This is a genomic window from Sedimentibacter sp., assembly GCF_038562225.1.
Lineage (GTDB): Bacteria > Bacillota > Clostridia > Tissierellales > Sedimentibacteraceae > Sedimentibacter.
Genome location: NZ_JBCFAS010000004.1, coordinates 173,015 through 342,923, shown reverse-complemented (window position 1 = coordinate 342,923; position 169,909 = coordinate 173,015). Strand labels below are relative to the sequence as shown.

Genomic DNA, 169,909 nt, shown 5'->3' with positions numbered 1-169,909 from the left:
TCGTTTAATATTCTTGCTCAAGATAACGCATAGCATTATCTGTCTTTTCATTACTTTTGTTTTGTTCTTTTTTAGAACTCTCAAAGGTTTCTTATGCTGTTTTATTGTCTATGTTCGTTGCCGTCACTTGAGACAGCTTTAATAGTTTAGCACATTCGCTTTTACTTGTCAAGAACTTTTTTAACTTTCTTTTTTCTCGACCGCTGCTCTTTCGAGACAGCTTATATAGTATATCGCATTTATCAGTGCTTGTCAAGAACTTTTTTAACTTACTTTTTCTTGACTCACTGTCGTTTGAGACAGCTTTAACAGTTTATCAAACTTATTTCGTTTTGTCAAGAACTTTTTTAACTTTCTTTTTTCTCGACCGCTGCCCTCAGAGACAGCTTGTGTAGTTTACATCAATTTACCCATGATGTCAACTGGCAATTTCTTCATGTTCCTTGAGCGGAACAACTTTGTTAGTGTACCACTGCAGCAGTCATTTGTCAACCCCTAATCATCATACAATATTTAACAATTATCCTTCCCCTTAAAATACAAAAACAGAGCAGCTGCGCTGCTCTGTCATATTTCTTGAACTATCTAGTCTATTGGCTTCATTGTCGGGAACAATATGATGTCCCTTATTGTAGGCTGCCCTGTAATAAGCATTATAACTCTGTCAACACCTATTCCAAGTCCTCCTGTTGGCGGGAGGCCTACTTCAATGGCATTGATGAAGTCATTGTCCATCATGTGGGCTTCATCGTCGCCTGCTTCTTTTTGTTTTACCTGCTCTTCAAATCTTTCTCTTTGATCTATAGGATCGTTCAACTCTGAAAATGCATTGGCAATTTCCCATGTGTTGGCAAATGCTTCAAATCTGTCAGTAAGTCTAGGATCTTCTACATTTCTCTTAGCAAGAGGAGATATTTCAACAGGGTGATGAGTAACAAATGTAGGCTGCTGCAGGTGTTCTTCGCAGAATTCTTCGAACATTTCGCTTATAACATGTCCTCTTGTCATCAAAGGTTTGATTTCCAGTCCTTTTTGTTTCGCAATTTCAATTGCTTCTTCATCTGTATTTATAAGGTCAAAGTCAATACCAGTATGTTCCTTAACCATATCCTGCATCTTTACTCTTCTCCAAGGAGGAGTGAAGTCAACTTCTTTGCCCTGGAACTCTAATTTAGTAGTTCCTCTGGCCTTCATGGCAACATACGCAACTATATTTTCAGTCAAGGTCATCATGTCGTTGAAATCTGCATACGGCTTGTATATTTCTATAGCAGTATATTCAGGATTATGGTTTGCATCCATACCTTCATTTCTGAACATCTTGCCCATTTCATAAACACCGTCGCCAAGTCCCCCAACAACAAGTCTCTTTAAAAACAGCTCATTGGCAATACGCATGTACATGTCTATATCCAGCGTATTGTGATGGGTTATAAAAGGTCTTGCATTGGCTCCGCCAGCTATAGGGCTAAGGATAGGAGTTTCAACCTCCAGGTAACCTTCACCGTCAAGGTACTCTCTTATACCTCTGACTATCTTGTTTCGCATGAGGAATATATCTTTTATTTCAGGATTAACTATAAGGTCAACATATCTCTGTCTGTATCTTAAATCAGTATCTTTAAGTCCGTGGTACTTTTCAGGCAGAGTCTGCAGAGATTTGGACAACAGCTTCACTTCTTCGGCTCTTACGGAAACTTCTCCTGTCTTTGTTCTGAAAACTTCGCCCCTGACACCTATGATGTCTCCTATGTCATAAGTTTTCAGCCAGTTATATTCTTCTTCTCCTATGGTTTCCATCTTAACGAACATCTGAATCCTTCCCAGATGATCCTGGATATCATAGAAACCTACCTTTCCCTGGCCTCTTTTTGACATGATTCTTCCGGCAATAGAAACATACTTGCCTTCAAGCTCTTCAAAGTTGTCTTTAATGTATTTCGAATTGGATGTTACTTCATATTTTGAAACCTTGTAGGGATCCCTTCCGGCTTCTATAAGATCCTTTAATTTTCCAACCCTTACCTGTCTTAAATCTCCTGAATTTTGTTGTTCACTCAATTTTTACACCACCTTATCATTTGCTAAAGTTTATTATTAAACTGTTAGTATTTCATATTTTATCATATCGCCGGCAGGAGACGCAACTTCTATGATGTCCCCTATTTTCTTCTCCAGTAATGCTTTTCCCAGCGGCGAAACATTCGAAATTTTTCCTTTGAAAGGATCTGCCTCTGCGGAACCCACTATCGTGTATTCCATTGTCTCATCAAATTCCAAATCCTTTATTTTAACTTTTGAACCTATGCTTACTATTCCCTTTTGCTTTGCTTCCTTTATTACCTTGGCACTTTTGATCATTTGTTCAAGCTTGGCAATTCTCGCCTCAACGTTTGCCTGTTCGTTTTTAGCTTCGTCATACTCGGCATTTTCACTGATGTCCCCAAAAGCCAAGGCAACTTTAATTTTTTCCGATATCTCTTTTCTCTTAACAAGCTTCAGTTCCTCAAGCTCGTTTTTCAATTCTTCCAATCCCTCTGCTGTAATCAAAGTTTCATTATTCTTCATAATATTGCTCCTTTTAATAATGTTGCTTGTTACAAATTAATGCATTTTATTATACATATTATACATATGTCTGTTCATTGATGTTTAATTCATTTTATTATGGTTTTACTATAATATGATAATTCGATGACAATATTTCTAATTAATTTAAACATTATAATAAAGTAACTTAATAATGTCAAGAGATTTGTTATTTTACATCATATTATATTTGTTTCTCCATATAATCATTTAAAACATTGAAAAGGTCGTCTGCCTTTGTAATCCTGTTAATGCTGCTTCTTGTCTCTGAAGAGTTTTTCATTCCTTTCAGGTACCATGCGGCAAATTTCCGCATTTCCAAGATCGCAACCTTCTCATCAAGCTCCTGAACCAGCATTGCTGCATGTCTTTTTATCATTTCGATTCTTTCATGTAATGAAGGTTCGTAAAAATCACTTTTACCTTCAAGCGCCTTAACTGTGTTCATTATTAGCCATGGATTGCCCAAAATTCCCCTTCCTACCATGACAGCATCACAATTTGTGAATTCCATCATCTTAAGGGCATCCTGTGGGGTATATATATCACCGTTGCCTACGACGGGTATTTGTATGTTTTGTTTCACTTCCTTTATAATATTGTAATCTGCCCTGCCTGTGTAAAACTGCTCTCTGGTCCGACCGTGCACAGCAATCATATCTGCTCCGTTGAATTCAAGTATTTTAGCAAACTCAACAGCATTGATGCTGTCAGCATCCCAGCCAGCCCTTATTTTCGCCGTCAGAGGTTTAGTTGAAACCTTCTTTATCTTGTTAATTATTTCTCCGGCCAGCACAGGGGATTTCATAAGAGCACTTCCGTCTCCGTTTTTCACTATCTTAGGCGCAGGGCATCCCATGTTCACATCTATTATGTCGATGTCTTCCCTTTGATTTATATAATTTTCAACGACATAAGCCATTATGTCCGGATCGCTTCCAAAAATCTGCAGCGATACCGGCCTGTTCTTCTGATTTATTTTCATCAGCTGCCTGGTTTTTATATCCTTGTAATACAAACCCTTTGCACTGACCATTTCTGTGTACACAAGCCCGGCTCCCATTTCCTTGCATATGGTTCTGTAAGTAAGGTCCGTTACGCCAGCCATGGGTGCAAGCACAACATTTGTATTTAATTGTATGTTACCTATCTTAAGAATTTCCTTCATAAATTATGATCGTTTCTCCTGAACCGAGTATCTCTTCGTTTCCTTTTTCATCCGTTACAACAAGACATCCGTCATGGTCTACGGTTTTAACCAAAAGGCTTCTTAAAGTCTTTTTACCCCGCTTGGCCGCCTTGATTCTTCTGTTCAGCAGCGCAGACTTCATGATGCAGAACAATACGGCATTTGAAACTGTGCTTTTGGTCAGAAACTCCTCATAGTGTTTTTCCATGCTGTTCAATATCCCGGCAATGAGGGCTTCCCTGTCCACCGCTTCACCTGCAGCCAGCTTAATGGATGTTGCGGGTTTTTTTATTTCTTCATATATTTTTTCCGTTTCTTCTTCTTCCATGTTTGCATTGATGCACACAGATACGATTATTCCGGATGGTTCACTGCTTTTTCCTATGAATTCGCAGTTGATTGATGCAAGCTTCCTGTCGTTTACCACGATGTCGTTGGGCCACTTGATTTTACATTCCAGACCGCATGCTTCATAAATCCCTTCACATACAGAAGAGCATCCCACCAAATCAAATTTAGACGTTATGAGATTATTTACAGAAGGCTTTAAAATTATACTCATATATATATTTTTGTCTTCGCTGCATATCCACCGATTGCCAAATCTCAGGGTGCATTTGGACTGGTTTTCAGATAAAACAACCGTCCCATCTGGGCATGTGCCGCATATGTTTTTTGCCTTTGCATAAGTTGAGGTCAGGTTGTCATATTGAATCACAGTCTGACCGATTATCTTTGTATTCAAGCAGCCGCTGATACTGTTTAAATCGTACATTAATTTCTCCCATTCTCCCTGAATATATTACTGCAAAAAACACTTTTCGTCAAGAAATGGATAATATGTCGTCAATGGAGGAAAGAAGGTCTTTAACGTCACCCATAGTCAAATCAGCCATGTGCGCAATTCTGAATGTCTTCTCCTTCAAACTTCCATAACCGTTTGAAATTGCATAGCCTCTTTTACCAAGCTCTGTGTTCAGATCCTTGACGCTTATTCCCCTTGTGTTTTTCACGGTAGTGAGCGTAACTGAAGCATGCTCTTCCTCAGGAAAAAGTTCAAAGTTTTTCTTTGCCCATTCCCTTGTGTATGATGCCATTTCCTGATGCCTTGCAAATCTGTTGTCCAGGCCTTCGTCCAATATGCGGTCAAGCTGGTAGTCCAGCGCAAACATAAGTGAAAGGTTTGGAGTTGACGGATACTGGTAATCTTTTTTCTTCACCGTATCATAAAGCTGAACTAGGTCAAAATATAATCCCCTGTTTTTAACAGTTCTTGCTTTTTCCACAGCCCTGTCGGATATGGTGCAGATTGCTAGTCCCGGAGGTAGTCCCAGAGCCTTCTGTGATGAAGTTATGCATATGTCGATATCCAGTCTGTCAACCTCTATTTTTGTTCCTCCGGCAGAACTCACGGTGTCCACGCAGAATATAATATCAGGATATTTCTTCATTACCTTGCTGATTTCCTCGATTGGATTCATTACTCCTGTTGACGTTTCATTATGCGTTATGGTTACAAGGTCGTATTCTCCTGTTGACAAGGCTTCTTCAACCATTTGGGGAGTCGTTATGTTTCCGGGCTCAGACTTGAACAAATCTGCCTCCACACCGTTTGAAACTGCCATCTCGTGCCACCTGTCCCCGAAGGAGCCTATGGAAAACACAGCAGCCTTTTTCTTAGTACAGCACCTTACGGCACCTTCCATGAGACCGCTGCCTGAGGATGTTGAAAGCAATATTTCATTTTCGGTATAAAATACTTTTCTAAGCTTATCTGATATGTCTTTTTGAAGCTTTGACGCATCCTTACTCCTGTGACCTATCATTGGAGCAGACATTTTTTCAAGTACATCCTCTCTCACTTCGATTGGTCCGGGGATAAATAATTTCTTGTGCATATAACCCTCCAAATATATAAATATGTATAAACATGAAAACCCGGAAAACCTGCATTTTCCGAACAGTTAAATCTTACAGATATTCGCTCCTATCCTATGTTCAGATCAAGATTGACTAAGTAGAAAATTGTTCCTCCTACTATGCAAAAAAGCTCTCATCTGTTGCAAGACGAGAGTTGTAAGCCTTAGCCTTACCGCTGCGAATATTTGTTTGAAGTATATATCATTATAATGGTAGTGTCAAGATTAAATGATTAGTCAAATATTACAATACATATATGATTGTTTCATTTATTTAACATTTTTACATGTTGACATTTTTACATAACGAGTATACTATGTAACTATGATACTAATACATTAAGGCGGTGCGATGATGGAATTTAACAATAATATTCCAATATACCTGCAAGTAATAGAAAAGCTTAAACAGGATATTGTCACAGGAAAGCTTAAGCCAGGGGAAAAAATGCTTTCGTCGAGAGAACTTTCAACACTGCTTGGAATCAACTTCAACACGGTAGCAAGAGTCTACAAGGAAATGGAAGCAGACGAGATCCTTTTCACCAAAAGAGGCCTGGGAACTTTCATAACAGAATCGTTGGAAAGGATAGACCGGTTAAGGCTGGAAATGGCCAAGAAACAGATAGAGGATTTCATAAAAGGAATGAAACTCATTGGTTATACCAAGACAGATATGATCAATTTTATAGAAATGGAAAAGAATGAAGGGGAATCAATATGAATGATTTAAAAGAAATACTCAAGGTGGAGAATCTAACGAAGAAGTACTACAACAAAACAGCCCTCGAAGACGTGACCTTATCCTTCGAGAGAGGAAAAATCTATGGCCTGTTGGGACCTAACGGAAGCGGAAAAACAACATTCATGAAGGTCGTTGCACAGCTTCACAAACAGACTTCAGGAAACGTGTCAATTAATGGCAGTGCACTGAACTTTGAATCAAAGGCCCACATATCTTACATGCCCACGGAAAACTTTTTGTATGATTCATTCAAGGTAAAGCATGCGGTGAAGTTTTACAGCGATATGTACAGTGATTTCAAAGCGGATTACGCCATGAACATCCTTAATGAAATAAATGTAGATCCTGAATTCAGAATATCTAAGCTTTCATCAGGACTGACCGGAAAGCTTAAGGTTGCCCTTGCTCTTTCAAGGGATGCCAGCCTTTACATGCTGGATGAACCGTTGAACGGTGTGGATGTAATATCAAGGGATGCCATAATGGATCTTATAACAAGAGCCTATGATGAAAACAAGACATTCATCATTTCAACCCACCTGGTGAGTGAAATTGAAAAGATACTTGACTCTGTGGTGTTTCTGAAAGACGGAAAGGTGGAACTTTTCGGCGACGCCGAAGAGTTGAGGCTCGAAAGAGGTACATCTGTTGAAGGCATATACAAGGAGGTATACAAGAATGCTTAAGCTCATAAAATATGAATTTCTAAGAAAATACAAACTTATTGCAATAACGGTTGTAAGCGCCGCTGCTCTCAACCTCTTTCTCATGACAAGAGGAGCAGCCGGCAGTGCTTCATTCCTGATGCTGTTTCCAATGGTGCTGGCTGTAATGTACGTTAGCGATGTCATTAGGATGTACAGCGATGACCTCAACAAGAAATCCGGATACATGCTTTTCATGACACCCAACAGCGGTTACAAAATAATCGTATCAAAGCTGGCTGCTGCAGTTCTGGAAGGTCTGGGAATACTGCTTTTATACTTTGTCTTCATACTCATTAACGGAGCAGTCATGGTCTACCAGACTAGGCGGTTCATTGACTTCTCCGAAATAATGGAAGACATAAACATTCTTCTTTCAGGAAACATAGGTATAAACCTGGGCCACATATTCATATTCCTTTTTGCGGCTCTGGTATTTGTCATAGGCTTCATAGTGACCGTATACACTGCCATGACCATCAGAAAAAGCATTTTCTCGGAAATCAGGTTCGGCGGTCTGCTGAGTTTCATTATATTTATAGCCTTAAACTGGGCTCTGACATATTCATCCGAAAAAATATACTCCCTCGTTTCTCCGTATTACGGTTCCAGCATGAACGCTGCAGGAATATCGCCGTCGGAACTGGCAGTAATGGTGTTTCCTGTGATTGCAGTTTCAATTATTCAAAGCATAGCACTCACAATCGGTTCCGGATATCTTCTGGAAAAGAAAATTAATCTATAATCTTAGAGGTAGAAATATGAAAAAATCAGTTATATTGATTTTAACTGCAGCCATAGCACTTACAGCAGGCTGCACAGCCGATCTCAAGGTTGACGAGAACGCAGTTAAGGAAGTTTCAGACAAAATAACGGAGAAAATCATTGACACTGTAGGAAAAGAAGGGTATGAACGGTACGAAACGCACACATTTGATGCGGAAGGAATCAGCAGATTAACGGTTAGCAGTGCCGTAGGAAAAATAAATGTAAAGACTCATGATTCGGCAGAAGCTGTTGTCAACATAACAGTGAGGGTCAAGTCAAGTTCAAAGGAAAAATCTAAGGAAATTGCAGACAGCTACTCGTATACTGCAGAAAAAAACGGATCTTCAATTGATGTTGATACCAGCATAAAAGATTACTATCCTGACGGCACCAGCATCGACACAGACATTGAAGTTCTGCTTCCTTCCGGAATCAGTGATACCGTAGTTTCATTGAATGTTGGAGACATAGACATAGCCGGATTGGACGGTTCAATTGAAGCGTCGTGCAATGTGGGAAGCATCAGCATCAAAGACTGCAGCGGATACTACAATATGAGGACCGATGTGGGAAACATAGACCTGGCAGACTCATCTGCCCAAAGAAATTCTGATTTCACTGTAAACACCGGTGACATCGATTTAAGCTTTTCCGATATTGCCTCGGCTGACACTATATCAGTCAAAACAAATGTGGGAGACATAGATGTAAAAATTCCGGAAAATCCCGGTTACAAATCATCCATCAAGGAATTCATGAAAGACGAACAGACAGAAACCTCCGGAGACGGCAAAACAAAAATAACACTCAGTTCGGGAGTAGGAACTGCAAAACTTAATTAAAGGGTGCACATTGTGCATCTTTTTTGTTTTCATTCACAAACCTGTGGTATATATAAAATAACAATGTCTTTAATTATCATCATTTGTATTGTATAATTTAAAATACATTTACATAATTTTCATGTATATTTCAAAATTCTGCGGTAAAATAAAAATAAAACATACAGGAGCGTAATTATGACTGAAAATGACCTGCCGGTTTATCTGTTCCACCAGGGAACGAACTATTATTCCTATAAACTGCTGGGCTCTCACCCGGAAGAGGATGAGTCCCGATCGGGAGTTGTTTTCAGGGTATGGGCTCCGGAAGCAAAAAGCGTCCACGTGGCAGGAAACTTCAATTCCTGGGAAAAAAGTGATTCCTTCATGATGAAACGTATTTCCAAAGGAGGCATATGGGAGCTTTTCATACCAAATCTCAAGGAAGGCCATATGTATAAATACATCATAACCTCAAAAGACGGCAGCCTTCTCTACAAATCAGACCCCTACGCCTTTTTCTCACAGTCAAGGTCAGAAACAGCATCTATCATCTTTAACGGAGGCAAATTCTGCTGGCATGACAAAAACTGGTTGGAATACAAGAAAAGCACCAACATATACCAGCTTCCCGTAAATATATATGAGGTCAATCTTTCCTCCTGGAAACGCAGGGAGGATGGAAACCTTTACTCATACCAAGAAATTGCACCTATGATTATCGACCACGTTAAGAAGAATTTTTTCACCCACATCGAGCTGATGCCTGTCATGGAACATCCCTTTGACGGTTCCTGGGGATACCAGGTTACTGGCTACTTCGCACCCACCGGGCGCTTCGGGAATCCTGACGGACTGAAATATCTCATAGATCAGTGCCACCTTAACGGCATCGGCGTCATACTTGATTGGGTTCCGGCGCATTTTCCCAAGGATGATCACGGTCTTTACAAATTTGACGGAAGCTTCCTCTATGAGTATGCGGATGTTCAGCAAAGGGAGAATATAAGCTGGGGAACGCACAAGTTCAATTACAAAAGATCAGAGGTACAATCTTTCTTAATTTCAAATGCCGTGTTCTGGCTGGAAGAATACCATGTTGACGGTCTCAGGGTCGATGCTGTAAGCTCCATGCTTTACCTTGACTATGATAAGAAGGAAGGAGAATGGAAACCGAACATTTACGGCGGAAACGAAAATCTGGAAGCCATTGAATTCTTGAAGAAACTTAATGAAACTGTATTCAGCATGTACCCCAGCACCATGATGATTGCCGAAGAGTCAACTGCATGGCCAATGGTCACCAAGCCAGTGTACTTGGGAGGCCTTGGTTTCAACTTCAAATGGAACATGGGATGGATGAACGACATGCTTGAATACATGAAGACAGACCCATTTTACAGGAAGTACAAACACAAAAACATCACGTTTTCGCTGCACTACGCCTTCAGCGAAAACTTCATCCTTCCTCTGTCCCATGACGAGGTTGTACACGGAAAAAAATCTATACTGGACAAGATGCCGGGATCATACGAGGAAAAGTTTGCCGGCGTCAGAACATTGCTGGGCTACATGACAGCCCACCCGGGCAAGAAACTGAACTTCATGGGATATGAAGTGGGACAGTTTTCAGAGTGGGACTTCAATAAAGAAGTTGAGTGGTTTTTGACAGAATATGAATATCACAAAAAACTAAGCATATATATTAAGGATTTAAATGAGTTTTATTTAAGCTGTCCGCAGCTCTGGGAGGTGGATTATTCGTGGGAAGGCTTCAAGTGGATATCCAACGACGACTACGAACAAAATATAATCTCGTTTAAACGAATCAATAAAAAAAAGGAAGAACTGATTGCTATCGTGAATTTTTCGCCGGTTGAAAGGCATGATTACCATATAGGAGCCGACAATGGAACATATATTGAAGTTTTCAACTCAAACCTAGAGAAATACGGAGGAACCGGCACGAACAACCCTGGAAGCATGGTTTCCTATAAAGGAAGCACACACGGGTACGATTCATACATATCGCTGACCGTGCCGCCCCTTTCAGCCATATTTCTGAAAAAAGACGAAAAGTTTAAATCCAGCAATGGGGGAGGTAATGTATATGAAATTAGCTAAAAAGGAATGTGTTGTAATGCTTCTGGCCGGCGGGCAGGGAAGCAGGCTGGGAGCTCTCACTAAAAAAATCGCAAAGCCATCTGTGCCATTCGGGGGCAAGTACAGGATAATTGATTTCGCGCTGTCCAACTGCGTGAACTCCGGCCTTGACACCATAGGCGTGCTTACGCAGTACCAGCCGCTTATTTTGAATTCATACATAGGAGACGGAAAGTCCTGGGATCTTGACAGGCTGTACGGAGGTATTCAAATACTTCCTCCTTACCAGAGGGTGGGGGATTCTGAATGGTATTCGGGAACTGCAAATTCAATTTATCAGAACATAGATTTCATCGACCAGTATGCCCCCGAGTATGTGCTTGTGCTTTCAGGAGACCACATATACAAGATGGACTATTCTCTCATGATAAGGGCTCACAAGGAAAAGGAAGCTGACTGCACCATTTCCGTCATCGACGTTCCCATCAGGGAAGCGTCCCGCTTTGGAATCTTAAGCTCAGACAGCGACGGAAGAATCACAGAATTTGAGGAAAAGCCAAAGAAGCCCAAGAGCACCCACGCATCCATGGGAATTTACGTGTTTACATGGAAAAAGCTCAAGGAATACCTATATCTGGACAACGACAACCCTGATTCATCCAAGGATTTCGGCAAGGACCTGATTCCTGCAATGCTAAGAGCAGGAGAAAAAATGTACTCCTATGAGTTTTGCGGGTACTGGAAGGACGTGGGGACAATCGAGTCGCTGTGGGAAGCCAATATGGACCTTCTGGGAGACGACGGTTTTGACCTGTCGGGAGACTGGGTCATTTATTCAAGGCATGAAGAAAGGCCTCCCCAATACATAAGCGGCGATGCCTCCATAACCAACTCCATAGTTTCAGAAGGGGCTGTTATTCTGGGCTCAGTGGAAAACTCAGTAATATTTTCGGGTGTGAAGGTAAACAAAAATGCGGTGGTTAAGGATTCCGTAGTTATGGCTGACGTGGAAATAAAAGAAGGTTCGGCTGTGAACTACTCCATAATAGACGAAATGGTGAAAATCGGGCCCAGCCTTAAAATAGGAACTCCTAAGGGCACAGGAATCAACATCACTGTAATACCCCGCGACAGCGTAATCAATAACATGTAGGGAGGGATAACATGAACAATACTTTAGGAATTATATTTTCAGACATGCAGGACTGGAGCATGACGGAACTTGCGTCTCACCGCTCGGTTGCTGCAATACCCTTCGGCGGAAGGTACAGACTCATAGATTTTCCCCTGTCCAACATGGTTAACTCGGGAATGAATAAAATATGCGTAATCACAAAAAGCAACTACCGCTCCCTCATGGAACACGTAGGCTCGGGCAAGGACTGGGACCTGTCCAGAAAAAAAGGAGGCATACTGATTTTCCCTCCCTACGCCATGGGAGAAGGACACGGTCTTTTTAACGGAAGGCTTGACGCACTTAAACGTGTTCTTGACTACATAACAGCTTCAAGGGAAAAATATGTGGTGCTCTCTGACAGCGACATGATTTACAACATAAACTACAAGGATGTAATCAGATTTCACGAGGAAAAAAATTCCGACATTACGGCTGTCTATACCAGGTACCCTCTGGACAAAACAAGTTCTGTCCACAAGATTGTCTATGAATTCGATGATGACGGGCGTGCCGCTGACATACTGGTTTATCCAGTAATAAAAGGGACGCAGAATGTCGGTCTCAATACATGGGTAATGAACAAGGAATTCCTGGAATCATTGATATATGATGCTATAGCTCACAACTACAAGGACTTCAGCTATGACGTACTGGCTTCCAGGGTCCATTCCATAAGGATTTACGGCTATGAGTACTGTGGATTTTACGCTCACATAGATTCACTGCAAAGCTACTACAACAACAGCATGGAGCTTTTGAATATGGAAGTTCTGCAAAACCTGTTTTATTCTAAGACAGGACCGATTTACACGAAGACAAAGGACTCAACGCCCACAAAGTACCTTAACCACGCAAAGGTTAAAAACTCGCTGGTTGCCAGCGGCTGCATAATCGAAGGAACCGTTGAAAACAGCATAATTTTCAGGGATGTGAAAATAGGAAAAAATGCTGTGGTTAAAAACTCAATAATCATGCAGCATGGTACAATCGGTGAAAATGCTCAGCTGGATTCAATAATTGCGGACACATACGCCCTTGTGAACAATGACAGAGTACTTTTGGGATATTCAAGCTGTCCTTTCTTCATAAAAAAACATTCTGTAGTATAGGAGTGATGAAATGAGTGTTATTAAAATATTGTATGCAGCTTCTGAAGCTGCCCCCTTCATTGCCACAGGAGGCCTGGGAGAAGTTGCAGGCTCTCTTCCCAAGGCACTGTCCGAAAAATACAGTGACGATATTGACATAAGGGTCATACTCCCGCTTTATCAGGAAATTACGGACAGAAGCGGATTTGAATTTGTTGGAAAGGCCACTGTTCCTCTTGCGTGGAGGCAGCAGTACTGCGGAATATTTAAGAAGAAAACAGACGGCGTTACATATTATTTTGTCGACAACGAATACTATTTCAAGAGAAATGAATGCTACGGGCATTACGATGACGGTGAGAGGTTTGCCTATTTCTCAAAGGCAGTTCTTAACGTGCTTCCCATGCTTGATTTCATTCCTGATGTAATCCACTGCAACGACTGGCAGACATCTTTGCTGCCGGTCTACCTGAAAACCAGGTATGCAAACTATACCAGTTACGGCAAGATCAAGACCGTAATAACCATACACAACATTGAGTACCAGGGCATCTACGACTTGAATATAGCCGAAGATGTATTCGACCTGTACGGCAGGGAGAAATCCATCGTAGAATACAACGGGTCCATCAACCTGTTGAAGGGAGCCCTGGAAACCAGCGACATCATAAGCACCGTCAGCGAAAGCTATGCAAAGGAAATATTTGATGACAGCGTGGCTCACGGCCTTGCAAGCATCATAAGCAGAAATTCATCCAAGATGCGAGGCATACTTAACGGCATAGACACGGATTTCTACAATCCCGAAAATGACAAGGCCTTGTTTGAAAACTACAGCGTCCTAAGCATAAAGAACAAGTACCTTAACAAGCTTAACCTGCAGTCGCTGGCAGGGCTGCCTCAGGATGAAAACATACCTGTCATAGCTATCATATCCAGGCTGGTGAAGCACAAGGGTTTTGATCTGATAGTCCACGCAGTTGAGGAAGTGTTGAAGGAAAAGGTCCAGTTTGTGGTGCTTGGAAAGGGAGACAGGGGGTATGAGCTTTATTTCAAGTCACTACAGGACAGATACCACGACAAGGTTGCAGTAAGAATTGACTTCAACTCTGACCTGGCCAGGAAAATATATGCCGGAGCGGACTTCTTTCTCATGCCTTCTATCAGCGAACCCTGCGGCATAGCCCAGATGATAGCCTCCCGTTACGGTACGGTGCCCATAGTAAGGGAAACAGGAGGCCTCAAGGACTCCATACATGACTGCAGCCTGGGAACAGGAAACGGATTTACCTTTTCACAACCCAAAGCTAAAGCTCTTGCAGAGACCATCAAAAGAGGACTGGGGGTTTACTCCCGCAAGGAGGACTGGACAAAACTGGTTGAGGCTGTAATGAGCGTTGATTTCAGCTGGAAATCTTCCGCCGTAAAATACTACGACATGTACCAGAGCCTATTAGACCAAGGAGAATAACAATGCAGGAACACAATTTTGACGCCAGACTGATGGAAATCCTCATCGATGAGGAGATTTCACGGTATTGGAATACGGAGCCCCAGGTTGCCAGCCCTGTGCAGGTTTACAGAGCCCTTTGCATCGTCATAAGGGATTTGCTCCTTAAAAAAAGAAAAGACTTTTTAAATCAGGTCAACCGGTCAGAGGGAAAAAAGGTATATTACCTGTGCATGGAGTTTCTGCTGGGAAAATCCCTGAAGAACAACCTGTACAACTTGAAAATAGAGAAAGAAGTTTCAGTAGCTTTAATAAAGCACAAGGTAACCCTTGAAGACATGTACAGCATAGAAAAGGACCCGGGCCTTGGCAATGGCGGCCTGGGCAGACTTGCTGCATGCTTCATGGACTCTCTTGCCACTCAGGACTATCCTGCGGTGGGCTTTTCCATAAAGTATGAATTCGGCCTTTTTAAGCAGAAAATTATAGACGGATGGCAGACGGAGCTTCCTGATGACTGGCTGACAACTTCTGATGTGTGGCTTATCCCTCGTACAGAAGAAAGAGTTGTTGTGAAATTTGACGGCAAGATTCGTGAGGAATGGACCAATGAAGGTCTTAAAATACACCATGACCATCCAACTCAGATTGAAGCCGTACCGTATGACATGATGATATCAGGCTACGGCAGCAGCGCAGTAAGCCTGTTAAGGCTGTGGGAATCCAGAAGCCTCAACAGCATCGATATGAACCTCTTTTCCCAGGGCGATTATCTAAGGGCATTGGCTGAGGATTCACTGGGCGAGGCAATATCGAAAGTTCTGTATCCTTCCGACAACCACTACGAAGGAAAGATTCTGAGACTCAAGCAGCAGTACTTCCTTGTGTCAGCTTCAGCTCAAAACATCGTCAAAGCACACTTAATCAGGTATAACACTTTGGACAATTTCAGCCGGAAGGTGGCCATACACATAAATGACACCCATCCTGCATTGGTTGTACCTGAACTTATGCGCATATTCATGGATGATTACGGCTATTCGTGGGATGAAGCATGGCACCAGGTGGTGAACTCCGTATCCTATACTAACCACACCGTCCTTTCGGAAGCCCTTGAAACCTTCGATGAAAACATTGTAAGGGTAAAACTTCCGAGAATTCACATTATACTGGAAGAAATAAACAGACGTTTCATGGATGAAGCCGCCGGCAGGTACAGCGGCGACAGAGCCAAAGCTCTTCAAATGTCCATATTCGGATACGGAAAGGTGAACATGGCAAACCTGTGCATTCGCGGAAGCCACTGCGTCAACGGAGTTGCGGCACTTCATACCGACATACTCAAAAAGACCATTTTTCGTCCATTCCATGAATACAGTCCAGGCAAAATCATAAACGTAACAAACGGCATTACGCACAGAAGATGGCTTACTCAGGCAAATCCAATGCTTAACGATCTGCTTGTGGAACTTGTTGGGGAAGAGTACATCCTCAAACCTGAAAAGCTCAGCCTTCTAAAAAATTACAAAGATGACTCCTCCGTGCTTGAAAAACTCTCGGAAATAAAGCACCATAACAAGGTGCGGCTTGCGGAGCACGTTTTAAAAAATGACCATATAAGTCTGAACACAGAGTCTATTTTTGACATTCAAGCAAAAAGGCTTCATGAGTACAAGAGGCAGCTTTTAAACGCCATGCGCATCATAAGCCTCATCATAGACATAAACGAAGGAAACACAGGTGATCTGGTTCCGGAAACATTCATTTTTGCAGCCAAGGCCGCTCCGGGATACTACAGGGCCAAAGAAATAATACAGCTCATAGTTGCCTTAAGCGATTACATCAACAAGAACACATTCATCAAAAAATACATAAGCGTAGTTTTTATTGAAAATTATTCAGTGAGCCTTGCTGAAACCATCATTCCAGCTGGAGAAATCAGCGAACAGATTTCACTGGCAGGAAAGGAAGCAAGCGGAACCGGCAACATGAAGTTCATGATTAACGGGGCACTGACCATTGGAACCTATGACGGAGCCAATGTGGAAATTATCCGGGAAGCAGGGGAAGAAAACTTCTTCCTGTTCGGTCTTCGTGATTACCAGGCCGAAGAACTGTGGAACCAGAACTATTCATCCATACAGTATTACCAGAAAAACCCGAAGCTTAGAAAGATAATCGACTTCCTGAACAAGGGAATCAACGGAAAGTCATTTGAATCCATTTCAAAATATCTTCTCGGCGGTTCTGCCGTTGGAGACCCGTACATGTGCTTTGCCGATTTTAACGGCTACATGGATGTTCACGGAAAAGCATCCCACCTGTATTATGATGACAGGAAAAAGTGGAATCAGATGTCACTGATGAACATTGCTTCTGCAGGAATCTTTTCCTCCGACAGGACAGTAAGGGAATATTGCGAAAAAATATGGGCATTGAAACCGGTTAAGGATGAAAATTAAAGAATAATAAATACTTTGTTGGGCAAATAGATGAGATTTATCTTGGATTTGCCTTATATTCAGAGGTGGTTATGTATATTTTTGACAGCCGATCGGAATTTTACAGATTTCCTCAGGGCGGAATCGAAGCGGGAAAAATACTTACACTGAAGATTCATGTTAAGCGTTCATTTTCCTCATTGCCGGAGGTGCTGGTAGAAAAAAGGCACAATTACACAAAGGAAACATTCATGAGAAAGCCCATGGAGTGGGTAGCTTCAGAAAAAACCTTCGATTTGTATAAATGTTTATTTTCAATTGATGATCCCGGCAATTACTTTTTTTCGTTTATACTTGAAAATGCCATCTCCACGGAGCTTCACCAACTTATCGTCCATGAAAAAAACTACAGCACTCCGGACTGGATAAGGGGAGGAATCATTTACCATATCTTTGTTGATCGCTTTTACAGGGAAAGAATACTGCACAAGGATGATGAAATAATCATACGCAGCAGCTGGGGCGATACACCTTTTTATATACCCGATGAAAAAGGAGAAATCAAGAACAACGACTTCTTCGGGGGAAATCTTGAGGGAATAATAAGGAAACTTCCTTACATTAAGAGCCTTGGAGCATCTGCCATATACCTTTCGCCTATATTTGAGGCTCATTCCAACCACAAGTACGATACGGGCGACTATATGTCGGTTGATCCCATGTTCGGATCGGAAGAAACACTTAAAGAACTTTGCGTGGAAGCTGAGAAATTCGGCATTTCTGTAATACTTGACGGCGTATTCAGCCACACAGGCTCAGACAGCATATACTTCAATAAGGAAAACAGGTACAGCTCAACAGGCGCCTTCCAGAGCACGGACTCCCCATATTTCGGCTGGTATACTTTCCGCAGATGGAACGATGATTATGACTGCTGGTGGAACATTAAGATCCTGCCTGCACTCAACAAGGAAAACAATGATTATATGGAGTTCATAACAGGGGAAAATGGAATCCTGAACCACTGGCAGAAGTGCGGCATCCGCGGCTGGCGGCTGGATGTGGCTGATGAGCTTCCTGACAGTTTTTTAAACAAACTGAGGAAATCAGTGAAAACAGCTGACCATGAAACCCTGATCGTAGGTGAAGTTTGGGAAGACGCCTCAGACAAGTATGCCTACGGAAAGCTGAAGCAGTACTTCTGCGGCAATCAGCTGGACTCGGCAACAAATTATCCGCTCAGAAACGCCATAATAGACTACCTTAAAAATCGTGACTGCAGATTGCTCTATGAAACAATGGGCTTCATAATGGAAAAATATCCTCCTGAATCTGTGAACTGTCTGATGAACATACTGGGAACCCACGACACGGCCAGAATTCTGACGGTGCTGGGCAGCACAAAGGTTCCTGAAAACAAGGAAGAAATGGCCTTCATGAAGCTTTCGCTCCAGGAAGAAAGGAAAGGAATCAAACTTCTTAAAATAGCAGTTCTTCTGCAGATGACGCTTCCCGGAGTTCCCTGCATCTACTATGGAGATGAAGCAGGAATGCAGGGATGGACAGACCCCTTCAACAGAAGGTGTTTCCCATGGGGAGATGAAAACAAGGATATCTTAAATCATTACAAGCTCATGGGAAAACTCAGGGAGAGCTTCGAAGTGTTTAAAGACGGAAAATACAGATGCCTTGTTCATGAAAAAGGTTTCTTTGCATTTGAAAGGTCCATAAAGGACACTAAGATAATTATAGCTGTAAACATTGCTGATGAAGAGACAACTTTGATACTTAAACATGAAATGAAAGAATATATCAACAGCTCCATCAGCAAAAGCTTCACCTTAAAATCCTGTGAATATCTTGTACTGCACAATGATTACTAGATTTATCGGCATATAACAAATAGCCGCCCTAATTCCATACAGGCGGCTATTTTATTTATTTGTAGAGGGAGAGCTTTGTTATTTACCGGCTGCTGCGTTTATACCTGCTATGCGGCCGAATGTAAATATGTCTGCTATGGCATTTCCGCCAAGTCTGTTACCTCCATGGATACCTCCGGTAACTTCACCGGCTGCCCATAAACCAGGAATAATGTTTCCGTCTTTGTTAATAACGTGAGTTTCAGTGTCTATTACAACACCGCCCATTGTATGATGCAAGGATGCTTTTCTTGGGCTTATGCAAATTCCCACCTCGTCATGAGATTCAATATAATCAAGATCAATTGCTCCGGATAATACTTCTTTGCCAAATTCATCATCTTTTTGAGCTGCTACGTAGCTGTTGTATTTTTCAATAGTTTCACGAAGCTGCTCTTCTGTAAATGCAGGAGCTACGCCTGCTGCCGGTGTCTTTGTGGCTTCTGCCAATTCGGCAAGATTTTTTCCGTACCAAATGTGTCCGCCTTCAACCATGGCTGCAATACGTTCATCATATTCAGTACCCTTTATAAGCTCTTCTGGATTTCCAACATTTCCTCTGCCAGCATATACTATATAGAAAATTTTATCTTTAAGAGCCAGCGAAGCTTTTGCAAGAACATCACGTTCTGCATATTCGTTTACAAATCGCTTGCCATTGCCGTCAATCCAGATTTGTTCTGCTGCATCTGCCCAGATGCCGTCAGTCATGGTTCCTTTAACAGGTGATGAAGAAGGCATCATTTGTGCAACTTCCATTCCTGTTAAATCAGCGCCGATTGATTTTGCCATTATTATTCCATCGCCTTCATTGGTACCCAGGTTAGTTGATAAGGTTCTGTCTGAAAGGTCATCTCCCCAATATTTGTCATATTCTTTAACCATGGCAGCATTTGCGGCGTATCCTCCTGTGGCAAGAACGACACCTTTTGTTGTATTTACTGTAATCTGTGTACCATCTGATTGCTCAGCCTTTGCACCGATTACCTTGCCTGATGCATCTGTTAAAAGTTCAGTACCGCTGGTTTCTGTATATATAGCAACGCCCTTTTCCTTGGCAACCTTTACAAGCTGAGGAATACGTTCAGCTCCAGACATGAAACTGTGTGTTCTGGGCCACATAGCTCCAAGAACAGTTCCAGTACCAGGGGCTTTGCCGTATTGAGCTGTCTTGCCATAAGAAGAATTAAGACCCACACTTCCCATCCATACAAAAGAATCAAGTGCACTTTGGGCTAATTCTCTTGCAAGTTCAACTTTTGGAGCTATCCAGCTTCCATCTGATAATTGTCTGAGTCCTCCGGTATAAATGTGCCACATATGCAATGCGACAGAATCAAAACCCGGCATATCGGTTCCTGCTTCTTTACCTGCATTTGCTGCATAAAATGCATTGATATCAGCTTTCAGCTCTGTCAAAACTTCTTTCCATTCAGGATAGACATCAAACTTAAGCTTTGCATCAGCAGGATCAAGTGCCAGATATCCATCCAATGTGGCTTTTTGTGCTTTAGACAATATCATTATACTTTGAGCTTCAGTGTCAACGGCATTGTAAGCTGCGCCTGCCATCATTGTATTTCCACCAAGTACGGAGCCTTTTTCAATAAGGATAACTTTGGCGCCCTGTTCAGCAGCGCTGATAGCTGCAGTGAGACCAGCTCCTCCTCCGCCCATTACAAGAACGTCGGTATCCCATGTCTGTGGATCTTTTGGTGTTGCCGCAACCTTGTTTGCCTTTAAGGCATCTACATCCAGCCCTGCTGCCTTTGCTGCCTCAGCAACTGCATTGATAATACCAAAGCTGGACAGGGTAGCACCTGTCACAGTGTCTACTGACAAGCTTTGATTTTCGATTATCTGTTTTGGGATGCGCTCAAACGCCACCACTGAAACGTTTGGAGTTTCCTTATTTTCTATAAAAGCGATATCTGTAATTTTACTGTCCTTAACTGTAATGCTTACAGTTATTGGTCCCTGCATACCTCCTGCAGTACCTTCAAAATTGCCGTTTATAAGCACTGGCTTTTCTTCTGCAACTGGTGCTTCAGCCTGCTTTGCACAGCCCGCAGCAGATAAAATCATTCCGCTGCACAGCAGCACGGAAATTATTCTTTTCACCTTTTTGTTGAGTTTAATTAACTTCATAATCTTAACTTCCTCCCTTTATAAATCTTTTGTCAAAATAATAACATAACATTCGCAAAAAGGTGGTTAAATAGAAATTAATAATTATTTTTGTTTTTATCCTAAATTTATCGTTAATCCGAGGCTTTTTGAGTTTTTATTAATTTGCAATCAAAAAATCCTCAAAACTTGTACAAAAAGTCTCAAGGAATTAAAAAATGTTAATATGTCTAACAAAATAAATTAATTGTTTCTTAATCATTGACTTGCTGAAAACTCTTCCAGCAAATCAAAATAATATCCCCTGCCCCATTCCAATTTAAGAAACATCGGGTTTTCCGGATTATCCTCAATCTTTTCACGTATGTTATGTATGTGAACTATTACAGTACGTGTATCCCCATAGCTTTTTTCCCCCCATATTTTTAAGTAAAGTTCTTTTGGAGTGAAGTACTTGCCGCTGTTTTGCATCAGAAACGACAAAATTTTAAATTCAGTGCCTGATAGCTTTATTTCTCCTTTAGGTTTTACAACTACATGCCGTCTGGCATCAAGAACAAAGCCCTTGCACTGGAGCAGATTCTGGGTAGGCTGAATTTTTTTTTGGTAGCGTCTGAGATTGGCTTGAATCCTTGCTTCAAGAACCTTGTTGTCAAAAGGTTTTGCCAAAAAATCATCGCCCCCCTTTTCCAAGGCACGAACAATAGTATCGCTGCTGTCAAGGCATGATATGAATATGATCGGACAGTCGTGCCATTCTCTCATGCGTGAGCACAGCTCAACACCGTCCACGTCCGGCAAGAGAATGTCAAGCAATATTACGTCAAAGTCATCCCGTGCATTTGCAAAAGCCTCCCCTCCCGTTTTCACCCATACAACCTGGTACGTTTCGGCTTGTTCCAAATAGTATAAAATCACCTTTGCCACCAGTGGGTCGTCCTCAATTAATAGTACGCGGGTCATAAATCCACCTCTTTGTTATATGATTTTTAATCATTTGTCAGTTATTAAATGATATACAAAATAATTTTTATTTGCAATACCTCTTTTAGAATTACTTGACACAGATTATGTTAATAGTATAACATTTAATTGTTGGAGGGTAAAATGAAAAAAAATTATTTTAAACCTATAGCAGTATTTATGCTTGTAGTATTTATAACATTTGCAGCATGCGTTAAACTTAACGACAGTTTTGATACGCTTAGAAGCGGACAAGTATTTTCACTGTCAGACAAAGCTAAAATATACTCATTGACCGGTTACAGATGGGATTCAAATACAAAAAAATATTACTTTGATATTGTTGTTGAAGATATAAATCAGCCTCTGTCGCTGATATACGGATTTATACCCGATGACATTTATGTGAACGGAAGTGCTGTCGCACGTTCTTCAGATTTTAACTATTCCCGATTTTCAAGCATCACGATTGATTCAGGCTGGTACGATAAAAAGACAAACACTGTGGAATTGGAGTTTTACGGCAAAACCAATCCTTACAATCAGCCCGTTTACCTGACTACAGCAAGCGGAGCTGCCACTGCGCTTCCTGCCTATTACATGACTTTTGCATTTACTCTTGGTATTACATTTATAATGTCACTGTATGGATTGTCTCTATATTTTAATAAACCCAGCGAAAAATACATAATATGGTTCTCCGTCTACACCGGTGCTCTTACCCTTTGGGGTTTGAGCTCTCTGCTTTTGGATATGGACTGGAGCTTTATTCAACCGTTGGTTTCTCACGCTTATGGCTGGTGCGCACTGCTGGACATAGTAATTTGCTTCAAGATCTTCGACACCAGACTTCCCGGAAAATTAAACTGGATTCTAAGCCGTAAGGGTGTCATCACCATACTTTTATTATGGGCAGCCATTGAAACATATTTACCCAAAACATTCAGAGACTATTATTTCCTGTTCTTTTTTTCCATTGCCGCACTTGTATATGCCTGTGCCAAACACAAAAAAGGAGCATGGATGCTTCTGGTTGGTCATACCACAAGTCTTGGAATGCGATTGTTTTTGGCTGTTTCTCCTGTTAAAATGACACAGGTAAGTTATGTTCTGAGAGTCATGCGCTATTCGAAGTTATTTAACCTTCCTTTTGCCATCTGCTGCATGTTTTTGATAAACAGGCTGTTTGCAGAAAAATTTTCTGAATCCGAAGCCCTTGCAAAGCAACTGGAGCAGACAAATCAAATGCTGGAAACCAAAGTCTCAGAAAGAACACTGGCATTGAGAAATGAACAGAAACAACGCAACACTTTCATGATGAACATATTCCACGACCTGCGAACTCCGCTTTTCGTTCTGAAAGGATGTCTGGAAAGAGTTAATGAAATTCCCGGCCAGCTTACTCATGAGTTTCCTGTGATGAAGGACAGGCTAGATTTCATTCAGCACCTTGTGGACGATTTGTTCCTGATGGCAAAACTTGAAGACAAACAGGTAATACTGGAAACTGAACGGGTGCCGCTGGATGAGCTTCTGAGCAGGGTTGTTCAGGCATGTGCGGTGGTCAGCGAAAAAAAGGAAGTTACCCTTGGTTATAAAATCGTTAATGAATGTGTCACCTGGGGTGATGAGTTTCGTCTGGAGCAGGCACTTCAAAACCTAATTGTCAATGCCATATACTACACAAAGCCCGGGGGTAAAGTAAGTGTTGAGCTGAAATCCGCTGATAATAATGCTCTTATATCAATTGCTGATACAGGTGTCGGAATTGCTCCTGAAGACCTGGACAAAATATTTGACCGATACTACCGGGTAAGCGGAATCGATAAGCATCATTCAACAGGACTGGGGCTGTCAATTGCCCAGGAAATCATACATCAGCATCAGGGAGACATAACAGTGAAGAGCAGCCTTAGTGTCGGAACAGAATTTACATTGCGGCTGCCGGTAATCATATAACTGCAAGGACGTCCGACATGCACTACTCGTTTCTTTATCGTCCACTGGTTACGGCAACTTCCCTTATTTTGCCTGCAAGCAAATCTGTGAGCATTTCTTTTCTCATCCTCCATGTCCAGTTGTCTCCCAGGGTGGAGGGAGTGTTCATCCTTGCTTGTGACCCCAGGCACAGGTAATCCTGCATGGGTATGATGCAGAGATTTGCCTTGCTTTTGGAAACTGCGCCTATGATATCATATAGAATGTCCTCTTCATCCCTGAAGGCAGCTCCTTCAATGCCAAGCTTTTCAAAAACCATGGTTTTTTCCGAATTGTCCATCCTGCTGAGCCATCCTCTGAGAGTGTCGTTGTCGTGGGTTCCGGTGTATGCCACAAAGTTTTCCTCATAGTTTTCCGGAAGGTATGGATTTTTCGGGTTGTTGTCAAATGCAAACTGCAGAACCTTCATTCCCGGAAATCCGAATTTGTTTCTGAGGTCTTCAACGCCTTTGGTTATTATACCCAAATCTTCTGCTATGATGTCCAGGTTCCCGTACTTCTCTCCCACAGACTCAAAAAGTTCGTTTCCGTACGCTTTCATCCAGCTGCCGTTCACGGCATACTCTGACTGAAAAGGTACTGCCCAGAACTGTTCAAAGCCTCTGAAATGGTCAATGCGTACAGCATCGTAAAGCTTGAAGGACCATTCTATTTTTTTCATCCACCATCCAAAGGAATTTTCCCTTAAATAATCCCAGTTATAAACAGGATTTCCCCAGAGCTGACCTTTTGATGAAAATGCATCCGGCGGAACTCCGGCCACGAGACTCGGCTTCAAATCATCCCCAATTAAGAAAACATTTCTTTGGCACCATACATCCGCACTGTCCATGGCTGAATAGATAGGAATATCCCCTATGAGGCGCATACCTTTTTTCCCGGCATAGTTCTTAAGCTTAAAATATTGTTTGTAAAATAAGAACTGTGTGAATATCCAAAAATCAGTTTCATCCTTTAATTCTGACTGGGCCTTTTCAACAGCTTCCTTTTTCCCTGCTGCCGCATCATAGTCCCACCTATGCCAGGGAAGCTGCTTATTTTTGTACTTAAGGGACATGAAGAGTGCATAATCACTGACCCAGTCATTTTCCGAAGCAAAACCTTCAGCATTCGCACGGCAGCAGGAGTTATCATAGGCCTTTCTCAGCACATCGTACCTTTTAAGAAATTGCTTCTGGTAATCCACAGGCCTTCCGTCGCATTCCTCTTCCAGCTCCCGGCAGTCCCCGGCCGAAATCAAACCATCATCAATCAGTTCCTCCAGGTCAACGTACAAGGGGTTTCCGGCAAAGGATGAAAAGGGCGAATAAGGTGAATCTCCGAAGGATAAAGGTCCCAAAGGAAGCATCTGCCAGTATTTCTGGCCGGCCTTACACAAAAAGTCTATGAAACTGTACGCTTCCCTTCCAAGTGTTCCTATGCCGTACCTGGACGGCAGGCTGCTTACGGAAAGGAGAATTCCGGAACTTCTCTCAATCATTTGCTTCTCCGTTTTTATAATATAGTACCACTATATTGCTCCGTTTTAAAAAAATGATAACAACATTAAGCTTCGTCCTCTTTCAGGCTTCTCCACACTGTAAGAAGCATGGTGCCGAAACAAGCTGCTCCCCCTACGGCCTCAGAAATGGGCTCCGCCAGGAATACCCCCTTTATGCCAAGCCCCCAGAACCTGGGCAGCAAAAGAACCATAGGCATCACCAGAACAACCTTCCTGAATATGGAGAAAAATATGGCATACCTGGACTTTCCAAGAGCCACAAACACAGACTGGCCCGCAGACTGAAGAGCCATGAGGAAGAAGCATGCAAAAAACAGTCTGATCATCGGCACTCCCGCTGCAAGCACCTCCGGCTGGCTGTTGAATATTCGTATGAAAAAATCAGGGAATATTTCAATCATGAGCCATATGAATGTGTTGTACAAGACTGCCGAAACTGCGGTAAACTTGATGCAGCTTTTCACTCTGCTGTTCTTCCCGGCACCGTAGTTGTACCCCATAACCGGCTGGGCTCCGCTGGCCAGCCCCATGACCGGCATTGAAAATATTGAACCCACGGAATTTATTACGGTCATAATTCCCACATACAGGTCTCCTCCGTACATCTGAAGCGTTGCGTTGTTGACTATCTGAATGATGGAATTGGTTATCTGCATTACGAATCCCGATGTTCCCAGGCCCACGATTTTCATTACCCTGTCGTAATTAAGCCTGAAGTTTTTTTTCTTGAGTGTCAGTATGGCGTCGTAACCCGTCAGAAACTTCAGCACCCAAACAGCCGAAATGAACTGTGACAGGATGGTGGCCAAGGCGGCACCCTCAACACCCATATCCATGGCAAAAATGAATATGGGGTCCAGTATTATGTTTGAAACAGCACCCATTACAACCGTCATCATGGCTACTCGTCCAAAACCCTGCGAGTTTATGAAGTTGTTCATTCCAAGGCTTATCATGACAAACACGTTGCCCAGAAGGTAAATTGTAACATAGCTGTCCGCATAGGGAAATGTTGCGTCACTGGCTCCGAACATGTACAGCACCGGTCTTTTTATCAAAATACCCACAGCAGTAAGCACAACTCCGCTTGCAACCAGCATCACAAAGGAATTTCCCATTATGTCCTGAGCTTCCTTAAAGTTACCCTTTCCCCTTTCTATGGAACAAAGGGGAGCACCGCCCATTCCGAACAGGTTGGCAAATGCAGCCACTATTGATATTATAGGCAGGCACACTCCCAATCCCGTAAGAGCCGTGAATGCATCTCCCGGCATCCTGCTTATGTAGATGCGGTCCACTATGTTGTACAAAACATTCACCAGCTGAGCCAAAATCATGGGCACAGCCATATCCATTATGTGCTTTGCCACGCTTCCCTTAGAAAAATCATTTACTGTTTCCACACATAACCTCTTTCCTGTTATTATAACCAAAAAAATTTTACTGTCCATTGAATGGTACTACCTACAGGACAAACTGTCAAGAGTACAGGACAGGCCCGCTAATTTGCTGCAAAAAAAATACCCCGAAGGGTATTCATTTTACAGGTATTTCTTCAACTCTTCAACCTTGTCTGTCTTTTCCCAGGGAAGATCAAGGTCGTTTCTTCCGAAGTGGCCGTATGCTGCCACCTGCTGGTAAATCGGTCTTCTCAATTGGAAATTTTCAATTATTGCTGCAGGTCTTAAGTCAAAGTTTTCTGCAACTGCCTGTTCAATTTTTTCATCATCAATCTTGTTTGTTCCAAAAGTTTCAACCATTATTGAAACCGGCTTAGCAACTCCTATGGCATAAGCAAGCTCAACCTCGCACTTATCTGCAAGTCCTGCTGCAACAATGTTCTTTGCAATGTGTCTTGCTGCATATGCTGCTGAACGGTCAACCTTTGTAGGATCCTTTCCGGAGAATGCTCCTCCGCCGTGTCTTGAGTATCCGCCGTATGTGTCAACTATTATCTTTCTTCCGGTAAGTCCTGAGTCTCCCTGCGGTCCGCCTATAACGAATCTTCCGGTTGGGTTTACAAAGTACTTTGTATTTTCATCAAGAAGCTCTGCAGGAACAGTTGTCTTGATAACATGCTCCATAAGGTCCTTTTGTATTGTTTCTCTGTCGGCTTCAGGATTGTGCTGAGTTGAAATAACTATTGTGTCAACTCTTGCAGGCTTGTTGTCGTGATATTCGATTGTTACCTGAGTTTTTCCGTCAGGTCTTAAGTATGGAACAGTCTTGTTCTTTCTTACTTCAGACAGCTTCAGTGAAAGCTTGTGTGCCAGTGATATTGGCATAGGCATAAGTTCGGGAGTTTCGTTGCATGCAAATCCGAACATCATTCCCTGGTCTCCTGCACCGATCATGTCATTTGTGTCAACGTGAGCCTTCTTGTATTCGTCGGCTTCATTAACGCCCATTGCTATGTCCTGTGACTGTTCTTCTATTGATGTAAATACGGCGCATGTCTTATAGTCAAATCCGTACTCTGCGTTGTCATAACCAATGTTTTCTACTGTTTTTCTTACTATTTTTGGAATATCAATGTAGCAGTTTGTGCTTATTTCGCCTGCTACCAGGACGAAACCTGTTTTAGTAACTGTTTCACAGGCAACTCTTCCGTTTGGATCCTGTTCCAAAATTGCATCTAGGATGCCATCTGAAATCTGGTCGCACATTTTGTCCGGATGACCTTCTGTAACTGATTCAGATGTAAATAACCATTTCTTCATCTTTTAAATCCTTTCTGTTTAAACTACAAAATAAAAAACTCTTCCGCAGAAGAGGTCCATACTGTCTGTTAGCCTCATCTTTCGGAAATCCGCGGGAATTGGCACCTTGAATAATCAGGCTGCCGGGTTTCATCGGGCCTCGTCCCTCCACCACTCTTGATAAGGAGTTTGATTTATAATAGCATATACTATTTTTAATGTCAATAATATATAATTATTTTATAAATTATTTTTTATCCGTTGCTATGCTTCAAATCCGTTGCTTTTTTAACATTCTGCCTGTTTAACCGTCATCTATTCAGTTTTTGTGTCCTTTCTGTCAGGTACATTGACGAATAAAGGAATTTCAGCTATCCTGCCATAAGAACGGACACCATCGGAATCGAAATAATAAATCTCTTCATTATTATAAACAATATATCTGTTTTCAGTCTCATTTAAAGCAAATACATTGTCGTATATTTCCTCATATGTTCCTTCTTCCAGGAACTGAAACTGTTTATACCTGTAATAATTATTGTTTTTATCAAGAACAAAGTATTCGGCATCTTCAGATTTTTCATCTCCCATAACATAAGTTCCTACCATATTCCCACTTAGTCTGCTCTGCTTATCCAAATTAAGAAAAAACAGAACAATCACCAGCACAATCAAAAAAACATATGCAATATTTCTATATATGCATTTCGCTATCTTATTGATAAACATTCAATTTCCCTCCCAAATATAGCGTGTTTATGAAGATATTTTTTATCAACTGTACTTATTTTCAGCCTTCAACACTCCTCTAAATATCCCTTACTATATAGACGGTTTTAAATCAAAAAAGTAACAATTTTTCAAAATAATTTTTAAATATTAAAACTCAATCGTTGATGATTTTTGCAGGGAACCATTTAGACAATTCTAATAATATAAACTCTGAACTTTTGTTAAGTTTACCTGTTATATCATTAGAACCGCATTTGATTTGGAACTTTCATAATTAAAATGCGTCATAATATATACTGCAATTCTATAATTTGCTAAGCTGATTGTTCAATTAATTCTTAATAAATTATATTTTTGTGGTATAATTGAATGGACACTAAAATGAAGGGAATGATTTGCTTGAATATTAAAAAGATAGCGGCAGTCTCTGCAGCTGTTGCCTTAATGCTGACATCCAGGGCGTATGCCAGCAGCTTCTACACTGTCTACGACTTAACGGAAGAAACAAGGCTCTCTACGGGCATTACATATGAAAGAATTGAAAGGTACACCTCCCTGGGATGGATGAACATCAATGTAGTAAGGGCTGACCTTACGGATGAATACACGTCCGTGGACCCCATAACCAGTGAAAAAGGAGTTTCAAACAGGGCCGTATTAAGCTCCATGATGAAATCATCAGGTGCTGTGGCTGCAGTTAACGGAGACTTTTTCTACATGGGAAGCCCCACATACACATACGGTCCTCTCATAGCAGACGGTAAGCTCATAACATCGCCGCTGCCGTACAGCTACGGTTATCCTACCGTATCGAGGCTGTTGAACGGAAATGTTGACATTTCTGTGTGGAATCCAAAGATTACGCTTTACGGTTCCGATGGAACTGCCTTCGATGTAACCGTAATCAACAAGACATCGTCCCTTGAGTGGGCACCTACAATCCTTACACCCCAGTGGAACGGCACCACGCCGGGATACACAACAAAAGACATTGTGGAGGTTGTGGTGGTTGACGGCACGGTATCTGAAGTCAGAAAGAATCAGCCTTCAACTGCAATACCCTCAAACGGCTATGTAGTTGCCAGCTCCAATGCTTCAACCATAAACCAGATGCTTTCCTCATTCCAGACGGGAAATCCTGTGTCACTTAACATAGAGCTTGATTTCGGCACAAGCGACGTTGAATGGGCCTTCGGAGCCCTGAATTACCTTGTGAAGGACGGACAGTTCAACGAGGCCAGCAATGAAGTCCTGGGTTCAAACCCCCGAACAGCCATCGGCTTTTCCAGGGACAACTCTGAAATGATAATGGTAACCATAGACGGAAGAAACAAAAATTACACAGGCGTCAAGCAGACGGAGCTTGCCCAGATAATGATTGACCTTGGTGCATACAATGCCGTTAACATGGACGGCGGCGGATCAACCACCATGGGAGTGGACTTTTTGAAAAACTCAACCATATCAGTTGTAAACATTCCTTCCGACGGAAGGGAAAGGAATATTGCTTCAGGGGTTGGAGTATTCAACAACTCTCCTGACAGCGACAATGCAAACAAAATTGAAATAACCGCTGCCTCAGGCGCTGTTTTCAACAACACGGAAACTGCCCTTGAGCTAAAGGTATACAATGAATACTATACGCCTATTGATGTGAAGGATAAAGATGTCGTATATACCGTGAAGCCTTCAACAGCAGGAAAGGTTTCGGGCAATGTGTTCTATCCGGCCAGATCAGGCAAAGCAGTCATAACGGCAGCTGTGGGCAGCGCCGAAGGAACCGTTGAAATAGAGGTTCTCGACAAGCCGGTTGCTCTCAGTTTTGATGTAGATACCCTTGTCCTATCCCAGGGTGACACCTACAACCTGGGCAGCGCTGTGGGTATTGACAAGGATGGAAAAACAGCCTACATTCCTGCAAAATACCTTTCATACACCTATAGAAACAGGGTAGGCAAGGTCACTGACGGAATATTCACCGCAGGTGACACCAGCAACACAGGAGCCATTACTGCAACCTTTGGCGATGCAGTTAAAAACATTATAGTGAAAGTTGGCTACAGGTTCAAGACGCAAAACCGCTTCGAGGAATTGGACGATTTGAAGCTCAGTCTGTATCCTGAGGGCTCTTCCGGAAACATTTCCATTACAAAGGATTTTGTAAAGGAAGGAAACAATGCCCTCAAACTGGAATATGACTTCACTAAAATGACCGACCAGAGCATAGCCTTTGTTGAATTCGGCAAGGACGGAGAAGGAATCAGGCTTGAAGACAAGCCAAAGGCAATTGGAATGTGGGTTTACGGAGACGGCAAAAACCACTGGCTGAGGACTAGAATCGCCGATGCTTACGGAAACCAGATAAAAATCACATTTGAGGATGAAGTCAACTGGACAGGATGGAAATGGGTTGAAGCATTCATTCCTGAAGGAACAGCATATCCGGTTACCCTCAAGAATATATACCTGGCGGAAATCAACGAGACAAGAAAAGATTCGGGAACAATTTACATCGACAACCTGAGGATAATGTATGAGCCCAAGGACAAGGAACTTGGACTGAGGGAAGAAACCAGGTTCACAGATTCCCTCAAAGCATCGTCGGTATCCAGCTACGCTCAAAGGCTGGTTATTTCTGACAATAAAGGCGAAATCAAGACATCCGGCGGAAAAGAAAGCAGCATTGTGTACTTTGACGGTGTAATTTCAAACGGAACCATGAGCGCTGCAAACACGACAATGTGGAACAACATAAAGAGCTTCCTGAACTACGAGGACAAGGTTCTGGTCCTGTCACTGAACAACAGCCTTAGCAGCATCAACGACCAGCGTGAAGTGACTCTGCTCAAGGAAATTCTTGAAAAGGCAGCAGAAAACAATCAGGTTTTCGTTGTGTACAAGGGAGATTCAGAAAGCACAGCCATCGAAAACAACATAAGGTATATAGAATATGACGATTCATTTGAACTGGGCACAGACGGTGTAAGCTCATCATATAAAAATTGACATTTCCTGCATAAAAAGCTATTATTGTATTAGGTTGTACTTATAATAATAACAATCGGGAGGAAAATATGTGGAACGAATTTAAAAAGTTTGCATTCAAGGGAAATGTTTTGGATATGGCAGTGGGCGTCATAATGGGCGGTGCCTTCGGGAAAATAGTGACTTCTGTAGTCAACGACCTCATAATGCCTGTTCTCGGATTTTTGTTGTCAGGCATGGACTTCAAGTCCATGAAGTACGTAATGAGCCCTGCAATCATGGATGGAGACACTGTGGTTAAAGCCGAAGCAGCAATAGCCTACGGAAATTTCATACAGAACGTGGTTGACTTTTTGATAGTAGCAGCATCCATTTTCCTGTTCATTAAACTTATAAACAAATCAAAGGAAAAACTTGCAAAACAGGAAGCACCGGCTCCGGAAGCACCAAAAGGACCTTCACAGGAGCAGCTTCTGACCGAAATAAGGGACCTATTGAAAGAAAAGCAGTAACCAAAAAGAGCCTCTGGCTCTTTTTCCTTGCAAAAAACACTATTTATCTTGAAATATTATTTATTTCTGATAAAATAGACTAGTAAAAACCTAGGGAGGAAAACATATGAGTTTATATACAGTATGGAACGAAACACTGAAAGGAATCACCACTCAGGAAGAATATCAGGCCTTCTTCAATGATTACATGGCCAAGGAAGCTGAGTGCTACAAAAACATCCTGGCAGCAAAAAATCCTGTTCTTGAAGGAACAGTGAAAGAGCTGGCAGAAAAGAACAACATGACCGCTGTTGAGTTCGTGGGCTTTTTAGACGGAGCAAACACAAGCTTCAACGAGTCCCTTGAACTTGAAAACCTTGAGGAAGATTCCCTGGTGAAAGCAGAATTCGACTTTGAAAAGCTGCTTTGGAACATGCATGATTCTAAGGCAGAATGGCTCTACGGAATGGATGAATGGAACAACATCTTCGACGATGAAAAAAGAAAGCAAATAAAGAAAGATTACAACCGTTCTAAAATAGTTGTAAAGGGAGATAAAACAGGCCGCAATGATCCATGTCCGTGCGGATCAGGCAAAAAATACAAGAAGTGCTGCGGCAAGTAACACGGCCCGGGGGGATTTATGAATAAGACAAAGGGGTTGACCTTCGCTGTTCTCGCAGCCTTTATTTATGGTTTCACCCCCATATTGGGAAAGCTTTCCTATCTGGAAGGAAGCAACTTCATGTCTCTGACATTTTACAGGAACTTCCTTTCAATTCCTCTGCTTTATGCAGCATTGAAGCATAAGAACATACCTGCAGGGTGCAGCAGGGACGAGCTTAAAAAGCTTGCAGCCCTGGGGGCCATGGGTTCCACTCTTACGGCGCTTACTCTCTATGCATCCTACAATTACATTTCAGTAGGCATGAGCACCACCCTTCACTATATATACCCGGTCCTGGTGGCTGTGTCCTGCATAGTGATATTCAAGGAAAAGGTGAGCCGTGAAAAAATAGCCGCCCTGGTTTTTTCAACATTGGGCGTGATGATGTTTTTTGAAGGAAGCTTCAGCATTATGGGCATCGTGCTTGCTCTGATATCGGGAGTTGTATACGCTGCCCACATTCTGTTCATCGACAAAAGCGGGCTCAAGCACATGTATCCTTTTAAAATAACATTTTATGCTGCCATATTTTCATCGGTGTATCTTTTCATTTTCGGAATGTTAAGCAAAAGCATAGTTTTTGAAATGACCTTTGAAGGATGGCTGTACACGTTTCTGGTGGCTTTCTTCGTGTCGTTTCTGGCCAACACCTTCATCCCTATCGGCGTCATGCATGTAGGGCCTACGGTCACATCCATCGTGGGCATGTTTGAACCCATAACCAGCATCGTGCTGGGAGTGTGGTTCCTGGGGGAACCGCTGACAGCCAGAAACGTGCTGGCCTGCGTTCTAATTCTTGCCGGAGTGCTCATAGTAACAGTTACAAAAGACAACAAGCCCGCGTAGGGCTTGTTTTTATATTTTTGCTAGAATAATCCTTTGATTCTTCCGTCAACATCAACATCTATGTTTTCTGCTGCAGGTACCTTAGGAAGTCCGGGCATCTTCATGATGTCTCCTGTTAGAGCTACCAGGAACCCAGCTCCGGCAGAAATTGTAATATCTCTAATTGTTATTTTAAATCCTTTGGGTCTTCCCAGCACCTTCGGGTCGTCTGTGAGGGAATACTGGTTCTTTGCCATGCATATGGGCAGATTTCCGAATCCCATGCGCTCGAAGTTTGCTATTTCCCTGCTTGCCTTGGGAGAAAACTCCACGCTGTCGGCTCCATAAAGTCTGGTGGCTATCGATTTTATCTTATCCTTGATAGGCATTTCAAGGTCGTATGCAAACTCTACCTTGCTCTTCGTTTCGCAAAGTCTGAGAACCTCTTGCGCCAGTTCTATTCCTCCCCTGCTTCCCTTTCCCCAAACCTCCGAAAGGGCAACATTTACGCCAAGTTCCCTGCATTTTTCTCTTATGAGGGTAAGTTCATCATCCGTGTCTGTGGGAAATTTGTTTATGGCAACAACTGCAGGCAGCTTGAATACATGTGTTATGTTTTCAACGTGCTTCAACAAATTGGGAAGTCCTTTCTCGAGAGCTTCCAGATTTTCGGCTCCCAGGTCTGCCTTTGCCACTCCTCCGTTGTACTTCAATGCCTTAACAGTTGCCACTATAACAACCGCACTTGGCCTTAAGCCTGTTTTTCGGCATTTGATGTCTATGAACTTTTCAGCTCCCAGGTCTGCGCCGAATCCTGCCTCAGTTACTGTAAATTCTGCAATTTTGCTTGCCATTCTTGTTGCTATTACTGAGTTGCAGCCATGGGCGATGTTTGCAAACGGACCGCCGTGAATGAATGCAGGGGTACCCTCCAGTGTCTGCACAAGGTTAGGTTTCAAGGCATCTTTCAAAAGTGCAGCCATTGCTCCGTGAGCCTTAAGCTGTCCTGCAGTTACCGGCTCTCCGCTTCTGTTGTATGCCACTATTATCCTGGACAGATTTTCCTTTAACTCTGTTATATCGTTTGACAGGCAGAATACAGCCATTACTTCAGATGCAACCGTGATATCGAACCCGTCTTCCCTTGTTACTCCTTCTGTCTTTCCGCCGAGGCCGTCCACAATGTGTCTGAGCTGACGATCGTTCATGTCGACACATCTTCTCCAGACTATCCTTCTTGTGTCGATGTCAAGCTCGTTGCCCTGATGAATGTGGTTGTCAAGCATTGCTGCCAGAAGATTGTTTGCTGCTCCTATGGCGTGGAAGTCTCCTGTAAAGTGAAGATTAATATCTTCCATGGGAACAACCTGGGCATACCCTCCCCCTGCGGCTCCTCCCTTCACTCCGAATACCGGTCCGAGCGACGGTTCACGTAGGGCTATGATTGTCTTTTTTCCAAGACTTGAAAGAGAATCACCAAGTCCAATGGTGGTTGTAGTCTTTCCTTCGCCTGCAGGCGTCGGGTTGATTGCAGTTACCAGTATGAGCTTTGCTTCTTCATTGTCCTTCAATTGGTTTTGAAGATATCTGTAGTCGATTTTGGCCTTGTACTTTCCGTAGTTTTCAACATACTTATCCGGAATTTCAATCTTGTCGGCTATTTTGTTGATCACTTCCATTTCAGCCTTCTGTGCAATTTCAATATCACTTAAAAATTCTGCCATGTAAACCTCCTAGTTTTATAATGTTTCGTCATCAGTACACTAATTCACTGTTGCTTACTGTCACAAAGACATCCCGGATCATCTGATCCTTGGTAGCTAATCAAGGGTAATCCGTAGATGTTTGCATCGTCACACTTATATTATATATATTTTTAAACATATTGAAAAGGAAATTTTGATTATTAAAGTAATTAACAATGTGCTAGTTTTTTGTTTATGCTCTGTGCAGCGGCGTACCCTGTGGAAAAGGCAGCCTGTATGTTGAAGCCGCCCGTATCCCCGTCAAAGTCAACCACTTCTCCTGCAAAGTACAGACCCGGAACCTTTTTTGACTCCATGGTCCTTTGATTAATCTCATCAGTTGATACTCCGCCCTTTGTGGCCATAGCCATGTGGTAATCCCCAAGCTTTTCAATTGTGAAGCTTTGGCTGCACAGCAGCTCCGTCAGCTTTTTCCTTTTATTTTTATCCAGCTGGCTGCAAATTATTGCATCATCGATTCCTGCCATTGCCATCAATTTATCTGCGAAGCGTTTTGGCAGTTCAAGCTGCTTCAGGACAGTCTTAAGCTGCATCTTACCCGATGAAGCAACCATGTTTTCAAAAAAGATTTTAAATTCCTCTCCATTAGGATGGGACGTGAAGTTGATTTTCAAGGTATCATTTCTTTCCATGTACCTTGAATTGTTCAGAATGACAGGGCCTGAAACATTCACGTGAGTAAAAAGCAGATCTCCTTTAAACTCATTGATTTTTTTGTTGTTTCTCCATAAGGAAACAACGATGTTTTCAAAGGATATTCCGGCCAGGTCCCTGAACGGATAATGCTCAACATAGACAGGTGTAAGGACAGGTCCCGCATTCTCAATGCTGTGTCCCAGTTCCCTGGCAAAGTCGTATCCGTCCCCGGTGGATCCGGTGTTTGGATATGACTTTCCTCCGGCTGCAACTACCAGATTTTCACAGGCATATGTGGTTTTCGATGTCCTGACAAGAAACAGGTTCTTTTCCTGATCCCTTGAAATTTTCAGCACAGCTTCCCCATAAATGGATTCAACATGATTATCCTTTATTGCTTTCTCAAGGCAATCCACGATATCAGATGATTTGAAGGAGGCTGGAAAAACCTTGCCGTCTTCCCTTACAGCGCTCTCAATCCCTCTTTGTCTGAAAAACTCCATGGCATCGTTGTTAGAAAAGCTGTAAAGGGCAGACTTTAAAAACCTGCCCTTTTCACCGTATTTTTTCAAGAACACATCCATGCTGCAGCTGTTTGTGTAGTTGCATTGGCCTGCGCCTGAGAGGAGAAGCTTCTTTCCCGGGCGTTGGTTCTTTTCTATAATAAGGGCCCTTTCACATCTGAGATTCGAAGCGCAGAACATACCAGCCGGTCCTGCTCCCACTACTATTACATCATACTTCATTATGCTGCATTTCCTTCCGTTTTACCCTGCTGTGATTCAGGCTCCAGCATTTCTTGTGTTTCTTCGCCTTCATCTGCTTCATCCCTGTTTTTTATGCCGTAAATTTCCTTGAGCCTTTCAATGTTAATTGTTGCCGAAACCCTGTATTCTATTCCTCCGTCATCTGAATATGCACCTGAAAATGTTATGTCCCTGCCGCCTGCATCCACCTCAAAGGTCGAATACCTGCTCCTGTTGTCAAGCTTAATCTCCTGTTCTGTTGAAGATGAAAAATCATAAATGGAATAGGTGCCGGTATCAATCTTCTGTATAAGCAAGGCAGCTGTGCCTGGCAGCAGGTATGCTTCTTTGGCTGCGGCAAATTCGCCAACAATCGCACCATTTTCGGCATCAAGGACCCTGTTCTCATTTCCGCTGCCTTTATGGATGAGAACAAACCTTTCATCCAGCCATTTCCAGCTGCCGTCCTTGTCAAAGACGGCACCTTCAATTTGCTCAGGCTGGCTTTTACCTACTTCCCAGGAAAAAATCTGGCTGTAAGTATCACCGTATCCCTTTGTGCAGAAAACTATCCTGCTGTCTGTTGATTTTATTATCTCTATATCCCTGAAGGAATCCTCCAGCACGCCTCTGCTTTCATTCAGGTACCTTATGATGCCTGCTTTGTCTGAATTTTCAAGGCTGAACTCCGGAAGCTCTTCACTTTCCACAATTTCCAGCCTGGACTCTGCTTCCCGAAGCCTGGAGATCATGGCTTCATTGTTTTTGGCCAGATTCAGATAATCCTTCTCCAGTTTTTCAAGCTCGGTCTTCGTGCTTTCAAGCTCTTCCGTAAGGCTCTTGTTCTGGCTTTTGAGTTCATCAGAGCTTATCTGACCTTCATATTCTGCCGGACCCAATCCCGTTTCCTCTGATGCCGGAAGCCTTGTGCACCCAAATGACAGAAGAGCAGCTATTGCCGCCATACATGCAACTAATGTAGTTTTTTTCATACTGATCCTCCTTTATGTTAGAGAAAAAAGTTGCTCCGCAACTCCGTCAGGGACCTATGTCCCCGAGAACTTTCCTTATGATACAGAAAAGCATCTGTTCCCAGATGCTTTTCGTTATTGTATCATTATACTTGCTGCCACATAAACTCCGCTCTGGGAAATAGCAGTGCTCAATATGTTTTCTCCTTCTTCAATGTCCTTGAAGTACTTTGTAGCTCCGGTTGTGTCAAAAATCTTTGTGGTGCTTGTAACGTTAAGATAAATAAGCTCCGTCTGACCATTGTCCTTCACATTCTGCATCATGATGACCTTGTCATCAGCGTTGACGTATATTACCTTTCCGGAAAAACTCTTTGCCGTCTGAAGCTGCGAAGCTTCAATTGTGACTATTTCATTGCCCGAGGTGTTCACACTCACATTATACCCGATTCTCAGGTCATAAATGGTAGCGGTGCTGCTTCCGATGGTTATGATCACATTGCTGCTCACAGGATACTGAGTAACCGTTCCGCTTGAATCGGCAATCTTTATCTTGTTTTCCGTTCCTATGAGTATTTCCTTGATGGTACCGCTCATTTCAGCCTCTGCAGCAATCGTGTTTATGGCAATCATTTCATCATATTCTGTGGTTATAGTAACCTCGTCTCCTACCCTCACCCGGTCAAAGCTTGATTCGTCGTCGTTTCTTGTGACTTCAACATCGCTGTTGAACGTAAATGACTTAACGATTCCGCTGTCATTCTTTATCTTGATAACTATGGGGTAATTGTAGTCTATTGATGAAATGGTTCCGTCAAACTCCTTTATTCTGCTTACGGAATTAATCTGGTATACTTTGTCATCCTCGTCAAGATAAAGAGTAACCTCGTCGTTTTTTACGAGTTTCTTAAGTTCTACCTTTGCACCGTCCAGGTAGGCAGCAACATCGGTGGGCAAATCGTATGTAACCTTGTCGTCATCCTCGTCTATGATGGTTATCTTGGCGGGGGACGCATATGCAACGTAGTAAATGGTTCCTCTCACCAGTGTCGTTGAGCTGTCGGCTTCAAGTTTGACTGCTACCCTGGTGTCATTGATTTTACAGGAGACCAGCATATCCTTCTTCAGGTCTTTAACTGCTGCAGCCTTGCCGTTTAAGTATATATCAGTGTCGCTGTTTATTTTGACTATGCTTTCGGTTTCTTCATCATCCTTTACGTATATGTAGGACTCCGCGCTTCCAACCGTCACCTCTGTTATGATTCCGCTGAGGGACGTTGTAGGCTGGTAATCGTCAAAATCCGGATAAACGTCATTCTCATCTATGTAGTTGTATGCCTTGTCCAGCAATGTTGCTATTTCAGCTCGTGTGATTTTGTCTGAAGGGTTGATGTTCTTGCTTGAATCGCCCATCATTATGTCCTTGTCGTACATAATGTAAATGTAAGGTCTGGCAGATGTGGATATTTTTGATGCATCGGCAAATGGAAGCGTGTAAACCTTAAGGCTCTGCGCCTCATCCCCCAGCATCATGGCTTTTGTGAGAAGCACCGCAATTTCCTCCCTGGTTGCCTGCTGGAATATTGTCTTCTTTGAAAACATGTCAGATATCCCATTTTCAGATACAACTCCAAGCTCCATTATTATCGAAAGATATTCGAAAGACCATTCGTTGTACAAGGTGTTTGACATCTTCTTCAGGGAAGATTCGTATTTGTCTGCAATTTCTTCACGTATGTCGTCATCTATGTCATATAGCCTGGATAACATCACCAACGCTTCCAGCACTGTAACATTGTTGTCCGGTTTAAAAGTACCGTCATCATATCCTGTAACAATTCCGTTGGCAGCAACCCTTTGTATGTAGCTCTTAGCCCAGTGACTTGATATATCAGTAAATGCTGCGGCATTTGCAGTAGTTGTCAGCAGCATGGCAAAAACCACGGTCAACAACAAAATTTTATTAGACAATTTATTCTTCATAATGCCTCCTACCCATCCATATTTTAATAAATTATACCATATTAAAGGTGCTTCTGCAATTAATTTATTGATTTTGGAAGAATCGTGGCGCATTTTGGAAAAAGTTTAGGCCTTAAAGGACAAGAAAAAAAGGGCTTACGCCCTTTTAATTTTCCATTGATTTTTTCTTAGCAAGTTCAAACTCATCCTGTATTTCCTTGGAAGGTTCCCTGGTCATGAGGGATACGATGTAAATGAAGACGCATGATACTAGGAATGCAGGAAGAAGTTCATATACACCGAACAAACCGCCCATGGGCTTAAGAACAAGCTTCCATACAAATACCGCTATACCGCCTGACATCATTCCGGCAATTGCACCTTCCCTTGTGGTTCTCTTCCAGAACAGGGATAAGATTGTAATAGGCCCGAAGGTGGCGCCGAATCCAGCCCATGCAAATGAAACTATGGTGAAAATTACACTCTTTTCGTCCAGGGCAATAACAATTCCTATCAATGTTATCAAAACAAGAATTATTCTTGACATGTTCATAACCTGGTTGTCCGTTGCATTTTTCTTAATCAGGTGCTGGTATATGTTTTTGGAGAATGCAGATGCTGCAATGAGAAGGTAGGAATCTGATGAACTTATGGTTGCTGCCAGTATGCCGGCCATTACAAACCCGGCAAGCATGGAAGGCAACAGTCTTGAGGACATTACAATGAATATGCTTTCGGAAGCACTGTATGTCTTGAGATCCGTCGGGAACAAAGATCTCCCTATGATTCCCAGTGCAACTGCTGCGCCCAGTGATATGACAACCCAGACAGTAGCAATACGCCTGGACTGTGTCAGTTCTCTTGAATCCCTTATTGCCATGAATCTCAGAAGTACCTGAGGCATTCCGAAGTATCCCAGCCCCCATGCAAGTGTTGAAAGTATTGTGTACCACCCGTAGTTTCCTGCAGGACCGAATTGAGGAACCCCGTTTACAGACTGCTGTATCCCGTCTGCCACAGTTGGAGAAGCTATCCCGAAAAATTCAAAGAAGCCTGGAATTGCCTGGGCATTTTGAACTACAACTACCAATCCGCCTGCAGCTGCAGTTCCCACAAACAATATGATAACCAATGCAATAATCATTACAAATGCCTGCATGGTGTCCGATGCCGTCTCTGCAAGAAAGCCTCCGATATACGTATAAAAAAGCACAAACGCCGCACCGGCAATCATCATGTACTGGTATTTGAACCCGAACAGTGAGTTAAAAAGTTTTCCCACAGTCACAAAGCAGCTCGAAGCGTATACCGTGAAGAATACAAGAATAAAGATTGCTGAAATAGTCATGATGAATTTGTTCTTTTCCTTGAAGCGGTTGCTGAAAAAGTCAGGCAGAGTTATTGAATCTCCTGCTATTACAGAATAATTATGAAGTCTTTTTGCCACAAAAAGCCAGTTAAGATAAGTACCCGCCGCAAGCCCTATGGCAGTCCAGGCAGCATCGCTTAAGCCGTACCAGTATGCAACCCCGGGAAGTCCCATCAAAAGCCACCCGCTCATATCGGATGCCTCTGCACTCATGGCTGTCACCAGCGGACCCAAAGACCTTCCGCCCAGAAAATAATTTTCGCTGCTTTCATTGGCACGCTTAGAAAAATACAACCCTATGCCTATGACTATCGCCATGTAAATGACCATTGAGACGAAAATTTGTATTGTGTCACCTTTCATAACAAACCTCCTTTTGTGATAGTTAATTAATTATATTGCTAAGTTTCAATATTATTATCAAAATTTAACAATGTAATAAATAACAGTATATATGCATTTTTACATGAAGTCAAGCATTGTGACAACGTTTTTCCGAACTCGTGCCCGGTTTCATAAAAAAAAGCGGGAAATACCATGAATCATGGAATATTTCCTGCTTTGCGCTCGCTAATTTATGAGAGAATCTATAACTTCTTTTACGGTTGTGATTTTGTTTATGCTTTCAAGATTTGCGCCTGAAAATACCAGGCCGTCACTGCCGTTAACCGCATCGATCAGTCCCCTTGATATGCAGTAGGGAATATCAAGCGGGTTGCACTCAGGCATGCACTTGAAACATTTTGTCACAATGCATCCGTTCTCCATGGAATCCGTGAGAAATTTCGTGCGTATGGCCCTTGCCGGCATGCCTACGGGACTTTTTATAATCATGACATCGTCCTTTTGAGCATTGATGTATGCCTGTTTGAAGTTTTCGTGGGCATCGCATTCAACGGTGGGAACGAACATGCTTGAAATCTGAAACCCGTCCGCACCTGCTTCTGCGAGCTCCATTATGTCTGATTTTGTCCTTATTCCTCCTGCTGCTATTACAGGTATTTTTACGCTGTACTGTTCTTCATAGGATGAAATGATTTCCTTAACCTCCGTCACTATTTCCTTCAGCGATTTATAGGTTCCCTCAAGCATTTCGTCCATCTTGAAACCAAGGTGGCCTCCTGCCAGCGGTCCTTCCACGACAACCGCATCAGGCAGCCTGTCGTGCTTCAGCCAGCTCTTGATTATGATTTTTGCAGCCTTTGCCGAAGAAACAATGGGCGCAATTTTTGTTGCAGAATCCTTTACAAGCTTTGGAAGGGCTAAGGGCAGTCCTGCACCGGAAACAATCAGATCTATTTTTTCTTCCACAGCCTTTTTTACATACAGCTCGTAGTTGTTCATTGCAGCCATGAAATTCATAGCAATGATTCCTTTTGTCTTTTCTCTAGCCTTTTTTATTTCCTTGGCAATGGCCCTGAGATTTGCTTCCACAGTGTTGGTATCAAAGTCGGGCTCGCGAAAACCTATCTGAACACCTGATATGGTACCGATTCCGCCTTCATTTGCCACTGCTGCAGCAAGATTTGACAATGACACTCCGATGCCCATTCCTCCCTGTACTATGGGTATCCTGGCTGTCAGATTTCCTATTTTAAGTTCTTTTAATTCCATATATTCTCCATTATTTTTGATATCTATTTATTTGATATTCAAAGTATATATGTTTAACCGTTTATTGTCAAGAAAAATAGTGCCGAGACAACCATTTATAATCATGAAATACCTAAAAGAACCTGGCAATTGCCAGGTTCCCGATTTGTTATTCCTTTGAACAGTATTCGTCCATAGCAGCCTTGGTTTTTTCCTGTTTTTCTTCGATGGCTGCCTTGACCATCATGTCCTTGACCTTCATGAGCCTTGTCTGGTTTCCTCTTTCGTTTTCATCAAGCTTCATCTGAATGTACTTGATGGTTTCCTGCAACTGAGGAATCATGACATATTCAAGGGCATTAACCCTTCTTCTTGTCTTTTCAATTTCTGCAGCCAACAGCTGGACTTCCTTTTCTACTGCCGCCAGGCGGAGCATCTCCGGAAAAACATCCGACAAGTTTTCAATTGCATTGTCAAGTTCCGCAGAAGTGTTGGCAAAACCATAAGGATAAATGTTTGATGTGTCGTCCGTGGTTGTTTTGAAATCAAAAACCGGAACGTTCACGCTCATTACATTCTTGTTCCCAACTTCTATGGAAACCCCCTGCTTTGGATACATCAAAGCTTCATTCAGCACTTCTGATGACATTAAAGCACTGGCTATTACGAAATTGGAATATATGCTTCCGATTTGCGCTTCAACCTGCTCCCTGAGCCTTTTGTTTTCTCTGGCAAGCTCCAGGAACTGCTTCATTAGCTCGTCACGTTTATCCTTCAGCATCTTGTGGCCCTTTACAGCCACCTTTAAACGCTTTTTCAGAGAGGTTAACACCATTCTGGTCGGATTTACATTTAACCTTGCCATGCGTTTCCCCCCTCGTTATTCGTTTTTGGGATAGTATTTCTCTAGATATGCATCTCTTATACGTTTCAATTCGCTCTTTGGCAGAATCGTCAACAGATCCCATCCTATCTGCAAAGTTTCCTCGATTGTTCTGTTTGTTTCGTATCCCTGTGAAACATATTTCTTTTCGAATTCATCTGCAAATTTAGCATAATACTTATCTGTGTCGGAAAGGGCAGCTTCACCCAAGATTGCCATAAGCTCCTTGGCTTCCTTTCCTCTTGCGTATGCCGCAAACAGCTGGTTCAAAACGTCTGAGTGGTCTTCTCTTGTCTTTCCTCTTCCGATACCTTTGTCTTTCAAACGCGAAAGCGAAGGCAGAACGTCTATAGGAGGCTTAATGTTCTTTCTGTACAGTTCACGGGACAATATTATCTGTCCTTCGGTGATGTAACCTGTAAGGTCAGGAATCGGGTGAGTCTTGTCGTCTTCAGGCATTGTAAGAATTGGAATCATTGTGATTGATCCTTCCTGATCCCTCTTTCTTCCGGCTCTCTCATAGATTGTTGCAAGGTCTGTATACAGGTAACCCGGATATCCACGTCTTCCCGGAACTTCCTTACGTGCTGCTGAAACTTCACGCAGAGCTTCCGCATAGTTTGTAATATCCGTAAGGATTACAAGAACGTGCATTCCCTTTTCAAATGCAAGGAACTCTGCTGCAGTCAGTGCCATACGCGGAGTTGAAATACGTTCGATGGCAGGGTCGTCTGCCAGGTTCATGAACAGCACCGTTCTGTCAATAGCACCTGTTTTCCTGAAGTCTGAAATGAAGAAGTCTGCTTCTTCGTATGTGATACCGATAGCGGCAAACACAACGGCAAATTTGGAGTCTGTTCCCAAAACCTTTGACTGGCGCGCTATCTGAGCGGCAAGATTTGCATGGGGCAAACCTGAACCGGAAAATATCGGCAGTTTTTGTCCTCTAACAAGTGTGTTCAGACCATCTATGGCTGAAACTCCCGTCTGAATGAATTCATCAGGATAGTCGCGGGCTGACGGGTTCATGGGCAAGCCATTTATATCCATTCTTTTTTCAGGTATTATGTCGGGACCGTTGTCTATAGGTCTTCCCAGTCCGTCGAATACACGACCCAGCATGTCGTATGAAACAGCAAGCTCCATACCTCTTCCCAGAAACTTAACCTTGCTTTCAGCCAGGTTTATTCCTGCAGAACTTTCAAAAAGCTGCACCATTGCATTGCTTCCGTTGATTTCCAAAACCCTGCAGCTTCTCGTTTCGCCGTTTGGTAGTTCAATGATTCCAAGCTCGTCATAAGCTACATTTTCTACATCCTTAACAAGCATCAAAGGTCCTGCTACTTCAGAAATGGTCTTATATTCTCTAATCATTCTACTCAACCTCCTTGCTTGCTACAAGAGCTGCAATCTCAGATTCGATTTGTTTTGTGATACCGTCGAATGCGCCTTGTATGTCTTTTTCTTCCGTATATTTGAATCTTCCTATTTTTTCCCTTACAGGCAGTTCAGATAATACCTTAAAGTCAGCTCCCTGATTCAATGCTTCCATTCCGTCGTGATAGTATTTTAAAATCAGCGTAAGAAGCTTATATTGCTTATCCAGTGACGTGTAAGTGTCAACTTCGTGGAACGCGTTCTGGTGCAGGTAGTCTTCTCTTATTGAACGTGTTGCTTCAAGCTTCAGCCTGTCGCCTACTGACAATGAGTCAACGCCCACCAGCTGAACTATTTCATTGAGCTCTGCTTCTTCCTGCAGAAGTCTCATAGTTTCTGCCCTGAGATCCGACCAGTTTCTTGCAACATTTTCATCAAACCACTTGTTTAATCTGTCAACGTAAAGCGAGTAGCTGTTAAGCCAGTTTATGGCCGGGAAGTGGCGCTTGTATGCAAGCTGAGCGTCAAGAGCCCAGAATACCTTAACTATACGCAGCGTTGCCTGTGAAACCGGCTCGGAAATATCTCCTCCTGGAGGCGATACCGCTCCTATGGCTGACAATGTTCCTTCTCTTCCGCCTAATCCAATAACCCTTCCTGCTCTTTCATAGAACTGAGCAAGACGTGATCCCAGATAAGCAGGATAACCTTCTTCACCAGGCATTTCCTCAAGACGTCCGGACATTTCACGCAGAGCCTCTGCCCAACGTGATGTTGAATCGGCCATCAATGCAACCGAATATCCCATGTCTCTGAAGTATTCCGCGATAGTGATGCCTGTGTAAATGCTTGCTTCACGGGCAGCAACGGGCATATCTGATGTATTTGCTATAAGAACCGTACGCTTCATCAGTGACTCGCCTGTTCTCGGGTCCTTCAGTTCAGGGAATTCCATAAGAACGTCTGTCATTTCGTTTCCGCGTTCGCCGCAGCCTATATATACTACTATTTCCGCATCAGCCCATTTAGCCAGCTGATGCTGAACAACTGTCTTACCGCTTCCGAAAGGTCCCGGTACTGCCGCAACTCCTCCCTTGGAAATAGGGAACATGGTATCTATAACCCTTTGCCCTGTCACCAGCGGTCTTTCCGGAACAAGTTTTTCCTTGTATGGGCGGCCCTTTCTTACAGGCCACTTCTGCATCATTGTCAGGTTTACTGATTCCCCGTTGTCTTTTTTGACAACGCATACGGTTTCTTCAACTGTGAAGCTTCCTGATTTTATTTCTTCGATAGTTCCGCTGATTCCGTAAGGAACCATTATTTTCTGCTGAACAACTATTGTTTCCTGAACAGTTCCTATGATGTCTCCTGTCTGAACCTTGTCGCCTGCTTTTGCGGTCGGAACAAACTCCCATTTCTTTTCCCTGTTCAGGGACGGAACCTGGATTCCTCTGGCAATGTTTGGGCCTGCTATTTTTCTGATTTCCTCCAGCGGACGCTGAATTCCGTCATATATTGTTTCAATAAGACCAGGTCCAAGCTCTACCGACAGCTGTGCTCCGGTTGTAACAACGGGAGCTCCGGGAGCCAAACCTGCTGTTTCCTCATATACCTGTATGGATGCTTTGTCGCCGCGCATCTCTATAATTTCACCAATCAAACCCTGTTCGCTTACGCGCACAACGTCAAACATGTCGGCTTCCTTCATGCCTTCTGCTATAACCAGCGGACCGGATATTTTTACTACTCTTCCTTGGCTCATTAAATAAATCACCTGCTTTCATTTTATATACGTTAGTAATTAGTCGTTGTTGAACAATATGTCGGCACCTACAGCTCTTTCAACTGCTTTCTTAATGTTCATAATTCCAATGCCCTGTGTTCCTTTCATGCCCGGAATAGGGATTATCGCCGGCAGGCGTGATTCGTTGTATTCATGAACGGTATCCTTTATCTCAGCGTAGAAGTCTTCCGTAATATATATTATGGCATAGTCTTCCTTTGCAATTTCACGAAGGGTGCTTTTAGCATCTTCCTTTGTTGCGCAGTCGAAAACATTCAGACCTACGGCCTTGAAACCAAGGACGCTTTGTTTATCTCCTATAACACCTATCTTATACATAAGTCTCTCTCAACCTCTCTCTGATAAGTTCCGGCGAGATGCCTGCAAGCTTGCCTGCCATTATTATTCTTGCAACCTTTATCTCGTTGTCCTTTGCTATTAGATAGCCTGCAAGAGGCTCGATGCCGAAAGGAATGTATTTGGAGCTTTTTACATGCTCCATAATCTTGTTGTCCAGAAGCTTCTCAAGCTTGGTGAACATTCCTGTTTCAGCCAGTGATTCTGCACCTTCAAGAAATATTTCCCTGAAGCCGTACGCCGAGAGCTGTTCAGCAAACTTTTCAAAAGGTTCGTCATAATTCTTTATGAAAACCTGCTCGCTGATCTTACCACCCTTCAGGTATACCTTTGTGAAGAAATCCCAGGACTTGTTCATCCTTTTCAGTCTGACATATGTCTTTATATTGATTGCATCAATCTGCATCTTCACATAATCAATTATAAAACTGCTGTTGGTATTTTCTGCAGAACTGAGCATTTCGTCGTAGCAATACTTATCCAAAATGAAATCTATCACCTGTGGATCATTTGTTTTTGGGAAGTCCTCTATTATTTCCCTCAAGGCCGTTCCCATTTTCTCTGTAAGAGCCGAAAAGTCTCTTTCCTTTACGGAATACTTCAAAACTTTCAAGTCTATGCTTCCCGTATCCACAAGCGTGTCTGATGCGTCGATGCCCAGATACTCGGCCTTCATGATTACCTTAAGGTTGTGGTAATCGTAGGGGTACAAAAACATGTTGAAGTAGTCCAGCTCCGGTGCCACAGAAGTTATGAAGTCGTATGTCTTTTTGTGTTCCTGTGCCAGTAGCTTTTCATAGTCGCCGGGGTCCGTTGTTTCTCCTCCGTTTCCGTAGTTGCAGTCGTCCAACACCCTTAAGGCATCTTCATTTGTTTTTGCATCGATCATCTTTTCTGCTCTTTCACGGGTCAGCATGTTTTTTTCAACGCTTCGGACCCTAGCAGTGGAAAACAAATAATCTGTGTCTTTAATCTTTGCCAAATCCATTCCTCCTTTCAGGCAGGATTTATTCAAAAAGCGCATTTGCAACTTCGTTTGTAAGTTCGTCTTTCATGGAGTCCAGTATAGTCTCAAAGGTGCTGTTGATTTCAATTGCCCCGTTTTTAAGCACAAAGCCTCCGCTTGACTCAATTGTATTATTGCTTAATGCAATCTTTTCCGCTTTTAGTCTTTCATTGACTGCCTTAACTAACTTTTCGCCGATATTATTCTTGTCTCGCTGGTTCAAAACTATTGTTCCCGCGCAGTTTGGAATCCTGACAATTTCATTTGCCAGCAAATTCATATACTCGTCTTCAGGCATGTTCCTGAGCTTTTCCAAAGCCGCATTGAAGCTTTTCTTTATTGCATCCTGTTTTGCCGAAAGCATCATTTTTCTTTTTTGAAGCTCGGCTGCAGACTCTTTTCTGCTTTTCAGGCTCTCAGCCTCTTTTTCAGCCTTCTCGGCAGCAGCTTTCTTTATTGCTTCTGCTTCATTCTTAGCGTTATTTATGATATCCTGCATGGTTTTCTCTGCATTGGCAAGAGAAACATCAGCAGCGTTCTTTGCATCGGCTAAAATATTTGAAGTAATATTTTCAATGCTCATCTTTTCACATCCTTATTTTAATTTGTATACTTTGTTAAATAGCAATTCCATTTATCATAAGGAAAGAGATAAGAAGTGCCAAAACCGCATATGTTTCAACCATTGCGGCGTAAACCATAGCTTTTGCTATTTCTTCCGGTCTTTTGCCAACAAGCATGATACCTGATGCTGCAACTTTACCCTGATGAATTGCAGAAATGATACCAACTATACCTATAGGAAGTGATGCTGCCAGGAAGAATCCGCCCTGAGCTGCAGTAAGTTCAGCCATTGAGCCTCCCAGCAAGCCTATCTTATTCAAAATAATGAATGCTACAAGAAGTCCATATATACCCTGTGTACCTGGCAATGCTTGAAGAATCAATGTTGAACCGAATTTTTTCGGATCTTCTGCCACTACTCCGGATGCAGCCTGACCTGCTATACCTACACCAATTGCACTTCCTATTCCTGCCAAGGCAGCTACTGAAGCACCTAAAATCGCTAAAAAGTTTCCACTAGTTAATATGTTGTTCATTTAATTTTCCTCCTTGATAATCTTGTTATATTTTGTTTTTTTCTTAAGCGGATTGAAAGCTTCCCCTCCGCCTTCGTAGAATTTACCGAAAAATTCAACATACTGAAGTCTTGCTGCATGCACAAATGCACCCAGTGCATTTATTGCAAAGTTAAACACATGACCTATTAAAAGCACCAGTATAAACAGCAATATGCCGAATATGTTTCTTCCGCCCATGGAGCCCAGAATGCTGACAACGGAAGATACAACGCCTGTTGCAAGGCCCAGGGCCAAAAGTCTTGAGTAGGACAACACGTCGCTTAAGTAGCTGGTTATGTTGTAAAGGCTCATTACACCGCCTATTAATTTTCCTGCAATGTTTTTCTTGGCTCTGCCCTGAGTAAGAACCAAACCTGCTGCAAATATAATGGACATCCACTTTCCTACTGCTGCCGACCCCGGTATAATGGAGTTGCCGAACAGCAAAAGCACCAATCCGATGATGAGGCCGTACCAGAAACCTATGTCAAACAAGGCATCCAAAGGCCTTTTGTCTCTTATCATCATGTATGCCTGTATGGCCATACCTGTAAACAGGTGAATGACGCCAAACACGAATGAGAATATCAGAAGCGTCATAGGCTCTTCCATAGGATTTATCCATATGGGTTTTATGGTAAAATCGGAGTTGAATATAAGTCTTGCACCGGCATTTACCGCATCTCCGAACCAGCTTCCAAACATTACGCCCCAGAAGGCAGTGGATATTCCGCAATAGAAGAATACTTTCATTAATTTTTGAATTGACCCTTCAAGCTTGAACTTCTTAAGAACCATGTAAGTTGCTATGGTCATAATGAGGCCGTATCCCACATCTGCAAGCATCAGCCCAAAAAATATGGCATAGAACGGCGCCATTAATGCAGTCGGGTCTATGTTCGTTGAGGAAGGAAGGCTGTAAAGTTCTGTAATCGCTTCAAAAGGCTGTGCAAAGGAATTGTTTTTCAGAGCTATGGGAGTTTGTTCCCCTTCTTCCGGCTCTGATATCTCATACCAGCACTGGTAGTCTTTCAACACCTGTTCCACCTGGCTTCTGCTTTCTTCCGGTATCCACCCTTCGATATAAAAGGTTGTATCGGTCTTGAGCATATTGCTTGTAATCCTGTTTTTGTCTCTTTCAATTACCAGGTAGTCATACAAAAGCTGTATGTCATGCTTGTACGGAATCGCTTCTTTGATGCTTTTTTCAACTTCTGCTTTCTTAAGCTTTATTTCCTTCGTTTTTTCTTCATACCTTACGATATTTTCTGCTGCTGTTCCTTCCAGATCTTTAAAAGCAACGGCATTGAAACCGTATTGCTTTAGAATGTCATATACGTCATCCTTTTCCCTGGTTAGACATACAACAGAAAAATAGTGCTGGTCCTTGTCGCTTCCTACAAGGCTTACTATACACCTGTCGGTTTTTTGAATTAATTCTGATTTTAATTTTTCAACATCCACTATGTTTGGCACAACGCCTGTGAAGATGCTTGTATACTTTGTTTCGTTTAGTTCAAGAGGTATGTCGTAGCCTGCCCAAGGTTTCAAACTGAGTATGGCAGCTTCAATTTTGTTTTCCTCGGTGCTGAGTTCATTGTATGACCTGTTCAATTCCAGAACACCTGCTACGTTTTCCTCAATGTTGCTGCGGGATTGCAGCGCGTTTTCAAATTCTTTAGAAGATATGGACTTTCTTGTACTGAACAACGGCCTCTTGCTTGTGTCATATTTCTCAAGGCTGTTGAGCACTTCGCTTACTTTGGATATTTTCGCATCACAGTCAAGCACTTCATTTTCATTACCGTCTTTCCTAACATAGGAAATCCATTCCGGATCGGTGAGTTTTGAATCTTGCGAGCTAATCTCCACAACTCCCAAATCCATCAGTTCCTTTATGAGAGACGTCTTTGTGCTGTTTAAGCCTATGGTGCTTAATTTGTTCATCTTAACTATTGCCACCGGCCTTCACTATCCTTTCCAGTATAATTGATGCTGCCTTATCCATGTTTTGATCTGCACACTTTAAAATGTCGTCACATTTTTTAGCAGCGTCGCTGATTATGCTGTCATAAAGAAGCTGTCCTTGGGATTCTGCTGCTTTAAGCACATCAGTACGTTTTGATTCGGCAAGTTCCCCGGCCTCCTCAACTATTTGCAGAGCCTGCGCATTAGCATTAGTAATAATTTGTTTTGCTTGCTGAGCGGCTTCCTTTTTTATTGATTCAGCCTTTTCCTCTGCCTCCTTTATTACCTTGATAATTTCAATTGACACTATACCACCACCTCTGACTAGAAATTTTGAAAAACTCCAAACATTTTCCTTATAATAATAATTTATAAAAAAATGTTTGTCAATATAATTGAGACGGCTGGAAATTTCGGTTTTGTAACTATTCGTCATTCATGTTCGGAATCAAAAGAGCAGAAAATGTTTTTCATTTCTTTGCTTGACTGGAATATTCAATATTAAATTAATTTCCGTAACCTTAAGCGCAGAGCTTCATGACGGTTATTTATGCCGAAAACTACATAAAGAAAAAATCGTTTAAATTTTAACGTTCATGTTTGCCAATCCATCAATTAAATCGCAACTATCAACTAGTATATAAAGAGAATACCCTTCTGACAAGTACGCACTTTTTTGTACTATAGTATCCAAAAAGATACTTAATGTAAAAGGCTAATTGACTTCTGAACTGATGTTCTTGTACCCTAATTCCAAATATTCCGCACCGAATCCGTGCATCATTTCCAGAATAGGAATAATCTTTTCCCCCAGCTCTGTCAATCCGTATTCAACCTTGGGCGGAACCACCGGATAGACATGCCTGTATATGAGATGATCTTCCTCCAGGCTCCTAAGCTGCTGTGTAAGCATCTTCTGAGTCACATCCGGAAGTCTTCTCTTAATATCATTAAATCTTAAAACTTTGCCGCTCAGATACCACAAAATCATTATCTTTCTTTTGCCGGCCAAAAGCTGCTGAACCAATACCATCGGACAAACCTTGTACCTGATGCACTTATCACTCATGTAGCAGGTGCTGTGTCTCTCCTTGTCGCTGAACGTAATCTCGTCCTTGCTGCTCAAATTATCACCTCATAATTTATACTAAGTATCTTTTAGGATACTATAGCCCTGTAATGTATGTACCTATTATTATAGCACAATATTCATATAGGGCAATGTAAAATTTTTCTAATATTTTATGTTTCGTGATCTGGTTACCTTGTTAATTTACAATAGTTTATCCATTTGTGCAGTCAATTACTATAGGTTTACACCCTTAATAAAAATAATACCTTTCTTAAGGAATTTTACTAAAAAAACTATGTAACGTTTGCCCGAATGTTAATCGATTAACATTCATTTTTTCATTCAAGCCTCATATTTTAATAATCCATGAATCTTATATAAAAAAAATGTGTCACATCTTACATTATAACACATTTTCTTCAGTTTGTCGAAAATTATTGTGAAATTTATGTCATGTTTTTATTCAACAGCAAATATCAGCTCAGCTTCAGCAGCTATTTCACCGTCTACATAAGCGGTTGCATTTCCCAATCCAAAACTGGACTTCAATTTAATAATTTCCGTAACAAGTTTCAATGTGTCTCCAGGACACACCTTTTTCTTAAACTTTGCGCTTTTGATTCCGCCGAAATATACCGTCTTGCCCTTGAACTTTTCCATGGACAATATGGCAACGGCTCCTGTCTGAGCCAGGGCTTCGATTATAAGAACTCCGGGCATGACAGGATTTCCAGGGAAATGACCCTGGAAAAACTGTTCATTGAAAGTGACATTCTTAATGCCCACAGCCATTTCCCCTTCTTTAAGCTCCACAATCTTGTCGATGAGCAGCATAGGGTATCTGTGAGGTATTATTTTCTGGATTTCACTTGAATCGTAAACCATGTTAAATTCCTCTGTATTTCTTCAAGACCAGCGTAGCATTGTGGCCTCCGAAGCCGAATGCGTTTGACAAAGCATAGTCGAAGTCTTTTTCTATTCCCACGTTTGGAACGAAATTGAGGTCAAGTTCAGGATCTGTAACCTGATGGTTTATTGTTGCCGGAATGTAGCCATCTTCAAGAGCCTTTGCGCACACAATTGCCTCAACCGCTCCTGCTGCTCCCAGAAGGTGTCCTGTCATTGACTTTGTTGAACTTATAGGAACATTTTTTGCATTTTCCTTGAATATGTTTTTGATTGCCTGAGTCTCAAACTTATCATTGTAAAGAGTGCTTGTTCCGTGAGCATTGATGTATCCTATATCATGTGTGATGATGCCTGCATCTTCAATGGCATTTTTCATGGCCTTTGAAGCTCCTTCAGAGCTTGGATCCGGACTTGTCATGTGGTATGCGTCGCATGTAGCACCGTATCCCACAAGTTCAGCATAAATTTTTGCTCCTCTTTGTACTGCATGGTCATAATCTTCAAGAACCATTATGCCTGCTCCTTCTCCCATTACGAAGCCATGCCTTTCTTTATCAAAAGGTATTGATGCCCTGTTTACGTCTGTAGTGGTTGATAGTGTAGTAAGCGCTGAGAAACCTGCGATGGAGCATGGAGTGATGGCAGCTTCAGATCCTCCTGCCAGCATTATGTCACAGATTCCATCCTGTATTCTCTTGTATGATTCGCCGATTGCATTGGCTCCTGTAGCACATGCTGTCACAGTGCTGAAGTTAACAGATTTTGCCTGATACTTGATTGCAATGAGGCCTGAAGCTATGTTTGAAAGCATCATCGGTATGAAGAATGTTGAAACCTTGCTTGGTCCTTTTTCAAGGAGTTTTGCATGTTCCGTTTCAATGGTGTGAATTCCGCCTACGGCGCTTCCAACTATTACTCCGAATCTGTCACTGTCAACCTTCTCTATGTCCAGGCCTGAGCTTTTCACAGCTATGTCGGCTGCCGCAAGGGCAAACTGGCTGTATCTGTCCTGTCTTTTTGCTTCCTTCTTATCCATGTATGCGGTAGGATCAAAATCCTTTACTTCAGCAGCAAGCTTAACGCTGAAGTCTGTTGTATCAAATGATTCTATAGGGCTTATTCCGCATGTTCCCTTCTTAACATTTTCCCAAAATACATCACCGGTTCCAATGGGGCTCACAACCCCAAGTCCTGTTATTACAACTCTTCTTTTCATCTTTTTCCTCCGAGATTTCAATTAAGAATTAATAGTTAATAGTTGATAATTCTGGTTGAAATCAGGCTCAGCCTGATTTCTTCATTAATTCTTAATTCTTAATTGTACTTTACATGTAGTATCCGCCGTTGACACTAAGCACCTGTCCGGTAATGTAGGACGCCTTGTCAGATATTAAAAATTCAACAGCGTCAGCAATGTCTTCCGGTTGTCCCAGCTTCTGCAGCGGTATGTTTTTCATCATTTCAACTTTTATTTCTTCAGGTATCTTGTCAGTCATTTCAGTTTGAATGAAGCCTGGTGCCACTGCATTAACAAGCACGTTTTTCTTTCCCAGCTCCCTGGCCATGGACTTGGTCATTCCTATGACGCCTGCCTTTGAAGCGGCGTAGTTCACCTGTCCAGCGTTTCCTGCAAGACCCACAACAGATGATATGTTTACAATCCTGCCGTTTTTTTGCTTAATCATTCTTTTGGCAATATGCTTGCAGCAGTTGAACGTTCCTTTCAAATTCGTGTCTATTACCTGGTCAAACTCATCCTCCGTCATGAGCGGAAGAATGTTGTCCTTGGTTATTCCTGCATTGTTTATAAGCGCATCCACTGTTCCAAAAGCGTCATAGGCTTCGTCTATGAGCTTCTTGGCATCATCGTAATTTGATATGTCGCATTTCACTATTACATTTCTGGTTTCCTTGTTGGGGAAACTGTCTATTAATTCTTCCATGGAAGCAGTATTGCTTCTGTAGTTGAGAACAAGGTTGTAGCCAAGTTGATTCAACCTTAAAGCAATAGCAGCCCCTATGCCTTTTGAGGCTCCTGTAATAATTGCAGTCTTCATGATTATCCTTTCCGATAGTTGCATATACCCCACAAGAATTACCCATGCTTAACAGCTGTGCTGTTAAGCATAAGACAATTCAAGAAATTCATGGAGGGACGCAATGCTATCTATATTTATTGATTTTACGTTTTTATCTATCTTCTTTATGAAGCTTGACAATGTCTTGCCCGGTCCTATTTCTACAAAAGTGGTTACACCGTCAGCTATCATTTTTCTTACGCATTCTTCCCATCTTACAGGGTTGTAAACCTGTTTCTCAAGCTTGTCGGCAATTACAGCGCCGCTGTCGTAATATTCCGTGTCCACGTTGGAAATTACATTGTACGAAGGTTTCTTGAACTTAATGTTCTTCAGGTCTTCCTTAAGCTTGTATCCTGCCGGTTTCAGCATGGATGTGTGAAAAGGTGCACTTACCTGCAGCTTCACAGCTCTTCTGATATTGAACTCGGGAGCCTTAGATATGGCGTTTTCTATGGCTTCTGCCTTGCCTCCCACAACAATCTGTCCGGGACAGTTGAAATTTGCAGGTTCAAGCAATGCGCAGCTTTCTGTTATAGCTTCACAGAATGCCTTTGCATCTTCGTCTGAACATCCCATAAGGGCAAGCATGCCTCCCTCGCCTACGGGTACGGCGTTTTGCATGTAGTTTCCTCTGTTGTAAACAAGCTTCACTGCAGTTTCGAAATCCATGGCTCCTGCTGCTGTAAGGGCTGAATACTCTCCCAGTGAAAGTCCTCCCATAATAGCGGAGTCAGCTTTGTTGTACTTCTTGAGAACTTCATATATTGCCATGCACACTGTAAGAAGTGCAGGCTGAGTTATCTTAGTAATGCTTAAATCCTGATCGGGACCTTCAAAACAAAGCTTAGCAAGGTCAAAACCCAGTGCTTCGTTTGCCCTTTCAAATATTTCTCTGCTTTCTTCAAAATTATCATAAAAATCCTTTCCCATGCCGGCATACTGTGCGCCCTGTCCTGGGAATACAAAAGCTGTCTTACTCATTACTGCCTCCTGAAATAAATGAATTCAAGTTTTTCATGATCTTTTCCGCTTCATCAAACATTTCTGTAATAATTTCTTTGCTGCTTTGTTCCTTTTCAATCAAACCTGCGATTTGTCCGGACATTACCGAGCCGTAATCAACATCTCCTTCGATTGCTGCCTTGTAAAGCCTTCCTCTTCCAAGCTGCTCCATCTCTTCAACTGTTGCATTTGCTTTTTCCAGTTCCTTAAACTGATTAACCAGCTTGTTTTTCAGAACTCTCACAGGGTGTCCTGTCTTTCTTCCGGTGACAGCTGTGTCTGTGTCGTTTGCCTTAAGCACCTTGTTCTTGTAGTTTTGATGAACGTTGCATTCGTGAGCAAGTAAAAACCTTGTTCCGACCTGCACTCCCTGGGCTCCAAGACAAAGAGCTGCAGCTATGCCTCTGCCGTCTCCGATTCCGCCTGCAGCGATTACAGGAATATTCACCGCATCAACAACCTGAGGCGTCAGACACATTGTAGTTATTTCACCCACGTGTCCGCCTGATTCTGTTCCTTCGCAGATTACCGCATCTGCTCCAAGCTTTTCAAAATGCTTTGCAAATGTCACTGACGGAACAACCGGTATAACCTTTATTCCTGCATCTTTCCAAATCTTTAGATACTTTCCCGGATTTCCTGCTCCTGTTATTACAACAGGTACCTTTTCCTCGATCAGCAGCTCGCACACCTCGTTGGCATGAGGGCTTAACAGCATTACATTCACTCCGAAGGGTTTGTTTGTAAGTGATTTGATCTTATGTATTTCCTTTTGTATTGATTCAGCTGTATTGTTGCCTGAAGCAATGACTCCCAGGCCGCCGGCTTCCGATACTGCGGCAGCCAGTTCTGCATCTGATATTTGCGCCATGCCTCCCTGAAAAATAGGATATTTTATGTTCAGCAAGCTGCATATAACTGTGTTTATCATATCTGCTCCTTATTTGTCGTAATTTTCTGCATAATAGAAAACGCCCGCAGGCGTCTTCTTAAAGTTTATTGTTTGTCTGTAATGTAGTTTACTATGTCTCCAACTGTAACAAGCTTGCTGTAATCTTCTTCATCGATAGTGATATCCAGCTCGTCTTCAATTTTACTGATTAATTCGAATAAGTCCAGTGAATCTGCTCCCAGGTCATCCTTTATTTTGCTGTCAAGATTTATATTTTCTTCCTCTACGTCCAATTCCTCTACAAGTATCGCTTTTACTTTTTCTAAAATCATTATTTCCTCCATAATTTTCAATGTTTTAATGTCTATTCTTTGAATATTGTTTTTCACTTTCAAATATTTTGATATTCGAAGTATAATACAAATCATACCACTTGTCAATATATTTTTTAGATGATACGTCTACGTTTGTAAAAAATTTATCAGAAACAAAAAAACTGTCGACACGCTCGACAGTTTAAACCATCTTGCTCTTTATTGCATCCATGATGTGCATTGCTGCCTTTCCGTCACCGTACGGGTTGACTGCATTGGCCATTTTCCTGTGTTCATCTTCATTATTTATGAGTGTGTCAAGCTCTTTGTAAATTGTTTCTCTTTCTGTACCAGCCAGCTTTGCCGTACCTGCTTCGATTCCTTCCGGTCTCTCGGTTTCCTTTCTCACAACCAGCACGGGCTTGCCCAGAGATGGAGCTTCTTCCTGCACTCCTCCGGAATCCGTAACAACAAGGTAGCACTTAGCCATGAGATTTGTAAACGGAAGATAATCAAGAGGCTCTATGAGATGGACACTTTTCATTCCCTCAAATATTCTTCCGGCTATTTCCCTTACCTTGGGATTTAAGTGCATGGGATAAATCACTTCAACATCTTTGTTTTTGTCCGCAATTTCCTTAACAGCTGAAAAGATGTTTTCCATAGGTTCCCCTATGTTTTCCCTGCGGTGGGCTGTGAGTAGTATAACCTTCTTGTTCTCAAAATCTATGTTGTTCAGCACTTCATCGCTGAACTTGTAATTCTTGTCTATCACCCAGTTTAACGCATCTATGGATGTGTTTCCTGTTATGAAAATTTTGCTTTCATCATACCCTTCCCTCAAAAGGTTATTCTTTGAAGTCTGCGTAGGTGCGAAGTGAAAGTCCGTAAGCACACCTGTGAGCATACGGTTGGCTTCCTCGGGATACGGAGAATACAGATTGCCGCTCCTGAGTCCCGCTTCCACATGGCCTATTTTCACCTGGTGGTAAAATGCTGCTAAAGCTCCGGAAAATACCGTTGTGGTATCCCCCTGAACAAGAACCAGATCCGGCTTGAACTCCTCTATTACTCCTTCCAGCCCCGAAAGCGCCCTGCAGGTTATCTGCGTAAGCGTCTGTCCGCTCTGGAATATGTTCAAATCATAATCAGGCTCTATATCGAATATTCTCAGAACCTGATCCAGCATGTCTCTGTGCTGGGCCGTAACGCAAATCTTGGATTCGAAATGTTCCCGGTCATTTTGCAGTGCCTTCACAATGGGAGCCATCTTCACTGCTTCAGGCCTGGTCCCGAAAATGACAAGCACCTTTATTTTATCCATCATAACCTCCGTAAATTTAATGAAGAATTAAGAGTTAAGAATTAAGAAATGATTGAAGAATTTGGGCAAAGCCCAAATTCAACCATTAATTATTAATTATTCATTCTTAATTCTTAATTGCACTTATTGTTCTTTTTTCTTAAACAGCCCGGCTTTTCCGGCAAAGTAAAATACTGCAATAACCATTATTGTTGCCAGTATTATACCAGTAAACGGGTCTGCGTCCGCTATTATTACAGCAACAATTCCGAGCATCATGCTTATGAAGTACATTATGAGAACTGTCTGCCTCTGATTGAGACCTATCCTCATGAGCTTGTGGTGCAGGTGATCCTTGTCTGCCTGCATGATAGGCTTATTGTTGAGATACCTTCTTATGATTGCAAAGGTGGTGTCGAATATGGGAAGTCCCAGCGCAAAAACCGGAACAGCCAATGCAACTGCAGCAACGCTCTTCACCATACCTGAAACTGATGTCACTGCAAGCATGTATCCCAGAAGCAGCGAACCCGTATCTCCCATGAATATTTTTGCCGGATTGAAGTTGAAAGGCAAAAATCCCAGTGATGCACCTGCAATAATGGCACACTGCATCATGATGAAGTCATGTCCCATGGTTGCAGCCGTAAAAAGAAGAGTTGTGGCAGCAATGCTTGCAACCCCTGATGCAAGACCATCAAGTCCGTCAATAAGGTTTATGGTATTTGTTATTCCGACTATCCAGAAAAGCGTTATGGGATAGGAAAGCCATGAAAGCAGGTAGCTCATTCCAGTTTCAGAAAGAGGGTTTGAGATGAAGTGAATCTGAACTCCGCCTTTAAGGGCAACAAAAGCCGCCACAAGCTGCATGAGCATCTTCACCTTGGCAGGCATTCCGTACATATCGTCCACAATTCCCGTCATCACTATCAATGTCGCTCCTGCCATAATGAACAGGTTGGTTCTGGTGTGAGGCAGGTATACGAACATGCAGGCCATTATTGAAATATATATGGCCAAACCTCCAAAATAAGGCATCGGCTTTTTGTGTATTTTTCTTGGGTCCTTTGGAATGTCAAGAGCTCCAACCTTCAGTGCAAGTTTCCTTGCCGGGGGCGTCATTATAAATGATATTATTACAGCCGATAAAAAAGCTATAAGATAACTTGTCATGTTATTCCTCTTCTTTAATTATTTTCAATTTCCATCAGTTTGTTCACCCTGTCTGCGTGTCTTCCGCCTTCAAACTCGGATGAAAGCCATACATCAACTATGTCAAGAGCTGCCCCCTGCCCGATGACCCTGTTTCCCAGGGCAAGCATATTTGCATCGTTATGCATTATTGACATTCTTGCCATATACTCGTTTGTGCACAAGGCGCATCTGGCTCCCTTGACCTTGTTTGCTGCGATTGATATTCCAATTCCTGTTCCGCAGATTACTATTCCTTTTTCCGCAATGCCTACTGCAACCATTTCGGCTGCCTTTTTTCCGTAATCGGGATAATCGACGGATTTTATGTCGTGAACCCCTATGTCATTGATTTCATAACCCTTTTTTTCAAGATGCGCTTTAACTGCTTCCTTTAATTCAAATCCTCCATGATCACATGCAAGTACTATTTTCATTATACCTCCGCTTTCTTAATTAAGAATTAAGAATTGCGGTTAAAATCAGGCTCTGCCTGATTTTTTCATTTAATTCTTAATTCTTAACACTTCATTCTTCATTGTATTTATTGTTCTTTTAATTTATTGATAATCGATTCTATCTCGATACGTATTTCATTCATAACCGACTCATACACGCTGTAATCCATTCCGTAGGGGTCATGGATATCAGGGCTCCTGTTTGTTGTTCTGCCATTTTTTCCTGCATATTCCCTAAGTGTATATACCTTATTGCCTGACCCGGGAGCATACTTAAGAATGGCAGCCTTGTGTCCTGCTGTCATTGTCAGGATCAAATCGGAATCATCTATGAGTTTTGCAGTCAGCTGCCTTGATTTGTGTCCAGATATGTCTATTCCCTGCCTTTTTAAAACCTCAATGGCTTTTTCATTGGCAATGTCCCCTTCAAAGGCGCTTAAGCCGGCAGATGACACAGTAATATGGTCTATGTTGTTGATCTTGAGCATATGCTTAAAAATACCCTCAGCCATGCTGCTTCTGCAGGTATTTCCGGTGCAAACAAGCAAAATGTTCATAAACACCTCACACAATTATTGTTTCGCTTGAAGCCTTTCCCAATCTGTTCATTATTGCCTTGCCCAATCCCTGCTCATCAACTGCCTCTGAAAGGATTACATCCATTCCCATCCGGTCAAAGTTTCTTAAATCCTTAAACAGGTTAGACGAAATGGTCAGCGGTTTTGTTCTGTCTCCGCAGCAGATTGTGGTCTTTCCTTCATAATATTTTTCAGTCTGGACTGTGGACATTATTCCAACCCTTAGACCTTCAGACTGCAGCTTTTCATAATCCTTTGCGATCCTTTGTGCTATATCTTCAGCTTTTCCCTTGTAAAGTACTACCCTTGCCTTTGGCGAATAGTGCCTGTACTTCTGTCCCGGCGACTTGGGAACTATCTTCTCACTGCTCTTGATTATTGCAGGATCATATTCGCACCTGCCCAGAACCTCTTCCACATCTTCCTTGGTTATTCCGCCCGGCCTCAGGATTGTGGGCATATCCCCGGTCATGTCAATTACTGTTGATTCTATGCCTATGTTGGTGCTCCCGCCGTCGATTATCATATCAACCTTACCCATAAGGTCTTCAATAACATGCGAAGCTTCCGTTGGGCTTGGTTTTCCCGATGTGTTGGCGCTTGGGGCAGCTATTGGTTTTTTGCTTTCTCTGATGAGTGCCAGGGCAATCTGGTTCTTTGGAAGCCTGATGGCAGCAGTGTCCAGACCTGCCGTTATTTTATCCGACAATATGTCCTTTTTATACAATATCATTGTGAGAGGTCCCGGCCAGTACTTATCAGCAAGCTTATCTGCACTCTCAGGCACTTCCTTCACCAGAGCGTCCAGTTCAGAAACATCTGCTATGTGGACTATAAGCGGGTTGTCCTGGGGTCTTCCCTTTGCTTTGAATATTTTGTCCACAGCCTCGTCATTCAATGCATCTGCTCCTATTCCGTACACAGTTTCCGTGGGGAACACAACTATTCCACCTTTGTTGATTATGATGGCTGCTTCCTTTATTATTTCAGGATCTATATTTTCCGAGTCCATCCTGACTATTTTAGTATGTATCTTTTCTTCCATTTTAACACCTTTCTTACAGGTTAAATGATATAAACCTGCGCTTTTGCTTCCTGTCGCTATTGTTCATTATATACTACATTATGTTATGGCACAAGAATTTACTTCTTAATAAATATTTAATTTCTTAAAACACTCTGGACGCATATATTTAACTAAGATAATTGCTGGGAGGAAATCTTGGATATACTATATTACTTTTTTGCAGGTTTTGTTATTGGAGGAATCGGAACATGTCTTGGAGGCATCGTGTCTGTTTTTATTAAGAGCCCCAGCGACAGGGCCGTTTCCGGATTGTTAAGCTTTGCAGCCGGCATAATGCTCGCCGTAATTTCGTTTGACCTGATGCCTGAAGCCTATGAAATAGGAGGCTTTTTCATTGTAACCCTGGGACTTGCAACCGGACTGATCGTGGTATTTTTAGCCGAAGAAATGATACCTGCAAAAAAGCTTTCCAGGTACACAGGCAGAAAGCTGGATTACATTAAAATGAGCCTCATAATTTTTATAAGCCTCAGCCTTCACAATTTCCCTGAAGGCGTGGCCGTAGGTTCAAGCTCCGTTTACTCTGAAAATTTGGGCATAAAAATAGGAATATTGATTGCAGCCCACAATATTCCCGAAGGCATGAGTGTAGGTGTCCCGCTTGTAATGGCAGGAGCCTCACCCGTCTTTGTTGTTCTTCTGACCATGCTCACAGGTCTTCCCACAGCCTTTGGCGCCGTGCTGGGAGCATGTCTCGGAGAAATATCCGATTACTTCATTGGTTTCTGTCTTTCAGCAGCTGCAAGCAGCATGCTTTATGTTTCGGCAAGCCAGCTTATTCCGGAGGCCAACCTTCTTCACAAGGGAAAAAGCAGCTCAATAATGCTGCTGGCAGGTTTTCTTTGCGGGTGCTGGCTGTCATATTCCGTGTGATTAAACTTCATGGTATATGTTCTCATAGACAAGGCTGTTTGTTTTAATAGCCTCACGGAGGCTCTCCATGTCTTCATTTTTAAATCTTAAACACAGACCGCAGCTTGAACTGATGCTCCTTGGAACCGGTATTATCTTGTAATTTATGCCGCAGCTTTTCAGAGCCGCCTCAACCTTCATGGCGTACGACACTGATTTAAAGGTCATGTAATTGTATTGATTCATGGTTTAATCCTTGTTTTTTCTTTCAGTATAACACAGATTATTTGTCAGTCTAATAAAATAAAGTTATAGATAAATTCAAATCCATAACTTTGTCTTATGTTATTCCATTTCGTCCAGAGTGAGTTCATATCCCTGAAGAAATTCATCCATAAATATTTTTACATCTTCCCTGTCCATGCTGTTGATTTCGTGGTATATGGTCTGCTTTGCCTGAAGAAATTCCCTGTTCCCTGATTTTTCTTCTTCTATACACTTGATGTAGGCACTGATTTTATCGGCAGCCTTTATTGTCTTCCAGATTTCCTTTTCCTGCTCTCTTGGTATTAGAACCGGTTCATAGTCTTCATAAAAATCTTCCGGCAGAAGCTTAAGAAGCCTCCTGCTGGCTGCAAGTTCAACATCCTTGTACGCCGTCTTTATAACCGTGTTGAAGTACTTGACTGGTGTAGGCAAATCTCCTGTAAATATTTCCGACGCATCGTGATAAATGGCATAAAGCGCCGTCTTTTCCGGATTTACATCCATGTTCAGGCGCCTTTTCTGTATTATGCTGAGGGCATGGGCTATAACAGCCACATCAAGGCTGTGCTCTGACACATTTTCATCCTTTATGCTGCGCATGAGACCCCATCTGTTTATATATTTCATTCTTGAAATAAAAGCATAAAAATTTGATTTTTTCATTTTAGCCTCGTGTAATGATATTAATTTTATCCTCAGTTATCTGAATATATTGCCATGACACCACAGGCGTTATCACATCCAACCCAAACTCATAATTCTTAATTCTTCACTCTTAATTCTTAATTGCTCTTTGCGGCTGTTGCGCCCTTGCTTTTCATAATTTTGTCCATGCCTTCGGTAGTTTGCACAGTTCCGTCCTTTAATATCCACAGAGCTTCCACACCGTCAAGGGATTCCACAAGAGATCTTCCTTCCTCATATGGCATCAGGAAGACTGTGGTTGAAAGGAAGTCAGCCCTTCCCGAATCTTCGGTAACTATGGAAACCGCCCTAAAGTAATCGCCGGGCATCAACGTTACAGGATCTATAAGATGGTGCACTCTTTTGTCTCCCACCATGTAAAATCTCTGATAGTCGCCGCTTGTTACGACAGATGCATCCGTTAAAAACACAGTTTCAATTATGCTTTCATCGGAAGTTCCAAGAACTCCGTCAGGATTTTGTATTCCTACTCCCCATTTGTCCCTTATGCCGTCCATAGGTTTGCCGAATGATCTGATGTTTCCTCCGGCGCTGATGATTCCTGAAACGAAACCTTCTTCTTTTATTTCATTCACAACCAGTTCCGTTGCAAAACCTTTGGCAACTGCTCCCACATCCAGGCTCATGAGAGGGTCTTCCAGATAAACGGTGCTGTTTTCTTCATCTATTATAACCTTGCTGATGTCTGTATGTCCGTTTGCTTCAAGAAGCTTATCCATTGGAGGTATCTTCGCGTTTGCAGGATCCGCTTCTGCCTCATCCCTGTATTCCGACCATATTCTCAAAACCGCACCCATGGCCACATTTGTTTTAGTACCAACGCTCTGGTACATTTCCTTCGTCATGAGGAGCAAATCTATGATTTCACGATCAACCTTGACAGGCTGTATTCCTGCATTATCGTTGATTGTTTTTATATTGTTTATACCTTCATAGTCATTGTACTTGTCGAACAGCTTGTGAAGGTCAAGCATTCTTCCATGTATCTTGTCAGCATACCTGTTGAAATCTTCTTCTGACTGCGCGTATCCCACAACCTGTGTAACTGTATCGAATGTATCCAAAAAAGTGTAGCTGTATTTTTCGTATACCGGCTCTTTTTCAGGTTCCGTTGTCTGATTGTTTTGGCAGCCTGTCAAAAAAGCAAAAATTAAAATTCCCGCAAGCAAAATAGGAATTGTTTTCTTCATGTTTATCACCCTAGCTTATAATATCAAAAAATTTAAATAATATCAAACATTATTATTAAAACTGAAATGAACATTAAAAATACAAAGCCTGCGTAGTGCAGGCAACTAAAAAGGGCTGATACTTCAGCCCTTATATACATTATCTTGCGTTTGCTGCTGCTTCTTCAACAACTGCCTGATATCCTTCAACAGTGATTGTTACTGATGATGTCAATTCAGGTACATCTGGAACTGCCTTGTGGTTATCATCTCTTTGTTTAACTGTCAATCCTGTGATTTCAGCTATAGATTTGCCAACCATCCACTCTTCGAATGCTTCCATTTGTTCGAACCATTCTTTTCCTATGGATGAAGCCTTAACCATTCCGTATCCTTCTTTGATTTCTTTCTTAGTCTGATATTCAGCTGCTCTGTCAGAAGTTACAACACCTTTTTCGTCAAATTTGATTTTTACCTGTGCATTATCTATTATTGTTCCGGCAACCTTTCCGTCAGCAGTCAATGCTGTTGCTGACATGTATGTGTCAACCTGTGCTAAAGGAAGAACATCAGCAGCCTTGTCTTTTGAGCTTCCGATATGAGTTTCAACTCCAAGACCAACCTTTTCAGCTCCGGCAACTTCTTCTGCATTAGCCCATGCTTCTTCAACAGCTTCCATGTAAGCATCTACAGAAATAGTAACAGATGAAGTAAGTTCTGGAACATCTGGAACTGCCGGGTGAGATTCATCTCTTGCCACAACCTTCATTGATTTGATTTCTTCAATTGTCTTGCCAACCATCCAGTTTTCATAAGCTTCAATCTGTTCAAACCATTCCTTGCCTATGCTTGAAGCCTTAACCATTCCGTAATCAGCTCCCAGGTCTTTCTTTGATTTAACTTCAGCAGCTTTGTCGGAAGTTACCTTCATATCCTTGTCGAAAGCAACCTTTGTCTGTGCAACGTCTATGTACACGCTTGCCACTTTTCCGTCAGCGTCAAATCCAACTGCTGCCATTGTTACGTCTGCCTGTCCTACTGCTGTAGCATCAGCTGTTGCATCTTTTGACTTAGCAATTGAAATGTTCTGGCCTAAACCAAATTTAACGATTGAGCCGGCTTCGCCCTTTGGTGCTTCAGCTGCAGGTTTTTCAGCTGCAGGTTTTTCTTCTTTTGGTGCAGGATATGGATTAGCTGCAGGATCCAGTGCGTTCTTTACAGCATAAATTATACCATTGCTTGTATATGTAGCTCCAGCAACAACGTCTACTTCTGCAGAATTTGCTTCAACGATTTTTGCAGGAAGTTCGTCAACTGCTTTAGTTCCAATTCCCTGAGTTTCGTTTGGAGCGTCAATCTCAACCTTAGTGATCTTATCTCCTTCTTTTGTTACTGTAACTGTAACCTCTCCTCCAAAGCCATCGCCTTTTCCTGTTAAAGTTTCAGCTGCAGGTGCTGCAGTCTTGCTTGCACATCCAAACAATGATGTAACCATCAGCAATACTAACAATATTGATACTACCTTTTTCATGATACCCTCCAAGTATGAAAAAATTTGTTAATTTACCATTTAATTATAGCACATTGTATATTCGTTGACAATATTTTTGTCTAACTTTATAATAACAATTTGTTTGTGTATATAAAAGCCTTGAAAAATACTGATAAAATCATATAAAAGTCATTCTAACAAACATTAACAATGTTGAAAATGTAATGTTTTCTTCGCACAAAAATAAGGCGCTGAATTGTCAGCGCCCGTTAATTTTGTCGAATTTTGTTTAATAAATATTTAACTCATAGACCATTTTGTTTGTGTTTATGCTGTGAATCTGCATCTTGTTCTGTGAAAATGTGTACAGGTAGTCACCTATGTAGATGATTCTCTGTATTTCATTTCCGTAGAACTGCTCGCCATCTGCGTGGGATATTTTTAATTTAAAGCTTATGCCGTCATTTTTCACATTATACACATACGCACCGTTAAAATCCGTCTTGTAGTTGTCAGCGGTCCGGTTCAGAGGAAATGCCATTATACCCTTGCTGAGTGAGAACATCAGAGCCTTGTGGTTGTAAAGAATTTCCGAGTACGTGCCCTGGCGCCCTATAACCTCTGAATATGTTTCCTTCGGACTCTTTATGTTTGTTACATCAAACAGCGACAGCTTCAAACCTGCCGTAACGGTTCCCCACTGGCTTTCTTCGGTATTGTACCCGAAACCCAGGATGTGGTTTTCATCAACCATGTGGAGGTATGTGCTGTAGCCCGGAATCTTAAGCATTCCTGCCGCCTTTGGACTTGCAGGGTCCGATGCGTCAATAACATACAGAGGATCAACCTGTCTGAATGTAACCATGTAAATTCTGTCACCGACAAACCGCGTGCTGTAAATGCTTTCGCCGGGTGCAAGACCCTCAAGCTTTCCTTTAACTTTAAGATTTCCATCTAAAATGTACAGATTGTTTTCTGATGTACCTCCCCATGTTTGCCCGGTAGTTGTTGCAATCCTGAACATGCCGTCATGCTCATCCATGGAAAACTGATTTATTATGGTTCCCGGAACCTGTCCCTGTCCCTTTACATCCATGGAGCCTTCTTCCAGACCAAACTTATATAAGACGGTGCTTGAAGTATACTTGGGGTTGTAGAGTTCATCCTGCCTGATGGTGTAGTCATAGGAATAGTTGCTCACTGCTGCAAACATGTTGTCATCAGACACATAAAGCGTATCGGAACCTCCCAGGTACACATCCACATCGGGCTTGGCAGTCTTGTCTTTCAAGTCGATGGCCGCTGTATACATATATCTTGAATCTATGTAATTTGGAAAATATCGCATGTCTTCCCAATCAAATTCATGTTTTTCGTTTTTCAGTACATCCGTATAGTATGGAACCGGCACGTCAGGATTTTCATAGTACAAATTGATGTACTTTGTGTTCACCAGGTACAGGTATCCGCCGATTTCCCTTGCGGACAGATAGTTGCCGTCAATGAGAAGCTCCCTTTCCAGCACAGGTTTTTCAGGATTTTCTATGCTGTAAACCAGCACGTTTGTCCTGTCCTCGTAGTAGCGTGGCGGCATGATGTAATCAGCTGCGGGAACCTCCTTCATGTCGTATTCCTTCATTATATAATAGTAGTTGTTTTGTCCTATTACAACAAGCTTGCTTTCCCACAGGAAGACTTCACTGATGCTTGTGTTCTCTGGCACATTGACTGTTGCCACAATCTTGGGTGCTGAAGGATTTGCATCGATTATTTTCAAGGCTTCTCCTACCTTGACAAAAATATGCTTCCCGTCATTTTTTATTATGTCGCCTTCCTGAACCCCTTCAACCTGAACGTTGGTTTCGGAATAATCCGCAGATCCCGATGAGCCTGATTGTTGAGGAGACTGTGCCGCTTCTTCCGTTTTTTCCGAATTCACTGCATCTTCAGCAACAGCACTTCTTCCGTACCATATATAGCTGTAAAGCTTTGAATTGTATTCCAGAAGGGCTAAGAGATTTTCTTTGGAGCCTACGGTTAAAGACATGCTCCTTTCCTTTGGCTTTGCCTGGTCTGCAGAAATGCGCACTGTTTTTGTGGCCTGATCCCAGCTTACATCGTGTCCCAGGTTTTCGCTAATGAATCTCAAAGGAACAAAGGCTCTGCTGTTAATGAGTTTCGTAGGAACGTCAATATCCATTATCTCTCCGTTTACCATTACCTTATTCTTCCCGAGTAGCATTTGTATTTCATTGTATTCATCCTTTATAACCGCTTCCTGTATGCTTTTGTTCCAGTCCACCACAGCACCGAATTTTTCAAAAACACCCCTCAGCGGAACCATCGTCCTTCCGTTTTCAATAAACGGTTCAACGTCAAATTCAACCTTTTCATTGCCCACATACACCGTTACGGCGTCCTGTCCGTAAGCAGCCAATGCGGTGCAGAAAATCAGAACAAGCGAAATTATAAATATTTTCGAAGTATATTTCGTTGTTTTCATAAAGCACCTCCTTTGATTTATGTATTATTAGACGAAATGGGAGTTTATTTGTTCCTAATTATTATACCATCATATGAGCCCTCTAAACAAAAAAGGATGCCTTTGCATCCTTTTCAGCTTTTGAAAGTGTTACAGCATGTTTCCTCAGGAACCTCAGCATTGTGCCCGTTTACCAGAATTCCTTCGGCGTTGCATCTTTCAGACCTGTTGTAAATACACTTTACCGCATCACACTTAATGTATGTATCGCTTTTGGGCTCGCTTACGGAGCTTCTTATACCCGGCCTCTGCTCTATGAATGTGCCGCAGCTTGTGAGGCGGCTTCTTTCGGCGCTTCTTCCGTCAACCTCTATGGAAGAAGCCGAACATCCATGATTTTTATTGTAGTAGCAGTTTGTAACAGTACAGTCTATATGAGCCATGACAATCCCCTTTCAATGTTTTTCTTAGTTTATCCGCATGAAGGAATATTATGCCTCATTTCTGTAATAAGCCAAGAGCAAATCAACCATCCTGCCGTAACTTTTGACTCCGTCCGTCTGGTTGTTGGCCTTGAGGTAGACGTCATTGATGTTATTGGAAATCTTTGCTATCCTGGTGTCAAACTTCTTCCAGTAATCTGAGGCATAAATTACATCGTTTTTTACATCCTCCGAATACGTATCCATCAGGCGCGCATATTCGTCCTTGTCTTCTTTGTACAGGGCATTCATGCTGTATGTGAGTGCAAGCATGGTCCCGCTGTATGAAAAGTCATCAAATCCTGAATTGATGCATGCCAGATATGAGATGAAATTTGCCTCATCCTCCCGCATGAAACCCCTCAGGTGCACCAGTTCATGCAGCATTGTTGACGGAATCTGATAAGGAGGTATGTCCACATTTACATTTGCTTCAAATGTAAATGGGAAAAATATTCCTGTTATGTTTGCATGAGACATGAGCCTGGACAGCTTCACCGGCTTTGGTGCGGGGTAATCACCCTTTAATATGTCGTAACGTTTTGAAATGTTGTCAAAAGACCTTCTTGCTCTTTCTGCGGTACCGTAATAGTTTTGATCAAAAAGTTCAGACGTATGATTTTCTCCTGTCTCAAGCTTCGTGCGCATGCTGTTGGCATCATTTATTAGTTTTTGGCAGAGTATTACCAGCTCATCCTTTGAAGATTCCCTGATCTCAAGGCCGCTGTAGAATGTGAACTCATATCTGTAATAGTTCAACCCGCAGAACAGCACAAAGATAAAGTACAAAACCGCTCCAAAAGACAGGATGTTGACTGAATAAACCTTGAAAAAATCTGATGTCCTGTGTTTTACGGTATTTGCAATCATGGATACCGTATAAATCAGAAGGAGCAAAACCAATATGACAATTGTTATCTCAGCTACAGATACAGCAGGTTTTGAAGTAACATAGCCTACTGTAGATGCAAATGCAGGATAAACCTTTACAGCATAAAACTCCGCAAAGCTCATATAAAACCTTGCGTACACCGTCAGAAAAAGAGATACAGGAACCAAAAATAACAGTGAAAGCTTTCTTGTATTCATAATGCTCCTTTCTTCCATGGTAATAAATACACTGATGGCCGCTTGCCATTTTTTAGGCACAGCCTTAAGTCAGTATAATAATTATATCATCTCAAGCCGCAAACCATCTTGCTTCACAACGATACAATAAATGCATCGAGACAAAGGCCAGCCTTTGTTTCAGCTATAGTATCTATTATATCACATTTCCGAATTTTGTGAATTAATATTTGACATCCTGATTAACAATTAAGTTTTCTTTGTTTTAAAATGTCAAAAAAGAAAAAGATAAAAGGGCGAACCCTTTTATCTTTTCTGCCAATGCTTATTTAACATCAACTACATCGTATCCTGCGTCTGTAACTGCCTTTGACAGAACATCTGACGAAACATCCTTGCTGAGTGTTACTTCTGCAGTCTTTGCATTCAGGTCAACAACTGCATTTTCAACTCCTTCTACAGCTTTAAGAGCCTTTTCAACTGCTGCCTTGCAGTGTCCGCAGCTCATTCCTTCCACTTTCAGTACTTTGTTCATTATGTTTCCTCCATTATTATTTGTTTTATTTTCAAAGTCTTTATTTATGACTGAGTCACCTTCTTTGGCCTCTGTAAGTCTTACCGGCTTGAAGAACTTAAGCCTCAACGCATTTGATACAACTGATACGGAACTTAAACTCATGGCTCCGGCAGCAAACATGGGGTTCAGCTTCCATCCCAGCAGACCGTAGAACAATCCTGCCGCAAGAGGTATTCCTATGGTATTATATATGAATGCCCAGAACAGGTTTTGCTTTATATTTTTTATTGTTGCCTTGCTCAGCTGAACGGCTGTCACTGCATCCAGAAGATCGCTTCTTATCAATACTATGTCAGCAGATTCTATGGCTACATCCGTGCCTGCCCCTATGGCTATGCCCACATCGGCTCTTGCAAGAGCCGGAGCATCATTGATGCCGTCGCCTATCATAGCAACCTTTCTTCCCTGTTCCTGAATCTTTCTGATTTCTCTTTCCTTGTCCTGAGGAAGAACCTCTGCTATTGCCCTGGTAATTCCAAGCTGCTTTCTTATGGCTTCGGCCGTTTTTTTGTTGTCTCCCGTCAGCATTACAACTTCTATGCCCATGGCCTCAAATTCCTGAATTGCCTTCTGGCTTGTTTTCTTAACCACATCGGCAACTGCTATTATTCCAAGCACATTCTTTTCATCTGCAAAGTAAAGAGGTGTCTTTCCTTCTTCTGCAAATCTTGTGCTTTTTTCTTCAAAATTCCCAATGTTTATCTTCTGCTCGTTCACAAGCCTCAGATTGCCCAGGTAATACTTCTTGCCATTTACCTCTGCTTCGAGACCCTGTCCCGGCAAAGCTTCAAAATGAGACACGCTGTACAGTTCCAGGTTTCTGTTTTTCGCTTCCTCCACAACTGCGTCAGCCAGCGGATGCTCCGATCCCTTTTCAGCAGATGCGGCTATTTTCAACATTTCCGTCTCACTTATTCCTTCTGAGACCATGTTGGTAACCCTTGGCTTTCCTTCAGTTATGGTACCGGTCTTATCCATTACCACCGTCTGAATCTGATGAGCTATTTCCAGTGCTTCGGCTGATTTAATGAGTATTCCGTTTTCTGCACCCTTGCCTGTTCCGACCATTATTGCTGTAGGAGTTGCAAGTCCAAGGGCGCACGGGCAGGAAATAACAAGTATGGCAATTCCTATGGAAAGGGCAAATTCGAAGGTAGCTCCCAGCAGCAGCCACACAATTGTTGCGATTGCAGCAATTGCTATGACAACCGGAACAAATATCCCGCTTATTTTATCTGCAAGCTTAGATATGGGTGCCTTGGATGAGCTGGCTTCCTCAACAAGCCTTATGATTTGTGACAATGTCGTATCGTCGCCTACATTTTGAGCTTCAAACTTGAAGAATCCGGACTTGTTGATACTTGCTCCTATTACCTTGTCGCCTGCTTTCTTTTCAACAGGGATGCTCTCCCCGGTGAGCATTGATTCATCCAGTGAAGAGTTTCCGAAAATTATTATTCCGTCAACGGGTACTGACTGACCAGGTTTAACAATGACAATATCGCCTCTTTGAACCTCTTCCACAGGAATTTCGATTTCAGTATTGTCTCTTTCCACAAGAGCTGTCTTAGGCGACAGGTCCATGAGTTTTCTGATTGCATCTGACGTCCTGCCCTTGGCTCTGGCTTCAAGGTACTTGCCCAGCGTGATCAGTGCAAGAATTACAGCTGCTGACTCGAAATACAGGTCCATGGAATACTTCATGACCATTTCCATGTCCATGTGCCCCAGACCATATCCAATCATGTATATTGCAAATACGCCGTATCCTATGGCAGCGGTCGTTCCGATTGCTATGAGGGAATCCATGTTGGGTGACCTTTTTAAAAGTGTCTTGAATCCAACAATGTAGTACTTCCTGTTAACTATCATTACCGGAAGAGCTAAGAGAAACTGGGTGAAAGCAAAGGTCAATGCATTTTTGTCCCCGTGGAATACTGATGGTAGCGGCCAGTCAAACATGTGGCCCATGGCCAGGTATAAAAGAGGTATTGCAAACACGAAGGATGTTATGAGCCTTTTCTTCATTTCTTCCAGTTCGGTCTGAGCATCAGTCTTTGCACCTGCTGCCGCATCAGTTTTCTTGGTGCCGGCTGTCTTAGCTCCGTAGCCGGTGTCTGTAACCACCTTTATGATATCTGCTTCCCTAAGCACGCTTTCGTCGTACTTTACAGTCATGCTGTTGCTCAGCAAATTTACGTTAGCTTCTATAATTCCTTCAGTCTTGTTTATATTTTTTTCGATTCTGGCAGAGCATGCAGAGCATGTCATGCCTGTTACGTCAAATTTTTGAGATTTCATCTGTTCCTCCTCACTTTGTTACTTTATTCAATAAGGAAATGATTTCGTCGATCTTTTCCTTTTCATTTCCGGCTGTAAAAGCCTGCTTAACGCACATTTCCATGTGTGCCTTCAGTATTTCGTTGTTTGCCTTTCGAAGTATTGACTGCACTGCCATTATCTGATTGGAAATATCCATGCAGTATCTGTCTTCCTCAACCATTTTGCTTATTCCTTCTATTTGTCCTGCTGCCGTCTTAAGAAGACGGTTTATTTTAACTTTATCGGCTCTCATGATTACCTCCTAATCCCCCATACCCCCGGGGGGTGTCTGTGTTTTTATATTACATCTGTTCCTATCGTATGTCAATAGTTTTTTTAATTTTTTTATTTGTAGAATCATATGAATGTTTTTCTGAGCAATTCATCGGCATTTGTACTTTTCATGAGGCTGAATAGCTGGTATAATTGTTATTATGCTATGATAGATTTAAAATATTAATGAAAGCAGGTTTATTATGGACAGAAATTTTATTGAAAAATTTAATGTGTCCCTTCCAAAACTGGGGTTTGGATGCATGCGTCTTCCTGTGAAAGATAACAAGATTGATTTTGACGCTGCCAGGGAAATGATACATCATTCAATGGCAGTGGGCCTGAATTATTTTGACACGGCTTACAACTACCACGGGGGGAAATCCCAGGAATTTCTGGGTAAGGTTCTGTCAGAATTCAAAAGAGAGGATTATTTTTTAACCAACAAGCTTCCTGTCTGGCTGATAAAAGAAGAAGGGGATGCTGAAAAACTTTTTAACGAGCAGCTTGAAAAATGCCGAACAGAATATTTTGACTTCTACCTGCTGCATTCATTGAACAAGAACACAATTGAAACTGTTGAAAAATTTAACCTCTATGACTTCCTTCTTAAAAAAAAGGCTGAAGGAAAGGTTAAAAACATAGGTTTTTCATACCATGACAGCAACGAAGTTCTGGAGAAATTTGCAGCCTCACACAGGTGGGACTTTGCACAGCTTCAGATAAACTACTGGGACTGGAGTGAAAACAGTGCAGACAAAGCGTATGAAATCCTTGAGAAAAACAATATTTCCTGTTTTGTCATGGAACCTGTAAGGGGAGGTTTCCTTGCGTCTTTTGCGCCTGCAGCCATGAAGCACCTGAAGGACCACAGCCCTGAAAAGTCCGCCGCCTCCTGGGCACTGCGATGGGTGGCCGATCTGCCCAATGTTGCAATCACACTGAGCGGCATGTCAAACATGGAACAGCTTAAGGACAACATCCAAACATTCACCGGACTAGAGGTATTGAAAAGCGATGAAATAAACGTTATTGATAAGGTTGTGGGGGAGCTTCGAAAAATAAAACCCGTTCCCTGCACAGGATGCCGTTACTGCATGGAATGCCCCTTCGGAGTTGACATACCTGGAATCTTCGAAATTTACAACGACTATAAAAAATCAGAAAACAAATCCATCGCATTAAGAAGCTACTTTACATTCACGCCTGAAAAAGAACGGGCGGACCAGTGTCAGAAGTGCGGCGAATGCATATCCAAGTGTCCTCAGCATATAAGCATCCCGGACGAACTGGCAAAAATCCATGCGGAGATGCTGCAGATTCAGAAACAACTTTAGACGGGACTATGCCATGCGGCCAAAATGAGTATTGCATCCAGCCTAAAGCAGAAACAGCCGGCTACATGTAGCTGACTGTTTCTACTCCTTCATTTTCTATTGTTTTTTTTATCTCTTTCAATTCTTCTTCACCGGGCCTCTTATATTCGTCGGAAGGTTTCATCAGACCCAGGCAACGGTACTTTTCATCGCCGAAATTATGGTACGGCAGAACTTCAATTTTTGGATTTCTCACATTCTCCCTTGCGAACCTGGCAGTGGCTGCAATATTTTTAATGTCTGAGTTCACTCCGTTTATTACCGGTATTCTTATGACAAGGGGAACATTCCTCCTGCCCAGTTCCCTGATGTTGTTCAATATCTTCTCATTGCTTTTGCCTGTATAGTATACATGTTTTTTATTATCCATGTGCTTTATGTCGACAAATATCAAGTCAAGCTTTTCAAAAATATCTTCCATCTCATGTAGTTCAAAGTATCCTGACGTTTCCAGAGCCATGTTCACAGCCCTGTCATAAAGTGTGTTTACAAGGTGCCTCAGCATAGGCTGCTGCATGGTTGCCTCACCTCCGGAAAATGTTACTCCCCCATTGGAATGTCTGAAGAAAATTTCCTGCCTTTCCACAACCTCAAGCATTTCACCTGCAGAATACTTTCTTACAAGCCTTCTTCGGCTGTTTGTGGGGCAGACCCCTGCGCAGCTGCCGCAGGAAGTGCACATTTCCCTTGAAGTTCCTTCATTTAAATCAATTCCTACACCAGACGGACAAATTTCTAAACACCTTTTGCATCCTATGCATGTATCACTGAAAAATGAAATCCGGTTAAAGTCCTCCTTGCACTCGGGGTTGGAACACCACCTGCAGTTTAGAGGGCACCCTGCAAAAAATATGATTGTTCTTATTCCGTCTCCGTCATTGACGGAATAATTCTGAGGCTCCATAAAATATCCGTGCATACTTCTTCCCATCAAAACTTGTCGTGGGCTGTGCGGGCTATTATGGCATCCTGCATGCTCCTTGACAAATTCACAAACTGAGTGCTGTAGCCTGCCACCCTGACCAGCAGATCCTTGTACTTTTCAGGATTTTCCTGGGCTTCCCTGAGAATCTGTGTCGAAACGGTGTTAAATTGGACATGAAATGCACCAAGGGCAAAAAATGTCTGTATCATGCTTCCAAGATTGCTTTGGCCCCTGGGGGTGCTTACCAGCTCCTGGCTGAGCCTCAGGTTCAGAAGGGTTCCCCCTGAATGAACGTCCTGATTCAGCTTTGCCGCAGACCTCATTGCTGCCAACGGAGTTGATATATCGGTACCTGCAAAGGGAGACACTCCTTCCGAAAGAGGTTCGCCTGATTTTCTTCCGCATGGAGTGGCCCCCACAACCTTTCCTGCAGGCAGATAGTTTGAAATTCCCATGAAGGCGGTGTTGAAGCAGCTTCCGTTTATGTCCTTGTACCTGTGGCCCTCCCTGTAGTAATGGTTCGCCATTTTTACCGCAATATCATCAGCGTAGTCGTCATCATTTCCATACTTGGGTGATTTCAACGCTTTTTGTCTTAGTTCCTCGTAGCCTTCCCAGTTTGCGTCCAGAGCAGCCTTAAGCGTATTCATGTCGGCAGCCTTTTCTTCAAAAACCAGCTTTCTGATTGCTACAAGCGAATTTGACGTGACTGCCAGACCAATGCCAGTAAGAACAGGACCCAGGTTATATTTTGCACCTGCGTCCACAAGATCTTTTCCTTCTTCCATGCAGTTTTCTATGCATGATGAAAGAAACGGCCTTGGAACCATTTCCTTATGAATTGATTGAGCCGTAATGGATGAAACGACAGAATGTTTTATTAAATTGTCAAATTGCCTGTAGAAAGCTTTTTCAACTTCTTCATAGGACTTGAATTCACCCGGGTCTTTCTCATCGAGGCCCAGCTTCTCACCTGTTATCCTGCTGCAGCCTTTATTGAGGGCAAACTCCAGGGCTGCGGTTATATTTATGTTTACGGCAGATGTCCACTCGCCAGTTTTTCTAAAATGAGGCACAACGCAGCCGCAATTGTTCCAGTCCCTTGCATCCTCCGGTTCATAGCCGGCATTTATGAGCATCTGATAGCCTGCCTGGTCGCTGTGGATGGCAGGAAAACCGGTTCCCCTGCTCACAAGATGAGTTACGGCGCGCAGAAAATCAGCTGGGCAGTCCTGATGAATCCTGACACTTAGACCCGGCTGATGGGTCTTGACTTTTTCCGTTGCTTTCAGCGCCATGTAAGAAAGCTCATTAGTGGCATCCTTGCCGTCTCTTGTCCTGCCCCCGACGGTTAGGTTCTGAAACTGGTTGTATCCGGCAAAAAACTCCGCAGTGTTGGCTGAAATTGTCCAGACCCATTCGGAAAGCTTGAGCCACAGTGCTTCAATCAGTTCTTGCATTTCATCTTTTGTCATGATTCCATTAGCTATGTCCGATTTATAGTAAGGATACATGAACTGGTCGAATCTTCCGATATTTAAAGCCAGGGGATTTTCCGACAGTATTCCTCCGACCTGTGTGAACCACAAAAATTGTATAGCTTCATGGAATGTTGAAGGAGGATTTTCCGGAACCTTGCTGCACACCTCTGCTATCTTTCCCAGTTCCTTTTTCCTTTTTTGGTCCTCTTCCATTTCGGCCATTTCTCTTGCCTTGTCAGAGTATCTTTTGGCAAATGAAATTATGCCCTCGGAAGTTATTATGACGGATTGGTAAAATTCCTTCCTCTTCATGTTTTCATAGGTAACTTCCTTAAGTTCCTCAATGTGCGCCCTGGCTTCCCTTATGATTTCTGAAAAACCCTTCCTGAACAGCACATCCTCATAGTCGGGTGTTATTTCTCCAACAGCCTGCCTCCATTTTGAATCGTTGTCAACAATTCCTGTATCCACTGCAACCCTGGCAGTATCTTCAGGCAGCCTTGCTAGAAATGACTCCTCAAGAGATTTTCCTTTCCAGTATGGGAATATGTTCTCCCTTACAAACTGCCTTTGTTCGTCCGTCATAACATACGGGTCCTGAACCCTCTTATCGAAATTATCCATTTCCCTGTCAACCCATGTCCATGAAAATTCCGGCGTCAGAATGCCGCATTTTCTGAATTCTCCCACTGACCCCACAATAATTTCACCGTCAAATATTTTCACCTCCAGCTGTCGGCACGTATCTCTGAAAGCCTTTGCTCTCCTTATGGGAACAGGTTCACCTTCCGTGTTCATGTGTGACTGTGTCCATATTCTGGCTCTTTCATAAGATATGGCAGGTTTCGAGCTGATGTAGTTTTGTCTTGCATGTTCAATTCTTTCAGTTATCATGGTGCCTCCTTGTATGTTTTAACATAATTGATACGTTTTAACGCACCAACAGATTAAAAATTAACCAGAATATACATTCTGGAATTAATACTTCACTATGTTTTGAAAGATGACTTCTTCCTGATACGGGTTGCTGTAAGTATGGACTTTATCTGCATTGAACGAGAACGATGAAGGAGCTTCCAGCTCATATGTCCTGCCGTCAACAGCAATAATAAGCTTCCCCTGTGTCACCACCACATACTCCACGGTTGATGACTTGTGTGGCATGGATTCATGGCTGGCTCCCGGAAGCAGCTTTATATAAAAGTACTCAAACCCGGTAACGGGATTAAACGGAAATACATTGTAGAGTATCATTTTGTCTTCCGACTCAAGCACAGGTTCCAGGTCGTATATCCTGACAGCGTTTTTTTCCTCCTGTCCGGTGGCGAGGAGTTCGGAAAATGAAATCTTCAGGCCTGTGGCGATTTTCCACAAGGTGGATATGGTCGGAGTTGACTCGGCTCTTTCTATCTGACCGAGCATGGCCTTGCTCACACCCGTAAGATTTGATGTTTCTTCCAGAGTAAGCCCCTTTTCAGCTCTAGTCCTTTTCAATGTGCTGCTTATGTTTATTAACGGATCGTTCAACATATCACTTCCTGATTTATTTTCTTCAATTATATATTAATGTACAGCAATATGCAACACAAAATATAATAAATCGCACATTGTGCGTTATACCGTATTTCCAACTTCTTCATTTAATTCTTAATTGTTCATTCTCAATTCTTAATTGTTTTTTAAAGCATATCATAATATGAATAAATAATTAGGAGAATCTCATGAAAAAGGAAAATCTCATAGTAGGAACACTGGTTCTGACCTTTGCCACCACAATAGTGCGCATCGTGGGAATGATATTTCGCATTTATCTTGCCAACATTCTGGGGGCCCAGGGTATGGGCATTTACCAGCTCATACTTTCAGTATATTTTATGATGGTCACCCTGGCCACATCCGGCATCAGAATTGCAGTATCAAGATTGATATCAGAAGAACTTTCTTTAAGACATTACTCCAATGCCAGAAAGGTTCTGAGTCAGGCTGTGGCATTGTCCCTTGTAACCGGTTTCGCTTCTGCTTTCGCACTCTACTTTTTTGCAGAAGACATCGGTACTCACTTTTTGAATGAGCAAAGAACAGTCATGGCTCTCATGTACCTTGCCCCCAGCCTTCCCCTCATAGCCGTTTCTTCCTGTTACAAGGGATATTTCTTTGCCCTGGGCAAGGTTGTAAGGCCTTCAATCATTCAGGTAACAGAGCAGCTTGTACGAATTGCCGTTATCTTTTCCATAATGAATCAGTACCTTCCAAAGGGCATCGAATACGGCTGTGCTGCTGTATCCATAGGCATGACCGTAGAAGAGCTGTTTTCCCTGCTTCTGACATGGCTTTTCTACATATTCGACAAAAAACCGTTCTCGGGAAAAATACATCAGAAACCCGACAACATGATGTTCAAGATGCTGAAGATAATAGTTCCGCTGTCAGGAACCTCTTATTTGAACTCTATCCTTAGAACAGTTGAAAACGCCATGATTCCTGCAAGACTTCTAATTTACGGCGTGTCCTCGGAAATGGCCATGAGCCTTTATGGAATGGTCAAGGGAATGGTTCTCCCTCTGTTGTTTTTTCCGTCATCATTTTTGACTTCACTTTCATCCATCCTGATACCATCCGTTGCTGGCGATAATGCAGCGTCCAATGAAAAAAAAGTTTCGTCCACACTGTCAAGGGTCCTTCACTTCACTGCCATATCAGGCATTCTGGTTGTTACGGTGTTCATGTGGTTCCCAACGGAAATAGCCATGGCTGTTTACAACGACACTCAGGTTGGTCTGATGCTGAAACTCATATCCTTCGTGTGCCCGTTCATGTACCTGAATATGGTCATCTCCTCCATGCTCAACGCTCTGGGAGAACAGGTGACATCATTTAAAATCAACATTGTCGAATCTGTGCTGAAAATTTCAATAATATACTTCCTTGTACCGGTTTACGGCTTCAACGCGTACCTGTTTGCCTTGTTCCTTACTACCATACTCAACACACTTTTGTACACCGCAAGGCTTCTGAAGGTTTCCTGCATCGTGTTTGACATTTCAAACTGGATTTTCAAACCTGTGGCAGCAGCTTTTGGTGCAGGAGCTGCTGCCAGAAAGCTGTTTGAAATTTTTGTTCTGAACTCAACCAACAACATATTTTCACTTTTTTCTTCCATTATTATATTGTGTCTTTTGTACCTCATGGGACTCATAGCGCTGAAAAGCATTCATCTTGAATCCTTCAGGGAACTTAAACTTCCATGTAACAAATAGTCTTTATTGAACAAATTGCCATATTATCCATAGCATATTTCTCTCTTCTCTCCAAAAAATACACACAGTAACATTCAAGGAGAGATATATGCAGTACGACATAATTAACTTATTGTTTTTTTTCATCATCTACGGATTTCTTGGATTTGTTCTTGAAACTGCATTCAGAAGCATCGTGGAAAAAAAAGCTGTCATAAGCGGAGGCTTTCTGACTGATTATTTCTGTCCCCTTTACGGTGCATGCGCCCTGATTATCATACAGATATTCACGTTGAGCGAGGTAGTTATGAACAGTCGCCTTGCAGCGCTGATTACAGCAACCTTTGGTAGCATTGCAGCAGTAACATTGATGGAATATGCGGTCGGAAGACTGCTTGACAGGGTATTTCACCACAAGATGTGGGATTACGGAAAGCTGCCCTTCAACCTTCATACGTACATCTGCCTGGATTTTTCGCTCATGTGGGGAATCGTAGCCCTGATACTTGCCAACATTCTTCACCCTGCAATTGAAGTGGCTGTCTTATCCGTCGGAAGTCCGTTTAAATCGGCAGCGGTTTTTCTTGTTCTTTCAATTCTGATTGTGGACGGCTCCTACAACATGCGCAGAATGTACCACATGGATACGATCAGGTTATAACGGGTTATCTTAAATAAAAAAATGTCCCTTCCGGAACATTCTTCATTCTTTTTAGCTAGCCATTCAGCAGCAGTTCGTCTATGGGTCTTCCCGGCGGAACTATGGGGTACACGCTGCAGTCATGGTCGATCTTGCATTCAATGAACACCGGCTCATTTAGATTGTACGTTTCATCAAGAGCATTTTTAAGCTCTTCCAAAGTTTCAGCCTTATACGACTTGATGCCGTAGGCCGATGCAAGCATGCGGTAATCAACATCATCGTAGTTGTCGGTCTCTGAATACTTGGCGTTGCTGAACATTCTCTGCCACTGTCTTACCATTCCCAGAGTGTTGTTGTTGAACATGACAATTCTTATGGGAAGTTTGTACTTGGAAACCGTCACCAGCTCCTGGCAGTTCATTCTGAAGCTTCCGTCTCCGGTGATGAGGACAGTCCTTTTGTTGGGATTTCCTATTTGAGCCCCTATAGATGCCCCCAGCCCAAACCCCATGGTCCCTAGTCCCCCGGATGTGATGAACTCATTGGACTTATTGAATCTCCAGTACTGTCCCGTCCACATCTGGTGCTGTCCTACTTCTGTAGCAACAATTGTATTCTTACTGTACACGTTGTTTATTTCATTCAGTATGTTCTGCGGCACAAACTGTCCTTCCAGGTCATACTTCTGCTTGTTGTCCATAATCTCTTCCAGCCACTTGCTTCTGTTTTTTTTCTCTGACCCTTCAAGCAGCTTCCGTAGTATGTGCTTCATTTCTCCTATGAGAGGAATGCTTTCGTAGGTGTTCTTGTCAACTTCCGTGGAGTCTATGTCAATGTGGATGATCTTTGCACCGGGAGCAAATTTGTCAGGACTTCCTATGACTCTGTCGCTGAAGCGTGCGCCTATGGCAATTAAGAGATCGCAGTTGGTGACGGCCATGTTGGTTTCCAGTGAGCCGTGCATTCCAACAAACCCCAGGGACAGCCTGTTGCTTCTGGGTATGGTCCCGAGACCCATGAAACTGTTGCACACGGGTATGTCTGTTTTCTCAGCAAACTCCAGCAGCAACGAGTCATTTTTGGATATCCTCACACCGCCTCCCGCATATATTACCGGTTTTTGTGCGCTGTTTATAAGCTCTACGGCCAATTCCAGCATATGTTCATCCAAAGGTGCAGTAGCGTTCAGATTTTCATTTTCATCAGATTCTCCCTTGTATTCACACATATGCATGAATACATCCTTTGGAACATCCACAAGCACCGGGCCGGGCCTTCCTTCCATGGCCACTTCCACTGCCTCCCTCACAACAGCCTCCAGATTTTCAACCTTTCTCACAAGGTAATTGTGCTTTGTGACTGAAAGTGTCAGACCGGTGATGTCCACCTCCTGGAAAGAATCCTTCCCGATGAGCGGGTTGGCAACCTGCCCGCTTATGACCAGAAGCGGAACGGAATCCATATATGCGTTGGCGATTCCCGTAATTGCATTTGTGGCTCCCGGCCCGGATGTGGCAATGAAAACTCCCAGCTTTCCGGTGCTCCTGGCATAACCGTCTGCCGCATGCACTCCGTTCTGTTCGTGAGCAGGTCTGTATACCTTGAAATAATCAAGCTCATCATAAAGAGCATCGAAAAAAGGTATTACGGCACCGCCAGGATATCCAAACAATGTATCTATGCCCTTTTCTCTTAGGACTTTTAAAATTATCTGCGAGCCTGAATATTTCATACTTCCTCCTTGCAACTGCGTTTTATGTTATTCCTGTCCTTCAGCGCTTTTGCCTATCCAGGACATCATTGATCTCAATTTCTTGCCTGTTGTTATTATTGGATGTTCGAGATTATTTGCTTTCATGGCAAGGAATCTTGGCTTTCCTGCCTTGTTTTCAGATATCCAGTCATATGCGAATGTTCCATCCTGTATGTCTGAAAGAACCTGTTTCATTGCTTTTCTGGTATCATCAGTGATGATTTTTCTTTGTGTTATATAATCTCCGTATTCTGCTGTATCGCTTATGGAATATCTCATGTTTTCAAATCCGCCTTCATAAATAAGGTCAACTATGAGCTTCATTTCATGCAGGCATTCGAAATATGCTATTTCAGGTTGGTATCCTGCAGCTGTAAGGGTATCGAAGCCTGCTTTCATAAGCTCTGTAACTCCTCCGCAAAGAACTGCCTGCTCACCGAACAAATCTGTCTCAGTTTCTTCCTTGAATGTTGTTTCTATTACACCTGCTCTTGTTCCGCCTATTCCTTTTGCATATGCAAGAGTTATGTCCTTGCATCTTCCTGTATAATCCTGATACACGGCATATACGTCCGGAACACCCTTTCCTTCCATGTAAGTTCTTCTTACAAGATGTCCGGGTCCCTTTGGTGCTACCATGAAAACATCTATATTTTTAGGCGGAATTATCTGATGGAAGTGAATGTTGAATCCGTGAGCAAATGCCAAAGCATTTCCTTCTTCAAGATTCGGAGCTATGCTTTCTTCATAAATTTGCTTTTGAGCTGTGTCAGGAGCAAGAACCATGATCACATCTGCTTCCTTTGAAGCTTCGGCAACAGTCAGCACCTTAAGTCCGTGAGATTCTGCCTTTGCTCTTGAACGGCTTCCATCCTGAAGACCTACAACTACATTTACTCCGCTTTCTTTAAGGTTTAGGGCATGTGCGTGTCCCTGGCTTCCGTAACCTATGATAGCCACTGTTTTTCCTTCCAATACTTTTAAATCCGCATCCTTGTCGTAATACATTGTACCCATTTCTTTGTCCTCCTGGAATTTTAATTAATTATTATAGCTATGCCTGAATGGCTGGCTTCTCTAAACTGCCTATTGAACCTAGTTGCTCAAATACTCCTGAACATCGTAAACATCAACAAACTTTTTCATCTGAAGCATGGCTCTGTCAAAGCCCAGCTTCTTTTCATCATCCAGCATAACCCTGAATTCTGAGTTTTTCTCATCCAGTGAAACCATGCTGAATCCTTTTACGTCAAATTGCTTTCTTCTCAGTGTGGTCAGCACTCTAACCGCTGAATCCATTCCGCTTGAAACCTTAAAACTTATTGTTCTGCACATAATGACCTCCTGATTTTTGGTTTTCAACTTGATTTTGAAAGTTAGTCCATTCACAGTCTCATTCACCAATTTATTTGCTCCCTCCGGTCGCATAAATTGGGAATTCGTTGCGTTTGACCTACCAACCATCTGCCCTTCGCTGTCGCTCGTGCATATGGGGTTAGGTCATAAAAAAAACCTCTCGTCTCTATATACATGTAGATAGATGTATATAGGGACGAAAGGTCTTTCGCGGTACCACCCTATTTTACGATAAAAAAATATCGCCTCTTTCAAGTCGAAAAAACTGTAATGTTTTTTGAACTCTATTCTTGTAACGCAGAATTACGTCTTCGTCTACTCTGTTTCGACTCAGAAGCTCAGGAGTGATCATTATATCTTATAACACCGGTTTTCACCAAACACCGGCTCTCTGAAGTTATGTTCAGATACTTTTGTCTCCGTCAACGCTTTTTCTTAACTTGTTTTAGATTATACACAGGGCCGAATATAATGTCAACACCTTTTTTGAAAAAACTTTTAATATTTTTCTCAATAAATTTCTTGACAAATCCAAAACGCTGGTTTACAATCATATTCAATTTTATAGTTTCGTTGATGGAGACAGGTGTATATCAAATATTTACAGAGAACTGCCGGGCGGTGCGAGGCAGCAGTATAAATATGCACAGATCACTCCTGAGAACTTATCTGAAATACAGTAGGATATAGCGTCCGGCACCGTTACAATGCCAATGTTTGATAGAACAGATAAGAGGTGTTTTTTGCACAATTAAGGTGGTACCGCGGGTTTTCTCGTCCTTTAGGAGAGAGCCCGCTTTTTTATTTTATTAAATATTTAAATTATATAAGGAGTGTTGAAATTGAAGGAAAAAGAAATCCAGGAACTGATGAATTTGAATCATGAACAAAACATTAGAAAAGCTGCTGCCAACCTCAAAGGAGTTCTGAAAAGAACAGATTTGATTTACAGCGACTTCTTCAGCAGGGAATACAACAACAACGTGTACATCAAGCCTGAAAACCTTCAGGTTACAGGCTCGTTTAAGGTCAGGGGCGCATTCAATAAAATTGCAAATCTTACCGATGAAGAAAAATTAAAGGGCGTTGTTACTTCCTCTGCAGGAAACCACGCCCAGGGAGTTGCGCTTTCGGCTCAAAAATCAGGGATTCACGCTACCATCGTAATGCCCAAGGTAACACCGCTTATAAAAATCGAAGGTACGAAGTCCTACGGCTCCGAGGTTGTTATCCACGGCAATGTCTATGACGAGTCCTACGAGGAGGCCAGGAGGCTTTCCAAGGAAAAAGGACTTAAGTTTATCCACGCATTCGATGATTATGATGTCATATGCGGCCAGGGAACCATAGGGCTTGAAATACTTGAGGAGCTTGAAAATGTGGATGAAATCCTTGTGCCCGTGGGAGGCGGCGGATTAATCAGCGGAGTTGCACTCATTGCCAAAACCCTCAAGCCTTCAGTAAGAATAACCGGAGTTGAACCATCGGGAGCGCTGACCATGAAAAAATCCCTGGATAAGGGACATGTTTCAACATTGGAACGCTGCAAAACTACGGCTGAAGGAGTTGCGGTTAAAAGACCCGGCGATTTAACCTTCTCCATTGTAAACAGGTATGTGGACGGGATTATTGAAGTGACAGAAGAGGATATGATGGAAGCGCTGCTGCTGATGGTGGAAAAGCACAAGCTCATAGCAGAAACTTCCGGAATACTGCCCCTTGCAGCACTGAAGAAGCTTAACTTCAAAAACAAGAATGTTGCATGCATTGTGAGCGGCGGAAACATAGATGTGCTGACCATTTCCTCACTGATTAACAAAGGCCTTGTGTCAAGGGGAAGAATATTCTGTTTCACGGTGGAACTCCCGGACATACCGGGACAGCTTCTTAAGGTTGCCCAGGTTCTTGCAAATGCAGGCGCCAATGTTGTGAAACTTGAACACAACCAGTTCAAAGCCACTGACAGATTCATGAACGTGCAGCTTGAAGTGACCGTGGAAACCAACGGCAACAAACACATAAGCCAGATAATAGAAATGCTCCATGAAAATGAGCTTCACATCAAGAGAATATATTAAAAGGGACGCAGTCTCTTTTTTTATTCTTTACTCGTTATGCAGCCTCCAGCAGCTGAACAAGTGACATTCCACTTTCCAGCAGGCTGATGTAGTGATCTCTGCACATTTTAAACTCTTCAAATTTTTTAACAGTACCTTGTACGTCTCCGTATACCTTCCAGTATCCGCTGCATTTGTAATTTTTGCCTTTGAAGTTTATGAACCCCATGACGTCTTCAAGGGGATAACTTAAAAAAACACCTATTTCATGAGGAAATCCTCCTTCGCTCATTTTCTCCCTCAGCCTTCCCAGCACTGTATCAATTGAGCTATAGTCATCATAGCCACATGACTTTAGAAAAGATTCATTGCAGGAAATGCAAAGCTCTTCCCAAAGCTGAACCCTCCTGTAGACAAACAAAAGCACCCTTTCCCTTGATTCACGCAATATGTCAAAATAAATTCCCCTGCAGTTAAACTGCACGTTGTACTCTTCGAACCTTTCTCTTATGTCAGGCAGAAGAAACTTTTCCAGCGATAGAAGGTTGGCAGCCTTGATTCCTGCAAATGTGGGTGCGCAGTGATATGCCAGTTTATGTTCAATATCCATAAATTCACCTGTTAAACCTTTTTATGGTTAGCTGTAGCTAACTTTATGGCATTAAGCTATGCAGATTTAAAAATATTATGCACATACAAAAAAACAGCATCGTCTGCTATTTCAGAATGTAGACAAACTACGAATTTGTCATCCTGAACGTAAGCGAACGATCTTCTCGTGTTGAAATGATGAGATTCTTCAGGCTTTACCTTCAGAATGACATGTTCGAAAAACACTTTGTCGTCAGACTGAAACAGCATTGTGTGCTTTTTTTTGTATAAAATTATTGGCGAATGAGCTTCAGTGCATTGATAATTTTTGGAACAATCTGCTTTTTCCTCGAAACACACTTATCCACATACATGCCCTGGAATGTGTCTTCTCCCTCGAAAATACCTTTCACGAGACGTTCCTTTCCCGATGTGTAAAACATGTAGGAGCCTTCATTCACTATATCGGTTACGGCCATTATGATGAGGAAGTATTCCTTGTCTGCCGTTATGTCGTCAATAAGCTTTACGAATTCATCCTTCCTGCTCATGATCTGGTTTATATCCAGCGTGAACACCTGTGATATACCCACGTTCTTGTATTCAAGGTTGAACTTCTTGAAATCCTGGTATATTATTTCTTCCGTGGTTCTTCCCTCCAGTGACGTTCCTGCCTTGAACATTTCCATTGCATACTTATGCAGATCTATGTCCACGATTTTAAGGAGCTCTTCAACTGCATGCCTGTCCTTTTGTGTCGTCGTGGGAGACTTGAAAAGCAGAGTATCGGATATTATGCCGGACAGCATCAATCCTGCCACATCCCTGGTTATTTCAGCTCCGTTCTCCGTGTACATGTTAAAGATTATGGTATTTGAGCTGCCCACAGGATTGTTTCTGAAACTAATGGGTATTGCAGTCTTTATGTCTCCGATTTTGTGGTGGTCTATAACCTCCAGTATTTCAGCCTCCTCGATTCCTTCGGCGCTCTGGTTCATTTCGTTGTGATCCACAAGAATAACCCTCTTCCTCTGAGGATTGATCAGATGGTTTCTGCTCAGTAGTCCCAGATACTTCCTGTCTCTTGACACGACTGGGAACTTCGAATGTCTTGACTGCTCTATGTCTTCCTTGCAGTCGTTCAGGTAGTCCTCATCAAAAAACATCATGATGTCCTTGTCCTTCATTATGTCCTGCACATACTTTGAAAGCATTATGTTTTTTGCCGTATAATACGTCTGATATCCGGTGCTGAGGATGCTCACCTTGTTTTCAGATGCCAGATTCATGATTTCGTCGGTTATTTCCAGGTCTCCTGTAACTATTATGAGCTTGACCCCTATTTCAATGGAGTACCTTATGACGTCAAACCTGTCTCCGACAATGACAATTGAATTTTTATCGAGTATGTCCGACCTTCTTAAGGTTTTTTCCTCAAAGGATGCCACCACAACCTCTCCGTCAATTATGTCATCAAACTTTAGAATCCTTTTTCCAAGAAGCGTCTCAATAATATTGTCGTAAGTTGTGCAAAGATGCTTCTGGTCAGTGTTGATCAAGCTCATGGCAATGTCCTTCATGGTGATTATGCCTGACAGATTCCCATCACTGTCCACAATTGGCAGCGTCCTTAATTTATTTTCGTTCATGTAAAAATAGGCGAAGTGAACAGACTGAAACTTCTCGAAAGGCTTTATCCTCTCATAGTCCAGGTCCTTAATCTGTATCTTCACATTTTGAAGAAGCTTCGGTACCTCAACACCGAAGTGATTCAAAGCAAATTCTGTTTCCGTGTTTATACTTCCCAGCACGTATGGCTCTGAAGGCTCACCAAGGCTGTTCTTGAGCCTTGACAGTGCTATTGCCGCGCACACGCTGTCCGTATCCGGTGTCTTGTGTCCAAAAATTAAATTGTGTTTCATGTGTTCTCCTTGTATTATTTGCTTTCCCATCTTAAATCCATGCCATAAAATTTCAGAGGCACGAAGTTATTGAAGACCCTTGACATTATTCTGTCCGTATAAGTGTCCCTGAGCTGTTCCAGAGAAAGGTTTGTTGAAATAATGGTCTTCCTTTCGGTTATGAGCCTTTCATTGATGATGTTGAAAAGCTCGGCATTTGTAAATGAGTTGTTGAACTCTGTTCCAAGGTCGTCGATTATCAGAAGGTCGCAGTCAAAAATCATGTTGTAGTTCATCCTGTTTTCTTCAGTTTCGGCCTGCTTGTTGAACTTGTGGTTTTCCACAATTTCAAACAGCGAGAAGGCCGTTTCGTAAAGTACGCTTACTTCCTTGTCTATTAAAGCCTTGGCAATGCAGTTGCACATAAATGTCTTCCCCAATCCTGTTCCGCCGTAAAAAAGAAGATTCATGCTTGCTTTGTGAAAATTTATGCAGAAATCCTCGCTGGTCTCCAGTATGTTGTACATGTTTTGCTTTGGTGTCAGCTTTTCATTTTTGTATCCTTCGTTGCTGAAGATGCCTATGTCAAAAGTGTCGAAATTTTCCTTCCTGAGCATATGAACCATGTTGGACATGGTATAAAGGTGATTTATTATCTGTTTATTCAGACAGCTGCATTTTTTCTTGTCAGGAAGATAACCGGTGTCGCTGCACCTTTCGCACTCGTACTTCGGTTCAAGATATTTGTCGTCTATGTTGTTTTCTTTGTAGATTATTCTCCTTCTTATCTTAAGCTCCTCAAGCCTTTCCTTAAGCATGTTCACCTGTTCAATGATGTTATCGGGCCGCATCAGGTACAGCCTGGACAGATTTATGCTTGCGAGCTTCAGCTCCCTGTCAATCTCTTCAAGCTCCGGCAGTGATTTGTATAGATTTTCCCTCCTCAAGTCTGCATCCCGGGCAGCCTTGAGGCGCTTCTTGTTATATTCTGTCATTATGTTATCTAGTATCTGCTTATTCATTGTCCTCTCCTTCCTCAGGCATTTGAAGACCCAGTTTGTTCAGTTTTTTTTCAAACCTTTTTCTCACAATCTGTTCAAGCTCTTCTTCCGAATAGTCCTTGTCCTTCTGCTCAAAGTTGTGGAATTTGTTTTTTTGTTTTGTCGTTTCCTTAGCTGCAGTCTTGGTTTTAGGTTCTGGTTTTTTGTCCTTAGCCAAGTCCTCAACATTCTTGATTCCTTTTTCATACCAGCTGCTCATGATTGAATCGAAGTAGTTTATGTTTGGATTGTTAATTTTTGTTGAATTCTCCAGGCACTTCAAAATCATTTCCATAGAGAATCCCCACGTATCGATCCATTTGTCAATTGTCTTCATTTCAGCCTCAGTCAGTGTCCTGTTGAAGCCAAGTGATTTGCTTATGCGGGAGTACATTGAGAATCTGTCGTTTCTTTTCTCCAAAAACTCAACCATGGACTCAATGTCGTTTACTCCTTCGTCATGCCACGCGGAAACTACTGACTCAATGTAGCTGAATCTTTTTACTTTCTTGTTGTTGATGCAGTAGCTGAAAGCCTGAGCCATGATTTCCGGTTTTGTTTTGTAGGTGTTCAGCCACGATACAATTTTTTGTTTTTCACTTATTTTCAACGGACGTCCAAACATTTCCTCGATTTCTTCCATCATTTTTTTATTTTCTGCATTTCTTGACGAGGAAATAAGCTCATCCTTTTCGGCATTGTTTTTTTCCGGCATATTTTTTGCTATATGCTTGTAAACATTGTCTATATAAAGCTGCTTTAGGTTTACAAATTCAACTGCATAGTTGTACTCTTCTTCAGTTTCATGCCTGATTACAATGCCTTCCTTCTCCCAGTAAGACCATGCGTTCAGCACGTCAGAAAGTGGAAGTTTCAAGTCTTTGGCTATTGTTTCGTTGTTGAAGTTATTCTGTCTGTCCCTGGCATATTTGTATCCCATGAGATAGATTTTAACATATGTCCCATCAGCCAGGGGCATGTAGTCATTGATAAAAATATTCTCAACAGGGGTATCCCCCAAATCTATTTTCATTTCCTGAAGAATAAAATACATAAATTTCTCCTATTTTGGCAATAATATGTTGTAATAAACTGTAATGTGTTTGTAATATATTTGTAATAATTTTATTATGTTTTTGTGAAAACATTTGTCTGGATATCTTGTTGACAATCTATCATATTTAATACTATAATATTAGAAAATGATTAATTAAAGTAGTATGTTTATAGACTATATTTCATTATATCATTTTTTAAAATAAAAGAAAAATAAATTTTTTCTTAGTAATGTAACAACGAAATTTAACCAGGAAGTATACTATGAAAAAACTAAATTTGCAGTTTAAGACAAACCCGACAATTAACAAGACCGTAGAAATCTTTAAACAACTCCCCTCAATCAAAGAAAGACAAGTCTTCCAAAAATTCAATTCCTTAAATAAGCAAGTCAAAGGCGCAATTGTTCTCACATGCGCAACAACATTGGTTTTAAGCGGTACGTACACCTTAAAATACTTGGATACCCATGAAAACAATGTATTCTCAACAGACAGTTTTTCAGTATTGGCAGAAGGAAAGGAACTTTGCAAAATCAGAGATCCTGAACTGGTAGACGCTGCTCTAGAAGAACTTGAAAAAAACCTTGAAACACAGTATCAGCATGACATTTCTATTGAAAACAGCTTCGAAATCCAGCCGTCTAAAGCCAAGGACAAGGAAATTGCCACTGAAGAACAACTTTATGACATACTGGCAGATAATGCAGATTACTCAATCATGGCATATGCCATCAGTGTCAACGGAAACCAGGTGGGACTGGTAAATTCCGAACAAGAGGCAAATACAGTACTCACTGAAGTCACAAACTATTTCACTCAAAGTTACGTAGAAGAATCCATAATTGATGTGGAAACCGAAGAAACTGTGAAAATAGAACAGGTGAATGCATCAAGCACAGAAATTCAGAGTGTGGAAGAATTGGTGAACTACATAATAAAGGGAACCGAGGAAGAACAGAAATATGTGGTTGAACAAGGCGACACATATTGGACTATCGCACAGTACTTCAACATGACTCTGGATGAACTGATTTCAGCAAACCCAAATTCGGATTCAGAACACATTCAAATAGGCGATGAGCTGAATCTGGTAGTTCCGAAGCCATTTATCAACGTTCAGGTAAAAAGAAAGGTAACTCAGGAAGAAAAAACTCCATTCGAAACCGAATACCAGTACGTATCGTACATGTACAACGACGAGCAGGTTGTTGAAAGAAAAGGTGAATACGGGGTTTCAGAAATTGAATCAATCGTAACAGAAGAAAACGGAATTCAGATAGCAAAAGAAGTAGTATCCGAAAAGGTAATTACACAACCCACAACAGAAATTGTTACAACAGGTACACAGGATCCGCCGCCGAGAATCGGAACAGGAACATTCATCAATCCCCTTCCGGGCGCAACAATATCTTCAAGATTCGGATCGAGAAGCGGAGGCTTCCACAGAGGTATAGACATGGCTAAATCCCCAGGGTCATCCATAAAGGCTGCCGATGGCGGCACGGTAATATCCGCAGGATGGGACGGAAGCTACGGTTATTCAATACTTATAAACCACGGAGGCGGTTTTACCTCAAGATATGCACACTGCAGCGCCATCTACGTATCAGCCGGCGACAAGGTGTATCAGGGGCAAATAATCGCAGCGGTAGGTTCAACAGGAGTATCCACAGGGCCTCACCTTCACTTTGAAATCATGAAGTACGGCTCGGTTGTAAATCCTGCTTCATACATTTATTAATAAGAATGCACAGCCGCTTTTTAGCGGCTTTTTTATTTTTAAATGTTACATTTTCTTTAATAGAAATTTCAGCTAATAATGACAGATTTTTAATTATTTTTTTGCTTGCATTTTTACTCCTTCCGTAATATTATGAAAAAGTGTTATGGAAGCATGACGCGGGACAGCCGGCAGTTCATCCGGGAAAATCTAATTTCATAAAGGATGGGACAATGATATATTTCGATAACAGATTTATGGAAGTTGCAGGACCAATCATCGAACATGAGGAATATCAGCAGATGAGATACATCAAACATCATGATGAAAGTGTTTTTGAACATTCCGTAAAGGTTGCCTTCTATGCCTACCAGATGGCATATAAGCGCAATTTAGACTGGGAATCCACCATCAGAGGGGCATTGCTTCACGATTTCTTTCTGTATAAGTTTAAAAAGACTTTCAGCCCCAGAATCATAACCGATTCTATAAAACATGCAATAATACATCCGATAATAGCTTTTGACAATGCAAGCAGATATTTCGACCTGAACAAGAAGGAAGAAAACATAATCAAGGGCCACATGTTTCCATTCGGAGCTCCAAAGTCCAAGGAAGCATGGATAGTGACCTATGTGGATAAGTACATTGCAGTTTTTGAATATGCCTCAAACTTCAAAAAAATGGTATATTCGGCAAAATCAAAACAAGCAGCTTATAACGTTGAATAGAATATGACATAAACAAGATGCGGGAGCATCTTTTTTTTGTTTTCTTTGTCAGGCAATGCTTCTGTTTTCCTGCACTTTCTAAATATTTTGCTTAAAGTGTTTATTTGTTTCATAAATGGGTAATATCTAAGTATATTAATAATAAATAACTTGAAAGGGGCTGACCGCATGAAGATATCTATATATGGCAAAAACATACAGCTAACAGATGCATTAAGGGAGGCAGCAATCAAAAAAATAACCCGCCTGGATAAGTTTTTCCAGCAGGATATTGAAGCAAAAGTAGTATTAAGCATCGAAAAGAAAATCCAAAAAGTTGAGGTGACTATTCCTTTCAATGGCAGAATAATCCGTGTGGAAGAATTCTCGGATGACATGTATAACGCTCTTGATGAAGCAGTTGAATCATTGGAGCAGCAAATCAGAAAATTTAAAACAAAACTTCAGGACAAAAAACATTTAAACGAATCAATAAAATTTGAAAATATAGAACCTCTTGATGATGAGGAGGAAGATGAATTTAAAGTCGTAAAAACTAAGCGCTTTGCCATAAAGCCTATGAACATAGAAGAAGCAATACTGCAGATGGATCTGCTCAAACATAACTTTTTCGTTTTCTTAAACGCAGATACTGAGGAAGTAAATGTTGTTTACAAAAGAAAAGATGAAAATTATGGATTGATTGAACCAGAATTATAGATAAGCATAACTTACCTCCGAATTATAACAGAAAGACGCAGCCTTGGTTGCGTCTTTCTGCACGTCATCACTTTCTTAAACATAAAAGAACCTATTGTCAACAGGCTCTTTCAGTTATCCGTATCGATTTGTAAACGGCTATATTTGTAAAAACTTTGTCTTCAACAAATTAAATTTCAATTACCATATTCCCCCGAATATCCCCAACAATTTATTGTACGGTGCTCTTGTGCATTTATGCTTTTACTAATGCTTACAACAAATCAATACCGGAACATTTATATTATATAGTATTTTTAACATTTTGAATGTCGAATAATGTCAATTTCCAATCAATTTGATCTATTAATAAATATTCTTCCATATAAACTAACAAACTTGTCCACAGTAGTGGATAAGTTGTGAAAAGTTTCAAAATTAAATACATTGAAATTTCAACGAAAAGTTTTTTTGAAAAGCTTCGAAATAGTACTTGACAAAAGTTACGCTTAGATTTTTCATATCGGTGAGTTGTTAACAATTTTGTCCACAGGTGTGGATAACTTGAAATATTGGAGAACAAATCTTCTGTTTTTCAATCTTTATTAAATAATTTTAATCTGTTTTGACAATAATTTAAGCTTTCGGACAGTTTTAAACAAAGTTCTATAGATCAATATTTTTAAATTTATTACACTGTGAATATTTAAAAGTTATGATTCTTGATTTGCAATTACAAACTCACCGCAACAATTCTCCTTATTGTATGTAAAATTTAAAAAACTATAGATATACTAAGAACTTTATGATATACTACTGAATTGATATAAAATAAAATCTATCGGAGCATCTAATGTTATTCATCACAAGCAAGTATCTGAAACCGGGTATGATATTAGCAAAAGACATTTTTTTATATAACAACAGCAACTTCAATACCCTGCTCCTTACAAGAGGACAGGTTTTGAACAATACCTTCATCGATAGAATGATCTACCATGAAATTGACGGTGCATACATAGAAAGCGATGCTTTTGAGGACATAAAACCTGATTCCTGCATCGACGAAGTATTGAAATCCAAGTCCTTAAGAAGAATAAAGGATGTTTACAACGAATTCAAAGTGAGCTCAGGCAAAATAAACACATCTGAAATACGGCAGCTTTCTTCTGTTGTAAGCGACCTGGTTAACGAGCTGTTTTACAAGGAAGATCTCACATACAACATAATGGATTTCAAAAACTTTGACAGCAATACCTATCAGCACTGCCTGAATGTGGCGATCTTAAGCATTTCAACGGGAATATCCATGGGTCTTACTGAACACATGCTGCATGAGCTTGGAATGGCCGGTCTTCTTCACGACATAGGAAAAATGACAGTGCCGCTGGAAATCTTAAATAAACCGGGAAAGCTGACTGAAGAAGAATTTGCTCTCATGAAGTCCCACCCCACGAATGCGGTTAATCAGCTCAGAAACATTGTTTCTTTCAGCGTACTGTCAGGAATTCAAAGCCACCATGAAAAGCTGGACGGAACAGGTTACCCTCACGGCTTAAGCGGAAAAAACATTCATCTGTATGCCAAAATCCTGGCGGTTTGCGATGTGTACGATGCGCTTACTTCAGACAGGTCTTACAGGATATCAGCCTTTCCCAGCGAGGTAGTTGAATATGTAATGGGTTGTGTCGATACACATTTTGATTATGACATATTAACAAATTTTCTGAAGGTAATAGTAGCGTACCCCATAGGAACATTTGTGAGACTGAGCGACAAGAATATTGCCGTTGTAGTCAAAAACAATCCCGAAAATATAATGAGACCTGTAATAAGGATAATAAACGAGGACGGTACCGTAGGCGATGATATTGACCTGTTGTACGACAAAAGCTACATGGACATAACAATTACAGACATGGCTTACGACTATGACGGAAACGGGCTTGCAGGTGTCCTCAAATCTACAATAGGAATGAAAATAAAAACAAGTTAAATATTTTATTGATTTAAGGGCTGCCCTAAGGCAGCCTTTGTTGTTCTTGAATCTCTTATTGCTGGCTGATGGATCAATGGCTGTACCAATAACCAAATATGAGTTTATGAATATAATACTATAAACCATTTTGGGAAGTGATAATATGGACTTTGAAAAACTCATTGAGTTGGCAGTTCCTGTATTGACCGTCATTTTCGGAGCCCTGGCGGCATACTTGAAAACCAATGAAAAGATCCTGAACAGATCCATACAATATATTGCCGAAGCTGAAGAAATGTATAAGGACGTCAGCAAGGCAGGAGGCCAGAAATTCTCTTGGGTTGTGGATACCCTGTACAACATGGTTCCGTCGCCTTTAAAGATAGTTTTTACCAAAAAATGCATTGAAAAGATAGTTCAGGCAACCTTCAATGGTATTGAAGCATATGCCAAAACACAGATTGACAAGGCTGTGGACAGATATATGGAAACCAAGGAAAATACCGCTGGTAAAAAATCAAAAACAACCCAACAGCAAAATAGCGGTGAGCGCAATGATTAAATTAGATCACCTTCCATTGAGCAGCTTAAGCGTAACCAGCCCCTACGGCCTCAGAAACGTAACCGTAGGTGGTACAACGTACTGGTGGCACAACGGAGTGGATTTCAGCGCAGAAGTCAACACTCCCGTATATGCGGCCGCAGAAGGCACTGTTAAGGCTGTCAGATACAACGAAGGCGGATACGGTTATTACGCAGCCCTGGACCATGGAAACTTCGGCACCCTATACGCCCACCTTTCAAACCTGTCAGTAACTGAAGGAGACCTTGTCTCTGCCGGAGACCTCATAGGCTATTCTGGCAGCACAGGTGCAGCCACAGGACCCCATCTGCACTTTGAGCTGAGAATAGGCTCCTACGATAATTTCTGGGACCGGGCTAGGTGCGACAGCAATGTTTTCATGCGAACATCCGATCCAATGGTATTCATTGATGAATACCTGGAAAAGCAAAAAGACATTTCCGTTGAGACTGCAGTAAGCATTGTCAAATCAAGGGCGAATCTTGAAGACAAGACTATAGACTACATGGTCAACGACTATAAATTTGGCACAGATCTGGTTAAAAAACTGGCCAAAGCTATAATGTGAACAATACAAAAACCCGTCACCGGCGGGTTCAGACTATTGACAAACCCCGAATATGTCATCCTGAGCACTGGCAAAGGATCTCCTAATGCAGAAATGATGAGATTCTTCGGACTACGTCCTCAGAATGACCCGTTCAGAAGTTGCTTTGTCGTTGAACTGGACACGTTTCAGCGGGTTTTCTGTTGTGATGATTTATGAATATTTTGGAAAAAACGGTTTAATGTTTTCCTGGAATATGTTACAATGTAAACACTAAATTCAGGAGCAAATTATGTTTATAACTAAAAACAAACTTAGACCAGGCATGATTTTATCCAAGAACATATACGACAACTATGATTTCAACATGGTGCTTCTTGCCAAGGGACAAATACTGAACGACCATTACATAAAAAAAATTTATGATTACGGAATAGAAGGTGCATTCATAAAGAATAATGCCTTCTCAGACCTTGAATTTGAACCTGAGATAGATGCCAGACTGGAGGCAAAGGCCCTGAATGAAGTGCGGGAGCTTTTTTCAGGATTGTACAGAAACAAGGGGCATGTTTCGCAATCATCAATTCTAGGAATCTCTGAAGTTGTAGACGAATTGATAGCAGACATATCCTATAAAAAGGAACTGACAACTGACATAATCGATTTCAAACACCATGACGAATACACGTATCAACACTGCCTCAGTGTTGCCAACTTAAGCATATCTACCGGAATTGCCATGGGACTTGACCGAAATAGCCTGCATGATTTGGGAATGGCAGGTTTCCTCCATGACATAGGAAAGACACTCATTCCACTGGAAATTATCAACAAACCAGGAAAACTTACTCCCGAGGAATTTGACATCATTAAAATGCATCCTTCCAATGGTGTTCGTATGCTGAAAGGTCTTGTTTCCGAAGAAATACTTGAGGCAATAATGTGCCATCATGAAAAGGAAGACGGTTCCGGTTATCCCAACGGCATATATCAGGACGACATCCCTTTTTACAGTAAAATACTGTCTATATGCGACGTTTATCACGCGCTGTCATCAGACAGGTCCTACAGAAAAACATGCTTTCCCAATGAGGTTATGGAGTACCTGATGGGTTGTGCTGATTCACACTTTAATTATGACATTCTTCGTGTTTTTCTAAAAAACATAGTTGCTTTTCCGGTTGGTACTTTTGTGAAGCTAAGTAACGGAATGATAGGTGTAGTAATAAAAAATTATGCGGATAACAACATGCGCCCCATTGTCAGAACCGTGAATCAGGACAACACGGTGGGAGAAGACATTGATCTTTTCGGGGATTACAGGTACACGAACACAACTATAGTAGATATGGCATACGATGCAGCTGCCATAGATTTCGTCAACATCAAATAAACAGATGAGGAGTAAATATGGAAAATAATATCGAATACATCGTAAGCGCGTGTCTGTGCGGCGAAAAATGCCGTTATGACGGCAAATCAAGCCTTTCCCAAAATGTTAAAAAGCTTGTTGATGATGGAAGAGCAATAATGGCTTGCCCTGAAATAGAAGGAAAACTTTCAGTTCCAAGACATCCATGTGAAATCAGCAGAAGCAGGATCATAAACGACCACGGCGAGGACATGACGGAAAACTTTATGGAAGGTGCTCGTAAGGTGCTTGAACTGGCAGAAAAGCACAACATAAAAAAAGCGATCCTAAAGGAAAAAAGTCCTTCCTGCGGCAGCAAATTCGTCTATGACGGCACTTTCAGCCGAAAGCTTGTAAAAGGTCAAGGCATTACAACTAAACTTTTAAGAGAACACGGAATCGAAGTTATCAGTGACGAAGACTTTTAACAAGACTATCAAAGATGCTTAACTGTTCCAAATCTTATGGGCTAACAGTACCGATAAAGACTTAATGCTTCCACTTAAATTTTAAATTTAATAAAAAATTTAGTTATTTATTTAGATTGACAAACATTACAATATTAAATATAATTATAGTTACAATTAATTAGCATGTGATAAAGGCAAACTCAGTGAAAGCTGAGGACGCAAAGCCACGGGCCTAAAGTCAATTCCAGGGCAGCCGGGTTACCAATATTGCGAATACTGAAATGTATAAGCTCTGTTTGGATACACCCCAGGCAGAGCTATTTTTTATATTCTCACCATATAAAATATGCTCAGGCTAATTAAAATTTTGTTAGATCATTCGAAAGGAATAGAGCTGATGATTAAAGTTAAACAAGACGGAAGCATTGACATGAGTGTATTAGAAATAAGCGACATAGTTGACATAAGCTTATTGCAGAAATTTCAGGACAATTTTGCCATAGGCATGAATTGTGCAAGCGTAACAGTTGACAGGGATGGAAATCCCATTACAAAACCAAGTTCCTACACACGATTCTGTGAAGGATACGTGCACGGATCTTCCATCGGAGACAGCAGATGCGCAAACTCCCATAACCGCATGGGACAGAAAGCCGCCAGCTCAGGCAGACCCTTTGTGGGACCATGTCACGCAGGGTTGATTGACTTTGCTGCTCCTGTCATCATTAACAATGAACTTTTGGGCACCGTACTGGGCGGACAAATTTTGTCTGACACTCCAAAAGAAGAATTATACCGCAAAATTGCACAGGAAATCGGCGTTGATGAGGCAGGACTTGTAAATGCTGTAAATCAGATTACAGTCACAGACATGGACAACATCAACGCTGCAGCCGAAGTGCTTTTTATCGTTGTCAACACGCTTGTTGAAAACGGTTACGCAAGAATCAAGCTGGAAGTTGTTGCAAAAAAACTCTCCAGCAAATTTATGGATATTGCGTCTGCATTTCAGGAGTTGGCTGCATCTGCACAGATAATCTCCCAGCAGCAGCAAGCGCTCAACAATGAAATTACACAGGTTGGAAAGGTAACAGAAGAGATAAACGACGTATTGAAGTTCATTTCTCAAATTGCCATGAACACAAAACTTCTCGGTTTCAATGCTTCAATAGAAGCTGCCCATGCAGGTACTGCCGGAAGAGGCTTTGCAGTTGTCGCAGATGAGATCAAGATCCTGTCCGATAAGTCAAAGGAAACAGCAGATAATATTTTAGAATTAACTGCGCAGATTAAAAAATCAGTAAATTCAACAACTGATCACTCACATGAAACGCTGCAGACTACTGAACAGCAAACAGCTGCAATGGAAGAAGTATCATCTGCCGTACAGGAAATTGTAAGCCTGGCTGACGAACTGAACAATATGATGAAATCAGTAAATTAACCACCAGAATCACTACAGCTTTCGCAATTTCTGCATGATCAATTGCTATACCAACCTTATTAATGTACAGCACACACCCCCTTCAGCTTTGCTGTCGGGGGTTTATATGCTGTCATGTGTCAATAAAGTCTTTTAAATACCCATCATGACCGCAATTACTATGAGTATAGCTTGAAGAGTAAACATCATAACAAACAAAGGCGTTATAAACTTATACCACTTGTCCATGCCTACTCCCATTATCCCACATTCCACAGCAACTGCTGTAGGCCAGAACATATTTGAAAATCCGTCTCCAAATTGGTATGCGGTAACTGCAACTTCACGGCTGACACCAATCAGGTCGGAAAGAGGAGCCATGATCGGCATCATGACAACAGCCTGACCTGAACCTGAAGGTATGAAGAAGTTTATCAGGTTCTGAACAACCAGCATTCCGATTGCGGATACGCTGTGTGGCAAATTCTGTATTATATTTGAAAGATACAATACAGCCGTGTCTATTACATTTGCTTGAGACATAATTACTTCAATAGAACGGGAAAGCCCTATCAATAATACACCGTAAATGGCAGTTGATGAAGATTCAACGAAAGCTTCCGCTATTTCTTTTGAACTCATTTTATTTAACAAACCTGTTGCAATCATCCATATTATGAAAAGTGCCGAAAGTTCCTGAAGATAAAAGCCCAGCACTCCAACCGTATAGGCAATTATAACTATTAAAGCCCCAAATCCAAGCAATGTAATCTTTTGCTGCAGTGTGAACGGCAGTTTCATAACCTCTTCACGGCTTAAAACACCCTTGTATTCATGTTGCTTTTCACCATATACGTAGCTTTTTGCAGGGTCCTTACGTATCCTTGCTGCATACCACATGACATAGGATATGGACAGCGCCATAAACAGAACAAATGCCGCTATCCTGAAAAGGGTAAGCTTTTGTGAAATAAGCGGAATACCTGCAATACTGCTTGCTATTCCTATGGTAAACGGATTGATTGTAGCTGCCGCAAAACCTGTGGCTACACTTACAAATACTATTCCTCCGCCCACTAGGCGGTCATACCCCAGAGTCATGGCAATGACAATGAACGCAGGTATTAATCCGTATGTCTCTTCATACATTCCGAATGTGCTGCCAGCAATGCCGAAAACCACCATGAAAATTGGAATCAGCAGATAATCCCTCTTGCCTAAGGTTCTTAATATGGACCCAACCATTGCATTCAATGTTCCTGTCTTCATAAGAAGAAAAACATAGCCTGATGCAAAGATTACAAAGAAAATTATATCTCCGGCATTGACCATGCCTTCATACAGTGCCATAAAGAATCCCCATGCTCCTACCGGAGACGCATCCACTTGCTGATAGCTTCCCGGCACAACCAGTTCTCTGCCTAGTTCTGCGTTTTCAACCCTTTCAAAAGTACCTGCAGGTAAAACCCACGTAAGTAATGTACAAAAGACAATAATAATAAGTAAAATTACATAAGCATGAGGCATTTCAAACTTTCTCTTTTTTTGACTTTTATTTGCTTCCATTTTGCAAACTCCTTTTTATATTTATAATACCAGTGAATCCCTGCTCAACAATGTTTTTGCAACGGTCAATGCATATACTTCTGCAGCCTTTATAAATTTGTCTATGCAAATAAATTCATCCTTCTGATGTGATCTATCCTCATCCCCTGTAAACAAAGGGCCAAAAGCTACAGAATTAGGCATGGCCTTAGCGTAAGTTGTCCCTCCTGCCAATATGAAATCAGCCTTTTTATCAGTTGACATTTCATATGCTTCTTCTAAAATTTTTATAAACTTGTGACTTCTCGGTACATAGAGAGGCTCCAGATAATCCGTAATCTTAAAAGAAAAACCGTATTTCTTGCCTAGAATGCGAAAAGCATCCGTCACTTCATCTCTTGTTGTTCCGTACACAGTGCGGGCACTCAGACAAAGGTGTATTCCTTTGTCAATGTATGCCATTGTAGGAACAACTGTGGTTTTACCCATTTCTTCTCCGTCTATTTCCTCCCTATGATTGGGCAGTCCCAGCAAATCACCATGGAAGTTATTGAGAAAACTGTCATTTACAAATCTGGCAAAACTGCTGACTGCAGCATTGTTCATGGTCAGCTCCAGCAGGAAACCGCACAACGTCACCAATGCATTGTCCCCCTGTTCTGGAAGGCTTGAGTGTGCTGCCTTGCCCGTAGCGGTAACCCGGACAACTCCGTCATCCTTCTCCATCACTGTAAGCTTATGATCTTCATGGGATTCATTGTATTCAGCAACCTTACTTTTCAACATATCCATGCTGCCCTTAAATGTAGCTTGTGCCTTGTCAGGAATTGAATTTACCGCTTCTCCCGAGTTAATGTCCAAGATGTGAAATTCTCCCGCAAAAGGTTCTTCATCAAAGTTTATCAACAGTTCACAATTCCCTTTTTCCCTGTTAATTATGGGAAATTCCCCGTCAGGCGTAAATCCATAATCCGGCAGCTTATGGCCTTCACTTTTATAAAGTGCTATATCATCCCAAACTATTTCCTCTCTTGTGCCTACTATCAGTTCGGCTCTTTTGTAAATGGGCATGTTCAGCGACTTAACGGCTGCCAATGCGTAAAGGGAAGCAATTACCATGCCCTTATCGTCAACTATTCCTCGGCCGTATATTTTGTCATCCAGCCGCTCCCCGTAGGGTGAATATGTCCATGAGTCCAGGTCTCCAAAAGGCACAACATCCACATGCGCAAGTATGCCAAGGGTTTCTTCTCCTTCCCCGAAGAACACTACACCAACTTCACCGTTTGCCCGTACTTCTGTTTCAAATCCCAATCCTTGGGCTATTTCCATAACCTCCTTCAGCGCCCTTGTCACTTCAACTCTGTCATAAGATTCAGAGTTGATTTTTAGGATTTTCATAGTGTCAGATATCATGGATTCCTCATTTGCTTTAATCCATGACTTGATTTTTGAATGCAAGCCTTCCACTTTCCACCTCCTATAATTCCACTTTCTTTCCATCCTTGTATATGCAGGTTATTGCATCTTTAACACACCTTATGTCCTTAAGCGGATTACCGTCAACAACCACCAGATCAGCAGCCTTTCCTGCTTCAATGGTGCCTACCTTATTATCTATCATAGCTATTTCTGCGCTGTACCTGGTGGCCTGAAGCAATATGTCCAATGGACTCATCCCAAGCAAGTCATGCCTTATGATGAATTCTTTGCCGTTCTCTCCGTGTAAGCAGTCAGGTACGCCCATATCAGTTCCAAACCCCAGTTTCAAACCCGCCTTGTACGCATTTTTGATGCTTCTTTCTATGGCTGAAAGCATAGGCTCTATCTTTTCCCACTCCCTGGGATTATTTCTTGTAGCTTCATCCCAGGTGAACAATCCAATTACTGTAGGAACCAAGAACGACCCTTCGGCTTTCAATTCCTCTATGCCCGCTTCATCGACCATGGATCCGTGCTCTATTGTCCGTACTTTGCAGCGTATGGCTTGTCTTACTGCGCTTGGTCCATGAGCATGGACTGCCACATAGGAATTTTTCATGGAAGCTATCTCAACCAAAGCCTTTAACTCTTCATCCAGGGCTATTGCTGCGCCGGGTTCACCTCCGGGATTCATAAACGCACCGGACCCCATGACTTTTATGTAATCAGCACCCGCTTTAAACTCTTCTCTCGCAAAAGCAATGGCTTCATCTCGGCCGTTGAATTCTGAGTACAAACCATGAAAATAATCATTTCCTGTCTCTGTAGGTGTCAAAATTTTTCCGCAGGCTAAAATGTTGGGCCCCAGTATGCGTCCGGAATTTATTTCATTTCTTAAGGATGTGGCAGCTCCATAGGCTGCCCCCGCATCTCTCAGTGTAGTGAATCCTGCTTTCAATGAGGATTGGGCATACCGCATGGCATCCAAAACCTGTTTTCCGACAGTCCTGATATTGTCTTCCAAGACACTGCCGGCTGAAAGCCCCAGATGAACATGCAAGTCTATAAAACCTGGCAATACGGTCCTGCCTCCCATATCGACTACCTGTTCAAAAAAACCGTCACGAGTTCCTGATTCATACACCCCTTTGATTCTTCCGTCAACGATTTCGATATCGCTGTCAACGAATTTTATATTCCCTGATAATTCCGGTATTAACCTGCAATTTTTTAATAACATGTTTTTCTCCTTTATTCGAATTTATCAGATAACTAATATGCCAATTGTAGCCGGCTCTCATTTGGGATTTAAACTGAAGCACGGATATAAATGTTGATAAATCGTTTTCTTTATGCAAATAGTCTTGCTTACTTAATTCAGCTTTGTTTTGCTATGAAGTTTAATATATTATAACGCTATCGCGATTATTTTTCAATCGCGATAATGTAAATATTTGTAAATTGTTTTGTTGTATTCTACCTCCATATAATTTAAAATATGGTAAAGTACAAATTTAAATTTATTTCAAAAGGAGTGGTATCAGATGCCTAAAAATATGATTAGGGAAAAAAGAACTATGACCTTTTTTATAGATGCAGCTGCAGAAATTATCAAACAAGAAGGCATATCGAACATAACCATCAGAAAGTTAGCAGATAAAGCCGGATACAACAGCGCTACCATATACAACTATTTTGAGAAATTGGACCACTTAGTTTTGTTTGCCTCAATGAAGTATTTAAAAGATTATGTACTGGCTCTGCCTGAATTCTTAAAAGGCACAAACAATGCAATGGACAGGTTCTTAAAGATATGGGAGTGCTTTTGCTTTTATTCCTTTAAAGATCCGGAAATATATCACTCAATTTTCTTTTCCAGTTTAGATAAGGATTTGGAGGATTATATAATAGAATATTACAGACTGTTTCCCGAAGAACTGGGGACAACATCCAACAGTACTTCAGCAATGTTATTAAAGTATAATATTTATGAAAGAGGCATGACCTTGGTACAAGAATGCGTCAATGAAGGACTAATCAAAAAAGATGATGCAGAAGCATTAAATGAAATGTCAACCCTCATATATGAAGGGATACTTCTAAAGGTTTTAAAAGGAAAAATCAGTCCGGATAAAGCTCTGGACAAAACGATGAATTATATAAAGCACGTGGCTGATTCCCTTGTTGTATCCGGAACAGCATAGCTATGAACATGAAGACCTTTTAGCTGCATATTCCGTTTCATTTGACAGATACTGTTAGTAAATCTTGTTAAGAGGAGTGCAAGATGAACAGTATTGTGCCGCCCAGCACCAAAAGAGTTGAACTTCACACAGACAAAAAATCAAATGAAATCATACGAAATAAAACATTGGAGAACATTGAGGGCTTAATGGGCTCTTATCCAGGCAGCGGTAAAATTAGTGAAAGGATCCGGGAACTTAATAAGGAGTGGGACACAGAAAGGGTTCTGGAAGCAAATGCGGCTGCATTTACTCTCTTAAGCATTGTGCTTGGTTTTTCATTCAGCTATTACTGGTTTGTGCTGGCAGGTTTCATAAGTTTTTTCCTGCTTGTTCATGCCGTTCAGGGGTGGTGCCCTCCGCTTCCAATCATAAGAAAGCTCGGAGTAAGAACTCCAACAGAAATTTACAATGAGAAGACAGCATTAAAGTATTTACAACGCGATTTCAGCAGCATAAGGTCAGAGTCTGCAGCTGAAATACTTAGATCCATTGAGAAGGAATGACATATGACTAAGGCAAAACCCCCTGATATCAGGGGGTTTTACACAAGGGGGAGTTTTGAATATTTATCTGAATTTAGTTAGTAGTCACTATTATAGCTTTAAAGAATATTTTGTTGTATGTCTCTTCCTTTTAGCTCGCTCTCAGCTGGTTCCGTCTCAATTGCAGCCTGCAGGCTTTCCACTCTGCGGCAGAACTTACTTTCTTACACATATATTACTTTCGTCATGTGTTGAAACTGTGATAAGCTTATGAAAATAAAGTGATGGTACGTCTAGGTCCCCTTTTGAATATTTAATATTTTGTAACATGTTGTTCATAAGATGATTCTGAAGAACGCTAATATGTTAATTTTTCAATACCCTGGGAATTGTATATCCATATTCAGCGTTATAATCATCAGTGATGTAATAAAAAGGTATCGACAAACAACAGCCTAAATGCTATTATTGAAAAAATGTATTCAGAGTAGACAAGATGCGTTAAGTGTTAAGGGATGGGATGTCGCCCTTGAACGAAAGACAAAAGTCTGCGGTGTCTTGTCGCTTCCGCTGTATTTGAGAAATATATGTATTATATTGTTCTCCTATATTGTGGGGGTATTATTGCTCAATAAAGGAGGATATAATGAGAAGTAATACTGGTTCACAAAAATTCACATCTTTAACCATCGTAAGATCAGGTCTTTTCATAGCTATGAGCTTAGTCCTGAAGGTTGTTTTTGAAATTTACGTTCCGTTGGCAGGAATACCTGCGCTGCGCATTAACTTTGCATCGGTGCCCCTTATTCTGTCTGGAATTGTACTGGGTCCTGCAGCTGGACTCCTGTCAGGTGCAGCCGCGGATATCATAAACTTCATTGTAAAGCCGGGCGGTCCATTCTTTCCCGGATTCACGCTGGCAAGCGCACTCACCGGATTTATACCTGGATTGATATTCAAATACATTAAGAGAGATATAAATTACAACTTATTGAATACGGTTTTTATCTCCCTGCTTTCAGTTGGATTTGTTTCTGTCTTTATATTCAACGGTATTCTTACATTTGACAACGGAATACTTTATGACGGAAAGGCCCTTCATCCTATTTATATTTTAGGATTCTTCATGTTGGTTGCCATATATTTAATAGTACCGCTGAAACTGACATCAGCAAGTCCCAGTCTGAGTATAAACAGGATAGTTTTTGCAGTAAGCACGACACAGCTTGTGACATCAATCATATTGAACACTTACTTCCTGTCAGTACTTTACGGAAAGGGCATTATGATTTTTCTTCCGGCAAGAATTTTGACAAGCTTCTTTGTGATTCCGCTGTATTCAATAATTATTTCAGCAATATTGAACGTCTCGAGACAACAATAAGGCAAAACCCCCTGCAATCAGGGGGTTTTTAAACGGGTAAATATATTCATTTAAATTCAGCATATAACAATATTTTATTCTTCTATATACAGCTTTATGGTTCCGAACCCATAAGTGCCGTCTTCGCCAAATGCCATGTATGTTATTGAAACAGTGCCTTCTTTTCAAGCTGTCAGGGCCTGGCTCATAAAAACAGTCTAAATAATCTTTGATTAATCATTCATTTGCCTCCATTTATTTGCGGCGGAGCCTGCATTGAAAGTGTCTGTAAAGTGACAGAAGCAACGCTGCCGCCATTCCTTTTCCCATTGTCTTCTTAGCAATTTGCACATCCTTTCTACCTATAAGTATGCCATCATGTTGAATCATATTAATTATGGCACTTATGTATTTCTATTACATACATACTGCTGCTTCCATGTGTTGGAACTGTGATGAGCATCTGAAAAGAAAGTGATGGAAAGGTGAAATCAATGCTGAGCATTACTGATCAAAAACTAAAACTGTACAACAATATCAACGGTTACACGAAATAATAATACAAAAAATAAAAAAGACATATGAATCACTTTTACATGAAACATATGTCTTTGATTGTCATATCAGTTATTCACTTAATGACTTACCCTAAAGGGTTTTATTTATTGTTCTTATTTTACAACTTGAACAACTATACCAATTCTTGAAGAATCAGTGATATCTTTTACGTATGCTGATGTTCTAACGTGGTTGCTGTCTGAAGATTCAAGCAAGTCTGAAACATCACCAATTGTTATGGAATCGTCTGACTGATCATAGATGTAAACTGCTACGTCGCTTGAGAAGAATTTCTGAACTGTGTTAACTTTCATTCCATCATTGTCAAGGTCAGTGATTGTTGCATTGATGAATGCACGTACATCTGCATCGTCGCCTGTTCCGCTTGTTGCATTTGCAGTTATGTTTTCAACGCTTAACAATACGTCGCTGCTGTTGAATTCAAATCTGTAAGCTGCAGCAGTAGTTGTAACTGCGAATTCAGAAGTCAATCTTCCTTTTCCTGTTAAGAATGTTACTTTCTCTCCGTTTACAAGAGCTGTAACTTCTACAACTTTGCTTCCGCTAGCATTCTGTACATAGTTCAATGCGCTGATTACACCGTATACTCCGTCGTTTACTGATTCTACGTTTGAAGAAATGATAACAGCTATTTTACCTTTGTTTGATCCAGAAGTAAAGTAAGCTACGTCATGTGACTTACCATCTTCAAGGTTATCTATAGATACTACGTTGAAGTCATCTGTAGCGTCGAATACTACTGTTGAATCAACTGTCATAACGTCAAGGTCATCTGTGTCGATTGTTTCAACGTCAGTAGCTACTACTTCGATTGCATCGATGTATCCGTCTTCATCCAATGAGTACTTAACCAATGTTCCTCTTACCATTGCAGCATTAACTACTAATGTTGATCCTGACAATGTTACCAGATCACCAGTCTTGTTCAATGTAGCAACGTCATCTATGATGTTGTCATCCATAGTTGTGTAGATATCATATACTACTGTTTCGCCTTCTGAAGTTGCAAGTTTGATTTGTGCCAAATCATCAACGTCAGTTGTTCCGAATTTTGTAGTTACGTCTCCGTTTTCTTTTCCAAGAACTACTGCATAATCAACAAGTTCAGCTTCAGTATCAACTGCAAATATCTTGCCAGCGTTATCTAAGTAGAATACGCCTTCATCATTAACCTGAATTGTGTTTGCTGCTACAGCGCCTGTGATTGAGCTCTTCTTGTAAGAAGTTCCATCGATGTAGATAGTCTTTGAAGAAGAGTTAGTCTTTGTAACTGTACCTTCTACAGCGTCTCTAACTACTACCAATTTAACTGGGTAAGAATCATCTGAAGAGTAGTTCAAAGCTTCATAAGCGATAACTACGTCATCTGCTTTGATATCTTCCAATGAGTCAACAGCGCCTGCTACAGTGATGTTTGCAACATCAACATCGCCATCATCCTGTGGTAACAATAAGTTAGCGCTTACGCCTGTTATTTTAGTCTTGCCTTCAACATAGTCAGATTTTACAAGGATACCTTTAGTTGCTTTTGTAACAACCAGGTTCAATGCGAATTCGCCATTGTCAACTTTACCGTTGTCATTTCCATTTTCATCATCAACTATAGCTGTAACTTTAGCTGCTGAGTTGCTGTATAACAAGCTTGCAAAGTTTTCAACTACGATAGTTTCTTCATCGTTGTTATAGAATGCTACTACACCATCAGTAACTGCAACTTTGTATTGTTTTGCGTTAGCATCTTCAATAACAACTTTTACAGTATCTTTAGCTGAATTTGTAGAATCTATATCAAGAGTATCTCCATCATCGATAGAATTTCCAGCTTCATCTAAAATATCAACTACTGTACCAGTTACTACAACTGAGTTAACTTCATCTACGTAAACAACTTCATCATCGTCATTTACATATGCATCAATGCTTTGATACATGTATGGTGCCAAGTCAACAATTGCTCCACGGTAATCTTTGGAATCTTCATCCAAAGCGTCTGTGTCAACTGTTAAAGTTTCCAGAGTAGCCAATCTGCTCAACAGTTTAGTGTAAACTATTTCATTTTTAGAGTTTGTTGTGTATGATTTAACAACATCTCCGTCAGAGTTGATTGTTACCAGTATAGCTTCCAATGCATTGTACATTAACTGAGCAACTCCGCCTCTGTCTGCTCCTGTAGTGTTCATAGCTACGTCTTTAGTTAATTTTAATTCAGCAGCTTTAACTTTGAAGTTTGTAGGCCAAGTCATGTTTTTCAGTTCGTTGCAAGTGTCAGTGTATCCTAATGCTCTAACTACCATAGTGATAGCTTCGTCATATGATACTGTTCTGTCTGGAGTGAATTTTCCGTCTCCAGTTCCAACAACTAAACCTTTACCAGCAGCCAATGCTATGTAAGCATCTGCCCAGTGTCCTTGAGTATCAGTAAAGTTACTCTTTGAACCTGCTACTAAATCTCCATAACCAAGAAGCTCAACCATTAACTTAGCCATTTCAGCTCTTGTAACAGTTTTTTCTGGTCTGTAAGTTCCATCTTCATAACCAGTAACTACGCCTAAAGCAACCAGAGTATTGATTGCGTCTTCGTAATCATTACCAGCTACGTCTTCGAATGAAGTGCTTGCGAATGCAAAGCTCATGCTTGATAATACCATAGCGATTACCAAAACAAGTGATAATACTTTTTTCATTCCTTATTTCCTCCTATGAAATTTGTTTTATGTAGGGTGTAAGGCACCCCGTACCTTCATTGTGTCAGCACAATGACTAGAGTATTATAACACCGGAATATTGACAAGTCAACATTTTAGAGTTGACTGTAATGTTATTGTAATATTCGCGGTATAGTGCCAACGTGCTTATGTATATAATATAGCACAGGTTTTTGAGTTTAATATTACAGAAGTGTTACATGTACATGTTTTCCTCCGGATTGTCCGATAAAACTAAAACAGGCCGGCTCACGGCCGACCCCTTTATTTTTTTAAACTTAACCTGTCTATACGTCACTGTTGTCTTCAAATTTATAGTCTGCATCCTCTTCCAGCACAACATCGTTGACTTCATTGCCTGCATACAATACTTCATACAGCGCAAGGCAGCCTGCTATAGTCAAAACTATACCTATAATTACAACTACTGTGTTTAGTGCTGCTCTGGAGTTTAATATGCAGTAGGCTCCAAACAAAATTCCTGTTCCTGAAGCCACCAGCATCACTATATCTGAATAGTCCCTGTTTCTGATTGCATTGAAATATACCGGTACTGTCAGAAACATGAGGAGTATACCGATTATGAACATAACCAGTTCAGGCTTGAACCATCCCAGCACTGATGCTGAAACGGCAGCAAGGTAGTTTATTTTCTCCCTGGTTTTCATGTATCTGTAAGTCATTTTTACATTGATAAAACAAAAAGAGAGAACCATGAGCATAGCTGCCCGTATGGCAAAATTTCCTATATGCCTTGAGCCCAGGATAAATATGATTCCCGTCAACGTCAGGGTAAGGCTTATGATTTTCAACGTCTTTGTTTTAAATTTTAAGCTGGCTAACAGCATATGCTCAACCCCTTTACAATTTGATTAATTATAGCATTAAAAGATTTGGTTAGCAATAGCGGTATTGAAATCTATGATTTGTTGACAGTATCATATTTATGAAAATATAAATTGAAACCCTTCACTGCGTTCAGGATGACAAAATCCTGCTGAATTCGAAATTCGTTTTAGGATAACAACCAGGCACAAATTTATTGTATAATTGAAAATATTTATATTATAATAAATGTATTACAAATGACGAGGAGATTGAAATGTTTGTTGTTGACACTTCGGATACGTATTATCTGGATAAAATATATGAAGATATCAACAAGCTCTGCGAAAAATACAATAATATTCTGAGCAGCAAAATCATAGGCAAATCTGTTGAGGGAAGGAATATTGTCGCACTTAAGTTAAGCTGTATGGAGTACGGGAGTGCAAATGGAGATTCTGCGCTCCGAATGACAAGGAGCAAAACTAAGCCATCCGTACTTTTTACCGGTGGCATTCATGCCCGTGAGGATTTTTCCGTGATGCTTTGCATGAAGATGATCGACCATTACTGCCATCATTACTGTGAGTCCACTGAACTTGAAGGATTTGATGTGAGAAGCATAATCGAAGGCGTTGACTTGTTCTTTGTTCCTGTTGCCAATCCAGACGGTTTGAACATCGTCCACCACGGCATCGAAACCTCATCCAACTATGAGCAGCTTAAAACCATGCAAATATGGGGTGAGGACCACACCTACTGGAAGGCCAATGCCAACGGTGTGGACCTGAACAAGAACTTCGATGACGGCAACTGGGAAATAAGAACATGCGTGCCGGGTACGGAAATTCCCTGCTCCGACCGATTTAAGGGTTTCTCTCCAAACAGCGAACCTGAAACCATGGCACTGGTAAATTTCTGCAACCATAACAGCTTCACCCTGATGGTTTCTTACCACTGTTCCGGCAACTGCACTTTCTGGGCTGACAGCGGCACCCACAGCCTGTTTGGTGGCATGGATGAAAAAATAATGGATGAACTGAACAAAAGATACATATACAGAAAGACCAAAATAAGCCAGGACCCAAAGATTTACGGCTGCGGCTTCGAGAACTGGTTCAGGGCAAGGATGAAGAGGCCTGCTTTCTGCATAGAGCTTTCGCCCTTTGTTGAAGGAGGAAGACAGCATTCTGACACTTTGTTTGATGAGCTTGTGTGGAAGCATGCCAGGACAACAGGGCTGTTTTTCGCAGAAAAAGCCATTGAAATTGATGCTGCCATCAGAAGTGATGCCGGGAAGTTTGCTGCAATGACAAAGTGATTGCTTTAGTTTTGCTATATACTAGTTAGGAGAGTAAGTGTGGAGATTCTTCAGCTGCGCTTCAGAATGACAATCATCCAACTACAGATATATTTATCAGCTGAATCCTTCGGCAGTGCTCAAGGATGACAAACTATTGAATGGCAATACTATATTATTGTTGTATTACATTATTTTTTGAACAATATTTAATTTATATAAATCACCGGAGGAAAAAATATGAATGCTGAAATACTTTGTGTAGGTACTGAGCTTTTGCATGGAGACATCGTCAACACAAATGCTCAATATATATCGAAAAAACTGGCTGAGATAGCCATTGATGTCCACTATCAATCTGTTGTGGGCGACAACCCCGACAGAATAAGAAAGGCATTTGAAACAGGGTTTTCAAGAGCTGACCTGGTTATATCCACAGGAGGTCTTGGGCCCACACAGGATGATATAACCAAGGATGCACTGGCAGAATACTTCAATGCAGAGATGACATACAACGAGAGCAGCTACCAGCATGTGAAGGAAATGTACTCCCGCTTCAGGAAAGATCTTCCAAACAATAACAAAAGGCAGGCATACTTCCCGAAGGGGTCCATAATACTAAACAATCCCAATGGAACTGCAAATGCGTGCATATACAGGGGTGAAGACAGCCAGGGTAACATAAAGACAGGAATACTGCTGCCGGGGCCTCCCAAGGAAATGGAACCGTTAATTGACAACGAGGTCATACCTTATCTAAAGCAGTTTTCAAATCAGGTTGTGTACGGAGAAAAGCTTGTTGTAGTAAACATCGGCGAATCCGCTGCAGAAGAAATGATTCTAGACATGATCGAAAATCAGACCAACCCCACCATTGCTCCATATGCCAGCGCCGGAAAGGTTATCTTCAGAATAACCGCCAAGGCAGAAACAAAGGAAAAATGCATTGAATTGATTGAACCTGTGAAGGCGGAACTTATAAACAGATTCGGAAAAGAAAATGCTTATGTCACTGAGTCCGGAAAGGTTGAAGACAAAACCGCCGAGCTTCTTCTTGAGAATAATCTGACCATAGCGACTGCAGAATCCTGCACCGGAGGGATGGTTGCATCCAGACTCATCAGCTATCCGGGCATTTCAAAAGTATTCATGGAAGGCTTCATAACGTACAGCAATGATGCCAAGATGAACACCCTGAATGTTAAAAGGGAAACTCTTGAAAAGTATGGAGCAGTGAGCGAAGAGACTGCCAAAGAAATGGCTTACGGAGCAGCCCGGGCTGCAGGAACAGACATAGGTGTTTCCACAACAGGCGTTGCAGGTCCAGACGGAGGCACAGAGGAAAAACCGGTTGGTTTGGTTTACATTTGTGTTTATTACAATGGTAAATTCAATGCACAAAAAATAATGGCTACCGGCTCCCGTGAAATAATAAGAGACAGGGCTTCAACCTCAGCCCTGGACCTTGTAAGAAGCGCCATTCAAACCAATTAAGAGTTAAGAATTAAGAATTGCAAGTTTGGAATGAATTATGAGTTTTTGTTAAAAAATGTAATAATTCAGTTAGATCCTTCGACTCTGGTAAATGGTCTAAATGACAAATCAAGGCGGATACTGTATTGTATCCGCCTCGTTATTTGTTTCATCAATCCTTACCTGCTGCGTTGGCAAGTATTCTGTTGAATTCGCTCAGACGCTGGTCTGCCAGGTAAAAAATGCTGTCCATAGGATATTCCCCGTAAATTTCTTTTTCTCCCGCCTTCACCCCTGTCAGAAGCTCCAGGCCCTCCTCTATGGTTTTTACGGCATATATGTGGAATGTTCCCCTTTGGACGGCTTCCACAACCTCATCCTTCAGCATCAGGTTGTCAACGTTGCTTTGAGGGATCATTACTCCCTGTTCTCCGGTGAGACCTTTTATGGAGCATATGTCAAAGAATCCTTCAATTTTTTCATTGACTCCTCCTATGGGCTGTATTTCCCCCATCTGGTTAACCGATCCTGTAACAGCCAGGTTTTGTTTTATTGGCACGTTGGAAAGGCTTGAGAGGATTGCATACAGTTCTGCACTGGACGCACTGTCTCCTTCAACCCCTCCGTAAAGCTGTTCAAATGTTACCTGAGCCGTGAGGCCAAATTGTTTTTCCTGTGCAAACTTACCGCCCAGGTAGCCGTTCAGCGTCAGCACTCCCTTTGAATGGATGTTGCCGCTCATTTCCGTTTCCCGTTCGATGTTTATGATTCCCTGGCGCCCTGTATATGTTCTGGCTGTAATCCTTGAGGGAATTCCAAAAGCGTAGCCTGACGTTTCCATGACAGACAGCCCGTTTACCTGACCAACAACAGCACCTTCCGTGTCTATGAGCACCTTCTTCCTAAGAATCTGCTCCTGCATTTTTTCTTCCAGCATGTTGGATCGGTACTTCTTGTTTCTTATAGCCTTATCCACATGGTATGAATCCACGAATTCAGAGTTGTCTGCCTGAGCCAGTGCTGACGACTCGTAAACAATTTCGCTGACCACATTGAACCTCGTTGAAAGCTTGTTTTGATTTTCCGCCATCCTTGAACCCAGCTCCACAACCCTGGCCAGGGCCCTGTTGTTGAAGTGCCTGAGGTTTTGCTTTTCGCACACTGAACCAATGAACGACACGTATTGCTGAATGTTTTCAGGAGTCCTTTCCATTTCAACATCAAAATCAACATTGACCTTGAATAGTTTCTTAAAGTCCTCATCCGACGACAGCAGATAGTAGTACAGGTAGCTTCCCACCAGTATGACCTTCACATCCAGGGGTATGGGCTGGGGCTTCAAGGTGACTGTGGGAACGAAGCGTGATTGTTCACCTATGTTCTCCACGACGGCCTGCTTGTATTTAAGAGCCTTTTTCAGTGCATCCCACGCGTATGGATCCATGAGAAGGTCCTTGGCCTGGAGAATAAGATATCCGCCGTTTGCCCTTTGAATAGCTCCCGCCTTTATCATGGTGAAGTCTGTCATGGTGGTCATCATCATGCTCTTGTACTCAATCTTGCCAAACAGATTGTAGTAATAGGGATTGCTTTCTATGATAACCGGCGCGCCCGCTGTTTTTTCGTTGTTTACGAACAAGTTTACCTTGTATCTAACAAACGGGTCTCTGGTGTCCTTAGACTCAAAAACACGTGAATCAAAAATCATATCCTCGTCTTCTCCGGCAGCTTCCGGATCTTCCTGGGCTTCAGTTGCCAGCTCTTCATTGAACATGTGGTGCACACTTCGGAAAATACTGTGATTTTCTGCTGCATCCTTCAGAACCTTGTCCATGTATTCAACAATTGCCGTGATTTCCCTGTATTTTTCCTTAAGCTGGTTTATGAGGGGCTCAGCTGCTGCATAGGCTGTCTGCTTGTCAAGCTCCACTGCCTGTTCTTCCGCAATCCTCTGCTGAACCTGTCCATCTCTTATGCGGTCGTCTATTTCCTTTGCAAGCTTGTTTCTTCTTACTTCTATTTCTTCCTTTTTGTCCACAGGCAGCTGGTTGTATTCGTCAGGTGTTATGAGCCTGTTGTCCTTCAAGGGTATCAACAGTATCTTCGTTCCCGCCTGCTGAATTCCAAATCCTGCATCAACGGCGATTTTTTCTATGTCTCTCAGTATTGAAGCCATCTTATCGTTGGTCTTCTGCACAATGTCGTCCTTTTTCTGCTGGTAGGCACTGCCTTCAAATGCCTTTGGAATATACACTGCCAGGTTGCTGATGAGTTTTTCCATGTCCTTTTGAAAATTTTTGCCTTGACCTGCAGGCAGTGAAATTGCTAGCGGTTTGTCCCAGTCGCTGAAGTTGTTGATGTAGCACCAGTCGTTGGGAACACTTCCGTTTTCAGCTAAATGTCCTACCACTGACTGGGCATAGGTGCTCTTTCCCGTACCCTGTGGGCCTAGAATGAATATGTTGTAACCGGTAGCACTCATGGATAAGCCGAACTCCATGGCCTTTACAGCCCTGTCCTGACCGATTACTCCCTTGGGAAACTTAACCTCCCTGGATGATCCGCAGAAGCTCAGTTCGTCATCCGTGCTGCAGGATCTTTTCAGTTTGTCTGTGGGTACCTTGTATTTTTCTATGTTTACTTTTTCGTCAATGTAATCCATACGTCCTCCTTATATATTTCCTTGAAATACATATACCCTTCAGCCTGAATATTAAACCTTTATAATAAGAAAGTGTCATATATCCATCCACTTTCTTGTTGTAAACAAAAAATGAGGCGGTACTCCACCTCATAAATTATAGATATTTTGATTCTGTACCTATGCGGCGTAGAACCTCCATCAATAATAACAAGGGAGATCCTTCGCTGATGCTCAGGATGGCAGAATTCAGATTTATCAATAGTCACATGCTTCTAATTTTTCATTCAGTCTTAAGAACCTTAATACCTGTACTGAAGAACAACGCTCCCATGGCCAGCAAAACAACTGTTGGCTGCACTGCTGCCTCAAAGCCTGCCCCGTGGGCAGCTATGCTTTCGATTCCCTGCAGTGCCCACTTCTGCGGAGTAAGATTTGCAAGGAACAGAAGTATTTTGTTGTTTACTATGTCAAGAGGCCACATGCATCCTCCCAGCATGGATGTGCTGGTCAGTATCACAGGCACCATTGCACCCAGCTGAGCCTGTGTCTTCACAAAAGCTGAAATCATAAGCCCCAATGAGGTCACGGTAAACACGAAGGCGGCACATATCATGAGAACTCCAAGAATGCTGCTGCCCCAGTCCACCCCCAGAAGGTACCTTCCGCAAAGAATCAATATTCCCATCTGCACCGCTCCTACCAGGTATGAAGCAGCCATGCTCCCTCCCAGTATGGCTCCCTTGGACACCGGCGAAATCATCATCCTCTGCCATGTTCTATACTGCTTGTCGGCAAGTATGGTTCCTATGGAAAACACCATGGTGTACATGGAGAAGAACAGAGTAAAGCCTATCATTGTGTGCTTCATGCTGTCATAGCCTGATTCCTTGTCTGTGCTGTACACAACGGAGGTTATTTTCATGGGGTTCTTGTATTTCCAGTAATCCATCGTACTCTTGTATGCTGAAAGTTCAAGTGCCTGCACATCCGCCAGACCCTTGCTGGAACCGACATAGTCTGCTGTTAGCTCCGATATTCTGATTGCTCCTGCCATTTTAGTTACAATGCCTCTTACTTCTTCCTGAAGCGAAAGCACTATCGTGTCATCCTTTATTTTAATGAAGCCTAGTGATATTTTGTGTCCTTCTTCCAGATCCTCATTAAATCCTTTCCTAACCTGCAGGGCAACCAGCACCTTTCCTTCTTCCACAAGCCTGACTGCTTCATCCATTCCTTTTTCGGCGAATTTGTATGACTTGTTCTGTTTAAGCTCATTCATGAGCATGGCGGAATATGGGCTCTGGTCTTCATCAACTACAACAACCTCCGGCCGGTATGTGTTGAATGAAACGCCAAACACCGACGTAAGTCCGAGAGCCATGGCAGTCATAAGCAAAATGACCAGCACATCGTCTTTGAGTCTCTTTATCCTCAATCTTAATACACTCAGCACTTCACCGCCTCCTTTCCCGAAAGCAGCATCACAGCCGCTGCCAGAAGCACTGCTCCCACAGCAGACAATATGGCAGCATTTGCATATATGTCCTGCACTCCGTAGCCCATCATTATTTTCAGATATGATTTCAGGGCTATGCCGTTCAGCGACAGAAAGCTTAGCTTCTGCATAGCTTCAGGCATAACATCCACCGGGAAAAAGCTGCCGCCCAGCAGGGCCATCACCTGGATGATCACCGAATCAAATGCATTTGCCATCTTGTAGTTTCCTGATTTGAACGTAAAAGCTGCAACAAAGGACCCAAGACCTGCCACTGCCATTGAAGATGCAGCACTGACAAGGGCAGTTGCCTTCAAATCTCCCCAGTATACCTTCAGCACAAAACCGGAAAATAAAATCATCACCGCTATCTGTACAGAAGCAATTATAAATATGACAGCAAATTTTCCTGCCAGGATTCCGAATCTGCCAGTTCCTGCCACAGCCATGCGCTGGTACGTTCTGTTGTCCTTTTCCTCGAGGAGCATCCTCCCGCCGTTTCCTGCAGCAAAAAGAATGAACATGGTCATCATCGCAGATGCATAGTAATCTGCGCTCTTTATGCTTCTTTTTCCTTCAACCTCAACAGCAGTGATACTCACCTCTATTTCATCCATGGCAGATGTTATTTGTTCCACGGCATCATCAATGTCCTTAAGGTCGCTTATGCCGTTGGACATGGCTTCCTCAATGAGAACATTCTTGCCTATTATTACGGAGGAAATGACGTCTGTGTATGCTTTCATCACAGCATTCACAACCTGGCCGTCAATTTCCCTGTCCGGATTGACCAGAATCTTCAGGTCAACGTTATTTCGAAAGGGTGTGAGAAGGTTGTACTTCATGCTGTAAACGAACCTTTCAGGCATTATGACGGCTGCTGATATTTCTCCGCTTTTCAAAAGCTCCATTGTCCTGCTCTCATCAACGACAGTGTAAGACACCAGTTTTGAAACCTCCGGACTTCCCAGAAAATCCTCAAAGAATATTTTCTCCGGGTTTGCATCGTCTGATGAAGAAATCATGTCATCCAATGTTTCCTGCCCCATTGATTTGGAAAACAACCCGTCCCTTAAGGATTCCTCAAACATTTCCGTATCACTTTCAGCGTCATAAAGCTTAACGACTGCAATGTTTACGCTGTCCATGTCATACTCGCCGGTGGCGAAAGACCCTTTCAGCGCAAAGCTTAATATGGTCATCAGTATCATGGGCATTAGAATCATTATGGCAAGAGCATGTTTATCGCTGAGAACGGTCTTTAAATCCTTTATAATAATGCTAATTATTTTCATGGTACCACCTAGTCCCTCAGCGCTTTTCCTGTCAGATGCAGGAACACTGATTCAAGGTTCGGTTTTTTTACGTCTATTGACTGAATCCTCAATCCTCTTTCTGATACGCTGTGCATAATGTCCGCCAGCAGTGTGTCTGCATTTTCCCCGTACACGACTATGGCGTCCTCATCAACGACGGCGTCAGACACTCCGTGCAATGTTCTGATCATGTCAGCTGCCTCATAATCCGTCCTGTCCAACTTCACGTTTATCTGAGTCCTCTCCCTTACCATCTCCACCAGCTCATCCTTGGTCCCTGATGCAATTATCTTTCCCTCATCCATTATGCAGACTTCATTGCATAGATACTCCACCTCTTCCATGTAATGGCTTGTGTAGATTATGGTCATCCCCTGCTTGTTGAGATTCAGAACAGTATCAAGGATATGATTTCTTGACTGAGGATCGATTCCAACGGTGGGTTCATCCATTATTAGTATCTCAGGCTCGTGGAGAAGAGCCGCTCCGATGTTGAGCCTTCTCTTCATTCCTCCGGAATATTTGTCAACCCTGTCCTTAAGCCTTCCATTCAGCTGAATTATGTCAGATACGTCCGAAATCCTGTCTTTAAGCCGGGACCCCTTCAATCCATACATGCTTCCCCAGAATTTAAGGTTGTCGTATCCCGTCAGGGTTGGGTAAAGTGCTATTTCCTGAGGTACAACCCCGAGTTTTTTCCTGATCACATCAGGAGTCTTAATTATGCTTTCACCCCTGTACAGTATTTCACCGCCCGTAGGCTGAAAAAGTGTGGATATCATGGAAATGGTTGTTGATTTTCCTGCTCCGTTAGGCCCCAGAAGTCCGAAAACATCCCCTTCTCCCACCTGGAAGCTGACGCCGTCAACTGCGTTTATGCCGCCAAAATTCTTATAAAGATTTTCTACCTTCAACATTGCTGTACCCCTCTAATTTTCCTTGAACAAGTCTTTCATGATATCCGGCATGTCTTCAGCCATTTCATCGCTTCTCATGGTATTTTCCTCTGTCAGCACTGGAAATTCAAATTCCTGGTCCTTGTTGATATCCCAGTTTTTAAGCTCAAAAGAGTAACTTGCTGCTGCAAGACCCTTATCCTCGGGATTTACAACCTTCAGATTCAAATCAATCTTTTCGTTGACAATGTATCCGTCAATATCCACATATGCCTTGAAAATAAAGTTTTCTATCTCATATTTGTCTATGTCTTCAGCAAAGCTGCCTATTAAGCTATCAAATGACTTGAACTCTTCATTTCCCGAGTTTTTCTCAGCCATTTCGCCGTAAAGTGACTTAAGATTTTCATCCTTTAAAATCACTTGCACGCTGTACTTCATAAGCTCCTTAATCTGGCCGTCGTTCAGCGTAATGACGTATTCGGTCGTTTTAACCTCTCCGTCGGGAGTTGTAAGCACAATGTCCTTTCCCTTGAACACGTCCTCCTCCTTCATGAGGCTCACCCACTTGGCTGTTATGTTGTCAATTGTTTCCTGAGAAATTATTTCCCTGTTTTCTTCGTCTGTTGCTGCAATCATTTCCTGCTCATTAAGCTTGAGATACTTGCCCACAACAGGCAGCTTCATGGCCACCTGGTCTTTGTCTATGAACAGTGAAAAGTCAAACCCCATTCCTCCCATGTTCAGGTAGTTTCTGAATATGCTTTTTTCAGCATCGTCGTCGTACGTTACATCAAAGCTTCCTGACAAGTCCTTGTAGTAGTTGAGTTTTTTTATCTCTTCCGATGTCATGTTTTTTGTATTGAACTGGGTAACCACCGAAAACTCTCCGGAAGTCCTCCCCTTTGTTATGTGCTCCGTTTTTTCCGATGCTTTCTTGTATTCTTCAAGGCCGCTGGTGTTGCAGGCTGCCAGGGACAAAACCAGCAACAGTGCCGCAAATGCTGCAATATATCTTTTCATATTAACCCTCCTGTTTTTATGATACCATTTTATAAATAATTCACAGGGTTATCTAGTATCTTAAATCACAAATTATAATAGTTGCACATGACTTTTGGCACATTTTATTCTCCAAAATAAGACTGCCAACTGAAAGGTCCATCCCCGGAATTCGTTTTGTGAATTGAAAGGTCCGTCCCCGGAATTTTATGCGGAATTCTGTCCCCGGAATTAGAGGTTGTTTTTGATGGAAAACACAGCCAGCTGCGTTCTGTCACGAAGGTCCAGCTTTATGAGCACTCTTGTGATGTGGTTTTTGACTGTACCCTGACTCAGGTACAGCTCCTCTGCGATTTCCTTATTGTTTTTTCCTTCCCCTATGAGCCGGAGTATGTCCTTTTCCCTGTCCGTCAAAAGCTCCACCCTCTTGTCGGAGTCCTTTTTATGCTCTTCCCTTGCCAGCTTTGAGAATTTATCTATTACCTTCACAGCAACCTCAGACTGTATGAGAGCGCCGCCCTCGTAGACGGTCCGCACGGCCCCGGCTATTTCAGAGGGGGAAGTGTCTTTCAGAAGATATCCTGAAGCACCGTTTTTCAGAGCCTCATAAATGTATTCATCGTCGTTGAACGTAGTGAGCACAATGACCTTAACTGAAGGAAAATCACGCTTTATCATCCTTGTGGCTTCCACGCCGTTAATATCCGGCATCTGAATGTCCATGAGCACCACATCCGGCATGTTCCACCTGCAGAGCTCGTAAGCCTTTTTGCCGTTGTTGGCTGTTCCTACAACCTCAATGTCTTCCTCCGTTCCAAGAATGAGTTTCAGTCCTTCCACCAGTATGTCCTGGTCATCTGCCAGCAGCAATCTTATCATCTTCACCCTCCACATAAATGATTCCTTCAATTTTGAATCCGTCCTTGCCGCAGAAATCAACACTGCCTCTGAAGGATTCCACACGTTCCCGTATACCCTTCATGCCGTAGCCTTCTCTTATGTTTTCAGCACCACAGCCGTTGTCCCTGATGTAAAACTTCACCCTGTTATCAGAGCACTCAAGCCCTGCCTGGATTTTAGACGCCTTCCCGTGCCTTATGGAGTTGGTCAGTCCTTCCTGAAGGATGTGAAACAGGGCAGTGCCTGCACCATTGTCTCTGGGAAGTTCTCCCGAAATGTCAAGGCTTATTTCAGCACCCGTCTTCCTGGAAAACTCCTGCACCAAATCTTTTATGGCTGTTTCGGCGGATACTTCTTTTTCCTTTCCCCTGAGTGTTTCAACAACTTCCCTTATGGCAAACAGACTGTCCTTTGCTGTTCTTAGGGAATCCTCCATAAGCTTTCCACACTTTTGCGAATCTGTATCCAGATAGTGCTGAGCCATCTGAAGCTGCATTATGAGTGCAGTCATGTTGTGTCCCAGATTGTCATGTATATCTCTTGCTATCTTGTTTTTTTCCTCGATGACGGACAATCTCCTGAGCTCGTCAGTGTATTCCCTGAGCTTCCTGTGAGCATCCAGCAGCTCCCTGTACAGGATGTCCTTTTTTTGCCTCTCTTCCCTGTTATGTTGGGCAAACGCGGCAATCACAAGGATAAGAACATTGATCATGAGAAAAAACAACAATTGGGATGCGTTAGCAAGATTTAACTTGTAGTATATGAGGTAGGCATACTTGACCATTGAAACAAGAACTATGACTGCTCCCAGTACTGTTCCCCTTTTAAGCTCCAGTGTCAGGGACGATTCCAGAAGCACGGCTATGTAAAACGAATGAAAGAAATAGTTTATAAGAAGCCTTGAATTGAATTCCAGCACATAAATGAGGGCCGTATCCAGTAAAAATGAAAAGAAGTAAAGGTTATTCCTGTTTTTGATGAAGTATTTTCCCAGATTTGAAACGAGAAAGGCAAGAAAAACGCCAATCAGCACCATGAGCCTCTGCTGCTGCGCATTTTCAAAGTATACGGCGGCTGCAAACAGCAGTGTCAATATAGACGTCTTCAGAATGTACAACAACCTTTTATATTTTTCCATACAAATCTCCGTTTGTTTGATGAAAACATTATACAACATTATTATTCTTAATTCCACTGAATGAGAAATAAATTATCAGAGTTATCAACAAAGTTTGTTTTTTTTGTGAAGGTTATCCACATTTTCGGACCGGGCTGTTAATTGAAAAAATAAAAAAAGAATGCGACTATCCTATCAGTTTGATGACAAGTTCGTAGTTTGTCAATAGTCTGATAGGATGTAGCATCCTGTAATATTATTTATATTAGATTTCTTTCAACTATCTGTTTAACAACAAATGTCGCAACGTGGTTTGCAAAGCTTCCGGAACCGAAGCCTGCGTCATAGCCCAGCTCCTGGGCAAGCTCGTGGGATATTCGGGGGCCGCCGCAAACAAGAACCATCTTATCTCTCAAGCCTTCAGCCTCCATCATTTCCACCAGCTGAGTGAGGTTGGCGATGTGCACATCCTTTTGAGTAACAACCTGCGATACCAGAATTGCATCTGCCTTTACCTCTATGGCCTTGGCAATTAGCTCTTCGTTTGGAACCTGGCTGCCCATGTTGATGGCTTCTATGCCGTGGTATCTTTCAAGACCGTAGTTTCCGTCAAAGCCCTTCATATTCATGATGGCATCTATTCCAACTGTGTGGGCGTCGGTACCTGTGCATGCACCTACAATCACAACGTCTCTTTTGATGTTTTCCTTGATGTAATCTTCAACCTGGTGTCTGTCCATGAACTCCATGTCAACCTTGGGAACCTCTATGGTGGTGTAATCCACTGTGTGGGTACACTTTCCATACATTACGAAGTACGTGTATCCTACACCCAGGTCCTTTGAATAAACAACTGCAGGATCGTCAAAACCCATTTTTGATGCCAGCTGCCTGGCTGCTTCTGAAGCCTCATCTCCGTAGGGAACAGGCAGCGTGAAGCTCATCTGCACCATTCCGTCGTTCATTGTATCGCCGTATGGTTTAACCTTTGTCAAATCAACATTTTGAATTCCGTCCATTACTTCACACCTCCCAGCATCAGATCTATAAACGGGTTAAAGTATTTTTCATCCTTTTCAACTACTCCGGCAAGACCTTTTCCGCCGGTGAAGCTTCTCTTTACTCCTCCGAACTTGCCTTGTTCAATGGTGTTGAAAATTCCTTCATTTTCGATATCCTTCAAAAGCTCTTCAGCCTTTGCCAGGACTTCCTGAGCTCTCTTCTGGATTATGCCGTCTTTCTTGAATTCAACCTCATCGCCTATGTTTCTGGCGTTGTTGAAAATGTACTGTGCATTTTCAATTGAAAGCATTCTGTCCTGCAGGTGAGGAGTGTGAATAGCTTCAGTGGGCATTCCAAGAAGCTGGATTCCTTGATTTGTCCATATGGATACGAAATTGAACAATGCATCCTGCAGGTGTCCCTTGAAAATGTTTCCTGTCATGAATTTTGTTGGAGGCATGTATTTCAAAGGTGCCTTGGGGAATATTTCCCTTGCCATCTGCGCCTGCGCAAGCTCATATAAGAAGCCGTTTTCAAGAGTCGGGTTCATTTCAAACGCGTGTCCGAGACCCATCTGCTCCTCGGGTATACCAGCCTTAAGTGCAAACTGCTCATTGATTATCTGTGAAGCAAGCACCGTGTGGGCTTCTTCCACTGCATCTGCAGTCGTAAGGTAATTGTCTTCGCCTGTGTTTATGATTATTCCGGCAAAGCCGTTTATAATTCTTGAGAAATACTGGTCAACAAGCGTTCTCTGCATGTTGATGTCTCTGAAAAGAATCCCGTAAAGTGCGTCATTGAGCATTACGTCAAGTCTTTCCATGGCTCCCATGGCTGCTATTTCCGGCATGCAAAGGCCTGAACAGTAGTTGCAGAGCCTGATGTACCTTCCGATTTCCTCTCCCACCTCATCGAGAGCCTTCCTCATTATTCTGAAGTTTTCCTGAGTGGCAAATGTACCTCCGAAACCTTCGGTTGTAGGTCCGTAAGGAACATAATCCAGCAAGCTTTGTGCAGTTGTACGGATAACAGCTATTACATCTGCTCCCTGCCTTGCTGCAGCCTGGGCCTGAAGGACATCCTCGTAGATGTTGCCGGTGGCAACTATTACATACAGGTAGGGTTTCCTTCCTTCCCCAATAGTGTTCAGATATTCGTCTCTTTTTGCCCTGTTGTTCTTGATTCTTTCAACCATCTTAGCTGCAGTTTCATATACAGCGTCCATGATTTTGCTTTCGTCGGCAACAGGAAGCTTTGTAATGTCTATTTCGCCTGCGCTTACTTTTTGTGCAATTTCCTGCGGAGTGAGGCCTGTGTTCACCATGGCGTTTCCAATCCAGAACGCTGCCCCTCTTGAAAGCCCTCCGCCTTCCTTGATGTTGTCTATCAATACGTTTGGAAGCGGCTTATCTATTTCGTCAACGCCGTCAACTCCCATAAGCCTTGCAACCGTTCTTTCCACTGTAACTGTGGTGTTCTTGTCTATGAACTGCTGTACATCTTCTGCAATGTTTTTTGCGGCTGAACGTGCGCTGTCAATCAATCCCTGATTAAGGTTTAATTTGCTTTCCATAAATCCTCCCTTTTTCTAATGAAGAATTAAGAATGAATAATTAAGAATTACGGTCGAATTAAGTCGAAGCCTAATTCTTAATTTAATTCTTAATTCTTAACTCTTAATTCTTAACTCTTAATTCTTAACTCTCTTAATTGATATAATTCTCAGCATCTTCAATTATTTCCAAATTGATGCCTGCTATCCTTGCGATTTTTAATGCGTCTTTGGGAATATCCCTGTTGTACTTCACTTCTATGAGTCTGTAATCCATGTACCTGGATATCTGTTCGATGTTTTTAGTTGTCAGATCAGCCTCATCAGGAAGCTTCAGCCCCGCAACCTGCAAATTCTGAACTTCCTCGTCATTTGCTACGTTGTCGTAATGAGTTGTGAGCACCGTTATGCAATCCTTCTTCTTAAGGTAGTTCACCACTGCCCTGGTGATTGCATACCCTTCCTTTGGATTAGTACCTCCTGCAAGCTCATCGACCAGTATGAGACTTCTGTCTTCTGAACTGTCGATTGCTTCCTTGAGATTTACAATCTCTGCTCCGAAGGTACTCAGTCCCTTTTCAATGGACTGATCATCTCCCACGGAAATGAATATGTGGTCGAAAAGGCATAGACTGGCGTACAGGCACGGCACAAACATACCATATGATGCCATTGCTGCTATCTGCCCCACCATCCTCAGAGAAACAGTCTTTCCCCCCATATTGGCTCCGGTTATGCAGATGACTTTCTTCTTCAGGCTCATATCCACGGGCACATATTCCCTGTGCTTTTCCTTCAGCGTCTTTTCAAGCTTAAGGTTTCTTCCGCCCCTTACTTCAAGTTCAAGCTCCGGAACAATTTCAGGTTCCACCGAATTGGTCTTTTGCGCGTAGTTTGCCTTTGCAATGATGTAATCAGTTTCTCCGATAATTCTGGTGTTTTCGGTGAGCACATGATAGAATTCCTTTATTTCCAAGGAAATATTCTGCCTGATACAAAATTCCTCTTCCTCTTCCTCAAAGGACAACATCTCGTATCTGTGCTCTAAAGCATCCATATCATCATTGTTTTTGATCCTGAAAATCACATTGAGGTAATTTTCTGCCGAAACCCTCAGTCTGTTATCCTTTGAAAGATCTTCAATTTTATCCTTAAGCGACTTGCTTACAGTTGCCTCATCCTTCAGATTCAGCCTGATGCCGTGTTTTTTTTCTATTTCAGCCTTTAATTTTTCTCTTATGGAGCGGATGTCCTTTTCTATCTGCCTTTTTTCTTTTCTTATGGATTTTAATCTATCCGTATATTCGTCGTAAATATAAAACGTGTTCAGATTTTCATGAGCGGGGTCAAGCATTTCATAAAGCTGCGGCAGGGGTGTCAATTTCTTTAACGTATTGTTATAAATGGGCAGCACTCTTAAGGCTCCGTCCATCTTTTTAACCTGAATCAGGAAATTTTTTATCTCATACAGCTCAACTTCATCCAGTACCTGATTCTTATTCGCCCTCTCCAATGTTTCTTGTATGTTCTTTATATGTTTGAGCACATCAATGATATCACGCCTTTTTTCGCTTTCAATAAATGCCCTTATCTTATTGAACTCATTCCTTAGGTCTGCCTCCTGACCTCTGAAAAAAGGTTTAGCTTCCTGCTTTCTCCTGATACCATATTCGGTAATTGGTTTAACCTCACCGAAAATATAGTCAAAGTTTATATTTTTGGCTGCTTTTTCTGTCATAAAACTACTCATTCCTAATCACCGCCTGACACCACATCAATTACTTTCATCCCGGGTATATATTTCTCCATGCTTTCCTTGAACAAAGCGCTGTCGAAAAAATATCCTGCGGGAGCCACGGGATTCAAGGTAACAGCCACCACGTTTATGGAGTTAAGCGTTTCTACCTTGAGACCTTTTTTCCTCATTTCATTCCACACGTTAATATCCGCGAATATTTTCGTACCGTCTTCTATAATTAAATTTATGCCTCTTAAATTTTTGTTTTCCCATAAATCCTTCAACAGGGAGGTTGTCACCGCCCCCTTCACAAAGACATACTCCGTATGCTCATCAACAAGCTCGCTTATCTTCTTCCCTCCGGTGATACTGGACTCGATTTCCGGAATGTTTACAGTGCCGTCGCTTTGAACGACGCATGTCTGGTTTTTCTTCAAAAGAAGTTTTTTCACATGATCATCGGCCTGTTTCAGTGTGTAGCACTCAACAGCATGGGCTGTTTTTTCCAAAACCTTTTTCATATCCCTGCTTAAGACTGCGCCTGTTGCCATAATACAGGCATCGGTTACTGCAGGCGACGATACGGCTTTGCGGTCAATTGCTCCGTCGATTATGACCAGCTCCGCGCCATAATGTCTCAGCCGCCCGGATATGTGCTTCATATCCTTGACGCTTACAGGTCCGGCAATCTGAATATTGCCTGCCTGCCTTACCCTGACTATTATGACCTCACCCATGGGAGTGTTTATTCCGGTGGTTTCCAAAATCTCCAGCTTTGCATCGGACAGGAGGAGAGTTTTTTTTGCTGTGGCTGCGTACATTCCTTCGCATAAATATATGGAAGGCTTCTGAGTTTGTGTAACAAGGTCGGTGCTTTCACCGTCCCGGCCTGTTGAAGTAATTCCTATGACTAATTTTTCTGCCGCAGATTCTTCTATGAGATAGTTGAGAGTCACGGTCTTGCCTGCATTCTTGGCAAGACCGATGATTGACACAGTTTTATATCCCTTTTGCCTTATAGCCTCAATTAATCCCATAAAAAACCCCTTTTTCTAATGAAGAATTAAAAATTAAGAATTATGGTTAGGAATTGTGCATAGCACAATTCCTTACATTTAATTTTTCATTCTTCACTCTTAATTCTTAATTGCGAATTGCTTAGTCGTGGTGTACTCTTTCTCTTCTTGCCAGCTTTGTAGGTTCAAGGGCAAGGTCGTTTCCTTGCAGCAAGCCTGCAACCCCTGTAAGAGGATCCTTCTTCCTTCCCTGGCATACTTCGCACTGGCATTCCATATCAGGAAGGTGAGGTTCAGTATATGTTGTAATAACGCCTTCATAGTTTCTCAAAATCACCTTGTCAGCTGACTGCGACAAAACGTAGTTAGGCATAACAGGAATCTTTCCGCCGCCTCCCGGTGCATCCACAACAAATGTAGGAACAGCGTATCCTGAAGTGTGACCTCTTAAGCTTTCGATTATTTCGATTCCTTTAGCAACAGGAGTTCTGAAATGTTCTATTCCCAGTGAAAGGTCGCACTGATATATGTAGTACGGTCTTACTCTGTTCATTACAAGCTTGTGAACCAGGTCTCTCATGATGTGAGGACAGTCGTTGACACCTCTTAACAGCACTGACTGGTTTCCCAGAGGTATACCTGCATCTGCAAGCTTTCTTAAAGCTTCCATTGATTCAGGAGTAAATTCTTTCGGATGGTTGAAGTGGGTGTTCAGCCATATTGGATGGTACTTCTTCAGCATGTTCACAAGATTGTCTGTGATTCTCTGAGGAAGAACAACAGGAGTTCTGGAACCAAGTCTGATTATTTCAACATGAGGAATTTCTCTTAATTTTTTGATTATATATTCAAGCTTTTCGTCAGAAACAAGGAGGCAATCTCCCCCTGACAAAAGAACGTCTCTTACAACCGGAGTTTTTCTGATGTATTCGATGCATTTATCGATGTTTTCCATTGAAACTTCATCATCGCACTGTCCTGCAAACCTTCTTCTTGTGCAGTGTCTGCAGTACATTGAACATTGGTCTGTAATCAGGAACAGAACTCTGTCAGGATATCTGTGTGTAAGTCCGGGAGCCGGTGAGTCTGTGTCTTCATGAAGCGGGTCAACCATGTCTGCGGAGCTTATGTGTGTTTCTGCAATTGTTGGTACAGCCTGCATCCTTACAGGGTCCCTCGGATCATCCTTATCCATGTGGGCTGCGTAGTAGGGTGTTATGCCCAGTCTGAATTTTTCCAGAACCTTTGATATGTCTTTTTCTTCTTGTTCGGTGATGTTTATTATCTGCTTTATCTTATCGACAGAGTCAATTCTGTTTTCAACCTGCCATTTCCAGTCGTTCCACTCTTCAGGCTTGACATCCTTCCAGAGTTCGATTTCATTGTAATAAGCCATGATACCCTCCATTTAATTATTTTTTAAAGCATGGAAATACTAATCGGGAGCTATTTCCCAATTAGTATATCCTATGGTATTCCATATTTCGAAAAATTCTATATTTCTTACGCGTATAATTTAGTGTACAGGTCTCTTAACTGTTTGTTTTCTCTCATTATTTGAAGAGCAGTATCTGCATGTCCCTTTGTGTATCCGTTTCCTATTATCATGTTGACATCCTTGCCAACACCTTCTGCTCCCAAAGCTGCCTTTGTAAAGCTAGTTGCCATGCTGAAGTAGTAAACTGTTCCTTCATCCTTTGTTGCCAGGATAGCTGACATTTCGCAATTTGGTCTGGAAACACAGCTTATAACAAGATCGCAAAGCTTTCCGTCTGTTGCTTCCATAACTTTTTCATACACTTCAATTGCATCTGTTGCATCTCCTGCTATGCAAACATCGGCCAGTCCCAGTTCCTTAACTGTGTCAAGTGAACTTTGTCTGTGTGCCCAGCAAATAACCTTACCGGTAGGGCCGGCTTTTTTCTTTGCTTCATACAAGCAGAGAAGTCCTGACTTACCTGCTCCTCCAAGAACAAGCACTATGTCGCCTTCTTTAACAAGTTTGATTGTCTGAGCCGGAGCTCCTGCTACGTCCAGTACTGACAGAGCAAGATTTTCAGGAATGTCGGCAGGAAGTTTGGCGTAGATTCCGCTTTCAAACAATATTGCCTTTCCTTTGATATCAACCTGGTCTATTTCTTTTCTGACAGTAATTATATCTTCAATCACCAATGGTGTCAAAGACAAAGATACCAGCGTTGCTATTTTGTCTCCAACCTTTAAGTCGGTCTTTCCTTCCAATGCAGGTCCTACTTGCTCAACAGTACCTATGAGCATTCCGCCTGATCCTGTTACCGGGTTTTGATGCTTTCCTCTTTCGGCAACAATGCCCTTCATTATTTCTTTGATTTTTTCCACGTCACCGCCGGCCTGATCGCTGATTTGAGTGAAGCTTGCTGAATCGACATTCAAAGTCTGCACATTTATTAAAATCTCATTGTCATATATTTCCATTGTATTGTCGACTTTCAAGGCTGGCTGGGGCAGCACTCCTTTTGGTTCAATAACCCTGTGAGTTCCGTATGGATTTCCTTTCTTAATCATAAAGCCTCCTAAAGTTTGTGCATATTATTGGGTTTGTTGAATATGGGCATATTCGTATTCATTAGATGCAAATCTCGTGCCAACTTCAAAAAAATTAATAAACAGGCATATTTCAGTGTTTTAACTTTAACAAAGTTTTGAAATTAATGCCAAGTGCCGAATTTTCAGCTTTTTGTATTGACTTGCATCCTGCTTCTGATATAATTTAAGTATACATCATATTTATTTATTTTTCACACAGTAATATGAAAAAAACCACAGTTTATTAAAAATTCATTTATGTTTTTTCAGATTATAAAAGGAGATTGACAATTGGACAATGTACGACTGAAAATAACCACACTGCAGACGGTTGACGAAGCGGGAAACGAGGATGTAATTGAGCTTGTGACCGATGCCACTCTTGAAAACTCAGATGGGTGCATAACAGTGAACTACGACGAAAGTCATATTACCGAAAGCAAAGGAAGCCGCACGAGACTGAAGATATACAAGGACAAAATGATTATGACAAAGATCGGTGCTAATTCGTCAAAAATGGAGTTTAAGGAAAATCTGAACCTGAGCAATCTGTACACAACTCCCTACGGTACCTTTGACCTGGATTTCACTACAGTCATTTATAAAAATGCACTGGATGAGCAAGGCAGGGGCGAAGTGTACGTTGAATACAGAATAATTTTCGGAGGAGCCGAAGAAAGCTACAACAAGCTGAAAATTGATATTATTTAAACAATCTTTCGATACAAAATTAAACACGAACATTTTTGCCGGTTTTTCGGCGCATAGCGCCATATTTTCGGCACACGAGAGGGAACCATGGAAATAAAATACTTTGATGCCTTAATTCAAGCAATAAATATCATCAATGACGGAATACACATTGTCGATGCCAGCGGAAAAACAGTTTACTACAACACTGCAGCAAAGCAACTTGATGAAATAGATATGGACAAGGCCATAGGAAGGCACCTGCTTGAGGTGTATCCGTCCCTTACCTTTGAAACAAGCACCCTGCTAAGAGTTTTGCGGACAGGCAAACCTATTTACAACGCTGAACAGAACTTCATAAACTACAAGGGTGACAAGATTTCCACGCTGAACTCCACCCTGCCCATCCTGTACAACAACAAGGTTGTGGGAGCCCTTGAAGTTTCCAGAAACATTACGAAAGTAAGGGAGCTGTCTGAAAAAATAGTAAACCTTCAAAGAGAGCTTTATGAAACAGGCGAAAGAGCCGAAAAAAATTCAAAGCCGCTGGCCAGGTTCAACTTTCTGGACATCATCGGTCAGAACAAGGAAATGCTTAAACTTAAATCCCTGGGAATCAAGGCAGCCATGTCGGATTCGCCTGTAATGATTGCCGGAAGCACGGGAACCGGAAAAGAGTTGTTCGTTCAGTCTATACACAACTCCAGCAACAGAAAGCACAAACCCTTCATCGCCCAGAACTGCGCTGCCCTGCCATCAAACCTGTTGGAGAGCATTTTATTCGGTTCCGTGAAGGGAAGCTTTACGGGAGCCGAAAACCGCCCCGGCCTTTTTGAGCTGGCAGACGGCGGAACATTGTTTCTGGATGAAATAAACTCCATGCCCCTGGAGCTACAGGCAAAGCTGCTGAGAGTTCTGCAGGACGGAAGAGTCAGAAGGGTGGGTTCCACCAACACGGTGGATGTTGACGTACGGATAATTTCAGCCGTGAACACAGATCTGAACGAGGTTGTGGAAACAAAACAGCTGAGGCAGGACCTTTTCTTCAGACTAAATGTCATAACACTTGTTATCCCGGATCTGTGTAAACGAAAGGAAGACATACCCATTCTGGTGGACCACTTCATCAAGAAGTACAACGAGAAATTGAACAAATTTTTCAGCGGCATATCCCGTCAGGTTATGGATATTTTTCTTGAATACAGCTGGCCCGGCAATGTGAGGGAACTGGAGCATGCCATCGAAAGCGCTGTTTCCCTTTACGACGGAGACCTCATCAGAGAGGAGCATCTTCCGTTCCAGTTTAAGAACTTCCATCCTTCCAACTCCTACTCCCTGGACACCAGCATCATACAGCCGCTGAACACTGCCGTGGAAAAGGTTGAAAGAGAAATAATCATATCAGCTCTGGAACAGACCGACTACAACATAGCAAAGGCGGCAAAGCTAATAAACGTACCTCGCCAGACGCTACAGTATAAAATAAAGAAACTGGAAATACCGTTTTTTTGATTAAGAATGAATGAAGGCTTTGTGCATCTGCACAAAGCCTTCATTCATTCTTAATTCTTAACTCTTAATTCTTCATTTATGAACAGATTCAACGTATGTCTTGGAGCGGTCGTTGGAGTAGAGACCAGTGTTCTCCACCTTACCTCTTTCTATGAGCTCGAATATTTTTGATTTCATCTTTATTCCTTCCAGTCCCCGCTTGGTCTTTATGGTCTCGATTTCTTCATCGGTCAGCACTTCCCTGAGTCTTTTTTCAGCATCCACCTCAAATACGGGAGGGCTGTCCTCATCCTTGCCGAAGTCAACAAAGCAAAGCGGCGGAAACATTACGCACCACCAGTTGTTGCCCTGGGCTGTTCCTATTTCTATCCTTACGGAATCGTAGTAGCCTTCGGGAAGGACTATGTCCTCGTAAAGCTTCCTGGGAAACTTGTAATTTCCGTAATACACATTAACCTGGTAATCGCTGCCTTCCTTATTTACAACTCTTTCTGCTTCCTGCCTTATGCTGTCAATCTTTTGTATGATAATATCTTCGCTGTCTTCCTTTGAACTCACTCCTTCAAACTCCTTGTTGAAGACGGTTATTACCTGGTTTCTCACCTTGTACTTAAGCTGCTGATCTTCAAATGTGTTTGAGTTTGCAATCACGTGAAGGCGTATGACCTTTTCATTGATTTTTGCCATTCCCATATATGCTTCCACTGTGTATGATACACCAGCTGCCAGCAGCACTAAAAGTGCAGCTGCCAGTATTTTTTTATAATATTGCATTTTTCCTCCTATCTTACTAATCCAATGCTCTTGATTTCCATTCTGTAATGCACATTGATGTCAGCAGCTTCAAATACTTCATCGTATTTGTCCATAACAGACTCATAATCCTTCTTGTGGAATTTGTATAAGTCGTCCTTTATCCTCAGTAGATCTGATCTGTATTCATGCTGAAGCTTGTCGATGGTGCTGTTTGTTGTCTCGGATATTTTTTTGATGGATGCTTCCTTCACCTTGTCCATGAAATCCCGGTTTTCCAGGCTGTCATCTCCGATGATGAATGAATCCACGTAGCAGTACAATGTGATGTAATAATCAACCTTCAGATTTTCGCCCTGAAGGTCCAAGTCTTCGGTCATGCTCACATCCACTGCACCCAGAGCCAGTGTCCTTCCGTCAGCTTCAATATTTATATTTTTTATGTTCGCCTTTGTGGGGTTGAGAAGCAGCATTATTATCTCAACCTCCTCAGGTTCCAGAAATCCTTTCAGCTCGTATTCCTTAATAACTGCCGCCCTTTCTATCATAAGGCTTTTCTCGTTTATTTCCACAACCGGAATCATGGCGTTTCCTGTCTGACCCAGGTGCAAAATAGCTTCGTCAAAGGTGTATACGTCCTGGTAGCTTTCCCTTTTAAGCTTAACAAGCATGTCGCTTAAAAATCTCCCCACAATGGGATTTGTAGGAATTTCCGTGTTTATTGTGTCTTCTGCTGTTCCCTTGGCAATGCATATTTTTACTCTCCTGTTCATCTGGGGAGATCTTTGTATTTCATCAAATATTTTTTTAAACGTATCTGCATCCCTGGCTGTTTCTTCACCAAGCACTATTACCTGCATGAGTCTGTCTGATATGGCCTTGTCGGAATGGAGGTAGCTTGTGTCGTAAAAGTCCGCAAAATTGTTGTTCTCCATGGAATAAACTATTCTTTGTTCTTCGCTGCCTTCGTTTATCCTGGGGATTTCGGCGGTGAACTTAAGCGTATCGGGCATTTTATCGATACCAACTGCAAACAGGTATTCCCTCTTGTTTATCTCCACGCTGTCCCAACAGCCGGTAAGAATCAGCGATGCTGCCAAACTAGCCAGCATGATTTTCACATACTTTAAATTTTTCATATTACTCCTCCATAATAATGAAGAATTAAGAGTTAAGAATTAATTGAAGAATTTGTGCTGAAGCACAAATTCTACCATCATTCTTAATTATTCATTCTTCATTCTTAATTGAATTTTGTTTGTAAGCGCTGCCAGCAGCGGTATCAAAAAGTTCAGCGCACTCAGTGCATAAACTGGAATTCGTATGTATGGAAACATCATGTACATTCCGGGAAGAGCTGCTGCCATCAGGTACAAAATAGGTATCTGTATGAATATGAAGTACCCGTTTTCTTTCGTATGGAAAGTTTCCTGCATTGCCAGGTTTGTGAAATATGCCAGGACGCAGATGCAGGTGAATGTGACTATAATCTGAAAGCACAGCCCGACTATTTCAGTGCTTTCAAAAAAGAACCCCGGAATGTTCACAAACTTCATTACGGATATGAATGGCCAGACCATGTTCACTGCCTCCTTCATTCCGAACTTCACAATGATCAGCAGATAACACGCTATGTATATCACTGCGCTTATAAGGATGAACCTTCTGTTGAGAAGCACATTCTTTTCCTTTAAGGACACCCTGCTGTTTGAAAACAGCATTATGGAAAATCCGAAGAATCCCAGCATGGCTAAGGGAACGGACTTGGCAATTCCTGCAACGTCTGCGGGATATATGGGAAATATGTTGGTGTAGTCCGCATAGTATGTTGAAAATACTATTATGAGCAGGTACGGCGCCAGAGCTGTTATCACTGCAATGTTTGTTATGTTGGCGATGGTCTGCATTCCTTTTTTGGCTGCGTATATGGCCGTAAGAAGTATTGCAACAATTATTGTGCTGATGGGAGTTCGAAAAAGCATCATCAGCTTTATCTGTTCGGCGAAATCCTTCATGAGTATGCTGTTTGAAATCAGGAACATAAAGATGTAGTATACTCCGATTACCCTTGAAATGAATTTCGGAAAGAGCCTGTTTGAAATTCCTATTATTGTTTCTTCGCTGTAGCTTTTCATCATCCTGTTTATCGGCTTCACAGCAAGATACAGTATAAGGGCAGCCAGGGCTATGGAAATCCAGCCTACGGGACCGTCTATTTCAGACAGTATCACCGGCATAAGCAGCGATTGAAATGCAAATGAAACCAGTACAAGGACTGACAGATTTTGATAAGGTGTAATATCCTGATTGAACATTTAATTCCCCTTTTCTTTTTCCGGATGCAGATACTTGGGCTTGCGCACCATATTCTTGATTTTAGGCCTTATGACTGTGTCCCTTAAATCCCTTCTGTTTTCAACAAACGTTGAAAGAGGAGTCATGTATGGAATACCGCAGCTTTTCAGCGTGCAAAGGTGAATGATGAGGATGCTTAAGCCTATGGATATCCCGAACAAACCGAATACGGACGCAAGTATAATAAAGGCAAATCTTATCACTCTCAGCGTTGTGCTGAAGTTATAGCTTGGAATTGTGAAGGATGCAATGGCTGTAAGTGCCACGATTATTACGGCAAGCGGAGTTATGAGACCTGCCTCCACCGAGGACTGACCTATTACAAGACCTCCAACCAGACCGATTGTGGAGCCTACCGGAGTTGTTATCCTCATAGATGCTTCCCTTACCAGCTCTATTACAAGTTCCATCAACAAAGCCTCGAAATATGGAGGAAACGGTACATTTGCCCTGGAAGCCGCCACATAAAGGGCCAGCTGCGTAGGCAGCATGTTGGGGTGAAACTGGGTTACAGCCACGTACAGCGCCGGCAGAAGCATCACTATTGGAAGAGCAAGGTATCTTATCAATCGTGTGATGCAGGAAGGCAGCCATCTTTCATAGTAGTCCTCCGAGGACTGCATGAATGAAACAAAAATAGCAGGTGCTATGAGTACGGTTGGTGTATTGTCCACAGCAATGACCACTCTTCCTTCAAGAAGGGCAGAAGCCGCCGCATCCGGACGTTCAGTATTTTCAATCTGCGGAAACAGTGAGTAACTGTCGTCCTCAATCATTTCTTCAATGTATGAACTTTCAAGAATTGCTTCGATATCTATATTTTTTATCCTTTTTTCCACGGTTTCCAAAACCGTCCTGTTGACTATGTCGTCTATGTACAGTATTGCTATGTCAGTTTTCGAACGGGTTCCCACCTGAGTGTACTTCACCTTCATCTTTGGATCCCTTATTCTCCTTCTGATGAGAGTAATGTTGACCTTCATGGTCTCCACGAAGCCGTCCCTGGCTCCCCTGATGAGTGTTTCGGCAGCAGGCTCCTGTATTCCCCTCATGGGCCATCCTCTTGAGGAAAGCATCACTGCTTTGCTGCAGGTGTCTATGAACAGCACCGTTTCTCCGGAAAGCATCTTGTCCACACATTCCCCTAGAGTTATCAGCACCTGAACTTCAAGTATTGATATGTTGGTTTTTGCAACGGCATTTTGAAGCTCCGTTTCCGGACTGTTCTCCAGGCTGTTCAAATCCATGTTCATCATCAGATTCTGAACGGCATATTCGCTGATGGCTTCCTTGCTTGTCATTCCATCAACATATGTGAGCAACATTTTAACTTTCCTGTTTTGTCCCCCTTCAATTTTTCGGAAGACTATGTCGTCGGCATTCTTGAACAATTCCTTCAATACAGCTTCATTTTTTTTGATGTCAGCATCAACCTTAACCTGACTCAGATCCTGTTCATCCTGTTTATTCTTGTTTTGTTTTTTTTCATCCATATCATCACCTATATGTATATTGCCGCAGCTGCTGCAATAGCCAGGATTCCATATACAATTCCCGTAAAGTGCACTATTTTGTAATCCCTGTGGTAGTTTTTGCGCTTAAGGTCCTTGCTGGTCTTGAAAATCAAAATGCAGCTGATGGCCAGAAAAATAATTATTATTTCCGTGTTTATTATGTGTTTCAGCTCGTTTATAAAGAACATGTCTCTCCTCCTTCATGTAATATCTGCATTTTGAAGGTATTTTATTCATAGAAAAGGAATATTTCACAAATAAAAAAACCGCCTGCGCGGTTTTATTATTCTTTTAAATCATATTTTTGTTTCTTCCTTACCAGTGTGGATAAGTCGATGCCCAGCCTTGCGGCAGCCTCCTTCATGTTTTTTGAGGTCGCCAGTGTTGTCTCTATTATTTCCTTTTCATAGTCATCTATCTTTTCCTTCAGTGTCTTGCTGTCGGAGATAAACAGGCTGTTGGCTGAGGCTATCCCCGAATCATTCAGCACCATGTTTTCAGTGAACAGATTTGTGTCAATGGCAGCATCATCGGTCATCAACACAAGGCGCTCTATAATGTTTTTCAGCTCCCTGATGTTTCCCGGCCACTCGTAAACCAGAAAATGCTCCAGACATCCAGTTGTGAAATAACAGTTCTTTCCGTACTTGTTGTTATAATATTCTATGAACTGCTGAGCAAGAGGAATGATGTCCTCCTTCCTGTGCCTCAGGGGAGGTATGACGAATGTTACTACGTTGAGCCTGTAATAGAGGTCTGCCCTGAATTTTTTCTCCTCCACCAGTTTTTTTAAATCCACGTTGGTGGCTGCTATTATGCGGGCGTTGAATTCCACGGCTGTTGTACCCCCGATGCGGTAAAACATCCTGTCGTTAAGAGCGCTTAACAGCTTTACCTGCAGCGTATAAGGCATGTCTCCTATCTCGTCAAGAAACAGGACACCTCCGTTTGCCTCTTCGAAAAGACCTTTCTTGCCTCCCTTTTGTGCTCCCGTGAATGCTCCTTCCTCATATCCGAAAAACTCGGATTCCAATAGATGCTCAGGCACAGCGCTGCAGTTTATCTTGACAAATTTTCCGCTTCTTCTGTTGCTGATGCTGTGGATATATGTTGCTATAAAGTCTTTTCCAACACCTGTTTCCCCCAGAATGAGAACTGTGCTTTCAACATCTGCAATCTTCCTGGCCCTGGCGTAAATGTTCTTCATCTTAGAGTTATTTATGACAACAACAGGATCCTTTGAAGACTTGTTCTCTATCTGGCTGTTTTTAACGTAAAGGTTTTTCTCCTTGGTGATGTTTTTCATCAGCACGTCAAGCTCTGACACATCTCTTATTACAGCTATGGTCTTTGCAAGATCACCCTTCTCATCATATATGGGAGAGCCAGATACCAGGCACCTCTGTCCCTTATAGTAGTTGTTGATTGTGGATACCGGACCGTTTGTTTCTATTACCTTGGCACAGCATGAATTGGGCAGGATATCCTGATTCCTCAGGTCGTATACCGTCTTCCCTATTATCTGGTCCCTTGTAAGTCCCGACAAGTTCAGAAAAGCATCATTCACATATGTTGTTGTTCCTTTATCATCAGTTATGTAAATACCGTCCTTAAGCTTGTTCAGCATTTCATTGTAAAGATACTGCTGGCTGCTGAGCCTCAAAATCTGCTTTTCAAGCTCACTTCCCAGGGAAAAGTCATAGAAGAAAAACACATAGAATTCCTTGCCCTGCAGCTTCAGATCGTTGTGAATGACATAGTACACGGAGCCGTCCAGGTATTTTACAGAATACAGGTCATCATCCTTATCAACCTTCATATCCTTAAAAAATACCGTAATTTTTTTGTTCAGAATATCCTCGTTGTTCCTGCATATGTTTGTTTTAAAATAGTTATTAGAATGCAAAATGTTGAACTTATCGTCTGTAATCACAAAACCCATGTTTAATTCTATGCTTCTGAAGTCCATTTTTCGCCTCCTCAGTAAATTTTTGCACAAAACGATTGATATTTAATAAACAATTTGATATATTGTAAGTACCATTGTTTCAATTATACTACCTCATATGCATTCTTGCAACAAATACATATGCTGAATATGCATTTCTGCATAATACAAGACACAAATCTTGGACATAATATGAACCTTTTCAGTCATATCAACGGTTCCATCTTATCGCAGCATATTGGCACGGATTTTGCTAATATAAATTTGTATTAAAATTTAGGAGGCAAATTATGAGAAAGGCAGTTATCGTTTCTGCAGCAAGAACACCAATAGGTTCCTTCGGAGGATCATTATCACCTCTATCAGCAGTGGATCTTGGTGTTATTGCAGCAAAGGAAGCAATTAAAAGGGCAGGAATTGAACCATCGTCAGTAGAAGAAGTATATTTCGGAAATGTGCTTGGAGCAGGTCTTGGACAAAACGTAGCAAGACAGGTTACACTTGGTGCAGGAATTCCAAATGAAGTACCGGCATTGACCATCAACATGGTGTGCGGCTCAGGCTTAAGGGCAGTAAGCATGGCAGCTCAGTTTGTGGAAAGCGGACAATGCGATGTTATTCTCTGCGGAGGATGCGAGAGCATGACGAATGCCCCGTACCTTCTCCCGAAAGCAAGATGGGGACAGAGAATGGGCGACGGACAAATTATTGACTACATGGTATATGACGGTCTAACCGATGTATACAACCAGTATCACATGGGCATAACTGCAGAAAATGTGGCAGAGCAGTGGGGCATCACTAGAGAAGAACAGGACAGAATTGCCGTTCAAAGTCAGAACAGAGCCGAAGAAGCTCAGAAGAGCGGAAGATTCAGCGAGGAAATAGTACCTGTTGTAATTCCTCAGAAAAAGGGAGATCCGGTTGTAATCGATACGGATGAATTCCCAAGACACGGCTCAACAGTTGATAAGATGGCAAAGCTGAAACCTGCTTTCAAAAAAGACGGCACAGTTACTGCAGGAAACGCATCAGGCATCAACGACGGAGCAGCAGCAATTGTGATCATGAGCAAGGAAAAGGCTGAAGAATTAGGATTAGAATATCTGTGCGAAATCGCAGGATACGGCTCAGCCGGAGTAGACCCGAAAATCATGGGTATCGGACCTGTTCCTGCAACAAAGAAAGCTTTGGCACAAGCAGGATGGACAATTGAAGACATCGAACTTGCAGAAGCAAATGAGGCATTTGCCGCACAGGCAGCCGCAGTTGTGAAAGACCTCGGACTGGACGAGTCAATCACAAACGTAAACGGCGGAGCCATTGCCCTGGGACACCCAATTGGAGCTTCAGGTGCAAGAATACTTGTTTCACTTATCTATGAAATGAAGAAGAGAGATGCTAAAAAAGGTCTTGCAACTTTGTGCATAGGCGGAGGAATGGGAACAGCACTGCTTGTTCAGAGATAAAACAGACACTCACACACACGAATTGTTCGGGAGAACCATCGGTTCTCCCTGACATTATATATAATTATAGAGAGGATGATAGAATTGATTAACAAAATAATATCAATTAAGGATGCCGCTGAAAAGGTTCAGGATGGCATGACGATAATGGTAGGAGGATTTTTAGCCAACGGAACCCCGGAACGTTTAATAGATGCTCTTGTGGAAAGTAATGTTAAAAATTTAACACTAATATGCAATGATACCGGATTCCCGGACAAAGGCGTCGGCAAAATGGTTGTAAACAAACAGTTCAAGAAAATGATAGCATCACACGTTGGAACAAATCCTGAAACAGCAAACCAGATGAACTCAGGAGAAACTGAAGTTGTTCTTACACCTCAGGGAACCCTTGCTGAAAAAGTAAGATGCGGAGGAAACGGACTTGGAGGATTCTACACACCTACAGGAATAGGAACCGAAGCTGAAATCGGAAAAGAAAAAAAGGTCATCAACGGCCAGGAATATATTTTTGAACTTCCATTGAGAGCCAATGTTGCACTGTTGAAAGCTTCAAAGGTTGACAAGAAAGGAAACATGGTTTTTAACAAAACAACAAAGAATTTCAATCCTCTTATGGCTGCTGCAGCCGATGTTGTAATCGTAGAAGCAGATGAAATCGTTGAAGTGGGAGAAATCGATCCGGACCGTGTAATGTGCTCCGGAATATTCGTTGACTACATTGTAGGAGGGGACAAATAATGGATGCAAAAGAAATTATAGCAAGAAGAGTTGCGCAGCTTTTAAAAGACGGTGATGTTGTTAACCTGGGAATAGGTCTGCCCACAATGGTGGCAAATTACATCCCTGATGACATAGATATAACGTTCCAGTCAGAAAACGGATTTTTAGGATTGGGACCTGCTCCAAAGGCAGGAGAAGAAGACTGGGAGCTTGTAAATGCAGGAGGAATGCCTTCTTCAATAGTTCCTGGAGGAATGTTCTTTGACAGTGCAACTTCCTTTGGAATAATCCGCGGAGGACACGTTGACGCAACAGTTCTTGGAGCAATGGAAGTAGATGAAAAAGGAAACCTTGCAAACTGGAAAATACCGGGCAAGATGGTTCCCGGCATGGGAGGAGCAATGGACCTGGTTGTGGGAGCAAACACAGTTATAATCGCAATGGTCCACACCCAGAAGGGTCAACCGAAAATACTGAAACATTGCACTCTTCCTTTGACAGCAAAGGAACAGGTAAACTACATCGTTACTGAAATGGCTCTTCTGAAAGTTACAAAAGACGGACTTGTTCTTGAAGAATTAGGACCGGATACAACTGTTGAAGATGTAATTGCAGCTACAGAAGCAAAAGTAACAGTATCTCCAAACGTGAAAAAGTACAATTTTGCATAACTAACATAAAAAAACTGCCCTCGGGCAGTTTTTTAGTTGTCGCATTCAAACTTATATCCTATTTTTCTTACAGTCACGATTTTTTTACCGTATTCGCCTATCTTTGACCGCAGACACTTTATGTGGGTGTCAACGGTCCGGTCATCCCCGAAATAATCCCAGTCCCATACGGTGGACAGTATCTGGCTTCTGGTAAGAACTATGTTCTTGTTCTGAAGAAGGTAGTAAAGAAGGTCAAACTCCTTGGGTGTGAGAACCGCCTTTTCTCCGTCAATAAGCACAATTCTTTCCCTGTACCTTACGGCGATTCCCCCAGCTTCAATGTCCTGCATGCTGTTTTGGGATGTCCTCCTCAAAAGGTTCTTAACCCTGGCCATGAGAATTTTAGCGCTGAAGGGTTTTGAAATATACTCGTCGGCTCCTGCATTGAACCCTGTTATTTCATCGGTTTCAGTGTCTCTGGCCGTCAGCATGAGAATTGGCACGTCAGAAGTTTTTCTGATGTAGGCAGCAACCTCGTATCCGTCCTTCCTGGGCATCATCACATCGAGTATGATAAGAGAAAAATCAATGTCGCCGTCAAATTTTTCTATGGCATCCTGACCATCGGCGGCTTCCACAACATTGAAGCCTTCCTTAACCAGGTAGTTTGCAACAAGTTTCCTTATGTTGTCTTCATCTTCAACAAGCAGTATTTTTGTATCCATCTTATTCCTCCACTTCAAAATTCATTTCCACGTTCTCCAGCTCAAACCAGAACTCAACACCGTCATCCACATTGGCGACACCGTACCTTTCCCTGTGCATGTCCATGACAGCCTTCACTATTGCAAGTCCCAGCCCGTAGCTCCCCATGTTCTTTCTGGACTTGTCAGCCCTGTAGAAGCTTATAAATATATTTTCAATATCCTCTTCTGCAATGTGGTTGCCTGTATTAAACACCTTGATCCTGCACTTACTGCCTGTTGTTTGGGTGGAAACCCTCACCTTTCCTCCGCCGTTGCAGTACTTGATTGCATTTTCATAAAGATTCTGAAACACCTGTTCTATACGGAAGTAATCTGCAAACACTATGCTGTCCTGGGATATGTCCTTTTCGACGGTCACATTTTTTTCTCTGGCTATTATGGAATTCTTGTTAACCGTATCATTAATAATTTCATTTATGCTGAAATTGGATTTCTCCAGCTTTATTATTCCTCCTTCAAGCTGCGACAGCTTCAGCAGCTCCTGAACGAATTCGGACATCTTTCTGCCTTCGTTTATTATTATATTAAGGTAGTCCCTTTTCGTTTCTTCGTCTATGTCATCCATGTCAAGTATGGCTTCAGAGTAGCTCATAATCAACGTAAGCGGTGTTTTAAAGTCGTGTGATACATTTGCTATGAGCTGCTTGGTCATCTTATCGGCCTTTTCCTGCCTTATGAGATCATCCTTCAGCTTGGTGACATATTCCTGCAGCCTGTCTGCCATATTGTTGATGCTTAAGGATAAAAGGCCTATCTCATCGGTGGTCAGTATGTCGCACCTCTGTGAAAAATTAAGATTCGCTATCTTGTCTGCAGTCTGCTGTATCTGCCTTATGGGTTTTGTAGTCTTGTCTGCGATGATGTAAATGAATGCGGCTCCTGACAACAACGTGAACACTGAAATGTACAATGAGTACTTTATGGCAGAATCTGCAATTTCCCTTATGAACTTCTTGGGCGTCTGCATGAGGACGTACCTGCTGCCCTCAATGTTTGATAGTATTGATATGTTTGAATCCGGCCTGCCGCTATCTTCTTCATTCAGGATGTAGTACTGGTTATCCGCAAGCTTTGTAAAAGCATCTTCTGCATACATCTTCTCAATCAAGCGGACTATTTCGTTGTCAAATGGACTAGTGGAAAAGTATCTCTGCCTGGAGAAGTATTCTATTTCTCCTTCTCCTGTATCCTTGTCAAGCGTAAACAGACATATGGTCATGTTCTGAGATTCATAGTTGATTATCTCGTTTATCATCTCATCCTTGTTTCCGGATAGAGATGTTGATTTGATGCTTTCCACACCGCTTTTAAGTTTTTTTATCTTATCATTGGTATACAGCTTGTCGAACATGGTGTTGCCCAGCGCAAAGGACAATACCACGTTGAAAACCAACACGCACAGTATTACCAGAAACAGTTTGTTCTTTAAACTGAATTTAACCTTCATATTGTTCTCCAAATCATTAGTATACAACAATAATATATCACAATTGTGATAAATAAGTGAAGTTTTTACTGAAATTCGTGTTTTTATGATAATTTTAGTCTCTGCAAACTCAATTTCAATCACAAATTGTATTTGGTCATACAAAAAACAGGCAGAGCCTGTTTCTTGAGGGAGAATTTTATGAAAATTTGATTTTTGTTATAAGTTTGCCGGCTTTGTCTTAAGCGTCATGCTTATAGTCTGTTCCTCGCCGTTTCTGATTATGGTTAGCTTAACATTATCGCCGTCCTTGTATTCGTAAAGGTTTCTCTTCAGGTCGGACATGCTTTCAATCTTGTCGCCTTCTATTGCCGTGATTACATCGCCTGTCTTAAGTCCAGCTGCTGTTGCAGGAGAACCGTTCATGGTCTCAACCACTACGACGCCGTATTCCGCCTTAACGTCTACGCCTAATGCCTTTTCGTATGTCTCAACGTCAACCCCGGTTATGCCCACATATACTGTTGAAAAAGTACCTTTATCTATTATCTCTTGTATTATTGGTTTAGCAGTGTTTATAGGAATTGAAAATCCCAGACCTTCGGCTGTGCTCATTTTTGCAGTGTTGATTCCTACTACCTTTCCTTCTGCATTGAAAAGCGGTCCGCCGCTGTTGCCTGAATTTATGGAGGCATCTGTCTGAATGAGCGGTTCTATGACTGTACCATCATCAAATGCTATTGACCTGTCCAGACCGCTTATGATACCTTGTGTAACTGTTCTTTCCAGGTCCAGCGTCATTGGATTTCCTATGGCTACTGCAGGCTCTCCAACCATAAGAGCATCGGAATCTCCGATTTCAACTGCCGGAAGACCTGTTCTGTTGATTTTTACCACGGCAAGGTCAAGAGTTGTGTCATACCATAAAACCTCACCTACTTCTGTGGAGCCGTCTATGAGTGAAACAGTTATGCTGTCGTATTTTCCGTCTCCAATAACATGGGCGTTCGTTACAATGTATCCGTTTGAATCAACTATGAATCCTGAACCCATGCTCTGAGCCTTCTGACTCTGAGGTCCGAAGAATGTGTTATACTGCTGCGTTACTTCGGTTGTGATGCCAACAACAGTCTTCTGTGCCTTTTCTGCAACTGCTGCAGCAAAATATATGTCGTCTGTCAGGTTGATGTTCACGTCCTGTGCAGTTATACCCGTCTTATTGTTCTGGCTGTTTCCTGCCATGTTCAGCTGGCTTGTGGCGATGTAACCTCCTGAAAGACCTCCTATGAGAGCTGATACAAGTGCAACAGCCACATAGCCCATGAATGATTTCTTCCTGCTCTTCTTTACCTTTTTAGGCTGTTCATAGCTTGGCATTATAAAATTTATATCCGTGTCTTTTGTTTCTCTATGTTGGCTTTCAAAACTTTCGTAGCTCTGGTTACTTTCATTATTTTCATTATTTTCATTACTTTCATTACTTTCATTACTTTCATTTTCCTCATTAATCAAATTTCTTTCATTATCGTCCATGATTTTTCCTCCTACAATGATCAATCTATTTATGTTTGTATACTACCCTTTTATTGTGATGGAAATGTGAATATTTTGTAAAGTTTTTATGAACTTTCTTATTCTTCCGTCTTGTTCATATATTATCACCGATTTCTTTATTGAAACTTAAAATTGGAAAAAAAAAGAGCACCCTGTGCTCTTATAAATTCAATTTTATTTGTGCCTTTTGGTAAGTTCTGTTTTCAGGTCGTCCATGGAAACACCCTCGCTTACCATGAGTACCATTGCATGGTAAACAAGGTCACACATCTCATAAACCAGCTCATCCTTGTTCTTGTTCTTGGCTCCGATTATCACTTCGCTTGTTTCTTCGCCCACCTTCTTCAAAATCTTGTCAAGACCCTTGTCAAACAGATAGTTTGTGTATGATCCTTCCTTTGGATTGTCTCTTCTTTCTATGATCTGGCTGTACAGACGCTGAAGTATTGCCTGGTCAGTGACACTGTCCTCGTAAACCTTGTTGAAAAAACATGAATATGCTCCCGTGTGGCACGCGTTTCCAATCTGTTCAACCTTCATGAGGATGGCATCCCCATCGCAGTCATAGTAAAGCCCCTTCAGGTTCTGAACATGGCCTGAAGTGTCACCCTTTCTCCACAAACACTGCCTGCTTCTGGAATAATAGCAGGCCCTTTTTTCCTTCAAGGTTGTTTCAAGGGCTTCCCTGTTCATATATGCAACCATAAGGACCTCATTGGTGCTGCAGTCCTGGGCAACTGCAACCACCAGCCCGTTTTGGTCAAATTTCACTTCGTCAAGTATTTTTTGAATATCCATTTGCAATCCTTCTTCCATAGTTTTATATTAATAAATAGTTTTATAATAATAAATAGTTTTATAATTAGGTTACATTAATAAGTAGGTTTATAATAGTTCGAAATTTTATTTTTTCTTCCTGCTAACATTTTGGGAATTGTAACTTCAATCCGAAAAACAAAGGCACACAACCGCTACGCTAAGTGTGCCAAAACTGTTTTTCTCCTTTCGAACAATTCCACAAAATAGCGCTAAGTCTTAAAAAATAAAATTTCAACTATTATACTATTCGTAACCTTATATTCATGTATTATAGCCTTACTTCAACTCCGTTTTCCTTCAGATACTTCTTCACATCCATTATGTTTATTTCTCCGAAATGAAACACTGATGCAGCAAGTATTCCGTCTGCATCTGCATATTTCACGGCCTCCAGGAAATGTTCCATCTTTCCGGCTCCTCCGGATGCGATGACCGGAACATTGACAGCATCCGTGATTTTTTTAAGAAGCTCCAGGTCATAGCCGTTCTTCATGCCGTCTTCGTCAATGCTGTTGACCACAATTTCGCCTGCTCCCAGCTCAACACCTCTTACAGCCCACTCCACGGCATCAAGTTCCGTCTTTTCCCTTCCGCCTTTTACATAGACACTCCACGAACCCTGTTCATTTTTCTTGGCATCTATTGACAGCACCACACACTGGTTTCCGAAACGCTCAGCTGCCTCCTTTATGAGATTGGGATTTCTCACAGCTGACGAATTGACTGAAACCTTGTCTGCACCGCTCCTCAGGATGAATTTGAAATCATCCAGAGTTGATACTCCTCCTCCCACTGAAAAAGGTATGTTTATTTCATGTGCAACCTGTCGCACAAATTCCAGCGATGTTTTTCTTTCCTCATTTGAAGCCGTTATGTCGTAAAACACAAGTTCATCTGCTCCCGAGTCACTGTAGTATTTGCCAAGTCTCGCAGGATCGTCCACATCCTGAATGTCTTTGAAATTCTTGCCCTTGACAACCCTTCCGTTTCTGACATCCAGGCATGGTATTATTCTTCTTGCCAGCATTTTTACTCCCTCCTTTGAATAAGAATCAATTCTTATATATCTAGACAAATTTCTTGATTATCATCATTAATGATTTTCTGACTTATAATTCTTAACTCTTAATTCTTAATTGCTTGCAACGCTTGTGTAAATTCAAGCTTATTGTCATAAAGAGCCTTTCCTATTATGGCTCCGTACATTTTCATTTCGTTTAACTTCTTAAGGTCCTCAATTGTAGTTACCCCTCCGGAAGCAATTATGTCAAGCTTCGTTTTCTGTGAAAGCTCCTGGTACACTTCGAAATTAGGGCCTGAAAGCATTCCGTCCCTTGAAATGTCGGTATAAACCAATGTCCTGATTCCGATGCTCTCTAAAAACTTGCATATTTCAACAGAATCAACATCGCCCACGTTTTGCCAGCCTCTGGTTGCAACCTTGCCCTTGTATGCGTCTATTGACACCGCCAGATGTTCCTTGTACATAGATGCAAGCTCTGTAAGAAGCTGCTGGTTTTCAACAGCCATTGTCCCTACTATGGCTCTTTTTACTCCCATGTCCAGAAGGTTTTGTACTCTTTCACCGCTTCTTATGCCTCCGCCTGTCTGCATGGGTATCTTAATGGCCTTTGCTATTTTTTCTATGGATTTTCTGTTCTGGAACCCTTCGTCCTTTGCCCCGTCAAGATCCACCACGTGAAGGTACTCTGCCCCGAGGCTTTCCCATTTCTTGGCCATTTCAACCGGATCACCGGAGTATACGTTCATCTGGTCGAACCTTCCCTGCGTCAGTCTCACGCACTTGTTGTCCTTAATGTCTATTGCCGGAAATAATATCATAACTTGCGATGGTACATGGTACCATCTTCTCCCTTCTCAATTTTCAATGATTTCCTTATAAGCCTTCAATATGTTCAATCCTGTGTCTCCGCTTTTCTCCGGATGGAACTGTATGCCGTACACATTGTCCTTCCTGACTATGGCCGGAACATTTTTTTCATATTCTGAATATGCCACCAACTCGGAGTTGTCGGATACAGCATAGTAGGAATGCACAAAGTAAACATACTCGTCTTCCCTGATGTATTTTAATATGGGGTCCTGCTTGTAAAACTTTAGGTTGTTCCATCCCATGTGAGGCACCTTGAGTTTTACGTCCAGGTACTGAACGGTGCCGCTTATGAGTCCCAATCCGTCATACTGGCCGTATTCGTAACCCTTGTCATACAAAAGCTGCATTCCCAGACATATTCCTATGAGGTACTTTCCTTTTGCTGCTTCTTCCTTAATCACTTTGGAAAGGCCGGTTTCATCAAGAAGCCTAATGGCATCCCTGAAGGCTCCAACCCCCGGCAGTATAAGCGACTTTGCAGTCCTTAAATCTTCTTCCCTGCTGCTTATCTTCACATCCAACCCGAGCTTTTCAAAGGCTCTTTGGACTGATGCCAGATTTCCCATTCCATAATCTATTATAACATGCATCACAATACCCCCTTCGTGGACTGCAGGCAGTCTGATGTGATTTTGCAGGCTGCTTTAAGAGCCCTTCCGAAACCCTTGAACACAGCCTCTATCTTGTGGTGGTCGTTTTCACCGTAAAGAACTCCTATATGGAGCGTTGTAAGTGAGCTGTTGACGAATCCCCTGAAAAATTCCTTGAAATCTTCCGTTGCCATTTGTCCCAGCATGGTCCTGTTAAATTCCACCTGGTATACCAGGTACGGCCTGCCGCTGAAATCCGATGCCACCCTTGCCATAGTTTCATCCATGGGAAGAAGCATGAATCCGTAACGTTCAATTCCATTTTTGTCTCCCAACGCTTCCCTGAAAGCTTCCCCCAGTGCGATTCCTATGTCTTCACATGTGTGATGGGAATCGACGTTCAGGTCTCCCCTGCACTTTATTTTAAGATCAAAACCTCCGTGAAACCCAAAGAGAGTAAGCATGTGATCCAAAAATCCCAGTCCCGTGTCAATGTCAAGATTTCCGGTGCCGTCTACATTCAGCTCCACAAGTATGTCGGTTTCCTTTGTTTTGCGGCTTACTTTACCTGTTCTCATTTTCCGCCTCCATTATGTTTTTGATTTCCTCGATCAATATGCTGTTTTCTTCCTTTGTTCCCACGGTAATGCGGTTGTATGTTTCACCTTTATAGCTGAACTTTCTGATGAGTACTCCACAGCCCATGAGTTTTTCAAACAAGTTTTCCACAGGAGGCTTTACAAAAATGAAGTTTGAGCCTGAGTCATATACCATGAAGTCTAGTTCCTTTAATGAATTGCTCAGTTCCTGCCTCAACGCTTTTACCTGTCTGATGTAATCCTTAACCCTGTGGATGTTTTCCAGCGCCGTTTCAGCCGCATACTGGGACAAAATGTTTAAGTTGTACGGCACCTTGACCTTCCACACATAATTTATCATTTCACTGCAGGCTATCATGGCTCCAACCCTAAGTCCTGCCAGGCCGAATGCCTTGGAAAGTGTGCGCATTACTACCAGGTTCTCGTACCTGTCAATGAGATCTGCTGCTGAGTTTTCAGAAAAATCAATGTAGGCTTCATCCAAAATTATCAGCGAATTTTTCACGCTGTCTAAAAGTTTCATAACCTCATTCCTGGAGGTCACATATCCGGTGGGATTGTTGGGACTGCAGAGGATGACAATTTTAGGATTTATGTTTTCTGCTTCAGCAATAAGCTTATCTATGTTTTGCGAGAAGTCCTTTTCACACTCTATGCCCACGTATTCGGCACCGCAAAGGTCGCAGTATGTCTGGTACATGCTGAAGGAAGGAACAAAGCTCAAAACTTTATCACCCTTGTCGCAGAATGCATTTATCACCATATTTATTAATTCGCTGGAGCCGTTTCCCACCATGATGTTTTCGTCCTTGCAGCCGTAGTAGACAGCCATCTTTTCTCTCAGGATACTTGAGTCGCTGTCAGGGTACAGGTTTGGCTTAAAATCGTCTATTTTGAATCCATCCTTCAGAAGGTAGTTGCTTCCTTCGTTGGCATCAAGCTTCACCCTGTAGGGAATGTCATTTACAAAGTAAGCCTGCAGCTTTTCTACGCTTGGTTTTAGTTTTATCATAATATCTCCTTTGATTTCTGTCTGTTAAAGCTTCCTGATTTTAACGGCATTGGCGTGTCCCGTGAGGCCTTCGTTTTCTGCAAACCGCACTATGTCATCCCTGTTTTCCTTCAGAGCCTCCCTGCTGTAGTAGATAAGGGAAGTTTTCTTGATGAAGTCATCCACCGATAATGCTGATGAAAATCTGGCCGTTGAGCTTGTGGGCAGTGTGTGGTTCGGTCCTGCAAAATAGTCTCCCACAGGTTCCGGAGTATATTCTCCCAGGAAAATCGCTCCTGCATTTGTAATTCGTTTATAAAGGTCAAAACAGTTGACCGTTAAGAGTTCCAGGTGTTCCGGAGCAAATTCATTTGCCAGGTCGATACACTGCATCATGCTGTCTGCTATTATAATGGCTCCCTGTCCACTGATGGACTTCCTTATTATTTCGCTTCTTTCCAGCTGGTTTATCTGTCTTTCAAGCTCCCCGGCGACCTTTTGAGCCAAGGACAGCGAATAGGTTATAAGAATTGAGGCTGCCATCTCGTCATGTTCAGCCTGAGAAATCATGTCCGCTGCAATATATGCAGGGTTGGCCTTGTCGTCAGCCACAATCAGAATTTCACTGGGACCTGCAATCATGTCTATTCCTACAAATCCTGAGACTCTTCTCTTGGCTGCCGCAACAAAAATGTTTCCCGGTCCTGTTATTTTATACACTCTCGGTATTGTCTGCGTTCCGTATGCCAAGGCTGCTATTCCCTGGGCTCCGCCTGCCTTGAATATTCTGTCCACGCCTGACAGGGAAGCAGCCACAAGAATCGAATCCTTTATTTTTCCGTCTTTCTGGGGAGGAGTTATCATGACTACTTCCTTCACTCCGGCAATCTTAGCGGGGATCGCGTTCATGAGAACCGTGGAAGGGTATGCAGCCTTTCCGCCCGGCACGTATATTCCTGCTTTTTCAACTGGGTTTACAAGCTGTCCTATGAGGATGTCCTTTCCTTCCGGTTTGTACTGATAGCCTGTTCTTTTTTGCTTCATGTGGTAGTCTTCTATGTTTTGTTTAGCTTTTTTTATTGTTTCAAGAAGATCTTTGTCTATGGTTTTAAAGGCTTCCTCAATTTCTTCCCTCGATACCTCCATTTGGTCAAGGTCGGCTCCGTCAAATTCAAGGGTGTATCTTTTCAGCGCTTCATCCCTGTTTTTTCTGACATCATCCAGAATCCTGTCAACAGTTTCATACACGTCATCGTAGTCCTGGGCATTCCTTTGCTGAAGGTCTTCTATAAATCTAAGAATTTCATCATTTTTAATTATCCTGACCATACATTTCATCCTCTTTTCTTATGAGCTCTATTGTATCCTTTATTTCCCTGCGTTTGAACTTATAGCTTATCTTGTTGGCAATTATTACGGCAGTGATGCCGTACATGTCCTCGAAAACCTCCAGGCCGTTGGCCTTCAGCGTGTTTCCTGTCTCAACAATGTCAACGATCACATCAGAAAGGCCAAGTATGGGAGCAAGCTCAATGGACCCGTTAAGTTTTATTATTTTTATTTTTTGACCCTTGCTGTTGAAGTATTTCTTTGCAGTCTCGGGAAACTTCGTAGCAACCTTCAGTATTGTGTCGTCCTTGAAGATTTTCCTTCCCTTTATGCCGGCAACAGACATCTTGCATTTTCCTATGTTCATTTTGTACAGCTCGTAAATGTCGGCGCTGTTTTCCATTATCATGTCTTTTCCTGAAATTCCTATGTCAGCCACTCCGTTTTCCACATAGGTTATGACATCAGAATTTTTAAGAAGCATAAAACGAAGGTTTCTTTCCTCATCGTCAAACACAAGCTTTCTTGACTTTTCATCTATGCATTCCCCGATGCCTGCGGATTTCAGCATTTCTATGGCCTGGCTTCCCAGTCTCCCTTTTGGTATTGCTATTGTCAGACTCATTTCTGCTCCTCCTTGTAAAGGACTTTTATGAGTTCATCCAGCTCAACGGTAAATCCCATGGCAGGGATCTTGTATCCGTACTGCTCCGTGAATGAATCATATCTTCCTCCCTTGATTATTTCCTTGTTGGAACCCTCTATATACCCTCTGAATATGGTCCCGTCATAGTAGGAAAGCTCAGACACCATTGACAGGTCATAGGTGATTTTATCCGTCTTGTCCTTGAAGTATGCATTTATTTTTCCCAGTTCTTCTATGCCCTGCCTCATAAGGTCGTTTGTGTAAAGACCTTCAAGCTGCCCCATGACTTCATCGAAGCTTCCCTCCAGGTCGAATATGTTCACCAGCGTGCTCATGGGTTCCCTGTAAGGGAGCTCTGAAAGATAATCCTTCAGCTCCTGCCTGTTTTTAAGGTACAGAATGTCAAGAATATTTTCGTAGTCATCCTTCTTGAAGGAACATGACTGCATGATGCCCTTAAGAAACTTGCTGTTTCCTATTTCAAAAAGGTAGTTGCTGCTGTACTTGCTTATGATTCTTGAAGCAGTGTACAGGATGTTCTCATCCGTGTCGGAATTCTTCTCTCCGATTATCTCAACTCCCATTTCCCTGTTTTCCTTTATGCCTATACCGTTGTGCTTGTATGTCTTTCCGTAGTAGAACACCTTCAGTCTTGAGCCAGGCTCCCACCTGGGCATGAATTTATTCACTATGCCTGTTGTTATATCCGGAGACAAAATCAGTATCTCACTGTTGTTGTCCAGAAGCTTCACAGTTGATCTTTTGTCAATACGTGAATTTACGCCTATGAAGTCATCGTAATCCTCAAATATGGATGGCTCTATGTTCATGTAGCCTTTTTCATAAAGAAAGTTTTCTATGTCCCTTCTCAGAACAAACATTTTTTGAAAGTATTTCATTTCATCTTCAATATTTAAAAAATTCATAATTCCTCCTAAAATAAAAAACCACCTGACTTGTATCAGGTGGTCTGCATTCTATTTATTCACCACAGGTACAAGTCTCTTTTCAAAACGACGAATAGAGCTTGTAACTGTGAACTTGATCAATTCACTTACAAACTCTGTACCTATGATGATGCAATTGTGCGCAAAGCGCGTATAATGTTCTGTTATCCATATTACACCTCTAAAATTTAATTTATTATATTCCCATAATTATAAATTGTCAATAATACTTTTTCATTTTTTTAAATAAAATATGAAATACGACTGTACACAGTTGACTAATCATCATCATGTTGATATAGTTAAATTTAGGAAAGAGGTGTTTTATGGTTGAATATATATTGACATTAAGCCCCCTGACTCTGGCACTTATAGGAACCACGTTCACATTTCTGGCCACTGCTGCCGGATCGGCAATGGTTTTTCTGATGAAAAAGGATGTAAATCCGAAAGTTCAGCACGGGTTTTTAGGTTTTGCGGCAGGAGTAATGATCGCAGCCTCAGTGTGGTCTTTGCTCATACCTGCCATTGAAATGGCGGAGGAGCAGGGAATGACCGGATGGATCCCTGCTGCCGGAGGATTCGTGGCAGGAGGAATATTTTTGTACTTTCTGGACAAAATCCTTCCCCACCTTCACATTGACCAGGATAAGCCGGAAGGCATGAAAAGTTCGTTCAAACGCACAACCATGCTTGTTCTGGCAGTGACACTTCACAACATTCCAGAAGGAATGGCCGTTGGTTTGTCCTTTGGACTTGCAGCACAAATAAACTCACAGGCTGCTCTCATGAGCGCCTTTGCCCTTGCCCTAGGAATGGGCATTCAAAACTTTCCGGAAGGAGCAGCAATTTCCCTGCCCCTAAGGAACGAGGGTTTCTCTAAAACCAGGTCTTTTATTTATGGTGCATTGTCAGGGATAGTTGAGCCGGCTGCAGGAGTGGTGGGCGCCCTGCTTGTTTCAACCGTGGCGGGAATAATGCCATGGATGCTTGCCTTTGCAGCAGGAGCCATGATTTACGTTGTTGTGGAGGAACTCATACCTGAGTCTCAGTCCTTTGAGCACTCTCATGCAGGAACAATAGGAACAATGCTCGGTTTTCTCCTGATGATGGTTCTGGACGTATCCCTGGGATAATAAAAAGTTCCTTTGAAACCCTCGTTTTAGCAAGATTCCTTTAAGTAATATTTAAAATATATATAATTGAAATTTTATTTTTTAAGACTTAGCGCTATTTTGTGGAATTGTACGAAAGGAGAAAAACAGTCTTGGCACACTTAGCGTAGCGGTTGTGTGCCTTTGTTTTTCGGATTGAAGTTACAATTCCCAAAATGTTAGCAGGAAGAAAAAATAAAATTTCAATTATTATAGCCCTAATTTCAACATCAGGATATTTTCGCTGCTGCTCCCAATGACAAACTCATTTTGTTAGCATGCTTTTATTTAGAAACCTTAACCAGATACTTCTTTACCATCTTAATCGGGTGGTAGGACTGCTTAGCTTTTCTCAAACCTTCATTTCCCGTGTCTTCCTGCCTGTTGACCAGCTCCGTGTCCGCAAAGCTTTCGGTCAGAAACTTTCTGTTCAAAAATGCATAAACTCCCTTAAAGGAGATTTCTCCCCTTTCCACGTGGATTACAGCCATCTCATCGTTTACTCTTTCACCTACGGCAAATCCTGCAAGATTACCCTCCACGTAAATGGCAATGGACTGAAGGTCGCACAGGTGAAGCTCTCTAAACAAATCCTTTATTGCGTCTATTTCCATGAGCATTTCCCTGTCTACGGTTACCGCAACCTCCTCGTGCCACTTGTGAAGGAGGTCCAGGCAGTCGTTGATAACTTTATCGCTGCTGATGGTCTTTATTTCGTATGAATATGATTTTTCAAATGAATTGACATGGTTCTTCTTGCCGTGGTACTTCTTGCCCTTCAGCTCTATGAGCTCACTTGTGCTGTAAACATACTCAAAGTCGTTGACATCCTCAAATGCTTCGATTTTAAAATCTGTGTTTTTTTTCAGGTCCTCTAAAAAGTTTTCATCCACATCTCCGAAAAGATATTCCCTGTCCGTATAATCCTGATTTCTTTCCATCAAGGTCTCAACAAGGCTTATGAGGTTCTCTTTCTTGTATCCGTATGGCTGGGCATAAAATGTTCCCTTTCCTTCCTCGTTTTTCTCTATGATGAGCGTATCATCCACAAGGGCATATTTCACGTTGTTGAGCTTTCGCCACATATATAATGATGAAAACAAATATTCATAGGATTCCAATTTGTTTTTATCGACGTATTTTTCAATCAATTCTTTGTCTTCTATTCCAAGGCATTTAAAATTTAAAATAAAATCATCTCCTATTCAATATACCTTATTATTTGCGGTATCTGTAATTTAATAAATATTTATTACTTAAACTATAGTACCACATTCAAAAAAAATTTCAATAATTAATTAATTTATTTTTTAAAGTGACTTGACAAAATGAAGTTACTGTGTTATCTTGATGTTAAATATTGAATGCGGAGGAATTGATGGCTAATGTGAGTCATGCTTTAGTGTTTGTGGAAGGTTTCCTTTCATTTTTCTCCCCCTGCGTGCTTCCTCTTATACCGGTTTATGTAAGCTACCTGGCAGGCAACGGAATCAAGGCGACACCGGATGGTACCATCCGTTACAAAAGACAGACTGTTTTTTTGAACACGATGTTCTTCATAATGGGAATATCCAGCGTATTTTTCCTGTTGGGACTTTCATTTTCGGCACTTGGCACATTCTTCAGCCGCAACAGAGATACGTTCGGACGCATAGGAGGAATCATAATTACAACAATGGGTCTTGTGCAGCTTGACATCATAAAACTGGACTTTCTAAAAATGGAGAAAAGATTCCACCTCGAGCTTGGCGGAAAAATGAATCCGCTCATTGCATTCGTTATGGGTTTCACGTTCAGCTTTGCATGGACTCCATGCGTTGGCCCGGCACTGTCTTCAGTCTTGATTCTTGCAGCTAACTCCGGCAATGCATTTACAGGAAACATACTGGTTTTAACATATGCCCTCGGTTTTGTCCTTCCGTTCATGCTGCTTGGTCTTTTCACATCTGAAGCACTGAATTTCTTCAAAGAAAAAAGAAATCTCGTAAAATACACCATTAAGGCCGGAGGAATAATTTTGATAATAATAGGCATTATGACTTTTACAGGAACATTTTCTACATTGAGCAGATACCTTGCCTATTGAAATAACAACAGACATTGAATGAACATATTAAGGAGATAACATGAAAATCCAGTACAATATGCGCTGCAACCTGGCGCAGACTCTGAACATAATCGGCGACAAGTGGTCACTGTTAATCCTGCACCAGCTTTTCACAGGAAACGAAACCTACAAGGATCTTCAGGACGGACTAGAAGGAATTCCTACAAACCTTCTTTCTGAGAGGCTTAAATCCCTTGAATCGGATGAACTTGTCCTGAGAGAGCTTTATCAGTCACATCCTCCGAGATACAAGTACACGCTGACGGAAAAGGGGGTTGATCTGGTTGACGTGTTTACAAGCCTCATGATGTGGGGGGAAAAGCATCTGAACAAATGCTACAAGCAGGTGGTTCACAAGAATTGCGGCGGCCAGGTGCAGCACAGGTACTACTGTCCTGATTGCGGCAGCTTTGTAACTGCACAGGAGCTAGAACTTATTAATCCGAATAATGAAAAAGGGGTGGAGCAATAGTGGTAGATATAGTTGTAATAGGAGCAGGTCCGGCTGGTTTATCCGCAGCCGTGAATGCTGTAACAAGAGGAAAATCCGTGAGGGTTTTTTCGAACAGGGATAATTATCTTTCAAAAGCAGAAAGGGTTGACAACCATCTTGGTTTCTACAACATGAGCGGCAAAGAGCTCATGGATAAATTCAGGGATCATGCAGAAGCTATGAACATCAGGGTAGAAGAAGGAAAGGTTGTAAACATTCTTCCTATGGGCGAAAGTTTCATGGTCAATATAAACGGTGAAATTGAAGAGGCGAAAAAGGTGATACTGTCCATGGGGGTTTCCAAAGTGAAGGAGATTCCGGGAGAAGCAAATCTTCTGGGCAGCGGTGTAAGCTACTGCGCTACATGCGATGGAATGCTGTACAGGGGAAAAAATGCAGTGGTGTGGGACCAGTCAAAGGATGCCGTGGAAGAAGCCAACTACCTTCAGAGCATCGGAGTCAATGTAACATTTGTATCCAGAAATCCCCATTCAGAAGAGCTCAGCAAAGATATCCAGTACGTTTTCGGTACGCTGACACAGGTAATCGGAGACGATGTGGTAAAAGCTGTCAAGGCAGGAGAGGAAACAATTCCAACTGACGCTGTCTTCATGCTGAGAGATGCCGTAGCCCCCGCTTCCCTCATTGACGGACTAAAAATGGACGGCAACTTCATATCGGTGGACCGATATATGGAAACAAACATAGACGGTGTTTACGCCGCAGGCGACATAACAGGAAAGCCGCTGCAGCTTTCAAAGGCAGTCAGTGAAGGGCTGATTGCAGCACAGCATGCAGCTGTAGAAATAGATAAAATTAAGGAGAATTAACAAATGTCAGAAAAAATAAAATATGTAAAAAGCACAGGTGAATTCGATCAGCTTCTAGCAGACGAAAAATATGTATTGGTGGACTTCTGGGCTACATGGTGCGCTCCCTGCAGAATGATTGCACCTGTAATAGAACAGCTTGCTGAAAAATATGAAGGAAAAGTGACCGTGGCAAAGGTTGACGTGGATGAAAACCAGGAATTATCCATCCGCTACGGTATCCAAAGCATTCCAACCGTTGTACTTTACAAGGATGGCAAGGTTGAAGCAAAGGAAATAGGCGTAAAACCGCTATCATCCTTCACTAAGATGCTCGACAAGCACACAGCATAAATAAGCATTTCCCATATAAAAATGGCTTAGCCTTCATGCTTTAAGACAAATTGCATTTTGTCAGAAGCTGAAATGCAAAGCCATTTTTTGTTTACATATTTTGTTTATACCATTCTCTCTTAAGCATTCCGTAAAGATGAAGGTCGTACCTTTTACCGTCTCTGAGAACAAATTCCCTGTACGTTCCTTCTCTTTTAAAACCTGCTTTTTCATAAAGAGCTATGGCACCTTTGTTAAAATCCAGTACGTTAAGCTGAATCCTGTGAAAACCGCAGCCTTCAAACCCGTACCCAAGCAGCAGATTCAATGCTTCCTTTCCGAAACCCTTGCCTCGCCGCTCATTGTTTCCTATTCCTATGAAAAGCGTAGCCACCTTGTTTTCCTTCACTATATCGTCATATCCTGCTACACCTATGATTTTTCCATCCTCTTGCAGCCTAACAGCAAACACCATGGATTCCTCATTTTTTTCATAATCCTCAAACGTCTTGTCTACCTGGTCCCTGGACAGAGGAACAGGAGGATAGTAATCATAGAATTTCAAAAATTCCATGTCTTCAAACCACAGGTATATTTCATCCATATCCTGTTTTTCAATTTTTGACAACATCAGATTTTTTCCGCTTATCATGATGCGCTCCTAAGCAAAAATTATTATGAATATGATTGTCATGAGCCCTGTCACGCCTATGGCAAGGCCACTGGCAGCTCCAACTTCCTCATCCATCTCAACAGCCTTTGAAGTTCCAAGTGCATGGGAGGATGCTCCTATTCCGATACCCTTCGCCACATTGTTCTTGATTTTTCCTGCTTTCATAACCATAGGAGCCACTGCGGACCCAATGAGGCCTGTAATTACAACCGAAGCTATGGTTACTGCCTCATTTCCACCCAGAAGCTTTGTGGATTCCACCGCCATGGGAGTTGTTATGGATTTTGAAAGAAGAGACAAAAATATTGTTCTGTCTATGTTGAAAAGTCTGCAAAGTGCAATCACCGATGCAAAAGACGCCAATATGCTTGCGGTAACTCCTCCTACAATGGGGATGAAGTTCTTCTTCAGCTCCTCCCTGTTTTTGTAAAGGGGAATGGCCAGCACAACAACTATGGGGCCTAGGGCTCCTGCTATTACCTTTCCTCCCATGTTGTATTTTTCGTACGGAATTTTAAAAACGCTCAGCAATATTATTATCAAAAACGCAGAAATCATTATGGGATTCAGCGCTGCTATTTTGAATTTTTTATTCAGCTTCAAACCAAGTGCAAAAAAAGCAACCGTCATGATTATGAAAAACAAAGATGTGAGTATGTCTCTAGCCATTTGATTTATTCCTTTCCCTGTATGATATCAATACGTCTGTAACCTTGCTGGAAACAAACATTACCAGAACACACGACACAAAAAGAATCACGACAACCTGCAGGATGCTTTCCCTGATGAGGCTGTATGAATTCATGAGACCCACTGTCAGTGGGACAAAGAAAAAACCCATGTATTTGAGCATGAAGTTTCCTGTTTCTTCTATGACGGATAGTTTAAGTACATTTGTGGATAATAGAATCAGCAGTATAACCATACCGATGATGTTTCCGGGAATCACTATGTAGTTTTTAACCGCACTGCTTATGAAATTTCCTGCCGTGTAAATTAAATAAATTATTGCTATTTGAACTAAAATTTTAAGAATTTTTTTAATCATGATGCCTCCTGGTCTTCTTATCATTATAACGTATGTTTGCTGCAATGCAAATCTTTTTTTATTGTCTTAATGTTTATCGGCACTACTGTTTTACCATTAGTATTTCAATGTTGTAATTTTATAGGAGGCACAATGAATCAGCAAAAATATTCACTTGCAACAACTATTGCCATGATAGTGGGAATTGTCATAGGATCCGGAATATTCTTCAAGAGCGACAATGTCCTTGTGTATACAGGAGGCAACATATTTCTCGGAGTCATGGTTTTTATAATTGCAGCCTTTGGCATAATTTTCGGAAGTCTTTCTATTTCGGAACTTGCTTCCCGCACTGACCGTGCCGGGGGAATCATTGCATATTCTGAAAAATACTACAGCAGGTCAGCGGCCTGCGCCTTTGGATGGTTTCAGACGTTCATATACATGCCGACCATAACCTGCGTGGTGGCATGGGTCTGCGGAATCTACGGAACAATGCTTTTTGGAATAAATTCGACTCTTGAACTTCAGGTAATAATCGGAACAGCTGTTATAACGATACTTTATACGCTGAACATTTTATCCTACAGGCTGGGAGGATACCTTCAGAATGCCTCGACGGTAATCAAGCTTATACCCCTTGCATTGATTGCCCTGTCAGGCATCATACTTGGTGACCCTCTTCCTGTCCTTGAAGACAGCATAAGAACTTCTTCATCAGCAGGTCTGGGATGGATTGCTGCGGTGGGACCCATTGCATTTTCATTTGACGGATGGATAATTGCAACATCCATAGGCCATGAGATAAAAGACAGCAAAAGAAATCTTCCCATCGCACTAGTCATTTCACCCGTGGTCATACTTGCTGTCTACATTCTGTACTTTGTTGGAATATCATCCTACCTGGGTCCTGGTGATGTCATGAATATGGGTGATTACCACGTAAATGCAGCTGCAGGAAAGCTGTTTGGTCCTATGGGAGCTAAAATAATTCTTGCCTTTGTGGTGATTTCCGTCACAGGAACCGTAAATGGCATTATTATCGGACTAATAAGGCTGCCCTATTCACTGTCCATACGCAGCATGTTTCCTGCAAGCGAAAAGTACGGACGTGTTTCAGAAGGATATGACATTCCTGTTTCATCAGGAATACTGACGTACTTCATATGCCTGTTATGGATGGCGGTCCATTACATTACCCAGAAATACAACATGCTTCCAAATTCCGACATTTCAGAAATCTCAATTGTAATCAACTACCTGGGATTCATTCTCATGTACATGGCTGTTATAAAACTTAAGCGTCAGGGAGAGATAAAAAGCACCTTAAGAGGATATGTTGTACCGCTTCTTGCAACTTCAGGGTCACTGTTCATTCTGTACGGCGGAATGCAAAACCCGCTTTTTTTCTACTACCTTATTTTCTGCGCATCAGTGATTGCAGTTTCTCTTGTGTACTACAGCCATAAGCAGTCAAAAGGCAGATAAGATGCTCTTATCTGCCCTATTAATATACTAGGAAAGTCCTTTTATCTCTTTGGAACAATTTCTATCCAGTATCCGTCAGGATCGGTTATGAAGTAAATTCCCATGGATTCATTGACATATTCAATGCATCCCATCTTTTCATGCTTCATGAATGATTCCTGATAATCATCAACAGTCACAGCCAGGTGAAACTCTTCATCTCCAAGGTCGTATGATTCCACACGGTCACGAAGCCATGTTAGCTCCAGCGTAAAATCTGTAACTCCGTCTCCCATGTACACAAGAATGAAACTTCCGTCACCGGCTTCCTTTCTTTTAACTTCCTTTAGTCCCAATGCTTCTTCGTAAAATTTCATGCTTTTGTTCAAGTCAAGAACATTGAAATTGAAATGGTTAAATTTAAACTCCATATTTACCTCTCTTACTGTTGATTTTGATTTTCCTGTGTCTGGCTGTCATCTGCGGGCTGGTTTATATCAACCGTACCCTCAGTTGTGTTGTTTTCCTGGGTTCCGGCGCTGTTGTTAACCATCATGTTCAGCTGCTTCAACAGCTTTTCAAGCTTTTCAAGATTTTGCCCGTAAGCGGACCAGTCGCCGCTTTGAGATGCCTGGTTGGCATCGTTGAACGCCTTGTTGGCCTGCTCTATTATATCATTGATGTTTGTATCATCATATTCCCGGTCTTCTTCAGGCTTTTGATTTTCAATGATACCGAAAAGCCTTTCTATTGCTTCATCCAGAGTAGGTTCCATCACTATTTTTTCTCCGAACGACACAACAACCATCTTCATTTCAGGGAAGTTGCTTTCCGTATCAGACTTAAGGTAGATTGGCTCAACGTAAAGAAGCGAATCTTCTATGGGAACAACCAGCGTGTTTCCTCTCAATACCGTTGACCCCACCTGTCCCCACAAGGTCAGCTGTGATGAAATTACTGTGTCCTGATCAATTTTTGTTTCAATCATGTTCGGACCGGCGATAGTCTTCGTTTTAGGAAACTCATACTGAACAAGCTCTCCATAGTGCTCACCGTCGTTCCGGGCGGCAAGAAGCGATATCATGTTGTCCTTGTTCTGAGGGGTGTACTGTGTAGTAAGAAGAAACTCCACATTTTCCTCATCAGGAAGTTTGAACATCAGATATCCTGACCCTACTGATTCCTCACCATTATTCATGTATTTCTCGTTTGCAATGTCCCAGTAGTCTTCTCTTCCAAAGAACACCGTCGGATTCTCAATGTGGTAAAGTCTGTACATGTCTGACTGTACGTCAAAGTATACCTGTGAATACCTTATGTGGCTTTTTATACCTTCAGGCATTTGGCTCATTGGCTTAAACAAGTCTGTGAATATTTGTGAATATGTATTTACAATGGGGTCGCTTTCATCTGCTATGTAAAAACTGGTTGAACCGTCGTATGCATCCACAACAACCTTCACCGAATTTCTTATGTAGTTCACGTTCCAGCCTGAAGCAAACTTATCAGTGGGCTGGGAATACGGAAAGCGGTCGCTGGCTGTAAAACCTTCGATAACCCAGTAAATCTTTCCGTCATCCTGGTTGACAACAATGTATGCATCCGGGTCATAGTACAGGAAAGGTGCGATTTCTCTGACTCTCTGTATGATATTTCTGTTTATTATGATCCTGCTGTCGCTGTTTATGTTGTTGGAGATAAAGAGCCTTGAGCTTCCTTCCCTTATGCTGAACAGTATTCTGTTCATGAGGTTAAGCTCTATTCCAGCTTTTCCTTCATACAGAGTCTCCATGTTGTCTGAACCCGAAGGATAGTCAAACTCCTTTTCATCGGTGTTCACTATTATGTATTCATTGGTTTTTTCACCAAAATATATTTCAGGTCTTGAAATTGCAAAATTTGTGTTGGTTGTAGGCGGAATGTTTTTTACAACCATTTCAGGCTGCCCCTGAGCAGTAACCTTGTTTACGGGCGACAGTGTCATGCCGTATCCGTGAGTGTATTTCAGATACTGATTAACCCATGTCTTTGCCTGTTCATTAAGCCTGCTTTGATCAAGCTCCCTTGCGGAAAGGAAAACCTGCATATACTTTCCGTCTATGTTGTATCTGTCCACGTCAACATCGTTGAAAACATAGTAGGGTCTGATGCCCTGAAGCTGATTGTAAACCTGTATCAGGGGCTCCTGGTCATTTATCCTTATGTTTTCAATTACTTCACGGTTGTTCTTTATGTCATCTATGGTCAGATCATTGTTTGCAGGAAATACTACGGTCTTTACGTTATCAAGGCCGTAAGCCTTCTGGGTGCTTTCTATACTGTACTTCATAAATCTTGTTTCTTTTGACAGCTGGTCAGGTTCAACTACGAATTTTTCCACAACACCTGCTGCCAGCGAACCTGCTATTGAAAGCACAATAAGTAAAGCCGGCATAGCAAGAGCAAATTTCAGATTTCTTTTTCTGGCTCCAATAAAGAACGTCACTGCTGCAACCACACATCCTGCTGCCAGTATTCTGAACAGGTTCAGAGTAACATGTATGTCGGTATATCCTGCACCGAACACCCTGCCCAATTGTGAATATAAAAGATCATAGCTTTTCAGCACAAACCTCAGTCCTAAAAAAACGAAAATAAACACGCCTATGAAGGACAACTGGTTTATGATCTTAGTTGCAAATTTTTTGTTGAGCACAGAACTGAAATCTATCTGTCTGGGAAACTGGGTCATGTTTTCAAACTGCTCGGAAACATTCTTTATGCTGTCCCTTATGGCAAGGTAGCCGTAAAACAGCACTGTGACCACAATGAGCATGAAAAGTATGTTTATGGCGAAATCCACCAGCGTGTTTATGAGGGGCAGCTTGAAAATATAAAAGCTTATGTCATTGTTGAATATGGGGTCTGAAAATCCGAAGCTTCCGCTTTTCATGAACTGAAGTATCTCAAACCACATGACGGATACTATGTTCAAGGTTATTATGAAGCTTATGGCTGCGGAAATGACTTTTATCCACAAAGATGTTCTTTTATTGGTCTTGGTATCCACAACCTCTGACTCTTCATCATACTTTTTTTTCAGTTTCTTTATGTATATGTTTATGAGCAGCGTCAGCAGGACAAAAATAGGAACACCCAACGTGAGCTGCGCCTTTATCTTGGTGAAAAATGTTTCCGTGAAGCCAACTTCCCTGAACCACAGATAATCCGTGGAAAATTTTATGGCTCCCGCAAAAGAGTTTATTGCAAAAAACAAGACAATGCCAAGGCCAATGATAAAAAATCTGCTTCTTTGTTTCATGGTTCCTCCTTTGAAAAATTATTCCAAAATTTTATTTATTGAACTCAATTCTTAATTTTTCCAAAGATTTTTTTTCTATTCTTGAAACAGTCATTTGCGAAATATTAAGTTCCCTGGCTATTTCGCTTTGGGTTTTATTGGAATAAAATCTTTTTATGATTATTTTTTTTTCAAGGTCGTTGAGTTTATCCATTGATTTCCTGATGAAATCTTCATTTTCTATTTTCTGAAAGTACTTGTCGTCTGTTCCCACCACATCCATCAGCGAAATATCATTGTCGTCGTTGCTTGCGTCAAACTTTTCATCCAGCGACTGTGAATTGAACATCTTTCCTGCTTCAAAAGCCTCAAGCACTTCTTCCTCCGTGCTGTGAACATATTCGGCAATTTCCTTGATTGTGGGTGCCCTGTTCAGCTGGCTGGCCAGCAGGTTGTTGTAATCATTGACCTTCTTGGAAATCTCCTGAATTTTTCTTGGTACCTTTATGGACCATCCCTTGTCCCTGAAATATTTCTTGATTTCACCAAGTATTGTTGGAGTAGCAAAGCTGGTAAATTCAAACCCCTTTGTGATGTCAAACCTTTCAATGGCATAAATCAAACCCATGCATGCTATCTGGTATATATCATCATGTTCTATTCCTTTGTTGCTGTATTTTCTGGATATTATTTCTGCCATGTACCTGTACTTGTCAAATATCTGGTTTCTTACTTCCACATCATTGGTTTCGGCGTACAGCAAAAACAATTCCTGATTCTTTATGCTTTTGGAATTTTGACTAGTTTCACTCATATTATCAGCGCCTATTCGAAATTTAATTTCTTTTCAAAGATTATTTTCTTGTTTTCCAGATCAAAATTGTAGTCGTCAGAAAGGCTTTCAATGATCATGATGCACATTTCGCTGTTAGCCTTGTCCTTTTCATCAATGGTCCCTTCGTTCAGATCGGCAACCTCAACGGTGAGCCTGTCCTTTTCCACACGGTATTCTATACAAAGAGGCCTGTCACTGTTCTTTATGCTGCTGATGAAAAACGTGCATACCTCAGATACGATTACCTTAAGGTCCTCGATGTCATCTACGTTGAAGCTCTTAATGTTTGCCAAAGCCGAAGTTGCCAGCCTTACCGTACTCATATACTCTGATTTTTTAGGAATACTCAAGTTTATCTTGTCCATTTTTCACCCCTGAATATCAAATACTTTGCTTAATCCCGTTATGTCAAAAAGCTTGAAGATATTCGGCTTCAGGTTCAAAATCTTGATTGTGAGGCTGTTTTCCTGCATTTTCTTGTAAATGCTCATGAGAATGCCAAGGCCGGTGCTGTCGATATAATCAAGTTTTTCCCCGTTTATGACCATATTGAGCTTATTGTCTTCGATAAGTTTAAAAACCTTGTTCTTCAATTCAGGAGAAGTATAGATGTCTACTTCTCCTATTGGCTTAACTTCCAATTTGTTTTCTTCAGTGATGCTGTATTGTATTTCCAAAGACATAATACTTCCTCCCCTTATTCTTCATATTCTTCTGTATCTTCATTTGCTCCGTCTTCGGAGAAAATTTTTGCTATTGACACTACCTTGTCATCAGCGCTGAGCCTCATTGCAATTACACCCTGAGTGTCCCTTCCCATTATTGAAATCTCGGACGAGTGCATTCTTATTATTGATCCGCTGGTGCTCAGTATCATTATGTCATCTTCTTTTTCAACAATCAGAGAACCTGCTATTAAACCTGTCTTGTCATTGATGTTGTGGGCCTTCATTCCTTTACCGCCCCTGTTCTGGCATCTGTATTCCTGAGACAGCGTTATTTTTGCATAGCCGTTTTCTGTAACTGTCAAAATGTACTTGTTCTCATCGCTTTCATTGATGATGCTCATTGAAACCAGATCATCGTCGTCATCCGTGGTTATTGCCTTGACGCCCATTGTGTTTCTGCCTGTTTCTCTGACATCATTTTCATTGAACCTGATTCCCTTGCCTTGCTTGGTTACAATGAATATGTCCTTTGTTCCGTCGGTCAGGTTTACGCTGATAAGTTCATCGTCATCGGCTATCTTAATGGCCATGAGACCGGTCTTTCTGTTGGTATCAAATTCCTTGAGTTTCGTCTTTTTAATGATTCCCTTCTTCGTTGCAAGAATCAGGAATTCCTCGTCATTGTCAAAATCTTTTATTGGTATGATTGCCTTTATCTGCTCGTCCGTATCTATGTGTATGAGGTTGATGGCAGCAGTTCCCTTAGCTTGTCGCTTTGCCTCCGGAACATCATAAGCCTTGATTCTGTACATTTTTCCCTTGTTGGTCAAAAACAGAAGGTAATCATGGGTTGAAGTGATGAATAAATCCTTCACAAAGTCTTCTTCCCTTGTGGTCAGGGCTGTTATTCCCTTGCCGCCTCTGTTTTGAGCCTTGTAGGTGTCTTCCGGAAGCCTCTTGATGTACCCGAAGTTTGTAAGAGTGATTGCCACTTTTTCCTCCTCGATGAGGTCTTCAACGTTAATCTCTCCTTCATCGGCAACTATCTCAGTCCTTCTTTCATCACCGAACTGCTCCCTGATTTCCGTAATTTCCTGCTTTATTATTTCATCAACCAGGTGCTGATTTGCAAGTATTTCCTTAAACCTTGCTATCATTTGCATGAGTTCCGCATATTCTGCATCAAGTTTTTCTCTTTCCAGTCCCTGAAGACGCCTTAATCTCATATCTACGATGGCTCTTGCCTGAATTTCCGATAATTTGAAAGCATCCATCAGCTTCTGCTCTGCATCATCATAGGAAGCCCTTATTATTCTGATTACCTCATCGATGTTGTCTATGGCAATTCTAAGACCTTCAACTATGTGAGCTCTTGCTTCTGCCTTGTCAAGATCGAATTTTGTTCTTCTCACCACTATTTCTCTCTGGTGCACAACGTAGTGGTGAATCATTTCCTTCAGGTTTAAAACCTTCGGTTCATTGTTGACCAGCGCTATCATGATGATGCTGAAATTATCCTGCAGCTGTGTGTGCTTGTACAGGTTGTTCAGCACTATGTTTGGATTGTAATCTCTTTTGATTTCAATCACAATGCGCATTCCAGTTCGGTCGCTTTCGTCCCTTAAGTCTGATATGCCGTCAACTCTTTTATCCTTTACAAGTTCCGCTATTTTTTCTATAAGCTTTGCCTTGTTTACCACGTATGGAATTTCAGACACTATTATGCGGCTCTTGTTGTTTTTTGCATCTTCTATTTCAACTTTGGATTTTACCTTGACAAAT

148 protein-coding genes, 3 riboswitches and 2 other annotated features (1 of these 153 only partly in view) are annotated in these 169,909 nt (G+C 42.0%); of the genes, 45 read left to right on the top strand and 103 right to left on the bottom strand.

Going from position 1 to position 169,909, the window contains the following annotated elements; genetic code table 11:
• Positions 1–585: 585 nt before the first annotated feature.
• From lysS to AAGU76_RS16460, 5 genes are all read right to left on the bottom strand, one after another.
• Positions 586–2,061 (bottom strand): lysine--tRNA ligase, encoded by a 1,476-nt coding sequence (gene lysS / locus AAGU76_RS16480; protein ID WP_342486619.1) that lies wholly within the window; start codon positions 2,059–2,061, stop codon positions 586–588.
• A 36-nt stretch (positions 2,062–2,097) separates the two neighbouring features.
• Positions 2,098–2,568, bottom strand: a complete 471-nt coding sequence (greA, locus tag AAGU76_RS16475; protein WP_342486618.1) for a transcription elongation factor GreA — start codon at positions 2,566–2,568, stop codon at positions 2,098–2,100.
• A 205-nt stretch (positions 2,569–2,773) separates the two neighbouring features.
• Positions 2,774–3,757: a tRNA dihydrouridine synthase DusB gene (gene dusB / locus AAGU76_RS16470; RefSeq protein ID WP_342486617.1), complete on the bottom strand. Its 984-nt coding sequence runs from the start codon at positions 3,755–3,757 to the stop codon at positions 2,774–2,776.
• Positions 3,741–4,553 (bottom strand): biotin--[acetyl-CoA-carboxylase] ligase, encoded by an 813-nt coding sequence (locus tag AAGU76_RS16465; protein WP_342486616.1) that lies wholly within the window; start codon positions 4,551–4,553, stop codon positions 3,741–3,743. The genes dusB and AAGU76_RS16465 overlap by 17 nt, the downstream gene beginning before the upstream one ends.
• Positions 4,554–4,602: 49 nt before the next feature.
• Positions 4,603–5,676 (bottom strand): alanine--glyoxylate aminotransferase family protein, encoded by a 1,074-nt coding sequence (locus tag AAGU76_RS16460; protein ID WP_342486615.1) that lies wholly within the window; start codon positions 5,674–5,676, stop codon positions 4,603–4,605.
• Positions 5,677–6,049: 373 nt separating this feature from the next.
• Between AAGU76_RS16460 and AAGU76_RS16455 the strand changes: the two genes are divergently transcribed.
• From AAGU76_RS16455 to AAGU76_RS16410, 10 genes are all read left to right on the top strand, one after another.
• Positions 6,050–6,421, top strand: coding sequence for a GntR family transcriptional regulator (locus AAGU76_RS16455; RefSeq protein WP_342486614.1), 372 nt, complete (start codon positions 6,050–6,052; stop codon positions 6,419–6,421).
• The gene (locus tag AAGU76_RS16450) at positions 6,418–7,128 is read left to right on the top strand and encodes an ABC transporter ATP-binding protein (protein WP_342486613.1); all 711 of its coding nucleotides are present in this window, start codon (positions 6,418–6,420) and stop codon (positions 7,126–7,128) included. Before AAGU76_RS16455 ends, AAGU76_RS16450 begins: the two co-directional genes overlap by 4 nt.
• On the top strand, positions 7,121–7,891 hold the full coding sequence (locus AAGU76_RS16445) for a hypothetical protein (RefSeq protein ID WP_342486612.1): 771 nt from the start codon (positions 7,121–7,123) through the stop codon (positions 7,889–7,891). Before AAGU76_RS16450 ends, AAGU76_RS16445 begins: the two co-directional genes overlap by 8 nt.
• Positions 7,892–7,907: 16 nt before the next feature.
• Positions 7,908–8,756 carry a hypothetical protein gene (locus tag AAGU76_RS16440; protein ID WP_342486611.1) on the top strand — a complete coding sequence of 283 codons (849 nt, stop codon included), beginning with the start codon at positions 7,908–7,910 and terminating at the stop codon, positions 8,754–8,756.
• A 177-nt stretch (positions 8,757–8,933) separates the two neighbouring features.
• Complete coding sequence (glgB, locus tag AAGU76_RS16435; protein ID WP_342486610.1) at positions 8,934–10,859, top strand: 1,4-alpha-glucan branching protein GlgB; 1,926 nt, start codon at positions 8,934–8,936, stop codon at positions 10,857–10,859.
• Positions 10,846–11,991: a glucose-1-phosphate adenylyltransferase gene (locus AAGU76_RS16430; RefSeq protein WP_342486609.1), complete on the top strand. Its 1,146-nt coding sequence runs from the start codon at positions 10,846–10,848 to the stop codon at positions 11,989–11,991. Before glgB ends, AAGU76_RS16430 begins: the two co-directional genes overlap by 14 nt.
• An 11-nt stretch (positions 11,992–12,002) precedes the next feature.
• Positions 12,003–13,124, top strand: coding sequence for a glucose-1-phosphate adenylyltransferase subunit GlgD (gene glgD, locus AAGU76_RS16425; protein WP_342486608.1), 1,122 nt, complete (start codon positions 12,003–12,005; stop codon positions 13,122–13,124).
• 10 nt (positions 13,125–13,134) lie between these two features.
• On the top strand, positions 13,135–14,574 hold the full coding sequence (glgA, locus tag AAGU76_RS16420; protein WP_342486607.1) for a glycogen synthase GlgA: 1,440 nt from the start codon (positions 13,135–13,137) through the stop codon (positions 14,572–14,574).
• A gap of 2 nt (positions 14,575–14,576) precedes the next feature.
• Complete coding sequence (locus AAGU76_RS16415) at positions 14,577–17,015, top strand: glycogen/starch/alpha-glucan phosphorylase (protein ID WP_342486606.1); 2,439 nt, start codon at positions 14,577–14,579, stop codon at positions 17,013–17,015.
• 71 nt (positions 17,016–17,086) lie between these two features.
• Positions 17,087–18,877 (top strand): glycoside hydrolase family 13 protein, encoded by a 1,791-nt coding sequence (locus AAGU76_RS16410; RefSeq protein ID WP_342486605.1) that lies wholly within the window; start codon positions 17,087–17,089, stop codon positions 18,875–18,877.
• A gap of 78 nt (positions 18,878–18,955) precedes the next feature.
• Here AAGU76_RS16410 and AAGU76_RS16405 read toward each other — a convergent pair whose 3' ends face one another.
• On the bottom strand, positions 18,956–21,064 hold the full coding sequence (locus tag AAGU76_RS16405; protein ID WP_342486604.1) for an FAD-dependent oxidoreductase: 2,109 nt from the start codon (positions 21,062–21,064) through the stop codon (positions 18,956–18,958).
• 237 nt (positions 21,065–21,301) lie between these two features.
• Positions 21,302–22,006, bottom strand: coding sequence for a response regulator transcription factor (locus tag AAGU76_RS16400; RefSeq protein ID WP_342486603.1), 705 nt, complete (start codon positions 22,004–22,006; stop codon positions 21,302–21,304).
• A 144-nt stretch (positions 22,007–22,150) separates the two neighbouring features.
• On the opposite strand from AAGU76_RS16400, the gene AAGU76_RS16395 reads away from it, so the two are divergent.
• Complete coding sequence (locus AAGU76_RS16395) at positions 22,151–23,965, top strand: ATP-binding protein (RefSeq protein WP_342486602.1); 1,815 nt, start codon at positions 22,151–22,153, stop codon at positions 23,963–23,965.
• A 34-nt stretch (positions 23,966–23,999) separates the two neighbouring features.
• On the opposite strand, the gene malQ is transcribed toward AAGU76_RS16395, so the two are convergent.
• From malQ to AAGU76_RS16375, 4 genes are all read right to left on the bottom strand, one after another.
• Positions 24,000–25,484 carry a 4-alpha-glucanotransferase gene (malQ, locus tag AAGU76_RS16390; RefSeq protein ID WP_342486601.1) on the bottom strand — a complete coding sequence of 495 codons (1,485 nt, stop codon included), beginning with the start codon at positions 25,482–25,484 and terminating at the stop codon, positions 24,000–24,002.
• A gap of 65 nt (positions 25,485–25,549) precedes the next feature.
• Positions 25,550–26,860: an MATE family efflux transporter gene (locus AAGU76_RS16385; RefSeq protein ID WP_342486628.1), complete on the bottom strand. Its 1,311-nt coding sequence runs from the start codon at positions 26,858–26,860 to the stop codon at positions 25,550–25,552.
• 186 nt (positions 26,861–27,046) lie between these two features.
• Positions 27,047–28,225, bottom strand: coding sequence for a methionine adenosyltransferase (gene metK, locus AAGU76_RS16380; protein WP_342486600.1), 1,179 nt, complete (start codon positions 28,223–28,225; stop codon positions 27,047–27,049).
• 71 nt (positions 28,226–28,296) lie between these two features.
• Positions 28,297–28,391, bottom strand: a riboswitch (SAM riboswitch).
• A gap of 128 nt (positions 28,392–28,519) precedes the next feature.
• Positions 28,520–28,795, bottom strand: coding sequence for a hypothetical protein (locus tag AAGU76_RS16375; RefSeq protein WP_342486599.1), 276 nt, complete (start codon positions 28,793–28,795; stop codon positions 28,520–28,522).
• A gap of 510 nt (positions 28,796–29,305) precedes the next feature.
• Here AAGU76_RS16375 and AAGU76_RS16370 point away from each other — a divergent pair.
• The 4 genes from AAGU76_RS16370 (at position 29,306) to AAGU76_RS16355 (ending at position 33,925) form a co-directional block, all read left to right on the top strand.
• Complete coding sequence (locus AAGU76_RS16370) at positions 29,306–31,942, top strand: phosphodiester glycosidase family protein (protein ID WP_342486598.1); 2,637 nt, start codon at positions 29,306–29,308, stop codon at positions 31,940–31,942.
• Positions 31,943–32,010: 68 nt separating this feature from the next.
• Positions 32,011–32,433, top strand: coding sequence for a large-conductance mechanosensitive channel protein MscL (gene mscL, locus AAGU76_RS16365; RefSeq protein WP_342486597.1), 423 nt, complete (start codon positions 32,011–32,013; stop codon positions 32,431–32,433).
• Between the two features lie 106 nt (positions 32,434–32,539).
• Positions 32,540–33,037: an SEC-C metal-binding domain-containing protein gene (locus tag AAGU76_RS16360; RefSeq protein WP_342486596.1), complete on the top strand. Its 498-nt coding sequence runs from the start codon at positions 32,540–32,542 to the stop codon at positions 33,035–33,037.
• An 18-nt stretch (positions 33,038–33,055) separates the two neighbouring features.
• Positions 33,056–33,925 (top strand): DMT family transporter, encoded by an 870-nt coding sequence (locus tag AAGU76_RS16355; RefSeq protein ID WP_342486595.1) that lies wholly within the window; start codon positions 33,056–33,058, stop codon positions 33,923–33,925.
• Positions 33,926–33,945: 20 nt separating this feature from the next.
• Here AAGU76_RS16355 and AAGU76_RS16350 read toward each other — a convergent pair whose 3' ends face one another.
• From AAGU76_RS16350 to AAGU76_RS16220, 27 genes are all read right to left on the bottom strand, one after another.
• Positions 33,946–35,628, bottom strand: coding sequence for a formate--tetrahydrofolate ligase (locus tag AAGU76_RS16350; protein ID WP_342486594.1), 1,683 nt, complete (start codon positions 35,626–35,628; stop codon positions 33,946–33,948).
• A gap of 191 nt (positions 35,629–35,819) precedes the next feature.
• Positions 35,820–37,052, bottom strand: a complete 1,233-nt coding sequence (locus AAGU76_RS16345) for an NAD(P)/FAD-dependent oxidoreductase (protein ID WP_342486593.1) — start codon at positions 37,050–37,052, stop codon at positions 35,820–35,822.
• Positions 37,052–38,044, bottom strand: a complete 993-nt coding sequence (locus tag AAGU76_RS16340) for a hypothetical protein (protein WP_342486592.1) — start codon at positions 38,042–38,044, stop codon at positions 37,052–37,054. Before AAGU76_RS16340 ends, AAGU76_RS16345 begins: the two co-directional genes overlap by 1 nt.
• A 114-nt stretch (positions 38,045–38,158) precedes the next feature.
• Entirely contained in the window at positions 38,159–40,006 is a 1,848-nt protein-coding gene (locus tag AAGU76_RS16335) for an S-layer homology domain-containing protein (RefSeq protein WP_342486591.1), read from the bottom strand.
• Between the two features lie 145 nt (positions 40,007–40,151).
• Positions 40,152–41,717 carry a sodium/proline symporter gene (locus AAGU76_RS16330; RefSeq protein WP_342486590.1) on the bottom strand — a complete coding sequence of 522 codons (1,566 nt, stop codon included), beginning with the start codon at positions 41,715–41,717 and terminating at the stop codon, positions 40,152–40,154.
• A gap of 207 nt (positions 41,718–41,924) precedes the next feature.
• The gene (locus tag AAGU76_RS16325; RefSeq protein ID WP_342486589.1) at positions 41,925–42,968 is read right to left on the bottom strand and encodes a nitronate monooxygenase; all 1,044 of its coding nucleotides are present in this window, start codon (positions 42,966–42,968) and stop codon (positions 41,925–41,927) included.
• Positions 42,969–43,116: 148 nt separating this feature from the next.
• Positions 43,117–43,812: a V-type ATP synthase subunit D gene (locus AAGU76_RS16320; protein WP_342486588.1), complete on the bottom strand. Its 696-nt coding sequence runs from the start codon at positions 43,810–43,812 to the stop codon at positions 43,117–43,119.
• A 15-nt stretch (positions 43,813–43,827) separates the two neighbouring features.
• Positions 43,828–45,204, bottom strand: coding sequence for a V-type ATP synthase subunit B (locus AAGU76_RS16315; protein ID WP_342486587.1), 1,377 nt, complete (start codon positions 45,202–45,204; stop codon positions 43,828–43,830).
• Between the two features lies 1 nt (position 45,205).
• Positions 45,206–46,972, bottom strand: coding sequence for a V-type ATP synthase subunit A (locus AAGU76_RS16310; RefSeq protein ID WP_342486586.1), 1,767 nt, complete (start codon positions 46,970–46,972; stop codon positions 45,206–45,208).
• Between the two features lie 39 nt (positions 46,973–47,011).
• Positions 47,012–47,332, bottom strand: coding sequence for a V-type ATP synthase subunit F (locus tag AAGU76_RS16305; protein WP_342486585.1), 321 nt, complete (start codon positions 47,330–47,332; stop codon positions 47,012–47,014).
• Positions 47,325–48,332, bottom strand: a complete 1,008-nt coding sequence (locus AAGU76_RS16300) for a V-type ATP synthase subunit C (RefSeq protein WP_342486584.1) — start codon at positions 48,330–48,332, stop codon at positions 47,325–47,327. The genes AAGU76_RS16305 and AAGU76_RS16300 overlap by 8 nt, the downstream gene beginning before the upstream one ends.
• A gap of 25 nt (positions 48,333–48,357) precedes the next feature.
• Entirely contained in the window at positions 48,358–48,939 is a 582-nt protein-coding gene (locus AAGU76_RS16295; RefSeq protein WP_342486583.1) for a V-type ATP synthase subunit E family protein, read from the bottom strand.
• 34 nt (positions 48,940–48,973) lie between these two features.
• Positions 48,974–49,456 carry a V-type ATP synthase subunit K gene (locus AAGU76_RS16290; protein WP_342486582.1) on the bottom strand — a complete coding sequence of 161 codons (483 nt, stop codon included), beginning with the start codon at positions 49,454–49,456 and terminating at the stop codon, positions 48,974–48,976.
• Entirely contained in the window at positions 49,457–51,424 is a 1,968-nt protein-coding gene (locus AAGU76_RS16285; RefSeq protein ID WP_342486581.1) for a V-type ATP synthase subunit I, read from the bottom strand.
• A gap of 1 nt (position 51,425) precedes the next feature.
• Positions 51,426–51,752 carry a hypothetical protein gene (locus tag AAGU76_RS16280; RefSeq protein WP_342486580.1) on the bottom strand — a complete coding sequence of 109 codons (327 nt, stop codon included), beginning with the start codon at positions 51,750–51,752 and terminating at the stop codon, positions 51,426–51,428.
• Between the two features lie 408 nt (positions 51,753–52,160).
• The gene (locus tag AAGU76_RS16275; protein WP_342486627.1) at positions 52,161–52,514 is read right to left on the bottom strand and encodes a helix-turn-helix domain-containing protein; all 354 of its coding nucleotides are present in this window, start codon (positions 52,512–52,514) and stop codon (positions 52,161–52,163) included.
• A 462-nt stretch (positions 52,515–52,976) separates the two neighbouring features.
• Entirely contained in the window at positions 52,977–53,402 is a 426-nt protein-coding gene (gene fabZ, locus AAGU76_RS16270) for a 3-hydroxyacyl-ACP dehydratase FabZ (protein WP_342486579.1), read from the bottom strand.
• A gap of 1 nt (position 53,403) precedes the next feature.
• On the bottom strand, positions 53,404–54,642 hold the full coding sequence (fabF, locus tag AAGU76_RS16265) for a beta-ketoacyl-ACP synthase II (protein WP_342486578.1): 1,239 nt from the start codon (positions 54,640–54,642) through the stop codon (positions 53,404–53,406).
• A 109-nt stretch (positions 54,643–54,751) separates the two neighbouring features.
• Positions 54,752–55,483: a 3-oxoacyl-[acyl-carrier-protein] reductase gene (gene fabG / locus AAGU76_RS16260; protein ID WP_342486577.1), complete on the bottom strand. Its 732-nt coding sequence runs from the start codon at positions 55,481–55,483 to the stop codon at positions 54,752–54,754.
• Between the two features lie 63 nt (positions 55,484–55,546).
• Complete coding sequence (fabD, locus tag AAGU76_RS16255; RefSeq protein WP_342486576.1) at positions 55,547–56,488, bottom strand: ACP S-malonyltransferase; 942 nt, start codon at positions 56,486–56,488, stop codon at positions 55,547–55,549.
• Positions 56,481–57,440: an enoyl-[acyl-carrier-protein] reductase FabK gene (gene fabK, locus AAGU76_RS16250; protein ID WP_342486575.1), complete on the bottom strand. Its 960-nt coding sequence runs from the start codon at positions 57,438–57,440 to the stop codon at positions 56,481–56,483. The genes fabD and fabK overlap by 8 nt, the downstream gene beginning before the upstream one ends.
• Before the next feature lie 65 nt (positions 57,441–57,505).
• Positions 57,506–57,733 (bottom strand): acyl carrier protein, encoded by a 228-nt coding sequence (acpP, locus tag AAGU76_RS16245; protein WP_342486574.1) that lies wholly within the window; start codon positions 57,731–57,733, stop codon positions 57,506–57,508.
• A 184-nt stretch (positions 57,734–57,917) separates the two neighbouring features.
• Entirely contained in the window at positions 57,918–59,030 is a 1,113-nt protein-coding gene (wecB, locus tag AAGU76_RS16240; protein ID WP_342486626.1) for a UDP-N-acetylglucosamine 2-epimerase (non-hydrolyzing), read from the bottom strand.
• A gap of 132 nt (positions 59,031–59,162) precedes the next feature.
• Positions 59,163–60,191, bottom strand: a complete 1,029-nt coding sequence (locus AAGU76_RS16235) for an MraY family glycosyltransferase (RefSeq protein WP_342486573.1) — start codon at positions 60,189–60,191, stop codon at positions 59,163–59,165.
• 14 nt (positions 60,192–60,205) lie between these two features.
• Positions 60,206–60,646, bottom strand: coding sequence for a ribose 5-phosphate isomerase B (rpiB, locus tag AAGU76_RS16230; RefSeq protein ID WP_342486572.1), 441 nt, complete (start codon positions 60,644–60,646; stop codon positions 60,206–60,208).
• Positions 60,647–60,753: 107 nt separating this feature from the next.
• The gene (locus tag AAGU76_RS16225; RefSeq protein ID WP_342486571.1) at positions 60,754–61,224 is read right to left on the bottom strand and encodes a low molecular weight protein arginine phosphatase; all 471 of its coding nucleotides are present in this window, start codon (positions 61,222–61,224) and stop codon (positions 60,754–60,756) included.
• Positions 61,225–61,231: 7 nt separating this feature from the next.
• Positions 61,232–62,290 carry an L-threonylcarbamoyladenylate synthase gene (locus tag AAGU76_RS16220; RefSeq protein ID WP_342486570.1) on the bottom strand — a complete coding sequence of 353 codons (1,059 nt, stop codon included), beginning with the start codon at positions 62,288–62,290 and terminating at the stop codon, positions 61,232–61,234.
• 177 nt (positions 62,291–62,467) lie between these two features.
• On the opposite strand from AAGU76_RS16220, the gene AAGU76_RS16215 reads away from it, so the two are divergent.
• Entirely contained in the window at positions 62,468–63,205 is a 738-nt protein-coding gene (locus tag AAGU76_RS16215; protein ID WP_342486569.1) for a ZIP family metal transporter, read from the top strand.
• On the opposite strand, the gene AAGU76_RS16210 is transcribed toward AAGU76_RS16215, so the two are convergent.
• From AAGU76_RS16210 to AAGU76_RS16170, 9 genes are all read right to left on the bottom strand, one after another.
• Positions 63,206–63,430 (bottom strand): DUF3343 domain-containing protein, encoded by a 225-nt coding sequence (locus tag AAGU76_RS16210; protein ID WP_342486568.1) that lies wholly within the window; start codon positions 63,428–63,430, stop codon positions 63,206–63,208.
• Between the two features lie 99 nt (positions 63,431–63,529).
• A complete protein-coding gene (gene yfbR / locus AAGU76_RS16205) occupies positions 63,530–64,114 on the bottom strand; it encodes a 5'-deoxynucleotidase (protein ID WP_342486567.1) in 585 nt (194 codons plus the stop codon).
• Positions 64,115–64,233: 119 nt separating this feature from the next.
• The gene (locus AAGU76_RS16200) at positions 64,234–65,346 is read right to left on the bottom strand and encodes an FAD:protein FMN transferase (protein WP_342486566.1); all 1,113 of its coding nucleotides are present in this window, start codon (positions 65,344–65,346) and stop codon (positions 64,234–64,236) included.
• Between the two features lie 139 nt (positions 65,347–65,485).
• On the bottom strand, positions 65,486–66,856 hold the full coding sequence (locus AAGU76_RS16195) for an FMN-binding protein (RefSeq protein WP_342486565.1): 1,371 nt from the start codon (positions 66,854–66,856) through the stop codon (positions 65,486–65,488).
• 250 nt (positions 66,857–67,106) lie between these two features.
• Positions 67,107–69,320 (bottom strand): beta-propeller domain-containing protein, encoded by a 2,214-nt coding sequence (locus AAGU76_RS16190; protein ID WP_342486564.1) that lies wholly within the window; start codon positions 69,318–69,320, stop codon positions 67,107–67,109.
• A gap of 113 nt (positions 69,321–69,433) precedes the next feature.
• Positions 69,434–69,742 carry a DUF1540 domain-containing protein gene (locus AAGU76_RS16185; protein ID WP_342486563.1) on the bottom strand — a complete coding sequence of 103 codons (309 nt, stop codon included), beginning with the start codon at positions 69,740–69,742 and terminating at the stop codon, positions 69,434–69,436.
• A gap of 48 nt (positions 69,743–69,790) precedes the next feature.
• Positions 69,791–70,870, bottom strand: a complete 1,080-nt coding sequence (locus AAGU76_RS16180; RefSeq protein ID WP_342486562.1) for a DUF3810 domain-containing protein — start codon at positions 70,868–70,870, stop codon at positions 69,791–69,793.
• A gap of 304 nt (positions 70,871–71,174) precedes the next feature.
• Complete coding sequence (locus tag AAGU76_RS16175) at positions 71,175–73,727, bottom strand: heavy metal translocating P-type ATPase (RefSeq protein ID WP_342486561.1); 2,553 nt, start codon at positions 73,725–73,727, stop codon at positions 71,175–71,177.
• 10 nt (positions 73,728–73,737) lie between these two features.
• Positions 73,738–74,001 carry a metal-sensing transcriptional repressor gene (locus tag AAGU76_RS16170; RefSeq protein WP_342486560.1) on the bottom strand — a complete coding sequence of 88 codons (264 nt, stop codon included), beginning with the start codon at positions 73,999–74,001 and terminating at the stop codon, positions 73,738–73,740.
• Positions 74,002–74,224: 223 nt separating this feature from the next.
• On the opposite strand from AAGU76_RS16170, the gene AAGU76_RS16165 reads away from it, so the two are divergent.
• A complete protein-coding gene (locus AAGU76_RS16165; RefSeq protein WP_342486559.1) occupies positions 74,225–75,358 on the top strand; it encodes an aldo/keto reductase in 1,134 nt (377 codons plus the stop codon).
• A gap of 61 nt (positions 75,359–75,419) precedes the next feature.
• Here the strand turns inward: AAGU76_RS16165 and AAGU76_RS16160 are convergent, their stop codons facing one another.
• The 3 genes from AAGU76_RS16160 to AAGU76_RS16150 form a co-directional block, all read right to left on the bottom strand.
• The gene (locus AAGU76_RS16160; RefSeq protein WP_342486558.1) at positions 75,420–76,316 is read right to left on the bottom strand and encodes a glycyl-radical enzyme activating protein; all 897 of its coding nucleotides are present in this window, start codon (positions 76,314–76,316) and stop codon (positions 75,420–75,422) included.
• 11 nt (positions 76,317–76,327) lie between these two features.
• Positions 76,328–78,697 (bottom strand): formate C-acetyltransferase/glycerol dehydratase family glycyl radical enzyme, encoded by a 2,370-nt coding sequence (locus AAGU76_RS16155; RefSeq protein ID WP_342486557.1) that lies wholly within the window; start codon positions 78,695–78,697, stop codon positions 76,328–76,330.
• 84 nt (positions 78,698–78,781) lie between these two features.
• A complete protein-coding gene (locus AAGU76_RS16150; protein ID WP_342486556.1) occupies positions 78,782–79,333 on the bottom strand; it encodes an XRE family transcriptional regulator in 552 nt (183 codons plus the stop codon).
• A gap of 191 nt (positions 79,334–79,524) precedes the next feature.
• Here AAGU76_RS16150 and AAGU76_RS16145 point away from each other — a divergent pair, with 191 nt between their 5' ends.
• Positions 79,525–81,060: a polysaccharide biosynthesis protein gene (locus AAGU76_RS16145; protein WP_342486555.1), complete on the top strand. Its 1,536-nt coding sequence runs from the start codon at positions 79,525–79,527 to the stop codon at positions 81,058–81,060.
• An 88-nt stretch (positions 81,061–81,148) separates the two neighbouring features.
• Positions 81,149–81,700: a putative ABC transporter permease gene (locus AAGU76_RS16140; RefSeq protein WP_342486554.1), complete on the top strand. Its 552-nt coding sequence runs from the start codon at positions 81,149–81,151 to the stop codon at positions 81,698–81,700.
• 55 nt (positions 81,701–81,755) lie between these two features.
• On the opposite strand, the gene ilvB is transcribed toward AAGU76_RS16140, so the two are convergent.
• From ilvB to AAGU76_RS16125, 3 genes are all read right to left on the bottom strand, one after another.
• Positions 81,756–83,414 carry a biosynthetic-type acetolactate synthase large subunit gene (ilvB, locus tag AAGU76_RS16135; RefSeq protein ID WP_342486553.1) on the bottom strand — a complete coding sequence of 553 codons (1,659 nt, stop codon included), beginning with the start codon at positions 83,412–83,414 and terminating at the stop codon, positions 81,756–81,758.
• Between the two features lie 27 nt (positions 83,415–83,441).
• Positions 83,442–84,452 (bottom strand): ketol-acid reductoisomerase, encoded by a 1,011-nt coding sequence (ilvC, locus tag AAGU76_RS16130; protein ID WP_342486552.1) that lies wholly within the window; start codon positions 84,450–84,452, stop codon positions 83,442–83,444.
• A gap of 78 nt (positions 84,453–84,530) precedes the next feature.
• On the bottom strand, positions 84,531–84,770 hold the full coding sequence (locus tag AAGU76_RS16125) for an ACT domain-containing protein (protein WP_342486551.1): 240 nt from the start codon (positions 84,768–84,770) through the stop codon (positions 84,531–84,533).
• 210 nt (positions 84,771–84,980) lie between these two features.
• Positions 84,981–85,226 (bottom strand) — a binding site (T-box leader).
• Positions 85,227–85,355: 129 nt separating this feature from the next.
• Positions 85,356–85,576 (top strand) — a binding site (T-box leader).
• Positions 85,577–85,660: 84 nt separating this feature from the next.
• Here AAGU76_RS16125 and ilvA point away from each other — a divergent pair.
• Complete coding sequence (gene ilvA / locus AAGU76_RS16120) at positions 85,661–86,869, top strand: threonine ammonia-lyase (protein ID WP_342486625.1); 1,209 nt, start codon at positions 85,661–85,663, stop codon at positions 86,867–86,869.
• Positions 86,870–86,903: 34 nt separating this feature from the next.
• Here ilvA and AAGU76_RS16115 read toward each other — a convergent pair whose 3' ends face one another.
• From AAGU76_RS16115 to AAGU76_RS16100, 4 genes are all read right to left on the bottom strand, one after another.
• The gene (locus tag AAGU76_RS16115; RefSeq protein WP_342486550.1) at positions 86,904–87,458 is read right to left on the bottom strand and encodes a DUF3793 family protein; all 555 of its coding nucleotides are present in this window, start codon (positions 87,456–87,458) and stop codon (positions 86,904–86,906) included.
• Between the two features lie 274 nt (positions 87,459–87,732).
• On the bottom strand, positions 87,733–89,361 hold the full coding sequence (locus tag AAGU76_RS16110; protein ID WP_342486549.1) for a putative manganese-dependent inorganic diphosphatase: 1,629 nt from the start codon (positions 89,359–89,361) through the stop codon (positions 87,733–87,735).
• Positions 89,362–89,375: 14 nt separating this feature from the next.
• Positions 89,376–90,362 (bottom strand): ATP-binding protein, encoded by a 987-nt coding sequence (locus AAGU76_RS16105; protein ID WP_342486548.1) that lies wholly within the window; start codon positions 90,360–90,362, stop codon positions 89,376–89,378.
• On the bottom strand, positions 90,355–91,434 hold the full coding sequence (locus AAGU76_RS16100) for a DnaD domain protein (protein WP_342486547.1): 1,080 nt from the start codon (positions 91,432–91,434) through the stop codon (positions 90,355–90,357). The genes AAGU76_RS16105 and AAGU76_RS16100 overlap by 8 nt, the downstream gene beginning before the upstream one ends.
• 266 nt (positions 91,435–91,700) lie before the next feature.
• Between AAGU76_RS16100 and AAGU76_RS16095 the strand changes: the two genes are divergently transcribed.
• The 9 genes from AAGU76_RS16095 (at position 91,701) to AAGU76_RS16055 (ending at position 100,940) form a co-directional block, all read left to right on the top strand.
• Positions 91,701–93,179 (top strand): M23 family metallopeptidase, encoded by a 1,479-nt coding sequence (locus tag AAGU76_RS16095; protein WP_342486546.1) that lies wholly within the window; start codon positions 91,701–91,703, stop codon positions 93,177–93,179.
• A gap of 212 nt (positions 93,180–93,391) precedes the next feature.
• Positions 93,392–93,889: an HD domain-containing protein gene (locus AAGU76_RS16090; RefSeq protein ID WP_342486545.1), complete on the top strand. Its 498-nt coding sequence runs from the start codon at positions 93,392–93,394 to the stop codon at positions 93,887–93,889.
• A 168-nt stretch (positions 93,890–94,057) separates the two neighbouring features.
• Positions 94,058–94,588: a ribosome-associated translation inhibitor RaiA gene (gene raiA, locus AAGU76_RS16085; RefSeq protein ID WP_342486544.1), complete on the top strand. Its 531-nt coding sequence runs from the start codon at positions 94,058–94,060 to the stop codon at positions 94,586–94,588.
• An 832-nt stretch (positions 94,589–95,420) separates the two neighbouring features.
• Positions 95,421–96,563, top strand: a complete 1,143-nt coding sequence (locus tag AAGU76_RS16080; protein ID WP_342486543.1) for an HD-GYP domain-containing protein — start codon at positions 95,421–95,423, stop codon at positions 96,561–96,563.
• Between the two features lie 145 nt (positions 96,564–96,708).
• Positions 96,709–97,107: a hypothetical protein gene (locus AAGU76_RS16075; RefSeq protein WP_342486542.1), complete on the top strand. Its 399-nt coding sequence runs from the start codon at positions 96,709–96,711 to the stop codon at positions 97,105–97,107.
• Positions 97,100–97,696 carry a M23 family metallopeptidase gene (locus AAGU76_RS16070; RefSeq protein WP_342486541.1) on the top strand — a complete coding sequence of 199 codons (597 nt, stop codon included), beginning with the start codon at positions 97,100–97,102 and terminating at the stop codon, positions 97,694–97,696. Before AAGU76_RS16075 ends, AAGU76_RS16070 begins: the two co-directional genes overlap by 8 nt.
• 271 nt (positions 97,697–97,967) lie before the next feature.
• Positions 97,968–99,068, top strand: a complete 1,101-nt coding sequence (locus AAGU76_RS16065) for an HD-GYP domain-containing protein (RefSeq protein WP_342486540.1) — start codon at positions 97,968–97,970, stop codon at positions 99,066–99,068.
• A gap of 17 nt (positions 99,069–99,085) precedes the next feature.
• A complete protein-coding gene (locus tag AAGU76_RS16060; protein ID WP_342486539.1) occupies positions 99,086–99,514 on the top strand; it encodes a DUF523 domain-containing protein in 429 nt (142 codons plus the stop codon).
• A 165-nt stretch (positions 99,515–99,679) separates the two neighbouring features.
• A riboswitch (cyclic di-GMP riboswitch) is annotated at positions 99,680–99,762 on the top strand.
• Positions 99,763–99,893: 131 nt separating this feature from the next.
• The gene (locus tag AAGU76_RS16055; protein ID WP_342486538.1) at positions 99,894–100,940 is read left to right on the top strand and encodes a PocR ligand-binding domain-containing protein; all 1,047 of its coding nucleotides are present in this window, start codon (positions 99,894–99,896) and stop codon (positions 100,938–100,940) included.
• A gap of 132 nt (positions 100,941–101,072) precedes the next feature.
• Here the strand turns inward: AAGU76_RS16055 and AAGU76_RS16050 are convergent, their stop codons facing one another.
• From AAGU76_RS16050 to AAGU76_RS16040, 3 genes are read right to left on the bottom strand one after another with little or no spacing between them, the layout of a single operon-like run.
• Positions 101,073–102,485 carry a TIGR00366 family protein gene (locus AAGU76_RS16050; RefSeq protein WP_342486537.1) on the bottom strand — a complete coding sequence of 471 codons (1,413 nt, stop codon included), beginning with the start codon at positions 102,483–102,485 and terminating at the stop codon, positions 101,073–101,075.
• 21 nt (positions 102,486–102,506) lie between these two features.
• Positions 102,507–103,934, bottom strand: coding sequence for a Sapep family Mn(2+)-dependent dipeptidase (locus tag AAGU76_RS16045; protein ID WP_342486536.1), 1,428 nt, complete (start codon positions 103,932–103,934; stop codon positions 102,507–102,509).
• 10 nt (positions 103,935–103,944) lie between these two features.
• Complete coding sequence (locus tag AAGU76_RS16040; RefSeq protein ID WP_342486535.1) at positions 103,945–105,126, bottom strand: amidohydrolase family protein; 1,182 nt, start codon at positions 105,124–105,126, stop codon at positions 103,945–103,947.
• Between the two features lie 304 nt (positions 105,127–105,430).
• Here AAGU76_RS16040 and AAGU76_RS16035 point away from each other — a divergent pair, with 304 nt between their 5' ends.
• The 3 genes from AAGU76_RS16035 (at position 105,431) to AAGU76_RS16025 (ending at position 107,998) form a co-directional block, all read left to right on the top strand.
• On the top strand, positions 105,431–106,090 hold the full coding sequence (locus AAGU76_RS16035) for a TetR/AcrR family transcriptional regulator (RefSeq protein ID WP_342486534.1): 660 nt from the start codon (positions 105,431–105,433) through the stop codon (positions 106,088–106,090).
• 83 nt (positions 106,091–106,173) lie between these two features.
• Positions 106,174–106,635, top strand: coding sequence for a DUF2892 domain-containing protein (locus AAGU76_RS16030; protein ID WP_342486533.1), 462 nt, complete (start codon positions 106,174–106,176; stop codon positions 106,633–106,635).
• A gap of 460 nt (positions 106,636–107,095) precedes the next feature.
• A riboswitch (THF riboswitch) is annotated at positions 107,096–107,189 on the top strand.
• Positions 107,190–107,260: 71 nt separating this feature from the next.
• Positions 107,261–107,998 (top strand): folate family ECF transporter S component, encoded by a 738-nt coding sequence (locus AAGU76_RS16025; protein WP_342486532.1) that lies wholly within the window; start codon positions 107,261–107,263, stop codon positions 107,996–107,998.
• 650 nt (positions 107,999–108,648) lie between these two features.
• Here AAGU76_RS16025 and AAGU76_RS16020 read toward each other — a convergent pair.
• Entirely contained in the window at positions 108,649–111,240 is a 2,592-nt protein-coding gene (locus AAGU76_RS16020) for an S-layer homology domain-containing protein (RefSeq protein WP_342486531.1), read from the bottom strand.
• A 308-nt stretch (positions 111,241–111,548) separates the two neighbouring features.
• Complete coding sequence (locus tag AAGU76_RS16015; protein ID WP_342486530.1) at positions 111,549–112,109, bottom strand: hypothetical protein; 561 nt, start codon at positions 112,107–112,109, stop codon at positions 111,549–111,551.
• 254 nt (positions 112,110–112,363) lie between these two features.
• Here AAGU76_RS16015 and AAGU76_RS16010 point away from each other — a divergent pair, with 254 nt between their 5' ends.
• Both AAGU76_RS16010 and AAGU76_RS16005 read left to right on the top strand, forming a co-directional pair.
• Positions 112,364–113,407: a M14 family zinc carboxypeptidase gene (locus AAGU76_RS16010; protein ID WP_342486529.1), complete on the top strand. Its 1,044-nt coding sequence runs from the start codon at positions 112,364–112,366 to the stop codon at positions 113,405–113,407.
• 219 nt (positions 113,408–113,626) lie between these two features.
• On the top strand, positions 113,627–114,880 hold the full coding sequence (locus AAGU76_RS16005; protein ID WP_342486528.1) for a competence/damage-inducible protein A: 1,254 nt from the start codon (positions 113,627–113,629) through the stop codon (positions 114,878–114,880).
• 151 nt (positions 114,881–115,031) lie between these two features.
• On the opposite strand, the gene AAGU76_RS16000 is transcribed toward AAGU76_RS16005, so the two are convergent.
• From AAGU76_RS16000 to AAGU76_RS15940, 13 genes are all read right to left on the bottom strand, one after another.
• On the bottom strand, positions 115,032–117,521 hold the full coding sequence (locus AAGU76_RS16000) for an ATP-binding protein (RefSeq protein ID WP_342486527.1): 2,490 nt from the start codon (positions 117,519–117,521) through the stop codon (positions 115,032–115,034).
• 262 nt (positions 117,522–117,783) lie between these two features.
• The gene (locus AAGU76_RS15995) at positions 117,784–118,956 is read right to left on the bottom strand and encodes an ABC transporter permease (protein WP_342486526.1); all 1,173 of its coding nucleotides are present in this window, start codon (positions 118,954–118,956) and stop codon (positions 117,784–117,786) included.
• Positions 118,950–120,293, bottom strand: a complete 1,344-nt coding sequence (locus tag AAGU76_RS15990) for an ABC transporter permease (RefSeq protein WP_342486525.1) — start codon at positions 120,291–120,293, stop codon at positions 118,950–118,952. Before AAGU76_RS15990 ends, AAGU76_RS15995 begins: the two co-directional genes overlap by 7 nt.
• An 8-nt stretch (positions 120,294–120,301) precedes the next feature.
• Entirely contained in the window at positions 120,302–121,231 is a 930-nt protein-coding gene (locus AAGU76_RS15985) for an ABC transporter ATP-binding protein (protein WP_342486524.1), read from the bottom strand.
• A gap of 12 nt (positions 121,232–121,243) precedes the next feature.
• The gene (locus tag AAGU76_RS15980; RefSeq protein WP_342486523.1) at positions 121,244–122,233 is read right to left on the bottom strand and encodes a hypothetical protein; all 990 of its coding nucleotides are present in this window, start codon (positions 122,231–122,233) and stop codon (positions 121,244–121,246) included.
• 210 nt (positions 122,234–122,443) lie between these two features.
• Positions 122,444–123,091: a response regulator transcription factor gene (locus AAGU76_RS15975; RefSeq protein WP_342486522.1), complete on the bottom strand. Its 648-nt coding sequence runs from the start codon at positions 123,089–123,091 to the stop codon at positions 122,444–122,446.
• The gene (locus tag AAGU76_RS15970) at positions 123,066–124,250 is read right to left on the bottom strand and encodes a sensor histidine kinase (protein ID WP_342486521.1); all 1,185 of its coding nucleotides are present in this window, start codon (positions 124,248–124,250) and stop codon (positions 123,066–123,068) included. Before AAGU76_RS15970 ends, AAGU76_RS15975 begins: the two co-directional genes overlap by 26 nt.
• Before the next feature lie 239 nt (positions 124,251–124,489).
• Positions 124,490–125,248 (bottom strand): OAM dimerization domain-containing protein, encoded by a 759-nt coding sequence (locus AAGU76_RS15965; protein WP_342486520.1) that lies wholly within the window; start codon positions 125,246–125,248, stop codon positions 124,490–124,492.
• Positions 125,248–126,804, bottom strand: coding sequence for a lysine 5,6-aminomutase subunit alpha (locus AAGU76_RS15960; protein ID WP_342486519.1), 1,557 nt, complete (start codon positions 126,802–126,804; stop codon positions 125,248–125,250). The genes AAGU76_RS15965 and AAGU76_RS15960 overlap by 1 nt, the downstream gene beginning before the upstream one ends.
• Positions 126,805–126,937: 133 nt before the next feature.
• On the bottom strand, positions 126,938–128,533 hold the full coding sequence (locus AAGU76_RS15955) for a DNA mismatch repair protein MutS (protein ID WP_342486518.1): 1,596 nt from the start codon (positions 128,531–128,533) through the stop codon (positions 126,938–126,940).
• Between the two features lie 2 nt (positions 128,534–128,535).
• Complete coding sequence (locus AAGU76_RS15950; protein WP_342486517.1) at positions 128,536–129,558, bottom strand: hypothetical protein; 1,023 nt, start codon at positions 129,556–129,558, stop codon at positions 128,536–128,538.
• A gap of 121 nt (positions 129,559–129,679) precedes the next feature.
• The gene (gene ablA / locus AAGU76_RS15945) at positions 129,680–130,933 is read right to left on the bottom strand and encodes a lysine 2,3-aminomutase (protein ID WP_342486516.1); all 1,254 of its coding nucleotides are present in this window, start codon (positions 130,931–130,933) and stop codon (positions 129,680–129,682) included.
• 107 nt (positions 130,934–131,040) lie between these two features.
• Positions 131,041–132,081 (bottom strand): zinc-binding dehydrogenase, encoded by a 1,041-nt coding sequence (locus AAGU76_RS15940; protein WP_342486515.1) that lies wholly within the window; start codon positions 132,079–132,081, stop codon positions 131,041–131,043.
• Between the two features lie 312 nt (positions 132,082–132,393).
• On the opposite strand from AAGU76_RS15940, the gene AAGU76_RS15935 reads away from it, so the two are divergent.
• Both AAGU76_RS15935 and AAGU76_RS15930 read left to right on the top strand, forming a co-directional pair.
• Complete coding sequence (locus AAGU76_RS15935) at positions 132,394–132,813, top strand: DUF1934 domain-containing protein (RefSeq protein WP_342486514.1); 420 nt, start codon at positions 132,394–132,396, stop codon at positions 132,811–132,813.
• An 87-nt stretch (positions 132,814–132,900) separates the two neighbouring features.
• Complete coding sequence (locus AAGU76_RS15930; RefSeq protein ID WP_342486513.1) at positions 132,901–134,304, top strand: sigma 54-interacting transcriptional regulator; 1,404 nt, start codon at positions 132,901–132,903, stop codon at positions 134,302–134,304.
• A 72-nt stretch (positions 134,305–134,376) separates the two neighbouring features.
• Here the strand turns inward: AAGU76_RS15930 and spoIIR are convergent, their stop codons facing one another.
• The 6 genes from spoIIR to AAGU76_RS15900 all read right to left on the bottom strand — a co-directional run bounded on the left by spoIIR (position 134,377) and on the right by AAGU76_RS15900 (position 140,895).
• The gene (spoIIR, locus tag AAGU76_RS15925) at positions 134,377–135,078 is read right to left on the bottom strand and encodes a stage II sporulation protein R (RefSeq protein ID WP_342486512.1); all 702 of its coding nucleotides are present in this window, start codon (positions 135,076–135,078) and stop codon (positions 134,377–134,379) included.
• A gap of 8 nt (positions 135,079–135,086) precedes the next feature.
• Positions 135,087–136,196, bottom strand: a complete 1,110-nt coding sequence (locus AAGU76_RS15920) for a Ger(x)C family spore germination protein (RefSeq protein ID WP_342486511.1) — start codon at positions 136,194–136,196, stop codon at positions 135,087–135,089.
• Positions 136,197–136,283: 87 nt separating this feature from the next.
• Entirely contained in the window at positions 136,284–137,372 is a 1,089-nt protein-coding gene (locus AAGU76_RS15915) for an endospore germination permease (RefSeq protein WP_342486510.1), read from the bottom strand.
• The gene (locus AAGU76_RS15910; protein WP_342486509.1) at positions 137,373–138,905 is read right to left on the bottom strand and encodes a spore germination protein; all 1,533 of its coding nucleotides are present in this window, start codon (positions 138,903–138,905) and stop codon (positions 137,373–137,375) included.
• 8 nt (positions 138,906–138,913) lie between these two features.
• Positions 138,914–139,114 carry a CLC_0170 family protein gene (locus tag AAGU76_RS15905; protein WP_342486508.1) on the bottom strand — a complete coding sequence of 67 codons (201 nt, stop codon included), beginning with the start codon at positions 139,112–139,114 and terminating at the stop codon, positions 138,914–138,916.
• Positions 139,115–139,209: 95 nt separating this feature from the next.
• Complete coding sequence (locus AAGU76_RS15900; protein WP_342486507.1) at positions 139,210–140,895, bottom strand: sigma 54-interacting transcriptional regulator; 1,686 nt, start codon at positions 140,893–140,895, stop codon at positions 139,210–139,212.
• A 269-nt stretch (positions 140,896–141,164) separates the two neighbouring features.
• On the opposite strand from AAGU76_RS15900, the gene AAGU76_RS15895 reads away from it, so the two are divergent.
• From AAGU76_RS15895 to AAGU76_RS15885, 3 genes are all read left to right on the top strand, one after another.
• The gene (locus AAGU76_RS15895) at positions 141,165–142,343 is read left to right on the top strand and encodes an acetyl-CoA C-acetyltransferase (protein WP_342486506.1); all 1,179 of its coding nucleotides are present in this window, start codon (positions 141,165–141,167) and stop codon (positions 142,341–142,343) included.
• 87 nt (positions 142,344–142,430) lie between these two features.
• On the top strand, positions 142,431–143,084 hold the full coding sequence (locus tag AAGU76_RS15890) for a CoA transferase subunit A (protein WP_342486624.1): 654 nt from the start codon (positions 142,431–142,433) through the stop codon (positions 143,082–143,084).
• A complete protein-coding gene (locus AAGU76_RS15885) occupies positions 143,084–143,737 on the top strand; it encodes a 3-oxoacid CoA-transferase subunit B (RefSeq protein ID WP_342486505.1) in 654 nt (217 codons plus the stop codon). Before AAGU76_RS15890 ends, AAGU76_RS15885 begins: the two co-directional genes overlap by 1 nt.
• A 32-nt stretch (positions 143,738–143,769) precedes the next feature.
• Here the strand turns inward: AAGU76_RS15885 and AAGU76_RS15880 are convergent, their stop codons facing one another.
• The 12 genes from AAGU76_RS15880 to AAGU76_RS15825 form a co-directional block, all read right to left on the bottom strand.
• A complete protein-coding gene (locus AAGU76_RS15880) occupies positions 143,770–144,444 on the bottom strand; it encodes a response regulator transcription factor (RefSeq protein WP_342486504.1) in 675 nt (224 codons plus the stop codon).
• Position 144,445: 1 nt separating this feature from the next.
• Positions 144,446–145,933 (bottom strand): HAMP domain-containing sensor histidine kinase, encoded by a 1,488-nt coding sequence (locus AAGU76_RS15875; protein WP_342486503.1) that lies wholly within the window; start codon positions 145,931–145,933, stop codon positions 144,446–144,448.
• Between the two features lie 198 nt (positions 145,934–146,131).
• The gene (locus AAGU76_RS15870; protein WP_342486502.1) at positions 146,132–147,445 is read right to left on the bottom strand and encodes a trypsin-like peptidase domain-containing protein; all 1,314 of its coding nucleotides are present in this window, start codon (positions 147,443–147,445) and stop codon (positions 146,132–146,134) included.
• 195 nt (positions 147,446–147,640) lie between these two features.
• Positions 147,641–148,264 (bottom strand): bifunctional phosphoribosyl-AMP cyclohydrolase/phosphoribosyl-ATP diphosphatase HisIE, encoded by a 624-nt coding sequence (hisIE, locus tag AAGU76_RS15865; protein ID WP_342486501.1) that lies wholly within the window; start codon positions 148,262–148,264, stop codon positions 147,641–147,643.
• 289 nt (positions 148,265–148,553) lie between these two features.
• A complete protein-coding gene (hisF, locus tag AAGU76_RS15860) occupies positions 148,554–149,312 on the bottom strand; it encodes an imidazole glycerol phosphate synthase subunit HisF (protein WP_342486500.1) in 759 nt (252 codons plus the stop codon).
• 98 nt (positions 149,313–149,410) lie between these two features.
• Positions 149,411–150,127, bottom strand: a complete 717-nt coding sequence (gene hisA, locus AAGU76_RS15855) for a 1-(5-phosphoribosyl)-5-[(5-phosphoribosylamino)methylideneamino]imidazole-4-carboxamide isomerase (RefSeq protein WP_342486499.1) — start codon at positions 150,125–150,127, stop codon at positions 149,411–149,413.
• 36 nt (positions 150,128–150,163) lie between these two features.
• Positions 150,164–150,769 carry an imidazole glycerol phosphate synthase subunit HisH gene (gene hisH, locus AAGU76_RS15850; RefSeq protein WP_342486498.1) on the bottom strand — a complete coding sequence of 202 codons (606 nt, stop codon included), beginning with the start codon at positions 150,767–150,769 and terminating at the stop codon, positions 150,164–150,166.
• Positions 150,769–151,347 carry an imidazoleglycerol-phosphate dehydratase HisB gene (gene hisB / locus AAGU76_RS15845; RefSeq protein ID WP_342486497.1) on the bottom strand — a complete coding sequence of 193 codons (579 nt, stop codon included), beginning with the start codon at positions 151,345–151,347 and terminating at the stop codon, positions 150,769–150,771. The genes hisH and hisB overlap by 1 nt, the downstream gene beginning before the upstream one ends.
• On the bottom strand, positions 151,334–152,380 hold the full coding sequence (gene hisC, locus AAGU76_RS15840) for a histidinol-phosphate transaminase (RefSeq protein WP_342486496.1): 1,047 nt from the start codon (positions 152,378–152,380) through the stop codon (positions 151,334–151,336). Before hisC ends, hisB begins: the two co-directional genes overlap by 14 nt.
• A gap of 24 nt (positions 152,381–152,404) precedes the next feature.
• A complete protein-coding gene (gene hisD, locus AAGU76_RS15835) occupies positions 152,405–153,688 on the bottom strand; it encodes a histidinol dehydrogenase (protein WP_342486495.1) in 1,284 nt (427 codons plus the stop codon).
• Positions 153,672–154,313: an ATP phosphoribosyltransferase gene (gene hisG, locus AAGU76_RS15830; RefSeq protein ID WP_342486494.1), complete on the bottom strand. Its 642-nt coding sequence runs from the start codon at positions 154,311–154,313 to the stop codon at positions 153,672–153,674. Before hisG ends, hisD begins: the two co-directional genes overlap by 17 nt.
• Positions 154,310–155,260, bottom strand: a complete 951-nt coding sequence (locus tag AAGU76_RS15825) for an ATP phosphoribosyltransferase regulatory subunit (protein WP_342486493.1) — start codon at positions 155,258–155,260, stop codon at positions 154,310–154,312. The genes hisG and AAGU76_RS15825 overlap by 4 nt, the downstream gene beginning before the upstream one ends.
• A gap of 347 nt (positions 155,261–155,607) precedes the next feature.
• Here AAGU76_RS15825 and AAGU76_RS15820 point away from each other — a divergent pair, with 347 nt between their 5' ends.
• Complete coding sequence (locus tag AAGU76_RS15820; RefSeq protein WP_342486492.1) at positions 155,608–156,417, top strand: ZIP family metal transporter; 810 nt, start codon at positions 155,608–155,610, stop codon at positions 156,415–156,417.
• A gap of 302 nt (positions 156,418–156,719) precedes the next feature.
• Here AAGU76_RS15820 and AAGU76_RS15815 read toward each other — a convergent pair whose 3' ends face one another.
• On the bottom strand, positions 156,720–157,586 hold the full coding sequence (locus AAGU76_RS15815) for a phosphatidylglycerol lysyltransferase domain-containing protein (protein WP_342486491.1): 867 nt from the start codon (positions 157,584–157,586) through the stop codon (positions 156,720–156,722).
• Positions 157,587–157,813: 227 nt separating this feature from the next.
• On the opposite strand from AAGU76_RS15815, the gene AAGU76_RS15810 reads away from it, so the two are divergent.
• Genes AAGU76_RS15810 through trxA form a run of 4 tightly spaced genes read left to right on the top strand, consistent with a single transcriptional unit; the run spans position 157,814 to position 160,198 of the window.
• Positions 157,814–158,521, top strand: a complete 708-nt coding sequence (locus tag AAGU76_RS15810) for a cytochrome c biogenesis CcdA family protein (RefSeq protein WP_342486490.1) — start codon at positions 157,814–157,816, stop codon at positions 158,519–158,521.
• A 40-nt stretch (positions 158,522–158,561) separates the two neighbouring features.
• The gene (locus AAGU76_RS15805; RefSeq protein ID WP_342486489.1) at positions 158,562–159,014 is read left to right on the top strand and encodes a winged helix-turn-helix transcriptional regulator; all 453 of its coding nucleotides are present in this window, start codon (positions 158,562–158,564) and stop codon (positions 159,012–159,014) included.
• The gene (locus tag AAGU76_RS15800; RefSeq protein WP_342486488.1) at positions 159,014–159,865 is read left to right on the top strand and encodes an NAD(P)/FAD-dependent oxidoreductase; all 852 of its coding nucleotides are present in this window, start codon (positions 159,014–159,016) and stop codon (positions 159,863–159,865) included. Before AAGU76_RS15805 ends, AAGU76_RS15800 begins: the two co-directional genes overlap by 1 nt.
• Positions 159,866–159,868: 3 nt before the next feature.
• A complete protein-coding gene (gene trxA, locus AAGU76_RS15795) occupies positions 159,869–160,198 on the top strand; it encodes a thioredoxin (protein WP_342486487.1) in 330 nt (109 codons plus the stop codon).
• Positions 160,199–160,289: 91 nt separating this feature from the next.
• On the opposite strand, the gene AAGU76_RS15790 is transcribed toward trxA, so the two are convergent.
• Genes AAGU76_RS15790 through AAGU76_RS15780 form a run of 3 tightly spaced genes read right to left on the bottom strand, consistent with a single transcriptional unit; the run spans position 160,290 to position 161,898 of the window.
• On the bottom strand, positions 160,290–160,829 hold the full coding sequence (locus AAGU76_RS15790; RefSeq protein WP_342486486.1) for a GNAT family protein: 540 nt from the start codon (positions 160,827–160,829) through the stop codon (positions 160,290–160,292).
• 9 nt (positions 160,830–160,838) lie between these two features.
• Positions 160,839–161,519: an LrgB family protein gene (locus AAGU76_RS15785; RefSeq protein WP_342486485.1), complete on the bottom strand. Its 681-nt coding sequence runs from the start codon at positions 161,517–161,519 to the stop codon at positions 160,839–160,841.
• Positions 161,512–161,898: a CidA/LrgA family protein gene (locus AAGU76_RS15780; RefSeq protein WP_342486484.1), complete on the bottom strand. Its 387-nt coding sequence runs from the start codon at positions 161,896–161,898 to the stop codon at positions 161,512–161,514. The genes AAGU76_RS15785 and AAGU76_RS15780 overlap by 8 nt, the downstream gene beginning before the upstream one ends.
• A 132-nt stretch (positions 161,899–162,030) precedes the next feature.
• On the opposite strand from AAGU76_RS15780, the gene AAGU76_RS15775 reads away from it, so the two are divergent.
• A complete protein-coding gene (locus AAGU76_RS15775; protein WP_342486483.1) occupies positions 162,031–163,365 on the top strand; it encodes an APC family permease in 1,335 nt (444 codons plus the stop codon).
• A 41-nt stretch (positions 163,366–163,406) separates the two neighbouring features.
• Here the strand turns inward: AAGU76_RS15775 and AAGU76_RS15770 are convergent, their stop codons facing one another.
• The 6 genes in view from AAGU76_RS15770 to gyrA are tightly spaced (at most 31 nt apart) and all read right to left on the bottom strand, a layout consistent with a single transcriptional unit that may run on beyond the window.
• Positions 163,407–163,775 carry a VOC family protein gene (locus AAGU76_RS15770; protein ID WP_342486482.1) on the bottom strand — a complete coding sequence of 123 codons (369 nt, stop codon included), beginning with the start codon at positions 163,773–163,775 and terminating at the stop codon, positions 163,407–163,409.
• Positions 163,776–163,786: 11 nt separating this feature from the next.
• Complete coding sequence (locus AAGU76_RS15765) at positions 163,787–166,645, bottom strand: UPF0182 family protein (protein ID WP_342486481.1); 2,859 nt, start codon at positions 166,643–166,645, stop codon at positions 163,787–163,789.
• A 31-nt stretch (positions 166,646–166,676) separates the two neighbouring features.
• Positions 166,677–167,438 (bottom strand): SigB/SigF/SigG family RNA polymerase sigma factor, encoded by a 762-nt coding sequence (locus AAGU76_RS15760; protein ID WP_342486480.1) that lies wholly within the window; start codon positions 167,436–167,438, stop codon positions 166,677–166,679.
• A gap of 11 nt (positions 167,439–167,449) precedes the next feature.
• Entirely contained in the window at positions 167,450–167,824 is a 375-nt protein-coding gene (locus tag AAGU76_RS15755) for an ATP-binding protein (RefSeq protein ID WP_342486479.1), read from the bottom strand.
• Between the two features lie 3 nt (positions 167,825–167,827).
• On the bottom strand, positions 167,828–168,142 hold the full coding sequence (locus AAGU76_RS15750) for an STAS domain-containing protein (protein WP_342486478.1): 315 nt from the start codon (positions 168,140–168,142) through the stop codon (positions 167,828–167,830).
• A gap of 14 nt (positions 168,143–168,156) precedes the next feature.
• A protein-coding gene (gene gyrA, locus AAGU76_RS15745; protein WP_342486477.1) for a DNA gyrase subunit A crosses the window boundary here: on the bottom strand, positions 168,157–169,909 show its 3' portion. The gene runs 719 nt beyond the window's last position; the window shows 1,753 of its 2,472 coding nt (coding positions 720–2,472); its start codon lies off the right edge, out of view; the stop codon is at positions 168,157–168,159.

Bases quoted from the DNA above. Each gene is read 5' to 3' on its own strand.
- greA (WP_342486618.1), bottom strand. From the start codon at position 2,568: ATGAAGAATAATGAAACTTTGATTACAGCAGAGGGATTGGAAGAATTG.
- dusB (WP_342486617.1), bottom strand. From the start codon at position 3,757: ATGAAGGAAATTCTTAAGATAGGTAACATACAATTAAATACAAATGTT.
- AAGU76_RS16465 (WP_342486616.1), bottom strand. From the start codon at position 4,553: ATGTACGATTTAAACAGTATCAGCGGCTGCTTGAATACAAAGATAATC.
- AAGU76_RS16460 (WP_342486615.1), bottom strand. From the start codon at position 5,676: ATGCACAAGAAATTATTTATCCCCGGACCAATCGAAGTGAGAGAGGAT.
- AAGU76_RS16455 (WP_342486614.1), top strand. From the start codon at position 6,050: ATGATGGAATTTAACAATAATATTCCAATATACCTGCAAGTAATAGAA.
- AAGU76_RS16450 (WP_342486613.1), top strand. From the start codon at position 6,418: ATGAATGATTTAAAAGAAATACTCAAGGTGGAGAATCTAACGAAGAAG.
- AAGU76_RS16445 (WP_342486612.1), top strand. From the start codon at position 7,121: ATGCTTAAGCTCATAAAATATGAATTTCTAAGAAAATACAAACTTATT.
- AAGU76_RS16440 (WP_342486611.1), top strand. From the start codon at position 7,908: ATGAAAAAATCAGTTATATTGATTTTAACTGCAGCCATAGCACTTACA.
- glgB (WP_342486610.1), top strand. From the start codon at position 8,934: ATGACTGAAAATGACCTGCCGGTTTATCTGTTCCACCAGGGAACGAAC.
- AAGU76_RS16430 (WP_342486609.1), top strand. From the start codon at position 10,846: ATGAAATTAGCTAAAAAGGAATGTGTTGTAATGCTTCTGGCCGGCGGG.
- glgD (WP_342486608.1), top strand. From the start codon at position 12,003: ATGAACAATACTTTAGGAATTATATTTTCAGACATGCAGGACTGGAGC.
- glgA (WP_342486607.1), top strand. From the start codon at position 13,135: ATGAGTGTTATTAAAATATTGTATGCAGCTTCTGAAGCTGCCCCCTTC.
- AAGU76_RS16415 (WP_342486606.1), top strand. From the start codon at position 14,577: ATGCAGGAACACAATTTTGACGCCAGACTGATGGAAATCCTCATCGAT.
- AAGU76_RS16410 (WP_342486605.1), top strand. From the start codon at position 17,087: ATGTATATTTTTGACAGCCGATCGGAATTTTACAGATTTCCTCAGGGC.
- AAGU76_RS16405 (WP_342486604.1), bottom strand. From the start codon at position 21,064: ATGAAGTTAATTAAACTCAACAAAAAGGTGAAAAGAATAATTTCCGTG.
- AAGU76_RS16400 (WP_342486603.1), bottom strand. From the start codon at position 22,006: ATGACCCGCGTACTATTAATTGAGGACGACCCACTGGTGGCAAAGGTG.
- AAGU76_RS16395 (WP_342486602.1), top strand. From the start codon at position 22,151: ATGAAAAAAAATTATTTTAAACCTATAGCAGTATTTATGCTTGTAGTA.
- malQ (WP_342486601.1), bottom strand. From the start codon at position 25,484: ATGATTGAGAGAAGTTCCGGAATTCTCCTTTCCGTAAGCAGCCTGCCG.
- AAGU76_RS16385 (WP_342486628.1), bottom strand. From the start codon at position 26,860: ATGGATATGGCTGTGCCCATGATTTTGGCTCAGCTGGTGAATGTTTTG.
- metK (WP_342486600.1), bottom strand. From the start codon at position 28,225: ATGAAGAAATGGTTATTTACATCTGAATCAGTTACAGAAGGTCATCCG.
- AAGU76_RS16375 (WP_342486599.1), bottom strand. From the start codon at position 28,795: ATGGGAGATGAAAAATCTGAAGATGCCGAATACTTTGTTCTTGATAAA.
- AAGU76_RS16370 (WP_342486598.1), top strand. From the start codon at position 29,306: ATGGACACTAAAATGAAGGGAATGATTTGCTTGAATATTAAAAAGATA.
- mscL (WP_342486597.1), top strand. From the start codon at position 32,011: ATGTGGAACGAATTTAAAAAGTTTGCATTCAAGGGAAATGTTTTGGAT.
- AAGU76_RS16360 (WP_342486596.1), top strand. From the start codon at position 32,540: ATGAGTTTATATACAGTATGGAACGAAACACTGAAAGGAATCACCACT.
- AAGU76_RS16355 (WP_342486595.1), top strand. From the start codon at position 33,056: ATGAATAAGACAAAGGGGTTGACCTTCGCTGTTCTCGCAGCCTTTATT.
- AAGU76_RS16350 (WP_342486594.1), bottom strand. From the start codon at position 35,628: ATGGCAGAATTTTTAAGTGATATTGAAATTGCACAGAAGGCTGAAATG.
- AAGU76_RS16345 (WP_342486593.1), bottom strand. From the start codon at position 37,052: ATGAAGTATGATGTAATAGTAGTGGGAGCAGGACCGGCTGGTATGTTC.
- AAGU76_RS16340 (WP_342486592.1), bottom strand. From the start codon at position 38,044: ATGAAAAAAACTACATTAGTTGCATGTATGGCGGCAATAGCTGCTCTT.
- AAGU76_RS16335 (WP_342486591.1), bottom strand. From the start codon at position 40,006: ATGAAGAATAAATTGTCTAATAAAATTTTGTTGTTGACCGTGGTTTTT.
- AAGU76_RS16330 (WP_342486590.1), bottom strand. From the start codon at position 41,717: ATGAAAGGTGACACAATACAAATTTTCGTCTCAATGGTCATTTACATG.
- AAGU76_RS16325 (WP_342486589.1), bottom strand. From the start codon at position 42,968: ATGGAATTAAAAGAACTTAAAATAGGAAATCTGACAGCCAGGATACCC.
- AAGU76_RS16320 (WP_342486588.1), bottom strand. From the start codon at position 43,812: ATGGCAAGGTTAAATGTAAATCCGACCAGAATGGTGTTAACCTCTCTG.
- AAGU76_RS16315 (WP_342486587.1), bottom strand. From the start codon at position 45,204: ATGATTAGAGAATATAAGACCATTTCTGAAGTAGCAGGACCTTTGATG.
- AAGU76_RS16310 (WP_342486586.1), bottom strand. From the start codon at position 46,972: ATGAGCCAAGGAAGAGTAGTAAAAATATCCGGTCCGCTGGTTATAGCA.
- AAGU76_RS16305 (WP_342486585.1), bottom strand. From the start codon at position 47,332: ATGTATAAGATAGGTGTTATAGGAGATAAACAAAGCGTCCTTGGTTTC.
- AAGU76_RS16295 (WP_342486583.1), bottom strand. From the start codon at position 48,939: ATGAGCATTGAAAATATTACTTCAAATATTTTAGCCGATGCAAAGAAC.
- AAGU76_RS16290 (WP_342486582.1), bottom strand. From the start codon at position 49,456: ATGAACAACATATTAACTAGTGGAAACTTTTTAGCGATTTTAGGTGCT.
- AAGU76_RS16285 (WP_342486581.1), bottom strand. From the start codon at position 51,424: ATGAACAAATTAAGCACCATAGGCTTAAACAGCACAAAGACGTCTCTC.
- AAGU76_RS16275 (WP_342486627.1), bottom strand. From the start codon at position 52,514: ATGAGTGATAAGTGCATCAGGTACAAGGTTTGTCCGATGGTATTGGTT.
- fabZ (WP_342486579.1), bottom strand. From the start codon at position 53,402: ATGGTTTACGATTCAAGTGAAATCCAGAAAATAATACCTCACAGATAC.
- fabF (WP_342486578.1), bottom strand. From the start codon at position 54,642: ATGAAAAGAAGAGTTGTAATAACAGGACTTGGGGTTGTGAGCCCCATT.
- fabG (WP_342486577.1), bottom strand. From the start codon at position 55,483: ATGAAGACTGCAATTATTACAGGAGCCTCAAAAGGCATAGGGGCTGCT.
- fabD (WP_342486576.1), bottom strand. From the start codon at position 56,488: ATGAGTAAGACAGCTTTTGTATTCCCAGGACAGGGCGCACAGTATGCC.
- fabK (WP_342486575.1), bottom strand. From the start codon at position 57,440: ATGATAAACACAGTTATATGCAGCTTGCTGAACATAAAATATCCTATT.
- acpP (WP_342486574.1), bottom strand. From the start codon at position 57,733: ATGATTTTAGAAAAAGTAAAAGCGATACTTGTAGAGGAATTGGACGTA.
- AAGU76_RS16235 (WP_342486573.1), bottom strand. From the start codon at position 60,191: ATGACAAGTTATCTTATAGCTTTTTTATCGGCTGTAATAATATCATTT.
- rpiB (WP_342486572.1), bottom strand. From the start codon at position 60,646: ATGAAAATAGTACTTGCATGTGATCATGGAGGATTTGAATTAAAGGAA.
- AAGU76_RS16225 (WP_342486571.1), bottom strand. From the start codon at position 61,224: ATGAACATTTTGCTTGTTTGCACCGGAAATACCTGCAGAAGCAGCATG.
- AAGU76_RS16220 (WP_342486570.1), bottom strand. From the start codon at position 62,290: ATGGAAGAAAAGATACATACTAAAATAGTCAGGATGGACTCGGAAAAT.
- AAGU76_RS16210 (WP_342486568.1), bottom strand. From the start codon at position 63,430: ATGAATCAATACAATTACATGACCTTTAAATCAGTGTCGTACGCCATG.
- yfbR (WP_342486567.1), bottom strand. From the start codon at position 64,114: ATGAAAAAATCAAATTTTTATGCTTTTATTTCAAGAATGAAATATATA.
- AAGU76_RS16200 (WP_342486566.1), bottom strand. From the start codon at position 65,346: ATGAAGAAAACAATTCCTATTTTGCTTGCGGGAATTTTAATTTTTGCT.
- AAGU76_RS16195 (WP_342486565.1), bottom strand. From the start codon at position 66,856: ATGAAAAAGGTAGTATCAATATTGTTAGTATTGCTGATGGTTACATCA.
- AAGU76_RS16190 (WP_342486564.1), bottom strand. From the start codon at position 69,320: ATGAAAACAACGAAATATACTTCGAAAATATTTATAATTTCGCTTGTT.
- AAGU76_RS16185 (WP_342486563.1), bottom strand. From the start codon at position 69,742: ATGGCTCATATAGACTGTACTGTTACAAACTGCTACTACAATAAAAAT.
- AAGU76_RS16180 (WP_342486562.1), bottom strand. From the start codon at position 70,870: ATGAATACAAGAAAGCTTTCACTGTTATTTTTGGTTCCTGTATCTCTT.
- AAGU76_RS16175 (WP_342486561.1), bottom strand. From the start codon at position 73,727: ATGAAATCTCAAAAATTTGACGTAACAGGCATGACATGCTCTGCATGC.
- AAGU76_RS16170 (WP_342486560.1), bottom strand. From the start codon at position 74,001: ATGAGAGCCGATAAAGTTAAAATAAACCGTCTTCTTAAGACGGCAGCA.
- AAGU76_RS16165 (WP_342486559.1), top strand. From the start codon at position 74,225: ATGGACAGAAATTTTATTGAAAAATTTAATGTGTCCCTTCCAAAACTG.
- AAGU76_RS16160 (WP_342486558.1), bottom strand. From the start codon at position 76,316: ATGCACGGATATTTTATGGAGCCTCAGAATTATTCCGTCAATGACGGA.
- AAGU76_RS16155 (WP_342486557.1), bottom strand. From the start codon at position 78,697: ATGATAACTGAAAGAATTGAACATGCAAGACAAAACTACATCAGCTCG.
- AAGU76_RS16150 (WP_342486556.1), bottom strand. From the start codon at position 79,333: ATGTTGAACGATCCGTTAATAAACATAAGCAGCACATTGAAAAGGACT.
- AAGU76_RS16145 (WP_342486555.1), top strand. From the start codon at position 79,525: ATGAAAAAGGAAAATCTCATAGTAGGAACACTGGTTCTGACCTTTGCC.
- AAGU76_RS16140 (WP_342486554.1), top strand. From the start codon at position 81,149: ATGCAGTACGACATAATTAACTTATTGTTTTTTTTCATCATCTACGGA.
- ilvB (WP_342486553.1), bottom strand. From the start codon at position 83,414: ATGAAATATTCAGGCTCGCAGATAATTTTAAAAGTCCTAAGAGAAAAG.
- ilvC (WP_342486552.1), bottom strand. From the start codon at position 84,452: ATGGGTACAATGTATTACGACAAGGATGCGGATTTAAAAGTATTGGAA.
- AAGU76_RS16125 (WP_342486551.1), bottom strand. From the start codon at position 84,770: ATGTGCAGAACAATAAGTTTTAAGGTTTCAAGCGGAATGGATTCAGCG.
- ilvA (WP_342486625.1), top strand. From the start codon at position 85,661: ATGAATTTGAATCATGAACAAAACATTAGAAAAGCTGCTGCCAACCTC.
- AAGU76_RS16115 (WP_342486550.1), bottom strand. From the start codon at position 87,458: ATGGATATTGAACATAAACTGGCATATCACTGCGCACCCACATTTGCA.
- AAGU76_RS16110 (WP_342486549.1), bottom strand. From the start codon at position 89,361: ATGAAACACAATTTAATTTTTGGACACAAGACACCGGATACGGACAGC.
- AAGU76_RS16105 (WP_342486548.1), bottom strand. From the start codon at position 90,362: ATGAATAAGCAGATACTAGATAACATAATGACAGAATATAACAAGAAG.
- AAGU76_RS16100 (WP_342486547.1), bottom strand. From the start codon at position 91,434: ATGTATTTTATTCTTCAGGAAATGAAAATAGATTTGGGGGATACCCCT.
- AAGU76_RS16095 (WP_342486546.1), top strand. From the start codon at position 91,701: ATGAAAAAACTAAATTTGCAGTTTAAGACAAACCCGACAATTAACAAG.
- AAGU76_RS16090 (WP_342486545.1), top strand. From the start codon at position 93,392: ATGATATATTTCGATAACAGATTTATGGAAGTTGCAGGACCAATCATC.
- raiA (WP_342486544.1), top strand. From the start codon at position 94,058: ATGAAGATATCTATATATGGCAAAAACATACAGCTAACAGATGCATTA.
- AAGU76_RS16080 (WP_342486543.1), top strand. From the start codon at position 95,421: ATGTTATTCATCACAAGCAAGTATCTGAAACCGGGTATGATATTAGCA.
- AAGU76_RS16075 (WP_342486542.1), top strand. From the start codon at position 96,709: ATGGACTTTGAAAAACTCATTGAGTTGGCAGTTCCTGTATTGACCGTC.
- AAGU76_RS16070 (WP_342486541.1), top strand. From the start codon at position 97,100: ATGATTAAATTAGATCACCTTCCATTGAGCAGCTTAAGCGTAACCAGC.
- AAGU76_RS16065 (WP_342486540.1), top strand. From the start codon at position 97,968: ATGTTTATAACTAAAAACAAACTTAGACCAGGCATGATTTTATCCAAG.
- AAGU76_RS16060 (WP_342486539.1), top strand. From the start codon at position 99,086: ATGGAAAATAATATCGAATACATCGTAAGCGCGTGTCTGTGCGGCGAA.
- AAGU76_RS16055 (WP_342486538.1), top strand. From the start codon at position 99,894: ATGATTAAAGTTAAACAAGACGGAAGCATTGACATGAGTGTATTAGAA.
- AAGU76_RS16050 (WP_342486537.1), bottom strand. From the start codon at position 102,485: ATGGAAGCAAATAAAAGTCAAAAAAAGAGAAAGTTTGAAATGCCTCAT.
- AAGU76_RS16040 (WP_342486535.1), bottom strand. From the start codon at position 105,126: ATGTTATTAAAAAATTGCAGGTTAATACCGGAATTATCAGGGAATATA.
- AAGU76_RS16035 (WP_342486534.1), top strand. From the start codon at position 105,431: ATGCCTAAAAATATGATTAGGGAAAAAAGAACTATGACCTTTTTTATA.
- AAGU76_RS16030 (WP_342486533.1), top strand. From the start codon at position 106,174: ATGAACAGTATTGTGCCGCCCAGCACCAAAAGAGTTGAACTTCACACA.
- AAGU76_RS16025 (WP_342486532.1), top strand. From the start codon at position 107,261: ATGAGAAGTAATACTGGTTCACAAAAATTCACATCTTTAACCATCGTA.
- AAGU76_RS16020 (WP_342486531.1), bottom strand. From the start codon at position 111,240: ATGAAAAAAGTATTATCACTTGTTTTGGTAATCGCTATGGTATTATCA.
- AAGU76_RS16015 (WP_342486530.1), bottom strand. From the start codon at position 112,109: ATGCTGTTAGCCAGCTTAAAATTTAAAACAAAGACGTTGAAAATCATA.
- AAGU76_RS16010 (WP_342486529.1), top strand. From the start codon at position 112,364: ATGTTTGTTGTTGACACTTCGGATACGTATTATCTGGATAAAATATAT.
- AAGU76_RS16005 (WP_342486528.1), top strand. From the start codon at position 113,627: ATGAATGCTGAAATACTTTGTGTAGGTACTGAGCTTTTGCATGGAGAC.
- AAGU76_RS16000 (WP_342486527.1), bottom strand. From the start codon at position 117,521: ATGGATTACATTGACGAAAAAGTAAACATAGAAAAATACAAGGTACCC.
- AAGU76_RS15990 (WP_342486525.1), bottom strand. From the start codon at position 120,293: ATGAAAATAATTAGCATTATTATAAAGGATTTAAAGACCGTTCTCAGC.
- AAGU76_RS15985 (WP_342486524.1), bottom strand. From the start codon at position 121,231: ATGTTGAAGGTAGAAAATCTTTATAAGAATTTTGGCGGCATAAACGCA.
- AAGU76_RS15980 (WP_342486523.1), bottom strand. From the start codon at position 122,233: ATGAAAAGATATATTGCAGCATTTGCGGCACTGTTGCTGGTTTTGTCC.
- AAGU76_RS15975 (WP_342486522.1), bottom strand. From the start codon at position 123,091: ATGATAAGATTGCTGCTGGCAGATGACCAGGACATACTGGTGGAAGGA.
- AAGU76_RS15970 (WP_342486521.1), bottom strand. From the start codon at position 124,250: ATGGAAAAATATAAAAGGTTGTTGTACATTCTGAAGACGTCTATATTG.
- AAGU76_RS15965 (WP_342486520.1), bottom strand. From the start codon at position 125,248: ATGGACGGAATTCAAAATGTTGATTTGACAAAGGTTAAACCATACGGC.
- AAGU76_RS15960 (WP_342486519.1), bottom strand. From the start codon at position 126,804: ATGGAAAGCAAATTAAACCTTAATCAGGGATTGATTGACAGCGCACGT.
- AAGU76_RS15955 (WP_342486518.1), bottom strand. From the start codon at position 128,533: ATGAGTAGTTTTATGACAGAAAAAGCAGCCAAAAATATAAACTTTGAC.
- AAGU76_RS15950 (WP_342486517.1), bottom strand. From the start codon at position 129,558: ATGGGATTAATTGAGGCTATAAGGCAAAAGGGATATAAAACTGTGTCA.
- ablA (WP_342486516.1), bottom strand. From the start codon at position 130,933: ATGGCTTATTACAATGAAATCGAACTCTGGAAGGATGTCAAGCCTGAA.
- AAGU76_RS15940 (WP_342486515.1), bottom strand. From the start codon at position 132,081: ATGATTAAGAAAGGAAATCCATACGGAACTCACAGGGTTATTGAACCA.
- AAGU76_RS15930 (WP_342486513.1), top strand. From the start codon at position 132,901: ATGGAAATAAAATACTTTGATGCCTTAATTCAAGCAATAAATATCATC.
- spoIIR (WP_342486512.1), bottom strand. From the start codon at position 135,078: ATGCAATATTATAAAAAAATACTGGCAGCTGCACTTTTAGTGCTGCTG.
- AAGU76_RS15920 (WP_342486511.1), bottom strand. From the start codon at position 136,196: ATGAAAAATTTAAAGTATGTGAAAATCATGCTGGCTAGTTTGGCAGCA.
- AAGU76_RS15915 (WP_342486510.1), bottom strand. From the start codon at position 137,372: ATGTTCAATCAGGATATTACACCTTATCAAAATCTGTCAGTCCTTGTA.
- AAGU76_RS15910 (WP_342486509.1), bottom strand. From the start codon at position 138,905: ATGGATGAAAAAAAACAAAACAAGAATAAACAGGATGAACAGGATCTG.
- AAGU76_RS15905 (WP_342486508.1), bottom strand. From the start codon at position 139,114: ATGTTCTTTATAAACGAGCTGAAACACATAATAAACACGGAAATAATA.
- AAGU76_RS15900 (WP_342486507.1), bottom strand. From the start codon at position 140,895: ATGGACTTCAGAAGCATAGAATTAAACATGGGTTTTGTGATTACAGAC.
- AAGU76_RS15895 (WP_342486506.1), top strand. From the start codon at position 141,165: ATGAGAAAGGCAGTTATCGTTTCTGCAGCAAGAACACCAATAGGTTCC.
- AAGU76_RS15885 (WP_342486505.1), top strand. From the start codon at position 143,084: ATGGATGCAAAAGAAATTATAGCAAGAAGAGTTGCGCAGCTTTTAAAA.
- AAGU76_RS15880 (WP_342486504.1), bottom strand. From the start codon at position 144,444: ATGGATACAAAAATACTGCTTGTTGAAGATGAAGACAACATAAGGAAA.
- AAGU76_RS15875 (WP_342486503.1), bottom strand. From the start codon at position 145,933: ATGAAGGTTAAATTCAGTTTAAAGAACAAACTGTTTCTGGTAATACTG.
- AAGU76_RS15870 (WP_342486502.1), bottom strand. From the start codon at position 147,445: ATGGACGATAATGAAAGAAATTTGATTAATGAGGAAAATGAAAGTAAT.
- hisIE (WP_342486501.1), bottom strand. From the start codon at position 148,264: ATGGATATTCAAAAAATACTTGACGAAGTGAAATTTGACCAAAACGGG.
- hisF (WP_342486500.1), bottom strand. From the start codon at position 149,312: ATGCTGGCAAGAAGAATAATACCATGCCTGGATGTCAGAAACGGAAGG.
- hisA (WP_342486499.1), bottom strand. From the start codon at position 150,127: ATGATATTATTTCCGGCAATAGACATTAAGGACAACAAGTGCGTGAGA.
- hisH (WP_342486498.1), bottom strand. From the start codon at position 150,769: ATGCATGTTATAATAGATTATGGAATGGGAAATCTGGCATCAGTCCAA.
- hisB (WP_342486497.1), bottom strand. From the start codon at position 151,347: ATGAGAACAGGTAAAGTAAGCCGCAAAACAAAGGAAACCGACATACTT.
- hisC (WP_342486496.1), bottom strand. From the start codon at position 152,380: ATGATAAAACTAAAACCAAGCGTAGAAAAGCTGCAGGCTTACTTTGTA.
- hisD (WP_342486495.1), bottom strand. From the start codon at position 153,688: ATGGTCAGGATAATTAAAAATGATGAAATTCTTAGATTTATAGAAGAC.
- hisG (WP_342486494.1), bottom strand. From the start codon at position 154,313: ATGAGTCTGACAATAGCAATACCAAAAGGGAGACTGGGAAGCCAGGCC.
- AAGU76_RS15825 (WP_342486493.1), bottom strand. From the start codon at position 155,260: ATGAATTTTTTAAATATTGAAGATGAAATGAAATACTTTCAAAAAATG.
- AAGU76_RS15820 (WP_342486492.1), top strand. From the start codon at position 155,608: ATGGTTGAATATATATTGACATTAAGCCCCCTGACTCTGGCACTTATA.
- AAGU76_RS15810 (WP_342486490.1), top strand. From the start codon at position 157,814: ATGGCTAATGTGAGTCATGCTTTAGTGTTTGTGGAAGGTTTCCTTTCA.
- AAGU76_RS15805 (WP_342486489.1), top strand. From the start codon at position 158,562: ATGAAAATCCAGTACAATATGCGCTGCAACCTGGCGCAGACTCTGAAC.
- trxA (WP_342486487.1), top strand. From the start codon at position 159,869: ATGTCAGAAAAAATAAAATATGTAAAAAGCACAGGTGAATTCGATCAG.
- AAGU76_RS15790 (WP_342486486.1), bottom strand. From the start codon at position 160,829: ATGATAAGCGGAAAAAATCTGATGTTGTCAAAAATTGAAAAACAGGAT.
- AAGU76_RS15785 (WP_342486485.1), bottom strand. From the start codon at position 161,519: ATGGCTAGAGACATACTCACATCTTTGTTTTTCATAATCATGACGGTT.
- AAGU76_RS15780 (WP_342486484.1), bottom strand. From the start codon at position 161,898: ATGATTAAAAAAATTCTTAAAATTTTAGTTCAAATAGCAATAATTTAT.
- AAGU76_RS15775 (WP_342486483.1), top strand. From the start codon at position 162,031: ATGAATCAGCAAAAATATTCACTTGCAACAACTATTGCCATGATAGTG.
- AAGU76_RS15770 (WP_342486482.1), bottom strand. From the start codon at position 163,775: ATGGAGTTTAAATTTAACCATTTCAATTTCAATGTTCTTGACTTGAAC.
- AAGU76_RS15765 (WP_342486481.1), bottom strand. From the start codon at position 166,645: ATGAAACAAAGAAGCAGATTTTTTATCATTGGCCTTGGCATTGTCTTG.
- AAGU76_RS15760 (WP_342486480.1), bottom strand. From the start codon at position 167,438: ATGAGTGAAACTAGTCAAAATTCCAAAAGCATAAAGAATCAGGAATTG.
- AAGU76_RS15755 (WP_342486479.1), bottom strand. From the start codon at position 167,824: ATGGACAAGATAAACTTGAGTATTCCTAAAAAATCAGAGTATATGAGT.
- AAGU76_RS15750 (WP_342486478.1), bottom strand. From the start codon at position 168,142: ATGTCTTTGGAAATACAATACAGCATCACTGAAGAAAACAAATTGGAA.